The sequence below is a fragment of the Mesorhizobium sp. M1004 genome, from assembly GCF_040318795.1.
GTDB lineage: Bacteria > Pseudomonadota > Alphaproteobacteria > Rhizobiales > Rhizobiaceae > Mesorhizobium.
Genome location: NZ_JAMYNB010000005.1, coordinates 224,989 through 449,509 on the forward strand (window position 1 = coordinate 224,989; position 224,521 = coordinate 449,509).

A 224,521-nucleotide genomic window follows, 5' to 3' on the forward strand; every position below is an offset into this window, starting at 1 on the left:
TCTTGCCGGCACCCGCCGTCAGCGACACACCGCGCAGCGCCTGAGCAGCGCCGTAATGGAGCGTGGCGTTGGAAACTTCGAGCATGTCAGCGCCTTCTCCAGAAGCGGAGGAACGAAAAGTCGAAGCGATGGAATTGCACCCGCCAGACCATGCTCATCTCCCGAGATAAACTTCGACGACCCGCTCGTCGGCCGAGACGAAATCGAGCGAGCCTTCCGACAGCACCGAGCCCTCATGCAGGCAGGTGACCTTGACGCCGAGTTCGCGCACGAAATGCATGTCGTGCTCGACGACGATGACCGAATGCTCGCGCGCTATGTCCTTGAGCAGCCGCGCGGTTTCCTCGGTCTCGGCATCGGTCATCCCTGCGACCGGCTCGTCAACCAAAAGCAGCTTCGGGTCCTGCGCCAGCAGCATGCCGATCTCCAGCCACTGTTTCTGGCCATGGCTGAGATTGGCTGCCAGATCGTGGCGCTTGTCGCCCAGCCGGATGATGCCGAGGATGTCGTCGATCTGTCTGGCTTCGGCGGCCGAGCGGCGATGGAACAGCGCCGGAAAGATCGAGCGCGGGCCCTTCAGCGCCAGCATCAGATTGTCTTCGACGCTGTGGCTTTCGAAGACGGTCGGCTTCTGGAATTTGCGGCCGATGCCCATCATGGCGATCTCCGCCTCGTCGTGCCGGGTCAGATCGACCTGGCCGTCGAAGAACACTTCGCCCTCGTCGGGCCGGGTCTTGCCGGTGACGATGTCCATCATCGTCGTCTTGCCGGCGCCGTTGGGACCGATGATGGCGCGCATCTCGCCCTTGTCGAGCACCAGCGACAGATTGTTGATGGCGCGGAAACCGTCGAAGGAGACCGAGACGCCGTCGAGATAGAGGATGGTGTTGGACTTCGACATCGCTCTATTCCGCCGGCTGCGGTTCAGGCCCGGACGCGGACCAGGCACCGGGCGTTGTTGCTGCGCTGCGCACGATCTTCGATGGCGGCGGGGCATCAGGGTCTGTGCCCGCTTCCTCTGCAATCGCTGCAGCCCGCATCGCCCGAGCGTTACCGCGCCAGGAATCCCACATGCCGACGATGCCCTTGGGCAGGAACAGGGTTACGGCGACGAACAGGCCGCCGAGCGCAAACAGCCAGAACTCCGGCAGCAGGCCGGTGAACCAGGATTTGCCGGCGTTGACCAGCAGCGCGCCGACGATCGGGCCGACAATGGTGCCGCGCCCACCGACGGCTGCCCAGATCACGACTTCGATGGAATTGGACGGCTCGAATTCGCCGGGATTGATGATACCGACCTGCGGCACATAGAGCGCGCCGGCGATGCCGGCCATGACAGCCGAGACGGTGAAGGCAAACAGCTTCACGTTCTCCGCCCGCCAGCCGAGGAAGCGGGTGCGGCTCTCGGCGTCGCGCACCGCCATCAGCAGCTTGCCGTATTTGGAGCCGACGATCGCCCAGGTGATGAAGACGGCGAGCGCGAGTATGATGGCGCTGGCGGCAAACAGGGCCGAGCGGGTGGCGTCGGCCTGCACGTTGAAGCCCAGAATATCCTTGAAATCGGTCAAGCCGTTGTTGCCGCCGAAACCCATGTCATTGCGGAAGAAGGCGAGCAGCAGCGCGTAGGTCATCGCCTGGGTGATGATGGAGAGATAGACGCCGGTGACGCGGCTGCGGAAGGCGAACCAGCCGAAGACGAAGGCGAGCAGGCCGGGCACCGCCAGCACCATGATGGCGGCGAACCAGAAGTGGTCGAAACCGGTCCAGAACCAGGGCAATTCCTTGTAGTTCAGGAACACCATGAAATCGGGCAGGATCGGATTGCCGTAAACGCCGCGCGAGCCGATCTGGCGCATGAGGTACATGCCCATCGCATAGCCGCCGAGGGCGAAGAAGGCGCCATGGCCGAGCGAGAGGATGCCGCAATAGCCCCAGACGAGATCGAGCGCCAAGGCAAGCAATGCATAGCAGAGGTATTTGCCCGTCAACGCGACGATGTAGGACGGAATATAGAACGCGCTTTGCGGCGACACTGCGAGGTTGAGCAGCGGCACGATAATGGCGGCCGTCAGCAGGATGAAAATAGTGATGGCGATGCGACGGTCGGCACCCGCGGCGAAGAAGCGTCCCGTAATCATGTTTCCACCGCCCTGCCCTTGAGCGCGAACAGGCCGCGCGGGCGCTTCTGGATGAACAGGATGATCAGCAACAGCACGACGATCTTGCCGAGCACCGCGCCAGCATAGGGTTCGAGAACCTTGTTGACGATGCCGAGCGAGAAGGCGCCGACCAGCGTGCCCCAGAGATTGCCGACACCGCCGAAGACCACGACCATGAAGCTGTCGATGATGTAGCCGCGGCCGAGATTGGGCGAGACATTGTCGATCTGGCTGAGCGCGACGCCGGCAATGCCGGCAATGCCGGAGCCGAGCGCAAAGGTCAGCGCATCGACCCAAGGCGTCCTGATGCCCATCGAGGCGGCCATGCGGCGGTTGGCGGTGACGGCGCGCATCTGCAGGCCCCAGGGCGTGCGCTTCATAACAAAGAGCAGCACGCCGAAGACGGTGAGCGCGAAGACCAGGATCCAGAGGCGGTTCCAGGTGACGGCGAGTTGGCCGACATCGAACGATCCCGACATCCAGGAGGGGTTGCCGACCTCCTGGTTGGTCGGTCCGAAGATCGAGCGCACCGCCTGCTGCAGGACAAGCGAGACGCCCCAGGTTGCGAGCAGCGTTTCCAGCGGCCGGCCGTAGAGGAAACGGATGACCCCGCGCTCGATGATCAGGCCGACGGAAGCGGCAACCAGGAAGGCGAGCGGCAGCGCGATCACCAGCGACCAGTCGAACAGGCCGGGGAATGAGGTTCGGATCACCTGCTGGACGACGAAGGTGGTGTAGGCGCCGAGCATCACCATCTCGCCATGCGCCATGTTGATGACGCCCATGACGCCGAAGGTGATGGCGAGGCCGATGGCGGCCAGCAGCAGCACCGAGCCAAGCGAGATGCCGTACCATATGTTCTGGCCGGCATCCCACAGCGCCAGGCTCGAATTGATGCTGGCGATTGCCGCCGTCGCGGCATCCTTGACCGCGCCTTGCGCATTGGCCTCGACCGCGGTGAGCAGCGAGACCGCGTCGCGGTCGCCGCGCGCGCCGATCAGGGCAATGGCGGCAAGCTTGTCGGCCTCCGGCTTGTCGGAGACCAGCACCGATGCCGCGCGCGCCTGTTCGAACAATGCCTTGACCTTGGCGTCGGTCTCGGCGGCAATGGCTGCATCGAGCGGCTCGATATTGGCGGCATCGGGGGTCTTGAACATGGTGTCGGCGGCGGCGATGCGAACAGAAGGATCTTTCGCGCGCAACGTCAGCGTTCCCAGCGCATCGCGGATGACGCGGCGCAGCGTGTTGTTGACCTTGATCTTCGTGATGTCGGCCTTGGCGGCATCGCCGGCTTTCTCGCCGCTCAGCGGGTCGAGCAGGGTGACGCTGTCGCCGGCCTCAGCGCCGACGAAAACCATGGAATCGGCTTTGCGGATGTAGAGGTTGCCCTCGGCAAGCGCGGCAAGCGGTCGTTCGACCAGCGGATCGCCGGTGGCGGCAAGCTCGCGCACCACGGCCTCCGTGGCGGAAAAGCCGGTGCCGGTGGCGAATTTGGCGACGATGGCGCGCAGATCGGCTTCGGCTGCGTTCGACGGCAAAAGACTTGCCACCAGGAACACCAGCATGAGGCCGAGAGTGCGCGACAGGATCATCCGTTCAGATACTTTCCGAGAGGGTGGAATTTGGCGTCCGGGCGGGCTGAAGCGCCCGGACGCTTGGCGGTACCGATCGTGGACGCGTCCACGATCGGTCAGTCCCGGGAGGGATCAGTTCGTGCCCTTGCCGCCGCATTTGCCGGTGGCAACGTTGAAGTTGCCGCAGGACAGAGGCGCGCGCCAATCCGAAATCAGGTCCTTGGAATCGGGCAGATAGTCGGACCATTCGTCGCCCATCACGAGGCCGGGCGTCTGCGACACGGTCTCGAACTGGCCGTCGGCCTGGATCTCGCCGATCAGCACCGGCTTGGTGATGTGATGGTTCGGCATCATGGTCGAATAGCCGCCGGTGAGGTTCGGCACGGACACGCCGACCATGGCGTCGATGACCTTGTCGGGATCGGTGGTGCCGGCCTTTTCGACCGCCTTCACCCACATGTTGAAGCCGATATAGTGAGCTTCCATCGGGTCGTTGGTGGTGCGCTTGTCATTCTTGATGAACTTGTGCCAGTCGGCGATGAACTTCTTGTTTTCGGGTGTGTCGACGCTCTCGAAATAGTTCCAGGCAGCGAGATGGCCGACCAGCGGCGCGGTATCGAGACCGGCCAGTTCTTCTTCGCCGACCGAGAAGGCCATGACCGGGATGTCCTCGGCCTTGATGCCCTGGTTGCCGAGTTCCTTGTAGAACGGAACGTTGGCGTCGCCATTGACGGTCGAGACGACGGCGGTCTTCTTGCCGGCCGAGCCGAATTTCTTGATTGCGGAGACTTCGGTCTGCCAGTCGGAGAAGCCGAACGGCGTGTAGTTGACCATGATGTCTTCGGCGGCGACGCCCTTGGCCTTCAGATAGGCCTCGAGGATTTTGTTGGTGGTTCGGGGATAGACGTAGTCGGTGCCTTCCAGCACCCAGCGCTTCACCGAGCCACCGTCCTCGCTCATGAGATAATCGACGGCAGGAATCGCCTGCTGGTTCGGGGCGGCGCCGGTGTAGAACACGTTGCGCTCGCTTTCCTCGCCCTCATACTGGACGGGGTAGAACAGGATGTTGTCGAGTTCCGAGAACACCGGCAACACCGATTTGCGCGACACCGAGGTCCAGCAGCCGAACACGGCGGCGACCTTGTCCTTCGAGATCAGCTCGCGCGCCTTTTCGGCAAAGAGCGGCCAGTTGGAGGCCGGATCGACAACGACCGCCTCGAGCTTCTTGCCGAGCAGACCGCCCTTGGCATTCTGCTCTTCGATGAGCATCAGCATGGCGTCTTTCAGCGTCGTCTCCGAAATCGCCATGGTCCCCGACAGCGAATGCAGAATGCCGACCTTGATCGTGTCTTCGGCGGCCTGGGCCGGAGACGACATCGACAGGCCGGCGGCGACCACGCCGGCCGAAAACATTTTTGTTATTGTGGAGAAATTACCCCTCATACCGAAGACTCCCAAGCTGTTTGATTGCACCGCGATAATGCAATGCAACTGCCGTGCCAAACGCAAAGGCGCCGCTCACGAAGATGGAATAGCCGAGCGTTATCAGCCGGTTGGTATATTAGCCTCGAGAAAACAGTGGTAGCCGGCGAAAATTGATTGAGGCAAATTTGCGCAGCGCACATGGCTTTTGCCTAATTTTTGCCCAATTGAGACAAATGCCTAGTTTTTGATCTCCGGCCGTGTGTTCCGGGCTAACAATGTTGCGGTACCGCGCAAAAATAGGGCAAGCTCGCCCTTCAAAAGAGAGACGTCATGACATCTCGCATCTCACGCATTTCCTGCATCCTGCTGCTGATGGCAACGAGCGGCGCCGCGCGCGCCGATTTCAGCGAGGGCAAACTTCCTGACGGCACCTATCATTGCGAGGTCTATTTGCTCGGCGCCTTCCTCAACCTCGGCGACATCACTATCAAGGGCAATGTCTATACCGGCCCGGTGACGTTCGGCACCGCGACGCAAGGCTACAACTATCAGATGAATGCCAATGGCGAGATCACCTGGCTCGGGCCGCTGGGCGGCTATACCACCGGTGGCAACTCCGTCTCCATGACACAGGCAACACTGGACGGCGAGACCGCCCCGTCATTCGACATCATTCTGAAGCAGCCCGACGGCGCCTTCACCGCCTCGACCTGCACCAAGGGCTGAGCGATGCGTAGTGCCGCGCCCAGTTGCGGCAAAACCTTCCTCTTATGTCATGTGAATGTTGCCTAGGCAGACTAGGGCAACGGTGCGCCGTAACATCCACCCTGAGAGGCAGACACCATGGCCAATGCACCGTCTTCATCCTCCCCCGTCATCCGCGAAATCATTGCCGAGCGCGTCTCGCGCCGGTCTCTTTTGAAAGGCAGCCTCGCCTCCGGCGCGCTGATTGCCGGCGGCAGCTTTGTCGGCTCCTTGTTTGCCGGCGAAACGCATGCCGCCACAGCGCAGTCGACGCTCGGCTTTCCCGAGCTGAAACGGGTCTACGGCAAGACCCATGCCGCCGCCGAAGGCTATGAGACGACCATCGTCGCGCGCTGGGGCGACCCGCTTGCAGCCGGCCTCGCCGAATTCGACGGCAACAAGGTCGCGGCGGAGGAACAGGAAAAGCGCTTCGGCTACAATTGCGACTACATCGCCTTCATGCCGCTGCCCAAGGGCACGGTGAATTCCGATCATGGCCTGCTCTGCGTCAACAACGAATACATCTCGCCCAATGTGATGTTTCCGGGGATGACCGAGGGCGATGCCGGCAAGACGATGACCAGGGAACAGGTCGATCTCGGCATGGCCGCGATGGGCCATTCGATCGTCGAGGTGCAATTGAAGGACGGCAAGTGGGCAAGCGTGGCGGACAGCCCGCTCAACCGCCGCATCACCGCCAACACCGAAATGACCGTTTCCGGACCGGTTGCCGGCCATGCGCTGATGAAAACTTCGGCCGACCCGACTGGCACGAAAGTGCTCGGCACCAGCTATAATTGCAGCGGCGGTTTCACCCCCTGGGGTACGGTGCTGACCTGCGAGGAAGGCGTGTCCGACATTTTCGGCGGCGACCCGAAAAAGGCGCCGACTGCCGACCTGCTCGACCGTTACGGCTTCGACGGCTCCGACATCTATGGCCGCGGCCGCTTCCATGACCGCTTCAACCTCGACAAGGAACCGAACGAGGCCAACCGCTTCGACTGGGTGGTCGAGATCGACCCTTACGATCCTCAGTCCAGGCCGGTGAAGCGCACGGCACTTGGCCGCATGTCGCATGAGGCCTCGACCGTGGTCCTCAACAAGGACGGCCGCGTTGTCGTCTATATGGGTGACGACGACTATTTCGAATATATGTACCGCTTCGTCTCGGCCAAGGCCTATGACAAGGCCAATCCGGCCTCCGGCGCCGATCTGCTCGACGATGGCGTGCTGTCGGTCGCCCGCTTCGATGCCGATGGCTCGATGACGTGGCTGCCGTTGGTGCACGGCCAGGGCAAGCTTACCGTCGAGAACGGTTTTGCCGACCAGGCCGAGGTGCTGTTGAAGACGCGGTTTGCGGCAGATGCGCTCGGCGCCACGCCGATGGACCGGCCCGAGGACATCGAGACCAATCCGGTGACCGGCCGCGTCTATGCGGTGATGACCAAGAACAAGAAGCGCGACCAGTCAAAGGTCAATCCGGCCAACACGCGGCCGGAAAATCTCTGGGGCCATATTGTCGAACTGATCCCGCCCGGCCGCCGCGGCGCGGACGCCGACCACACGGCCGAAAACTATGCCTGGGACCTGTTCGTGCTCTGCGGCAATCCCAGGGATGCCAAGGTCGGCGCCACCTTCCATCCGGATACGTCGGACAATGGCTGGTTCGTCTGCCCCGACAACATCACCTTCGATCCGGCCGGGCGGCTGTGGGTGGCGACGGACGGCGCCAATGATTTCGACCTGCCGGACGGCGTCTATGGCGTCGACACCGAAGGTGCGGCGCGCGGCCTGCCGAAGCTGCTGTTCACCTGCCCGCACGGCGCCGAAGCGACCGGCCCGTGCTTCACGCCGGACGGCTCGACTTTGTTCCTGTCGGTGCAGCACCCTGCGGAAGATGCAGAGACGCTCGACAAGGCGCAGACGCTGTGGCCCGACTTCAGGGATGGCCAATTGCCGCGGCCGTCCGTCGTCGCCATCCGCCGCAAGGACGGACAGCCGGTCGGCGCATAGTGTCCTAGGGAAAAGGGCGGAACGCGCCATGCGCGTTCCGCGTAGCGATCCGGGAGGACGGCTCAGATCGTCTTGGCCGACATTTGCGAAGCGATGTATTCGGCCTGGCGGATAGCCAGCGACACGATCGTCAGCGTCGGATTTTCAGCCGCACCGGTGGTGAACTGGCTGCCGTCCGACACGAACAGGTTTTTGATGTCGTGCGCCTGGCCGTGCTTGTTGACGACGCCGTCTTCCGCCTTTTCACTCATCCGGTTGGTGCCGAGATTGTGGGTTGAGGGATAGGGCGGCGTCGGGAAGGAGCGCGTCGCGCCGACCGCATCATAAAGCGCTGTGGCCTGCTTGTAGGCATGGTTGCGCATCGCCGTGTCGTTGGGATGATCATCGAAATGCACGTCGGCGATCGGCATGCCGTGCGCGTCCTTCTCGTCCTTGTGCAGCGTGACGCGGTTTTCCGCGCGCGGCATGTCCTCGCCGACGATCCACAGGCCAGCCATGTGATCATAGTGGTCGAGCGCGGTGGTGAAGGAACGGCCCCAGCCGCCGGGATTGAGGAAGGCGGCCATGAAGGGCAAGCCGAGCGACAGCGTCTCGAATTCATAGCCGCCGACAAAGCCGCGTGAGGGATCGTGCCGCGCCTCGTCGCGGATAATGCCGGCCATGGTGGTGCCGCGATACATATGCACCGGTTGGTCGAAGATGGCGTAGACCGAACCGGTGGTGTGGCGCATGTAGTTCTTGCCGACCTGCCCCGACGAATTGGCAAGCCCTTGCGGAAACTTCGCTGACTCGGAGTTTAGCAGCAGGCGCGGGCTTTCGATCGAGTTGCCGGCGACGGCAACGATGCGGGCCTTCTGTTCCTGCAGCTTGCCGTCCTTGTCGGCATAGACGACGCCGGTCACCTTGCCTGAGGCGTCGTGGTTGATCTTGATCGCCATGGCATTCGGCCGGACTTCGAGATGGCCGGAGGCCTCGCCCTTGGGGATCTCGGTATAGAGCGTCGACCATTTGGCGCCCCATTTGCAGCCCTGGAAGCAGAAGCCGGTCTGTTGGCAGGAGTTCCGGTCATCACGCTCGACCGAATTGATTGCCATGTTGCCGGTATGACATTCCTTATAGCCGAGCTTGTCGGCGCCGGCCTTGAGCACCTTGAAATTGTTGTTGCCGGGCAGCCGCGGCCAGCCATTGGTGCCGGTGACGCCCATCTTGGCTTCCGCCTTGGCGTAGTACGGCTCCATCTCGGCCAATGTGACCGGCCAGTCCAGCAGGTTGGCGCCTTCCAGCTTGCCGTAGGTCGAGAGCGTCTTGAACTCATGCTCCTGGAAGCGCAGCGAGGCGCCGGCCCAGTGCGTGGTCGAGCCGCCGACCGATTTGACTATCCAGGCCGGCAAATTGGGGAAATCCTTCGACACCCGCCAGTCGCCGGACGTCGTGCGCTTGTCCGTCCAGGCGAGTTGGCTGAAGGAACCCCACTCATCATTGATGAAATCCTCGTATTCGTGGCGCGCGCCGGCCTCGAGGATGACGACATCGACGCCTTTCTGGGCGAGTTCGTTGCCGAGCGTGCCGCCGCCGGCGCCGGAGCCGATGATCACGACCACGCCATCGTTGTTGAGATCAAATGAAGCTGCCATGGTTTCCTCCCATGAATTCCTGTTTGCCGGGTTTCAGAACGACGGAAGGGCTCAGAGCCACTCTATGTCGTCGAAACCGCGCGCGATGTAGCCGCCCTTGGAGTAGGATTCGCCCTCGTAGCCGAAGATCGGCCACACCTCCTGCTGGTTGTAGAGGCTGACGACGAGGCCGCCGCGGATGGACTGGAAGAACGGCGTCGCCTCGATCTGCTGTAGCACGGCAACGCGCTGCTCCTCCCAGCCGAGGCCGCGATAGCCGCCCTCGCCCGACTTCTTGTCGAGGTCGGCGATGCCGTCTTCGATCATCGCCTTGTAGGCAGCGTCCTTGCCGGCCTGCTCGTCATGCCCTTTTACGGCGATGGCGTAGTATTTGTCGGGCACCTGATCGTGCGGATAGATGTCGCGCGCCATCTGGATCAGCGTCGCCATGGTTTCGGGCTTGAGCGCCGATGTCTCGAGCCCCCAGGCATTTTCAGGGCTGATGACGGCGCTGCCGGAAATGACGAGCAACGCGCCGATGCCGCCGCGTTTGAGAAGTTCACGACGTGAGAGCCTCGCGTCATAGATCGTGACCATTTGTTCCTCCCTGCTTGCTGTTTGCGCCCTTGAACAGCGCCGTTGCTGGCGCCGCGCGGCTGAATGCGGCTGATAATCCCCTACTGGAAGCGCCCTCCACGCTGCAGAACCTCGATCTTGTAGCCGTCGGGGTCCTCGATGAAGAAAAAGCGGGCGATCAGCGATCCGTCGCGGTTGAATTCGACGATCTTCTTGGGGTTGAGGCCGAGCGCGCCGATCCGGTCGTGTTCGCTGTCGAGATCGGACACCGAGACCGCCAGATGGCCGTAACCGTCGCCAAGCCCATAAGGCTCGGTGCGGCCCTTGTTCACGGTGAGTTCGAGCTCGAACCCCGTTTCGGCGTTGGCAAGGTAAATCAGCGTGAATGTCTCGAAATCCAGCCTGTCGGCGACGTCGAGCCCGAAAGCGTTTCTGTAGAAATCGACGGATCTGGCCTCTTGGAGAACCCGGATCATGGAATGGATTGCCTTCGCCAAATCAGTCTCCGCCGCTGCATGTTGGAGGCGATTATGGGCGGCACGCGCGAAAGGTGGTGGCAGCCGGTTACCACGGCTAAATTTGCAATCGCTGCTATGCCTGCGCCTAAAGACGAAAGTCCGATTGCCGATTCGGCCCACAAGGCCGAACATGCAGGGACAACCACAACTTGAAGGCGCGACACGCTGCGCCCAAAACCAACAATATCGGGAGGTAAGGATGTGCAGGGTTTTTGCCGGGCAGGATCCGGAAGGCTATCGACAGATCAACCGGTCGATCCGCATCGACGGTCACTCTACGAGTATCCAGCTTGAAGGAACGTTCTGGGCGCTGCTTGACGAAATTGCCGACAGCCAGGGCCTGACGACGCCGAAGTTCATCTCAAAACTCTATGACGAGGCGATCGAGATCAACGGCGCCATTCCCAACTTCGCGTCGATGCTGCGTACCACCTGCGCGCTCTATCTGCGCGGTCACCGGCCAGACATGGATGAGCTGACGCCGAAGCGCGAAGCGGCCTGAGGAAGCTAGCCTTCCGCCGCAACGTCGAGCCCGAGCCGCGCCATATCGGTGAACAGCGCCTGACGTTCGGAATAGGCAGTCTGTTCGCCGGTCACGATGTTGTCGACGACGGTCAGCAGCGACAGCGCGCGGGCGCCGAAATGCGCCGCGATTCGGTAGAGTGCGCTGGTTTCCATATCGACAGCGAGAGCGCCAAGCGCCTGCGCTTCGGCAAAGCGGTCGCGCCCTTCAGGGTGGTAGAAGACATCGCTGCAGATGGTCAGCCCGGCCTGGTGGTCGATGCCGAGCTGGGCGGCGCAGGCCAAAGCGTGGGCGAACAGGCCGGGATCGGGCCCGGCGGCAGCATCGTAGAGGCCGAAGACCTGGCCGCTTTGGTCGCTTTCGGCGCGCACCGACTGCGAGATCACCAAGGAGCGCAGCGGCACGCGGGGTGTCAGGCCGCCGCAGGTACCTGTGCGGATCAGCGTTTTGACGCCGTGAACATCCAGGAGTTCATGCACATAGACCAGGAAAGACGGGACACCGATGCCGGTGGCCTGGATGCTGATGGGACGGCCGCGATAGAGACCAGTGAAGCCGAGTGCGCCCCGGCGGCGGTTGACGCAGCGCGGTGCCTCAAGAAATGTCTTTGCCATCCACTCGGCGCGTTGCGGATCGCCCGGTAACAGCACCGTTGCGGCATAGTCGCCCCTGGCAGCCTCGTTGTGCGGCGTCACGACATGCTCCCCAATACCCGCCGCCCGTTTCGCCTGCAATCATGGCAGCGTCACGTCATTGCGCAAGCTTTGAATTAGGGCGCCCTAAGACTCCAACACATCCTTGACCACGGTGGCCAGCTGCTTGAGGGAGAACGGCTTCGGCAGGAAGCCGAATTGCGCGTCCGGCGGCAGGTTTCTGGCGAAAGCGTCTTCCGCATAGCCGGACACGAAGACGAACTTGATGTCGGGCTGGCGCTTGCGCAGTTCGCCGAGCAGCGTCGGTCCGTCCATTTCCGGCATCACCACGTCGGACACGACGATATCGACTTTGCCGCCGAGCGCCTCGAAGACTTCCAGCGCCTCGACGCCCGAGGAGGCCTCATGGACGGTATAGCCGCGCGAGGTCAGCGCCCGCGAGCCGCCCATGCGCACGGCGTCTTCGTCCTCGACGAGGAGCACAGTGGCCGAGCCCGACAGGTCCTTGGCGCTGTCGGCGGCTTTCACCGGCGCAGCCGGCGCCTCGCTGACGTCGCCGGGCTTCTTCGCCTCCACGATATGGCGCGGCAGGAAGATGCGGAAGGTCGAACCCTTGCCGACTTCGGAATCGCAGAAGATGAAACCGCCGGTCTGCTTGATGATGCCATAGACCATCGACAGGCCAAGGCCGGTGCCTTTGCCGACTTCCTTGGTGGTGAAGAACGGCTCAAAAATCTTCTTCAGCACGTCCGGCGCAATGCCCGAGCCGCTATCCTCGACCTCGACCACGACATAGTCGGCAGGCGTGAGCTCGCGGTAGGAGAAGCTCTTGCATTGTTCGGCGGTGACGTTGCGGGTGCGCACGGTGAGGTCGCCGCCGGCCGGCATGGCGTCGCGCGCGTTGACGGCCAGGTTGACCACCACCTGCTCGAACTGGCCGATATCGACCTTGACCGGCCACAAATCGCGGCCGTGGTCGACCTTCAGCTTGATCTCGTTGCCAACCAGGCGGGCAAGCAGCATCCGGAGATCGGCAAGCACGTCGGTCAGGTTCAGCACTTCCGGCCGCAATGTCTGCTTGCGCGAGAAGGCGAGCAACTGCCGCACCAGCGAGGCCGCCCGGTTGGCATTCTGCTTGATGTTCATGATGTCGGGGAAGGACGGGTCCGACGGCCGGTGATTGGTCAGCAAAAGATCCGACGCCATGATGATGGCGGTCAGCACATTGTTGAAGTCGTGGGCGATGCCGCCGGCGAGCTGTCCGACCGCCTGCATCTTCTGGCTCTGCGCCATCTGGCCCTCGAGCGCCTTCTGCTCGGTGGTCTCGACGGCATAGACGATGGCCGATTCCTCGGCGCCCTCGCCGGTGCCGTCGGCGACGGCGTTGACGTAGAAGCGGATGTGACGCTCCTCATTGCCTGGCAGCAGCGTGTCGATCGGCTCGATGTCGGCCTGCCTCAGCCGCGCCTTTTCGAACGCGGCGGCAAAGGCCGGCCGGTCGCGCTCATGGATCACGGTGTCCAGCCGCACGCGGCGGTCAACCGCGTCGCCGTCGACGACGGAGGAAAACAGCGACAGGAACGGCGCGTTGGTGCGCAGGATGCGGCCGCCATTGTCGACGGCAGCAATGGCCATCGGCGTCGAATTGAAGAAACGGGTGAAGCGCACTTCCGAAGCCCGAAGGTCGGCCGATGCGTCCTCGCCCTGGGTGCGGTTGAGCACAATGGTGCGGGTCGGACCGTTGGTCCCCTCGCGGCTGGCCGAGACCCGATGCATGAAGCGCACCGGCACCGCCTCGCCGGTTGTCGTCGTCAGATCGAGATCGATGACGGCGTTGCGGGTGGTGCCGGGATCGGCCTTGACCGAGCGCACCAGCGCCATGCCGTCGCCGGCGACGATTTCCGGGAGTGTCACGGCGCCAGGGGTGAAGCTCGCCAGATCGATGCCCAGCCATTCGGCGAGCGTGGCGTTGATGTAGGTGACACGGCCTTCCTGGTCGGCCGAGAAGAAACCGGCCGGCGCATGGTCGAGATGGTCGATAGCCTTTTGCAGGTCGAGGAAGAAACGCTCCTGCTCGGCCCGTTCCTGCGAGATGTCGGCGAGTTGCCAGGCAAGCATCGGCAGGCGCTGACCGGGAACGCTGAAGGTACGGGCTCGCGCCCGGTACCAGCGCGCGCCGGGTTCGGCGCCCGGCCGGATCGACTGTGCCAGCCGGAACTCACCGTCGCCGGCCTGGCCATCGCGCAAGCCCGAGGCCAGCCGGTATATGGTCACCGAAGCTTCGGGGACATCGGAAAGCAGGCCTTCGACCGTCTTCAGATCGGCGGCCGACGCAGCCCCGGTCATCTCGGCATAGGCCCGGTTGGCGTAGACCACGCGGCCCTTCGTGTCGGTGACGATCAGGCCCTGCGACATGGAATCGACGAAGGCCTTCGACAGTTCATCCCCGGTCGAACGCGGCGCGATCTGCACGAAGCCGATGGCCGTGGCGAACAGGAAGCCGACGCCGATCATGGCAAGCACGCCCAGCATGCCGAGCAGGAACGGATCGCCAAGACGCTCGCGGAAAATGCCGAAAACGATCGCGGCCCCGGTCAGGACGATGATGAACACGATGAGCCGGGTAACCGCGCCTGGCCGCGTGTTCTGATCGACGATCGGTACCGGATAGAAATCGCCGCGCGTTTCCCTGGCCATATGCCCCCTGCTCGTGAGTTGTCCGACACCGCCCCCGGCCGGTTGAATCACATTCTCCTAATCCGGAAAAGGCCCTGGCGGCAAATGTCGGATAAAAATGACGCGTCGGTGTTTTCAAGCTGTTCACGAAGCGTGAAGGCAACTTGCGGTGGCTGGCCGCAACGGTCTAGTGTCCCTCCACTTCAAAAGCCGATTGGGGGCACCGATGCAGTGGCTGGATAATGTGGCGGGTCCCGGATATGCCGCAGCGCTGCTGTGGACGTTTGCTGCCCTTGTCCTGCTGGTCATCGTGCTCATCATCATCAGGCTGGTCCGCAACCTGACCTTCGGCACCTTCGTTGCCGGCGGCAGGAACCGCAAGACACGGCTGGCGGTCATGGACGCGACGGCGGTCGACAGCCACCGCCGGCTGGTGCTCATCCGTCGCGACGACATCGAACACCTGCTTTTGATCGGCGGCCCGACCGACGTTGTCGTCGAGCGCGATATCAGACTTGCAGCGCCACGCCGTCCGGCATTGACCGGCGATGGCGGTGTTGGCCAGCAGCAACAGGCGCCGCGGCCGCGCGCAGCACAACCCGCTCCCACCGCGCCCGCAAGGCAGGCGCCACCGCCGCAACCGGTAAGGGCTGCTCCAGCCGCCGTTCCGCCGCGCCAGGCCGCACCGGCGCCGAAACCGGCTCAAATCTACCAGGCGAGCAATGTGACACCGCTGCCGGCCTATGGCTCCGCCGCCAATACTGCCCGGCAGGCCCCGCCACCGAAGCATGAGTCCATCGACGATACCCTGATGCGGGAGCTCGAGGTCTCGCTCGACGATTCGCACCCCAAACCGGCAAGCAAGCCGGCTGCGAAGGCACCGCAGTCTCTCGACGACGAGATGACCAAGCTGCTCGGCGAACTCGCCAGCCAGAAACGATAAAGCCCGGCGAACCGTCACATCTTGCCGATTCCCGATCGGAACGCCGCTTAAAGCGCGTCGCACAAATCCGTTCAGCGCGACGCGCTTTAACTTCGTGCGATTAAACCCTTCGCTAAAAACACAAATGGCCGGGAAACCCGGCCATTTCTGATGAAACAGTCCTGCCTGACGGCAGCGGCTCAATCGTCGCGATAGACCTTCTCGCGGCGTTCGTGGCGCTCCTGCGCTTCGATCGACAAGGTCGCGATCGGACGCGCGTCGAGACGCTTCAGCGCGATCGGCTCGCCGGTTTCCTCGCAATAGCCGTAAGTGCCTTCATCGATGCGCTGCAGCGCCGAATCGATCTTTGAAATGAGCTTGCGCTGGCGGTCGCGGGCCCGAAGCTCGATGGCGCGGTCGGTTTCCGAGGAAGCGCGATCGGCGAGATCGGGATGGTTGGCGTTTTCCTGCTGCAGGATTTCGAGGGTTTCGCGCGCTTCGCGCAGTATGTCGGTCTTCCAGGTGACGAGCTTCAGGCGAAAGTAGGATTTCTGCCGTTCGTTCATGAACGGCTCGTCTTCAGAGGGTACGTAATTGGCTGTAACGATATCGTTCATTCGACTCACCCAACAACCCCAAATTTGGCGCCTATATATTCGCGCAGAGAAGGCTGCACAAGCGTAATCCGCGCGCGTTTCACGCAATTGTTAATGCCGCGCGGGCGATCCTCAGCAAAGCCTTCCATAGCAAGGGCGCGGGCGAATTCGCACATGATTCGCTGCGCTTGGGCGTCGCCGCCCATTGTGCCTCAGGCCTTTCTCGTGGCTAATCCAGTTGTGTCATTGGTGGGCAGCACACCATTGGGGGTCCGGTGAGCAGACTGTATCTGTTGAGGCATGCGAAGGCTGGCTGGGCCCTTCCCGGCGTGCGCGACTTCGATCGCCCGCTCGACGCAACCGGCATTGCCGATGCCGAAATGATGGGGACTGCGATGCGTGCCCGCAACTACATCCCCGATATCACGCTCTGCTCCAACGCCAAGCGGGCGCGCCAGACGCTGGAAGGCATCGCCGGCCACACCGATACCGGCCGGGTGCTGTTCTTCGACACGCTCTACAGCGAGGATGCCGCCGGCTACCTCGCCATCATCCGCAGCAACGGCGGCCCCGGCTCGCTGCTGGTCATCGGCCACAATCCGATGACGGAAGACCTTGCCATGGCGGTCTCGGGCGACGGCGACGAGGCTGCTCGGGCCATCATGAACCATGGTTTCCCGACATCCGGCCTTGCGGTCGTGCGCTTCAGCGGCAACCTTGCGGAAGCCTCGCAAGGCGCCGGCTACCTCGAAGCCTTCCTGACGCCCGTCGATCTCTGAGCCGAGCCGGCCGAGGCCGGGCGCCATTTCAAACTTGAACCGCAAAGCCTATATCGGCGCAAGAGCACGCCTGAGAGAACAGATTTTGGCATCATCGCTGACCACTTTCACCGACGAAGCGAGAATTGCCCTGGATACGCTGTCGGGGCGTGCGAGCGGGCTTTTTTCGCCGTCGCTTCGGCTGGGCGTCACCGGCCTGTCCCGGGCCGGCAAGACGGTGTTCATCTCGGCTCTCGTCCACAATCTCATCCATGGCGGGCGCCTGCCGCTCTTCGAGGCGCAGAAGTCGGGCCGGATCGCGCGCGCCTTCCTCGAGGAACAGCCGGACGATGCCGTGCCGCGTTTTCAGTACGAGGACCATATCTCCGCCCTGGTCAACGACCGCACCTGGCCGGACTCGACGCGCGCCATTTCGGAACTCAGGCTCACCATCGAATATGAGTCTGCCTCCGGTTGGAACCGGATGTTTTCCAGCGGCCGATTGTCGGTCGACATCGTCGACTACCCCGGCGAATGGCTGCTCGACCTGCCGCTGCTCGGCAAATCCTTCGCCGATTTTTCGCGCGAGGCGTTCGAGATGGCGATGCTGCCGGTGCGGGCCGACGTGTCGCAGGACTGGCGGACGCTGTCGGCGACCATCGACCCCAATGCCGATGCCTACGAGATGACGGCGCGGCGCCTCGCCGAGAGTTTTGCCGCCTACCTCAAGGCCTGCAAGCTCGACGAGCGGGCGCTTTCGACCTTGCCGCCCGGCCGTTTCCTGATGCCTGGCGACCTCGAGGGATCGCCGGCGCTGACCTTCGCGCCCTTGCTGCTCAAGGGTGAGAAACGGCCGCGCTCCGGCTCGCTGCAAGCGATGATGGAGCGCCGCTACGAGGCCTACAAGACGCATGTGGTGAAACCGTTCTTCCGCGAACACATCACCCGCCTCGACCGCCAGATCGTGGTGATCGACGCCATGCAGGCGTTGAACGCCGGCCCCGGCGCGATGGCCGACCTGGAACGCGCGGTGACCGAAATCCTCTCCTGTTTCCGTCCTGGCCGAGGCAATTTCCTCACCAACCTGTTTTCACGCCGCATCGACCGCATCCTGGTTGCCGCGACCAAGGCCGACCATTTGCATCACGAAAGCCATGACCGGCTGCAGGCAATCGTGCGGCGGCTTGCCGACCGCGCCGTGGCGCGGGCAAATTTCACCGGCGCCGATGTCGACGTGGTCGCCATGGCGGCGGTGCGCGCGACGCGCGAAGGCACGGTCAAGCAAGGCCGCGACACCCTGCCGGTGATCATCGGCACGCCGCTGAAAGGCGAGAAGATCAACGACGAAACCTTCGATGGCAAAACCGAAACCGCGATATTTCCGGGGGACTTGCCGGAAAAAATTGATGCGGTTTTCGACGTTTCCGAATCTGACCATCGGCAGAGCAGCGACGATCCGGCGATCCGTTTCGTGCGCTTTCGCCCGCCAAAGCTCGAACGCACCGCCGAAGGCGTCACGCTGTCGCTGCCGCATATCAGGCTCGACCGCGCCTTGCAGTTCCTGATCGGAGACCATCTGGCATGACCGCGGCCCGCAGACCGGCAGCTTTCCGCATCGAGCCGGAGGCCGAACCGAAGCAGGAAACGCGCCGCCCCCATGCCGAGCCGCCGCGCAAGCCGCGCACCGTCGTCGTGCCGGCCGAGATCGATGTCTTCGACGAACCCGACATTGTCGCCGCCGAACCGCCGCCGGCGACCGCGCCGCGCAGGCGCTCGCTGTTTGCCAGCCTGTTTTTCGGCGCGGTCGGCGTGCTGGTTTCGCTCGCCGTCGGCCTGTGGACCGACCAACTCATCCGCGACCTGTTCGAGCGCGCAGAGTGGCTGGGGTGGCTGGCAGCGGGAATGGCCGCAATTGCCGTGTTGGCGCTCGCGGTCGTGCTGGTGCGGGAATTCCTGGCTATTGCCCGGCTGGCCGAGGTCGAAAAACTGCAAAAGCGGGCGCTCGATGCCGTGGCGCGCGACGATCCGAAGGCTGCAAGGGCCGTCGTCGAAGAGCTTTCGGCCTTTGTCGCTGCGAAACCCGAAACCGCGGCCGGCAGGCGCTCCCTGGCCGAATTGCGCGGCGAGATCATCGACGGCGGCAATCTGGTGCGACTGGCCGAGGCCGAGATTCTCGGGCCGCTCGATGCGAGAGCCAAGGTGATGATCCTCGAAACAGCCAAACGCGTGTCGCTGGTCACCGCCGTCAGCCCCCGCGCACTAGTAGACGTTGCCTATGTCGTGTTCGAGGCCGGGCGCCTGATCCGCCGCTTGTCCGAACTCTACGGCGGCAGGCCGGGCACGCTGGGCTTTTTCCGGCTGGCGCGCAGCGTTCTTGCCCATCTGGCGGTGACCGGCTCGATCGCCGTCGGCGACAGCTTCGTCCAGCAGATCGTCGGCCATGGCCTTGCCGCCCGGCTGTCGGCGAAACTCGGCGAAGGCGTGGTAAACGGCATGATGACGGCGCGTATCGGCATCGCTGCCATGGAGACGGCGCGGCCCCTGCCCTTCATTGCCGGCAGGCGGCCGGGTATGGGCGATTTCCTGTCGGCGCTGACCTCGTTTGCGGCCAAAAAAGAGAATGAAGCACCCGCCTCGAGCAAGTAAACGCCCGCTCGCGGTCACCAAGCATTAACCAATCTTGTTCATGGTCGTCCAACAACAGCCTCCTTGTTGCCGGGTGTCGTCTATGAAAAGCGTAATCTTGTCCTGCGTCCTGCCCCTGGTCGCGCTTGCAGCACCTCTGGGCCCGACCGGGAAAGCCTTTGCAGCGGAGCCCGACAAGCAGTTCTTCCGCACCGTTGAAGGCAAATGGGTCGGCCCGGGCGAAATCATCGCCGGCAAATACAAGGGCACGAAGTTCACCTGCAGCTTCGACGGCTCGACGCCGGACAACAAGACCGGCATGACGCTCGATGGCGACTGCCGCGTCGGTGTCTTCACCCAGAAAATGTCGGCGACCGTCGAGCGCAAGGGCCGCGACTACAAGGGCAATTTCATGGGCGGCGCCGCGGGGTCGGGCCTGGACATCATCGGCGGCAACGTGGTCGATGCCCGCAAAGTCGTCTTCACCATCAACCGCAACCAGCTGCGCGGCGTGATGCAGGCCCGCATTCCCGACGACAATTCGATGACGGTGACCATCGCCGTGCGCGTCGACCAGCAGCTGGTGCCGGTCATCGGTATGAGCCTCAAGCGCGTCGATGCCGTCGAAGTTGGCTCCATCGCCAAAAACTGACTCTCAAGCGGTTCCCCCAAAAAGCGCGGAACGGGGTTGCACTGCGCGATAGCTGAGCTGTTCCGCTCAGCTCGATGTCGGGAAATGACAGGCCACCTTGCGGCCGGGTCGGCGCTCCTCAAGCACGGGCCGCTCGGTGCGGCACCTTTCTGCCGCGATCGGACATGTGGCGCGCAACCGACGATGTCAGCGTCTCCGACGGCCCAAGCCACAGCAAGGCCAACGTGTCAGGGTCCTGTGCGTGCCGGCCGTCCTTCGTGTCAGCGCGATGCGCTCTAAGAACACCAGCAAAAAAGGCGGCGGCTACTCGAGCCACCGCCTTTCTCAATTTCCGAACGAAGAATCAGCCCTTGATGGCGGCCGTCAGCTCGTCATAGGCCTTGCAGGCGTCGGCCGGCGTGGTGGCGCCCTGATATTTGGTCGTCACAGCCTGCACCTTGGCGGTCAGGTCGGCGGCCTTGGACGGATCCTTGGTGATCGCCTCCTGCAGCGCGGCGGTCATCTCCTGCGCCTTCTTGGCCGCAATCTCCTGCGTGCATTCAGGCGCCTTCGAACAGGCCGATGCGGCAAGCATGGCGACACCCACGCCGACGAGCAAAAACTTCTTTATGTCAGTCATTCTCCTCACGAAGGCAGAACTTGATCGTCGCTGCCTTCCAACGGCCGAAGCCTGGCGTCCCATAGCCGCCGATTGCGGCAAAACGCAACGTGTGCGGCGCATAAACTTGTGCAGCGCTGCTGCAACGGCGCGGACGGCCTGATTGAGGCCGCCCGTGTCAGACGAAGCAAGGTTTCAGCCACGAGGCTGCAGCAGCGCCAGTGCGGCCGTCGCCGCGGCAAGGACGGCGGTTAGGGTCAAAGGCCCCGTAGCGCCATAGGTGTCCACGACATAACCGCCGACAACCGCACCGACGGTGATGGCAACCTGGAAGGAAGTGACCATCAGGCTGCCTGCTGCTTCCAGCGCATCAGGCGCCGCGCGGGACATATTGGTCGGCAGCACAACCGGCGCCATGCCGAAGGCGAAGCCCCACAGCGTAACAAAGCCGAAGGCAACGCCGGTTTGCGCGCCCCAAAGCACCAAAGCGAGTGCCGCAAACGCCATCAACGCGGCGGTAACTGCGAGGGCCATGTGGATGTTGGTGTCGGCCAGGCGGCCACCGGCAATATTGCCGATCACAGCGGCGATGCCGAACCCGAGCAACGCCAGGGCAATCGGCCCGGTTGTGAGGAGCGTCACCTGTTCGAGGAACGGGCGCACATAGACCGAGCCGGCAAAATGCCCGGTCATCAGCAGAACAATGGCAAGCATGCCGAGTTGGATGCCACGCCGCCGTGTCAGCCGAAAGACGTCTGCAAGGCTGTTGCTTGCCGCCGCAGGCAAGGTCGGCAGGCTGAGAAGCTGCAGCAGCATGGCAAGCGCGGCCAGCCCCGCCGTCATGGCCATCGCGCTGCGCCATCCCAGCCAGTCGCTGATCAACGCACCCATCGACGGCGCGGCAATGGTGGCGAGCGAGACGCCGAGGGTGACGATCGCCATGCCTCGACCTGTCGCATTGGCGCCGACCAGCCGCGCCACGACGGCAACGGAAAGTGCCCAGAAAGCGCTGAGAGCAATCCCCAGCCCGGCCCGGCCCAGCAACAACAGCCAGAAATTGGGCGCCAGCGCCGCAAGAATATTGGAACCGACCGCCAGGGCCATGAGGCCAACCAGCACCGCCTTGCGGTTCAATCGGCCGATGAGAACATTGCTCAACATGGCCGTCACGGCGCCAACGGAAGCGGTGGCGGTGACGACCTGTCCGGCAGTTCCCTCGCTGATGCCGAGATCGCGCGCCATCGGCGTCAACAGACCTGCCGGCAAGAACTCGGCTGACACCAGGGCAAAGCTGGTGGCCGCCAATGATAGGACCGCAAACCATGTGGCCGCGCTCCACGCGGCTGGTGCATCGGCATCAAGGCCGATGGCGGCGTCTTCAAGCTGTAATGTTGTGTCAGTCACGGAAAGATCTCCACAGTTGGAGATCTTAGATAGGCGAGTCCGTCCGGATGTTATGTACCTTAAAATCCGAAATTCATATCCATTCGTCCGGGAATTGTGCGGCGCACAACGCCTGGCGAGACATTGGTGATGCGCTTAAACGCGCGGGCGAAGGAAGCCTCGGAATCATAGCCCAAACGGGTAGCGACTTCGGCAACAGACAAGCCGTTTTGGCCCAGCAATTCGCGGGCAAGCTGCATGCGCAGGCGGGCGAGATAATGTGCGGCGCCCTCCCCCAATACCGCGCTGAAGCGCTCGGCGAAAATCGAACGCGATTGGCCTGCCACGCCGGCCAGGCTTCCCAGCGTCCAGCTGTGGCCGGGGTCGCGATGCATGGCCGCCAGAGCGCGCCCTATATGGGGGTCGCGGATGGCTGCAAGCCAACCGATGGTCGAGGCGCCGTTGCAATTGACCCAGCAGCGTATGAGCCTGGCTGTCAGCAAATCCGCCATACGCGACAGGATGGTGGCGCTGCCCATCTGCGGTTGCGCGGCCTCCACCGTCATGGCCGCCAGCAAAGGGCCGACCATCGGGTCATTGCCGGCCACGTCGCAACCCTTGATGAGAGGCGGCATCAACGTGATCAACGGATTGAGCGCATAGGAGCCGAGAGACATGGAGCCGCAGAAAAGGGTGCTTGTCGCGCCCGTTCCCTGCCGTATCACTTCGCAAACGTTGCCGCCCAACTTGATCACCTGGCAGCCCTCGAGCGAATCGCCCACCACGTCCGGCGCACTCGCCAGCCGATGGGCGATGCCTTGCGGCAGCAGCACCAGATCGCCATCGCGCAACTCCTGCCAGCCTTGCGCTTCGGTGTGAATCCAGCATGGACCCTGGCCGACAAAGTGAAAACGAAGCAGTTGTTGTTGCGGAAAGTCTATGCTCCATGGGTGCCGGAGTTCGCAGCGGCCATAGTTGACGCCACTCAAGCGAAAGTCTTGCAGAACTTCGCTGAGCGCATCCATCGGGATATGTGGCAGCGGCGACGGCCGGGACGAATAATCAGGCATTTGTCAGATATAGATACCGGCCGTCCGACAGGCAAGCGCAGACTGTTGTTCCACCGGGGAATCGCTGCCGCGGCACCCTACCCATCCTGGCAGGCTTCCCGCCCTTGCCTCCCGCTCCCGGTGCATGCAAGGAGTGCTGTCGGACACAGGGACAAGAGGCATGGCAGCGGAAGCATCGGGCAGCGATCTCATTCAGGTGGTGGCGCTGCTTGCCGCAGGCGTCGTCGCCGTTCCGATCTTCAAACGCATGGGGCTGGGCTCGATCCTCGGCTATCTCGCCGCGGGCGTGGTCATCGGCCCGTTCGGTATTGGCATTTTTTCCGAATCGGAAGCCATCCTGCATGTCGCCGAACTCGGCGTGGTCATGTTCCTGTTCATCATCGGGCTGGAGATGCAGCCGTCGCGGCTATGGGGCCTGCGCCGCGAGATTTTCGGCCTCGGTGCGCTGCAGGTCGGCGTCTGCGCCTTGCTGCTCACCGGTGTTGGTCTCGCCGGCGGCTTTCCGATCGCGCAATCCTTCGTTGCCGGCGCCGGTTTCGTCCTAACCTCGACGGCTATCGTCATGCAGCTTCTGGAAGAGCGCGGCGAGATGGCGAGCCCCAAGGGCCAGCGCATCGTTTCCATCCTGCTGCTCGAGGATCTGGCAATCGTGCCGCTTCTGGCGCTGGTCGCCTTCCTGGCGCCGGGCGGCGCCGAGATGACCCTGCAGCAGAGGCTGGCCGAGGTCGGCATCGGTCTTGGCGCCATCGTCGGGCTGGTGGTGGCCGGCCGCTATCTGCTCAATCCGTTCTTCCGCATCCTGGCCGACGCCAAGGCGCGCGAGGTGATGACGGCGGCAGCACTTCTGGTCGTGCTGGGGTCGGCGCTGGTCATGCAGCTTTCCGGCCTGTCGATGGCGATGGGCGCGTTCCTGGCCGGCGTGCTGTTGTCGGAATCGACTTTCCGCCACCAGCTGGAGGCCGACGTCGAGCCATTCCGCGGCATCCTGCTTGGCCTGTTCTTCCTCGCCGTCGGCATGTCGCTCGACCTGCATGTGGTGGCCGACAACTGGCGGCTGATCGCCGTCTATGTCGTCGCCTACATGGCGATGAATGCGCTCGGCATCTATCTCGTCGCCCGCATGCTGAAGAGCGGTCATCGTGAAGCGCTGGAACGCGCCGTGATCATGGCGCAAGGCGGCGAATTCGCCTTCGTCCTCTATTCGGCCGCGGCGGCGGTTGGCATCATCGACAGCCGGGCCAACGCAACGCTGACCGCTATCATCATCATCTCCATGGTGCTGACGCCGCTGGCCATCATTGCGCTCAAATATTTGACGCCGCGCGACGAGCAGTCGCTTGAAGGCGTCGACATCGCCGACGGCCTTACCGGCAGCGTGCTGGTCATCGGCTTCGGCCGTTTCGGCCAGATCGCGAGCCAGCCGCTTTTGTTGCGCGGCATCGATGTGTCGATCATCGACAATGATGTCGAAATGATACAGGCGGCCGCCGATTTCGGCTTCAAGGTCTACTATGGCGACGGCACGCGGCTCGACATTCTGCGCGCCGCAGGTGCAGGCCGCGCGCGCGCCGTGCTGATCTGCGTCGACAAGCCGGACGCCACGGTGCGCATGGCGGAACTGATCAAGGCGGAGTTCCCGTTGCTGACTGTCCTGGCGCGTGCCTTCGATCGCGGCACCGCCCTGTCGCTCATCCGCGCCGGGGTCGACTTCCAGCTGCGCGAGACCTTCGAATCGGCCCTCGTCTTCGGCGGTTCCGCGCTCGAGGTTTTGGGCGTCGAGCCGGAAGATGTCGCCGATGTCATCGAGGATGTGCGACGGCGCGACAATGCCCGACTGGAGACGCAGCTGGCCGAAGGCGTCCGCGCCGGGCAACGTTTCCTCAGGGGCAATACCGGCACGCCGATCCCGACGCCGCTGACGCAACCGCGCCGGCCCGGCCAGGCGCTGAACGAAGAGACGGCCGGCGTGCTGCACAAGCCCGAGCCCGCCGATCAGGGGGAAAGCTGATGACCGCATCGGATGAGCGCGCGCTCGCCGTCACCAAATTCTGGCGCGAGGCCGGCGAAGACGCGTGGTTCGAGAAGAACGACGTCTTCGACGCGGATTTCCGCAGCAGGTTTCTCGACCTGCACTTTGCCGCCGCGCGGCGCGAGTGCGACGCATGGTCGGAGCATGCCGAGGGTTCGCTGGCGCTGATGATCCTGCTCGACCAGTTTCCGCGCAACTGCTTTCGCGGCTCAGGCCATATGTACGCCACCGATCCGCTGGCACGGCACTTTGCCGCCAAGGCGATTGCGGCCGGCCATGACCTTTCGCTGGAAGAAAACCTGCGCGTCTTCCTGTACCTGCCCTACGAACATTCGGAACTGCCCGCCGACCAGGACAGATCGGTCGAGCTCACCACCGCCAGGGCGCCGGAGTATGTGAAATACGCCATCGAGCACCGCGACATCATCCAGCGCTTCGGCCGCTTTCCGCACAGGAACAAGATGCTTGGCCGCGAGACGACGGCGGACGAACAGGCATTTCTCGATGGCGGCGGCTTCTCCGGTTAACCCAGCCACCAATCGCGGCCGGAAGCCAGCCGCTCTATGCCTGACGTATCGACGGCGCTGAGCCGCTCGGTCACGCTCCTGCCGCCCACCGCCAGATCCGGCGCGATCTCTGCCAAGGGCGCCAGCACGAAGGCGCGCTCCACCATTCGGGGATGCGGCACCTCCAGCCCGGTTTCGTGGATTGTGCGGTCGCCGAACACCAATATGTCGATGTCGATCAGGCGCGGACCCCAGCGCTCCTCGCGCACCCGCTTCAGCTTGCGCTCGGCCTCGAGGCAGAGGTCGAGCAGCGCCCTTGGCGCCAGCGAGGTCGAGATTTCGGCAGCGGCGTTGAGGAAATCCGGCTGGTCGAGCTTGCCCCAGGGCGGCGTGCGGTAAAGTGAGGAGACGGCGACGACGCGCGTGCTCTCGTCGGCGTCGAGCAGGCGCAGCGCCGCCGCCATCGAGGCCGAGGGATCGCCGAGATTGCCGCCAAGGCTGAGATAGACCGTGTTATTGTTACTCTGGCCAGACAACGGTCACCTCGACATAATCGAGCACGCCGGGCACCGGTGCGTTGGGTTTGCGCACGGTGATCTCGGCCTTCCTGATCTGCGGGAACCGTGAAGTCAGCGCCTTCGCCACTTCGAGCGCCAGCGCCTCGATCAGGAAGCGGCGATGTCCAGTGACGATCTTTTCAATCACCGTGAAGGCGATGCCGTAATTGACGGTGTCCTCGATGGAATCATCCTCCAGCGGGCGGCTGGGCTCGACCGTCAACTCGGCATCGACATAAAAACGCTGGCCAAGCGCCTCTTCCTCATCCAGCACGCCGTGCCGGGCAAAGAAGGCGCAGTTCTTCATGCGGATGACGTACATTTCTTAGTGTCCTGGGCTCAGCGTCCTGGCTTTTCGCGCGCCAGCATAGCATCGCCGACCGCCAGTGCGTCCACGTTGATTGCGACATCGTGGACGCGAAACAGATCGGCGCCCTTCAGCCTCAGAATGACACTGGTGGCTGCCGTCCCGGCGGCGCGCGCGCCGGCTTCGCGGCCGGTGACGGTGCCGATGAAGCGTTTTCTGGAGGTGCCGGCCATCAAGGGAAAACCGAGCTCCTTAAGCTCGGAAAACCGCGCCATCAGGTCGAGGTTTTCCTCAGCCGTCTCCTTGGCGAAGCCGAAGCCGGCATCGAGTACGATATGATCGTCCGCAACGCCGCTGCGCCTGGCGACTTCCAGCGAAGCCTTGAGGAACAAAAACTGGTCGGCGATGACGTCGGGCAGTTTTTGCCGCCCGCGCCCGGTATGCATGATGACCAGTCCGGCGCCGGTCTCGGCGGCGACGCGGGCGATGCCGGGTTCACGCTGCAAGCCCCAGACATCGTTGACGATATGCGCGCCGGCGGCGACGGCGAGGCGCGCGGTTTCCTCGCGATAGGTGTCGACCGAAATCAGGGCTTCGCCTGAACTGGCGAGCGCGGCGATGACCGGCAGGATGCGGGCCCGCTCTTCTTCAGGCGTCACGGGCGAGGCGCCGGGGCGCGTCGATTCCCCGCCGATATCGACGACGGCGGCGCCTTCTTCCACCATGCGGTGCGCCTGCGCCACCGCCTGGTCAGGCGTGATGAACAGTCCGCCATCCGAAAAACTGTCGGGCGTGACGTTGAGAATGCCGACCACAATGGCTTTCTCGCCAAAGTCGAGATGGCACTTATGCGCCAGTTGCCATCGCCTTGTCGTCATTGTCCTTCAACCATGTGTCTCATTGGCATGTGGCTCATTGGCATGTGGCTCATCGAGCGCTTGCAATCCATCAACGATGCGTGATCGGTGGAAGATCAATTCCGTTGCGCCGGCAACGGCCGTAAAGCAAGGTGAGTGAAGAGGCAACATGATGAAACGACCCCTGCTCTGCGCCCTGATGCTGGCTTTGACCGTCCTGCCGGCGAATGCTGCCAATCTGGTGAAGACTTACAGCTATTTTGCCATCGGCGGCAGCACGCTCGATGACATCGAGACGCAATTGTCGAAGCATGGACCCGAGGTGAAAAGCACCGGGATGCGGCATCCAGGCGCCACCCAGATGGCGTTCACCACCCGCATCAGCTACGCGCAAACCGCAGACACCTGCCGCATCGCCAAGGCCGCCGTTACCGTCAAGGTCAAGGTCATCCTTCCGGAGTGGCGCAGGCCGCGCAAGGCCGATCCCGATGTCAGACTGTTCTGGGACACGCTGTCGGCCGACATCAAGCGCCATGAGGAGCGTCATGTCGAGATCGCCAAGAACCACGGCCGTCTGCTCGAAGACGCGCTGAACGCGAGCTTTGCGCAAAAGACCTGCGCCGGGGCAAAGGCGAAGGCGGCGCAGATCACCGCGGCCGAACTCGCCAGGCATGACCAGGACCAATTGCGCTTCGACCGCGTGGAAGGCGTGAATTTCGAAAGCCGCATCCTGCGGCTGCTGCGCTACCGCATGCAGCGCGTCGAGAAGGGCCAGCTTCCGCCCGGCTGAAACACGGACTGATACCAAGCCAATTCTGCCGAAACATGAGGCCAGCCCCAGAAAATTTTCGGGCATAGGTCGAAATCGGCCTAAACGGGACGACATATGTCAGGCTCGCAAGATATGTCAGGCTGGCAAGGCGCGAGCTTCGAAACACCAGATCAAGACCAATTGAGGCGGCGCGTAGCGGAGCGGCCATTTGGCGCCGCGCAATCGCTCTCAAACTTTATGGATGAAATGATATGGACCAAGCTGTCGACAAGCCGGCTAGGCTGCCTCCCGCCGCACCGCTGACGGAAAGCGAGAAGAACGTCATCATCGCCGGCATCCTTTTGTCGATGCTGTTGGCGGCGCTCGACCAAACAATCGTCGCGCCGGCCATGCCGACCATCGGGCGTTCGCTCGGCCATGCCGACTACCTGCCGTGGATCGTGACCGGCTATCTCCTGACGGCGACGGCCATGGCGCCGCTCTACGGCAAGATTTCCGACGTCTATGGCCGCCGGCCGACCGTCTATGCGGCGATCCTGATCTTCCTTCTGGGATCGCTGGTCAGCGCCATGGCCCCCAACATGTTCGTGTTGGTTGTCGGCCGGGCGATCCAGGGTGCGGGCGGCGGCGGCCTGTTCGCCCTGGCGCAGATCGTCATCGGCGACCTGGTGCCGCCGCGTGAACGCGCGCGTTATGCCGCCTGGATTTCGGGCACCTGGGCTGTCGCCAGCATCGCCGGGCCTTTGCTCGGCGGCGGATTTGCCGAACATCTGCATTGGTCGCTGATCTTCTGGATCAATATCCCGCTCGGCATCTTGGCCATGGCCATCATCAACAAGCCGCTGCGCAAACTGCCGGTCGCCGCAAAGCGGCATCGCATCGACGCGCTGGGCGCGCTGCTTCTGGTGGTGGCGACGGCATTGCTGCTTTTGGCCCTCAATTGGGGCGGCAGCGCCTATCCATGGGTCTCCCGCGAGATCGTCGGCCTGCTCGCCTGTTCGGCGGTCTTCTGGGGTGCGTTCGCGCTCAGGCTGATGCGTGCGGCCGAGCCGCTGATTTCGCTTGAAGTGCTGAGCAATCCGATCGTGCTTGCCGGCACGGCGTCGATGTTTCTGCTGCAGGCGGCCAATATCGGCCTGTCGGTGTACCTGCCGGTCTATCTGCAGTCGATCATCGGCCTGTCGGTCAGCCAGTCGGGCCTTGCCATGCTCGGCCTGCTGCTCGGAACGGTCGCCGGCGCGACGTTCAGCGGCCGCACGATACCGCGCTTCTTCCACTACAAGCGTATCGCCATGGTCGGCGTTCTCTTCGCCATTATCTGTCTTGGCGTGCTCAGCTTGGTCGCCGGCCGCGCCTCGCTGCTGGTGGTCGAGCTCTTGACCATCTGCATCGGCCTTGGAAGCGGCACCACCTTCCCGGTCGCCACCGTATCGGTGCAGAACGCCGTCGACCGCGCGCATCTCGGCGTTGCCACCGGCGCGCTGACCTTCCTGCGTTCGCTGGGCAGCGCGCTCGGTGTCGCCATGCTCGGCGCCGTCGCGCTCGGCTATGGCCTGCCGCTTGCCGGCGAAGGCGCGCCGGCTGCCGGACAGATCGTCTCGGCGACGCCCTTCATGATGATCTTCCTTGCCGCGGCCGTCACGCTCGTGCTGGCGCTGATCACGCTGGCGCTGATGCCGGAGAAGTCACTGCGCGGCCGCGACGACGCCGAGGCGCCGGTCGTTCTGGTGGAGTGATCCGGAAAGCCCTGTAGGACCTACTCCACGACGCCGAGCTTCTTCTGCAGGCTCGTCGACGACGTCGTGTACTGGAAGACGATGCGTTCGCCGGGGCTGATGATGCGCTTGGCGGCCTGCGCCATCAGCGCCACCTCGTGAAAACCCGACAGGATCAGCTTCAGCTTGCCTGGGTACCAGTTGATATCGCCGACGGCAAAGATGCCTGGCACGGAGGTCTGGAATTTCTCGGTATCGACCGGAATGAGGTTCTCATGAAGGTTGAGCCCCCATTCGGCGATCGGGCCCAGCTTCATGGTCAGGCCGAAGAACGGCAGCATACGCGTGCACGGCACCTCGATGTCGCCGTCGGGCCCGCCCTTGATGGTAGCAGAGGCCAGCTCGCCATCGGCGCCGGTCAGGCCGCTCACCTGGCCGACCCGGAACTCCAGCTGCTTCATCTCCTGCATGGCGTACATCTTGTTGACGCTGTCGGGCGCCGCCCTGAATTCCGGCCGGCGATGGACCAGTGTCACGCTTTTTGCCACCGGCTGCAGGTTCAGCGTCCAGTCGAGTGCGGAATCGCCGCCACCGACGATGACGAGGTCGTGGCCGCGGAATTCCTCCATACGGCGCACCGAATAGAAGACGCTCCTGCCCTCATAGGCCTCGATGCCGGGAATGGGCGGCCGTTTGGGCTGGAACGAGCCGCCACCGGCGGCGATCACCACCACCTTGGCTTCGAACACCTCGTTCTCGTCGGTGGTGACCCGAAATGAGCCGTCGTCCAGCTTTTCCAGGCTGGAGACCATGCGGTTGAAGGTAAAATCCGGCTTGAACGGGTGAATTTGCTCGAGCAGTTTGTCGACCAGCCCTTGCGCCGAGATCGAGGGCCAGCCTGGAATGTCGTAGATCGGCTTTTCCGGATAGAGTTCGGCGCATTGGCCGCCGGGCCGGTCGAGGATATCGATCAGATGGCACTTCATGTCAAAGAGGCCGAGTTCGAACACGGCGAACAGGCCGACCGGCCCCGCCCCGACAATGAGTGCGTCCGTCTTGATTATATCGGTCATGCCAGGCGAGCCTCATTGTCAAACTGGGGCGAAACTGGCGCGAGACTGCATGAGCATTGGCCCGCTGCCAAGCGGCGGCGGGAAAAATCAGATGGTACGGGAGATCAACCCTGGCGAGCCGGCACGCGCACGACGAGGCCGTCAAGCGCGTCGCGCACCTTGATCTGGCAGGACAGCCGCGAGTTCGGCTGGACGTCATAGGCGAAGTCCAGCATGTCCTCTTCCATCGCCTCCGGCTCGCCGACCTCGGCCGTCCAGGCTTCGTCGACATAGACATGGCAGGTCGCGCAGGCGCAGGCGCCGCCGCATTCTGCCTCGATGCCCGGCACCGCGCTACGGATCGCATTCTCCATGACGGTCGAGCCGTTTTCGGCCTCGACATCGAAAGGAGTGCCGTCATGGGCAATGAAGGTCAGCTTGGTCATTTGTCACCTGAAGGGAGTCCCAGCCGAGATAATCACTCCGCCGGACAAGTCAACTGCCGCGCGAAAGCGCCGCTTTGTGACGTTTTTTCGGAAAGCTGGCCAAAGCACGCCCTGGCCCCGTCGATTCATCCCGGTGGCCGCTGCCGAGCGGCAGCCATTACCGGCTGATGGCGGCGATGAAATCGCGCACTTCCTCGATCAGGGCGCCGAGGCGCTTGAGGATGCGCGCATCTTCCGGCTGCTGTTCGATCGAGGTGGCGCAGTCGGCGATGGCGAAGGCGCCGACCCCGCGCGCCGAACCTTTCAGCCCATGCGCCAGAAGCAGTCGCTCCCTGACGTCGGCATCGACTATTCTGTCCCGGACGGAAAGCGCCTGCTGTACGAACAGTGCCAATACCTCCTGTTCGAGGGCGCGATCGCCCATTGTCTGACGGGCCAGGTGGGCCAGATCCACTGGGCGCGAACGGGCCGGTCCCGACGCATCGCCGCCCGGCATTGAGAAGGCAATGCCGCTTTCACCGCGTACCAATTTGAAACTCCTTGTGCCGATCGCCGAAAAAACTAAGCGATTTCCGTCGCCAACGCGTTAATGAATGGGCTGGAAAATTGTTGCCGCTGAGGCGGTTAGATCACGTTGTCGTTAACCTTATATTTAAAGTTTTACGTATCTCGCGGAATGCATGTTTTCTTTACCCCTGTGTGTCATTACGATACGAAGGTCCATTTTCAGCCTCCTGCGTGGGATAAGACGAGCCAGAATCAGGCAAAAATAAGAAGTCCCTCGGCAGCTAGTACAGGGTAGCGAAGGCATGGCGAAGAAACCAACGACGACCAGAACTCTCGACAGCGACGTAGCCAGGGAACTCGAAAAGGCACTAGACCTCGATCTCAGCGGAGACGGCAGCGGCGATCTCGATATTGCGGCGTCGATGGAAGATCTGGAAGCGCAGATATCGCAGGCCGCGGACGAACTGGCGCGCGAAGGCCGCCCCCAGAAGCCCGCCCCCGCTCAAAACGCGCCCGTCCAACAAAACCAGAGTGCGAAGCCGGCAGCCAAGCCCGCCGAGCTGCGCCCGGTCGAATCGCGCAACAGCGCTCAGCCAGCCGGCTTCAAGCCGGCAAACGATGACCGCCAAAAAGATTACAAGACGCTGCTGCACAGCCTCAACCGGCGCGCGTCGAGCACGATCTATTGGGTCGTGGCGTTCGTGTCGCTGGCCTGGATCGCCGGCGCCGGCGGCCTCGCCAATCTGCTGTTTGGCCCCAGCATCTGGAAAATTCGTACGTTCGATCAAATCCTGGCCCGCCCTGAACTGATCGGCCTGGCGATCGCGGCAATCATACCGGTCGTCCTGTTTTGGGCCTTCGCGGCGATGATCCGCCGCGCGCAGGAAATGCGCATTGCCGCGCAGTCGATGACGGAGGTGGCTTTCCGCTTGGCGGAGCCGGAAAACCTCGCCCAAGACCGCGTGATGATGATCGGCCAGGCCGTTCGCCGTGAAGTGGCGGCGATGGGCGAAGGCATCGAGCGCACGCTGGCGCGCGCCGTCGAGCTCGAAACTCTGGTCCACAGCGAGGTCAACCAGATCGAACGCTCCTATTCGGAGAATGAATCGCGCATCCGGTCGCTGGTCGACGGGCTGGGCAGCGAGCGCGAAGCCGTCGTCACTCATGCCGAGCGCGTGCGCGCCTCGATCACCGGCGCGCATGAAACGCTGAAGGACGAGATCGGCGCCGCCTCCGACATTATTCGCGACTCTATCCTCAACGCGTCGACCAAGCTGTCGATGACGATCACCAATTCCGGCGACACGCTGATTGACCGCATCAATGAAAGCTCGATGTCGATCTTCGATTCGGTCGAAACCCGGCTGGATTCGATCACCGACAGGCTGTCGACATCGGGCGAAGCCTTTGCTTCGCTGCTCGACACCCGCATCGCCAAGCTGACGGACACCACAGACGGCCTAACCCGGTCGCTGACCGACCTGCTCGACGACCGCACCACCGGTATGGTGTCGCTGCTCGGCGGAGCCGCCCGCACCCTGAGCTCGGAATTCGAGTCCAGCCTGAACGGCATCGAGCGGACGCTGGCCGAGCGCGGCCAGGCGCTGATCAGCGAATTCCAGACCCGCGCCGAAGCACTCGATACCGGCACGCAGAAGCTCAACGCCGCGCTCGAGGCGCGCGCCCGCCAGATCAACGAAACGCTGGTCGAGCGCGCCCGCGAGATCGCCCACACCTTTGCCGAGAGCAAGGATCATTTGTCGGCCATGATCGATCAGGGCAAGACCCAGATCGGCGCCGACATGGCCGACATCGTCTCGTCGACCTCGTCGATGCTCGAAGCCCGCGCCAGCGATTTCGCTGGCCGGATGGAAGCCGCCCGCCATGTCGTGTCGCGCTCATTCGACACCGACATCCAGCGTCTTGCCGATGCCCGCGTCGGCATCGAGGACGCCGTCGAAAACCACAGCCGCAAGCTGTCCGAAAGCCGCGAACGCATGGCGGCTGCCATGCAGGCGGACTTGGCGAAGTTCGCCGAGGGCCGCGCCGGCATCGATGCGGCCGTAACCAACCAGGTGCAGAAGCTGGCCGAAGGCCGCAACCTGATCTCGCGCGCCCTGGAAGAGGATCTACGCAAGGTCAACGAGTCGCGCGCCGCCATCGACGCGTCGCTGGGAAGCCATCTCGAGCGGCTTGAAGAAGGCCGCAACCGGCTCAACCAGGCTTTGCATGAAGACTCCGGAAAACTGGTGCAAGCCCGTACGATGATTGACGAAATGGTCGCCGGACATGTCGGTAAACTGGCCGAAGGCCGCAACATTCTGTCGCGCGCCCTGGAAGCCGATCTCGGCAAGCTCGCCGACAGCCGCGCGTCGATTGACGGGCTGGTCGCCGGCCAGGTTGAAAAGATCGCCGAAGGCCGCGCCATCCTGACCAAGGCGCTCGAAAACGACATTATCGGCATCAAGGGCGTGATCGAGAACCACTCGGCGAAACTGGCCGAGGACCGCACCGAACTCAGCAAGGCGCTGGAGAACGACCTATCCGGCATCAGGGGCCTGCTCTCCGACCATTCGAGCCGGCTTGCCGACGATCGTGGCCTGTTGTCACAGACGCTCGAGGCCGACCTCGCCAAGCTCGCCGAGAGCCGGTCGAGCATCGACGGGCTGGTCGCCGGCCAGGTCGAGAAGCTGGCCGAGGGGCGCGATATCCTCAAGCGCGCGCTCGAAGCCGACCTCAACACCATCAAGGGTGCCATCGCGGGTCATTCCGACAAGGTGGCGGAAGAGCGCGGTCAGCTTTCCAGGGCACTGGAGGCCGATCTGCAGAATGTGAACAGCCTGATCGCCGACCACTCGAACCGGCTTGTTCAGGATCGTTCGACGCTATCCCAGGCGCTTAAGGATGACCTTCAGAATGTGAACAGCCTGATCACCGACCACTCGAGCCGGCTTGTCCAGGATCGTTCGACGCTATCCCAGGCGCTTCAGGACGATTTGCACAATGTCAGCGGCATCATGGCCGATCATCAAAACAGGCTCGTCCAGGACCGTTCGGCGCTCTCAAAGGCACTGGAAGACGACATCGCCAAGCTGGCGGAGAGCCGCTCCAACATCGATGGGCTGGTCGCCGGACAGGTCGAGAAGCTCGCCGAGGGCCGAGACATCCTCACACGGGCGCTCGAAGCCGATCTCAATGCGATCAGGAGCGCCATTGCCGACCAGTCGCAGAAGCTGAGCGAAAACCGTGGCGAGTTCGCACGGGTGTTGGAAGCGGATTTGGAAAATGTCAACAGCCTGATCGAGGGTCACAGCGACAAGCTCGTCCGGGATCGCGCGACGCTGTCGAAGGCTCTCGAGGACGACCTCGCCAAGCTGGCCGAGAGCCGGTCGAGCATCGACGGACTGGTCGCAGGCCAGGTCGAGAAGCTGGCCGAGGGCCGAGACATCCTGAAACGTGCGCTGGAAGCCGACCTGCAGAAGCTGTCGGCAAGCCGCGGTGAGGTTGACGACATCATCGCCGGCCATGTCGGCAAGCTGGCCGAAGGCCGCAACATGTTGACCCAGGCGCTGGAAGACGATCTGGCAAAGCTCGCCGACATACGCAAGGACGTCGACCGCTCTCTGTCGGGCCATATCGACCAGATTGCCGGCAGAAGCACCGATATCTCGGCGGCAATCGCTGCCGATGTCGAGAAAATCGAGCAGGCCTTCAGCAAGCAGACCGGCATCATCGAAGAGCGCGCCGGAACCATGGAGCGCGCGTTGTCGGTGGGTGTCGACAATGTCCGCAGCGTGCTTGAAAAGAGCGCCGTCTTCGTTGCCGGCGCGCTCCGTGAGAAGGTGATGGAAGTCACCAGCGCGCTGCACGAACAGGCCGGTGCTGCCTTCAGTGATGCCGACCGCAAGATCGCCGAGCGTGCCGAGCAGACCTCGGCCGCCCTTTTGGCCCGGGCCGAGGACATCGCCCGCACCTTCGAGGACGCGGATCGCCGTCTGCACGCACGTGCCGAGGACACATCGAGCGCCCTGCTTGCTCGCGCCGAGGATACGACGAATGCTTTGCTTGCTCGCGCCGAAGACACAACGAGCGTGCTGCTTGCCCGGCATGACGAGACGTCGAACTCGCTGCTCGCCCGCGCCGAAGAAACGGCTGGACGGCTGGCTGCCCGCGCCGGCGAGATCGCCGGCACGTTCGACGCCGCCGACCAGAAGCTGGTCGCCCGCGCGGTCGAGACGGCGCAGTCGCTGGCCGACCGCGCCGGCGACATCCTGCGTAACTTCGAGGGCGCCGACCAGCGGCTGAGCATGCGCATCGGCGAATCCGCCGAAGCGCTGGCCGCCCGCGCCTCCGACCTTGGCCGCATCTTCGACGCCGCCGACCAACAGCTGATCTCGCGCATCGCCGAGGGTTCGGACGCGCTGTCAGCCCGCGCCACCGAGATCAGCCGCATCTTCGACGAGGCCGATCACCGCCTGGTGTCGCGCATCGCCGACTCCACTTCGACGATCGGCGAGCATGCCGACAACATCGTTGGCGCCTTCGCCAGCACCGAGCAGCGTGTTGCCGAACGTGCACGCCAGACCGGCCAGGAACTTGCCGTCCACGCCCGCGAGATGGAGCAGGCTCTTGCCGGGGCCGACGAGCGGCTGGCCGCGAGCGTTGCGTCCGCAGCTTCGCGCGTCGAGGAACAGGTCGCCAGCGTCGAGAACCGCCTTCTTTATACGACGGAGACAATGGGCCAGAAGCTCAACGAGCAGGTTTCCAGCGCAGAAGCTCAACTGATCTCGCGCGCCAACACGATTGCGGAGACTTTTACCGCGGTCGGCCAGCACATCGGCCAGAGCACCAACGACGCTGCCAAGACCATCGGCACCAATACCCGCGAGCTCAATACGATGCTGGCGGCGCGTTCGGCCGAGATGGCGAAGATCCTGGACGAAACCGCGCGGCCGCTGGTGGAGCGCTTCGCCCAGGGCGGCTCGGAACTGCAAAAGAGCATGGAAGAGGTCACCGAACGCGCGACCGAGAAGCTGCGCAGCGAAAATGCCGCCCTCGTCAACGCGCTCGCCAGCCGCACCGCCGAAACGCTGTCGGCCGTCGAAGGCGCGCGCTCGTCGCTCGCCGATAGCGTCGCCGACCTCATCGGCCGCATGAGCGTCTCCAGCTCGCAGCTTGGTGAGCTGATCGAACAGGCGGCGATCAACCTCGGCCAGGTTGACGAACGTCTGAGCGGCAGCACGCAAAGCTTCGCGGCAACCACCGAAAAGGCGGCGCAGACCTTCGCCAGCTCGGCACGCCTGGTCGATTCGAACACGACGCGGCTTACCGAACTGTCGTCGTCGACCCTGCGCGAAGTGGCCTCGATCGCCACCAAGTTCGACGAGCACAGCCGCTTGCTGTCCTCGGCTTCGGATCTGTTGAGCTCGGCGCAGAGCAATCTGGAGCACACGCTTGAGCGGCAATCGTCGCTCGAAGATCTCGCCGTCGGCCTGGTCAAGAAGTCGGAAGACCTCGAGAAGGTGATGCGTTCGTTCGAAAACCTTGTCGGCCAGACGATGCAGAATGCCGAAGGTAAGACGCTGGAATCAGCCGACAAGATCCGCATCGCCATAACGGAAGTGGTCGATTCGGCAACCAGCCGGTTCGCCGATGCGACCGAGGAGATGCGGCGCACCGCAAGCTCGATCAAGAGCGAGCTCGACCTCACCCGCGCCGAGCTCAAGAAGGGCGTCATCGAAATGCCGGAAGAGGCCAAGGAATCGACCTCGGCGATCCGCCGTGCAGTTGCCGAGCAGATCAACGCGCTCAAGGAACTTTCGGATATCGTTGCGAAATCGGGACGTGGCGGCGACAATGCCGAACCGCGCGCCCTGCGCCCGGCGCCTCAGGCGCCAGTGCAGCGCCCGGCCGAGCCGGTACGCCGCCCGCCGCCGGCGCCACAGCCGGAACGCCCTGCTCCGCAGGCGCCGCTCGGCGGCCTGCGTGGCACGCTCGATATCGAACGCCCCGCCGAAGCACCGCGCCAGCGCGACGCCAACGCCCGCACGCCGCAAGGCGGCTGGGTGCGCGATCTCCTGACCGGAGCATCGCGCGAGGAGGAAGTCGCCACGCCGGCAGCGCCCGCGGAAGCACCGCGCGCGGCTCCCGCCCAGCGCTCGCCCCTGCATGTCATGGAGTCGCTCAACTCGCTCTCGGTCGATATCGCCCGGGCGATCGACCACGACGCCTCTATCGAGCTGTGGAACCGCTACCGGCGCGGCGAGCGTGACGTGTTCACGCGCCGCCTCTACACGCTCAAGGGCCAGCAGACCTTTGACGAAATCCGCCGCAAATATCAGGCCGAGGCGGAGTTCCGCGCCGCCGTCGACCGCTACTGCGACGATTTCGAGAAGCTGCTCAAGGACGTCTCGCGCAACGACCGCGACAACATCATGGCGCAGACCTACCTGACGTCGGACACCGGCAAGGTCTACACCATGCTGGCCCATGCGAGCGGCCGTTTGCACTGATTGAGGCGACACCACAGACACAGAAAAGGCGGGAAGTTCCCGCCTTTTCTTTGTGCAAAATCGTCGGTCTGCGCTGCCCCTCATCCGCCTGCCGGCACCTTCTCCCGTATAGCGACGGGGTGAAGGGAGATGGCATCAGCCTCGCCGCCATACTGCGACGGTGACAATTGGCGAAATCATTGGCGATGGCGTTCTTTCTCCCGTCACTATACGGGGAGAAATGCCCGGCAGCGCAATGAGGGTCAGCGCGGACCTGCGATGTTTGGTCGAGTGCTGGCTTAACGCGACGAACGATCGTTCGAAGCCTCGACCGGCTCAGATAACCGAATCCGTCCAGCCCACGATATCCTTCGCCGCCTCGCCGAAGGCGCTGTCGAGCGCGCTGACATAGGCCGGATTGCCGCCGCCCGAGACGGGAGCGGATGCGGTGAAGCTCTTCGAGGCGCGCACCTCGCCGTTGCGGTCGTTCAGGATGCGCACGAAGAGATTGACCTCGGCATGCTCGCCACCATTGACGCGGACTTCGAAGGAGCGGATCTCGACGATCACCTGGTAGTCGATCGCCAGCCCCTCGCCCGGCTTGCCGACGCCGGCAAAGCTTCCGGAGCGCTGGAAGGTTTCGGCGAGCCTCGCCTGCACGATCAGCGGCAGCCGGTCGGCCCATTGCGCGCCCTTGAGATACTGGATCGAGCGATCTGACGGCTTGATGACGATGTTCTGGCTGTCCAGCGCCTTGAGCGCGGATGGCTGGGCGATCAGGATCTGGCGGCGGCTGTGGCCATGGGCGTCGATCGACGGGGCGGACAGCTCGAACGTATCGAGCGGCGCCGGCTTGCCTCCCAATGCCGCGCAACCAGCCAGCGTCAGGCCAAGCAAAACGGCCGCCGATCTATACCCACCCAACCCGAACGTCACGCGTGATCCCCACTGTCCCCGGATCGTATGATGAATCCGCATCCGCGGTCCATGTAATTGCTGCGGGCGGGCACGGAAGTCAACGCCGTGCCCTGCCATCGAACTGCCGGACCTCGCCGTCGCCGCCCGACAGGATGCGCTGCGGGTTGCGGCTGAGATCGGTCACCGCCTCTTCGATGCGACTGATCGAACGCCGGCTGTCCTGGACCAGCGCCTCGACATTCGACAGGCCCTGGCCCGAGAAGCGCGCGATGTTGTCGGTGATCGTGCCAAGCCGGGCGTTCAGCGTGTCGGCGACCTGCTTGAACGACTTCAGCGTGTCCCTGGCATCGGCCATGACGCCGTCGGCCTGGCCCGAACCGAGCAGCGTATCGACCCTTTTCAGGATGCCGTCGACGCGCACCGAGGCATCGTTGAGGCGCGACGCAAGCTGTTTGGCGTCCTTGATCGTCTCGTCGATGTCGTCGGCCCGGTCGGCGAACTTGTCGGTCACCTTGGCGATGTCGGCGGCGGCCTTGTTGGCATTTTCGCTGGCCTTCTGAATGTTGGCGAGCGCCACGCGCACTTGTGCCGGATCGATGCCGTCGAGCACATTGTCGACCTTTGCCAGCGTGCCTTGCGTGCGCTTGGCGAAATCGTTGACCGAGCCGACCGCGGTATCGACGTTCTTGATCACGCCGTCGAGCTGTCCGCTGGTCTCCTTCAGATTGGCGGTGACGGCGTCCACATTGGCGACGATGCTCTTGATCTTGTCCTTGTCGACGGCATTGAGCAGGCCTTCGGCAGCCTTCAGTGTGCCGTCGAGCTTGCCGGAAACACCCTTCAACTCGTCCGACAGCGCGCTGACGGCGGTCAGGAACTTGTCGATGCCATCGGCATTCCTGGCCAGCGCATCGGAAAATGTCTGGGCGTTCTTGACGGTCTGGGTCAGCGGCCCGCGCACATCCCTGGTGAAACCTTCGAGTTCGGAAAGCACCTTGTCGGCACGGGTGAAGATATTCTGCGCCGTCTGCAGCAGGTTGGTGACCGCCGATGGATTGGCGACGATCTCGGCGGTCCTGCCTTCCTTTGCCGCCTCTTCCAGCAGATTTGGTTCCTTTGGATCGGCGCCCTTCAATTCGATGTTGACCTGGCCGGCAAGGCTGGCGATGCCGATATCGGCCTGCGTCGATTTGGTGAGCGGCGTTGTCTGGTCGATCTCGGTCGTAGCAATGGCGGCATTGGGGTCATTGCGGTCGAAATAGACGCGCTTGACCACCCCGACCTTGACGCCGTTGAACAGCACCAGACTGCCGGGGCCGAGGCCTGAGGCTGAACCCTGAATGCGCACGCGCAGCTCCGCCGTCTCGCCGCGATCACCGATCTGGGCGGTCCAATAGACGAACCCGAACGCCGCCAGGATTGCAGCCAGGGTGAAAATGCCGACAATGACGTAGTTGGCTCTGGTTTCCATTGCCCCACTTATGTCTATGCGCGCGCGGCAAGATCAAGTTGCCGAGCGCGTTTTCCGCGGAAATAGGATTTGACCCACGGTTCTTCGCTTTTCAGCATGTCGTCGATCGTGCCTTCGACCAGGATTTTCTTGTTGCCGAGCACCGCCACGCGGTCGCAAGCGGTAAACAGCGTGTCGAGATCGTGCGTCACCATATAGACCGTCAGATCCATCGTATCGCGCAACTTCACCACCAATTCGTCGAATTCGGACGCGCTGATCGGGTCGAGGCCGGACGTCGGCTCGTCGAGGAAGACGATGTCGGGGTCGAGCGCCAGCGCCCGCGCCAGGGCGGCGCGCTTGATCATGCCGCCCGAAAGCTCCGAGGGAAATTTTTGCGCGGCGTCCGGCGGCAGGCCGACCAGTTCGATCTTGAGCAAGGCCAGCTCGTCCATCAGCTTCTTCGGCAGATCGAGATATTCGCGCATCGGCACCTGCACGTTTTCCTGCACGGTCAACGCCGAAAACAGGGCGCCGTGCTGGAAAAGCACGCCAAGCCGCATATCGATGCGCAACCGTTCGATGTCGCTGGCCTTTTCGAGGTCGAGGCCAAACAGCTTGATCGTGCCGGACTGCTTGTGCAGCAGGCCGAGAATCGTGCGCAGCAGCACCGATTTGCCGGCGCCCGAGGCGCCGACGAAACCGAGGATTTCGCCGCGCTTGATGTCGAGCGCCAGTTTGTCGAGGATCAGCTTGTCGTCCAGGGCAACGGTGATGTCGCGCACCGACAGCACGATATCGCTTTCGCCCGTTCCCTGCATAGCCTTGGTCGCCTTTGAGTTTCTGCGCATCATGTCAGAACTCGATCGATGCGTAGAAGATGGCGAAAAGGCCATCGAGGATGATGACGACGAAGATCGACTTCACCACCGAGGCGGTGACGTGCAGACCCAGCGATTCGGCGCTGCCGCCGACCTTCATGCCTTCAACGGAAGCAATGGTGCCGATGATCATGGCCATGAACGGCGCCTTGATCAGCCCGGCGAAGATGGTGCTGATATCGATCGCGCCGCGCAGCCGGTCGATGAAGGCCGTCGGCGCAATACCGGAATAAAGCCAGGCGGCGAGGATGCCGCCGCCAAGAGCGGCAAAATTGGCGACGATGGTGAGACAGGGCAGCGCGATCACCAGCGCCACCAGGCGCGGAAACACCAGCACGCCGATCGGGTTGAGGCCGATGACCTTCAGCGCGTCGACCTCCTCGCGCATCTTCATCGAGCCGATCTCGGCGGTGATGGCGCTGCCGGAGCGGCCGGCGATCATGATGGCGGTCATCAGCACGCCGAGTTCGCGCAGGATCAGCACGCCGACCAGATCGACAACGAAAATGTTGGCGCCGAAATAATTGAGCTGGTAGGCGCCCTGCTGGGCGACGATGGCGCCGACGATCGCCGACATCAGCACCACCACGGGGATGGCGCCGACCCCCATGCGATCGATCTGGTTGAAGATCGCCGCCGGATTGATGGCATGGCCGCGCCCGAGCTTCATCTGGGCGCCGCCGATGGTGGCGCCGAGGATGTTCATCGAGGCGAGGAAATCGTCGCGCATCTCATAGATGCGGCGGCCGACCGCCTCCAGCCCGCGGAGGATGATGTTGGGGCGCCGGACGCCGCGCGATTCGGGCTCGCGCCGGACAGCTTCGCCAACGGCACCGAGCAGGATCGAGGCGACATCGCTTTGCCCCTGCATCTTGATCTCGACACCCTTCTTTTCGAAGACGCTGACCAGGCGATCGATCAGCCAGGCGCCGGCGGTGTCCATCTTCTCGATGTGGGAAAGATCCAAAGCGAGCGTCTGGAAGCCTTTGCGCTGCTCGATCTTGCGCATCTCGGCGTCGATCAGCGCCACTGTCGTCGTCGTCCAGATGCCGGAGAAAGCGCAGCCGAGGACGCCGCCCTCCTCGCCGACCGCAACGCGGGGCTGGTGGTCGGCCTCCTTGGCGGCGTTGCCGCTTGCGTCGCGTTTGCCGATGGTCAACATGGCGTCCTGTTTAGCCTGACGGGTCGTACCTGTCGATTTGCCGACGACGCGTTGTCGCATAGCCGGAGCAGAAAATTATGGCGCGTGTCATTTCGGTTGAGGCCGAGCGTTTTCCCATTGCGGGCACCTTCACCATCTCGCGCGGGTCGAAGACCGAAGCCGAAGTCATTACCTGCACGATCAGCGATGGGGACAATCGCGGATGGGGCGAATGCGTCCCCTACAAGCGCTATGGCGAGACCATGGAGGGGGTGCGCGACGCCATCGAGGCCATGCGCCGGCAGATAGAAGGCGGCATCAGCCACAAGGACCTGCTCGATGCGATGCCGGCGGGTGCTGCCCGCAACGCCATCGATTGCGCCTTGTGGGACCTGGAGGCGAAGATCAGCGGCGTTGCGGTCGCAGACGCCATCCACGCTGTGCCCTTGTCGGCGCTGGTGACGGCCTACACGCTGTCGCTGGGCGAGCCGGAGGCGATGGCGGCGCAAGCCCGCGCCAATGCCGGACGGCCGCTGCTCAAGGTCAAGATCGGCGGCGACAACGACTTGGCCCGCATCCGCGCCGTGACCGAAGCGGCGCCCGACAGCCGCATCATCCTCGACGCCAATGAAGGCTGGACCGATGCCAACATCATCGAGAATCTCGCTTTCGCCGCCGAACATGGGATAGCCCTGATCGAACAGCCGCTTCCCGCCGGCCATGATGCCATCCTGCGCCACATCGCGCATCCGGTGCCGATCTGCGCAGACGAAAGCGTCCACGAGGCGAAGGACCTCGAAGCGCTTGTCGGCCTCTATGACGCCGTCAACATCAAGCTCGACAAATCCGGCGGCCTAACCGCCGCCCTTACCCTTCGCGACCGCGCCTGGGAGCTGGGATTCGGCGTGATGGTCGGCTGCATGGTCGGCACGTCGCTGGCGATGGCGCCGGCAGTGCTTTTGGCGCAAGGCGCCGACTTCGTCGACCTCGACGGTCCGCTGCTGCTTGCCCGCGACCGCCAGCCCGGCCTCGTGTACCACGGGTCGCTGGTGTCACCGCCTGACAGGATGCTGTGGGGCTGAACGCGCAGCGAGCCCGATCAGCGCCAGGCCGACGATGGCGATCGGGATCATCGCCAGGAAGCCGTCGACGCCGTAGCGCTCATAAAGCGGGCCGGACGCCAGCGTCACCGCCGCCATGAAGAAGCCGTTGAAGAAATAGGCAATGCCTTGCGCCGCACCCGTGCGTTCTTCCGAAACCGTTTCGCCGATCATCTTCTGCAGGCCGATCAACACCATCGCCACCGACACCGAATGCAGGGTCTGGACGCCGAAGAAGCCGGCGACGCCAAGCCCGAGTGGCCAGATCAGCGGAAAGGCGATCCAGCGCACGATGGAGCCGACGCCGGCGATCAACATCACCCCGACGACCGAGACGGAGGCAAAAATACGGTCGAAAAACACGAACATGCAGACCTCGGCCACCACGCCCCAGGCCCACAGCAGGCCAACGACGGAATCGCTGATGCCGACCGATTTCCAGTAAATGGAGACAAAGCCGTAGAGGAAGGCATGGCTGGCGGTGATGATGCCGACGCCGAGGGTGAAATAGAGGAAATACGGATTGAGAAGGCTCGGCGCCTGATGCTGGATGTCGGCGGCAGATAGCGGCGAAGCGCGGCGCGGGCGGCCAAGCCGCGGCGCCAGCAATCCGGCGACGAGCGCGGCAGACAATGCCGCAAAGATGATTACCGGCACGGCCTGCGGGCTCGTCCAGGCCAGGATAAAGCCGCCTGCGACATTGGCGCAGAGATAGGATATCGAGCCCCATTTGCGCATCGCGGTGTAGTTCGAGCCGAAGCGGCGCACACCCGACAGCGCGAGCGAATCGGCGATGGGCGAATGCGGCGTCCACACCACCGTCAGCGCCAGCGATACGGCAAGCACCATGGCGTAGGTCGGGTTGAGGAAATAGCCGGCGGAAAGCACCATCGTCGCGGCCACCAGCGCGATATAGACATCGGCCCTGTCCTTCGCCCGGTCAGCCAGCGCGGTCAGCAGCGGCGTCGTCACCACGCGCAGGAACATCGGCGCCGCCAGGATGATGGCGATCTGCTCGGCGTGGAAACCCTGGGCATGCAGCCACAGCGGGAAATAAGGCACATGCGTTCCCAGCGACACGAATAATGTCGCGAAGATCAGACTCATGCGCAGTTCGAAATGGCGCGGCTTGACGAGTTGTTCGGGCGAGAGCGGCGGCAGCGACATGAATCGATCCAATTACGCTGCACAAAGGGCTGCAACGCAGATCGATCCCTTAACATGCGCGAAAGCGGTCCGAAACTGCCTGGACCAGTCGATTAACAGGAGGGTTATGCCGCTTCGACGACCCTGTCTTCGATCAGCAAGGGGATGAACGGCTCGTCCGGTACTTCGGGCAGCACCAGCGCCCAGTGGATGATCTCCATCTTGCCGTCGAAATGTTCGACCACCGCCGTGCAGCTCTCTACCCAGTCGCCGGTGTTGATGTACTGCACATCCTCATAAGTCTCGATGGCGGCGTGATGGATGTGGCCGCAGATGACGCCGTCGACATGCGAGCGGCGGGCCTCCTCGGTCAGCACCGTCTGGAACGAGCCGATGAAGTTGACCGCGTTCTTGACCTTGACCTTGGCCCAGGACGAGAACGACCAGTAGGGAAGCCCAAGCAGGTGGCGCAGCCTCGTCACCGCGCGGTTGACCAGCATCGCCGCGTCATAGGCGTAATCGCCGAGATAGGCAAGCCAGCGTGCATTGTGGACGACGGTGTCGAACTGGTCGCCATGGATGACCAGCAGGCGCCTGCCATCGGCGGTTTCGTGGATGGCGCGGTCGGCAACGACGATGCCGCCGAAATGCACGCCTTGGAACTGGCGCGCGAATTCGTCGTGATTGCCGGCGATATAGGTGATCGAGGTGCCCTTGCGCGCCTTGCGCAGCAGTTTCTGGACGACGTCATTGTGGCTCTGCGGCCAATGCCAGCTGCGCCGCAGACGCCAGCCGTCGACGATGTCTCCGACGAGATAGATGATATCGGCGTCGTGATACCGCAGGAAATCGATCAGGAACTCGGCCTTGGCCGCCTTCGATCCGAGATGCAGGTCGGATATGAACATGCTGCGGAAAGTGCGGGTTTCTGTACCGGACATCAGATCGTCACCGTTGCTTTCGCGCAGGCTATGCCCCGATTCATGCAACAACCGTATGACGGTTGCGATTGGGCCAGCCAAAGGGCTAGCGTGCCGCGCCATTCACAGGAGAAAATCGTCATGGATCTGGGCATCAAGGGCAAGAAGGCGATCGTCTGCGCATCGAGCAAAGGGCTGGGCCGCGGCTGCGCCTTGGCGCTGGCCGAGGCCGGCTGCGATCTCGTCGTCAACGGCCGCAATGCCGAGCTGCTGGCAAAAACCGCAGCCGAACTGCGCGAACGCTACGGCGTGAAGGTGACCGAGATCGTCGGCGACGTCTCGAAACCCGACGTGCAGAACGCGCTCCTTGCCGCCTACCCCGACCCGGATATCCTGGTCAACAACAATGGCGGCCCGCCCTTGCGCGATTTCCGCGAACTCGACCGCGCAAAGATCCTCGAAGGCGTGACGCAGAACATGGTGACGCCGATCGAACTGGTGCAGGCCGTGATCGACGGCATGGCCAAGCGCGGCTTCGGCCGCATCGTCAACATCACCTCGCTGTCGGTCTACGTCCCGATTCCCGGCCTCGATCTGTCGTCCGGCGCGCGAGCCGGGCTGACCTCGTTCCTGGCCGGCGTGGCGCGCACGGTGATCGACCGCAACGTCACCATCAACAGCCTGCTGCCGGGCAAGCTCGACACCGACCGGCTGCGCGGCCCGCATGAGGCCGGCACGATGGAAGACCCGGCAGCGGCCGCAGCGCGCAAGACCCGCATCAGCGCCGACGTTCCGGCCAAGCGGCTCGGCACGCCGGAAGAGTTCGGCCAGATCTGCGCCTTTCTGTGCTCGGTCCATGCCGGTTATCTCACCGGCCAGAACATCCCGGTCGATGGCGGCCTCTATGTCAGCGCGTTCTGAAGGGCTCAGTGCATCCTCAGCAGGATTTCCGCGCAACCGTTTGAAATAATTCGGTCTTTTCGGCCCCGGTTGTTTTAGCCGCCCTTGCGTTATTTGGCGTCGCGAAAAACCATTTTTGCGTGCTAAAAGGCTGCAAAGCAGGTTTGAGGGAGCGGCCGCATGGAAGGCGAGAACAAGAAAACGGCACGTTCGGACCTCGACGAAGCCGCCCTCTACTTCCACAAGCATCCAAGGCCGGGAAAGCTCGAGATTCAGGCAACCAAGCCGCTCGGCAACCAGCGCGATCTGGCGCTGGCCTATTCGCCTGGTGTTGCCGCCCCCTGCCTCGAAATCCGCGACAATCCGGCGACCGCCGCCGACTACACGGCGCGCGCCAATCTGGTCGGCGTCGTCTCCAACGGCTCGGCCGTTCTCGGCCTCGGCAATATCGGCCCGCTCGCCTCCAAGCCGGTGATGGAAGGCAAGGCGGTGCTGTTCAAGAAATTCGCCGGCATCGACGTCTTCGACATCGAGATCGATGCGCCGGGCATAGAGCGCATGGTCGAGACGATCTCGGCGCTGGAGCCAACTTTCGGCGGCATCAATCTCGAGGACATCAAGGCGCCCGAATGCTTCGAGGTCGAGGCGCAGTTGAAGGCCCGCATGGGCATTCCCGTCTTCCATGACGACCAGCATGGCACCGCCATCATCGTCGCCGCCGCCGTGCTCAACGGGCTGGAATTCGCCGGCAAGACCATTTCCGACATCAAGATCGTCACCTCAGGCGCCGGTGCGGCAGCGCTCGCCTGCCTCAACCTGTTGGTCTCGCTTGGCGCCAAGGTAGAGAATATCTGGGTCACCGACCGCTTCGGCGTCGCCTACAAGGGCCGCACCGACGAGATGGATCGCTGGAAAGACCCCTATGTGAAGGACACCGAGGCGCGCACGCTGGCCGATGTGATCCCTGGCGCCGACGTTTTTCTCGGCCTGTCGGCCGCCGGCGTGCTGAAGCCGGAACTGCTTGATCATATGGCGCCTAAGCCGTTGATCCTGGCGCTGGCCAACCCCAATCCCGAGATCATGCCGGAGGTCGCGCGCGCCGCTCGTCCCGACGCGATGATCTGCACCGGCCGTTCCGATTTCCCCAATCAGGTCAACAACGTGCTTTGTTTTCCTTACATCTTCCGCGGTGCGCTGGACTGCGGCGCCAGCGCCATCAACGAGGAGATGAAGATGGCCGCGGTCAGGGCAATTGCTGCCCTTGCCCGCGAGGAACCATCCGACGTCGCCGCCCGCGCCTATTCCGGCGAGACGCCGATCTTCGGACCCGACTTCCTTATCCCCTCGCCCTTCGATCCCCGCCTGATCCTGCGCATCGCGCCGGCGGTGGCCAAGGCTGCCTGCGACACCGGCGTCGCGACCCGGCCGATCACCGACTTCGCCGCCTATATCGACCAGCTCAACCGCTTCGTCTTCCGCTCCGGCCTGGTGATGAAGCCGGTGTTTTCGTCGGCCAAGGCGTCCACCGCCAAGCGCGTCATCTATGCCGACGGCGAGGACGAGCGCGTGCTGCGCGCAGCCCAGGTGGTGCTGGAGGAAGGCATTGCCGAGCCGATCCTGATCGGCCGCCCGCATGTCATCGAGGTCAGGCTGAAGCGCTACGGCCTGCGTATCAAGCCGGGCGTCGATTTCGGCCTGATCAACCCGGAAGACGATCCGCGCTACCGCCATTATGTCGACCTGTTGATCGAGCTTGCCGGCCGGCGCGGCGTGACGACGGAGGCCGCGCGCACCATGGTGCGCACCGACAATACGGTGATTGCCGCGCTGGCGCTGAAGCGCGGCGATGCCGACGCCATGATCTGCGGCCTCGAGGGCCGTTTCGAGCGGCATCTGCGCAATGTGACGCTGGTCATCGGACCACGCGCGGGCGTCAAGGACCGCGACCTGTCGACGCTGTCGATGCTGATCTCGCAACGCGGCATCATCTTCCTCACCGACACCCATGTCTCGGTCGACCCGACGGCCGAGGAGATCGCCGAAATGACCATTCTGGCGGCCGAGGAAATCCAGCGCTTCGGCATCGAGCCGAAGGCAGCGCTGCTGTCGCATTCGGATTTCGGCTCGCGCGATTCTCCCAGCGCGCTGAAGATGCGGCAGGCGGCGGCGATCCTGGCGCGCGTTGCGCCCGACCTGCAATGCGATGGCGAGATGCATGCCGATTCAGCCCTGTCGGAGCATCTGCGCCAGCGCGTCTATCCGCATTCGCGGCTGAAGGGCGAAGCCAATCTCCTGGTGTTCCCCAACCTCGACTCCGCCAACATCACGCTGACCGCGCTACGCACGATGATGGATGCGCTGCATGTGGGCCCGATCCTGCTTGGGACCGACAAGCCGGCGCATATCTTGACCCCGTCGGTGACCTCGCGCGGCGTCGTCAACATGACGGCGTTGGCGGTGGTCGAGGCGGCGCACAAGGCGCAGGCGGTGGTTGATTTCAGCTGACTCCGTCAGGCAGGCACGAAACGGTAATGCCCGGTCTGCTTGAAGGCAAACAGCGTGTCCTCCTCGCGGGCGCCCGACCCGATATTGTGGATGACCAGCGCTCGTTCCGGCACGTCCGCCGAGCGTTCGGATGAGACGATGACGATGTGCGGCAGGTTGCCGGGCAGCATCTGGGTGACAAGATCGCCCGGCTGAAAGTCGGCAGGATCCTCGCTTACGGCCAAGGAAACTCCCTTGCGCCCGAAAAAAGCGGCAAGATTGCCGACCCGTCGGTGGTCGATGTTGCGGTCGGTCGCTTTCAGGCCCCAGGTCTTGGGATAGGCGGCGAAATTGGCGGCCATATCCTCATGCACCAGTTTCTGCAGGTCGAGATGGAAGGCGCGGCGATAGGCGCGCACGATGACATCCGTGCACACGCCCCTATCCGGCGCGACGTCGCCGCCGGGATAGCCGAGGCGGACATAGGCCGGGTCGTAGAAGGTGGTGACGCCGATCTGCTCACGCGCGGCTTCGACCAATTTGCTGCGCCAGCCCGGAGCGGCTGGATTTTCCTGCGCCCGGGCGGCGGGCGCCGCCAGGCACAACAGACCGAACTGCAGCGCGGTTCGACGGGTAATCGCGATCATGCCAGCTCCCCGGGGCATTGCTGGATCGTGGGATAATTCCGGGGCGATTGCGCCTTTTTCATGCAGCGGTGAGATCGCACAGTTGCCGCTCTACCCAAACGCCTCCTGCAACGCGTCTATGGGCTAAGACCATCTTTGGTTGTAGATTGAGGGAACGGTTAACCGCGAATCCGGTAGACAGGCAGGCAAGCGGGGTTTCGGCCAATGACGGGCGGACGATGGAGGCTGAAGCATCTGGCTGCGCTGCTCGGCGCGCTTGTGCTTTCGGCCGTCGCCACCACTGAACCGCAGGCCGCCTCCCGCGTTTGCCGTCAACTGGAAGCCGAGCTTGCTTCTTCATCGAATGGCGGCGGCAATTCCAGCATGGTGCGGAAGTATGACAAGGCCATCTCCCGCCAGTTCGAACAGCTATCAAAGGTGCGCGGTCGTGCGAGCGATGCGAATTGCGGGTTTTCGCTGTTTTCGCGCAATGTCAGCCAATGTGCTGCGCTGAACAGCAGCATCGATCGCATGAACGCCAATCTCGATGCGTTGCAAGCCAAGCGCGCGCAGCTTGCCGGCGGCGGCTCGCGGCGCGACCGCGGCCGCATCCTGGCCGCGCTCGACGCCAATGGCTGCCGTGACGAGCCCGCGCCGCGCCGGGAGCCGCTGCAGGAAGCCAGCCGCGAACCCGACGACGGCGATCTGTTCGACCAGCTTTTCGGCGGCAACCGGCAGATCGACACGCTCGATCAGCCCGATGATCCCGGCGAGGAGCGCAATGTGCGCCGGGTGCTCAATCAGCCCGGCGTGCCGGATTTCCCGACGGTCGGCGGCGAGTTCCATACGAGCTGCGTGCGCACCTGCGACGGCTATTTCTTCCCGATGTCGAACTCGGCTTCGCTCGGCGATTTCGAGCGCGACCAGAAGAATTGCGAATCGAGCTGCCCCGGCACCGAAATGCAGGTGTTCTATTCGCGCGGCATGGAAGACGATTCGGCCAACATGACGTCGTCGGTGACCGGGAGGCCCTACAGCGAGTTGCCTACCGCTTATCTCTACAAACAACCCAACCAGTCGCGGCCGCAGGCATGTGGCTGCAACGCGCAGGCCGGAAATTTCGAGATCATCGGCGGTAACCCGCCACCGCCCGAGCAGTTTCAGCCCGATATTGAGACCACGCCGTTCATTCCGGTGCCGGCGGCCAAACCCGATCCGGGCGCGGATCCGGAGACGCTGGCGAACGTACAAGGCGGGCTCGACCGCGCCGCCATCAAGCGCCTTGCCGTCAAGCCGGTGGTGTCGCCGGTGTCGCTGATCCCGCCGGACCAGCGCAAGGTCAGGGTCGTCGGGCCAGCGTTCCTTCCCGACCCAGCAGCGGCAATAGATCTGCAAGCTCCGGCCCGGAAGCAAGTCCGGTAAGCGCCAGCCTGAGCGGCATGAACAGCGCCTTGCCCTTGCGGCCGCTGGCTTCCCTGATCCTGGCCGTCCAGTCTTTCCAGACCGTACCGGTCCACGGCTCTTCCGGCAACAGGTCGAAGGCCTGCTGCAGGAAGTCGCGATCCTCGTCGGAAAATTCCGGCGCGGGCTGCGGGCCGTCGGCAAGGATGCGCCACCAGCCGACCGCGTCGCTCAGCCGGTCGAGATTGCCGCGCACCCCCAGCCAGAACGGCTCGGCCTTGTCGCCGGAGATGCCGAGCACGATCAGCCGATCCCGCGCCTCGGAAAACGGCATGTGGTGCATGAGCGCACGATTGAGCACGAACAGCTCGTCCGGGTCGAATTTGGCCGCCGATTTCGACGTGGCGGCGGCATCGAAGCGCGCGGCCAGTGCCGGCATGTCATGCACCGCTGCGACATTTTCCGAGGTGCCGACAAGGACGGCCAGCGAAGCCACAGCCATCGGTTCGATGCCCTCCTCGCGCAGGCTTTCGATCGACAGCGCACCGCTGCGCTTCGACAGGCCCTCGCCCGAGGCCGTGGTCAAGAGATTGTGGTGGCCGAAGACAGGCGGCTCGGCGCCCAATGCCTTGAACAGCGCGATCTGCACGCCGGTGTTGGTGACGTGGTCGTCGCCGCGAATGACATGAGTGACCCCCATCTTGATGTCGTCGACGACCGAAGGCAGCGTGTAGAGATAAGTGCCGTCCTCGCGCCGCAGCACCGGATCGGACAGTGAGGCCAGATCGACGGTTTCCTCGCCGCGCACCAGATCGTTCCAGTGGATTTCGGTGCGTTCGGGCTGCAGCGGATCGCTGGTGAAATTCGGCAGCAGAAAGCGCCAGTGCGGCCGGCGGCCATCGGAGCGGTATTCGGCGATCTGCTGCTGCGAAAGCGCCAGCGCCTCGCGGCCATAGACCGGCGGCAGGCCGCGCGTGCGGCGCACCTTGCGGCGCAGGTCGAGTTCTTCGGGGGTCTCGTAGCAGGGATAGACAACGCCGGCCCTTTGCAGCCGCTCCACCGCCGCGTCGTAAGTTTCGAAGCGCCGCGACTGGTATTCGGTGGCATCGGGGAAAATCCCCAGCCAGTGCAGGTCGTAGAGGATGGCGTCGGAAAATTCCTGCCTCGAGCGGGCAATGTCTGTGTCGTCGAAGCGCTGGATGAAACGGCCCTTGTTGTTCATGGCAAACAGCCAGTTGAACAAGGCGGTGCGGGCATTGCCGATATGAATGCGGCCGGTTGGTGAGGGGGCAAAACGGACGGTAACTGTCATGGACGGGGCGTAACGGATGCTCTTGGAATTGACAAGACGCGCCCCCGCGCGACGCCAAAGACATAATGCACGCCAGCTAAAATGAAAAGGCTGTGAGCCAGAATCCGGCCGGGCCTGTCTCGGGTGAACCGCTCACCAGCGGTCCACGCCGGCAGAATCGGGCTTTCATCAGCCGCTTTTTGTCCCCGTTATCCACATATGTGACACACAAGATGTTGGGGTCACAAAAGCTACGCAAACGAATCCTTGACGACGCAAACCGAGTCGCCTTTTATGTGCCATGTGCTCTTGTTGAGGGCGCGACCGGAGAGTTTCGAGCCCGGTCATTTTTCCCGGATTTTGTGCGTTTTGGCCATGATTTCCGCCTGTTTACGAGGCTGGCGGAAGCGTTGGATCGTGGGGGCTTCGGGAGCGAAAAGGTAGATTTGTCGGACTGGAATAAATTGTCTGTTAACACTATATTTAGTGTTTGCAGGCAGGTTCGACGCTAGATAGTGTGAATTTCCCTCGGTCGAGGGAATCGAGGAAAAATTCAGTTTTGAGGGACCCGCAGGGTTCGGCGCAGAGTTGGAACAGCGGCTTCGCAAGAAGCTCGACCAGCAAGGCGACGAAGACTGCGACTAGGAGAGCCGGTGTTTTCGAACGCCGGCAGACGGCGGACATGCGCGTTTCGCATTGGGGGCAGAAATCCCTGGGGAAAAGCGCTATATATAGGCAAAAGGGACCGGACCAATGCGCATCGAGCGTCGTTTCACCAAGCCAGGCCAATCAGCTTACGCGGAGATCGAATTCCGCAAGGCGCTTTCGGAGATCAAGAATCCGGACGGCTCGGTGGTGTTCCGCTTGGACAATATCGATGTGCCGGCGCAGTTCTCGCAGGTTGCCGCCGACATCCTGGCGCAGAAGTATTTCCGCAAGGCCGGCGTGCCCGCGCGCCTGAAGAAGGTCGAGGAGAACGACGTCCCCTCCTTCCTGTGGCGCTCCGTCGCCGACGAGGCCGAGCTTGCCAAGCTGCCGGAAGCCGAGCGCTACGGTTCCGAAATCGACGCCCGCCAGGTCTTCGACCGGCTGGCCGGCACCTGGACCTATTGGGGCTACAAGGGCGGCTACTTCAAGTCGGAAGAAGACGCCAGCGCCTTCCGCGACGAACTCGCCTATATGCTCGCCACCCAGCGCGTTGCGCCGAACTCGCCGCAATGGTTCAATACCGGCCTGCACTGGGCCTACGGCATCGATGGTCCGAGCCAGGGCCACTATTATGTCGACCCGTTTACCGGCAAGCTGACCAAGTCGAAGTCCTCCTACGAGCATCCGCAGCCGCATGCCTGCTTCATCCAGGGCGTGCAGGACGATCTCGTCAACGAAGGCGGCATCATGGACCTGTGGGTGCGTGAAGCGCGTCTGTTCAAATATGGCTCGGGCACCGGCTCCAATTTCTCGATGCTGCGCGGCGAAGGCGAAAAGCTGTCGGGCGGCGGCCGTTCGTCCGGCCTGATGAGCTTCCTCAAGATCGGCGACCGCGCGGCGGGCGCCATCAAGTCGGGCGGCACCACGCGTCGTGCGGCCAAGATGGTCATTGTCGACGCCGACCATCCCGATATCGAGGAATTCATCGACTGGAAGGTCAATGAAGAGCAGAAGGTGGCGTCGCTGGTCACCGGCTCCAAGATCGTGAAAAAACATCTCGAAGCGATCATGAAGGCCTGCATCAATTGCGAAGGCCATGATGACGATTGCTTCGACCCGTCGATCAACACCGCGCTGAAGCGCGAGATCAAGGCGGCCAAGAAGTCGGCCGTGCCGGAGAACTACATCTACCGCGTCATCCAGTTCGCCAAGCAGGGCTACACCGCGATGTCGTTCAAGACCTACGACACCGACTGGGATTCCGACGCCTACCTCACCGTTTCCGGCCAGAACTCCAACAATTCGGTGTCGCTGAAGGACAACTTCCTGCGCGCCGTCGAGGACGACGCCGACTGGCATCTGACCGCCCGCAAGGACGGCAAGGTGCTGAAGACGCTGAAGGCACGCGACCTCTGGGAAAAGATCGGCTACGCCGCCTGGGCTTCGGCCGATCCGGGCCTGCATTTCAACACGACGATGAACGACTGGCACACCTGCGCTTCGGCCGGTGCGATCCGGGCCTCCAATCCGTGCTCGGAATACATGTTCCTCGACGACACGGCCTGCAACCTGGCCTCGATCAACCTGCTCCCCTACCGCAACGCCGACGGCACGATCGACATCGCCGCCTATGAGCACACGGTGCGGCTGTGGACCGTCGTCCTCGAAATCTCGGTGATGATGGCGCAGTTCCCGTCGAAGGAGATCGCCAAGCAGTCCTACGAATACCGCACGCTCGGCCTCGGCTATGCCAACATTGGCGGCCTGCTGATGACGTCCGGCATTCCCTACGATTCCGACGAGGGCCGCGCCATCTGCGCAGCACTCACCGCCATCATGACCGGCGTCGCCTATGCAACCTCGGCCGAGATGGCCGGCGAGCTCGGCGCCTTCGCCGACTACGACCGTAACGCGCAGAACATGCTGCGCGTCATGCGCAACCATCGCCGTGCCGCCTATGGCGAGAAACAGGGCTACGAGAAGCTCGCCGTTAATCCGGTGCCGCTGGTCGCGTCCGACCTGAAGCAGCAGGAATTGGCCACGCACGCCAAGGCTGCCTGGGACCGCGCCATCGAACTCGGCGAAGAGCATGGCTACCGCAATGCGCAGGCGACCGTGATTGCGCCGACCGGCACGATCGGCCTGGTCATGGATTGCGATACCACCGGCATCGAGCCCGACTTCGCGCTGGTGAAGTTCAAGAAGCTTGCCGGCGGCGGCTATTTCAAGATCATCAATCGCGCCGTGCCGGAAGCGCTGCGCACGCTGGGTTACTCAGAAAGCCAGATCGCCGAGATCGAGGCCTATGCGGTCGGTCACGGCAACATGAACCAGGCGCCGGCGGTCAACCCCGGCTCGCTCAAGGCGAAGGGCTTTACCGATGACAAGATCGCGGCGCTTAACGCAGCACTGAAGTCGGCCTTCGACATCAAGTTCGTCTTCAACCAGTGGACGCTGGGCGCCGACTGGGTGAAGGAGACATTCGGCTTCACCGATGAGCAGCTCAACGACTTCTCGTTCGAGATGCTGCCGGCGCTGGGCTTCTCCAGGAAGGACATCGAGGCCGCCAACATCCATGTCTGCGGTGCGATGACGCTGGAAGGCGCGCCCTTCCTCAAGGCCGAGCATCTGGCGGTGTTCGACTGCGCCAGCCCGTGCGGCAAGATCGGCAAGCGCTCGCTGTCCATCAACAGCCACATCCAGATGATGGCGGCGGCACAGCCCTTCATCTCCGGCGCCATCTCCAAGACCATCAACATGCCCAACGATGCGACGGTGGAAGACGCCAAGGGCGCCTACATGCTGTCGTGGAAGCTGGCGCTGAAGGCCAACGCGCTCTACCGCGACGGTTCGAAGCTGTCGCAGCCGCTGAATTCGTCGCTGCTCGCTGACAGCGAGGATGACGAGGACGATGCGGTCGAGCAGTTGATCGCGGCGCCCGCTTCACAGCGTGCCGTGCAGGTCACCGAGAAGATCGTCGAGCGCGTCATCGAACGCCTCTACCGCGACCGCGAAAAATTGCCGAACCGCCGCAAGGGCTACACCCAGAAGGCAGTCGTCGGCGGCCACAAGGTCTACCTGCGCACGGGCGAATTCGATGACGGCCGCATCGGCGAGATCTTCATCGACATGCATAAGGAAGGCGCCGCTTTCCGGGCGATGATGAACAACTTCGCCATCGCCATCTCGCTTGGCCTGCAATATGGCGTGCCGCTCGAGGAATTTGTCGAGGCCTTCACCTTCACCAAATTCGAGCCGGCCGGCATGGTGCAGGGCAATGACGCCATCAAGAATGCGACGTCGATCCTCGATTATGTGTTCCGCGAGCTCGCCGTGTCCTATCTCGGCCGCCACGACCTCGCCCATGTCGACCAGTCGGATTTCGACAAGACGGCGCTCGGACGCGGCATCAACGAAGGCAAGGCGACGCCGTTCTCGAAGGGCCTTACCCGCGGCGCCTCGCCGGTCAAGTTGGTGTCTGGCTTAGGTGGCGAACCCAAGGGTTTTGCCGGATCGCCTGCCGCGGCCCCTGCCCGGGTCACTCCAACTGCGTTCTCAGGCTCCAACGTGCTGGCGCTTAAACCAGCAAGCGACGAAGCCATCGCCTACAAGCGCGACTATGAGGAGCGAGCCAAGGAACTGGTCGAAGATATTGTTTCCGAGGAGGCAGCCGATCCCACCGGGTTGTTCACCGACGAAGCAGCGAAAGAAGCGGCCGAGGCAAAGGCGCTTGCCTCTACGCGGCGTCAGCAATCCTTGATGCAAGGCTACACCGGCAACGAATGCTCGGAATGCCACAACTTCACCATGGTGCGGAACGGCACCTGCGAGAAGTGCGATACTTGTGGTTCGACGAGCGGGTGCAGTTGACACGAACGAACCTCTCTGCCGCCAACGCGGCAGAGAGGTTTTTTGAGGGAGAGTTTCACCTACAGGTGAAAAAGATAGGGAAACATAAAGATGGTCGAAAAAACTCTGACGGCATTTGGGTCCGCATGCCGGGAAATCAGAATGGCACGAAGGTTGCGGATGATTGATCAAGCAAAGGAGTTCAAGTGTTCGCCGTCATTTATCTCCGCTGTCGAGACTGGGGGAAAACAAGTTCCAGAGGGGTACGTAGAAAACTTTGGAAACTGGTTGAAATTGGACATCGTTACGAGAAAGCACCTACAGGCCCTCGCAGATGCCCGCATTAACGTTATTCGCTTTACGCCAATAAACAAAGAACGCGCAGCTCTTGCTAGAAGGTTATTTAGGAAGATCAACAAGATGTCCCCAGACGAGATACGAAAACTGGACGCAGAACTCCCAGGAGATGACAGATGAGTCATGACTATTGCGTATCCGCCAAGAGTCGCGCTGAGATCGAGATATTAGCAGCGGCATGGCGCCAAGCACTTCGCATAGGCACTACTTGCCAAGCACCTGATATGGTTAGTGTCCTTGAAAATGAAATGCCCCGGCTTTTTGGCGATTTCGCACTAGTTGTCAAAGATGACCACCTGATGGACGGAGCGGAAGGGTATACCGAATTTGATCCGCCTTGCGTTGTCTTGTCAGGCACAACGTATCAATCCGCCGCGAACTTTGAAGGCCGCGGCAGGTGGACTGTGGCCCATGAGCTAGGGCATTTGGTTCTTCACAAATCGGCCGTTCCCCTTGATCGAGCCCCTAGGCGATATTCTCAGATGAAAGAGTTACCTGCGTACGCGAGCGCAGAATGGCAAGCTAACGCGTTTGCCGCCGGTTTTCTTATGCCGGAGACTCTAATTCGTGACTTCACCGACGTTTTGGAAATCATGCCGTTCTTTGCTGTGAGTAGGACAGCCGCCGAGAAACGCCTCCAAAATCTTGGCATCTCAGAGCCACATATAATTCCGCATCAGGTCAAGACGGCAATTACAGGAATGCAAAGCAAAGCCGCAGAAATACCAAAGCCGGCTCGTTAGAGCCGGCTTTGGATACCGCGAACAGGCCGGAGCCTACGCGGGGCGACGAGATCGAAATCCCATCTCCTCTAGCAAGGTTATCATATGGGGAGTCGGTTCTCGGAGTCGAGGTAGCTCTGGCAACACAGAGGAAAGATACCCAAATGGCCACCAATGAACGTAAGACTTTCGACATTGGACGAAGCTCAAAGAGCGGCCAATTCATTTCTGTGAAAGAAGCCGAGCGCCGCCCGAACACGACCACAGTCGAGCGTGTCCCCAAGCCCGGCTACGGGGACACCAAGAACGAACCGCCGCGCAAGAAGTAACATTGATAGGCGAAGTTTGCCGGGCGCGTCACCGCGGCCGGCAAGCCGTTTGAGGAAATTGCGCCAGGCGCCTCAAGCAGTCCGGTTTGAAGGAGTGACTATATGCGTTACGCGGTGGTGATTGAAAAAGCAGGCAACAATTTCTCTGCCTATGTGCCGGACCTACCCGGCTGCATCGCAACTGGTGCTACCGTGCCAGAAGTAGAAATCGAAATTCGCGACGCTATACGCTTTCACATCGAGGGCTTGCGTGCCGATGGGCTGGAGGTGCCCAAAGGAATCAGTCTCGCGGAATACGTAGAGGCATAAGCGGTAGCCTTCAGGACAACATCCTATCCCGGCACCCGCAGCGTCTGATCGTCGAACAGCGGCTCGTCCTGCCCCGCCCGAACGAACAGCACCCTCCGCCCCTCACCCGCCGGCGCCTCGAAATACTGAATACCATCCGGCATTTCGCCCCAGTCGCCGCAGGGCGGTTCGGGAACTTCGTCATTGGCTAGCGCCTTCAGCTCTTTCGCATAGGCAGCATCGGGGCTGAATGTGTAGCGTTTGACGCCCGCGGGCACGGTGCCCTCGGTGTAGGGCGTCAGCACGCAGCGGGCGCTGACTGATTTGTCGGTCTTTTCCAGCAACAGGCGCAACACCGCGGCCTCGGCGGTTTCGCCTGATTTGATGTCGAACACCTCGACCAGCGGATCGGGCGCGCCGCCATCGCTGTATTTGATGGCGAGCGCGTTGCCGACGAATTCGAAGTGGATCTGGCGAAAACCGAAATCGCAGCGCTGCACCCAGGCGGCCAGCCCAACCGTCTTGTCGGCCATTTTTTCCCAGACGCATTTGTCGATCGGCGGGCGCGATGGCGCCGGCTCGTCCGCCCGCGCTGCGGCTGATATCGTCGCCGAGGCAAACAGCGTGCAGATCCAGACAATCGGTCTCATGGCGCTATTCATCGCTGCATCCTGTCAATGTGAAGGCGTCCCACGCCGAGCCGTCCGGATTGGCATTGGCGAAATCGGCAAATTCGGTGAAGCCCGCGCCGAAATCGGGCAGCAACAGCCCTTTCGGCGCCGGTGTCGCTTCGCGCGAATTCAGCTGCTCGGCGCCGCCTCCGGTCAAGGCATAGACCTGGCCCATCCATATCCGGCAGAGACCGCTGCCATCCTCCAGCCCCGCTTCGCGGTCGTCGTCGGTGCAGGCGTGGCGGATGGTGCCGAGCGGAAACGAATTTTTGCCATTGGTCCAGGCGATGTCGGCCGGCAAGCGCGTGTCGGTGTTGGGCACGGTCACCGAAAACACTTCGGCCGTCAGTGCCGCCGGCTCATTGTCTAGCGGCCGGAATTGCAACACCGCGCCCGAACGCGGCTCGCGATAGGTGGCGTGGCTGAGCAGACATTCCTTTGCGCTCGCTGCCTGCACGGCGCCGAGCAGAGCCAGGCAAACGACGGCCAGCCTGCGAACGATCATTGGATGTCTCGTCATGAAAGTGGCGCCTCAGATAAAACCGACCAGCCAAGCCGCGCCGCCCAAAAACGCGGCCGAACAGACCCACAGCAGCCAAAGCCCGCGCACCCTGCATTCGAGCACTGCCGAGGCGGGGTTGGCTGGGTCGTAATGCACGTCGACCTTGCCGCCCTCGGCATAGCTGCGCGCCTGGCCGCTGACGAGGCCGGGCATTGAAGCGGTGACCGTGGCGCCGAAGGTGACGCGGTCTGAGGTGTAGTGCTGGCCTGCGACGCCGTAGCTGTACACGATGCGGGATTTGAAGACGGTGCTCCAGCGTCGATGGCTGCTGTAGTTTCGCAGCGTCTGCAGGCCCGAGGAGTCAATGCGGCCGGGGGCGACCGGCCATTTTGCCGCCTGCTCGGCAAGCGACTTCTGGACGAAGGCCATGCGCAGGATCATCAGGCCCATGAACAGCAGCAGCGCTCCGGCGCCGAGGTTCTGCGGCTTGGGCAGGTGCGGCCGGATCGCCTCCAGCACGCCACCGAGCGAAAACACCAGCACCACCGTGCCGATCACCAGCCCGGCCGAGAGCTTGACCATGAACTTGAAGGCGCCGTCCGGCAGGGTGCGTTCGATCACGGCCTTGCCCGGATCGGCCGGATTGTAGAAGACGGTCACTTCAGCGCCGGTGGGAAACTGCGCCAAGGTTTCGGTGACTTCGAAATTCCCCAGATTCTCCTTCACGCTGTAGCGCGAGCTTTGAAATTTCTTTTTACCGACCTTGTATTCGAAGGTGACCGCCGGAAAATTGCGCATCTCGGTGGTGTCGCTGCTGTCCGAGCCGACGCCCGACCTTCTGACTTCGCGCGCCTCGACGCGCGACGAGATGATCTTGCCCGGCGCCGGCAGCCAGTGGCTCATCGCCTGCACCTCGCGCCATTTGACGAAGGTGATGAACGACAGACCGCCCGCGATCGCGCAGGCAAATCCGACAATCAGAAATTTGAGCTCTACGTCCACCGCGTCCCCCAGGAGTGCCGGAAGCTACAAATAGATAGCACGGCGAAGGCAATGTCTTGATTATTCGCAAAGGACGAACCGCCCTTCCTCGGGTATCGAAGCCCCCTCAACTTTGTTAAGAGTCGCCCAAACTGTTAGGAGCCACGAGACCAGGATGACAGCACTGCGCGTTCTCTCGGATGCCTTCATTCCGGAACTCCCGAACCACTATAAAGGCAAGGTCCGCGAGAATTACGATCTGCCGGATGGCCGTCGCATCATCATCGCCACCGACCGGCTGAGCGCCTTCGATGTGATCCTGACCGCAATACCGCTCAAGGGAGAGCTGCTGACGCAGACGGCGCGCTACTGGTTCGAGGAAACGGCGGATATCTGCCAAAACCATGTGCTCGATTATCCCGACCCCAATGTCGTCGTCGGCACCAGGCTCGACATTCTGCCGGTGGAAATCGTCGTTCGCGACTATCTCGCCGGCACCACCAGCACTTCGGTGCTGACGAAATACAAGAACGGCGAACGCGATATGTACGGCATCCGCCTGCCGGACGGACTGCGCGACAATGAGAAGCTGCCGCAGGCCATCATCACGCCGACCAGCAAGGCGCTCGATGGCGGCCATGACGAGCCCTTGACGCGCGACGAGATTTTGACGCGCGGCCTGTTGTCGGAAGAGCAATGGGACACAGTCTCGCGCTATGCGCTGGCGCTGTTTGCGCGCGGCAAGGCGCTGGCCGCTAAGCGCGGCCTGATCCTGGTCGACACCAAATACGAGTTCGGCACGGACAAGGATGGCACCATCATCCTTGCCGATGAAATCCATACGCCCGATAGCAGCCGCTACTGGCTTGCGGCAAGCTATGAGGAGCGCTTCAAGGCAGGCGAGCGGCCGCAAAGTTTCGACAAGGACTTTATTCGCGCCTGGGTGACCGCGCGCTGCGATCCCTACAAGGATCGTATTCCGAAAATCCCCGCCGAACTCATCGAGCAGACGTCGCGTGTCTATACGCAGGCCTTTGAGACCATCACCGGCAAGACCTTCACCGCCGATATCTCGGGAAAGACGGTGCTGGACCGCATTCGCGAGAACCTGCGCCCTTATTTCTGACGGCGGCTGGCGGCCGCCGGTCAACTTGCCGAGGTCGCGGACGCGGACGGTTCTGGCGGATCGCGCCACGTGCCGAGATATGATCCGCACAGGATGAGCGCGAAGGCCGCGACAATGCCGATATCGAGCGGCTCCGAAAGGACGAGCACGCCGGCTGCCACGGAGACGGCGGGCGCCACATAGGTGATGACGACCGCCCGTTCGGGGCCGATCTCCCGCACCAGCAGGAAGTAGGTGGCGAAGGCAATCGCCGTGCAAAACACGCCAAGACCGAGGATTGCGCCAACCACCGTTGTCGACGGCATGGCCGCCGGCCAGGCCAACGCCGCCGGCACAGCGTAGATCAGCGCGGCCCCTGCCAGACAGACTGCCGTCAGCGAGGTTGCCGGCACATCGTTCAGCCAGCGCGACGCGATGATCGAACCCGAGGCATAGCAGGCCGCGGCCATGAGAATCTCGACGACCGCGAGAAATCCGCCACCCAAGGTCGGCAGCGCCAGCACGAAGACACCGGCAAAACCGAGGAAAAGGCCGGTCCAGCGGCGTATCCCCAGCCGCTCATCCGAGCCCATCAGCTTTGAGAGCGCGACGGTTACGGCCGGCGTCATGGCAATCAGCAGTCCGGCGGTGGAACTGTCGATGCTGACTTCGCCATGGGTGATCAGCCCCCATGGCAGGATCATCTCGACCAGACAGAATGCGGCGACCGCCCGCCAATGTGTCTTCAGCCATCCGAAACTGCGCTGGACAAGGACGAAGGGCAGCAGCGCCAGGGCGCCGACGGCTGTTCGGGCAAAGACCAGGAAGGGCACCGACACCTCGGCAACCGCCAGCTTGATCAACAAATAGGGAATGCCCCACAGGAGGCTGAGCAGCACGAACAAAAACAGTCCGCGGCGCGTCATGACGGCCTCAAAGCCAGAAAGGTGGTCCACTCTTCGCGATCGCGGCCGACGTTGAATTCGTCTCCGACAAGGACCAGCCCGGCGTTTTCGAGGCGGGCCGCGAAGTCGTCCCTGCGCCAGTAGACCGTATGATATTCGCCGCTCTTCTCGCCATCGCCAATGCGCATCGAGACGAGGAAGGCGCCGCCCGGCCGCAGCGACCCGGCAATCTTGGCAAGCACCTGGTCGGCCTGCTCGCGCGGCACGTGGATCAGGACGCACAATGCGAGCACCGCGTCGTAGGGGCCGCCGAGATCGTCGGTGACGAGATCGAGAAACTCACCCTGCTTGCCGCGTGCGGCCTGCAACTCGAGAAACCGCTTCGTTGCGTCTGTGCGCCGAACCTGGACACCGAGCCCTTCGACGAAGTCCGCATCGTATCCGGGTCCCGAACCGACTTCCAGAATCCGGCCACCTTTGCCGGCGATCTTCACCAGGCGCTTCAGCCATTTCTGTTCTCTTTGGTTCGGAACGTGCCGCACCAGAGCGTCGTAGCGTTCGGCATAGTCCTCATAGGCGTTGATCGTTTGTCGGCTCTTCGCCAGATCCTCGGATAACACAGTCATCTTTCCCTCCCCTGGTCAAAGAGCTTGCTTAGCCAATGGTGCCGGGAGGCACGCGTCCGTCAAGCATACCGATATCCCTGAGGAAATGATCCGACAGCGAGCGGCGGTCGAGCAGGCCGTGCTTGCGAGGCCTGAACGGCGCGGTGAAGAGGTCGAGCACCGGGCGGCGAAGCGTGTTGTAGAGAGCGATGGTGGTGGTCATTGCCGTATCCTCCAGGGTTTGATCCAATGAATGCAGCATGCCGTTTTCCGGGCTTGGTTTCCAATCGAACGTCGCGTAGTATGCATCAGCGGGATTGATGCGTCATGAGCTGGGAACTACCACCATTAGGAGCCATCAGGGTCTTTGAAGCCGCGGCCCGGCTGGGCAGTTTCACCAAGGCAGCCGAAGAACTCGGCATGACCCAATCAGCTGCCAGCTATCAGATAAAGGTGCTGGAAGAACGTGCCGGAACGCCGCTTTTTATAAGAAAAACAAGGCAGATCGCGCTGACCGAGGCCGGACAGCAGCTGGCGCCGCACGCAACAGGCGCGTTCTCGACCCTGGCCGACGCATGGGTCGCCACCAAGGGTGGAGCGACCGGCGTGCTGTCGGTGACGACCATGGAAACCTTCGCATCGAACTGGCTGGCCGTATGGCTTGGAACATTCCAGCTGATGCATCCCGATCTTGCCGTGAAGGTGAATACATCGCACGGGCTGGTCGATTTCACGCGCGGCGACATGGATGTCGGCATTCGCACCGGCAGTGGAAAATGGCCGGGCCTGACGGCTCACTATCTGTTCAAGGCGGACTATACGCCGATGCTCAGCCCGAGACTCGCCGAAAGCGTCGGCGGCATCCACCGCCCTGAGGATCTCTACCAACTGCCGCTATGCTGTGCCGACGATCCCTGGTGGGAAATCTGGTTCAAGGCTGCCGGCGTGCCGTTCGAGCCCGATCGCGTCATCGCTGGCCCGAAGCTGGGTACGCAGGCCTATGATGCGATGGCGGCGCTGACCGACAAGGGCGCCGCGATCCTCACCAGAAACCTTTACAGCGCCCTGTTGGAAAAGGGCCAGTTGATACAGCCATTCGACGTGCTTGGCTCGGACGGCGACGGCTATTGGCTGGTGCATCTGGAGAGCCGCCGCAACGCGCCCAAAATCAAGGTGTTTCGCGACTGGGTGCTGGCGCAAACGGCAGAGATACGCGAACGCGAAAAGCGCGACAGCCCTCTAGGCCCGCGATAAAACTCGCCCGCGCCTCAACCCTCAGTCCTTGAAGGTCAATCCGTACTTTGCAACCTGCTCCTTCGGCATATCCGCAAGCGCCTGGCGCGTGGTGTAGCCGCCGTAGATCACCTTCCCGTTCTTGATCATCCAGTCCTCGACGTCGGCCTCGGTTACCGTCATCCTGTCGCCCATCTTGTACTTGTTGCCATTGACCGGCACGTCAGCAAGCAGGCCGATATAGGAGCCTTCGCTGTAGCCCACCAGCTGCAGCCAGATATGCTCGGTGGCGCCGTTCTGGGTCAGCGGGAATTTTACCGTGTAGGTGCCCGGCGTGCCGGCGTCCATCAGTTCGTGGAAGCGCTTGAGGGTCGAGCGGCCGCTGTCCTTGGCGGCCTGCATCGCCTTGTCCTCGGTGGAATAGGACACGACGTTCTGCTTCGACTCCGCCAGCGAAGCGCCACTTCCGCCCGGCATGTGGCCGAGCGAACTGAAAAACCCGTAGCCGACGGCGGCGGCAAGTGCGACAGCCACAACTGGATTGCGCATGGATCCCTCCGAAACCCGATCACGGGCACGTTACCGGAAGGCTGTTGCGATACCGCTAAAGGACACAGTGAGCGGATCGTTAGCGAGACGCTGAAAATTCAACCCAAGGCGCAGCGGCAGGCAGCGCAGGCGCACCGGCACCTGCCTGACGTTCAGTCGGCGTCGGCGACGGTCGTCTGCCCGCCTGCCCATGCCCGCCAGGCGCGCTCGTCGCCATGGAAGACGTTGAGGTCGATGCGGCCGGTCACGCCGTGCGACAGGCCGGAGCCGGAGTACTGCCAGAACAGCCATTTGCGGCCGGGATAGACTTTTGAGGGATGCCGCGCCACGGCGCGCAGCCAGAACGGATAATCGAGAAACGCACCCTTGAGATTGTCGCGATAGAAATCCGGTGCGGTGTAGATGATGGGCCGCTGGCCGTAATGGCGCTCCAGCTTGTCCATGAACACCTTCATCTTTTCCAGCACGGTGGCCCGCGACGGCCGCCGCTTGCAGGAAGATTCGCCGTTCCACTCGACATCGACTACCGGTGGCAGCGCGCCTTCGACCCTCGGCACATTGCGGATGAACCAGTCGGCCTGCTCGCCCGCGGTGCGGCACCAGTAGAAGAAATGATACGCGCCGCGCTTCAGCCCGGCGGCGTCGGCATTGCGCCAGTTCTTCATGAACATCGGGTCGAGATGGTCGCCGCCATCGGTCGCCTTGATGTAGGCGAAGTTGGCGCCCTGGGCGCGCAGCTTGCCCCAGTTGACATTGCCCTGCCAGCGCGAGACGTCGACGCCGTGGACGGCAAGGTAGCGTGGCGAAGCCTTGCCGAAATTGATCGGCTTGGCGTCGCGGAAACCGTAGCGGGTGACCGGCGAGGCCAGCATGGCCGGCGCCGCGCGCGTCAACCGCTTCGGCGCAGACATCAGAGCGGCGGGCTCGAGCTGTGGTCTGGTGCTCCCCTGCGGCGTGCCCGCGACGATGGCCTCTTCTTCCTCGACCATGGAAAAGGGCGGCGCATTGTCGGCCACAGCGTTGTCGGCCACCATGTCGGACCGCATCGGCGCGAGGTCGGCGGTCTCCGCCGGAGCCGCTGCGACCGGCGCGCTCGGACGCACGACCGAACTGGTCGTCTCGTTCGACGGTTGCAAGCCATCGACGCCCGCTGTGGACGAACAGCCGGCAAGCCACAGCGATGCCAACATGAAACTGACGACGGCTGAAATCCGCATCTGGACCTGTACGCAAAACACAACAGACCGAAGGCAAACAGACGCCGCCGGACAAACCGGCCTCGATTACTAACGAGAAATTACCAACAAAGTTTGAATCAAGTTGTTAGGAATTGGCCCTCTTGTCTTCTCCCCCTGTGGGAGAAGGTGGATCGGCGCGTAGCGCCGAGACGGATGAGGGGTGTTCCAGCGGAGTGAGGCGTTGGCGTTCCCTGGAACACCCCTCATCCGACCGAGCTTCGCTCGGCCACCTTCTCCCACAAGGGGAGAAGGGGAAGCCCTTACCTTCCCAGCCATTGCTGCATGCAGCTTTTCGCCACCACATGCGCCGGTGGCACGGCGTCGGCCGCCGGGCGGCGGGCACGTTCGAGCAGCAGGCGAACCTGTTCGGGGCGCACGCGGTCACGCTCCATGACGAGGAGGACCATCGGATCGCTCAAAAGCTCGTCCAGGGTGCTGATTCTGTCGCTCATCGGTCGTCTCCTCGATACCGGCCCGCAGACGATAGATAGGCAGCCAATCATGGCCCGCCAATGACGCTTTGCCGGCTATGTCGTGGTTTCGGGATTAATTTCCGGTAAGGCCGGCGTCAGTTCGGAGGCGGCGCGCCTTCATGGTGCGGCAGGCCGTCATCGAGCTGCAGCCAGGGCTGCTTCGAGGCGGTCCACATATGCATCTCCGGCTTGAACAGCGAGGGATCGTCGAGCGAGCCGGTGGTGATGCCGACGATGCCGGCGGAGTCGCGTCGGGAAAACAGCGTGGTGCCGCAAGCGGCGCAAAAGCCGCGCTTGAGGTCCGGAGAGGTGTTGACCGTCGCCACCTCTCCCTCGACGGTGACATCGTCGATGCGAAACAAAAGGCGGGCGTTGAAGGCCGCGCCGATCACCTTCTGGCAGCGCCGGCAATGGCAGACGCGCTGATTGAGCGGCGCCGCCTCGGTGCCGTAGCGCACTGCCCCGCAATGGCATCCGCCCTGGTATTTCGTCATCATTCGAACCCATCACACTGAAGGTCTCTTGATGATATCGACAGGTACCTTTCGGTCAATTGAAAAGCCCTGATGGCGCCATCGATTGCGCCGATAGGACTAATGGCTGCGCCAGGGCTTCGTGGTTTCGCAGGCACAAAAAAGCCGGCCGCCTCTTCGAGACGGCCGGCATGTATCTCAGGCAAGCTATTTCGTTTCGCTGAGGACTTCGTCCCAGGTCTTCACCTTGGTTTCGCCATTGAGGAAGGGCAGTGCCGCGGCCGTCAGCTCCGGTGCGAAGAAGACGTCGTAGTGGGTGCGATTGGGAATGATGGCCAGCCGGTTCTGCGACAGGTTCTCACGCATCCAGCCGGCATCCTTCAGCCCGCCGCCGATCATCTGGTAGAACCTGATCTCGTGCTCGGGCTTGTACATGTCGCTGTCGCCATAGGCCAGCATAACTGGCATCTTCAGCTTCGCCACATCGGCGGAATAGTCGTAATCCTTGCGCATGAAATTGCCCAGCGCGTCGAGCAGTTTGGGGAAATCGTCGGGACGTGGGGCGACGGCGACGTAGGATTTGTACATCGGCGTGTCCTTCATGAAATCGGCGGCGGCCGCGCTCACCTGCGCCTGCTGGCCGCGCATCTCGTCATAGAAGCCATTGGCGGCGAAGCCGGTCGAGACCAGGACCAGACGTCTCACCGTCTCGGGATGCTGAACGGCCATACGGAAGGCGACGCCGCCGCCCAGCGAATAGCCAAGCACGTCGACCTTGTCATAGCCGAGCGCCTTGACGATACCAGCCATGTCGTCGCCCATCCCCCCAGGCTGAAGGGTCGCTCGCCGAGCGCGGTGCGGCCATGGCCCTGCAGGTCGACGGCAATGATGGTGCGGTTTTCCGCCAGCTTCGGCAGCAGCGGCGCGAACATGTCCGACGTGCCAAGGCCGCCATGCAGCAGAAGCAGCGGTTCTCCCTTGCCATAGACGGCATAGTAGTAATTCAGGCCGTCGATCGGCAGCAAGCCGGACTTTTCCGGCTTCGGCATGGCTGTTGCTTCGGTGGTCATGGCGGGCTTGGTCTCCTCTGCATTGGCTGGGCCGGGCGCTGCAAACAAGGCAGCGACCGAGGCAAGAATGGCGACATAGATTCGTCTGGACATGTCGGTCTCCTCAGGTTCCCCCCAAGGACGAGCGAGCACGCCGCGTGCCGACATGCCCTGCGAAAAAATCCGCGGAAGAATGATCGGTTTGGCTGTTGTCGATCGGTCGCGCGCCTCAGTGGCGCTTGGCTTGCACCAGATAGGCGTCGATCTCGGTCTCGCCGAGCCATTTGGCGGCTTCCAGCCGGTGCAGGCCCTCGACCAGGATGTGGCGCTTGCCGTCATGGCGAACCTGGATCGGCGTCTTCATGCCGTTTTCCAGTATGTCTTCGGCCAGATGCCGGACCGTTTCGGGATGCAGCGTCTTCTTGCGCGCCGTCGGCACGTAGATTTGGTCGACCTTGACCTTCTGCACTCTCAGCATACCGGCTCCCGAGGCGGAAAATGCCGCCTCGCCTGAGATAGTCGGTTTGCCGGGTGCGGCCAAGAGCGGCCAAGCAATTGTGTCGTATGCAATTGCTGGCCCGATCGTTTCCATTTGACGCTTGGCCGGCAGATGGCCGAAATGGCGGCCTGTCACTTTTCCGGTGTTCATGACCCAACTGCCGACCGAATTTCCCGATTTCGGACTGACGCCCGAGCAGCGCCGCGAGGCAGTGCGCGGCCATTACTATGAATGGCCGGGAATGGACGGCGAGCGCGGCGAGATCTGGTGTTATTCCAACCGCTTTTCCTACCGCGCCGGCGAGACCGTGACGCTGCATGTCAGTTCGAGAGTGCCGCGCTTCAGCATTGTCATTGTCCGCGACGGCGGCAGCGAGACAAAAGTCTTCGAGCAAACGGGGCTTTCGGCGCGCTGGCAGGATACGCCCGACCAGTGCTCGGTCGAAGGCTGCGGCTGGGAGGCGTCGTTTCAATTCAGCATCGGCAAGGATTGGCCGTCCGGCGCCTACCGGCTGACGCTGACGGCGGACGGCGGCGACGGCAAGCCGATCCACTGCCACCACCTCATCATCGTCGCGCCCCTGCCCGGCAAAAAGCCCGGTCGCGTGCTGCAGGTGGCGGCGACGGGCACCTGGCTGTCCTACAACACCTGGGGCGGCTCCAACGCCTATCAGGGCATCACCGGCCCGGGCCGCGACCAATATGCGCGCATGGTGTCGACGCAGCGGCCCTGGTGCCGCGGCTTCGTGGTGCTGCCCAAGGATGCGCCGCGCGTGCCGCTGGAGGTTGCGGTGCCGCCGAAAACAGTGCCGCGCTATCCGCACATGGAATGGGCGTACGCCACCGGACATTCGAAGAAATACACCTCCTCCGGCTGGGCGAGCTATGACAGCCACTTCTTCCGCTTTGCCGAGCGGGCCGGCTATGGCGTCGATCTCGCCAGCCAGCACGATTTGCACTTCTCGCCCGAGATTCTCGACGGCTACGACTGTGTGGTCTTCGTCGGCCATGACGAGTACTGGACCTGGGAAATGCGAGACGCCGTCGACAGCTACGTCGAGCGCGGCGGTCATGCGGCGCGCTTTGCCGGCAATTTCATGTGGCAGACCAGGCTCGAGGACGAAGGCCGGCGGCAGGTCTGCTACAAATACCGGGCGCGCGCCGAAGACCCGGCCTATGGCGGCGACGTCACCCGCGCCACCAACTCCTGGGAAGCGCCTGAGATCGGTCGTCCCGGCGCAATGACGTTCGGCCTCAACGCGACGCGCGGCGTCTATGCCGGCTGGGGCGGATGCGCACCGCGCGGCATGCGCGGCTTTCCGGTCTATCGGCCCGAGCACTGGGCCTTTGCCGGCACCGGAATCTATTATGGCGACCTGCTTGGCGCCGACAGTCATGTCTATGGCTATGAGGTCGACGGGCTCGATTTCGAGATCCGCGGCGGCCTGCCCTATCCGACACCGGACAGCGGTGCGCCTGACGGGCTGCAGGTGCTGGCCGTCGGCATAGCGAGCCAGGTCGAGGAAAGCGCCGATATCCCGATCGAGGACCAGTTTCTCGCCGACGAGGATGGCCGCTTTACGGCCGAAACGCTGTTTGGCGAGGCGACCGACGCCAATCTGGAAAAGGTCAAACGCGGCAACGGCATGATCGTCAATTTTCCGCGCGGCAAGGGCGAGGTTTTCCACGCCGGAAGCTGCGAATGGGTCGCCGGCCTGCTCAGGCAGGATCCCATGGTCGAGCGCGTGACCAGGAATGTAATCGATCGCTACCTCGGAAAGTCCTGACATGCAGAAGCCCTCATCAACTGGTTCAGAAACGCGCGCGCCCTCGCACCTGTTCTACCTCTCCAGCCTGCGCCGGCCGCTGATCGACCGCGCCGAAGGCATTTATATGTGGACGCAGGACGGCCGCCGCTTCATCGACGGATCGAGCGGACCGATGGTCGCCAATATCGGCCATTCCAACCGCAACGTGCTCGACGCCATGAAGCGGCAGATGGACCGCGCCACCTTCGCCTACCGGCTGCATTTCGAGAACGAGCAGGCGGAAGAACTGGCGCGGGAGCTCGCCGGCAAACTGCCGGAGGGCATGGACCGAATCTTCTTCGTCTCCGGCGGTTCGGAGGCGACGGAATCCTGCATCAAGCTGGCGCGGCAATGGGCGGTCGCGACCGGCCAGCCGAAGCGCTGGAAGGTTATCACGCGTTTTCCCTCCTATCATGGCGGCACGCTGGGTTCGCTTTCGATAACCGGCGACGATGCGCTGGCCGAAACGTTCACACCGATGATGCGGGTGATGCCGACCGTGCCGGCGCCGACGGCATGGCGCGACCGCGACAATCTTTCGATGGAGCAGCGCGGCGTCCGTTATGCCGACATGCTGGAGGAGAAGATCCAGGCCGAGGGCCCGGACAGCGTGCTCGCCTTCATCATGGAGCCGATCGGCGGTGCGGCGACTTCGGCCCTCGTCGCACCGGACAGCTATTATCCGCGTATACGCGAGATCTGCGACCGCTACGGCATCCTGCTCATCCATGATGAAGTGATGAGCGGCGCCGGCCGCACCGGAAAATTCCTTGGCGGCGACCATTGGAACTGCAAGCCCGACATCGTCGCGCTGTCGAAGGGGCTTGGCTCCGGCTATGCGCCGCTCGGCGCGCTGGCCGCCCCGATGCGGCTGGTCGAGCCGCTGCTGGCGTCGGGCGGCTTCCAGCATGGCCACACCTATGCTGGCAATCCGCTCGCCTGCGCGGCCGGGCTCGCCGTGCTCGGCGAGATGGACCGCCTCGACCTGATCGCCAATGCCGCCGCGATGGGCGACGTGCTGATGGACGGGCTGAAAGGGCTGGCGAAGCGTTTTCCGTTCATCGCCGATGTCCGAGGCAAAGGCCTGCTCACCGGCGCCGAGATGGTTGCCGATCCCGAAACTCTACGGCCGATCGAACAGGGCAAGAAAGCCACGCAGCGCCTGCTCGACCTCGCCTACGAGCGCGGGCTGATCATCTACGGCCGCAGGGTCAAGGGCGGTGTAGACGGCGACAATTTCATGGTGGCGCCGCCGATGATCGTCACGGCTGAAGAGGTCGGCGAGATCATTTCCATCATCGGCGATTCGCTGGAAGTTCTGGCCGCCGAACTCGACCTGCCGGTCGAAGGCTGAGGGCTAAAGAATGGCGCCGAGGAAAGTCATCATCACCTGCGCGGTCACTGGCTCGGTGCACACCCCGTCCATGTCGCCCTATCTGCCGGTGACGCCGGACCAGATCGCGACCGACGCCATCGCGGCGGCCGAGGCTGGCGCCTCAATCCTGCATCTCCACGCCCGCGATCCCAAAGACGGCCGGCCGACCGCCGATCCTGAGGTGTTCATGCAGTTCCTGCCGCGCATCAAGCAAGCGACCGACGCGGTGATCAACATCACCACCGGCGGTTCGTCGCTGATGACGCTTGACCAGCGGCTGGCGGCACCACTGCGGGCCGAGCCGGAAATGTGCTCGCTCAACATGGGCTCGATGAATTTCGCGCTGTTCCCGATGCTCGACAAGCCAAGGGAGTGGCAGCACGAGTGGGAACCAAAGCTGCTCGAAGCCACGCGCGACACCATCTTCAAGAACACCTTTGCCGATATGGAAGGCGTGCTCGAAAAGCTCGGCAAGGGCTGCGGCACGCGCTTTGAGTTCGAATGCTACGATGTCGGCCATCTCTATTCGCTGGCGCATTTTCGCGACCGCGGGCTGGTGTCGGGGCCGCTGTTCATCCAGTTCGTGCTCGGCATTCTCGGCGGCATCGGCGCCGATCCCGACAATCTCATCCATATGAAGCGCATCGCCGACAAGCTGTTCGGCGACAGCTACCAGTTCTCGGTGCTCGCCGCCGGCCGCCATCAGATGCCCCTGATCTCGATCGCGGCGGCGATGGGCGGCAATGTCCGCGTCGGGCTGGAGGACAGTCTCTACGATGGACGGCAATTGGCGAAATCCAATGCCGATCAGGTGCGCAGGATACGCGCCATTCTCGACGGGTTGTCGCTGGAAGTCGCAACGCCGACCGAGGCGCGCGAGATGCTGGCGCTGAAGGGTGGCGATAGGGTGGCGTTTTGAGATGATTGATCTGCGATGATGGCGTTCTGGCACACCCCCCTCTGGCCTGCCGGCCATCTCCCCCTCAAGGGGGGAGATCGGATGTCACTGCGGCCTTCGCCAATCTCAATCGTTGCAAAATGGATGGCAGCGCCAAAGCTGCCAATCTCCCCCCTTGAGGGGGAGATGTCCGGCAGGACAGGGGGGGGTGCCTGGGCGCCTTGCCTATCGTGAGTACAGTCACCCTCCGCCCCGGCACCATCGACGACGTCGACACCATCCATGCCGCGCTGCTCAAGCTCGGCACCCATATCGGCGCGCATCAGGAGATCACGTCCACTGCCGACGATCTCCGCCGCTACGGCTTTGGCGACAAACCCGCCTTCTCCACCCTGATCGCCGAGATCGGCGGCGATTTTGCGGGGCTCTGCCTGCATTTCCCGATCTTCTCGACATGGATGGGGCGGCCCGGCGTCTATATCCAGGACCTCTATGTCGAGGACCGGTTTCGCGGCCGCAAGATCGGCGAAAGACTGCTGCGCCGGGTCGCGCGCGACTGCCGCCGGGATGGCGGCGCCTATCTCAGGCTGTCCGTCGACACCGACAATGACGGCGCCAAGGCTTTTTATGAGAGACTGGGCATCGCCTGGTCGAGCTACGAGCAGACGCAGAAGATTGTTGGCGATGCCTTTTTCGCCTTTGCCGATGCAGCGCAGGATGGGGACGCGGAATGAAAGCCTTCTTTGCCGAGGAGCAGAAACGCCACGACCCGAAGGCCTTTCTGTCCAGCGGTGCGCCGCAGCCCAATCCCGAACAGCCGGAGCGGGTAGAGCGATTGTTAGCCGGCGCAAAATCCGCCGGATTGATGATCGAGCGGCCCAGGGAACATGGCCTAGGCCCGGTGGCGGCCGTGCATACGCCGGAGTATCTCGCCTTCCTCGAACACATTTTTGCGCGCTGGCAGCGCATCGAGGGCGCATCCGCGGAAGTCATCCCCAACATCCATCCACTGGCCCGCACAGGGTCCTATCCGGCCTCGGCGGTCGGCCAGGCCGGCTACCACATGGCCGACACCGCTTGCCCGATCTCGGCCGAAACCTGGCACAGCGCGCTGTGGAGCGCCTGGAGCGCGGTCGAGGCAGCCGAAGCGGTGATATCGGGCGCGACTGCCGCCTATGCGCTCTGCCGGCCGCCCGGCCACCATGCCTTTGCCGACGTCGCCGGCGGCTTCTGCTTCATCAACAATTCGGCGGTCGCAGCCCAGGTGTTGCGCAAGCAGGCAGCGCGGGTGGCGATCCTCGATGTCGACCTGCATCACGGCAACGGCACGCAAGGCATCTTTTATACGCGTTCCGACGTCCTGACGGTGTCGCTGCACGCCGATCCGGTGCGCTTCTATCCGTTCTTCTGGGGCCATGCCGATGAGCGCGGCGAAGGTCCGGGCCTCGGCTATAATTTCAACCTGCCATTGCCGCGCAAATCAGCGGACGCGGCGTTTCTGGAGGCCCTCGAAGTGGCGTTCCAGCGTATCCGCGCCTTTTCGCCGGACGCGCTGGTCGTGGCGCTCGGTCTCGATGCGTTCGAGGGCGATCCGTTCGGCGGGCTTTCGGTGACCACGCCCGGTTTCTCGCGGATCGGCGAGGCAATTGCCAAGCTTGGCCTGCCGACGATTATCGTCCAGGAAGGCGGATATCTCTGCGACGCGCTCGGCGACAATCTCACGGCGTTCCTCACCGGTTTCGGCGGCAAACAGCGATAGCTGACTAGCGCTGCTGCCTCAGCATGGCGATCACCCGGTGCACGCTTTCCAACGTCTCGTCGATCTCTGCCGCCGTGTTGTAGTGCGCAATACCGATGCGCACGACTCCCTGCTCGGCCGGAATGCCGAGATGGTGGACGATCTCCCAGGCGTAGTTGTGACCCGACCATAGAAAAATGTTCTCGGCATTCATCTGCCGCACGATCGTCTCTGGCACGATGCCGTCGACGGTGAAGGACACGGTCGGCACGCGCTCAATGACACGCTTCTGATCTGTGATGCCGCGGATGGTCAGGCCCTCAATGGCGGACAGCCCATCGATCAGCCTCAGCGCCAGCGGGTTTTCGTAGGCGATCGACACTTCGTATGCCTTTGCGATCTTTTGCCTTCGCGAACCGCCCTCGCCGGCCGCAGCACCGAGTTCGGCGAAGTAATCGACCGCTGCGGTAAGTCCGGCCATCAGTTCGATCTGCGGCGTACCGAGTTCGAAGCGCTCCGGCAGGCCATTGGACGAGCAACGGCATTTGTAGGGTTTCAGCGCATCGATGATGTCGCGGCGGCCCCAAAGAATGCCCATGTGCGGGCCGAAGAACTTGTAGGCAGAGCAAACCAGGAAGTCGCAGCCGAGGTCCTGCACGTCGACCAGCCCATGCGGCGCGAACTGCACGGCGTCGACATAGACCACCGCGCCGGCCTGTTTGGCGATGGCCGTCAGTGCTTTCACCCGATTGATCGAGCCGGTGAGGTTCGAGGCATAGTTCAGCGCAACGAGTTTTGTCCTGTCGGTAAGCAGAGCGCTGAGCGCCGCCTCCTCGACCTGCCAGCTGTTCTCGTCGAAAGGCAGGAAGCGCACCAAGAGGCCAAGATCTTCGGCCAGCTGCAGCCAGGGCGAGACATTGCCCTCATGATCCATGCGGGTGACGATGATCTCGTCGCCCGGCTTGAAGCCGCGGCCGAGCGTGCGCGACATGTGATAGGTCAGCGTCGTCATATTGGCGCCGATGATGATTTCCTCAGCGCTCGCTGCACCCAGGAAATCGGCCATCGCCGCATGGGCGCCGTCGACCACCTGTTGCGCGGCAAGCGTGGTTTCGAAATAACCGCCGAGATTGGCGTTGGTGGTCAGGAGGCAGCGCGCCACCGCGTCGGCAACCGCTTGCGGCACCTGGGTGCCGGCCGGATTGTCGAGATAGATGCGCCGGCGGCCCTTGTCGGTCAGGTCCAGCGCCGGAAATTTTCCCCTGACGGTCTCGATCGGAAAATCCATTGCTGTCCCCTTCCCCTTGTCTTTGCTCGGCAATTCCGGCCAAACGGTCTGCTTATGGGCACGGATTGCCGACGCGCTGGTGGATCGCATCCACCCCCTTCTGCATCTCGTCGGTCCAGGTCACGTCGGCTGAAGACAGCGCCATTTCAAGCTGGGCAATCGTCGTCGCGCCGATGATGCTGGAGGTAACAAAAGGCCGGCTCGCGACATAGGCGTTGGCAAACAGCGCCGGCTCGAGGCCGAAGGAGCGCGCCAGCTCATTGTATTCGAGCTGTGCCTCCGCCGCATTCGGCGTCTCGTAGCGCTGGCCGCGGTTGAAGAGCTGCGAGCGCGAACCCTGCGGCCGTGCGCCATGGTCGTATTTGCCGGTGAGATAGCCCTGCGCCAGCGGCGAATAGGCGAGAAAGCCGACATCCTCGCGTTCGCAGGCCTCGGCGAGGTTCACCTCGAACGTGCGGTTGACCAGATTGTAGGCGTTCTGCAGCGAAACGACGCGCGGGCCGACGCCCTTGTCGGCCTCGGCAATGAAGCGCATGACGCCCCAGGAGCTTTCGTTCGACAGGCCGAGATGGCGGATCTTTCCCGCCTTCACCAGTTCATCGAAGACAGCCAGCGTCTCGGCGATCGGCGTCTCGCCGGGCGGCGCGCCAACGGCATCGGCACGGCGCGGCACAGCACCCACGCGGGTCGGGTTGGCGCCCCAGGGGATGTCGCGCTCCGGCCAATGGATCTGATAGAGATCGAGATAGTCGGTGCCGAGCTTGGACAGCGATTTGTCGATGGCGTCAAAGATGTCGGCGCGCACCAATTTCGACGGACGGTCGCCACGAAACCAGCTGTTGGCGGTGCGGCCGACCACCTTCGAGGCCAGGATCACCTTGTCGCGGTTGCCCTTGGCCTTCATCCAGCTGCCGATGAACTTCTCCGTCCGCCCCTGCGTCTCGGCCTTGGGCGGGATCGGGTAGAGCTCGGCGGTGTCGATGAAATTCACGCCGCGTTCAAAAGCCAGATCCATCTGCGCATGGCCATCGGCCTCGGTGTTCTGCTCGCCCCAGGTCATCGACCCCAGGCAGATCTGGGTCACAAGAAGATCGGTCCGACCGAGACGGCGTTTATGCATCGAATTTTCTCCGGCGGGAATTGCGCGGCTACGCGGGAAGGAAGCCGCTTCTATAGGGAAAGCGGCGCCGCTCTCCAACCCTCAGCGAACCCGACTTTTGCGTGAAGGAGAAAAAAAGTCAGCGCCGGACGCCGGCCAGCGCGCGCCGCTTGGCCTCGTCGATCAGCATGTTGGCCACCTGCATGCGGATCATGGCGCGCTGGCGCAGATGCGGCGCGACGCGGTCGGGGTGGTTGGCGAAGGCGAAGCTGCGGCGCATGCGGCCGAGATCGGCGTTCTTGACGGGATGATCGAGGCCGAGTTCGACGGCGATTGCGTCGGGATCGATCGGCGGCAGTTTTTCCTCGGGCTTTGCCTCCTCGCCGGCCAGCGCCAGCTTGGCATGATCGAGAAGGGCTGCGAATTCGGCGGCGAGATCGGCTCCCGCCTCGCGGTATTCGGCTGCGAACGTTTCGCCCGAGACCTTGATGCGGCCGGAATGAAGCTCGTCGGCCACGGAGAGATAGTCGAACGGGATCGACGGCCGGGCGCTCGTCTCTTCCGCCGCCTCATCCTTGTCGGAGGCAACGAACAGATCGTCGAGCAAGGAAGCGAAATCCCGCTTGGCGCCGATGTCAGCCTCCCCCTCGTTTAAGCGTGCGAACAGAGCCGGTCGCAGCATAGAACCGGCTCGTTAAAAATGAATGCTGCTGATCTTAACCAGTTTAGGCGTTTGCGAGGCTTGCGCGGGCCGGTTGGCGATGCGCAAGACCCAACAAAAAGCCGGACTGCATTTGCATGCAGTCCGGAAATTCGCCAGGAGTGGCGAGGAAAAGCCGGCCATGTGCCAGCGTCTATGCATACGGTGGGGATGCGCCACAAGTTTCAGCGCACGCGGCAATTGTGCAAAAAAAATTCGCCTGGCATGGCTGCCATGCAAATGCTGCACTGCACAATCTTGTCGGTGATGTCCTGATAGTGCACGCCCTCGGCCTCGAAATTCGCCCTCAGCAAATCGAAGTTTCGCCGGTCTTTGGTTTCGATGCCAATAAGCACAGAGCCGAAATTGCGCGCCGATTTCTTCAGATATTCGAAGCGCGCGATGTCGTCGTCGGGACCGAGCAGTTCGAGGAAGTCGCGCAGCGCGCCCGGCCGCTGCGGAAAGCGGATGATAAAATTTCTTCAGCCCCTCGAAGCGCAGCGCCCGCTCCTTCACGTCGGGCAGCCGCTCGAAATCGAAATTGCCGCCCGACACCACCGCGACGATGGTCTTGCCGCGGATTTCCTTGCGCGAAAAATCCTTCAACGCGTCGATCGCCAAGGCACCGGCCGGCTCCAGCACCACACCTTCGATGTTGAGCATCTCGATCATGGTGGCGCAGAGCCGGTTCTCAGGGATCAGCCGCACCGCCTGAGCGGCGAACTCCTTGAGGTGGCGCAACGGCTCGCGGCCGATCTCGGCCACCGCCGCGCCGTCGACGAAATTGTCGACATTGGCGAGCCGGACGCGCTTGCCGCTGGCGAGGCTCTGATGCAGGCTCGGCGCACCGGCCGGTTCGCAAAAAACGTAGCGCGCGTCACGTTGCTGATCGGCGAAATAGTGCGTCACCCCCGCGGCCAGGCCACCGCCGCCGACCGGCAGCATGATGATGTCGGGCATGCGCGCGCCTGGCATCTGGTCGGCGATCTCATAGGCGACCGTCGCCTGCCCCTCGATAATGTCCTTGTGGTCGAAGGGCGGCACCATATGCGCGCCCGAACTTTCGGTGAATTCGAAGGCGGCGCGGTAGCAATCGTCGAAGAAATCGCCGACCAGCCTGATCTCGACGAAATCGCCGCCGAACAGCCGCGTCTTGTCGATCTTTTGCTGGGGCGTCGTCACCGGCATGAAGACCACGCCCTTCTTGCCGAAATGGCGGCACACGAAGGCAAAGCCCTGCGCATCGTTGCCGGCCGAAGCGCAGACAAACAGCTCGGCCTCGTTGCCGGCGGCAAGCGCCTTGCGGAAAAAGTTGAAGGCGCCGCGGATCTTGTAGGAGCGCACCGGCGAAAGGTCCTCGCGCGTCAAGAGCACCCGAGCCCCCGTCTTCTTCGACAGACAATCGTTTTCCTGCAGCGGCGTTTCGGGAAAGATTTCACGGATCGCGGCTGCGGCGGCGGCAACGCGTGAGGAAAAACTGTTCATGGCGCCGTCACCTCTGGATCGAATGTTCGAAGCCCAAGCCTATTGCACAATTCGCCGTTTGCGGCCACCGATGCCCTGCTGGCCGCCGCTTTGATGCGCCGGCATGTAATCCATTGGAGCCATCCTCATGCCTGTTTCGGCTGTCGCCCTGAAGACCGTAGACCTTCCCGAATTCGGCGAGCCAACAGTGATGCCGCTAGTTCAGCGCCGGACCTACGAAGCGCGCATCGAGGCTCTGCTGGCGCGCGGCGCCGAAGCCGGGCTCGACGGGTTTGCCGTCTATGGCGACCGCGAGCACGCGGCCAATGTCGCCTATCTCAGTGGTTACGATCCGCGTTTCGAGGAGACGCTGCTGGTCATCATTCCCGGCAGCCAGCCAAAACTTCTCGTCGGCAATGAGGGTTGGGGCTATGCCGAAATCTGCGACGGGCCTTACGAGCGCGTCCTTTACCAGACCTTCTCGCTGCCAGCGCAGCCACGCGACCGCTCCGCCTCACTTGCCGACACGCTTGCCGCCTGCGGCCTGAAAGCCGGCCAGAAGATCGGCGCCATCGGCTGGAAGCCGTTCGGGCCCGGCGATGGCGGCGTTGGCGAGACGACGCTCGACCTGCCGTCCTTCATCGCCGATACGCTGCGCACATTAGCCGGCGACAGGGGCGCCATGGTCAACGCCGCCAACCTGTTGATGAACCCATCCGACGGCCTACGCGCCATCAACGAGGCAGACCAATTGGCGTCCTTCGAATTCGCCGCGACCTTTTCCTCGCAGGGCCTGCGCAACGTGCTTGGGAATATTGAGCCCGGCATGAGCGAATTGCAGGCCGCGCGGCTGATGGGGATCAACGGCCTGCCCCTGTGCTGCCACCCGATGCTGTCCGCCGGCAGGCGTGCGCCCTACGGCTTGCCTAGCCCGCGCCTCGACATCATCAAGCGCGGCGATCCCGTCACCATGGCCTATGGCATCCAGGGCTCGCTCAACGCCCGCGCCGGCTTCCTGGTCGAGAGCGCCGCGGAACTGCCGCGCGAGATCGACGATTATGTCGACAAGCTGGTCGCGCCCTTTTTCGCCGCCGTCGTCGACTGGTACGAGACCATCGGCATCGGCGTTGCCGGCGGCGTGCTGTGGAAAGCCGTGCACGACCGCATAGGCGACCCGTTCTTCGGCGTCTCGCTCAACCCCGGCCATCTCGTTCACATCGACGAATGGATGCATTCGCCGGTGTTTTCGGGCTCGGACATCAAGCTGCAATCGGGCATGGCGCTGCAGGTCGACATCATTCCGGCGACCGGAACCAGCTATTTCACCACCAACATCGAAGACGGTATCGCGCTTGCCGATGAGGCGTTGCGCGAGGAGATCGCGGCCCGCTATCCCGAGGCATGGCGCCGCATCGAGGCGCGCCGCGCCTTCATGGGCGATGTGCTCGGCATCAGGCTCAAGCCCGAGTATTGCCCTTCTCCAACATCCCTGCGTTCCTGCCGCCATTCTGGCTTTCGCGCAACAGTGCGATGACCGTGGCTCGACGCTGACCACATTTCGGCTGGACACGACTTACTTCTGCCGCACTCTCACTGTCCGGGAGGTGCCGCGGGGGTATATGGGCCTTTTGGCCGGAGTGGAATTTTTGACGTGCGTTTGAAGACGATTTGCATTCTTGCACTTGCCCTGTTGATCGCCGGCTGCGGCGGCCGCAAAACCGAGGAACTGCTCGGCAGCGCCGTCATGTCCACGCCGGTGACCGAAATCTCGGGCAATCACTCGATCTTCATTGCCACCACACGCAAGAAATCCGACGATCCCAACAAAGTTTTCGACGGCGAACGCTCGGCGACGCTGAACTACGCCCGCGTCACCGTCACCGTTCCCGGCATCCACCAGACCGGCCAGATCGAGCGCCGCTCGCGCGGCAAGTCGAACGACCCGGCGAAATACTTCATGGCTTCCGAGGTCGTCGGCTACGATGCGCAGCCTCAATTCTCAAGCGCGCTCAATGCCGACATTGCCGCGCGCGGCGGCCGCGTCATGGTCTTCGTGCATGGCTACAACACCGGCTTCGACGACGCGGTCTACCGCCTGACCCAGATCGTCCACGATTCCGGCTATCCCGGCACGCCGGTGCTGTTTTCCTGGGCATCGGGCGCCAGAACCACCGACTATGTCTATGACAAGGAAAGCGCCAGCGCCGCCCGCGATCAGCTGGAGGTGACATTGCGCATGCTGCAGCAGTCCGGCGCTCGGCGCATCGACATCGTCGCCCACTCGCTCGGAACCTGGGTGACCATGGAAACGCTGCGCCAGATGGCCATCACCGGCGACCGCGATCTCGGCGGCAAGCTCGGCGATGTCGTGCTGGCTTCTCCCGACATCGACGTCGACGTCTTCAAGAGCCAGATGCGCCGCTACGGCAAGCCGGACAAGCCGTTCATCCTGCTGCTCTCCGACGACGACCGGGCGCTGCGACTCTCAGGCCTGATTGCCGGCTCGCGGCCACGCGTCGGCGACTACAAGGATGCCGCCGACCTCGCCGCTTATGGCGTCACCGTGGTCGACCTCTCCAAGGTCAAGGGAGGCGACCGCTTCAACCACACCAAGTTCGCCGATAATCCCGAACTGGTGAAGATGATCGGCCAGCGGCTGCGCGAGGATGACGGCTTTGCCAGCGACCAGACGGTGACCGACCGCATCAGCGCGCTCGGACAATAAGGCTGTTGCCTTGCGGCGACCGTCGCCGCGTGAGGTCGCGAATGCCGACCGGCCCGCTCACTTTCAACTGGACCGGACCGGTCTCTGCCTCTACGACATTGAAATCGGCGCCAATGCGCCAGCGGGAGCCCGCTTGAACGAGCGATGGAAGACTGTCCTGGTCCTTGCGTTCGCGCTAGCTGCCGCCGGCTGCGCCGGCCCCAACACCCATGACCTGTTGAACGAGACGACGGTTTCGGTGCCTGCCTCCGACATCGCGGCCACCCACGAAATCTTCGTCGCCACCACCCGCAAGCAGGCGACCAAGGCCCCACGCCAGGTGTTCGATGGCGATCGCTCGCTGACCACCAGCTACGCCCGCGTCGACGTCACCGTGCCGAAGGTCCACCAGGTCGGCGCCATCGAGCGCGCCAAGGGCTCGGCAAATTCGAACCCGGCCAAGCAATTCACCGCCACCGACGTCGTCCACTATGGCGACGCCTCGCAATTCGCCAAGGCCGTCGGTGCCAACATCACCATGAATGGCGACCGCGCGCTGGTCTTCGTCCACGGCTTCAACAACGGCTTCGACGATGGGGTCTACCGGCTGACACAGATCGCCCACGACACCGAATATCCGGGTACGCCGATCTTGTTTTCGTGGGCTTCGAGCGGCAAGACCACGGGCTATATCTACGACAAGGACAGCGCCAACGCCGCGCGCGACGACCTCGAGGCGACGCTCAGGATGCTCGCCAAGACAAAGGTCAAGAGCATCGACATCATCGCGCATTCGATGGGAACCTGGGTGACCATGGAAGCGCTGCGCCAGCTCGCCATCACCGGCGACCGCGATCTCGACGGCAAGCTCGGCCGTGTCGTCCTGGCTTCGCCCGATATCGATGTCGACGTCTTCAAGAAGCAGATGATCCGCTACGGCAAGCCCGACAGGCCGTTCGTCATCCTGCTTTCCGCCGACGACCGTGCTCTGAGACTGTCCAGCCTGCTATCCGGCGACAAGCCGCGCGTCGGCGACTACGGCAACGCCGCCGACATTGCCAGTTACGGCGTCGTTGTGGCCGACCTCAGCCAGATCAAGGGCGGCGACCGCCTGAACCACGCCAAATTCGCCGACAACCCGTTCCTGGTGCAATTGCTCGGCGACCGTCTGCGCGCTCCAGCCGGCCTGGCATCGGACGAACCCACGCAGGGCCAGATCGACAATCTCGGCCGAGGCCTCGGCAAGGCAGTCGGATCCGTCGCCGAGATCATCATCACCACGCCATTCAAGGTGCTGACCATCGCCACCGGCGGATGAGAGCCAAGCAGCGGGCTGATCTCAGATAAAAAGATCGACCTTCTGGAACGTCGTCACGTCGATCAGGCCGACATCGGAAATCCTGAGCTCCGGAATGACGACCAGCGCCAGCAGCGAGTGCTGCATGTAGGCGTTGTTGAGCGAGCAGCCCATCTTGCGCATTGCTTCGGTGAGTTTCTCGGCCTTGGCCGCCACGATTTCGGCGCGCTCGTCCGACATCAGCCCGGCGATCGGCATTTCGACAAGCGCCAGTTCCTTGCCCTTTGAAAACAGCACCACGCCGCCACCGACCTCGCCCAGGCGGTTGACGGCCAGCACCATGTCTTCCTTGTTGGTGCCGACGCAGATGATGTGGTGGGCATCATGTGCGACGCTCGACGCCATGGCGCAGTCGCCCATATAGCCGAAGCCTGAGACGAAGGCATTGGTGACGCCGCCGGTGCCGCGGTGGCGCTCGACCAGCGCGATCTGGCAGATGTCGTTGCGGCGGTCCATGGCGACCAGCCCGTCCTCGACCGGCAGGTCGGCCTCCAGCGCCCGCGTCGGCGCCTGGTTTTCGATCACGCCGATGACCCGCACCCGCACCTCGTTGGCGCCCTTGGGCGCCGCAATGTCGAAGTCGCCTGGCTTCAGCTTCTTGCCGAGCTTGACGGTGTTCTTCGCCGATTTGGGGTAATCATAGGCCGGAATGTCGATCTCGAGCTTGCCGCCCTTGGCCAGCCTGATACCGCGGCCATAGACCTCGTCGATGGTCATGGCGGCAAGATCGGAGACGATCAGCAGATCCGCCAGCCGTCCCGGCGCGATCGAGCCGATCTCGCGCTCCAGCTTGAAATGCTGGGCGGTATTCAGCGTCGCCATCTGGATCGCCGTCACCGGCTTCAATCCCTGTTGGATGGCGTGGCGGACCACCCGGTCCATATGGCCTTCATGCACCAGCGTGCCGGAATGGCTGTCGTCGGTGCACAGGATGAAGTTGCGCGGGTCGAGACCGCTCTCGGTCACCGCCTTGATCTGCGAGGCAACATCGTACCAGGCCGAGCCCAGCCGCAGCATTGCCTTCATGCCCTGGCGCACACGGGCGATTGCGTCCTCGGCGCGCGTGCCTTCATGGTCGTCCTCCGGCCCGCCGGCGACATAGCCATGGAACGGCAGGCCGAGATCGCGCGACGCGTAGTGGCCGCCGACCGTCTTGCCGGCCTTGATCGTTGCGGCGATCTCGCCCGACATCACCGGATCGTTGGCCACGACACCGGGAAAATTCATCACTTCGCCGAGCCCGATGATGTTTTCCCAGGTCATCGCCTCGGCGACATCGGCGACCGTCAGTTCGGCCCCGGCATGCTCCAGACCCGGCGCCGACGGCACGCATGACGGCATCTGGACGTGCACGTTGATCGGCATGGCGACGGCCTCGTCATGCATCAGCCGCACGCCGGGCAGACCCAGCACATTGGCGATCTCGTGCGGATCGATGAACATCGAGGTGGTGCCGTGCGGGATGACGGCGCGGCAGAACTCGGTGACGGTCACCATGCCGCTCTCGACATGCATGTGCGCGTCGCACAGGCCGGGCACGAGATAGCGGCCGCCGGCGTCGACCACCTTGGTGCCCTGGCCGATGGCATGACTGGCATTCGGCCCGCAATACGCGAAGCGGCCGCCGGCAACGGCGATGTCGGTGCCGGCTATGATTTCGCCGGAGTGCACGTTCACCCAGCGGCCGTTGCGAATGACGAGATCGGCAGGCTTGCGCCCCGTCGCGACGTCGACCAGATGCGTCGCCATCTCGGTCCAGGGCTTGGGTTTCGTCGCCGACGGCTGCTTGGCCATGAAAGACTCCTGTTTGCCCGACTGTGCCAAGCCGGCAACGTTTTGACCAGCGATTGCGGACGAAATCCGGTCGATGAGAACTCGCCCGGGCGGATGCGCTGCACCTGTTCACCCCGACGACAGCATCAACGGTGCAGTCATTCAGTTTGGCTTGTGCCGCCACTTATGCTACCATTCTGGCTATGGTGCTGATTTGCGCCGACGACCCGCCGCGAGGCGGGTTTTTGTTGTGATGAGCCCGAAACCTCCTGAGGTGAAGTCATGATCCGGTTCCTGAAAGCACTCGCCTTCGTCACCCTGTTCCTGATCTCGGCCGGCTTTGTATCCGCCGAGGAACGTTGGCAGACCTTGCCGGAGCCGGCGGCGATGTCCAAACCGGATCAGAGCGAGTATGCGCCGGTCAACGGCATCCAGATGTACTATGCCGTTTTCGGCGCCGGTGATCCGATTCTCCTGATCCATGGCGGCCTTGGCCATGGCGACATCTGGGCAAGCCAGGTGGCGACCATGTCCAAGACGCACAAGGTTATTATCGCCGACAGCCGCGGCCATGGCCGTTCTACCCGCACCGAGCAAGCTTACGGCTATGACCTCATGGCGTCGGACTATCTTGCGCTGCTCGACTATCTCAAGATCGACAAGACCGCTCTTGTCGGCTGGAGCGACGGCGGCATTATCGGCACGACATCGCGCTGCATCATCCGGAGCGGCTGACACGGCTCTTTGCGCAGGCCGCCAACGTCGCCACCGATGGCGTCGATCCGGATGTGCTGACCAACAAGACCTTTGCCGCCTATATCGACCGCTCGGGCCGCGACTACAAGAAACTGTCGAAGACTCCCGACCAGTACGATGCCTTCGTGGCGCAGATCAGCCACATGTGGGAGTCGGAGCCGGCCTGGACCAAGGAACAGCTCGGCAAGATAACCACGCCGACCGCGATCGTTGCCGGCGACCATGACGAGGCGATCAAGCGCGAACACACCGAATACATGGCCTCCGTCATTCCGGGCGCCAAGCTCATCATCCTGCCCAACGCCAGTCATTTCGCCATGCTGCAGGCGCCGGACGAATATAGTCAGGCGGCGCTGGACTTCATCGACGCCAAATAGCGCCCCCAAAATAGAGCACCCCAGCACAGCAACGGGTGCTTCCGATTGTTGAACAATGGGTTCCGTTTTGCGACGAATAGGATTACCTTCCGGCAAGGCGCCTTCTTAACCGCCTTTTCGGAGAACTCGATGCGCTGTCTGACCATTGCCAGTGCCGGATTTCTGATTGCTCTGGCCGCGCCGGCGTTCGCCGCCGACCCGATGGCGGTGCCGATGACCGAACCAGGCTTCGACTGGACCGGCTACTATGCCGGCCTGCAGGCCGGCTACGGCTGGGGCCAGTCCGACATATCAGTGACGGAAGGCGCGCCGTTTTCCATCTCGCCCGACATTGACGGCGGTTTCGTCGGCGGCCATGTCGCCGGCCTGTGGCAGTTCGATCAGGCGGTGCTCGGCGCCGAGGCGGAGCTCAATTATTCCGCCGTCGACGGTACGGCGGTATCAGGCCTTGGAAGCACATTCCGCACGGACATCAAGTGGTTCGGATCTGTAAACGCCAAAGCGGGCTTCGCCATGGACCGCGTGCTGGTCTACGGCGTCGGCGGCGTCGCCTTTGCCGGCATCGAAACTTCGCAAGTCGCGGGCGCGTCGTTCGCCGGCACACGCACGAATGTCGGCTGGACCTTGGGCGCCGGCGTTGACTATGCGCTGACCGACAAATTCATCGTCGGCGCGCAATATCGCTATTATGATTTCGGCTCCGAGCACTATGACGTGGCGGAACCCTTCAACGATCGCGATCAGGATGTGAAGCTGAACGCGGTTGGTATCAATCTCAGCTACAAATTCTGAGCGTTCTCGGCGACTGAGATTTTCGCGACAACCAAGCGTTTTGAAATCACGAACCACCTTTCATGAGTTCGACACTCGGCAAAAGATGGCTTGACGGGTTTTCGCTGGCGTCTGAAAAGGGCTGGCCTGCGGACGTGGCGGAATTGGTAGACGCAAGGGACTTAAAATCCCTCGATCTCTGATCGTACGGGTTCGATTCCCGTCGTCCGCACCAATTGAAATGCTTAGGATTCGTTCTGTAAGAACTCACTGGCTACCATAGAAAAGGCTGACGCGGGTAGCCGTAGAGCCGGGATACAAAGCCGGGAACTGCCATGCTGGAGTTTTGGTGTTCGGTATTGGCTGCCGTAAGAACAGTGACGGGGCTGACGGCGCAACTGCACTTGAGCCAAATCCCGAACCTGTAGCCCTTTCGGTCGTAAGCTCGGCAGTTGGGGATCTACTGCATCCGAAAAACGACGGTATCCGTGTCGCTGGATTTGCATCGAATGCCGACCAAAACGCCGAGTTCATAGTCATCGACGTGCCACGGTCGGAACGTCGACCACATCGCAGCGATCAAAAGCAATATTACAAGCGTGCTGGTAGCTCTTCATACCTATGGAGCATGTCGACATCGAGGATGCCTTCCGAAGTACCGGAACTTACAATGAAGGCCGACATGAGAAATACCCGTCGTCCGGCCTTGACGGTCATTATGAGATCAGGATGTGGCCGCAGAACGGGAGCCGGCTGGGGCCGCAGCGGCCTCAACCCGGTGGGCATGCCCCGTCGCGATTTTGAGAAGAGTTGCAGCCGTTTCCTGTGGCGTCCAACCTTGCGCTTCTGACGCAGTCACCAAGGCCGCAAACGCGGCTTCTAATGCGACTTCACAGTTCACCTCACGGTCTGGGCTATCCTCTGGCAATATCGGGGGTTCGACGGATTGGGACATCGTGACTTCTTTCAAAGGGGAAAAACCCGCCGCCCCAGCCTTTTGCCACTCAAACATTTCAGCAAAGGATCATTCCAGCTATCAGCAGCGTGATTAGAACTGACAACGGCACGGCCAGAAGACCGACCAACTCAACATTTCTTGTGTTTTGTCGCTTGTCCATCTTCGTCGCCCGCATGTCGTTGGCTTTGGCATCTTGCCGTCAACGTGCAGCTGTTGGAACCAACCACAAGTGCCGCTGATCGGAGATTCAGTCGGTGCTGCATATTAGCAACACATTGTGGAACGATCGGGCGGCATCAGCCAATTGCTTTTGAATGCCCTTGCACTTGCTTCGTACGATTCCGTACAGTTTCCCCCATTGGGGGAGCTGCCGATGGACCATGACGAGGAAGGCTACAGCATTGACGCCTTCGATTTCGATGTGGTGTGCGAGACCTTCAGGAGATCCGTTCGGGAGCTGAACCTGGCTGAAGAGCATTGGGTAGACCACGCGAAGGCGCTCCTACGGGAATTCACCGACAGCGCACCTGACGACGACATGATTAGCCGGATCGTCGGGCGCTAGTGGCCTATACAGCCCTAGTTGGTTAGAATCGTACCCCGGTCCTGCCACGGAAACCTTTTCCAAGGTTTGCCGCGTCATAGAGGCATCACAGAAGCTCTCGGAACAGATTGCCCAGCGCGGAGGCCTATTAACGAAAAAGCTCGCCACCTTGAGGCAACGGGCATCGCCAATGCCCTCAGAGAGCCCTGCCTGGACGTGTGGCGTCCTGTCCGGCCCTCGCCATTGATTTCGTCGGCAAGCTTGTCTTTGGCCTCGTGATAGGTCTTGAAGTTGGCATCGGGATCGCAATCGCCGGCTGCCAAGGATGCCGGGCCGCTGGCCGACCTATCAGTCAGGCGTCCGAAGCCAGAGCGTTATAAAGCAGCAAACACGCCAGGATAGAAACGGCGCTGCCTAGCAGCTGGTCTGCCGTCAGGCCGGAAAAATAGACAAGATGAAACGTCACCATCGCTCTACCAATCACGGTTCGGAACACTGCCGAATTAACCGTTAGCCGACGCTAATGTTCCGCTCTGGACTCACTACCGCTTTGGAAGAATCCTGCCGCAGCGATCAGCGCCCCGCCCGACCTTGATCTCAACGTCGGTGCCACAAGGCTTTCCTTCGTTCGCATGGTTCGCAGAGATTAGCACGATCGCATACTCTCATCTCATCCGGCGTCGTCTCCCTCACAAAGCAGCGCCGGTAAGGCTCGGCGACCTTCTTGTTTGTCCCGTGTGCCAAAGGAGGTCGCCGGGCCTGCCGTGCTCATCTTTGCTGGTGGTTGCTCCTGATGGCTGCGCTTGACGCCGTCGCCCTACTGCTACCTGCGGGGTAAGGCCGGCGAGCCCTCTTGTCAGGCAGTCCGGCATGTAGGATTATAGTCCTCGTTGCGGCGACCCCTCAATGGAGAGCGCCAATGGCCAGAACCAAACCTTCGGAACAACTTTCCCGGGCTGAAATCGAGCGCTTCCTGGCGGCAGCCGAAGCGCTGCACAAGAGCATCGTCGGGCCGCTCCTGGCGTACCACGGCGAGCACTACCAAGCTCTACGTAAGGTCCATGGACCCCTGTTGAAGTCGATCGAGACCATCACCGGCCAGAAGGCGAAGTTCATCCAGTGGAACGGGACAGGACCGGCACAGCCCCGGGACAAGCCTCCGGGCTAAGTCTCCTCCCGGAAATCCAGCAGCTTGGCATGGCGAAGCTTCTCCTCGCCCTTTAGGAACCGCACGCGGCCGACCAGGCCCGGCTTTAGCCATTCGGCCTTGTCACTCTTGAGCCCTTTCGGCGCCGGCCCGCCAATCTTGCCTTGCACGCGGTCCCATAGGCGCTGGCGCTTGTCCGCCTTGAAGGTGACGAAGGCGCCGCCGGCATAGTGGCCTTTGTCGGCCATCAGCACCATGGCAGGCTTGCCGGCCTCGCGCTGCACGCCGATGATGTCCATCTCCTTTTCGGCATAGCACTTGATCTTGCGCCAGTTCGTCGTCGGACCCGACCGATACTTGCTGCCCTTCCGCTTTGAAACGATACCTTCAAGCCCAGCCTGGTCGACCAGATGAAAGACGGCGTCGCCAGTGCCCGGCATCGCTTCGCTGAACTGGATTCGGCCGCCGTCCGGGATCAACGCCCGGAGGATCTCGCGACGGTCTTCCACCGGCGTGTTCCGCAAGTCATGCCCGTTCAGATGCAAGAGGTCGAATGCTAGCAGATACAGATCGCGCGACGGCTTGCGGCTGGTCGCGGCTGATTGATGCGCATGGAAGTCGGATAGGCCAGCCTCATTGATCGTAATGGTCTCGCCGTCGATGATGAAGTCTTTCGCCTCGATCGCTTCCGCCTCACCGGCAAGTTGGATGTAGCGGCCCGTCCAATCATAACCGTTCTTGGTGATCAGCCGAATCCCGTCATCATCCTTGATGACCTGGGTGCGGTAGCCATCGAATTTGATCTCATGAATCCAATCATCGCCCATCGGCGGCGTGTCGACCAGTTCGGGTTCCATAGGCTTGATGAATTTCAGACGCATGCACTGACTCGCAGAACCACGACTTCAATTAGCTATCGCTAAATTAGTTCCGGAACATTTTAGACGAATTGGATGTTTGAAGGGCTATGAAGATCGATGCCGACCAATGCCGGGCAGCGCTGACGCTCATCCGGCGCACAATGGAAGAGCACTGTCCTCCTGGCGTGCTGCCGAGCGAAGAGATGGTCAATGGGCTCTATGGTCCGGAACTGATCCATGAGGCGGAAGCCATTGCCGCCGGCATCGTCGCAACCATTGACCAGCTGCAATTGCCCGTGATGAAACCGCCGTCCCCTAGTATCAAATAGAGACCGACACAGGGAAGGTCGCTTGGCCGCGCGATCGTGGGCTCGCAACGACCGGCGAGGTGATGCCGGCCTCACCAAGGGTTACAGCCCCTCGACCAGCAGCGAAGGCGGCTCGCGGCAGTGCAACGCCCGAAGTGTTTCGAGACGACGATGTCCACCGAGCGTAGCCAGCGCGTCGTGCTGCACAAGGACCGAGGCAGCGGCACGGCCGCCCGGGTTACTCCAAAGGCGGCTCTTCGCTCTGTGGAGCCAAAACGGTGATATCCATCCTGGCGATTGTCGATGCGGCGCGCCCCTGGGCGCCAGAATCCGTGTCACCACTTTCTGCCGCCATTGCCTTGGCGCGATGTCCTACGCTGTCTGCGCTTTTGCCTGGCGCAAATCCTTCGCCCGGTTCTGTCTTTGCGGGTTTCGGTCGAGTTTCAGCTGCCTGCCGATGTTGGTTTCCAATCGCCGAGACCATTGATACCTCCCCTTGATGAGGCCGCGACTGTACCTGTCAAGGCTGTAGCGAGGCTGATCACTTAAGTGGTCGGGTTGCGCCCGCTCGTAGTGGCCCTCCGATCACTGGGCTCTCGATGCCTTGGCGCTCGCGGACGTCTGGTCGGGTCGGAAGTTCAAACTCAGCCGCCCTTTGCGGCACCGGCTTCGCCCGACAACTAGGAACGATTTCGGCCGCCATGTGTTACGCAATCATGAATCTCGCGGATCCCGGATCAACAATGGCAACCGATCTTTTCACGATGCAACTCGCTGATGCTCAGCAGCGCATCAAACAGACCGAGTTCGCGCTGGTACTCAGCGAGAAAATGGTGGCTGAGAACCTCGCTTTGTCCAGCAGGATACGATCGGCGAGGCGGCGTGTCCTGAAGGCCGGAAGGCCTCTGGCGACAGTCGACTCAACAAGCTGAAAGAGTTCTTCAAATGATCTCGACCCAGTCCGGAAGTGGGAGAGCTTGCCGGTAACCTTAGCGGTAATCGGCCGAGTCGCAGCAGGAAGCGCGCTGAAAACTTGCTCGATGAAGACTGCGGCGTCGCTATGAATCTCGCCTTGTGTTGCCGAATCCGATCTGCGCAAAGGCGCGTGGTCGAGACCAGGCAGCGGCTCACGAAGATTGATCCCAGCAGGGCAAATTGACCGCTACGGCTCAGTTGAGGCAGCACTTCGAAATCACGGCTATTGACCTGCTGAGCTATCAGTTTCCCTCGATCTCTAATCGTATGGGTTCTCCGCACCACCCTTCGCTCTTCGAGCTTCGGGTGGCACGCCACCCAAGGCAGCCATCTCAAACGTCGAGATAGCCGGCGGCGACGAGCATCGCCTTGTATCGTTGGGCAAATCGGCTGGGCAAACGACTGAGGTAACCTGACGCGCCAATATCCCAATGCGCGCCCAGTTCGCGGTCGAAGGCAGCCGGGTCGAATTGCAGCAAGCCGCTGCGTGGGTAGACCGTGAATTCTCCGAAGATCGGCTCCCCCTCCTCCTCGTAGAAATCGACACGCACCATGTCGAACTCGCTGCCGAGCGCCTCGGCTGCCTCGATCATCCGCGCCAGGCTCTTGGGAGGGGGAATTTCCAGGCTCGAGTCGATCGCGCCCTGGACGATGTTCAGCGGGCGCCAATCGCGATCCAGGTGGGCGGTATTCTTGACCGTGGAACGGAAGGCGACGACGACAATGTAGGCGACGTGGCCAGCCAGCACACAGAATTTGTAGTCGACCGGGTCATAATCCTGGTCCTTGCCGACAAGCGCTTCGACGAAAACCCGCCGCTCTATGTGCGCATAGCTGCGCTCCAGCTTGCGGGCGCCATAGGTTTGGCCAAGGTATTCCGTCATCTCGGCAATGATCGCCTCCCGGTCGGCGTTGGCCGGATCACGAACGATGACATTCATGGCGCAACCGTGGTTGCATTTGACGGCGTAGGGGATTTTCAGGTCATCGAAAGGGATCTGGCGCGGATCGTCGCCCTGCCACAGCACCTCCGGGATGGCGAGCCCGGGAAGCCGCTCCCTGACGATTTCCTTGGACTTGAGCTTGTCGAGAAGGCCGGTAAAGCGAGGATCGTCATCGAAAATCTTGCGCCAGTGGATCTTTTCCGTGAACGTCACCGGGGCTGCAAAATTCGGCAGATGCCGCATCCGCTCAAGGAAACGCTGGGTCAACCGGCGGTAGCGGACAAGCAGCGCGGCGTTCAGCAACAGGAGAGATGCCCGCGCGCTGTTTCGCTTCAGCCATTCCTTTGCGCCACGCGCCATTCCGGTGTCCTTGCAACCTGCGCAACTTCATCCGCGAAGTGGACGTGCCACCCTGCCCGCAGCAGTGAGGCACGTCGAGCTTCGCCGAGCTAGCCCTTCATCGGGTACAGTTTCAAATGCTGGATCAGGATGATCGTCTTGGCGTCGATGATGCGGCCGTCTGAAATGCCGGCCAGCGCTTCATCAAGAGGCATTTCCAGAACCTCGATGTCCTCGCCCTCGTCGGCCGCGCCGCCGCCGGCCGAGATGCGGTCGGCGGGTGAATAGCGCGCCACAAAGAACCACAGCCGTTCGGTGACGCTGCCTGGGCTCATATAGGGGGAAAACAGCCGCTCGATGTTCTGTAAGCGATAGCCGAGCTCTTCCTCGGCCTCCTTGAGGATGGCGGTTTCGGGATCGTTTTTGTCGAGCAGGCCGGCGCAGGCCTCGATCAGCGGTTCGCGGTGGCCGGTGACGTAGGCGGGGTAGCGGAACTGCCGCACCAGAAGCACCGTCTGACGCTCGGGATCGAAAGGCAGGATCACCGCGCCGTCGCCACGATCGTAGGTCTGGCGAATCTGCGTCTCCCACTGCCCGTCGCGCCGACGGTAATCGAGAACGGTCTTCTTCAGGACCGCCCAGTCGTCGGACAGGACTTCCTCCGAGCGGATGCGGATACGATCTTCCATGATGAGCTCCAAGCTGTCGGCGCCATGGCGTAACCGCGAACGGTTTTGCGCGCAACCGAAACGGCGAAGCTTTCACCGCCTCGTGTCTGGTGCCGGCAACTGCCATCGCCTAAATAGCTGCAGTCCCTCTCCGGAGTTTTTTTGATGACCGCAGCGCTTTTCCAGCCGATCGCCCTCGATGGCCTGACCTTTCCGAATCGTATCGCGGTGGCGCCGATGTGCCAGTATTCTGCCGAAGATGGCTCGGCCAGCGACTGGCATCTCTATCACTGGATGAACCTGGCGATGTCGGGCGCCGGCATGGTCACCGTCGAGATGACCGACGTCGAACGGCGCGGCCGCATCACCCATGGCTGCCTCGGCCTCTATTCCGACGACAACGAGGCGGCCGCCCGGCGCACGCTGGATGCGGCAAGGCGCGTCGCCGCGCCGGAAACGAAATTCGGCATTCAGCTTGCCCATGCCGGCCGCAAGGCCTCCAACCGAAAGCCCTGGGAAGGCGGCGGCCCATTGCAGCCGGGCGAGGATCCCTGGCAGACCGTCTCGGCCTCGGCCATCGCCTATGACACCGGCTGGAATGTGCCGCATGCGCTGGAGGAGGATGAAATCCTGCAGCTTATCGAGCGCTTCACTCAAGCCGCGAGGCGGGCCGAGCGCGCCGGCTTCGACTTCCTCGAGTTGCACGCCGCGCACGGCTATCTGATCTTTCAGTTCCTGTCGCCGCTTTCCAACCAGCGCACCGACCGCTGGGGCGGCTCGCTGGAAAACCGCATGCGTTTCCTCATCGAGATCGCCAAATCGGTGAGGAAGGCAGTTCCAAACCTGATGCTTGGCGCCCGCCTGTCGGTAAAGGACTGGGTCGATGGCGGCTTCGAGGTCGACGAGGCGATCGAGGTGGCCAAAGCCTTGAAGGCGCTTAATGTTGCCTATATCTGCTGTTCGAGCGGCGGCAATTCGCCGTTGCAGAAGCTGCCGACCGGCGCCGGCTATCAGGTGCATCTGGCCGAAGCGGTGCGCAAGGGCGCCGGCATCCCGACACGGGCTGTCGGCCTGATCGACGATCCCTCGCAGGCAGAGGCGATCGTCGCCGACGGCCGCGCCGACATGGTCGCGCTGGCCCGCGCCTTCCTCGCCGATCCGCGCTGGGGCTGGCGCGCCGCCGCCACCTTCAGCGAGAAAATCCATCCCGCGCCACAGCTCGCCCGCTCGGTGACGACGATGCAGCATTGGACGAAGGGCTGAACAGGCAGCGCCGACGGATGCGCCAAACGCATCTGCTGGACAGATTGCCGCAGCTTCGCTTTAATCCGCCCGCAATATTCCCTGGGGTAGGCCGCCTTGGCGGCCGGGTTGGGAGCAAAGTCCATGGCATCAAGGGCAATCTATCCGGCGGCAGCCGCTCTGGTGGTCGCACTGTCGTTCGCCGCGTCGTCTCCGGTCGGCGCGCAATATTGCGAAGGCACGGTGCACGGCCTGTCCAGGCACTACGATCTGGATACCGGCAGCGGGTTTCTCGCCGTGCGCGCACGGCCGAACTCGTCGTCGCGCATAATCGGGCAATTGTTCAACGGCGACCACACGGAGATTTTCGACCGCCGGGGCAACTGGTACCAGGTCGAAATCGGCGGACGGACCGGCTGGGCCAACGCCCACTGGCTGCGCAACGACTGCGGTTACTGAGACCAACGATTGCGGTTGGTGAGACGTTTGGGCGCAGGCTGACGGCCACTTTTGCAACCATATTGGCTGCTTTGCGTTGCGGCCATCATGGATAACAAACCTTTTGAAACCCCGGTCGTGGTCGAACTCGGCCATGTCGGCAAATATCGCCAGATCCGCAGCACCCAGGAAGCGGCGGAGTGTCTGATGACGGTGTGGCCGCTCAATCGCGGCCCGCGCCATCGTGATGCTCTCGACACTTGTCTCAAAGTGCTGGAAGGTTATCGTTCGACGGCCGATGCACGCAGGGCCTTGATCGAAGCGGCCAAGGAATCGGAAGTGCTGGTTCCCGAAGACCGGCTGCCAGACGCCAAGTTGCATTGAAGCCCAAATTGCAATGAAAAACGGGCCGCATTGAGCGGACGGACGAACCGGAGGATTTCATGGCGAAGCTGACTTACAAGATCGTCGAGCATGACGGGGGCTGGGCCTACAAGGTCGGTTCGACATTCTCGGAGACATTCCCGACCCACCAGGATGCGCTGCGCGCCGCCGAGATCGCCTCGGCCGAACAGCAGATCGCCGGCGCCACGGACGGCATCCAGTATGAGGATGCCGAAGGCAAGTGGCACGACGAACTGGCCGACGGCCGCGACCGGCCGCAGACCGAAGTTTCCGACTGATCCTTGCCCCTCAGCTTTCGCTGCCGGCCGTGGATGCTCACCTAAGCAATTCCCTTGGGAATTGCGTCAAAACAAACAGGCGGGACATCCTGCCGGTCAGTCGCCCGCGGCTTGATCACTTGCCGCAATATTGATCGTTCACGTTGGGCCTCACATTTCCATAGGGTCCTGACGGGTCGGAGGCGCACGGCCCCGTAGCGCCGCCATAGCCTTGGCTGCCGTCGGCATTGATGCTGCCGGTGGTGCTCTGGTCGACGGTCGATGACTGCTCGTTCCCGAACGGCCACCAGCTGTGATGGTTGGAATACGTGCCGTCCGATGACTGCGCCATCGCCGATGTGGCAAGACCGATCGTCAGCACGGATGCTGCAAAGACTTTCCTGTACATTGAATTACTCCGTATCCGCCGCCTTGGGTGCGACACGGGGTAAACCGGATATCAGCCGAATAGTTCAGTGAAATTGTTGTGAGGCTGTGGTGAGGTCTTGGCCAGCGAATGCCCGCTCGGCAATGCGCTTGATGAAGGCGATGACGCGGTCCGGCTCGACGAATTGCGGCATGTGGCCGAGGCCTTCGACCGTCTCGAAATCCAGCCCTTCGATCCTGTCCTTCATCGGCTCCCCATGTATGCGCATGGCGATGACGCGATCGGCTGTCCCGAAGAAAATGCCGGCCGGCATGGCGATCTCTCCATAGCGCTCTTCGATGCGGCCAAGATCCTGTTCGACCGCCACGAAATCGGTGGAGGTTGCATGGAAATGGCTTGGCCTCAGCCCGAGCCATCCGCCGCCATCGATCATGTAGTCGGCGGGAACGGCCTGCGGCGAGAAGATGAACTCCAGTGTCTGCCGCGCATATCTGAGGCTTGTCGGTATCGCGACGGTGTAGGCCATGATCCAGCGCCAAAGCCGCGAACGGATATAGAGCAGGCCCGCTTTCTCGCGGACGCCGGCTTCCAGATGCGTCAGCGGCGCCAGCAAAGCGATGCCGGAAATCGCGCCGGGATGTTCCACGGCCAGGGTCAGCGCGACGGCGCCGCCCAGGGAATGCCCGACCACAAGCGGCCTTTCCAGCGCGAGCGTTTCGATGAAGCGCCTTATGATCTCGGCCTGCTCAGGCAAGCGGCCGGTGGCTCCTTTGGCCCGCACCGAATAGCCCGATCCCGGCCGGTCGAGCGCGATCAGCCGGCAACCGGGGCCGAAGCGGTTGAACAGCGTGTGCCGGAACTGATGAAGCTGGGCGCCAAGTCCGTGCACGAACAGGATCGGCCGTCCCTCGCCCGTTTCGACATAATGGATGCGGCTGCCGTCGATCTCGACGAAGTTTCCGCTGGCCGGCACCAGCCTTTCGGCCTTGGCGGCAATCCAGAGCGTTGCCGCGACCAGGCAGGCCACGATGACGAGAGCCAGCACGGACAGGCCGGCAACAAGCCACAGCAGAATCGATACCAGCATGTTTCACCCGGGAGCGGACCGGCGCGCACCATCACCCACTGACGAACGCTCGGCAAGGCAGATGGCGGCTTGTGTCGGCATTGCCGCCAGTTCGATGTCGCGCTATCTCAGGCGACCTTCTTTCTGCCTCAGGCGACCTTGTCTGCCAACGGGCCTGTTTGCCGGAGCCTTCCATGCCTGAAATCGTCACTGCCGCCATGCTTGTCATCGGCGACGAGATTCTGTCCGGCCGCACCAAGGATAAAAATATCGGCCACCTCGCCGACATCATGACGGCCATCGGCATCGACCTGAAGGAAGTGCGGATCGTTCCCGACGAGGAGGACGAGATTGTCGCTGCGGTGAATGCCGTGCGCGCCCGCTACACCTATGTCTTCACCACCGGCGGCATCGGCCCAACGCATGACGACATCACCGCCGATTCGATTTCCAAGGCTTTTGGGGTGCCGTGCGAATACGACGCCAAGGCCTATGCCATGCTGGGCGAGAGCTATGCCGCGCGCGGCATCGAATATACCGAGGCCCGCAAGCGCATGTCGCGCATGCCGCGCGGCGCCGACCATATCGACAATCCGGTCTCCGTCGCGCCCGGCTTTCGCATCGGCAACGTCCATGTCATGGCCGGCGTGCCGGCGATTTTCCAGGCCATGCTCGACAATGTCGTGCCGACGCTGAAGGCCGGCACCAAGATGCTGTCGGCCACCGTCCATTGCCCGTTCGGCGAAGGCCTGATCGGCGGTCCCCTGGGCGACATCCAGAAGGCGCATCCCGACACCGTCATCGGCTCCTATCCGAAATATGGCGACGGCAAGTTCTGGACGGAGCTGGTGGTCCGCGCCCGCAGCCAGGAGGCGCTGGATTCGGCACGCAAGGACGTCGAGGCGATGGTGGCCGGCTTCACCGCCGCCAAGTGACCCTGGGTTCGCGGACCATCGCCGGGCCGGAACCAAGCACCGCACTCCCACGTTTTCCCTCGGGCGCAGCACGCGCCGGCAGATTTGAGGGATTTCGCATGCGCTTCAAGACCATCGTCGCCATATTGCAGAACGAACAGGACGCCGAACGCGTGCTCGACTGCGCCATCCCGCTTGCCGACCGGTTCGAGAGCCATCTCATCGGCATCCATGCCGAAGCGCTGCCCGTTCCCTACACCTCGGCAACCGGCTTCCCCGACACCGAGTTCCTGCAGGTCTCCGCCGACATGAACCGCGAGCGCGCCGAGAAATTGCAGGCGCTTTTCGTTCGGCAGATCGAGAATTCCGGCCTTTCCTTCGAATGGCGCAGCCTCGAGAGCTTTTCCGGCGACAGCGCGCTGACGGGTATTTCCAGCGTGCGCGCCGCCGATCTGATTATTGCCGCGCAGCGCGAGACCGGGGGCGACACGAGCGCCGATGTCGACACGCTGGTTTACGATGCCGGCCGGCCAGTGCTGGTGGTGCCGCATGAGGGGCCGTTGGTCACCACATTCAAACATGTGCTGCTGGCCTGGAACGGCAGCAAGGAGGCGGCGCGTGCCGCCTTCGACGCGCTGCCCTTCATCATCGAGGCCGAAAAGACCGACATTCTGGTCATCGATCCGCCGGATACGCTGGATGACAACCCGGAAGCCGCCGGCGCCGAGATCGCCGCGGCACTCTCCAGGCATGGCGCAACGGTCAGCGTGTCGGTGCAGAAATCGGGTAATGCTTCGGTCGATGACGTCATCCAGACCCGGATCGCCGAGACCGGAGCCGACCTTCTGGTGCTCGGCGCCTACAGCCATTCCTGGCTGCGTCAGCTTTTGTTCGGCGGCGTCACGCGCACCGTGTTGCGCAGCGTGCCGGTTGCGGCCTTTTTGTCGCGGTAACTCCACAGCTGGCCCCGCCCTTGCCAATGCCCTGACTTTCCAGTTAATTCCGCGCGCATTCCACAATGTTGCGCGCGGAGTGCAGAATGTCCCTTCCCGAAAAAGCCTTTCCGGTCTCCTGGGACCAGTTCCACCGCGATGCCCGGGCGCTCGCCTGGCGGCTTGCCGGCGCCAACAAGGGTCAGTGGAAGGCCATCGTCTGCATCACCCGTGGGGGCCTGGTTCCCGCTGCCATCATCTCACGCGAACTCGGCATACGCGTCATCGAGACGGTCTGCGTCGCCTCCTATCACGACTACACCAGCCAGGGGCAATTGCAGGTGCTGAAGGAGATCACGCCGGCGCTGCTCGCCGATGATGGCGCGGGCGTGTTGATCATCGACGACCTCACAGACACCGGCAAGACGGCAGGCATCGTGCGCGCCATGATGCCCAAGGCGCATTTCGCCACCGTCTACGCCAAGCCGAAAGGCCGGCCGCTGGTCGACACCTTCATCACCGAAGTCAGCCAGGACACCTGGATCTACTTTCCCTGGGACATGGGTTTCACCTACCAGAAGCCGATCGCCGACGATCACGCCGGCTGATTCGCGCCAGCCCCATTTCTGCCCAGACGGCCAAACCCGCCCCGTCTGCTATGAAAACAGACACTGGAAGGCACATTATTCTGTCGAATCGACGCCTGTTGGCGGATTGGACGGTTGGTGTGATGTTTTTTACTTTTAAGACTTACACTTGTCGGTAAGATTCATACGGCGGCTAACGATTCTGAGGGCTGGGGTAGCTTTCACTGATGCTGACGACACCGGCGACACACGACCATCTGGCTGAAAGGGTCCGCAAGCTCTTCGGCACTTCGCCTTGTCGCCTGCAGGTTGCCGCTTTGCCATGGCGCAATAACGAAGACGGCGTCGAGATCATGCTGATCACCAGCCGAGACACCGGGCGTTGGGTGCTGCCGAAGGGCTGGCCCGAGGCCAGGGAGCCGCTCTGCGAGGCAGCGGCGCGCGAGGCGGGCGAGGAAGCCGGATTGCGTGGCAAGATTTCGCTTTTCGAGGCCGGTCGTTACTTCTACGCCAAGGCCCTCGCGTCCGGCGAGGAAGTCCCTTGCGAAGTGCTGGTGTTTCCGCTGCAGGTCGAGCACGTTGCCGACCGCTGGAAGGAAAAGCGCGCGCGCACCCGCAAATGGGTCAATGGGGCCGAGGCCGTACGCATGGTCAACGAGCCGGACCTCTGCCAGATCATCGCCCATTTCTGCGCCGATCCCGACAAGTTCGTCGTTAGAGCCTAGCTCACAGCCACCGCTGCATAGTCCTGCGCGCCCGCACCGGTTCTTGCCCCGATTCCGGGCTCGGTGCTTCGCTCCGCGCGCCAGCAATCCGACACTATAAATCCCTCCCCTTCAGGCCAAGCTTAGCCACAGCTTGACATGCAGGCATTTACCTGCATATTGTGTCTTCAAGATGAGTGAGACCGATGGACGCCGACAAGGTTTTCAAAGCGCTGGGCGACCCGACCCGCAGAATGCTGCTCGATCTTCTGTGTGAGAAGAACGGCCAGACGCTCGGCGAGCTTTGCGAAAATCTCGACATGGCGAGGCAATCCGCCACGCAGCACATCGATCTGCTGGAAGCGGCCAATCTGATCAGCACGGTCAAGCGTGGCCGCGAGAAGCTGCATTTCATCAACCCCGTGCCGCTGCACGAAGTCTACGAGCGGTGGGTGCGAAAATTCGAACGGCAGCGGCTGAGCCTGCTGCACGACCTGAAACAAGAACTCGAAGGAGACGACCAATGACCCGGGAAACCACCAGTTTTGTCTACGTGACCTACATCAGATCGACGCCACAAAAGGTGTTCGAAGCCATCACCAGGCCCGATATCGCCAAGCGCTACTGGGGCCACGAAAACGTCTCCGACTGGAAGCCCGGCTCGAAATGGGAACACATCCGCGCCAATGACGAACGGACCGTCGAACTCGTTGGCAAGGTCGTCGAAATCTCGCCGCCAACCCGGCTGGTCATGAGCTGGGCCAACGCCTCGCAGGCCGACGATCCGACCAAGCACAGCCAGGTGACGTTCGCCATCGAGGAATACGACACCATGGTCAAGCTGACCGTCAGCCATGACGAGCTCGAAGCCGGCAGCGGCATGGCCAAGGGCATCAGCCAGGGTTGGCCGGCCGTGCTGTCCAGCATGAAATCCTTCCTCGAAACCGGCACGGGCATCGACCTGTTCGCCAAGCCGAAATCGGCCTGAAGCAACCGCGGAGAACGATGATGACCAAGCACTTTACCGGCGGCTGCGCCTGCGGCGCGATCCGCTATGAGGCCAGCGGCGAGCCGATCTTTCAGAACCACTGCCAATGCCTCGATTGCCAAAAGCGCAGCGGTACTGGCCATTGTTCCTATGTGACCTTCGGCCGGCGCGCTGACGTAAAGATCACCGGCGAGCCGAGCACGTGGCGGATGATCGCCGACAGCGGCAATGAAAAAGCCCAGGCCTTTTGCCCGACCTGCGGCACGCCGGTCTACGTAACGTTCGTCGCCATGCCGGAGGTGACGGCTATCCAGGCCACGAGCCTCGATGATCCCGGCCAGTTCGACCCGCAGGCGGTCACCTACACCGTGCGCGGCCACGCCTGGGACACGATCGACCCAGCGCTTCAGCCATTCGAGCGAATGCCTGGATGAACCAGGCAGAGCCCTATCCCTCGGATAGGGCTCTGCGTTCAGCTCAGATCACCAGGCCCTTGGTCAGTTCCAGCGCCTGCCGCTCGAACAGGCGGCGGTAGATGCCGCCCTTCAGCCGGATCAGCTCGTCATGCGAGCCTTCCTCGACGATCTTGCCACGGTCGAACACGAGCAGCCTGTCCAGCGCTCGCACCGTCGACAGACGGTGCGCGATGACCAGCGTCGTGCGGCCAACCATCAGCCGCTCCATCGCCTGCTGGATCAGTACTTCCGATTCCGAATCGAGGCTCGATGTCGCCTCGTCCAGGATCAGGATGCGCGCATCCGCCAGGAAGGCGCGTGCGATCGCCACCCGCTGGCGCTCGCCGCCCGACAGTTTCACGCCGCGTTCACCGACCAGCGTGCCGTAGCCCTTCGGCAGGCTGGTGATGAAGTCGTGCGCGCTGGCGAGCTTGGCGGCATGCTCGATCTCGGCCTGCGTGGCGTCCGGACGGGCATAGGCGATGTTTTCCGCCAGCGAGCGGTGGAACAGGATGGGCTCCTGCTGGACGATGGCAATCTGCGCGCGCAGCGACGCCTGTGCAACCTGGGAGATGTCTTGGCCATCGACCAGGATCCTGCCGCCGCTGACATTATAGAGACGCTGGATCAGCTTCACGAAGGTCGTCTTGCCCGAGCCGGAATGGCCGACCAGTCCGACCCGCTCGCCCGCCGCTATCTCCACCGAAAAATCGCGGTAGAGCGGCAGGCGATGGCTGCCATAGTGGAAGCCATAGTGGAAGGTGACGTTATCGAAGGCGATGTGGCCATGCGTGATCCGGATCGGCTTGGCGCCGGGCCGGTCCTCGATGCCGAGCGGTTGCGACTGGAAATCGACCAGTTCCTCCATGTCGTTGACCGAACGCTGCAAATTGCGGATATGCGTGCCGATGTCCCTGAGGTAGCCCTGCAGCACGAAGAACGAGGTCAGCACGAAGGCGACATCGCCCGCACTTGCCTGGCCCCAGGCCCACAGCATCAGCGACAGGCCGATTACTGCCGTCCGCAGCACCAGCAACATGGCGCCTTGCGTCGTGCCGTTGATGGTGCCGCGCACCCAGGTGCGGCTGGTCCGCGCGCGCCATTTGGCGACGACCTTGGCAAGACGCGTCTCCTCGCGCGTCTCGGCACCGAAACCCTTGACCACGGCATTGCAGCTCACCGCATCGGCAAGCGAGCCGCCAAGCCGCGTATCCCAGCTGTTGGCGAGCCGTGCCGCGGGCGCGACATAGCCGAGCGACAGCAGCGCCGTCACCGTGATGAACAGCAGCGAGCCGACTGCCACGACCAGCCCCATCAGTGGCCAGAACCAGCCGAGCAGCAACGTCGAGCCGACCAGCATGGCGACCGACGGCAACAACGCAATCAGGATGGTGTCATTGAGCAGGTCGAGAGCCCACATGCCGCGCGTGACCTTGCGCACCGTCGATCCGGCAAAGCTATTGGCGTGCCAGTCGGTTGAGAAGCGTTGCACGCGATGGAACGCGTCGGCGGCGATGTCGGCCATCATCTTCAGCGTCAGCTCGACAATGCCCATGAAAGCCAGGTTGCGCAGCACCACGCCGGTCATCGCCAAAGCGATGAGCGCGAAGAACGCCGCCATTGCCGCATTCCACGCGACATCGTCAGCCAACGCACTGCTGGCGACGGCGTCGACCAGCCGGCCGGAATAGAGCGGCGTCAACACGTCCGCTATGGTCGACAGCAGGAAGCTGCCCATGATCAGCGAAAGCCGCCACGGCTGGCGCCGCCAGTGGCTGAGCGTGAAGCCAAGAACGCTGCGAAAGGCGCTTGCACGCAGATCGATTCGAAAACGAGCCATGATGTCATCCGGGCGCAAATCTGCCCGGTCCCGGTAAGGTCTGAAAATTGAAAACCGCGCTGGGCAATTCGCCCGGGGCTGCGGAGGTTCGGCATGGGTGGCGGCGCGCCCCGGGTTGTCGGGTGGCGACCGGCATCGGCAGAAGCCTGTACTCGACCCGGCATCGGTGCGAAGGGCAAACCTTCGCCGGACGCCAGGTGAGACCTAGGCTTCGCGGCCTCGCATTACCATGTGAAATACTGCCATTCAGACCTCCCGCAAGACACTTGCGGAGCGGTCCTTATAGAGACGCCATGAAGGATCGCCAAGGCCGGGCACGTGGCAAAGCGTAACTGGTCCAACCAGTGAGGTTATTTTGCAACAACAGCGGGTCAACCCCTCGCTATGCCTCATTCCGGGTTGCGATCGAGGCGCATGTAGCGGCCGTCGGTCGATGCCTTGAAGCCCAGCTTCTCATAAAGGCCATGCGCGTCACTGGTCGACAGGCTCCAGTGCGAGACCGTGTTGAGTTCAGGGTGGTTGATGAGCGCCCGCACCAGTTGCGTGCCAATGCCTTGGCCGCGATGCTGCGGCCAGATGATGATGTCGGCGAGATAGGCAAACACCGTACGGTCGGTGATGGCCCGGCCAAAACCGACTTGGTTCCTATCGATATAGGCCGCGGTGCAGAACGAGTTGCCAAAGGCGCGGCGATGAAAGTCATCGCTGCGGCCGGCGCCCCAATAACTCGCCATCAACAGATCGGAGGTCGCCCGGAAATCGATCCGTGACATGTCGAAGCTGATTTCACAGTCGGGCATGGTGCCTCGCAAAGAATGGAGGGCGGCCGAATTCAGTCCGGCCGGTGATTTGGCTGCCCACGTGGCGCGCTTATGGCACCACGAGATAGGCCTTCTGGTCGGCGATCGCGATGGTCACGTGGGTGCCGGAATTGAACTCGACGAAATCGAGCTCCATCCCGTCGCTGAAGATGACGCCGCCCCTGCTCTGCCGCGAAGAAACCACCAGCGGCCGGTCGCGGGTGATGACGCCATGCACAAGCGACACGCCGGTCGTGTTGCTCGGAAACGGTTCGCGCACCGAAAAGAACAGCTGTTCGGCTTCGCGGTCATAGCCTTGCGGCGGCACGGTCGGCACGGAGTTGTCACCATAGGCCGCGGCCAGTCCCGCGGCGCCCGCCATCACCGAGCGCAGCCAGCCGGTAGAGCCGGCGCCCGTGGAGATGATAATGCCGCTCGACGACTGGCGCTCGGTCCTGCCGCCATAGGTCAATTCGTAGCGCGCCGAGACATGCGTCGAGGCGCCAACGAACAGATCGTTGAAGGCGATCAGCCGGCGTCCGTCATTGGAGCGCGCTTCGGCCATCACCACCGCCTGGCGCTTCGCCTTGCCGGCGATCGTCAGGCCGAGGACCTTTTCGGTATCGTCGGCATTCCACGGCAGCAACACGCCGTCGAAAAGCGCCGGGTCCGGGTTGATGCCGATCAGCGGCTGGTACGGGAGGTACTTCGCGGTGTTGGACACCAGCCCGTCCTGACCGAGCGCGATCACCGCGTCGGAGCCGAATTCGAACTGCGGTACCAGTTCGCGGTCGAGCCGCAACTGTTTGAGGCCTTGGGGAAGCGAACCCATCACCCGGTCGAGCGCCTGGTGATAGACGTCATGCGCCGCCTTGACCGGGTCGAAATCCATGCCGGCCTGCCGGAGATAAAAGCGCGCCTGTCCCTGCGTGTTGAAGCGCGTCGTCAGCTCCTCCAGCTCGGTCTTGCGGGTGACGACGATCACCCGGTCGATCGGCCTGCCGCTCTGGTCGCTTGCCACCCGTGCTTGCCTTTCAGGACCCGGCTTTCGGCGTGGAAAGCTGGCTGAGCGCGCTGGTGAGCATGTCAGGCGTGATCGACAGATTGCCGACCGAACCGCCCTTTTCCGCCCAGGCCTTGAAGGCCATCGCCGTCAGCACGTGGGCGGGCGCCGACGAATAGACGGTCAGTTCCAGCTGCTGCGCCTTGGCTTCCGCCTCGGCAAGCGTCAGCTTGTTGCGCGCTTCGGTGTCGACCAGCAGCTTGTTGCGTTCGGCAAGCTCGATTTCGGTCGCCAGTTCGCTCTGCTTGATCTCGCGCTCCTTCTCCACGCCCCAGGCACGGCGCCCATAGATCGCGGCATCGGCCTGGCGCTGCAGCGCCTCGCGATATTCGGTCTGGAGCGCCTTGCGGATCTCCGGCGTCGGCTGGACCGAGGTGATGTGGACCTCCTCGATCGACAGGCCGGCGGTTGCCGCAATCGGATCGTTGCGCAGGAGTTCGGCGAGATTGCCGCCGAGCTTGGTCACCTCGGCCAGCGCCTGCTCCAGCGTCATGCTCGAAACCACCGCGCGGGCGCGGCTCTGTATCGCCAGCACCAGGCGCTCGGCGATCTTCTCCCGGCCGTCGCCGACGACGTCGGCACGGCTGAGCTTGGCGCTGAAATCAAAACCTTCGGCTGCCTTGAGTGGATCGATGATGCGGTAGCTGACCGACCCCTGGATTGCCAGATCCTGGAAATTCGCCGTCGTCTCGGTGAAGATGAAGGGGTTATCGAGCGACGTCACCGGCACCATCGCTATCGTGGTGCCGAACGTGCCGTACCAGAAGGAGATGCCGCGCCCCTGCTCCCTGATCTTGCCGTTCTTGAAGCGCAGGATGTGATACTCAGGCGTTCCCTTGAAATAGCTGATAAACATGCGCCCCCCAAGGTTCATCAATTTAATCAGATGTTTAGCCGCGATCCCTGAAACGGTTGGTGATGGGATAGCGGCGGTCGCGTCCAAAATTCTTACGGGTGATCTTCACACCCGGCGCCGCTTGCCGGCGTTTGTACTCGGCAATGTAGAGCAAATGTTCGACGCGCGTCACCGTCGCCCGATCGTGGCCGCGCGCGACGATGTCGTCGACGCCCATTTCGTTCTCGACCAGGCATTCCAGAATGTCGTCCAGCACCGGATAGGGCGGCAGCGAATCCTGGTCGGTCTGGTTCTCGCGCAATTCCGCCGACGGCGCCTTGTCGATGATATTCCTGGGGATCACCTCGCCTGAGGGACCGAGCGCGCCCGGCGGCACATGGCTGTTGCGCCAGCGCGACAGCGCATAGACCTGCATCTTGTAGAGGTCTTTTATCGGGTTGAAGCCGCCATTCATGTCGCCATAAAGCGTGGCGTAGCCCACCGACATCTCGCTCTTGTTGCCCGTGGTGACGACCATCGAGCCGAACTTGTTGGAAATCGCCATCAGGATCGTGCCGCGCGCGCGGCTCTGCAAATTTTCCTCGGTAATGCCTTCCTTGGTGCCCTCGAAAAGCTGCGTCAGCGTATGCAGAAAACCCTCGACCGGTTCGAAGATCGGCACGATGTCATAGCGGCAGCCAAGCGCACGGGCGCAATCCTCGGCATCCTTCAGCGAATCCTCCGAGGTATAGCGGTAGGGCATCATCACCGCCCGCAGCCGCTCCTCGCCAAGTGCGTCGACGGCAAGGGCCGCGCAGATCGCCGAATCGATGCCGCCGGAGAGACCCAGCACCACGTTCTTGAAGCCGTTCTTGTTGACGTAGTCGCGCAGGCCGAGCATGCAGGCGCGGTAGTCCGCCTCTTCGCGCTCGGGGATTTTCGACATCGGCCCTTCCGAGCAGACCCAGCCGTCGAACTCTTCTGCGTTTTGCGCGCCTGCGGCGACGCGGTTGCGCTTCCAGGTGGTGACGTCGACAGTTTCCTCGAACTGGCTCATCTGGAAGGCAAGCGTCTTGTCGGCGCCTATGGCAAAAGAGGCGCCGTCGAAGATCAGCTCATCCTGGCCGCCGATCTGATTGGCATAGATCATCGGCAAACCGGTCTCGATGACCTGGCGGATAACGACCTGATGGCGCACGTCCATCTTGGCGCGGTAGTAGGGCGAGCCGTTCGGCACCAGCAGGATTTCCGCGCCGCTTTCGGCCAGGGTTTCACAGATGCCGACGTCGCCCCAGATGTCCTCGCAGATCGGAATTCCGATGCGCACACCGCGGAAATTGACGGGTCCCTGAGCCTCGGGGCCGGCCTGAAAGACGCGCTTCTCGTCGAACTCGCCATAGTTTGGCAAATCGAGCTTGTAGCGCTCGGCGAGGATCTTGCCGCCATCGGCGATGATGATCGAATTGTGGGTGCCGCTCTTGCGCTTCAGCGGCGTGCCGATGATGACGCCCGGCCCGCCATCGGCGGTATCTCCGGCGAAGTCTTGCGCGGCCTTCTCGCAAACCTTGAGGAAGGCCGGCTTCAGCACCAGGTCCTCCGGCGGGTAACCGGCAAGGAAAAGCTCGGTGTAGAGCACGATGTCGGCGCCCTGGCGGGCGGCATCGGCCCTCGCCTCGCGCGCCTTGGCAAGGTTGCCGGCGACATCGCCGACCGTCGGGTTGAGCTGGGCAACGGCGATGCGCAGAATATCGGGTGCGGTCTTCTGGGTCATGCCTGCGGTTTAGCGCGGCAAATTTGCCCGGGCAATGGCGTTCGTTTGGACCAATTCGGTGATCAGTCATCGCCCATATATTCCCGCAGCGATTGCGGCGAATGGTTCTCTCCGATCGACATCGCCAGAATGCGCGAGATGTGCCGGCGCGGCAGGCCGGTTTCCTGCGCCCATTTGTTGATCTGCGCCTGAATCCTGTCGAGATCCCTCTTCGACGTCGGACTTTCGGCGATGTCGAGGCCGGCGTCACGCAAAGCCGCGACCATATCGGCCGAGATGACGAAGGCGTCCCATTGCAGCCAACGCAGGAAATACTGGCCGGTGTTGCCGCCAAGCCGGCTGCCATGCTTGCCGAGATACGCCATCAGCCCGACCTGGTCGTCGTCAGGCCACTCCGCGAGGAATTTGCCGAAACCGCCATGTTCCTTCGACACACGCTCAACGAAGGCGGCGTTGTCGCGGACGGATTTGATCTTCTGCGGGTTGCGCACAATGCGTTGATCAGCCGTCAGGTCATGCCAGAAGTCATCAGGTTGAAACAACAGCCGTTTCGGCTCGAAATGGAGAAAGGCTTCCTCGAAGCCCGGCCATTTCTGTTCGATGACGCGCCAGACGAAGCCGGCGGCAAACACCCGCTCGGCCATCGTCGACAGGATGCGATCGTCCGTAATGTCGGCAACAGCAGCATTGTCAGGCGCCGGCCCGAGCAGCGAGGTCAGCACGGCGTCGCCGCCTTTGCGTTTTGCAGCACGGGCGCGAATCTTCGCGAAATCGGGCATCCTGCATCCTCGCGCCGCGCTTTTGACGAAACGCCATCTTCCTATATGCAAACGAGGCTGCCAAGCCGATGCTTTTCCTATGGAGACATCCATGCACAAGACCGTGCCAGAACTGGCCAACCGCTGGCTGAGGCGAACGCCGGAGGGCCTCAGCGAGCTCGAGCGGCGGGTGTTGCAGAGCACTGTCGACCGCAAGCCCATCTCGCAGGATATCAACGACAGCCTCACCGGCCTTCAGGGCGCCGGCGACCGGATCGCCGATGCCATTGCCCGCATCGGCGGCTCGTGGACGTTCATCCTGTCCTTCATTGCTTTCCTGGTGCTGTGGATCGGCGCCAATTGGTGGCTGCTCGGGCGAGACTCATTCGACCCCTACCCCTTCATCTTCCTCAATCTCGTGCTGTCGATGATCGCCGCCCTGCAGGCGCCGGTGATCATGATGTCGCAGAACCGCCAGGCCGCACGCGACCGCATCGACGCCGCGCATGACTATGAGGTCAACCTCAAGGCCGAGATCGAGATCATGGCTCTGCATGAAAAGCTGGACGAACTGCGCCACAGCCAGATCATCGGCGTGCGCGAGGACATCGCGCGCCTGGCCGAACAGGTGAACCGCATAGACGAAAAAGTGTCGGGCCGGCAAACCTCTCAATGACCGGGATCGTCCATCACCTCATCGAGCAATATGGGTTGATCGCGGTTTTCCTGGGCTGTGTCGCCGAAGGCGAAAGTGCGGCCATCCTCGGCGGCTTCTTCGCCCATCAGCATGTCTTCATCCTCTGGAAGGCTTTCCTCGCGGCCGCCATTGGCGCCTTCGTCGGCGACACGTTTTTCTTCATTCTCGGCCGCAGCTTTGCCGACCATCCCAGGGTGCTGAAACTGAAGGCGAGGCCCGGCTTCAACCACGCCTACCGTCTCGTCTCGTCCCATCCCAACATATTCGTCCTGTCCAACCGCTACATCTATGGCCTGCGCCTGGTCGGCGGCATCGCGGCCGGTTTCGCCAGCATTTCGGTAGCGCGCTTCGTTATCCTCAACGCGGTGTCGTCGCTGGTCTGGGCGGCTTTGTTCTGCGGCATCGGCTACGTCTTCGGCCTCGGCGCCGAGCAGATGATAGGCAAGGCACTGCTCCATCACGAACGGCTGCTGATCGCGCTTGCCATAGGTCTGGGTGTCGCCATCCTTGCCTGGCTCATCGCCCGCACCATCGCCGGTAAGGAGCGCGCCAAGGACGCCCGCGACAGCGAAACCACATCGTAAGGTTCAGTCGTCGTCCTCGACCAGAGCCCGGTCGCCGCGATCGAGGATCAGCGGGATGATGAGATCTTCCTCGTCGGCCAGATGCCGCTTCAGCATGGCGATCAGCCGGCTGTTCTCGTCCGCATAGGCGTCGGCGGCGAAGCGCTGCCTGTCCTCGCTCTCCTCGAGCGTGCGGATGAAGGCGTTCGCCGTCTCGGCGTTGCGCTCCAGCCCCTCATGAATGGTGTGATGGTCGGCATCGAGGATTTCGAAGCCGCGCTTCAGGCGCGGCTCCGCCTTGGCGAAAGCCGGGAAATATTGGTAGTCCTCGACATTGTGGTGGCCGTCGAGATTGCCGAGAAAGTGGTTCAGCCGCGGCGCGAACCAGCGCGCGAAATCCGGCGCCGTCAGCCTGCCTTCGCGATAGTCGCCAATGCCGTTGGTGAGCATGCCGCCCAGCTCTCGGAACATGTCGTGCCGCTGCAGCCACATGTTTGCCATGCCGTGGATGTTGGCGTGGCCCTGCCATGTCTCGCGCGGATATTTTTCCGCCAGCCAGCGCAGGTCTTCCGGCAGGCCGGCTCTTTCAAGCAGCAGAAAATTGGCTTCCACGACGTCAGTCTCCTTTGGTGACTAACATATGGGAGCGTTCAGATCAGATCGGTAGTCCCGTGATGCGCTCGATGAGGGCGATTCCCCAGACGCCGGCGACGATAACAACCGAAATCAGCACCGCCAGCGAGCCGCAGTCCTTGGCGAGCTGGATGTCGACGTTGAACTCGCGACTGAAGGCATCGCAGGCTGCCTCGATGCCGGTGTTCAGCACTTCGACCATGATGAGCAGCAGCACCGCGCCGATCAACAGCGCGTAGCCGCGCCACGAGACCGAGACGAACCAGCCGAGCGGCAGCGCCAGCACCAGCAGCATCAGTTCCTGCTGAAATGCCCTTTCGCTGGCGGCGAGCTTGCGAAAGGCTCGCACAGAATTGAAGTAAGCACCGATCAGCCGCTGCATGCCGCATCCCCTTCGAATCACCGGCAGGGGATATCGCAATGGCTGGATCAAGGGAATAAGGCAGCCGCCGCAAAATCACTCCTCCGCAACCTTGATCGTCGGCGTCGACTTCTCGAACTGCGGCAGTCCATCGTCGATCGTATAGTAATCGCCCTTGTCGCCGACAAAGATGTGGCATTGGCCTTCGAGCCCGGTCGGGTTGTCGAACGATCCGGCCAGAACTGAGACATAGGCATCCTGACCCGGCTTCCAGAACAGCACCGAGCCGCAGATCTTGCAAAAGCCGCGCTTGGCAAAGGAAGACGATTCGTACCAGCTGATGTTGTCGGCGCCGGTTATCGTGATGTCGCCGTCGGCGACGTTGGTCGCGGCGTAAAAATGCCCGCTCTGCTTGCGGCACTGCGAACAGTGGCAATAAATGACGCCGCGCAACGGCCCTCGCGTCTGGAAACGCACGGCTCCACACAGGCAAGATCCGCTGTGGTTGTTGCTCATCCCTACCTCCACCAGCCATCGTCCAGGGCTTCGCCGCTGGCCGAGAGGATTTCAGTTTTGCCGCAGCCGGGCACCGGCAAATGCGACATGGGGTGGCCGCGTTCGGACCTGACCTCAGGATCTTTGCAAACCATTTCTGCAGCCTGCGGTAGAACGGACGCGTTACCTGGCGGCACATTAAGGAAACTTTAGCGCCGGCGCATCTATGGTCGTTGCCAAGCGAATGTCGCGATTGGGGACGTGTCTTTCGCAGGATGATCCGAAATACGGCTGGCACTCTCCGGTCGGCGGCATCTCGCACGGTCTGCGATGGTTCCCAGAGGCAGAGTGAACAGAACATGCAGCCGGCAGCCGTCCAGACCGACCGAAACAGCGACATTGCAACAGCCGTTGTGGCGACCATGCGTCAGCTCGGCGTGCTTGGCCTGCCGCGCAATTACGAAATCTTCTACGAAGCACTGAAAGGCGCCAATCGCGAACTCGGCCTGGCCGTCGTCGCGCTCGGCAACCAGCCGACGCAGGACGATCTCGACCGCATCGGCCGCGCTTTCTTTGCACAGCATCACGGTCCCGGCATTGTCGAGCAGGCGCGCGACGTGCTGGCCAGGGAACTCGAGGACATCGCCTTGCTGCTGCGCAGCGAACGTAGCCATATCGAGAAATACGGCAAGATCCTCGATGAGACATCGAGTGGCCTCGCCAACCGCAGCCTGCTTTCGCAGGATCTGCTGCAGAAGGTCGCCAGCGCCATGGCGGCGGCCACCAACTCGACCCTCGACCACGGCAAGCAGGTTGCAACCACGCTGAGCGACAAGACGGCGGAACTGGAGAGCGTCAAGTCGAAGCTTGAGGAGTACAAGCGGCTCGCCGACACCGACCCCTTGACCCATATCTGGAACCGCCGCGCCTTCGACAAGCAAATCACGGCGATTTACACCTCCAACAAGGGGATCCTGTTCAACGCCCTGATCCTTGCCGACATCGACCATTTCAAGGGTGTCAACGATCGCTACGGCCACCCGGTCGGCGACAAGATCATCCAGATCGTCGCTGAAATCTTCCAGACCAGCATCCGTGAAGACATGTTCGTTGCCCGCACCGGCGGCGAGGAATTCGCGCTGATCGTCGAGGGCGCCAGCGAGGATACCACTTACGAGATCGCCGAACGCATCCGCGTGCTGATCGAACAGACGCCGTTCACCAGCAGCCAGACCGGCGCCAATTACGGCACGGTGACCGTTTCCATGGGCATCTGCATGGCTTCCGAAGCGGAAAGCCCGGAGGATCTTTACACCAAGGCGGACCGGGCGCTCTACCGCTCCAAGGTTGGCGGGCGCAACCGCGTCACCCGGCACTCGACAATGGCCGGCCGCACCGGCAAGAACTGGCTGCTATACAAGAAAGACTGACGCTTCGGCGTGCAGCCAATTCCCGGGCACAGGCAAATTTATCGGATCCCGCCTCTTTCCATATGAATTTCAGTGGACTATATTTTCCATGGAAAGAGAGAGGCCATGTCTGTTACACAACCCAATGCCGCCCCTGATCTCACCGCGACGGCGGCCGAAAACGCGGTTCTGACCAAGGCCACGCTGCGCGCCGCCGAACTCTTGGATATAACCGCCAGGGTGCTTGCGTCGATCATCGGCGTCTCGGAAGCCACGGTTTCACGCATGCGCAGGCAGGAATTCCTGCTGGAGCGCGGCACCAAGCCGTTCGAACTCGCGGTGCTGTTCGTGCGGCTGTTCCGTTCGCTCGATGCCATTGTCGGCGGTGACGAGACGATAGCCCGGGCATGGCTGAAGAACGCCAACACGGCTTTCGATGGCAGCCCGCTTGAAAAGATCCTCACCATTACCGGGCTTGTCGATGTCATTGCCTATCTGGACTCCCGACGCGCTCTCGTCTGAAGCCGTCCGGCTCGACGGCAAATACTGGCGCATGGTCGAGGCGCAGCACCGCGTCTCGACGCTGAAGATCGTCGACACGCTGGACGAACAGGCGCTGCTCGAGGATCTGATCGAGGAGACCAAGCCGCAAATCCCCATGGAATGCCGGCATCTCCACTATCTCCTGGCGACGCCCTTCCGCTACGGCTCGATCTATCCCTACGGCTCGCGCTTCCGCCGCGCCGGCCGCACTCTTGGCGTCTACTACGCGGCGGAGACGATCATGACGGCGGTCGCCGAAATGGCCTTCTACCGCTTGTTGTTCTTCGCCGATTCGCCCGAGACGCCATGGCCGCACGACGCCGCCGAATACACCGCCTTCGCCGCCGCGATCCGTACCGACAATGCCATCGACCTGACGCGGCCGCCGCTCGACCGCGACCGGGCCCATTGGACGCATCCGACCGACTATGCCGCCAGCCAGGCGATTGCCGATGTCGCGCGTGAGGCTGGGCTGGAGGCGATCCGTTACCGTTCGGCGCGCGACCCGAAGGGCGTCAATGTGGCGCTGCTGACATGCCGCGGCTTTACCAAGGCCAAGCCGCTGGAGCCGCATACCTGGCGCATCCGGCTGGGCTCCCTCGGCGTCCAGGCGATCTGCGAATTTCCGGAAAGGCGCATCGAGTTTTCCAGAACCGCCTTCGCCAATGATCCCCGGCTCAACGGATTGCGCTGGGAACGCGGGCGTTGATCTAAACGAAAAGCGCCGGATTTCTCCGGCGCTTTTCCACTTCAATCTGAAAACAGGTTCAGCCGTTAGCCACCTGCTTGTGCTGCACCGGATGGCTCTTCTTCAAGAGATCCGACACCAGGAACGCCAGCTCGATCGCCTGGTCGGCGTTGAGGCGCGGGTCGCAATGGGTGTGATAGCGGTCCTGCAGCTCCTCGGCGGTGATGGCGCGGGCGCCACCGGTGCATTCGGTGACGTTCTTGCCGGTCATCTCGACATGGATGCCGCCGGGATGCGTGCCTTCGGCGCGATGCACCTCGAAGAAGGTCTGCACTTCCTTGAGGATGCGGTCGAACGGGCGCGTCTTGTAGCCGGCAGCCTCGATCGTATTGCCGTGCATCGGGTCGGACGACCACACGACGCTGCGACCTTCCTTCTGCACCGCGCGCACCAGCTTCGGCAGATGGTCGGCGACCTTGTCGGAGCCGAAGCGGGCGATCAGCGTCAGCCGGCCCGGCTCGTTCTCCGGATTGAGCAGGTCGATGAGCTCCAGCAGGCCGTCAGTCGTCAGCGACGGGCCGCATTTGAGGCCGAGCGGGTTCTTGATGCCGCGGCAATATTCGACATGCGCATGGTCGGGCTGTCGGGTGCGGTCGCCGATCCAGATCATGTGGCCCGACGTTGCGTACCAGTCGCCGGAGGTCGAATCGACGCGGGTCAGCGCCTCTTCATAGCCGAGCAGAAGCGCCTCGTGACTGGTGTAAAAGTCGGTCTCACGCAGCGCGTAGTTGGTCTCCGAGGTGATGCCGACGGCCTTCATGAAGTCCATCGTCTCGGTGATGCGGTTGGCGAGCATGCCATACTTCTCGCCTTGCGGGCTGTCGGAGACGAAGCCCAGCATCCAGCGATGCACATTCTCCAGGCTGGCGTAGCCGCCTTGGGCGAAGGCACGCAGCAGGTTAAGCGTCGCCGCCGACTGGCGGTAGGCCATTTCCTGGCGGGCCGGGTCGGGAATACGCGACTTGGGGTCGAACTCGATGCCGTTGATGATGTCGCCACGGTAGCTTGGCAGCGTCACCCCGCCCTTGGTCTCATCGTCAGACGAGCGCGGCTTGGCGAACTGGCCGGCGACACGGCCGACCTTCACCACCGGCTGCGCGCCGGCAAAGGTCAGCACCACCGACATCTGCAGGAAGACGCGGAAGAAGTCGCGGATGTTGTCGGCGCCATGTTCGGCGAAACTCTCGGCGCAATCACCGCCCTGCAGAAGGAATGCGTCGCCGGCAGCGACAGCCGCAAGCTGCTTCTTCAGCTTGCGAGCCTCACCGGCAAAAACCAGCGGCGGAAAGGTGGCGAGCTGGGCTTCCGTGTTCTTCAGCGCGGCGAGGTCCGGATAGGCAGGAACCTGCTTGATCGGCTTTGCTCTCCAAGAATTCGGCGACCATTTCGTCATCGCTGCACCCAAACGCTCTTTCCAGCAGGCTTTTGCCCGCCATTCCCGCCCCATATGCGGATGGCGGCTCCATACACGAAGCCGATTTTCTATTCTAGACCGGAATTCAAGCGCTGGCGAATGATGGGGAGCGCCATGCCGCGACCCACTTTGGCTTCTTATCTTCGCGACGGCTGTGCAATATCGCTTGGTGCCAGAATCGATCCTCACCGATCTAGTCGCGCCGGTCATCGTCCGCCGCGCAACAATTCTCCATGGAGTCCCTATGTCCGTGTCCGCCTACTTTGACCGCGTGCGCCGCGAGCAAGGCCTGTTTACGATCGAAGAGGTGGTTGGCCTGTCCGAGCGCGGCAACGTGATCTACGACCCCTACTCCACGCTGATTTCCGCAGGCGCCGTCATCGGGCGAGGCAACGTCTTCTTCCCCGGCGTCTACCTGTTCTGCACCGACGGTGGCGCGCTGGAGATCGGCGACGCCAACATTTTCCACGCCAACACACTGTTCGAAGCAGCCACAGGCATCATCCGCGTCGGCTCACGCAACCAGTTCGGTGAAGGTGGTTTTACTGCAAAGGCCAACAGGCCGGGAGCCTCGATCGTGATCGGCGATCAAGGCCGCTATCTCAACGGCGCGGCGGTCTTCGGCGAAACGGTGCTGGGTTCAGGCAGCCAGCTTCTCGGTGCAATCACGGTCGACAGTTGCCGGCTGGAACCGGGCGGCAGTTTTCGTGAGCCCGACCCCGACCGACGGGCCGGATTGCTGAAAGGCGCCGGCGCCGCGCGCGGCTTCACCGTGCCTGCCGGGCACGTCATCGTCGGCGCCGGCACGTTCTCGGCATCCGACCTGCAGTTGCAGTCGAATTTCCATCCGAAAGTCTAGGTGGCCACCAGCCGCGCCAACTGCGTCATGACGACAGCCGAGCCCGCCAGACGCTTCTCGGCTGTCGGCCAGTCGCGGATGAAGACCACGCTGTGGTCGGCCCTGATCTTGGCCAGCGAGCCCTGTTCGCCGATGTACTTGACCAGCCCGACCGGGTTGGAAAACTCGCGCTTGCGGAAATGGATGACGACGCCCTTGGGGCCGGCATCGAGTTTTTCGACATTGGCCCTGCGGCAGAGTGCCTTGATGAAGACGATCTTGAGCAGATGCTTCACTTCCTCCGGCAGCGGGCCGAAGCGGTCGATCAGCTCGGCGCCGAAAGCATCGATCTCCTCGGTGTTTTCGAGATCGCCAAGGCGGCGGTAGAGCGCCAGCCTGAGCTGAAGGTCCGGCACGTAGCTTTCCGGGATCATGACAGCCGTGCCGACAGCGATCTGCGGCGACCAGCCGCCGTCCTGGACCTCGCCGGAGTCCTTCACCTCGGCCACCGCCTCTTCCAGCATCTGCTGGTAGAGCTCGAAGCCGACCTCCTTGATGTGTCCGGATTGTTCTTCGCCGAGTAGATTCCCGGCGCCCCTGATGTCGAGGTCGTGGCTGGCGAGCTGGAACCCGGCGCCAAGCGTGTCCAGCGACTGCAGCACCTTCAGCCGGCGCTCGGCCGTGTCGGTGAGCTTGCGGTTGGCCGGCAGCGTGAACAACGCATATGCCCGCACCTTGGAACGGCCGACGCGGCCGCGCAGCTGGTAGAGCTGCGACAGGCCGAACATATCGGCGCGATGGATGATCAGCGTGTTGGCGGTCGGAATGTCGAGCCCGGATTCGACGATGGTGGTCGACAACAGCACGTCGTACTGGCCGTCATAGAAGGCGTTCATGATGTCGTCGAGTTCGCCCGGCGGCATCTGGCCATGGGCCACCGCCACCTTCAGCTCGGGGACGGATTCGCGCAGGAAATCATGGATTTCGGCGAGATCGCTGATGCGCGGAACGACATAGAAGGAATGGCCGCCGCGATAGCGTTCGCGCAGCAGCGTCTCGCGGATGACCAGCGGGTCGAAAGGCGAGATGAAGGTGCGCACCGCCATGCGGTCGATCGGCGGCGTGGCGATCAGCGACAGTTCGCGCACGCCGGTCAAGGCAAGCTGCAGCGTGCGCGGGATCGGCGTCGCCGACAGCGTCAGCACGTGGACGTCGGTCTTGAGGTCCTTCAGCCGTTCCTTGTGCTTGACGCCAAAATGCTGCTCCTCGTCGATGATCAGCAGGCCGAGATTCTTGAACGAGATCGCCGACCCGAGCAGTGCATGGGTGCCGATGACGATGTCGACCTGCCCCTCGGCGATGCCTTTCTTGGTTTCCGCCAGTTCCTTGGCGCCGACCAGCCGCGAGGCCTGGCCGACGCGGATCGGCAGGCCGGAGAAGCGCTGCGAAAAGGTCTTGAAATGCTGGCGCGACAACAGCGTCGTCGGCACCACGACCGCGACCTGGAACCCTTCCATCGCCGCGATGAAGGCGGCGCGCAACGCCACTTCGGTCTTGCCGAAGCCGACATCGCCGCAGATCAGCCGGTCCATCGGCTTGCCGGCGCCGAGATCGTCCACGACGGCATCGATCGCGCCCTGCTGGTCGTCGGTCTCCTCATAGGGAAAGCGCGCCGAGAATTCGCCGTAAAGCCCTTCCGCCGGCACCATGGGCGGCGCGGTACGCATCTGGCGCTCGGCGGCAATGCGGATCAGCTGTCCGGCCATGTCGAGCAGGCGCTTCTTCAGCCGCGCCTTGCGCGACTGCCAGGCGCCGCCGCCGAGCTTGTCCAGCGTCGCCTCGGCTGTGTCAGAGCCGTAGCGCGACAGAAGCTCGATGTTTTCCACCGGCAGGAACAGCCGGTCGTCGCCGGCATAGTGGATTTCCAGGCAGTCATGCGGCGCGCCGACCGCCTCGATGGTGCGCAGGCCGATGAAGCGGCCAATGCCGTGATCGGCGTGGACGACGATGTCGCCGGCCGACAGCGACGAGGCCTCGGCGATGAAATCCGACGCGCGCTTCTTGCGCTTCGAGCGGCGGATCAGCCGGTCGCCCAGAATGTCCTGCTCGGCGACGACAACCAGCTGTTCGGTCTCGAAGCCGGATTCCAGCGGCAGCACGGCGAGTGCCGCCTGCCCCGGCTCGAGCTTTTCCGCCTCGGCCAGCGTCGCCACCGGCACGAGATTGCCGAGATGGTGCTCGGCCAGGATCTGGCCAAGCCGGTCGAGCGAGCCTTCGGTCCAGCCGGCGACGATGACCCGGCGGCGCGCCGCGCGCTCGTCAGCGATGTGTTTTACGACGACATCGAAGACGTTGATGTTTGGGTCAGCCCGTTCCTCGGCAAAGCTGCGGCCATGGCGCGAACCGCCATGGAAGACCTTCCTGGCCCCGACATCCGGCGCATCGAAAGCAGTGAAGTCGATGGCTTCGCGCGGTCCGAGCGACGCCACGAGGTTTTCCGGTGAGAGATAGAGCAGGTCCGGCGCCACCGGCTTGTAGGGCACGGCGTCCTTCAAGGCGGCGTCGGCCTGTTTGCGGCGCGCTTCGTAGTGGTCGAGGATCAGCGTGTGACGCTCAGCCAGCGCTTCGTGCGCCAGATGGTCGAAGATGACAGGCGCATCCGGCAGATAATCAAACACTGTCTCCAGCCGCTCGTAGAACAGCGGCAGCCAGTGCTCCATGCCGGCAAAGCGCCGCCCTTCGCTCACCGCCGCATAAAGGCCGTCGTCGCGCTGCGGCGCGCCAAAGGCTTCGATATAGGAGCGGCGGAAGCGGCTGATGGTTTCGGGGGTCAGCGCCACTTCACTCATCGCCTGCAGCGCCATCGACTTGCGCTGGCCGGTGGTGCGCTGCGTGGCGGCGTCGAAGACGCGGATCGATTCCAGCGTGTCGCCGAAGAAATCGAGCCGCAGTGCTTCCGTCCAGCCGGGTGCGTAGAGGTCGAGGATGCCGCCGCGCACGGCGAATTCGCCGATACCGCGCACCGTCGGCACCCGCTCGAAGCCGGAAATCTCCAGCCGGGACACCAGCGCGTTCATGTCGATCTGGTTGCCGGGCCTTGCGTGGAAAGTCTGCGCTTCGACCAGATCGGCCGGCGGAATGCGCTGCAGCAGCGCATTGGCAGTGGTCAGGATGACGGCGCGATGCGGCTTTTTCGCCAGCGCGATCATCGCCGTCAGCGCGTCGAGCCGCTTGGCGGCGGCATCGGAGCCGGGAGAAACGCGGTCATAGGGCAGGCAATCCCAGGCCGGCAACTCCAACACCGGCAGGCCGGGGGCGGCAAAGGTCAGCGCCTCGATGATCGACGGCAGGCGCTGGCCGTCGCGCGCCACGAACAGCACCGGTTTGTCAGGCGCAATCTCATGGATCGCCTGCACCAGCGCAAAGGCTTCGTAGCCATCGGCAACGCCGTCGACGATGAACTGGCCGGCACGGCCTTTCGGCAGACCGATTTTGGGAATGAGGCTCATGGTTGCACGTTTAAAATGTCATGGTCCGGCGCGATGCCAGGATCTTTTGCAGGACGGCACAGTCGATATTCCTGGGAACCGGGCGTTCGCCGGTGACCATGGGCAGGAATTCGGTGTCGGGGATGTCGAGGAGCCTTTCATATTGGTCGATTTCATCGCCGGTCAAGGCGCCGATCTCGTTGTCGGCAAACGTACCGAGGATAAGGTCCATCTCGCGCATCCCGCGATGCCAGGAGCGGAACAACAGCTTGCGGCGCCTGATATCCAGCCCCTCGCTTGATCGTTTCGTCCCGGTCATCGTGCCGCATCCTTGCTTGGTGCGGCGCATATAGCGTGGATAGAGGGCGGTGTCAGCCTTGCAACGCACGGGTGGGCGGCTAAACATCCCTGGTGTGAAGAACACTCCTGACAACGCTGGTGCCGGACACCGCCCGCACTTCACCCTCCCCCTTGTGGGGAGGGTCGGCGAGCACGCTTCGCAAAGCGAAGCGAGTGAGACGGGGTGGGGGTGCGGCGCTGACCTACCGACTTCCTCGAAAGTTAGCCGCGCACCTACCCCCATCCCGCTCCGCTTCGAGGATCGACCCTCCCCACAGGGGGGAGAGTGAAGCCATGCGCCCCTCCCTCCTCGACCCTCTCTTCGTCCCGATCACTTCGCTTGCCGGCGTCGGCCCCAAGGTTGGCGCTCTGATCGAGAAGGTGGTGGCGGCCGATCTCGGCGAACGGCCGGCGCGCGCCGGCGACCTGTTGTTCGTTCTGCCGCACACCGTCATAGACCGCCGCAATCGTCCCGGCATCGCGCTTGCGCCGGCCGGCGCCATCGTCACGCTCGACGTGCGCATCGACCGCCACCAGCCGCCGCCGCGCGGCAACCGGTCGGTGCCTTACCGCGTCTATGCCCATGACGACACCGGCGAGATCGGCCTGATCTTCTTCCACGCCCATGCCGCCTATCTCGAAAAGGCGATGCCGGTGGGCGAGCATGTCGTCGTCTCCGGCCGCATGGAGTGGTTCAACGGCCGCCCGACCATGGTCCATCCCGACCATATCGCCCTGGTGAGCGAGGCGGAAACACTGCCGCTGGTCGAACCGGTCTATCCGCTGACCGCCGGCCTGTCGGGCAAGGTGCTGCGCCGCGCCATCGGCCAGGCGCTCGGCCGGCTGCCGGAATTGTCGGAATGGCAGGACGGCGCCTTCATGCGCAAGCAGACTTTCCCCGCCTTCGCCGACGCGCTCGCCCGCATCCACTATCCCGCGGACCCGATCGATGTCGCCATCGAGGGGGTGGCATGGCGCCGCCTTGCCTATGACGAGCTTCTCGCCGGCCAGGTCTCGCTGGCATTGGTGCGGGCAAAAGTGCGCCGCCTGTCGGGCCGGCCGCTCATCGGCGACGGTCGCATCGTTGAGAAACTGCGCGCAGCCCTGCCCTATTCATTGACCGGCAGCCAGGAATTCGCGCTTGCCGAAATCAATGCCGATCTGGCCGACCCCGAGCGCATGCTGCGCCTGCTGCAAGGCGATGTCGGCTCCGGCAAGACGGTGGTGGCGCTGCTGGCCATGGGGCGCGCAGTCGAGGCCGGTGGCCAGGCGGCATTGATGGCGCCGACCGAGATCCTGGCGCGCCAGCATCTGGCGACGATCACGCCTTTGGCCGAACAGGCCGGCCTGCGCGTCGCTATCCTGACCGGCCGCGAAAAGGGCCGCGAACGCACTGAAACGCTATCAGGTCTCGCCAGCGGCGAGATCGACATCGTCGTCGGCACCCATGCGCTGTTCCAGGAAACGGTGACCTATCACGACCTCGTCTTTGCCGTGGTCGACGAGCAACACCGCTTCGGCGTCCACCAGCGGCTTGCCATCACCGCCAAGGGCGACGCCCCCGACATGCTGGTGATGACGGCGACGCCGATCCCGCGCACTCTGGTGCTGACCGCCTTCGGCGACATGGACGTCTCCAAGCTGACGGAAAAACCGATCGGCCGCCAGCCGATCCGCACCGTCACGCTGCCACTGGAACGGCTGGACGAGTTGGTCGGTCGCATGCTGGACGCGGTTGCCGACGGCCAGAAGATCTACTGGATCTGCCCGCTGGTCGAGGAATCCGAAGAGATCAAGCTGATGTCGGCCGAGGACCGTTTTGCCTCGCTGCAGCCCTTGTTCGGCGATCGCATCGGCCTCGTCCACGGCCGCATGAAGGGGGCTGAAAAAGACGAGGCGATGCGCGCCTTCAAGGCCGGCGAAACCCGCATCCTGATCGCCACCACCGTCATCGAGGTCGGCGTCGACGTGCCGGACGCTACGATCATGGTCATCGAGCATGCCGAACGTTTTGGTCTCGCGCAACTGCACCAGCTGCGCGGCCGCGTCGGGCGCGGCGACAAGCCTTCTTCCTGCGTGCTGCTCTACAAGGACCCGCTCGGCGAGACGGCAAAGCGCCGGCTGTCGGTGATGCGCGAGACCGAGGACGGTTTCCTGATCGCCGAAGAGGATCTGAAGCTGCGCGGCGAAGGCGAATTGCTCGGCACCCGCCAGTCCGGCACGCCGGGCTTCCAGGTGGCGCGCATCGAGGTGCACGCCGACTTGCTCGAAGCAGCCCGCGACGATGCAAGGCTGATCCTGTCGCGCGACCCGGAACTACAGTCTGAGCGCGGCGAGGCGCTGCGCCTGCTGCTCTATTTGTTCGGCCGCGACGAGGCCGTGCGGCTCTTGCGCGCCGGCTGAGCGCCCTCGGCGATCAGCCCGCCAAGCGGCGGGTTGGCGAGATCTCCGTCGATCGGCTGGCCGTTCATCCTCACCATTTTCGGCTTGACTTCGGGCGCCACCAGCCCGGCCGAAACGATCAGCCTGGCGCCGTCCTCAATCGTCATGTCGAGCAGCACGATGTCGGATTTCGGCACGTACATCAGGAAACCGGTGGTAGGGTTCGGCGTGCACGGCATGAACACGGCGATCATCGGGTCGCCTGCATGGTCGAGCTTCTGGTTGATCTCGGTTTCCTTCTCACTGGCGACGAAGACCAGCGACCAGACGCCTTTTCGCGGATATTCGACCAGCCCAACCTGGCGGAACATATCGCCCTTGTTCGACAGCACCGTCTGGAAAATCTGCTTCAGCGAACCGTAGATGCCGCGCACCAGCGGCATACGGCCAAGCAGCCGTTCGCCGAAATTGACGATGGCGCGACCGACGATGTTGGCGGTCATGAAGCCGATCAGCGTGATCAGCACGAGCGCCACGATCAGGCCGAAGCCGGGCACCGGAAACGGCAAATAGGTGTCGGGGCTGTAGCGCGCCGGAATGTACGGCTTCACCCAGGAATCGACCCAGCCGACGAACGACCAGGCGATATAGGCGGTGATCGCCAGCGGCGCGCAGACGATAAAGCCTGTGAGGAAATAGTTCCTCAGCCGGGTCATGCCGGAAGTTCTGGGAGCATCGGACATGGTTCACCGGGGATGCGGGTTGCAGCGCCACACTAGTGAAGCGGACGGCGCTTTGGAACTGCGAAGTTTTTTAGACCCCCGATGAGCGCCGACTACTCCACGGTCACCGATTTCGCCAGGTTGCGCGGCTGGTCGACGTCCGTCCCCATGAACACGGCGGCGTAGTAGGCCAGCATCTGGATCGGCAGCGCATAGATGATCGGCGAGATGATTTCCGGCACGTCAGGCAGGATGATCGTCTCCATCGTCTTCACGCTCACCTGAGCCGCGCCCTTGGCGTCGGTGATCAGGATGATCTTGCCGCCGCGCGCCGCCACCTCCTGCATGTTCGACACAGTCTTTTCGAAGATGCGGTCATGCGGCGCGATGACGATGACCGGCATGTTCTCGTCGATCAGCGCGATCGGCCCATGCTTCAGCTCGCCCGCGGCGTAGCCCTCGGCGTGGATGTAGGAGATTTCCTTGAGTTTCAGTGCGCCTTCCATGGCCAGCGGGAAATTGGTGTCGCGGCCGAGATAGAGCACGTCCTTGTAGCGCGAGATTTCGCGCGCGATGCGCTCGATCTGCTCCTCGAGCTTGAGCACCTGGTTGGCGTAGCGAGGCGCCTCCGAAAGAGCGCGTACCAGCGTCTTTTCCTCGTCCTTCGAGATCGTGCCGCGGGCCACGCCGGCGCGCACCGCCAGCGAGGCCAGCACCGAAAGCTGGCAGGTGAAAGCCTTGGTCGAGGCTACACCGATCTCCGGACCGGCCAAGGTCGGCAGCACGACATCGGATTCGCGCGCCATGGTCGATTCGCGCACATTGACGATGGCGCCGATCTTCATGCCCGCCTTGCGGCAATAGCGCAGCGAGGCCAGCGTGTCGGCGGTTTCGCCGGACTGCGAAATGAAGAAGGCCGCGTCATCAGCCGATAGCGGCATTTCGCGGTAGCGGAACTCCGAGGCGACATCGATGTCGACCGGCAGCCGCGCATAGCGCTCGAACCAGTATTTGCTGATCAACCCCGCGAGATAGGCGGTGCCGCAGGCCGAGATCGCCAGCCGGCCGATCTTGGCGAAGTCGAACGGCAGCTCCAGCGGCTTCGACACGCCGGAGACGAAATCGACATAATGCGCCAGCGTGTGCGAGATCACTTCCGGCTGTTCATGGATTTCCTTTTCCATGAAATGGCGGCGGTTGCCCTTGTCGACCATGAAGCTGGTCGACAGCGATTGCTGGCGCTTGCGGGCAACCTCTTTGCCGTCGATGTCGAAAATGGTGACGCCATCGCGGCGCACCACCGCCCAGTCGCCGTCTTCGAGATAGGTGATGGAATTGGTGAACGGGGCGAGCGCAATGGCGTCGGAGCCCAGAAACATCTCGCCATCGCCATGGCCGACGGCCAGAGGCGGACCATTGCGGGCGCCGACGATGAGGTCCTCGTCGCCGGTGAACATGATGGCCAGCGCAAAGGCGCCTTCCAGCCGCTTCAGCGCCTGATGCGCGGCCTCGATCGGCTTCAGCCCCTTGGCCAGTTCGCGCGCCACCAGATGCGCTACGACCTCGGTGTCGGTCTGCGACGAGAAGGAATAGCCGTCGCGGATCAGCTCATCGCGCAACTCGGCGAAATTCTCGATGATGCCGTTGTGAACGATGGCGACGCCGTTGGAAAAATGCGGATGGGCGTTGGTCTCGTTGGGCACGCCATGTGTGGCCCAGCGCGTGTGGCCGATGCCGATCGTGCCATCGAGCGGCTCGTCCTTCAGCCGGCGTTCGAGGTTGATCAGCTTGCCTTCGGCGCGGCGGCGGCCAAGCCGGCCATGCTCGATCGTGGCGACACCGGCCGAGTCATAGCCGCGATATTCCAGCCGCTTCAGCGCATCGACGATGAGCGGCGCGACCTGGCTCTGGCCGACAATTCCGACGATACCGCACATATGCCTGCCCCCAATTCCCGCTGGAAAACCAGTCCCGATGGAAAACCAGCGCTATCTAGGGATTGCCGGCCCGCCGAGAAAGTCACTTTGCGTTTCGTCTGCTGTAACGGAACGCTTCTCAACCCGATGCACTATGACACACCGCTCTTGCAATCCGGTTACCGCAATTCCTCGGTTGTTCAATTGCTTCGGCGGTTAATGGTCGGTGCCGGCCTTTTTCTTCGCCGCTGCGGCAGACGCGAAGCGCTCGCGCAATTCCTTGCCCTTGCCGGGAATGGTCTTCTGGCGGGCGCGGCCGAAGGCCAGCGCATCGTCCGGCACGCTTTCGGTTATGACGCTACCCGAGGCGATGTAGCCGCCCTTGCCGATCGTAACCGGCGCCACCAGCGACGAGTTCGAACCGATGAAGGCGCCCTCGCCGATGTCGATGAAAAACTTCGAGTAGCCGTCATAGTTGCAGGTAATGGTGCCGGCGCCGATATTGGCTCCCGCGCCCACACGGGCATCGCCGATATAAGTCAGATGATTGACCTTGGCGCCCTCCTCGATGACCGCCTGCTTGACCTCGCAGAAATTGCCGACCTTGGCCTTGTTGCGAAGATCGGCACCCGGCCGCAGCCGCGCGAACGGCCCGACAACGCAGTTGGAGGCAATGGTGGCGCCTTCGATGTGGCTGAAAGCGTGGATCTTGGCGCCGGTTGCAATTTTCACGCCCGGTCCGAACCAGACATTGGGCTCGACGATCGTATCGGCGCCGATTTCGGTGTCATGCGAGAAATACACGGTTTCCGGCGCGATCAGCGTTACGCCCGACAGCATGGCCTCGTAGCGCCGGCGCACCTGCCAGATACCTTCCGCCTGCGCCAGCTCGGCCCGGTTGTTGATGCCGAGCGCGCTCTCGAAGCTGGTTTCGGTGGCAACGACATCGAGCCCTTTCGCACTGGCGATCTCGACGATGTCGGTGAGATAGAACTCGCCCTTGGCGTTCTTGTTGCCAACCTGGTCGAGCAGGTCGAGAGCATGCTTGCCCGCCACCGCCATCATGCCGGCATTACAGAAGCCGATCTTCTTTTCCTCGGCGGAGCAGTCCTTCTCTTCGCGGATGGCGGTGAGCTTGCCGCCCTTTTCGATCAGCCGGCCATAGCCGGCCGGGCTGGGCGGACGGAAACCGATCACCACGACGGCCGCGCCATCGGCAAGCTTTTGCCGCGCGGTCACCAGGGCTTCAGCGTCGATCAGCGGCGTGTCGCCGAACATCACGAGAATATCGTCATAACCCTTTGATATCGCATCGCGCGCAGCCAGCACGGCATGCGCAGTGCCGAGCCGTTTCTCCTGCACGAAGGTCTCGGCCTTGGGCGCGAACTTCGCGGCCGCCTTGCGCATATCATCGGCGCCATGGCCGATCACCAGCGCCTGGCTGGCAGCACCGGCGGCCTCGGCCGCTTTCACCACATGGGCGACCATCGGCAGTCCGGCGATCTGGTGCAGCACCTTCGGCATCGCGCTCTTCATGCGCGTGCCTTCGCCGGCGGCGAGAATGACGGACAAGCAGGATCTCTGGCTCATGGAAGGACAACCGTATGAATGGGATCAGGAATCGCAGAGTGGTAGCATCTGGCGCCATGCTGCACCAATGGGGTTAAATTCCGGTGAGGTGATGAGGCAGTTCACTCTCGATCAGCGGATCGCTACCCCAGCCGGCCCAGCACCGGAAAATTCTCCAGCAGCCAGTAGGACACCGTCTGCACGCCGCCGGTGAGGAAGAACACGCCGGCGACGACCAGCAGCGCGCCGATCGCCTTTTCGACGCGGCCGAGATGGACGCGGAATTTGCCGAGGAAGCGCATGAAGGCGCCGGAGAACAGGGCAGCAATCAGGAACGGAATGCCGAGGCCAAGCGAATAGGCGGCAAGCAGAAGAGCGCCCTCGCCCACCGTCTCGCGGCCGCCGGCCAAGGTCAGGATCGGCCCCAGCACCGGGCCGATGCACGGCGTCCAGCCAAAGGCGAAGGCCAGCCCCATGACATAGGCGGCGACCATGCTGGCAGGCTTGCCCTGCGACTGAAAGCGCGCCTCGCGCGACAGAAGTGGTATGCGCAGGATGCCGAGGAAATTCAGCCCCATCAGGATGATCAGCACCCCGGCCGCCATCGCCAGCGGCTCCTGCCAGACGCGCAGCCAGTGGCCGATGGTCGAGGCGCCGGCGCCAAGCGCCACGAACACGGTGGAGAAACCGAGTACGAAGGCGAGCGAGGAATAGATGAGCGCGCCGCGGGCGCCGGCCTTGGCCGTGACGCTGGCATCGTCACCGCGAAAATCGTCGACCGACACGCCGGCCATGTAGCAGAGATAGGGAGGCACCAGCGGCAGCACGCAAGGCGACAGGAACGAGATCGCCCCCGCTCCGACCGCGCTGACATAGCCGATGTCCAATGGCATTCCAGAACTCCAGATTCCTTGGCGCCGATATAGCGACGCAAAATCGTGTTCGCCAATCACCATCGTGTGGAATTTGGCTACAGATACGATCCGGCCGGACGAATTGTTGTCGGCCAATCCCAAGTTGACCAAGCCGGGGAAGAAATATCCCTCGCCGAACGTTCACAGAGCGAAGCCGCGATTTCTGCGCACTTCGTCGGATCACCAGGGAGATTTCCATGAAAACGATCACCGTCGGCTTGGCCGCCCTTCTGCTCAGCACCGCCGCATCCTTCGCCGCCGAAGCGTGGAAGGAAGCCGAAGTCGGTGGCGCCAAGATCTACACCGATGCCAATGGCATGACGCTCTATACCTATGACAAGGACGAGAAGGGCAAGACCAACTGCTACGACAAATGCGCCACCAACTGGCCGCCGCTGAAGGCCGAGGATGGCGCCAAGGCGGACGACGAATGGACCATCGTCGAACGCACCGACGGCACCAAGATGTGGGCCTATGACGGCAAGCCGGTCTACACCTTCATCAAGGACAAGAAGGCCGGTGACATCACCGGCGACGGCGTCGGCGAAGTCTGGCACATCGTCAAGGCCGACTGATCGTCCGAACCTCTATCCCGCACCCCATCGGCGGGACTCGGCTGGCCGCCGGCTCCAAGCGACCCGGCGACCAGTTCGGCATTTACGGGCAGCACGAACTGGTCGCGGCGCCTTTCCCGGTGGCTCGAAACACGAACCCTCCCAGACAAAAATTTTGTGATCTTCTCCATACACTCTAAGAGTGTATTGCGGCACACGCCTCCGCATTTTGGCCGCTTGCCCTTGACCGATCGCAAAAGCGCGGCCATGTGAGCGACCAATTGAATGCGTCACGCAGCGGAATTCTTCTGCCGCCCCACAGCTGATATGAGACCTCATGGACGTCGTCGTCGTCGAATCGCCGGCCAAGGCAAAGACAATCAACAAGTATCTCGGCAAGAACTTCAAGGTTCTGGCCTCGTTCGGCCATGTCCGCGATCTGCCGGCCAAGGATGGTTCGGTGCGTCCCGACGAGGATTTCGCCATGTCCTGGGCGGTCGACACCGCGTCCGGAAAGCGTCTCACCGACATCGCCAACGCGGTCAAGGATGCCGATGGCCTGATCCTCGCCACGGATCCGGATCGCGAGGGCGAAGCCATTTCCTGGCACGTGCTGGAGGTGCTCAAGCAGAAGCGCGTGTTGAAGGACAAGCCGGTCAGCCGCGTCGTCTTCAATGCCATAACCAAGTCGTCGGTGCTGGAAGCGATGGCCAATCCGCGCCAGATCGATGCACCATTGGTCGATGCCTATCTGGCTCGCCGCGCACTCGATTATCTCGTCGGCTTCACGCTGTCGCCGGTGCTGTGGCGCAAATTGCCGGGCGCCCGTTCGGCCGGCCGCGTCCAGTCGGTGGCGCTGCGCCTGGTCTGCGACCGCGAATCCGAGATCGAGCGCTTCATCCGCGAGGAATACTGGCAGATCGCTGCCCTCCTCGGCACGCCACGTAACGACAGCTTCGAGGCGCGGCTGACCGCGTTCGAGCGCAAGAAGCTGCAGAAGCTCGACATCGCCAGCAAGGCGCAGGCCGACGATATCAAGGGCATGCTCGAAGGCGCGACCTTCAAGGCTCTGTCGGTGGAAGCCAAACCGACAAGGCGCAATCCTGGCCCGCCCTTCACCACTTCGACGCTGCAGCAGGCGGCATCGTCGGGCCTCGGCTTTTCGGCGACGCGCACCATGCAGGTGGCGCAGCGCCTCTATGAAGGCATGGAGATCGGCGGCGAGACCACCGGCCTGATCACCTATATGCGAACCGACGGCGTGCAGATGGCGCCGGAGGCGATCGACGCCGCACGCGACACCATCGCCAAGGAATTCGGCCCACGATACCTCCCGGAAAAGCCGCGCCAGTACACAGCCAAGGCTAAGAATGCCCAGGAAGCGCACGAGGCGGTCCGCCCGACCGATTTCATGCGCACGCCGGCTTCGGTCAGGCAGTATCTCGACTCCGACCAGCTGCGGCTTTACGAGCTGATCTGGAAGCGCGCCATCGCCAGCCAGATGCAGTCGGCCGAGATCGAGCGTACCACGGTCGAAATTGAGGCGGTCAATGGCGCTCGCACCGCGGAGCTTCGCGCCGTCGGTTCCGTCGTTCGCTTCGACGGCTTCATCGCCGCCTACACCGACCAGAAGGACGACGACGCCGAAGACGAGGAAAACCGTCGTCTGCCCGAGATCCGTGCCGGCGAGCAGCTGGCCCGTCAGGCGATCAATGCCACCCAGCACACCACCGAGCCGCCGCCGCGCTACTCCGAGGCGTCGCTGATCAAGAAGCTGGAAGAGCTCGGCATCGGCCGTCCGTCGACCTACACCGCGATCCTGAAGACGTTGGAAGACCGTGACTACGTCACCATCGACAAGCGCCGGCTGGTGCCGCAGGCCAAGGGCCGGCTGCTGTCGGCTTTCCTCGAAAGCTTCTTCGAGCGTTATGTCGAATATGACTTCACGGCCTCACTCGAGGAAAAGCTTGACGAGATTTCCGACGGCAAGCTCGCCTGGAAGGACGTGCTGCGCGACTTCTGGAAAGACTTTTCCGGCGCGGTCGCCGACATCAAGGAACTGCGCGTCACCGACGTGCTCGATGCGCTGAACGAGGAACTGGCGCCGCTGGTGTTCCCCGCGCGGGAGGATGGCTCGAATCCCCGCATCTGCCCGAAATGCGGCTCCGGCAATCTGTCGCTGAAACTCGGCAAGTTCGGCGCCTTCGTCGGCTGCTCCAACTATCCGGAATGTTCCTTTACCCGCCAGCTCGGCGACGCCGCCAACCCGAATGGCGAGAATGGCGGCGGCGAGGACGGCACCAAGGTCCTCGGCAACGATCCCTACACGGCAGAGGAAATCACGCTGCGCTCAGGCCGCTTCGGTCCTTATATCCAGCGCGGCGACGGCAAGGAAGCCAAGCGCTCCAGCCTGCCCAAGGGCTGGACGCCCGACTCGATCGACCATGAAAAGGCCTTGGCGCTGCTGTCGCTGCCGCGCGATATCGGCAAGCATCCTGAATCCGGCAAGATGATCTCCGCCGGGCTTGGCCGCTATGGTCCATTCGTTTTGCATGATGGCACCTATGCCAATGTCGACAGCATAGAGGATGTGTTCTCGATCGGCCTCAACCGCGCTGTCACCGTGATCGCCGAGAAGCAGCTGAAGGGCAAGGGCGGCCGCAATGGCGGCACTGCGGCGGCGCTGAAGGAACTCGGCGACCATCCCGATGGCGGCGGCAAGATCGTCGTGCGCGATGGCAAATACGGGCCCTATGTCAACTACGGCAAGGTCAACGCGACACTGCCCAAGGGCAAGGATCCGCAGTCGGTGACCGTCGAGGACGCGGTGGCGCTGATTGCCGAGAAGGAAGCCAAGGGCGGCGGCAAGAAGCCGTTCCGCAAGGCGGCAGCCGCCAAGGCCCCCACAGCCAAGAAAACCACTGCCAAAACAACCCCTGGCAAGAAAACCACAGCCAAGAAATCGGCGACCAAGAAGCCGGCGGCGAAGAAAAAGGGATAGCAGCGTGGCGCGCAGGATCACCGGTAGAAGCCACGGCGATCCGCGCACCGCCGACACGAGGGCCAAGGTCAAGGACGACTACAGGCCCTCGCGTGACGAAATCCTGCGCTACATCGCCGAGAACCCCGACCGCGCGGGAAAACGCGACATCGCCAAGGCGTTTGCCTTGCGCGGCGACGACCGCATCTGGCTGAAGGACATTCTGCGCGACCTGCAGGACGAAGGCATCCTGACCAAGGAGCGCAAACGGCTGGCCCGTGTCGGCGCCTTGTCGCATGTCGCCGTACTCGACATTTTTGGCCGCGATGGCGACGGCATCCTGCTGGCGCATCCTGCCGAGCCCGTAGGCACCGGCGAACCGCCCGTCGTCTCGATCCGCGTCTCGCGCGGCGGCAATGGCCCGCAGCCGGGCATCGGCGACCGTGTGCTGGCCAAGACCTTCCCGACCGACGATGCGACCGGGCCTGCCTATACCGGCCGCGTGATGAAGATTTTCGAGAAGCGCACCGATGCCGTGCTGGGCGTCTTCCGGATCCTGAGGGACGGCACCTTCCGCATCGAGCCGGTCGAACGTCGCCAGCCCGAACTGATCGTCGACAAGGAATTCCAGAACGGCGCCAGGAACGGCGACCTTGTCGAGGTCGAGCCCGCGCGGGCCTCCCGGTATGGTTTGCCGCGCGCAAAAGTGCTGGCGGTGCTGGGCTCGCTGACCAGCGAAAAGGCGGTCTCGATGATCGCCATCCACGCGCACGACATTCCGCATATCTTCCCGGCCGACGTCATCGCCGAATCCGAGGCGGTAAAACCGGCGACGCTTGCTCACCGCGAGGACTGGCGCGACCTGCCGCTGGTGACCATCGACCCGGCCGACGCCAAGGACCATGACGACGCCGTCTTCGCCACGCCCGACCTCGACGAGAAGAACCCCGGCGGCGTGATCGCCACGGTGGCGATCGCCGATGTTGCAGCCTATGTCCGCTATGGCACCGCACTCGATCGCGAGGCGCTGAAACGCGGCAATTCTGTCTATTTCCCCGACCGCGTCGTGCCGATGCTGCCAGAGCGCATCTCCAACGACCTGTGCTCGCTGCGCGAAGGCCAGGACCGTCCCGCGCTTGCCGTGCGCATGATTTTTGCCACCGATGGCCGCAAGCTGCGTCACACCTTCCACCGCGTCATGATGAAATCGGCGGCCAAGCTCGCCTATCCGCAGGCCCAGGCCGCGATAGACGGCCTTCCTGACGACAAGACCGGCCCGATCCTCGATACGGTGCTGAAGCCGCTGTGGGACGCCTACGCCATCCTGAAGCGCGGCCGCGATGGCCGCCAGCCGCTCGAGCTTGATCTGCCGGAGCGCAAGATCCTGCTCAAGCCGGACGGCACCGTCGACCGCGTCATCGTCCCGGAGCGGCTCGACGCCCACAAGCTGATCGAAGAATTCATGATCCAGGCCAATGTCGCCGCCGCCGAAACGCTGGAAGCGAAGAAGCAGGCGCTGGTCTACCGCGTCCACGATGCGCCGTCGCTGGCCAAGCAGGAATCGCTGCGCGAGTTCCTGCAGACGCTCGGCCTGTCGCTGGCGCGTGGCGCGCAGATGCGGCCCGCCCAGTTCAACGGCATTCTCGAGCGCGTGCGTGGCGCCGACAATGAGGGGCTGGTCAACGAAGTGGTGCTGCGCTCGCAGAGTCAGGCCGAATATTCGCCCAAGAACATCGGCCATTTCGGCCTCAACCTGAAGCGCTACGCGCATTTCACCTCGCCGATCCGCCGCTATGCCGATCTGATCGTGCATCGCGGGCTGATTGCCGCACTTGGGCTCGGCCCCGGCGGGCTGACGCAGGACGAAGAGACGCGGCTGGAAGACGTCGCGGTGCTGATCTCGGGCACCGAGCGCCGCGCCATGGCGGCCGAGCGCGACACCGTCGACCGGCTGATCGCTGCCTACCTCGCCGAGCGCATCGACGACCGCTTCGACGCCCGCATTTCGGGCGTCACCAAATCGGGACTATTTGTCCAATTGCCGCAGTTTGGCGCAGATGGCTTCATCCCGGTGTCAAGTCTGAATGGCGATTACTATATATATGACGAAACCGCGCGATCGCTGTTCGGAGAACGCACCGGCAAGGGCTATCAGCTTGCCGACCGCGTCGAGGTTCGCCTGATCGAGGTGGCGCCTATGGCCGGTGCGATGCGTTTCGAGATGCTGACCGACCCGAAGCCCCTGCCCGGCTCCAAACGGTCGTTTCACAAGGCAAAAGGCCGCGCCCGCGCGTCGCAATCGCGCCCGGGGTCGCGCGGCAGGAGACGATAATGGCAAGCGAAATGGGAATCCAGAAGCAGGTTTTCGGCGGCGAACATCATTCGGGCCGAGTCGCCCGCCCGCTGTGGACGGCGATGAAGCGCGGCGCCCTTGGCCGCTGCCCGCATTGCGGCGAAGGCAGGTTGTTCGCCGGCTTCACCAAGAGCGTCGACAAATGCGCCGTGTGCGGTGAGGAGTTCCACCACCACCGTGCCGACGACCTGCCCGCTTATCTCGTCATCGTCATTGTCGGCCACATCGTTCTCGGCGCCTTCATGGGCATCGAGGCGACCTCGACGCTCTCCATGTGGCAGCACATCGCCATTTGGGTGCCGTTGACCATCGTGCTGTCGGTCGCTCTGCTGCAACCGGTCAAGGGCGCCGTCATCGGACTGCAATGGGCGCTCTATATGCACGGCTTCGGCGGCGAAAAAGACGGCACCGAGCCGCATCCCGGAACCTAGTTTGCGTCAGGGCAATGTCGCCTGGCGCAACATGCCGACCGTGAAAGGCCACTTTCGTTTGCCAGAAGTTTCCGCTAGGTCCTGCGCATGGAAGGTATGACCAAGGCGGAAGTCAGCAGGATGGACCGTGGCGCAGCCGCCCACAGCGGCCTGCCCATACGCCCGCGCGATGCCGCCACCCTGATCCTGCTCGACCGCGAGGGCGACGAGATTCTGGTGCTGATGGGCCGGCGCCATGCAGGCCACGCCTTCATGCCCGGCAAGTTCGTCTTTCCCGGCGGCCGCACCGATTCGGCCGACAGCCGCATTGCCGCTGCCACCCCATTGCTCCCGGAGGAAGAAGCCAGGCTGACCGCCGGCGTCGGCCGCATCAGCCCGTCGCGGGCCCGTGCCATCGCGCTCTCGGCCATCCGCGAGACTTATGAGGAAGCCGGCCTGCTCATCGGCCGCAAAGGCTCGTTCGCAACCGACAAGCGCGACTGGCAGGGCTTTGTCGAGCACGGCGTCCAGCCTTCGCTGGCGCCGCTGCGCTTCATCGCCCGCGCCATCACCCCGCCCAATCGCGTGCGTCGTTTCGACACCCGCTTCTTCAGCGCCTGGCGCAGCGATGTCGCCGTGGAACTGCCGGGTGGCGGCCCGACCAATGAGCTGGAAGAACTAGTCTGGCTGCCGCTCGCCAAGGCCAGAGAGGCCGATATCCCCGACATCACCCGAACGATCTTGCAGGAGCTGGAGACGCGGCTTGCCGGCGATCCACGCCTGCGACCCGGTGGGTCCGTGCCGTTCTACCGGCTTATCCGCAACCGCTTCGTTCGCGAAATTCTTTAGAGCAATTCCAGGAAAAGTGTGACGCGGTTTTCCGTCCGGAATTACGCAATATCAAACAGACAGAGTATTCAGGCATCACATGACGGTCGATACCCAGCAAGAGGGCGACGAGCGCGTACATTGGCTACCGATGATCGCCGCGATCTCGTCGATCAGCGTCGTCGGCATCGCCATAGGCCTCGGCATGCCGCTGCTCAGCGTTATTCTCGAGAGCCGCGGCCACTCGGCATCGATGATCGGCCTCAACACCGCGGTCGCCGGCCTTGCCTCGATCGCCGGCGCCCCGCTGGCCACGCCGCTGGCGATGCGCTTCGGCGTCGCCTGGACGATGATCGCCATGATCGCCGCCGGCGCGCTCGCCTTTGTCGGCTTCCACTTCGCGCCGGACTTCTGGATGTGGTTCCCACTACGCGTCGTGCTGCACATCGCGCTGACGGTGCTGTTCATCCTGTCGGAATTCTGGATCAGCACCTCGGCGCCGCCGCGCCGGCGCGGCCTGGTGCTCGGCATCTACGCCACAGTGCTGTCGCTCGGCTTCGCCGCCGGGCCATGGATCTTCGCCCATATCGGCAGCACCGGCTTCTTGCCGTTTGGCGTCATCATCGTCCTGGTCGCGCTGGCCGCAATCCCGGTGCTGGCCGCACGGAATGAAAGTCCCACAATCGTGGTTGACGGCGAAACCAGCAACTTCCTGCGCTATATCTGGCTGGTGCCGACAGCGACCGCCGCCGTGCTGGTGTTCGGCGCCGTCGAGACCGGCGGCTTTGCGCTGTTCCCCGTCTATGGCAACCGCATCGGCTATTCCGAGGCGGATGCAGCCCTCCTGCTCACCATGATCGGCCTCGGCAACGTGCTGATGCAGATCCCTATCGGCATGATCAGCGACCGCGTCTCAGACCGCCGCTATCTGCTGTTGGCCTGTGCCACCGTCGGACTTGCCGGCACCATCTTCATGCCGTTCTTCGCCGGCAATTGGCACCTGATGGCGGCGCTTCTGTTCGTCTGGGGCGGCGTGGTGGCCGCCATGTACACGATCGGCCTTGCCCATCTGGGCTCGCAGCTCTCCGGCCATGAACTGGCCTCGGCCAACGCCGCCTTCGTACTCTGCTACGGCGTCGGCATGGTGCTTGGCCCGCAGGCGATCGGCATCGGCATGGATGCCTTCGGGCCCTCCGGCTTCGGCTGGTCGCTCGGCCTGTTCTTTGCCGCCTATATCGCCTTGGTCAGCGCCAGGCTGGTCCGCAAGATCTGGTAGCCTGTCCGTCGCCAGCCTGCGCAATCCTGACGGGATGTCGCCGCTGCTGACAGAACCGTGTCAGGAGACCTCAGCTAAAAGGGTGTCCCAAAAAACCCGAGTTTGAGGATACGGCGATGATCGACAGCGGCTTTGAAACCACATCTCTGCGCATGACGCTTCTGCTGCTTGTCAGCTTCCAGGCCCCGGCAGCCGATGTCGACCGCATCATGGACGCCGTGGTCGCGATCGCGCCGCTGGCAATGGGCAAATACGACCGCAACGCCTATCAAACGGCGCACGGCATCGAACGCTACCGACCGCTGGAAGGTGCAGCCGCCGGCGTCGAAACCGAACTGCGCCGCCGCCCCGGCACCGTCGAGGTCTCGTTCGAGTTGCCCGACGACCAGTCGCTCGCCGCCCGCGTCGTCGAGGCGATTTTCCAGGCGCATTCCTACCAGGAGCCGGTGATCCGCATCCAGCCGATCCTCGCCAGCCGCTCCAAGGGCCTGGACGACCGCGCCAATCCGAATCGCTGGTGGAACACCACTGGGGACTGGAAGAAAGCGCTTCCAGTTAAGGAAGAAGCCTAGAAATCCGGCCCCGCTGAGGGGAAGCAGCGGCTTTACCTTCTCCGTTGTGAGGTGAGAAGCGGTCCGAAGCGGACGAAAAGCCAATTGCTTGGTTGTCGAGATTCGAACGCCCTGAGCCTGCGAAGAGTTGGTCGGGGTGACCAATCCACCCTGCCGAACCCCGCCGCTTCGCAGCGTCCCGGCATTCGCCGGCCTATAGCCATGCTGTCCGTCTCATCCTCAGCCTCCATCGGGCCGATGATAAAACCGGACAACTCATGTGCTCCTAATCCGGACAACTCATGTGCTTACGACACAGGCAAGGCGTCGGGCTTGACTTTCCGGGCACGTTCTTTATGTGTCGCGCCAAGTTTCCCGCGTCCGGGTGTTTTCCCCCGCTCCAGCGGCCAAAACCCCACGAACATAACGGACTGATACAATGGCCAAAGCCGCAAACATCAAGATCAAGCTTCTGTCGACCGCCGACACCGGTTTCTTCTACGTGACCAGCAAGAACAGCCGTACCAAGACCGACAAGCTGTCGTTCCGCAAATACGACCCGGTCGCCAAGAAGCATGTCGAGTTCAAGGAAACCAAGATCAAGTAATCTGGTTTTCATACGCTCTGTCAAAAGCGCCGCCCCTTCGGGCGGCGTTTTTGATTCAAGGCCCCCAAAAGGCAGAACCCTCCGCTGTTTGGCGCGAAGTGCTCATCTCATTTTTTGGCAAAAAAGGGGGCCGGTCGGCGTATGGCAGCGGTACGAGGAGGCCACTATGTGCCAGCGCCGGCCGGCCGACCCCACGGACCCAGGAGATGCGGCGGACCTGAGCATCATGGGGTATTCGGCGAAGCGATGCGGCTGTCTACCCTCGTGCCCGCATCGCCCTTGTTCTTGCACCGCACATTTGCGCAACAATGTTTGAAAATCAATAGTTTCTTAACCAAGCCTGCCGAATCGCTTGGATTAAGGTAAATTCCTAACCCTGTCCGATTGACTGGATAATCGGTGGTCTAGCCTACGCTGCCTTGGCGACGACCCGGTTGCGGCCGCCACTTTTGGCTTCGTAGAGCGCCACGTCGGCACGTTTCATCAACGCCGCGACCGTGTCCGCGCCCTTCAGAACCGATGACACGCCGACGCTGACCGTGACTTCGATCGCCTTGCCTTCAGGGCCGATGGCAAAGGGCAGCTGGGCGATTTCGGCGCGAATGCGCTCGGCAACCTTCTCCGCCACCGCGCCGTCCGTGTCCGGCATCACAACGACGAATTCCTCGCCGCCGAAGCGGCAGGCAAGGTCGATGCCCCTGACGTTCTTGCGCAGCCGCCTTGCGAACTCGCGCAGCACATCGTCGCCGCCATCATGGCCATGCGAGTCATTGACGGTCTTGAAGCGGTCCAGATCGGTGATCATCACCGACAGAGGCCGCCGCCGCGCCACGGCGCGGTCGAACAGCGTCTGCAAATGGCTGTCGAGGTAGCGGCGGTTGTGCAGCCCGGTCAATGCGTCGGTCACCGCCATCTCTATGGTCTGGGTGACGCTGGCGCGCAGCTGGTCATTGTAGCGCTTGCGGCGCACCTGCGTGCGCAGCCGCGCCGTCAGCTCCTGCTGGTCGATCGGCCGCATCAGATAGTCGTTGATGCCGAGTTCGAGGCCTCTGATGATGCGGCCCTCCTCGCCTTCGTCGGCAATCAGGATGATCGGCAGGAAGCGGGTGCGGTCGAGCGAACGCAATTGCGAACACAACCGCAGCGGATCGAAATCGGTAAAACCGGTCGAGATCAGCACGCACTCATAGGGCGCCTCGGCGGCCTGGAAGAAGCCGGCATGCGGATCGGTGGCAATGTCGAGCTCGGCGCTGCCGCGCAGCATGTTCTGGATGCGCTCAACCGACGATTTGCGCTCGTCGATCAACAGCACCTTCGGCGTGGCGTCCTCCGACGCGAAGCTGCGGCTCAACAGCGCCTCGATGCCGATGTTGCGGGTGGTCGATGCGCGCAGCCGCAGCTCGTCGGTCAGCGACTTCAGCCTGACCAGGCTCTTCACCCGCGTCATCAGTTGCAGATCGTTGACCGGCTTGGTGAGAAAGTCGTCGGCGCCTGCCTCGAGGCCGCGCACCCGGTCGGCAACATGGCCCAGCGCGGTCACCATGACCACCGGTATATGCGCGGTCGCCGGATCGCTTTTCAGCCGCTTGCAGACCTCGAACCCGTCCATGCCGGGCATCATCACGTCGAGCAGCACGACATCGACCTTGCCGTTTTCGCAGGCCTCGATCGCGTCCGGCCCGTTGGAGGCCGTCAACACCTCGAAATATTCGGCCAGCAGCCGAACCTCGAGAAGTTTGACATTGGCAGGGATGTCGTCGACGACGAGGATCCGCGCGGTCATGTCACAAGGCTCCGGCTGAAGGCATCAGGCATCAGGCATCACCGAGATAGGATTTGATGGTCTCGATGAAACGCGGCACCGAGATCGGCTTGGAGATGTAGGCCTCGCAACCGCCCTGGCGAATGCGTTCCTCGTCGCCCTTCATGGCGAAGGCGGTGACGGCGATGACCGGAATGGAATGGAGGTCGTCGTCCTCCTTCAGCCATTTCGTCACTTCCAGCCCCGACACTTCGGGCAGCTGGATGTCCATCAGGATCAGGTCGGGCCTGTGCTGGCGCGCCAGATCGAGCGCCTCGAGCCCGTTGCGCGTGCGCACCGTTTCATAACCGCTGGCTTCGATGAGGTCGCGAAAGAGCTTCATATTGAGCTCGTTGTCCTCGACAATCATGACCTTCTTAGGCATCGATTTCCCGTCCCGGCCAGGCTTCTGCCCGAAGCCCTGCCGCTATGCGCCTTTGTCGAAGCACACCAAACCCTCGCTCACTCTTAAGGCAATATGATTGACGAAATGCAAACCCGAAGCGGCAAAAGCCATTCGGATTCCACCTCGAAAACCACATTGGATCGGGGCTGTGGCTTGCCGCAGGCGACGCTTGCGATTACTGCGGAAAAGAGACTCATTTCCGCAACGAGAAAGTAGTGATGGCAAACGCAGCGTCAATGCGCGAGGAAGCGGAAACCATTGCCGTGAAGGCACTGGGCTTCGTCGCCGCCGACCCCGAACTCCTGCCGCGCTTCCTGGCCATCACCGGCATCGAGGCGTCCGCCATCCGCCGCGCCGCGGCCGAACCGGGATTCCTTGCCGGCGTGCTGCAGTTCATCCTCGCCCACGAGCCGACCTTGCTGCGCTTTGCCGAGGAAACCGACACTCCGCCGGCCTCAGTCGGCAAGGCGTTGCGCGCGCTGCCTCTTGGCGGCGACGACCATGAGCATTCGATATGAGCGACGATCCCGAGACGGCACGCCAGATCGCCGAACTTGCAGCCGACGACCGGCCTCTGCTGATCCTCGATGTCGACGATGTCGTGCTCGAATTCATCCGGCCGTTTCCGCATTTCCTGAAATCGCGCGGCTTCGGCCTGACCCTGGCCTCCTTCCGTCTCACCGGCAACATTGCCGAAACGGCGAGCGGCCGGCTGATCGAACAGCCGGAGGTGACGGCACTTCTCGGAGATTTCTTCGATACGCAGGCCGACTGGCAGAGCGTCACCGATGGTGCCGAACAAGCGCTTGCCAGCCTTGGCGACCGCGCCGAGATCGTCCTTTTGACCGCCATGCCGCACCGGCATCGCGCCGCCCGCCGCGCCCATCTCGATGCGCTCGGTCTGCCCTATCCGCTGTTGACCACCGAAATGGCCAAGGGACCGGCGGTGGCGAAACTGCGCGGCAAGAACGGCCGGCCGGTAGCCTTTGTCGACGACCAGCCCGCCAACCTCATCTCGGCACGCAACTCGGTTGCCGACGCCCATCTCTTCCACCTGATGGCCGACAATTCGCTGCGCGCCTTCCTGCCGCCGGTGCCGGACGACATCATCTCCGTCGAGGACTGGCACGAGGCCGCGCCGAAGATCGCGAGCGCGCTCGGGCTTTAAGCCCAAGCGCCTCCAAGCTTGGCGATCAAGGCTGCAGCTTCGCCCCTGCTCCGCCATTGTTGCCCTCGCCAGGGATCGCATCCTGATCGGTGTTGTCTTCCACGACCGGATCCGGCCCCTTCAGCATGGCGCCGTTGACCGTCACCGACCCATCGTGCCTGGCGTTGATCACCCATTCGATACGACCATCCGGCAGCGTCTTGGCAAATCCCTTGATGGCCAAGGCGCCGGTAAAAGCCTGTGAGGCCTGCGGGTCGGTCTTCGCCGCCTCCTGCAGGCTTGCCACGATCTTGTCGTAGCCGGTCACGTCGATTGTCACGTTGGCATCGGGCTTCTCGCCATCGGGAAACGTCATATCGCCCTCCAGCCCGATTTCGGCACCGCCGCCCTTGACCGTGCTGTGGCCGATGAGGATCTTGGGGCCGTTCGCCAGAAAATCTTTCTTCAGGCCGTCGCCGAAATCCGCCGAAAGCGGCGGGTTGTTGTTGAGATCGAAGGCCTCGATAGCCTTCTTGGCCATTGTGTCGAGATCGATGTTGGCCCCACCGAAATTGAGGTCGATGTCGGTGGGCAACAGCGCGACGCTCCAGGCTGGAACAAGATTTTGCGGTATCGAGAGCCCAGACGCTTTGATCCCGTAGCTGATCGTCCCGTTGCGCGAGACACCGTCCATGCCGAAGGCGATGCCGAGTGTTGCTGCGCCGAAACTGCCGATCGGGCTGCCGACGCTGAAATCCTTGAGACTGTAAGCCCCATCAATCCGCTCCCATATCGGCAGCGCGGTCAGAAGATGCGACTTGAGCTCCGCCTGATTGGCTTTCAGTTTCGCCTCGTCCTCATTGGCCACGGCGAAAGCCAACAGGTCCAGAATAGGCTTCGTGCGCAGCCCCTTGCCTTTCGCGTCGACCGAAAATTCGGGCGACTTGACCGTCAGCGGGATTTTCTGCCCGCTGTTGGGGTTGTCGATCGTGATGACCTCTGCAAAATCGGCAATCGTCTGAACCATGCTAAAATCGACACCGCCATTTGCGCCCTCGGTAGCGCTCATTGTGGCGGTTCCAGCACCAGAACTCATCTCCGTGCGCTGCCTGGCGTCCTGCGACGTCATATTCATGCCTTCAAGTGACGACGTGGCGCTGCTGAAAGCCGCCAACTCGGGATCGTAGACACCAACGAACTTCCCGCCCTTGATAGACATCTTCATGCTTTGCGGCCCCTGAGGGCCGTTGAACTCCATCGACCCTTCCGGCGCCAGATTGCCTGAGACATCCCACGCGCCATCGCTGCGTGGTTTGGTCAACAGCGTATAAGGGGTGAGATCGAGCTTCAGGCCATCCTGTTTTGCCAAGAGTTCCACGACGGGCTTGAAATCGAATGCGAGCTTGTAGGCGTCGCCTTCGACCGAGACCTTCAGAAATCCGATCTCGAACGGCTTCTTGCTGAAATAGCGCGCCAGATTGTCGGTAAGCTGCTTGGCGCCCTCGCTGTCGACCGTCTGCCCAAGCGCCGGCGCACTGCAGGCTAGAAGCAAAGCGAATGGCAAAACGCGCTTCATATCGATCCTCCACTTTATTGCAGTCGTCAAAACCGCTTCTACCACTGGTAGGAAAATACCATCACAGCCGCAAGACAAGACCTATGGATTGCTGCCGCCTACAACACCAGCCGCATCAGCGGCCGTCCGGCCTTGCGTTCGACAAGCCGCTCGAAGCCGGCCTTTTCAAACACACGCGACGAGCCGACGAACAGCCCGATCGAACGCGAATCGCGCGACACGTCGATCGGACACGCCTCGACCAGCCGCGCCTTGTTCTGGCGGGCAAAAGCGATGCCGCCCTCGACCAGGCGGTGGCTGACGCCCCGGCCGCGCGCGCTGGCGCGGATGAAGAAGCAGGAGATGGCCCAGACGCCGGGATCTACGGCGTCGGTTGGATCGACCGGCGCCGAGCCCCGGCCCCGATTGTTCCATTCGGGCACGTCGGCGCGTGGACCGATCTGCATCCAGCCGACCGCCTGGCCGTCCTCGAAGGCCAAAAGCCCCGGCGGCGGCCCGGCCTCGATACGCGCCTTGATATGATCCTTGTTGCGCTGCTTGTCGCTGGCCCGTCGGACCGCCGGCGCCATCCGGAAATGCGTGCACCAGCAGCCGTAACAGGCGCCCTGCTTGCCGAAAAGATCCTCGAAAGCCGCCCACAGGCCAGACGCCAGCGGCGCTATGGTGGTGCTCATGAGTTCTCTCCCGGCTAACCGCTTGTGGCGGCTTCCGTCCTGACGTACCATTGCATCTGTTCTCTTTATGTTCGCAGCGATGGCGGCCCCTGTCAACAATCCCGAGCACGGTTTTTGCCGCGACTGCCTGACCTTTCAGCGCAGCGATACCAGGCGCTGTGAGCGTTGCGGCAGCCCTCGACTCACCCGCCATCCCGAGCTCTACCAGCTGCATCTGGCGCATATCGATTGCGACGCCTTCTATGCGGCGATCGAAAAGCGCGACAATCCGGCGCTGAAGGACAAGCCGCTGATCATCGGCGGCGGCAAGCGCGGTGTCGTCTCCACCGCCTGCTACATCGCCCGCATCAAGGGGGTGCGCTCGGCAATGCCGATGTTCAAGGCGCTCGAAGCCTGTCCGGAAGCGGTCGTCATCCCGCCCAATATGGAGAAATACGTCCGCGTCGGCCGCGATGTCCGCGCCTTGATGCAGGCGCTCACGCCGCTGGTCGAACCGCTCTCCATCGATGAGGCGTTTCTCGACCTTGCCGGCACCGAGCGCCTGCACGGCATGCCGCCGGCGGTGGTGCTGGCGCGCTTTGCGCAGACCGTCGAAAAGGAAATCGGCATCACCGTTTCGGCCGGCCTTTCCTACTGCAAGTTCCTGGCCAAGGTTGCCTCCGATTTCCGCAAGCCGCGCGGCTTTTCGGTGATCGGCGAAGCCGAGGCGCTGGGTTTCCTGGCCGAACAGCCGGTGACGCTGATCTGGGGCGTCGGCAAGGCTTTTGCCGCAACGCTCGAACGCGACGGCATCCGCAGCATCGCCCAGTTGCAGCGCATGGAGCGCGCCGATCTTATGCGCCGCTATGGCGTGATGGGCACGCGGCTCTACCATCTCTCGCGCGGCCAGGACGACCGCCGTGTCGATCCCGACCAGGATGCGAAAAGTGTGTCGGCCGAAACCACTTTCGACACCGACATAGCTGAAATGGGCGAACTGGTTCCAGTGCTGAGGGGATTGTCGGAAAAGGTCTCGGCGCGGCTGAAGAAGTCAGGCATTGCCGGGCGCACCGTGGTGCTGAAGCTGAAGACGCAGGATTTCAAGCTGCGTACCCGCAACCGCCAGCTCGGCGATCCGACCCGGCTGGCCGACCGCATTTTCCAGACCGGGCTCGAGCTGTTGCGCAAGGAGGCGGACGGGACAAAGTACCGGCTGCTTGGCATCGGTGTCAGCGATCTCTCGGATGACGAGAAGGCCGATCCGCCCGATCTCGTCGACGTCGGCTCGCGCAAGCGCGCCATGGCCGAAAGCGCCATCGATACGCTGCGCGACAAGTTCGGCAAGAAGGCGGTGGAAACCGGCTACACCTTCGGTAAAGGCCGCAACGCCAACCCGCCGGAGCCGATCGAGGAGTGAGACGGCTTAGATACGCTTGAGATCGATGCGGCTCGTCACCACGTTCTTGCCGGTTTTCGGATCGACGTCGGTAACGGTCAACCGCATTCCGTCGCCGCTGGTTTTCTCCACCGTCAACCGCGCCTTGCGATCGCCATTGACCTCCGCCGCCCAGCGAATGCCGCGACTGATCGCGTTCCCGGAACGGCTGCCGGCGAGCTGTGCCGGCCCGGTGCGCGACCCGACATAGACGCCAGTATACTTCGCCCCGCGGGCCTTCAGATTGGCGCTGATGGCGCGCGTCACCACGACAAGACCACGGCAATTGCCGTCAAGCGACAATGAACTCGAGGTCGCGTCGGAATTGAAGGTGCAGGACACATTCACCGTCGGTGCGTCGGTGGTGACCTTGACTGTCCCCTTGCCGGAGAAATTCCCTTGCAAGGAGCTGAGAAAATTCGCCTCGTCGGCATCGGCCGTGGCGCTTGCAGTTAGCAGGCAGCCGGCTAGCAGAAACCGCGCGAATGATTTCATCGGAATCTCTCCCCCGTTGATGATGAAGAAACGATGCGTCCAGCAATTGGCCAATACCGGGAACCAACGCCTGCCGTTGCGTCAGGTTCCACTTCCAGCATGGCTGTTTTGCAACGGGTCTGGCCCAGTCGAATGCGTCGCCTAACGGTTGCGATAGAAGTCCCGGCTTGCGACATAGCGCCTATGGCACCTTCCCCATCGATCCCCAAAGCCGCGTTCTGGATGGCGCTGTCGATCGCCTCGTTTCTGGCGATGTCAGTCGCCGGCCGCGCAACCACCGCCGAGCTCAACGTCTTCCAGGTGCTGGAACTGCGCTCGGTGATCGGCTTCTTCATCCTGTTGCCGCTGGTGATGATGAGCGGCGGATTCGCTGCAATGCGCACGCAGCGCCCGTTGGCCCATATCGCTCGCAATGTCATCCACTATACGGGCCAGGCCGCATGGCTCTATGCGCTGACGCTGATCCCGCTTGCGGTCCTCATATCGGTCGAATTCACCACGCCGATCTGGACCGCGATCCTGGCGGTGGCGTTTCTTGGCGAAAGGCTCTCCCGCCCGAAAATTGCGGCGGTCGTGCTTGGCCTGATCGGCGTGGTGGTCATCGTTCGCCCCGGCGTCGGCTCCATGGATCCGGGTCACCTCGTCGTTCTCGGCGCGGCCGTGTGCTTTGGCGTATCGGTGGTGTTGGTCAAGTCGCTGACCCGCACGGACAGCGTCGTGCGCATCATCTTCTGGATGCTGATCATCCAGTCAGTGGTCGGCCTGATCCCGGCGCTTTATGAATGGCGCAACCCACCGCTCGAACTCTGGCCATGGATCCTGCTGATTGCCTTCACCGGCATGTCGTCGCATTTCTGCATGGCGCGTGCCCTCACCTATGCCGACGCTACGGTGATTTCACCGATGGATTTCCTGCGCGTGCCACTGTCGGCGCTGATCGGCTGGCTGCTCTACAGCGAACAGATCGACATCTTTACAGCCGGCGGCGCCCTGCTGATCCTGATGGGCAACCTGCTCAACCTGCAGCGCAAGGCGCCAAAGCCGGCCGAGGTCGCGGCCTCGTAGCGGTCGGTCAATTCCCCTCATCCGGTATGTTGAGAAGATGCCCGCAGGCCTTGCAGTGCACGGCGTCCGGCTCATGCCGTTGCAGTCCGCACTGCGGACAGGGAAAGAACACCTTGGCGGGTCGGAAGATCGCTGTCGCCAGCCTGACGAACAGCGAGATGCCGATGATCATGGTGACGATTGCGGTCAGCTTGCCGGCAATTCCCGGCAGCACGATGTCGCCGAAACCGGTCGTCGTCACCGTGGCAACGGTGAAATAAAGCGCATCGACATAGTTTTCGAGGCCGGCGCCGGAGCGGAAGAAGAAGGTGTAGACGAAACCGGTGATGACGAAGAGAAACGTCAAAAGGTTGATGACCGCCTGGCTCGCCTCGCGCCATGGCCTTAGCCCGCGCATCTCGAAATGCCGCCACAGCGAGCCGCTGCGCGACAGCGACCACAGCCGCAGGATGCGCAGGAACGCCAGATTTGCCAGCGCCGTCGGCATCAGCAGCGTCAGAAGGATGAAGACATCGACCCAGGATGTCGGCTGTTTCATCAGCCGCAGCATGTCGTTGGAGGCTAACAGCCGGGCAATCAGGTCGGCGGCGACCAATGCGGCGACGGTATAGTCGAGCCACAGGAATGACGGCTTGTCCTGGAGCACCGGCGTGGCAACGAAGAAGGCGATGATGGCGAGGTCGATGATGACCGCCACCAGCTGAAACCGGAACGCCGCCGGCGTGCGTCCGTGATAGAGCTTGCGCAGCCGGTCACGCAGCCGCGCCATCGCTGAGCTTTGCTGCAATCCGTCCTTCTCGGCTGCTTTCATCACCAAGTGCGTAACTGTCCCAGCCGGGGCCGTCTAGAGCATGATCCCAAAAAGTGGGTGCCGGTTTTTGGAAAAGATCATGCTCCAACAAAGGGTTAGATCATGATGAGATTTCAACCAAATCTCATCATGATCTGACCCGGTGATCGTCACCCCTCCACCACCTTGCCGTCCGGCCCGACGAGGCGCCAGGCCGAGGCGGTGTCGTAGACGAACCGCTCCTCCGCAATCCGGTCACCACGCCAGCGCTGCAGGGCCACCTCTTCCAGCCGGCGCACGGTGCCGGCCTTGTCGACACGGTCGAAGGTCCAGCGGATGGCGACATTGTCGCCATCGACCAGGAATGTCTGGACAGGATGGGTGTGCATCTTCTCGATCCGATCGAGTGCTGCCTGCTCATGCGCCATCAGTGTTTCCTTGCCGCGCCGCGGGACGCCGAGATTTTCCTGCATGGTGGCATCGTCATGGTAGAAGTCGGCGATCGCTTTGACGTGGCTGCCTTCGACCACCTCCTTGAGGAAGGCTTCGACGCGTTCGCGGCTGGGCATGATTGTGCGTTCCTTTGAAGTTTCTGCTCAACGCATGTGGTTCAAAGGAAGGTCAGGTCAACCACGCCCCGCACGCTGGCCCTATCGGCTGCAATGTCAGGCCCAGAGCATCTTTATGCCGTCATGCACTGGCCGACGTCGATGCGATTGCCGTGTATATCAGCGCAGCCTAGACGAGCTCGACTTCGACCACACCCGGCACCGCGCGCATGGCCGACGCGATCTGCGGCGAGATGCGGTAGCGGTTGGGCAATTCGATCTCGATCTCGCCCTGCGCCTCTTCTTTGATGACGATAATGCTTACCTGACTTTCCCCACGCTGGGTAAGCTGCGATTGAATCGCCGACGCAGGCCCGTCATTTCGAACGAAGATGCGCAGCGCCTTCTGGATACGGCTGGCCTCATCCTCCAGCGACTGCACCGTCTGGATGCGCAGATTGACCCCTTCGGGCCTATCCTCAGCCGAAACGGTGATCACCACCGAACGTCCGGGCTCGAGCAGATCGCGATACTGCGCCAACCCTTCCGAAAACAGCACGGCTTCATATTGGCCAGATGTGTCGGAAAAGGCGATGACGCCCATCTTGTTGCCGGTTCGGGTCTTGCGCTCCTGCTTGGTGGTGACGGTGCCGGCGAGCCGGCCCGCGGCGGCACCGCGTTTGACCGCAGCCGAGAACTCGCCCCAGTTCTGCACGCGCATCTTCTGCAGGGCCGCCTTGTACTCGTCGAGCGGATGCGCCGAAAGATAGAAGCCGACGACCTGGAATTCACGGTGCAGCCGGTCGGCGGCAAGCCACGGATCGGTCTGCGGCAAATTGAGCGCCTGCTGCTGCGCGCCGAGCGACGCGCCGAAAATGTCGTGCTGGCCCGAAATGGCATTCTGCTGCGCCAGCGAAGCCAGCCCCATCATCCGTTCGACGCCGGCCATCATCTGGGCGCGGTCGTGGCCGAAGCAGTCGAGCGCGCCGGCCATGATCAGGCTTTCGAAGACGCGCTTGCCGACGATCTTGGGATCGACCCTTTCACAGAAATCGGCGAGATTCTTGAACGGCTTTTCGCCGCGCATGGCGACGATGTGCTCGACCGCAGCGTCGCCGACGCCCTTGAGGGCCGCCAGCGAATAGTAAATGCGGTTCTCGCCGACCTCGAAATTGCGGAAGCTGGTCATCACCGACGGCGCCACCACCTCGATGCCGAGACGCAGCGCATCCTGGCGGAAATCGGCGAGTTTGTCGGTATTGCCCATGTCGAGCGTCATCGACGCCGCCAGGAACTCGACGGGGTAATGCGCCTTGAGATAGGCGGTCTGGTAGGACACGACGGCGTAGGCGGCCGCGTGCGATTTGTTGAAGCCGTAGTCGGCGAACTTGGCCAGAAGGTCGAAGATGAAGTCGGCCTGCGGCTTGCCGACGCCGCGTTCGACCGCACCAGTGACGAAGCGCTCGCGCTGCTTGTCCATTTCGGCGCGGATCTTCTTGCCCATGGCGCGGCGCAGCAGGTCGGCTTCGCCGAGCGAATACCCCGACAGCTCCTGCGCGATCTGCATCACCTGTTCCTGGTAGACGATGACGCCTTGCGTCTCCTTCACCAGATGGTCGATTTTGGGATGGATCGAGGCCATCTCCTCTTCGCCATGCTTTCTGGCGTTGTAGGTCGGGATGTTCTCCATCGGGCCGGGGCGGTAGAGCGCCACCAGCGCGATGATGTCCTCGATACAGTCGGGCCGCATGCCGATCAGCGCCTTGCGCATACCGGCACTTTCCACCTGGAACACACCGACCACTTCGCCGCGCGACAGCATGGCGTAGGTTTCAGGGTCGTCGAGCGGGATCGTCGCCAGGTCGATCTCGATGCCGCGCCGGCGGATCAGCTTCACTGCCGTCTCCAGCACGGTCAGCGTCTTCAGGCCGAGGAAGTCGAACTTCACCAGCCCGGCCTGTTCGACATATTTCATGTTGAACTGGGTGACCGGCATGTCGGAGCGCGGATCGCGGTACATCGGCACCAGTTCCGACAAGGGCCGGTCGCCGATGACGATGCCAGCGGCGTGCGTCGAAGCGTGGCGGTAGAGCCCTTCCAGCTTTTGCGCCATATCGAGCAGCGTCTGCACGATTGGCTCCTTCTCGGCCTCCTCGGCAAAGCGCGGCTCGTTGGCGATGGCATCCGCCAGCTTGACCGGATTGGCGGGGTTCTGCGGCACCATTTTGGAGAGCTTGTCGACTTGGCCGTAAGGCATTTGCAGCACGCGGCCGACGTCGCGCAGCACCGCGCGCGCCTGCAGCGTACCGAAGGTGATGATCTGCCCAACCTGGTCGCGGCCATATTTCTGCTGGACGTAGCGGATGACCTCTTCGCGCCGGTCCTGGCAGAAGTCGATGTCGAAGTCGGGCATCGACACGCGGTCGGGGTTGAGGAAGCGCTCGAACAGCAGCGAGAAGCGCAGCGGATCGATGTCGGTGATGGTCGTGGAATAAGCGACCAGCGATCCGGCGCCCGAACCACGGCCCGGCCCGACCGGAATGCCTTGCGCCTTGGCCCATTTGATGAAGTCGGCGACGATCAGGAAATAGCCGGGAAACTTCATCTTCTCGATGATGGAGAGTTCGAAATCGAGCCGCTCGCGGTATTGTTCGACCGTGTAGCCGGAAGTGGGCCCATGCGCAGCCAGCCGCGCCTCGAGCCCCTCATGCGCCTGCCGGCGTAGCTCATCGGCCTCCGCTTTCAGCGCCACCTCATTGTCGGCGACATCGCCGCCGGTAAAGCGTGGCAGGATCGGATTGCGGGTCTTGGGATAATAGGAACAGCGCAGCGCGATCTCGACGGTGTTGTCGATCGCTTCCGGCAGGTCGGCGAACAGCCGCGCCATATCCGCCTGGCTGCGCAGGAAATTGTCCGAAGTCAGCCGGCGACGGTTGTCGGCGGCAACCACCGAACCCTCGGCAATGGCGATCAGAGCATCATGCGCGTCATAGTCGTCGCGGGCGGCGAAGAACGCCTCATTCGTGGCGACCAGCGGCAGATCATGGATATAGGCAAGGTCGACCGATGATTTCTCGATAGCGCGGTCATAACCGGAAACACGGTCCAGCTCGACATAGAGCCGGTCGCCGAACAGCGCCTTGAGTGCCAGAAGCCGCGTCTCGGCAAGATCTCGGCGATCCTCCTTCAGCGCCCGGCCGATCGGGCCGCGCGGCCCGCCGCTGAGGCAGATCAGGCCATCGCTATGGCCTTCCAGCATTGCTGACGTCAGATGCACGGGCTCGCCCGGCGGCGTCTCCAGATAGACCTGGCTGACCAGCCTGACGAGGTTGCTGTAGCCGGCCTCGGTGGCGGCGAGCAGCACCACGGCGTGCATCTCCGGACCATGGCGGCGGCGGTCGCGCTGCGCGTCGCTGGTCTCGCCGGAAAAGGCGAGATCGATCTGGCAACCGATAATCGGCTGGATGCCTTCCTTCACCGCCTTCTGGGCAAATTCCAGCGCGCCGAACAGATTGTTTGTGTCGGTGACTGCGATTGCCGGGCACTCGTCCTTGACTGCATGACCGACAACGGCGGCGACCTGCAAGGCGCCCTCGAGCAGCGAATACGCCGAATGCACGCGCAGATGGATGAACGGCCGCGCCGGCGCCTCCGGGCGCGCAGCAGCGAGCGCTGCTTCGCGCCTCAGGGGATCGCGTGGAAGTTTGTCATCCGCCATGATGTTTCAAATTGCTCGAAGGGCTTTGAGTCGATGGAGATGTATTGTCCCGGACCGGGCGATGCCAGTCCAGCACAAATGACCACCGACCACAGGCTTCCGTACCCAGCCGCACGGCTCAGAGATTGTTCGAAATTCGCACTGGCGAGTCATATGATGGTGGTTTCGAGAACCGGAGCGCAGCGGCCATTGGTCCGTGAGCACGGGAAGCGCAGAACCACCTTCAGATGGCCGCCGGAGTAGAATTTCCAAACAATCTCTAGGCGAACTCCATGATCACCGCATCGACAGCCAGGCTGTCACCCGGCTTGGCGTTGAGCTTCGACACGACAAGATCGCGGTCGGCGCGCAGCACGTTTTCCATCTTCATCGCCTCGACCACGGCCAGCGTCTCGCCGGCCTTGACCTCCTGCCCCTCGGCAACCGCGATCGACACGACCAGGCCCGGCATCGGGCAAAGCAGCATCTTGGACGTGTCCGGCGCCACCTTCTCCGGCATCAGCCTTTCCAGCTCCGCCGTGCGCGGCAGCATGGCGCGCGCCGTCACCGACATGCCTTTCCAGGCAATGCGCAGGCCGTTCGGCGCCGGCCTGATCTGCGCCGTGACCTTGCGGGCACCGACAGTGCCGCGCCAGATGAGGTCGCCCGGCCGCCAGTCGGACGCCACGGTCAGCGCTTTGCCGCCATCGACCGACAGATCGATTTCCATCGGAATGGAGATCATGCCCTCGATGATCGAAGCCTGGAGATAGTCGTCGCCGAGCTTCACCACCCAATCGCGCTTGAGTGCGCCCGAATGCGGCGCCAGCCGCCCGCCCAGCCGGTCGAGCCGGTCGCGGCGCAGAAGCTCGACCGCGGTGGCGATCGCCGCCAGCACTGCCTTTTCATCGCCATTGGGCACGATCGGCGCGAAGCCGTCAGGATATTCCTCGGCGATGAAGCCCGTCGATATCCGCCCCTCGCGCCAGCGCGGATGCTGCATCAGCGCCGCCAGGAATGGAATGTTGTGCTCGATGCCGTCGACGACGAAACTGTCCAGCGCTTCCGACATGGCGTCGATTGCCGCCAGCCGTGTCGGCGCCCATGTGCAGAGTTTTGCCACCATCGGGTCATAGAACATCGAAATCTCGGAACCTTCGGTGACGCCGGTGTCGTTCCGGATGACGATATCGCCGAACGTGCCCTCCTCCGGCGGCCGGTAGCGCGTCAAACGGCCGATCGAGGGCAGGAAATTGCGATAGGGATCCTCGGCATAGAGCCGGCTTTCCACCGCCCAGCCGTTCAGCTTGACGTCGCTCTGCTCGATCGCCAGCTTCTCGCCGGCGGCGACACGGATCATCTGCTCGACTAGGTCGATGCCGGTAACAAGCTCCGTCACCGGATGCTCGACCTGCAATCGTGTATTCATTTCAAGGAAATAGAAGTTCTTTTCAGCATCGACGATGAACTCGACGGTGCCGGCGCTCTGGTAGTCGACCGCCTTGGCCAGCGCCACGGCCTGCTCGCCCATGGCCTTGCGCGTCCTGGCATCGAGGAATGGCGACGGCGCCTCTTCCGCAACCTTCTGGTTCCGGCGCTGGATCGAGCATTCGCGCTCGCCGAGATAGAGGGCGGTGCCATGCGCGTCGGCCAGCACCTGGATTTCGATATGACGCGGATCGACGACGAACTTTTCGATGAAGACGCGGTCGTCGCCGAACGAGCTTTTCGCCTCCGAGCGCGCCCGGTCGAAGCCGTCGCGCACTTCCGACTGGCTCCAGGCAATGCGCATGCCTTTACCGCCGCCGCCGGCCGAGGCCTTGATCATCACGGGATAGCCGATCTCGCCGGCGATCTTTTCGGCATGGTCGGCATTTTCGATGACACCAAGCCAGCCCGGTACCGTCGACACTTCTGCGGCATTGGCGAACTTCTTCGATTCGATCTTGTCGCCCATCGCCTTGATCGCCTTGGCTTTTGGACCGATGAAGACCATGCCCTCAGCCTCAAGCGCTTCGCAGAAGGCGGCCCGCTCCGACAGAAAACCGTAGCCGGGATGCACGGCCTGCGCGCCCGTCTCCTTGCAGGCAGCGATGATCTTTTCAGGCAGAAGATAGCTTTGCGCGGCCGGCGATGGCCCGATATGCACGGCTTCGTCGGCCATTTCGACGTGCACGGCGTCGCGATCGGCGTCGGAATAGACCGCTACGGTGGCAATCCCCATCCTGCGCGCCGTCTTGATGACGCGGCAAGCAATCTCGCCGCGATTGGCGATCAGGATTTTCGTGAACATCGAAGGCGTTTCCTCGGTCTTTCGTCCTTCTTATGGGCTTCGGCAGCCGGGCTCAAGCACCGCCGGCAGCGCACCCATCAAGACACTCCCTGCCCGCCAGGCCCGTGCCGAGGGGCGAAGGTTGGGCTCGCCGACGACTGAGCCAAGATTTGCGCCATATTTGGTCGCCAAATCGGGTTGAAACAGTATAAAAACCCTGAAAGCCTGAAGACCAATCGCCTTGGGAGGAATTGCCTGATGAAAACCCGCGCCGCTGTCGCTGTCGCCGCCGGAAAGCCGCTGGAAATCATGGAGGTCGACCTCGACGGACCGCGCGAAGGCGAGGTGCTGGTCGAGATCAAGGCGACCGGCATCTGCCACACCGACGAGTTCACTTTGTCGGGCGCCGATCCCGAAGGTCTGTTTCCGGCAATCCTCGGCCATGAAGGCGCCGGAATCGTCGTCGATGTCGGCAAGGGCGTCACTAGCGTCAGGAAGGGCGACCACATCATCCCGCTCTACACGCCGGAATGCCGGCAGTGCCCGTCCTGCCTGTCGCGCAAGACCAATTTGTGCACCGCCATCCGCGCCACGCAGGGCCAGGGCCTGATGCCGGACGGCTCGTCGCGCTTCTCAATCGGCAAGGACAAGATTTTTCACTATATGGGCTGCTCGACCTTCTCCAACTTCACCGTGCTGCCCGAGATCGCGGTGGCCAAGGTCAACCCCGAGGCCCCCTTCGACAAGATCTGCTACATCGGCTGCGGCGTCACCACCGGCATTGGCGCTGTCATCAACACCGCCAAGGTCGAGCAAGGCGCGACCGCCGTGGTCTTCGGCCTAGGCGGCATCGGCTTGAATGTCATCCAGGGCCTGAAGCTGGCCGGCGCCGACATGATCATCGGCGTTGATCTCAACAACGACAAGAAGGCATGGGGCGAGAGGTTCGGCATGACGCATTTCGTCAATCCGAAGGAGATCGACGGCGACATCGTCCCCCACCTCGTCAACATGACCAAGCGCGGTGCCGACCAGATCGGCGGCGCCGACTACACGTTCGACTGCACCGGCAACACCAAGGTAATGCGCCAGGCGCTGGAAGCCTCGCATCGCGGCTGGGGCAAGTCGGTCGTCATCGGCGTTGCGGGCGCCGGCCAGGAGATTTCGACCAGGCCATTCCAGCTGGTCACCGGCCGCACCTGGATGGGCACCGCCTTTGGCGGCGCACGCGGCCGCACTGACGTGCCAAAAATCGTCGACTGGTACATGGACGGCAAGATCCAGATCGACCCGATGATCACCCATTTGCTGAAGCTGGAAGACATCAACAAGGGCTTCGACCTCATGCATGAGGGCAAGTCGATCAGGAGCGTCGTCGTTTATTGAGGAGAAGAAGCCGCCGACCGAAGGGCCAGCGACTGTAGTTGCATGGGTTCAACAAGGGAGGAAGATAATGCCTGAGAAACTGCATCCGAAAATCGACAATGGCCTGCCGAAGGAAAGCGCAAGCTTTGCCGGCGGCACGCTGGTCTGTGCCTGCACCAGCAAGCCGGTGAAGGTGACGGTCAAGGGCCAGATCGCCCACAACCATGCCTGCGGCTGCACCAAATGCTGGAAACCGGACGGCGCGGTGTTCTCGGTCGTGGCGGTCGCCGGCACTGGCGACGTCACCGTCACCGAGAATGGCGACAAGCTGAAGGTGGTCGATCCGGCAGCATTGATCCAGCGCCATGCCTGCACCGGTTGCGGCGTCCACATGCACGGCCCGGTCGAGCGCGATCATCCGTTCAAGGGTCTGTCCTTCATCCATCCCGAGCGCTTCGAGGAAGACGGCTGGTCACCGCCGGGCTTCACCGCTTTCGTCTCGTCGATCATCGAATCCGGTGTCGACCCCAAGCGCATGGACGGCATTCGCGGCCAGTTGAAATCGATCGGCCTCGAACCCTATGACTGTCTCAACCCCGGCCTGATGGATTACATAGCCACCTGGACGGCGAAGAAGTCGGGCGCGCTGCCGGCCTGACGGTACGAGATTTCTGGCATGGGGCCGGGTAACATGCCGGCCCCATGTCCGTTTTGGAGAGATAATGCCCGCACCCGCCATCTACGTCGACGCCGACGCCTGCCCGGTGAAAGCCGAGGTCGAGAAGGTCGCCGAGCGCCATGGCGTGGTCGTCACCTACGTCTCCAATGGCGGGCTGCGTCCGTCGCGCGATCCGATGATTCGCAACGTCGTCGTCTCTAAAAGCGCCGATGCCGCTGACGATTGGATCGTCGAGAACGCAAAACCCAACGACATCGTGATCACCGCCGACATCCCGCTTGCCGCTCGCACCGTGGGGCTCGGCGCGCATGTGCTTGGGCCAACCGGCCGGCCGTTCACGCCGGAGACCATCGGCATGGCGGTTGCAATGCGCGATTTGAAGCAGCATCTGCGCGAAACCGGCGAGAGCAAGGGCTACAATGCCAGCTTTGCGCCACAGGATCGCTCGCGTTTCCTGGGTGAGCTCGACCGTATCTTGCGGCGGGCTCTGAAATCCGTCACACCCGACCAGACGTGAAGCATCATCCGAGGTCGGGCTATGGCCGACACATCGCCGAATAACCCCTTGCAGCGGCACAAGCAGTTCTTTGTGTCGCTAGCCGTCGGTCTGGTCGTATTTGCCGCGGTATTGCCTTTGATTGGAGCGCTCCCCGTCTCCACGCGGCTTGCCTATTCGATCTCGATTGCCGCCGATTCCTTCTTCGTCGTCTTCATCGCGCTCGTCATCGCCAAGATGCCGCTGCTGTCCGGCCGCTATCTCAGCAAGAACGCGCGCGAACTGGACCTCCCAGTGCTGGGCATCTTTGCCATCACGCTCGGCATCGTCGCCATGGCCATTGTCCTGCTGTTCCTTTTGATCAATCACAAGGATCGCGACCCCATCGAACTCGGCTTCGCCATGCTGTCGATCCCGCTTGGCTGGTTCACCATCCATGCCATGGCCGCCCTCCACTATGCGCATGTCTACTGGATGGACGGCGACGCGATCGATGCCGAAACCAAGAAGAAGATACCGGTCGGCGGCCTCGATTTTCCCGGCAGCAAACGGCCGGACGGTTGGGACTTTCTCTATTTCGCGACGGTGATCGGCATGACCGCGCAGACCGCCGACACCGCGATCACGACCTCGCATATGCGCCGCGTGGTGCTTGTCCATTCGATCCTGTCGTTCTTCTTCAACGCCGTCATCGTCGCCGCCGTCGTCAATCTCGCGGTGAGCCTCGGCAATTGAGTATCCGTGCCCGCGATAAACCCGTGCCCGTAATAAAAACGTGACCGCATGAAACATCGCTTTCGATAGCGACGTATTGGGAGGACAAGGACGAGCGCGGCCATCCCAGGATCGCGCAGCCGGAGGCGAGGAAAAGATGGAAACCATTACCGTGAGTCAGCCCGGCGCAGGCGTCGATGCCGCCTCAACGAAGGATGCGACGCTGATCTACCGGCAATCGCGCTGGACCCGCCTGACGCACTGGCTGTGGGCGATCTCGCTGTTCTTCATGCTTTTGTCCGGCCTGCAGATCTTCAATGCCCGGCCGCAGCTCTACATCGGCAAGCAATCCGGCTTCGAGTACAACAACACCGTCTTTGCCATCGGCGCCGAAAACACCGCCACCGGCCCGCGCGGCTATACCGAAATCTTCGGCCATCGCTTCGACACCACCGGCGTGCTCGGCTGGTCGGGCCCGGCCGGTCAGCAAACCTCGCGCGCCTTCCCCTCCTGGGCGACGATCCCGTCCTATTACGATCTCGGCACCGCCCGCGTCGTGCATTTCTTCTTCGCCTGGATACTGACCACCACCCTGGTCGTCTGGCTGGTCGCCAGCCTGGTCAACGGCCATCTGCGCCGCGATCTGGCGCCGCGCCTTGACGATCTCAAGCGGCTGCCGCAGGACATCATCGAGCACGCCAAGCTCAGGTTCCACCACACACGCGAATACAACACGCTGCAGAAAATAGCCTATGGCGGCGTGCTGTTCGTGCTGTTGCCACTCATGATCATCACCGGCCTTGCCATGTCACCGAGCATGAACTCGGTGCTGCCCTGGTTAAACGAAGTGCTCGGCGGAAGGCAGACGGCGCGCACCATCCATTTCACGGTGATGGTGCTGCTGGTCGGCTTTTTCATCGTCCATATGATGATGATCCTCGCTGCCGGCCCGATCAACGAACTGCGCTCGATCATCACCGGCTGGTACCGCACGGATCCGCCAACGCATGGCGACACCGAGAGGAGTGCGTGAGATGGCCAAATTCCAGATCAGCCGCCGAAAGTTCCTGACGGGTGCCGGCCTCGGCGTTTCCGGCATCATGTTGTCGGGCTGCGATGCCTTCGACAGCCAGCTCGGCATGGGCGATGGCCTGCGCAGTTTCCTCGAAAACGCCAATGGCCTGACCTACCGCGCGCAACGCTGGCTTGCCGGCCGCGATGCTCTGGCGCCGGAATTCACCGAGGCCGACATCCGCCAGCCGCAGCGGCCGAACGGCGTCACCGCGCCCGACGATGACACCTACAAGGGCCTGCTCGCCAACAATTTCGCCGACTGGCGGCTGGAGGTAACGGGCCTGGTCGAAAAGCCGCTGTCGCTCAGCCGCGAGCAGTTGGAGAACATGCCGAGCCGCACGCAGATCACCCGCCACGACTGTGTCGAAGGCTGGAGCTGCATCGCCAAATGGACCGGCACCCCGCTGTCGCTGGTGCTCGACCAGGCTGTGGTCAAGCCGCAGGCCCGCTATGTCATGTTCCACTGCCTCGATACGATCGATCGCAGCCTCTCCGGGGAAATCAAATATTACGGCACCATCGACCTGATCGATGCCCGCCACCCGCAGACGATCCTGGCCTACGGCCTCAACGGCAAGCCGCTGCCGGTCGAAAACGGCGCGCCGCTGCGCGTGCGCGTCGAACGACAGCTCGGCTACAAGATGCCGAAGTATCTCTACAAGATCGAGCTCGTCGACAGTTTTGCCAATATTGGCGGCGGCCGCGGCGGCTATTGGGAAGACAATGGCTATGACTGGTATGGCGGGATTTGATGGCCTCGCATTCTGACCGAGCACGATCTGACTCCGACCGAACCGAGCTTGCCTGAGGAAGCCGGTTTCGAGCGCGTGGCCGAACTTGGCGATTGGCCTGAAGACACTCCAATATCGTCCTCTGCAAAACGGTCGCAGAAAACGGCGCGGCTTAAGCAACCTTGTCGAGCAGTGGCTTGAGCGCCGGATGTATCTCCGGCGAGGCGAGTTTGATCAGCGTCAGCAGCGCGCGTTCATTGTCACGCAGCGGGCGGTCGGTGCCGATGCGATCGGCCAGCCATTTCGCCTCGCTGGCGTCGATCGTCTCGGCGCGGCGCGCGAGTGCCTCGGCGGCACGGTTCTTCGACTCCCATTCGGCCTCGATATCGCCGGGCGAACGATAGGCTTCCATGATGCCGGCCAGTCCGCCCGACACCATGCGGCTGAAGAAGCCACCAATTTCGGGCTCGGCCTGGTCCAAGAAACTGTCACGACGCAGCGCCACATCGCGCGTCGGCGCTTCGTAGCCGGCCGAACACATGACGAAATTGGCGAGCGCCTTGACGAACAGGTCGTTCCAGGACGGGTCGTTGTGGGCCGCTGCGGTCTGCTCGTTGATCTGGAACAGCACCTCGGCCTCAACCCGTGTGATGGCAATGTTACCGTCGCCGCCATAGGCGTGGAGAATGCGGCGCAACAGATCGACCTCTGCCTTGGCGACCAGCCCGGGAACCAGCGCGCCGCCGAGCATCAGTGGTCCCTTGCCGTCGACCACCGCGTTGGCGACCTGCTCGAGCGCGTAGGCGGAGAGCCGGCCGGGCGATGATTTCGCCCTTTCCAGCACATGCACCAGGAGCTCCAGTTCGGTCACACTGTCGACCATTCCGTCGCGCGAGATGGTCTGGATCAGCCAACCGGCATTGTCTTCAGAGATATAGCCTGCCGGCTTTTCCTGGTGGACGATGTAGTCGGTAACGGCCTCGACGAAGAATTCAGGCCATTGCGGGCATTTGTCCGTCGCTGTCGCATCGAGCGCGAACAGTGCTTCAGCCTCGCCGCGCGTCACCACGCCGTCAGCGAACACTTCGCGACGCAGCATGACGACATCTTCCGCCGTGATGCGGTCCTTCGAGGCCAGCCCCGCCACCGGCGCGCTCCCGATCCGTTCGCCCATCTGTCAATCCCCATCCGCCGTGCCCAACGCAATTGCCGGCCAAACCGTCAGCCCAGAATATCGCCATTGTCTTGAAAAACCGGCAAACGGCGTGGTTAGCGAAGACTGTAAAGACGACGCGCTTTACGTGTCGCTGGCAGGTGACAAGGTGTCGCCGACAAGCTATGGATGGCGCGTCGAGGGCTTAAGTTTTGAGTCCTACCTGTTTGCGGGAGAGAGCAGCGCGAGCTGCCGCCGAAGGGGAAATCGCCCGAAATCTCTCAGGCAAAAGAACCGTAGACGGGAAAGACACTCTGGAAAGTCGGGGCTTGCCCCCGCGCCGAAGGTGTAAGCGTCGCCGACAGAGTTCCGGTTGCGCGAGTCTCTCAGGCTTCAGACAGAGGGGCACGGACTGGTCGCCAGCAGCGGCCGATTGCGTGCGACTCTGGAGATGACATGACGGGCGACGACACCAAACACCTTCCTCTCGAAGATCTGCACACCGCCGCCGGCGCACGCTTTGGCGCCTTTGCGGGCTGGTCGATGCCGCTGACCTATCCGGCCGGCGTGATGAAGGAGCACCTTCACACCCGCGAACATGCCGGCCTGTTCGACATTTCGCATATGAAGCTGTTCGAGATCAGCGGACGGGGCGCTGCGGCACTGCTCAACCGCGCCAGTCCGCTCGATGCCGGCGCGCTTGAGATTTCACAGTCCAAATATAGTTTCTTCCTCAACGAGGCCGCCGGGATCATCGACGATCTGATCGTCACCCGGCTCGGCGCCGAGCGCTTCATGGTGGTCGCCAACGCCGGGAATGCGGTCGAGGACGAGAAGCATTTGCGTGCGCTGGCCGCGGACTTCGACGTCAAAGTCGATGCGCTCGACCGCGTCTTCCTGGCGATCCAGGGGCCGGAAGCCTGGGCTGCCTTGTCCCGCGCCGGCATCGAGACCGGCTCGCTCTTGTTCATGCATGGCATCGAGCCGAAGCAAAACTGGTTCATGAGCCGCTCCGGCTACACCGGCGAGGACGGCTTCGAGATCGGCCTGCCGGAGGCGGATGCGCGCGCTCTGGCCGCGAAACTGCTCGAGGACGAGCGTGTGTTGTGGATCGGCCTTGCTGCCCGCGACTCGCTGCGGTTGGAGGCCGGCCTGTGCCTGCACGGCCAGGACATCACGCCGGAGATCGATCCGGCGAGTGCCGGCCTGATGTGGGCGATCCCCAAAGATCTCCGCGCCGGCGGGTCCTTCATCGGCGCCGATGCGCTGCGGTCCATCCTGGAGCGCGGGCCGTCGCAAAAGCGCGTCGGCCTGAAGCCGGACGGCCGCCAGCCGGTGCGCGCCGGCGCTGCTTTGTTCGATGCCGACGGCGATCCGGCCGGCTACGTGACATCAGGCGGCTTCGGCCCGTCGGCCGGCCATCCCGTCGCCATGGGCTATGTGTCAACGGCCTTGGCCAAGCCGGGCACGAAACTGTTCGCCGACGTTCGCGGGACGAAAATCCCGGTCGATATCAGTTCCTTGCCCTTCACTCCTCATCGCTACCGCAAAGGATAATTCCGATGGCAAAAACCTATTTCACACAAGATCACGAATGGCTGAGCGTCGAGGGAGGCATCGCCACCGTCGGGATAACCGACTATGCGCAGGAACAGCTTGGCGATCTCGTCTTCGTCGAACTGCCTCAAATCGGCACCAAACTCAGCAAGGGCGACACCGCCGTGGTCGTCGAATCCGTCAAGGCGGCATCCGATGTTTATGCGCCGGTTGATGGCGAGATCACCGACGCCAACGGCGCGCTGTCCTCGGACCCGTCGCTGGTCAACTCCGCTGCGACCGGCGACGGCTGGCTGTGGAAGATGAAGCTCGCCGACGAAGGCCAACTCGCAGGCCTCATGGATGAGGCCGCCTACAAAGCCCATATCGGTTGACATCAGGACCTATTGCCATGAGCGCAGCACTTACCCCCTTCTCGGCCCGCCACATCGGTCCTGATGTAAACGACGTCAGAGCCATGCTTGCCGTGATCGGCGTTCCCTCCGTCGAGACGCTGATCAGCCAGGCCGTGCCGCAGTCGATCCGCCTCGATCTGCCGCTAGCCCTTCCCGCGCCGGCGAGCGAAGCCGAAGCGCTGGCCGAATTGGCTGCGACCATGGCAAAAAACAGGGTGCTGAAGAGCTTCATCGGCGCCGGCTATCACGGCGTCCATGTGCCGCCGGTCATCCAGCGCAACCTGTTCGAGAACCCGGCCTGGTACACCGCCTATACGCCCTACCAGGCCGAGATCAGCCAGGGCCGCCTGGAAATGCTGTTCAACTTCCAGACCTTGGTCACCGAATTGACCGGCCTGCCGGTGGCTTCGGCCTCCCTGCTCGACGAAGCGACGGCGGTGGCCGAAGCGGTCGGCATCGCGCTGCGCCATCACCGCGACAAGCGCACCAAGGTGGCGCTGGCCGGCACGCCGCATCCGCAGACGCTGGACGTCGTGCGCACCCGCGCCGAGCCGCTCGGCATCGAGATCGATGGCGAGACCATCGACGACAACACCGCCGCCCTGCTGGTCTCCTGGCCGGACACGTTTGGCGTTTATGGCGACCACAAGGCGGCGATCGAGAAGGCTCGCGCCACCGGCGCCGTGGTCGTCTTCATCGCCGATCCGCTTGCGCTCACGCTGACCGAAGCGCCGGCCAGGCTTGGCGCCGACATCGCCGTCGGCCCGATGCAGCGCTTTGGCGTGCCGATGGGCTTTGGCGGCCCGCACGCCGCCTATTGCGCCGTCTCCGACAAGCTGACCCGGCTGATGCCCGGCCGCCTCGTCGGCCAGTCGATCGACAGCAAGGGCCGTCCCGGCTATCGCCTCGCCCTGCAGACGCGCGAACAGCATATCCGCCGCGACAAGGCGACCTCCAACATCTGCACCGCGCAGGCGCTGCTTGCCAACATGGCGACCGCATACGCGATCTGGCACGGGCCTACTGGTTTGCAGGCGATCGCAGCCCGAATTCATGAGCTCGCCAACGGCCTCGCAGCAGGCCTGAAAACCGCTGGTGTTTCCGTGCTCGGCTCAAGCCGTTTCGACACGGTGACGGCCGAAGTGAAGGGCAAGGCAGCTTCGATCGCCGCTGCCGCTGAAAAAGGTGGCCGGCTGCTGCGCGTCATCGATGCCGACCGCATCAGCATCGCCTTCGACGAAACCTCGACCGAGGCGGATCTCGAGGCTATCGCCGCCCTGTTCGGCGCCAAGTCCGGCGCTACTGAGGCCGGCGCGATGCCCGGCAAGCCGCGCGGCAAGGAGTTTCTGACCCAGCCGGTTTTCCGCGAAAACCACTCCGAGACCGACATGATGCGCCTGCTGCGCAGGCTAGCCGACAAGGATTTGGCGCTCGACCGCACCATGATCCCGTTGGGCTCCTGCACCATGAAGCTCAACGCGGCGGCCGAAATGATGCCGGTCAGCTGGCCTGTTGTCGCCAACCTCCATCCCTTCGCGCCGGCCAGCCATTCGGCCGGCTATCGCGCCATGGTCGGCGAGCTGGAAGGCTGGCTGGCGGAGATCACCGGCTTCGACGCCGTCAGCCTGCAGCCCAATGCCGGCAGCCAAGGCGAATATGCCGGCCTGCTCGCCATCCGCGCCTATCACCGTTCGCGTGGCGAAGGCCATCGCACCATCTGCCTGATCCCCCAGTCCGCGCATGGCACCAATCCGGCGAGTGCGGCGATGGCCGGCATGAGCGTCGTCGTCGTGCGTTGCCTGGAGGACGGCAATATCGACATGGACGATATGCGGGCCAAGGCCAACGAGCATTCGAAGAATCTCGCAGCCCTGATGTTCACCTATCCCTCGACGCACGGCGTCTACGAGGAAGGCGCGCGCCACCTGTGCGCTCTCATCCACGAACATGGCGGCCAGGTCTATTTCGACGGCGCCAACCTTAACGCGCTGGTCGCCCTGGCGCGGCCCGCCGATATCGGCGCCGATGTCTGCCACATGAACCTGCACAAGACCTTCTGCATCCCGCATGGCGGCGGCGGTCCGGGCGTCGGTCCGATCGGCGTCAGGGCGCATCTGAAACCCTATCTGCCGGGTCATGTCACCGAAGATTCGGCGCATGCCGTGTCCGCTGCCCCGTTCGGCAGCGCTTCCATCCTGCCGATCACCTGGATGTACATCCGCATGATGGGCGCCGCCGGCCTGAAGCAGGCGACGGAGACGGCGATCATCTCGGCCAATTATGTGGCGACGCGGCTCGCGCCGCACTTCCCGCTTCTCTACAAGGGCAGGCACGATCGCATCGCGCATGAATGCATCCTCGACACGCGCGTCCTCAAGGAGAGCGCCGGCATCAGCGTCGACGATATCGCCAAGCGGCTGATCGATTACGGTTTTCACGCGCCGACCATGTCGTTCCCTGTCGCCGGCACGCTGATGGTCGAGCCGACCGAATCCGAGCCCAAGCGCGAACTCGACCGGTTCTGCGAGGCGATGATTGCCATCGCCGGCGAGGCAGCGAAAGTGGCGAAGGGTGAATGGCCGCTCGAGGACAACCCGCTGGTCAATGCCCCGCACACGGCGGCCGAAACCCTTGCCGGCCAGTGGACCCACCCCTATTCGCGGCTGGAAGCGGCCTACCCCGCCGGCGATGTCGATACAGCGGCCAAATACTGGCCGCCGGTCTCGCGCATCGACAATGTCGCCGGCGACCGCAACCTCGTCTGCTCCTGCCCGCCGCTGTCGGAATATCTCGGCGCCGCCGAATAACACTCTGGCCTGTCAGGCTGAGCGCAGGGCCGGTCCGTCGGCTTTGCCGTTGAGGACAAGCACGCGATTTCGCCCGGCGTTCTTGGCCGCGTAGAGCGCCCGGTCGGCCTCGGCCAGCACTTCATCCAGGCTGCTGCCGTCTTCCTTGCCAAAGCCAATGCCGCCGCTGACGCTGCTGCGCAACGGCCCGCGCGGCGTCGGCACCACTTCCGTGCCGAAGGCGACGCCGATCCTGCTGGCGAAATCGTAGGCCTTGTCTTCGGTCATCCGAGACATGACCAACGCGAACTCCTCGCCGCCCAGCCGGAAGGCGTCGACGCCAACCCTGTCATACTTCTTGATGACTGCGGCGAAACGGCAGAGCACCCGATCGCCGACGGGATGGCCATAGACATCGTTGGTTCGCTTGAAGTGGTCGAGGTCGAACATGGCGACCGACATGAACGGGCCGAAGACGCGCTCGCGATAGAGCGAGTTCAAAGCCCGCCGGTTCATCAGACCGGTCAACGGGTCGGTCAGGGTCTCGGCCTTCAGTTCGATCTGTGCCTGCAGATGATGCAGCGACAGCGTCAGCGCGCCGAGAGCCGTCATGCAGGCGACCGCCACGACCGAATTCAACCGCTCGGCCCAATTGTCGGGTGCGACGCCGAGCACCCACTGGCCCTTGACCAGAAGCACGGCGCCGCAGAGCCCGAAGGATACGCCGCAGACGCCGCTTAGCGCCGAAACGACCAGCAGAATGCCGCGATCCTGACCGCCCTTGATCCAGAACATCACCCCGATCGAGGCGAGCAGCACTGTTACCGTCGTATAGGTGAGGATGAAGCCGACACCATCGAAACCGAGATAGGTCACGCCGGCGCAGACAGCGATCGCGAGCATGGCCGGCAGGACAGCGCGGCTGTAATTGCGCACACCAAGATATTGCATGGCCGAAAGTGAAAGCGCCAGGAAACCGAGGCTGAGCAGCGCCAACGCTGCCTGACAAAGCAACGGACTGGGCTCCCTCGTGTAGCGCCAGAAGACGATGACGTGGGCGACAAGGACGAGAATGCCGCACGCCACCGTCAGCACGAAGCGTGCACGCGGCGCCGTGAACCAGATCACAAACATGGTGACGCTCAGGCATGTGCCCGACAGCGCAGCCGCCAGCAATAGCGAACTGAAATCCAGCATGGATGAGCGGCAACCTTTGGGATCTTCGATTTGTGGCGCATCATAGGCATGCAACCGGCCGGAGATACCGTTTTCGGCCGGTTTTCAAAGCAACCTGCCGACAGGGTTTACAAAGCGTCGACTGCCGTCCCGCGAAGCTCGGCACGCGAGTGTCCCTAGTCTCAGCCCTTGTTGAGCAGCGCCAGATTGGCGTTGATCACGCTCGGGTCGGCCATGCCGGCCCTTGCTTCCATGAGCAGCGCTCTCGCCTTCTTCTTGTTGCCGCGCAGCAGCTGCGAATAGCCCATATTGTTGACAATCTGCGGCTTGCGCCCGGCAACCTTCAAAAGCTGGTCGTAGGCGCGGTCGGCGAAGTCGAAGCGGCCGAGTTCGTCATAGGAGGCGGCAAGCCCCATCCATCCCTCGGCACTGTCGGCCTTCAGTTCCACGGCCTTGCGGAAATGCTGTTCGGCAAGGCCGTAATTGGCCTCGCGGAACTGCGCCTTGCCTTGCGCAAGGTCGGAGGTGCTGACGTCTTTTGCCACCGGTTGGATCGATGTGGTCTTGGTTTTGTCGACGTTGTCGGTCGTGCAGCCGCCGACCATCAAGACCGCCGCTAGCGCGGCCATTGCCGTGAAACTTCTGTGACGCATGCCCCTGGCCCCAATCGCCCGATTTACCGGGTCGTTCTCTGAGGAAGCAGACTACAACAGGGCGATTAAACTTCAGTGCGGAAACGCGCCTAAAATTTGGTTTCGGGCACAGAAGCCATTAACCAACCGAAGCCTATTCCGGCTCCAGCGCCTTGAGCCCCGCCGGAAACTGATAGCGCCTGCCGTCGTAGCGGAGCCGATAGGTTCGTTTCATGGACCTGCCGGGATGGGACTGGCACTCGCCATTCTTGTCGACAGATGGATTGTCGGTGTCCAACCGCTCGAACACTGTGATGTCGTGATAGCCGTGATGTCTCGCCGGGCTCATCGCCAGGCTGACCCGGTTGGATTGAAAGGATCCTGCGCAATTGGTGTCGCCTTCGCCGCCAAAGCCGGCCACGATGATGCCGTCGAGCACCAGGCGCAGAGCACCGCCGTCAAGGGCATAGAGCCGCAGGTCGGTTTCACTGAAAGGATTCGGCTGCGAATGGTTTGCCATGTCGATGCGCAGGCCGAAGGCGCCGACATCGGGCGCCAATCTGTAGCGCCCGGTATCGAAGTCGATCTCGCGGATGCCGACGGCATCATCGGTCATCAGCCCGGGCTGGAGCAGGCGCTGGCGCACCTGCCGGGTCTTCCTGTCGACGACCAGAAGCTCGACATCGCCGAAATGCCCGTCGTCGCTGGATTGGGAGCTGTCGATCAGCGGCACGGCGACCAACAACAGGTCGGCATGGGCGGGCCAGATCTTGCAGACCACGCCGAATGGCGCATCGCCATCCCAAAGCGTCTGGGCGATGCTGGTATGAGGTTCGAGCGTGAAGGAGGCGCCATCGGCACTCTTTTGGGCCTTGGGATATGCCTGCTGCACCAGAGCGGCAGCGTCGCCGCAATCGTCGGCCGCGGCCGAGGCCGGCGACAGACTGGCCGCGGCGAGGCCGAGGAAGGCGGTGCACAAGACTATTCGCATGGACGGCTCACTCATTTTGCTTTTTGCGGATTTTGCCGAAGGAGAGCGGCCAAACCGGCCGGATATGACATCCAGGCGAAGCGTAGTTGAAGTGAGTAACCGCAGAAAGCCGCCGGGCGGCCACTTGGTATCTACTGCCTTGGTATATCTACTGAACCGCCGTCATTTTGACGATGATCGGGATGACGGCGATCATCAGCACCACCGGCAGGATGCACACCACCACCGGCACCGACATCTTGGCCGGCAAGGCATGTGCCTTCTCCTCGGCCAGCGACATGCGCTTGTGGCGCATTTCGTCGGAGAACACGCGCAGCGCCCCGGCGAGGCTGGTGCCGAGTTCCTTCGACTGCTGCAAGAGCGTGGCGAAGGAGCGCACCTCGTCCAGGCTGAGGCGGTCGGCGAGCGCCTTCAATGCATCGTCGAGGCTGCGGCCGGCCCTGAGTTCCAGCGACACCAGCTGCAGATTCTGGCTCAGCGACGGATAGGTCTTGGCCAGTTCCTTCGAGACCCGCTCGATGCCGGCCTCCATGCTCATGCCGGCATCGGAGCAGACGATCATCAAATCCATGAAGTCGGGAAAGCCGTTGCGGTATTCGCGCATCTTTTCCCGCACCTTCTGGCTGAGCACCAGGCCGGGCACGAAATAGCCGGCGGCTCCCGACAGGATGATGAAGGTCCAGCGGCTGGTCGCGGTGGAATCGGCGCTGCCCATCCAATGGTTGACCAGGAACGCGCCGATCGCTGCGCCCACCAGGCATGCGAAGCGGATCAGGAAGAATGTGCCGACCGCGCGCGGCTCCATATAGCCCGCCTGGATCAGCTTCATACGCAGCCGGGCGACATTTTCCGGATCGCTCTTGGCGTAGAATTCCTGCGCCCGCTTCACCGCCTTCTCGCGCACGACGCTCTGGTTCTTCTTCGGCACCGCCTCGGCCTGTTGGGGAGTCTTGCTGTCGTCGATCTTGAGCCGGCGCTTGAGATCGTTGCGGTCGCCTTTGGCCACCACCAGCGGCCATGCCACCGCGCTGCCGCCCAATGCCAGCAGCAGCGCGGCTACCGGCATCAGCGACGTCGGCGCCAACGAGGCAAGAAACTGGATCACCTGATCCATCTCAGAACCGGAAGTTCGACATCTTGAACATGATGATGTTGCCCAGCATCAGCCATGTCACCGAACCGCCCAGCAGATACCAGGTCTTCGGCACATCCCAGACGCTTTGATAGAATTGCGGCATCATCACCATGATGGCGGCGAACAGCAGCGCCGGCACCGCCGTCAGAATATAGGCCGACATACGGCCTTCGGTTGAAATGGCGCGCACCTTGCGGCGCAGCTTGCCGCGTTCGCGGATCGTCGTCGACAGCCCGTCGAGGATCTCGCGCAGATTGCCACCCGAGCTCGTCTGGATCGACACCGCGGTGACGAACAGCGGCAGATCCTCCTGGCCGACGCGGTCGAACAGTGAATTCAGCGCCGAAACCAGGTCGGAACCATAAGTCACCTCGTCGGAGATAACGCCGAATTCGGTGCCGATCGGATCGGGCATCTCGCGCGACACCATCGAGATCGCCACGGGAACCGGATGCCCGGCCTTCAAGCCGCGCGTGATCAATTCCAGCGCCTCCGGCAACTGCACGCCGAAACGCTTCACCCGCCGGGCACGCTTGGAACGCAGCACAATTACCGGCAGCAGCGCTGTCAGCACCACAAACAGCAAAATGGCGAGCAACAGCGGCAGGCCGTACCAGAGCGCGACGAGCATCATCGCCAGCGCCACGCCCGTCGTCATCGTCAGGAATTTCGGCAAGGGCATCACCATGCCAGACTGCGTGCGCAGCGCGCGAAAACGGTCGGGCGAGAAGAATGACGTGCCGGAATCGAGGCCGCGTTCCTTGCGCAGCTGGATCAGCACCTGTTCCTGGCTGATCTTGTTTTCCTGCAGCTTCATGCGCCGGTTGATAGCCAGGCGCTTGTCGCTGCGGCCGGCATAGAGCAGATAGCAGCCTTCGGCGATCATGATGCCGGTCAGCGCTGCCGCGGCATAGACGACATAGATCGGGCTGAAATTCTCGAACACCCGGCTACTCCTGCGGCCGGCCGGGTTCGAAATATTTGCCGGGGAATTCAATGCCCATATTGCGCAGGTCCTCGAGGAAACGCGGGCGAATGCCGGTCGCCTCGTAGTGACCGAGGATCTTGCCGTCGGCTTCCATGCCGGTGCGCACGAAGCGGAATATCTCCTGCATCTGGATGACGTCGCCTTCCATGCCGGTCACCTCGGCGACGCTGGTCACCTTGCGCTTGCCGTCCGACAGTCGCGTCAGCTGGACGATAAGGTCGAGCGCGCTGGCGATCTGGCTGCGGATCGACTGCACCGTCATCGGCATGCCGGTCATGCCCAGCATCTGCTCGAGGCGCGAAATGGCGTCGCGCGGCGTGTTGGCGTGGATGGTCGCCATCGAGCCTTCATGGCCGGTGTTCATCGCCTGCAGCATGTCGAAGGCCTCCTCGCCGCGGCACTCGCCGAGGATGACGCGGTCAGGGCGCATGCGCAGCGCGTTCTTGACCAGGTCGCGCTGCTTCAGCTCGCCATGACCTTCGATGTTGGCGGGGCGCGTTTCCATGCGCGCGACATGCGGCTGCTGCAGCTGCAGTTCGGCCGCGTCCTCGATGGTGATCAACCGTTCGTCTTCCGGAATAAAGGCTGACAATGCGTTGAGCATCGTCGTCTTGCCGGTGCCGGTACCGCCCGAGATGATGGTCGTTTTGCGGGCGTGGACTGCAGCCGCCAGCACCTCGGCCATGTTCTGGGTGATGGCGCCGAACTCGACCAGCTTGTGCAGGCCGAGCTTGTTCTTTGAAAACTTGCGGATCGACACCAGCGGCCCGTCGACGGCGACCGGGCGAATGGCGGCGTTGAAGCGCGAGCCGTCGAGCATGCGGGCATCGACCATCGGCTGCGATTCGTCGACCCGGCGGCCGACGGCGGCGACGATCTTGTTGACGATGCGCAACAGGTGCGCCTCGTCCTTGAACGGGATATGGACCTGCTGCAGCTTGCCCCGTTTTTCGACGAAGCAGTTCTGGTGGCCGTTGATCAGGATGTCGTTGATGTCGGGGTCCTTGAGCAGCGGTTCCAGCGGGCCGAGGCCGACCATCTCATCGACGATGTCATCGACCAGCGCTTCAAGTTCGACGGTGTTGATCGCCATACGCTCCTGGCGGGTCTTTTCCGACACGAACTCCTGCACCTGCCGGCGCATCTCATCCTTGGGCAGGCGCTCCAGCGCGACCAGGTTGATTTCCTCGAGCAGCAGCCGGTGGATGCGCACGCGGGCATCGAGCACCTTGTTGGCGCTTTTTCCCGGTGTTGTCTCCGGCTTCGGCGGCAAGGCCTTGCGGTTCGTCGGGATGACCACGGCGTGATGCGCGACCGGCGCCGCCTCGGCCGGCTTCAGCGCGCGGACGTCACGGTTCTGCAGGGTCGAGAAGCGGCTGGTCATCCGGCTTTCCTCTTCAGGAGGCCCCTGCCGATGCCGAACAGCGAGCGCGATTTCTCCGGCGTCACCACGGCTTCTTCCGGCAGGATGATCCTCTTCAGATCGTTGACGACATTGGCGTTCGGGTCGATCTCATGCAGCGGCACGCCGCGGTCGACCGCTTCACGCACAAGCCGGTAATTGTTGGAGATGCCGCCGACGAAATGCTCGCCGAGGATTTCCTGGACATCCGCCTGCTTTATGCCGTTGTCGAACATCTTCTGCTCGAAACGGTTGACGATCACGTTCGGCTTCACTTCCTTGCCTGCCGTCTCGTAGACCGCCTGGATCAGCCGCTGCGTATGGCGCAGGCACGGCACCGTCATTTCGGCGACGATGTAAAGCTTGTTGGAGCCGAGCAGCACCGTTTCCGTCCACGGAAACCAGGTGCGCGGCATGTCGATGACGACGTTGTCGAAATAGGCCGAAACGAGATCGAGCATGCGCACCACGACATCGGTCTTGAACGAGCGCATTTCCGACGGATGCGTTGGCGCCGCCAGCACGCAGAGCCCGCTCGCATGCTTGGACAGCATCACATCCAGCAGCTGACGGTCGAGGCGCTCGGGCTGGTTCTCGATTTCGGTGATGTCGAAGCGCGGCTCGAGGTCGAGATATTCGGCGCAGGCGCCTTGCTGGAAATTGAGGTCGACCACGCAGGTCGACGCGCCGCGCGTCACCGAATGATGCAGCTGGAAGGCTGTCTGCAGCGCCAGCGTCGTGGTGCCGACGCCGCCGGCGGCCGGCATGAAGGTATAGATCTGCGACTCGGTGTTTTCCTCGCGCCCCGGCCCTTGCAGCGCGCGCACGACCGACCGCACCAGATCGGCGGTGGTGATCGGCTTGACCAGGAAATCGGCGACCTGGAGCTGCACCAGGATACGCACTGCGGCTGCGTTGAATTCCTGGGTGACGACGACCACCGGAACGCGGCCTTCAAGCCGGCGCATGATGCGCTGCAGCGACTCGATCTCTTCCAGCTTTGCCGCATCCATGTCGACGATGAGCGCGCCGAAATCGGCTTCCTGGACCTCGCCGCGCAGTTCGGTAATGTTCTTCTCGACGGTCGAAAGCTGGATCACCTCCGAGGCCGCGAACGCGGTGCGCGTATCCTGCGCAAAGGTCCGGTCGCTGGACACCAGCAGGATCTTCTTGGTCTTGATGCCGCTTGCCATTTTGTCAGCCTGTCAGGTCATTCCCGGTCAAATCACCGGGCAAATCAATCGGTTGTCGCTGTCGGTTGCACGGCCTTGGCAGCAGCAGCCTGGTCGGCGGCGTTGACTGCCGCCTCACTGCGCTGCGCCGGCACCAGCAGCCTGGTGTTCTGGACGCCGTATTTCCAGGGATCGACCATCTGCATGGCCGTATTGGCGGCCTGTGCGTTGCCGGCGGCAATCGTCGGTCCCTCGGAGCGGACATAGTCGTCGCTGGTGCAGCCGCCGGCGAGGCCGGCGATCAGCAGGGCGATGCATGATTCCACGCGCATGGCTTCAATCCTTCGGCAGGTCGAGGAAATGCCCGACGGTGGTGACCGCGGCCGGCTGTGCCGTACTGCCGCTGGCCATTGCCACTGCACGATTGGCTTCGGACGATTTCACTTCCTCGGTGTTGTTGAGGAAATAGTCGACATTGCTGGCCGGCTGCGTGCCGTCGGTCGGCTCGAGCAGCTTCTTCGACGGATCGACCGGCTTGACCAGATAGGGGGTGACGATGATCACCAGATCGGTCTCGCGCCGCTGATAGGATTTGGAGGAGAACAGCGAGCCGAGCACCGGCAGCTTGCCGAGGCCGGGGAGACGCGACGTGGTGATGTCGTTCTGTGACTGCAGCAGGCCGGCGATCATGAAGCTCTGGCCGTTCTTCAGGTCGACCGATGTTTTGGCGCGGCGCACGATAAAGCCCGGCACCGAGATATTGCCGATATTATAGGAGGCCGAAGCATCGATCGAGGACACTTCCGGCGCTATGTCGAGGCTCACCAGCCCGTCCTTGAGAACCGTCGGCGTGAAGTCGAGGCTGACGCCGTATTTCTTGTAGCTGACGGAAATCTTGCCATTGTCCTCGGAGACCGGGATCGGGAACTCGCCGCCGGCGAGGAAGCTTGCCGTCTGGCCCGAGCGGGCGATCAGGTTCGGCTCGGCCAGCCGCCTGGCAAGACCACGTTCCTCCAGCGCCTTGATGGCGACGTCGATCGACAGGCCGTTGGACAGCAGCCGGCCGATGATCTCGCCATTGCCGGCTCCCGGCACCGAGCCCGGCTCGATGGTGACGTCGCGCCCGCCAATGCCGTAAGCAAAATTGGCGCTGTATTTGGCGCCGAGATCCTGTCCGGCCTGGCGATTGATCTCGACGAAGCGGACGTTGAGCTGAACCTGCTGCGAGGACGAGATGTTGACCGAATTGATCACTTCTTCATTGCCGGAGAAGCGGCTGGCGATCTTGCTTGCCTTCTCGGCGGCGACCGCGTCATCGGCCTCGCCCGACAGCACGACGCGGCCATTGGCCGAGCCGACCTTGATCTTGGCGTCCGGCACGCTGGCGCGAATGGTGCTGGCCAGCTGGTCGGTGTCCAGCGTCACCTCGATGTCGACGGTGCCGACCAACTGCTTGTTCTCGTCGAACAGCGCGATGCCGGTGGTGCCGAGATTGTTGCCCAGCACATAGAAGGATTTGTCGGTCAGCGGATTGACGTTGGCGATCTCCGGATCGCCGATGACGATCTGGTAGAAGGCGGCATTGGTCATGACCGTCTTCGGCTTGCCCTTGGCTACCTTGATCGACGCATTCGTTGTCGACGAGACATGGACGATATCGTTGTCGGCCTTGGCTGGCGCACTGAGGCCGAGCATTGCGGCCGCGGCCAGGCAAGCCCCCACCGCAAGCGCCCGCATTGGGCGCAGCCCTTTCGTAGTTCGAAATGCATGAAGTCCCGACATCTGTCCCGTCCCTCGCCCGGTCCCCACCGGCAGTTATTGCTGGTCCCGCGCAGGAACCTGGTATTCTTCGACCTGCGTGCCGCGCGTCACGATGATCGTCTTGAATTTCGGCTTCTCAGGCTCCTTGGTCGCGGCAGTGAACAGCGCGCCGGCAGCGGCCTGGACGCCGGAGGCGACCGATCCGCCGAAGGACGAGATGGTGGTGACGCCGTCCTTGGCGGCCCCTCCGTCTGCGGCCGAGCGGAGCGACAGCGACAAGGTGCCGACGGTGCGGGCAAGCGCCACTTTCTGCGCGCCTTCGGTCGTCACCTCGATGGTGACGGAATTGGCGATCTGCGGTGTGGTCTGGCGCTCGTCGGCGCCCTGCCCCACGGTCAGCACCTTGGCGTCGGAGACGACGATCTCGGAGGTAACGGTCGATCCGGCAGCGCCCTGCGCGTTCTTGGCCACTTCCTGGATTTCGCCCGCATCGCGTGTCAGCACCACGTCGACCCGGTCGCCCGGCATGACGAAGCCGCCGACACCGGCGATCTCGTCGGTGCGGATTGTCACCGCCCGCATGCCGGGCGTCATCATGTTGGATAGCGTCGCGCGGCCGTTCGGCCCCGACAATTTGCTGATCAGCACCGGCTCGTTGATCTCGATCGGCGACAATACCACGCGGCTGCCTTCGGCGAGCAATGCATTGACTGTGGTGAACGCGCCCTGCGGCACCGAATCCTCGGACCATGGGATTTCGCTGAGCTGCGCCCGGTCAAGCTCCATGCCGTAACGCAACGGCGCGTTGGCCACCACGATGGTCTTGAAGACGATCTTGGGGACGGCGGGCGCCGGGATCGACGCCGTTTTCTCTTCGGCATCGGCCTGGCTTTTCACCCAGAAATCCGCGGCAAAGATTGAAATCGCGCCGAAGACGGCAGCGATGCCAATCATCGTTATGGCCTTGCCCCTCACAACCAACCCCTGACATTCGTGGTCTTTTGTTTTGTTGAGGCGACGCTAGGCCGCTTTGTTAAAGATTCAGGAATCGCGCCCGCTCCGCAGGGACCTATTTCCGCCAGCTTGGTTATCGAAAGGTTTTAGGATAAGAAGGGTTTAATCCCCGAACGTAACAGGAACTTCCGTCGCTTGGCGCCGAAAAGCGTGGCAGTATCGACGGGTGATTCGCGGCACCGGATTCTATGGCAGGCATGGACGACAACAACGATCTTTTCGGCAATCTGGAAAAGCAGCCCCAACCGGCTCGGACACCGGAGCGCCCGGCCGACCCGCTGGTGCAGGCCACGAAGCGTCCTGCCGCGACCAAGGACGGCAGCGAGGGCTATAGCGCCGCCGACATCGAGGTGCTGGAGGGGCTGGAGCCGGTGCGGCGCCGTCCCGGCATGTATATTGGCGGCACCGACGACAAGGCGATGCACCATCTGTTTGCCGAGGTCATCGATAATTCGATGGACGAGGCGGTCGCCGGCCATGCCACCTTCATCGATGTCGAGCTGTCGGCCGACGGGTTTCTGACCGTTACCGACAATGGCCGCGGCATTCCGGTCGATCCGCATCCGAAATTCAAGAAGCCGGCGCTCGAAGTCATCATGACGACGCTGCATTCGGGCGGCAAGTTCGATAGCAAGGTCTATGAGACCTCCGGCGGTCTGCACGGTGTCGGCGTCTCGGTCGTAAATGCGCTGTCGGACCATCTCGAAGTCGAAGTCGCGCGCGGTCGCCAGCTTTACCGCCAAAGGTTCTCGCGCGGCGTTCCGGTGAGCGGGCTGGAGCAGCTCGGCGAAGTGCACAACCGGCGCGGCACCAAAATCCGCTTCCATCCCGACGAGCAGATTTTCGGCAAGGGCGCCGCCTTCGAGCCGGCGCGGCTCTATCGCATGACCCGCTCGAAAGCCTATCTGTTCGGCGGCGTCGAGATCCGCTGGAGCTGCGACCCATCGCTGATCAAGGAAAAGGACCAGACGCCCGCCAAGGCGGAGTTCCATTTCCCCGGCGGCTTGAAGGACTATCTCAAGGCATCGCTTGGCGACGACTTCCAGGTGACCCGCGAGATCTTCGCCGGCAAGAGCGAAAAACAGGGCGGCCACGGCTCGCTGGAATGGGCGGTGACCTGGTTCGGCGGTGACGGCTTCGTCAACTCCTACTGCAACACCATCCCGACCGGCGAAGGCGGCACGCATGAGGCCGGCTTTCGCAATGTGCTGACGCGCGGGCTTCGGGCCTATGCCGACTTGGTCGGCAACAAGCGCGCCTCGATCGTCACCTCCGAAGACGTTATGATCTCGGCGGCCGGCATGCTGTCGGTTTTCATCCGCGAGCCGGAATTCGTCGGCCAGACCAAGGACAGGCTGGCAACGATCGAAGCCATTCGCATTGTCGAGACCGCCATCCGCGATCCCTTCGACCACTGGCTGGCCGACAATCCGCAGGAAGCCTCCAAGCTGCTGGAATGGGTGATTGCGCGCGCCGACGAGCGGGTGCGCCGGCGCCAGGAAAAGGAAGTGTCGCGCAAGAGCGCGGTGCGCAAGCTGCGCCTTCCCGGCAAGCTCGCCGACTGCACGCAGAACGCCGCCGCGGGCGCCGAACTGTTCATCGTCGAAGGCGACTCGGCCGGCGGCTCGGCCAAGCAGGCGCGCGACCGTGCGAGCCAGGCGGTGCTGCCGCTGCGCGGAAAAATCCTCAACGTCGCCAGCGCCGGCAACGACAAGCTCGCCGCCAACCAGCAGATATCGGACCTGATTCAGGCGCTCGGTTGCGGCACGCGCTCGAAATACCGCGACGAGGATTTGCGCTACGACCGCGTGATCATCATGACCGACGCCGACGTCGACGGCGCTCACATAGCCTCGCTGCTGATCACCTTCTTCTACCAGGAAATGCCGAACCTGGTGAATGGCGGCCATCTCTATCTGGCGGTGCCGCCGCTCTATTCGATCCGGCAAGGCGGCAAGGTTGCCTATGCCAGGGACGATGCGCACAAGGACGAGCTGTTGCGCACCGAATTCACCGGCCGCGCCAAGGTCGAGATCGGCCGCTTCAAGGGCCTGGGCGAGATGATGGCCGCGCAGCTCAAGGAAACCACCATGGACCCGAGGAAGCGCACGCTGCTCAGGGTCGATGTTATCGACGCCGTGGCCGCGACCAAGGATGCTGTCGACGCGCTGATGGGCACCAAGCCGGAAGCCCGCTTCCGCTTCATCCAGGAACGCGCCGAATTCGCCGCGACGGAAGTGCTGGATATCTGAGCGCCGGCCAACTCTTCGTTTTGACGCAGCTCCGGGCGGAAAACCGTTTCACACTTTTCCTGGAACTGCTCTAGCCTGCGCTTCCGATACGGAGACCAGCTTGTGATCTGGGCGCGGCTGAAGAGCTACTTCGAAACTAGTTTGGCGGGCCTGACGCAGCCGACGCGCTCGGATTGGATTTTCGCCCTGCGCACGGTTTCGGCCGGTCTGATCGCGCTTCTCGCTGCTTACGCGCTAAAACTCGACCACCCGCAATGGGCGATGATGACGGTCTTCATCGTCGCCCAGCCGGTCGCCGGCATGGTGCTGGCGAAAGGTTTTTACCGGCTGCTCGGCACGCTGGCCGGTGGACTTGCGGCGATCGGCATCACCTCGGTTTTCGGCACCAATCCCTGGCTGCTGGTCACGGCGCTGTCCGTCTGGATTGGGCTGTGCACGCTGGTTTCGTCGCTGCTGCGCAATCCGGAAGCCTATGGCGCCGCACTTGCCGGCTATACCGCGATGATCATTGGGCTGCCGGCTTTCGGCCAGCCGCATGTGATCGTCGATCTCGCTGTCGCGCGCTGCGCCGAGATCGTGCTCGGCATCGTCTGCGCCGGCCTGACCAGCCGGCTGATCCTGCCCAAGCTGGCCGCTGACGCCATCATCTCCAGGCTGAAGCGCAGCATCCTCGACCTTGCAACCTATGCGGGCGGCGCTTTTTCCGGCGGCGACCCGGCGAGACTGGCCGGCCTGCACGGCAAGCTGATCACGGACGCCCAGATGCTGGCCGAGATGCGCACCTATGCCCGGCTCGAAGCCCCGAGCTTCGCCACCCGCGCCCATCCGGTCCGCCTCACCATCGGTCAGCTTCTGTCGGCGCTGTCGGCGGCACGCGCGCTGCATTCTCACGCCGCGCCGAAAAACGCAGCGCTCATTCCGGTGCGCTCGGAACTGCAGTCGCTGGTCAGCGAACTGGCAGCCACGCCCGAGGCGCTGGAGGACACGTCGCCCTGGGTGACGCGGCTCGACGCGATTGCCGGCAAGGCCCGGCAAATGCCCGACGCCTCGACCGATCAGGGCGACGACAGGGTCGGCACCATCACGCGCCTCACCATCGCCGCCGATTTCGCCGAAGCCTTCAAGCAGGTGCTGCGCGGCCTCGACGCCCTGCGCGCACCGGTGACGCGCCCGAGCCGGAGCAACATGCAGCTGCCTGCGCTGGTGGTGCATCGCGATTATCCCGGGGCTTCGCGCAATGCCATACGCGCCGCCCTTGCCACGCTGGCGGTCGCCGCCTTCTGGCTGACGACGAAATGGTCCGACGCGGCCGGCACCGTTATCCTCGTTGCGGTCGTCTCCAGTCTTTTCGCCGCGCGGCCTGACCCGGTGCGGGTGTCCTGGGGCTTCTTCAAGGGTACGCTGCTGGCTTTGCCCTTTGCCTTCCTTGTTGGCCAGGTCGCGCTGCCTGCTTTGCCCGGCTTCGGCTGGTTCACGCTGTTTGTCGTGCCGATCCTGGTACCGACGGCGCTGGGCATGGCCAATCCGCGCACCGTCGGCGTGGCGACGGCCTTTGCAATCAATTTCCTCGCCTTCCTCAGCCCGCATCAGGCGATGACCTATGCCCCAGGCCCGTTCTTCGCCGGCTCGGCGTCGGTGCTGGTCGGCATCCTGCTGGCTATCTGCGTCTTCATCGTGGTGCTGCCGGTGGATCCATGGCGCGCGGCCAACCGCATCGTGCGCGCCATGCGCGAGGATCTGGCGCGGCTGTGCCTGCATGAGCGGGTGCCGCGGCGTTCGGCCTTCGAGAGCCTGGCCTATGACCGCATCAACCAGCTGATGCCGCTCTTGCAAAATGCCGGCAGGAAAGGCGATGCGATTCTGGGCGGCGGGGTCGCCGCCGTTACCGTCGGCCTTGAAATCCTGCGTCTGCGCGCCGCGCAGCAGAGCCCGTCCACTCCTACCGACACCGCGCTCTCGATCGCCAATTTCCTGCGCGGCCTCGCGCGTGAACTGCTCTTTCGCGCAACCGGCGATCCACAGACAGCAACTGTCACTGTGGCCCGGCAATATGCAGCCAGCCTTTCAGAGCGCAGCGGCGGTGCGGATATGCTGCAGATCGCAGCCTCGCTGCGCATCATCGCCGCCGCGATCGAGGATTTCCCGGATTTCTTCACCAGGGGCCGTGGCTAGGGCGTCAGGCCGCGGCTATCGCCAGCGCATGCCCGCGCGCGTTTTCCCGCAGCGCGTCGAGATGGATCGACTTGACCAGGCCGGCGAGATCGCCCTCAGTGGATTGACCTCCGAGTTCCTTCAGCATCAGCCAGCTGACTTCCTGCACGCCGGCGAGGCGCTTGCCGTTGGCGACTTCGCGCCAGATCTTGAGCGCGCGCAGGATGATGCCATGGGTGGAAGCGGCAAGGCCGGCGCTGCGGAACAGCGCCTGCAACGCAACGTCCTGGCCGCCGGCGAGCAAGGCCCGCACCCGCTGCTCCGACTGCTGGCTGAGCGCGACCAGGGCCGAGCCGAAAAAGTCGACCTTGCCGTGGGCAATGGCACGGATGATGAAACTTGCGGTCAGGTCGCCGCGCAGGCGCAGATGTTCGATGAGTGCCGCATGTTCCTCCGCGCGCGTGCCTTCGACCAGCCGCACCGAAGCCTTGACGCAAGCATCGCGCGTGACGCGCTCGGCTCTGGCCGCCCCCATCAGCGCCATCACCAGCGGCGAAGCCTTCAGCGTTTCGCCGAGCTTGACCAGTAGCATGTGCCGGCAGTCGGCCGGCAGCCGCACATCCGTGACCATTGCCTCGCGCAAATGAGCGATATGGCCATGCCGCTCGGCCATGCGGCGGAAGCTGAGCGACGCGATATCGGCGCCGTCATTGGCGAGCAGCGCCGCACACGCTTCCGGTTCGCCGATCTCGGCGATTGCCGCGGCAACCGCCATCGAAACGACCGGCCGGTCGGCGATCAGTTTTTGCGTCGCCTTGTGACCGGCCGCGACGCGGTCGATCAGGTCGGCGTCCGTCAGCAGCGGGGAGCGCGCCAGCACCAGGGCTGCCACTTCCGGCTGATCGGAGGCAAGCGCGCTGATGATCTGCAGCGGCGCGTGATGGCTCATCGACAGCGCTTCGGCCATAGCCAGCCGCACCTTCGACGAGGCGTCGTCGAGCAGCAGCGTCAGCGCCGCTTCGGCCGCGCAACGGTCTTCGAAAGGCAGGTCGGAATTGACGTAGGCGCGGGCCAGCGCGCTCGCCGCCGCGGCGCGCTCCGAAACTCTCGCGGTGTAGATCCATTTGAGAAAATGCGAGACAACCATACTGCCTGCTACGCCCCTTGCCGGAAAGCTTCCGGCCCCAGGAATGACCCTAGGCAGAAATGGTTTACGAACGGTTCACCATGTTTATTAACTGGCTTGCGGGTGGCATGGGCAGCGCCTATCAACCGTCAGGCAGCGGAGGAGAAAAACGATGCCCGGGCTTTATCTCGAAGAGTTCGTCGTCGGACATGTCTTTCGGCACACGCTGCGCAAGACCGTCACCGAAAGCGATAACATGCTGTTCTCGGTGATGACGCTGAACCCGCAGCCGCTGCACATCGACTTCGACTTCGCCGCCAAGAGCGAATGGGGCAGACCGCTGGTCAATTCGCTGTTCACGCTCGGCCTGATGATCGGCATTTCCGTCAATGACATCACCGTCGGCACCACAATTGCCAATCTCGGCATGAGGGAGACGGTGTTTCCGCACCCGGTCTTCCATGGCGACACCATCCGTGTCGAAACGACTGTGATCTCGGTCAGGGAATCGAAATCCAAGCCGGACCGCGGCATCGTCGAGTTCGAGCATCGCGCCTACAATCAGAATGATGTGCTCGTCGCCAAATGCACGCGCCAGGCGATGATGATGAAAAAGGCGGCCTGATGCGCTCGCTGCTGTTTGTGCCCGGCGATTCCGAAAAGAAGCTGGACAAAGGCTTTGGCGCCGGCGCCGACGTGGTCATCGTCGATCTCGAGGATTCCGTGGCGCCACAAAACAAGGCGTCGGCACGCGACATCGCGGCACGCTTTATCGGCGGCAACCGGCAGCAGACAAGCTCCGCCATCTATATCAGAGTCAACGGCCTATCGACCGGGTTGACCGACGATGATCTGGCCGCCCTGGTTCCGGTCAAACCCGACGGCATCATGCTGCCGAAGTCGAACAGCGGCCAGGATGTCCAGCAGCTATCCGTAAAGCTCCGCGTACATGAGGCCGAAAACGGATTGCCGGATGGCGGCATAAAAATCCTGCCGATCATCACCGAGACCGCTGCCGGCGTGCTGGCGGCCGCGACCTACACCGGGGCAAGCGCCCGGCTTGCCGGCCTCACCTGGGGCGCTGAGGATCTGTCGGCGGCGATCGGCGCGCGCGCGTCGCGCGACGAGAACGGCCGCTACACCGATGTCTTCCGCTTCGCCCGCACGATGACCATCCTTGCCGCCGGCGCAGCCGAAGTCGCGGCGATCGACACAGTCTTCCCCGGCTTTCGCGACATGGCCACCTTCGAAGCCGAATGCACGGAGGCCGAGCGTGACGGCTTTGCCGGCAAGATGGCGATCCATCCGGCGCAAGTGCCGGTCATCAACGCCGCCTTCACGCCATCGGCGCAGGCAGTGCAACGCTCGCAGGCCATCGTCTCCGCCTTCGAGGCGGCCGGAAATCCCGGCGTGGTCGGCATTGACGGCAAGATGTATGACCGGCCGCATCTCAGGCTCGCCGAACGGCTTCTGGCTCGCGCCAAGGCAGTCGGGGTTTAGTCCCGCGCCAGCACGATGACCCGGTCCTCAGGCAGGTAGGCCAGCGCTTGCGACTTCAACGGGTTGACGGTGACGCCGCCCAGCGCCCGCTCATCACTCTGCGCGGCGCGAACGCGCCGGTGCCCGATGGCGATCTCTCCGCGCAACCGCGCCGATTCCGCGATCGTCCAGAACGTCACCGGCTGGTCGATGGCGACATAGTCGCCGACCGGACGCATGTAGATTTCGGAGCCCTCCTCGTCGAGCAGGTCATCGAAGATCGCGGCGAGATGCTGGTTCTCCGATGCCTGCGCCAGCATCAGGCTGACCAGCCGGTTGCTGACGACGAAGTCATCGGCCTTGGTCACCGCCGCCAACTCGCGGTTGCGCACGTCGATCATTTCGCTGACAATCGAGATATGCGTGCCGGCATCGTCTGCGATTTTGCGCAGATGCAACAGCGTCACCAGCGTGCGCGTATCGGCGGGCTGCGCTGCCATGGTCTCGCTGTAGCCGAGGACGAGCACGTGGTCGTAGGAAGGCACGTCCAGGCTTGCCAGTGCTGTGCTGCTCGACGTGTCGGTGATCCGGCAGGAAACCGACAGATTGTCGCCGACGACCGGCAGCCCGGCAACTTCCTGCTCGAGGCCTGGCGTATCGGCGGCGATGGTCAGGATCGAACCAGGCGCGACATAGCGCGACAGTTCATAGGTTATGATCGGACCGCGCCGGTTCCAGCCAAGGATCAGCGTGCGCTCCGGCTTCGCCTCGATGGGCTGATGGCGAAGAATCGCCGCGGCATCGATCTTGGCTCCGGCGCTTCCCAGCTTGATGGCGGCATCGTCCTCGGCAATGATGATGGCGCGCATGTCCTTGCCGATTACCAGCTCCGACGGCGGGTTGAGATTGACGCGCCCCTGCTGGTCGCAGAGCCCGATCAGCGTGCAATGCTCATACGCCATCACTGCCTCGCCGAAGGTCTTGCCGGTGAGATCAGGCTGCTCGGTCGTGTAGATTTCGCAGCCGTCGAAATCGAGCAGCTCCGAATAAACGCCGCTGAGACCCGACTGCCGGCTCGAATGCACGACGATGCGCGAGATCAGCTGGTCGGCCAGGACAAGCTGTACCTCGGCCCCGCCGACGACGCGGGCGACCTCGGCGTTCTTTCCGTCGCGGATCTCGGCGGCGATGTTATAGGGCGCGGTGCGCCGGTTCGGGTCGTTGGCCAGCGCCAGCACCGTCTTGATGACCTGCGAATCCGGATCGTCGCCGTCCGGCGACAGCACGATGATGGAGCGCGAGGTCTGCGGGTTGACGATGGCCAGATCGTAGAGGTCGGTCGGGTCGCCGCTGCGGCAGATGATGCGTGTGTTGCCCAACCTGCCGACCTTGGCGGCGATCTCGTCCTCCATCGTGACCTTGTCTATGTTGGCCATGACGACAATGCGCGGATGGCGACGGCTGGCATTGGCAATGACGAGTTCGGAGATGACGTCGAAGACCGACGGCGACCAGTTGAGGATGATGGTGTGGTCGCTCTCCAGCACCCGCGAACGACCCTTGCGCAATTCATCGAGCTTGCTGTCGACGCCGGCGCTGAGCACACCGATGAGGGCCGACACAACGAAGATGCCGGCAAGCGTGACAAACAGCATGACGAGACGAAAGGCCCAGCCGGTGTCGCCGCCCATCGTGCCGGAATCGAGCGTGCGCATCAGCGATTCCCAGAACGCTTCGAAGAAGTTCAGCGGTTCGCCGCCCTCCGGCGCGATGCGGGTCACCGCAAGGAAAGCCGCGGCGGCGATGATGATCAGCAGCGAAGCGAGGGCGAGCCAGCCGATCAGCGCGATCGGGCCGGCGGCCATGCTCTTGTCAAACCCGTAGCGCAGCCGGGTTCCCAGCGAGTCTCGTTTCTTCATGTCGCCGGCAACCCCCAATATTCCCCATGGTCGATGCGCCGACCCCAACGCATCGCCGAAGCCGCTGTCTTAGCCGGTGTTTAAATAAAGGGGAATCGCTTTCGGGTGTCAGTCGTTCCACGGCCCCGCATAATCGGCATAGAGCTTTGCCGGATCGGGCCGCGGCCGTTCCGGCGCCGGTCCCTGATAGGAGCCAATATGGATAAACCCGACAACACGTTCCTGTGGCGCCAGTCCCAGCAGCGCCCGGCCCTCCGCCACGTCGGAATACCAGTTGCTGATCATGTTGGTGCCGTAGCCCAGCGCATTGGCCGCGATCATCAGGTTCATCGCCGCCATGCCGCCGGACAGGAACATTTCCCATTGCGGGATTTTTGGATTGTCCTTCGGAACCGACACCACGCCGATCACCAGCGGCGCGCGGGAAAACCGCGCCAGCTCCTGGTTGCGGCGGTTTTCCGGCAGCGGCCCTTCGCGCTGTTCGGCGAGCGCCGCCAGCTTCCTGCCGATCTCGAATCGCGCCTCGCCGCGATAGAGGATGAAGCGCCACGGCTCCAGTCGGCCGTGATCGGGCACACGGCTTGCAGCCGCGATCATGGTCGCGATATCGCCATCGCTGGGCGCCGGTTCCTTCAATTCAGGAATCGGTGCGGAGTTTCGGGTCAGCAGGAAGTCGATGATCGGCGACGCCATGGGGCCAGGTCTCCTAAAGCACTCGATTTTGAGCTGAAGCGCGCCATTACGGGTGGGGCGGCTCGTGCATTGGCGCGGACGCGCCGGACGAAAGAGCCGTTGCCAAGGCGGATCGGACTCTTAAGCCTTGAAATTGCCACCGCCTTGGGCTTCAACGCAAGGCATGTTTGAGGGGACATCGCGCCTTTTCCTGATTTGGCTCGCCGTAGCGCTGTTTGCGCCGGCCTCGATGGCCATGGCGCAGAATGCCGACGGCATCGGCAATCTGAAACTCCCCGATATTTCGAGCTATGCACCGCCCAAGGGCGAGACGCCGCTGGCACTAGGTGGCGGCGGCGCCATAACGCTGTCGGCCCAGTTGACCGACAAGGGCGCCGACATCACGCGCGGCATCGTCTGGCGCGTCTTCAAGCCCGAGGCCGCCGGCGACGGCAAGCTGCCGATGGTGGCTTCCGCGCATGGCGGCAGCGCCGTGTTCCAGCTCGAACCCGGCAGCTATCTGGTCCACGCCTCATACGGACGCGCCGGCGCCACCAAGCGCATCACGGTCGGCAAGGACGCCAGGCGCGAAAGCCTGGTGCTCGATGCCGGCGGCCTCAAGCTCGACGCGGTGCTGTCGGGCGGCGTGCGTATTCCGCCGAAAAAACTGCGCTTCTCCATTTATGAGGGCACCGCCGAGGCCAATGGCGACCGCGCTTTGATCATTCCCGATGTCGAGCCGAACAGCGTCGTGCGGCTCAACGCCGGCGTTTATCATGTCGTCTCCACCTATGGCGCGGTCAATGCCGTCATTCGCTCCGACATCCGTGTCGAAGCCGGCAAGCTGACCGAAGCCACCGTCGAGCATCGCGCGGCGGAGGAGACCATGAAGCTGGTGCGCGAGACCGGCGGCGAGGCCATCGCCGATACATCCTGGTCGCTGCTCAACGAATCCGGCGATCCGATCAAGGAGGCCGTCGGCGCCTTCGCCTCGATGGTGCTGGCCGAAGGCCAATACACCATCATCGCCAAGAACCGCGACCGCATCTACCAGAAGGATTTCACCGTCGTTGCCGGACAGAACCAGGAGATCGAGGTCCTGGCCACCGAGGCGTCGGCCATCGATCCCGAGGAAGGCGCCGACTAGGTTGTGGACTCATAAGCCCGAAGCCACAGCCGGACGGATCGACCTTGCGATTCGTTTCTAGGCACCGGTTGGAGTGGCCACGATCCGGCATTCGTGGTATGTTTTTGCGGCCTTGAAAGCATGACCCGTACCGCAGTTTGCCTTGGGAGATGCCAAATGCGCATGTCCTTGCTTTTCATTCCACTACTGCTTGCACCGATTGTATCGCATGCCGCCGGCATTCACGACGCCGCCATGAAGGGCGATGTCGCGGCGATCACGGCAGCGCTCGACGCTGGTGCCGACGTCGATGAGAGCGACGGGCGCACGACACCACTCTATCTTGCGGTCAAAGGCGGTCATTTTGCAGCGGCAAAACTGCTCATTGAACGCGGTGCCGACGTCAACGCCGTCCCGGACCCGCGTTTGGGTCCTGCCCTTATTCGGGCTTTGGCAAAACGCAGGACCGATTTGATCAATCTGTTGCTGGACGGGGGCGCAAATCCAAATTCGAGGCGCAGCCGCGAAAACGCTATCCACATCGCGGTCAATCTCGGTTGCCTCGATTGCGTGAAAGCACTGGTTGAGGCCGGCGCGGACGTGAATGCGAAGACAAAGGACGGCAAGACACCGCTCCATCTGGCAAAATTCAAGGGGCAACGCGAAGTTGCTGACTATCTCATGTCGCACGGCGTCGTGTTGCCAACGCCAGCTCCGATCTCGATGAAGTTGGCTGCTGCCGATGTCGAGAAAGGCCGAACCTACTTCACACACGTGTGCCACGGTTGCCACAATGCCGAGCCACAGGGAGGGATCAAAACGGGACCGAACTTATGGGGCGTCGTCGGCCGCGACAAGGCATCCATGGCAAATATGCGTTACTCCGACACCTTGCTGGCCTTAGAGGGTGTATGGACGTACGAGGACCTGAACAAATATCTGCTTGAGCCCATGCTCACCACGCCGGGTGTTTACATGGAGGTGCCTGGCGTCCCGGACGAGACCGAACGGGTCAACCTGATCGCCTACTTGCGTACACTCAGCGACAAACCGCTCCCACTGCCCTAGGAGCTATTGAGCAAAAGGGCCGAGGTTGTCGAAAAGTTGACCGACTGAACGTCGTTTATGAGTACACGCCCTAGTTAGCGTCTCTCAGGCTGCCTTGCGCATAAGGCGCGGCAGGAAGTGGACGCGGCTGCGCGGTGCGTCGGGCGCCAGATCGAAGACGCCGCGATGAAGGCGATCAAGCAAGGTCTTGCGGTCGCGCAGCGGCTCCAGCTCATCCCAGCGCAGTACGTTGCCGACGCGAACGTCGATCGCTTTGCCGGACAGCCGCGCGAATTCGCGGATGAGCATTGAAAGGCGCAACGTCAGCGACGCCTTGCCGACGAATTTCGCCAGCCTTCCTTCGCGCTCCCCCATGTTCATCGGGCCGCTGACCAGATGGAACAGCCGGCCGTTCTGCCCGGAAAAATGCATCGGCACCACCGACGCCTTGGCGTCCTGCACGAGGCGCGCCGGAAACATCTTCCACGGCAGGTCGCGCGCCCGGCCAAAGCCTCTCGGCGCGGTGGCGACGCCGCCGGCCGGAAATACCACGATGGTGACGCCCTCTTTCAACAGCCGCACTGCCTCGTGGCGCACCGCCATGTTGTTCTTCACCGCGTCCTTGGTCTCGGAAAAGTCGATCGGCAGCGAGTACGGTTCCATTTCGCGGATCTTCAGCAGATCCTTGTGGATCATGACGCGGAAGGGACGCCCGAGCTGCTCGACCAGCGACAGCACGGCAATGCCGTCGCCAATGCCGAACGGGTGGTTGGCGACGATCACCAGCGGCGTGTCCGGCAGCCCCGCCGGCGGCCACCGATCGGTGCTGCGCACCTTGACGTCGATCAGCTCCAGCATGCGGCTGAACACCCGCTCGCCCGTCGGCGCCACCTGGCGGCGCCAGAAATCGTAGAGCGCGGCATACCGGTCGCGCCCCGACAGACCTTCAATGGAATGGATGAACCAGCGCGTCAGCGCCGGCTGGCTCGCATTGGCGTAGGAGAGTTCGGGAAACGGCCTTTCCCGTATCTTCAGCTTGAGCATGGGGGCTCGTTACAAGGTTGGCGTGACAGGCATGTGAAAATGGCGGTGGATCGCTCCACCGCCATTTCTCCGAAATATTGATTGCTCAGGCCGCGTTGCGCCTTCGGTCGGGCGAAACAGCCTCGTCGGAAAGCAGCTTCAGCGCGTCGGCCAGCTTGAGCGATTCCTGATCGCGCGAGCCAAGCCGGCGGATGTTGACCGTCTCCTCCTCCGCCTCGCGCTTGCCGCAGACGAGGATCACAGGAACCTTGGCCAGCGAATGCTCACGCACCTTGTAGTTGATCTTCTCGTTGCGCAGATCCGGTTCGGCCAAAAGTCCTGCCGCCTTCAACTGTGCGACAACCTTTCGCGCATAGTCGTCAGCATCCGAGGTGATCGTCGCCACAACCACCTGCAGCGGCGCGAACCACAGCGGGAAATGGCCGGAATAATGCTCGATCAGGATGCCGAGAAAGCGTTCCATCGAACCGCAGATGGCGCGATGCACCATCACCGGCTGCTTCTTTTCCGAATCCGAACCGATGTAGAAGGCGCCAAAGCGTTCCGGCAGATTGAAGTCGACCTGCGTGGTGCCGCACTGCCATTCGCGGCCGATGGCGTCCTTCAGCACATATTCGAATTTCGGCCCGTAGAAAGCGCCCTCGCCCGGATTGATCGAGGTCTTGATGCGGTTTCCCGAGCGCGTCCTGATTGTATCCAGCACGTTGCCCATGATCGCCTCGGCATGATCCCAGGCCTCGTCGGTGCCGACGCGCTTATCCGGCCGCGTCGACAGCTTCACGCTGACATCGTCGAAGCCGAAATCGGCGTAGGTCGACAGGATCAGATCGTTGATGCGCAGGCACTCCGCGGCCAGCTGCTCCTCGGTGCAGAAGATGTGCGCATCGTCCTGCGTGAAGCCGCGCACGCGCATCAGCCCGTGCAAGGCGCCGGACGGTTCGTAACGATGCACATTGCCGAATTCCGCAAGCTTTACGGGCAGATCGCGATAGGATTTCAACCCATGCTTGAATATCTGCACGTGGCCCGGACAATTCATCGGCTTTAGCGCGAACACGCGGTCGTCGTCGGTGTCGTCGCCGGCCACCGTCACCTTGAACATGGCATCGCGATACCAGCCCCAGTGGCCCGACGTCTCCCACAGGCTCTTGTCGAGAACCTGCGGTGCGTTGACCTCCTGGTAGCCCTGCTCGTCGAGGCGGCGGCGCATGTAGTTGACCAGATTCTGGAACATCTTCCAGCCCTTGGCGTGCCAGAAGACGACGCCCGGCCCCTCTTCCTGGAAATGGAACAGGTCCATCTCGCGGCCGAGTTTGCGGTGGTCGCGCTTCTCTGCCTCTTCCAGCATCGTCTGGTAGGCATCGAGTTCAGCTTGCTCGGCCCAGGCCGTGCCGTAGATGCGGGTCAGCATCGGGTTGTTCGAATCGCCACGCCAATAGGCGCCGGCCACCTTCATCAGCTTGAAGGCGTTGCCGATCTGCCCGGTGGAGGCCATGTGTGGGCCGCGGCAGAGGTCGAACCAGTCACCCTGGGAATAGATCTTGAGATCCTGGTCTTCGGGAATGGCGTCGATCAGCTCGAGCTTGTAGCGCTCGCCCTTCTCGGCAAAGACCTTTTTCGCCTTGTCGCGCGACCAGACTTCCTTGGTGAACGGCTTGTTGCGCGCAATGATCTCGCGCATCTTCTTTTCGATCACCGGGAAATCGTCAGGCGTGAACGGCTCGTTGCGGGCGAAGTCGTAATAGAATCCGTTCTCGATCACCGGCCCGATGGTCACTTGCGTTCCCGGCCACAGTTCCTGCACGGCCTCCGCCAGCACGTGTGCTGCATCGTGGCGGATCAACTCCAGCGCGCGCGGATCGGTGCGGGTGATGATCTCGATCTTGCCGGACTTGCCAAGTGGGTCGGAAAGATCGCGAACGGTGCCGTCGATCGCATAGGCGACGGCTTTCTTGGCCAGCGACCTCGAGATCGATTCGGCGAGGCCCGCACCGGTCATCGCCGCGTCACAGTCGCGGACGGAGCCATCGGGAAATGTCAGGGAAACGGAATTCAGCATTTGTATCTCCTATCCAGTCCCGCAAACGAGCGCGGGTGGTCGTGGTGTGAAGCCGGAGGCATCCGGCAGCGGGCGGGTTTTAGAGGCAGCACGGTGTGAGGTAAAGAGCGCTGGTAGTGTGTCAGTTTGAATTCCAGTTGGAACGTTGCCATTGGCCTCCCCGATCGGAACGACCAAGGACCGCCACTTTGCAGCCGTTCAAGGCTAGCGCGAGCTTTCACTCACTCGCGCAGGCCTGCCTTGCGCAAGTTCTCGCGAAGATGTTCCAAGTCACCTGAGTTCTTGTATGGCGCCATGTCCGAGGTCGTTCTCATCGTGATTGTGGCTCGCGGCTCCAGCTGCAAAATGTGCTCGATGACCTGCTGCGCTTCGTCTTCGCTCCCTAAAGCCGCGTAGCTCGCTGCCAGGTATAAGTGTTGGTATACGGTGTCGAGGGTTCGTAGACCTTCCAACGCCGCGATCGCTTCACGATATCTGCGAACGTCGTAGTAAATCTGGCCAATCTGTAGGATGTACCACTCGGGGTAGTGAGGGTTGAGACGCATGGCTTTTTGCGCCGTCTCAAGGCCTTCCTGTGCCCTCCCACAATAGCTTAGGCAGGAACCGTAATCCAACAGCACGTCGGCGTCATTTGGATTAAGCTCAAGGGCGCGTTGATACTCAACGATAGCGCGTTCGTATTGTCCGCAAAATAGGCAGTGCCCTGCGAGCGCATAGTGCCCCCATGCCTCGGCGTCGTCCCGTTCGATCGCCAAATTGGCGTATTTCAGGCCACATGCCAGTGAAGCCTCGGGATTCGCGCTCCAACCGTCGCTTGCGTCGATCATGTGCGTCCAAGCGAGCTTGGCAAACGCCTTTCCGAACTTCGGATCGAGTTCGCCTGCCTTCTCAAAGAGTTCCCGAGCACGCAAGTTGTCTTGTTTTGTGTAGCGGTTGAGAGACTCCATGCCCCGCACGAAATAGTCCAGCGCCTCAAAATTCCGCGTCCCCGCGACTTCCGGGCGCTCTTGCCACGCCTTTAACAGTCGGCCTCCGTACGCTGTGGCTAAACTGCCGATTATTCTTTCAGTGACATCGTCCTGCACGGCAAAGATGTCCTCGATGCCTCGGTCGTAGCGCTCTGCCCAAAGGTGCCGCCCAGTCTTGCCGTCAATGAGCTGGGCGGTAATCCGGACCCGGTCCTTTGACCTCTGTACACTGCCCTCCAAGATATAGCGGGCACCCAGCTCTCGGCTGGCATCCTGTATCTTCGTGGCTTTGCCCTTGTAAGCAAACGTCGAATTACTGGCTATGACGGAAAGATCGCGAAACCGAGACAATCCGGTGATGACGTTCTCTGTGATCCCATCCGCAAAGTAGTCCTGCTGACGGTCGTCGCTCATATTGACGAACGGCAGCAAAGCGATGGATGGCTTATCAGCAAGCGACGCCGGCGAAGTGGGGGCCGCTTCGGGACCGTCGAGGCGCACCGCATAAGCTCGCACGGGGCGTTCAATATTTTTAAGTATCTGCTCACCAATGTCGTCGAATTGAAGTTCAAGCCGGTTTCCGAGGTGATCTCGCACCGTGCCCGAAACCATAACACCTCCAACAGGAGCGATGCCTTCGAGCCTTGTCGCCACGTTCACGCCGTCACCCAACAGATCGTCATCCTCGACGATTACGTCACCGAGGTTGATCCCAACGCGGAATTGTATTCTTCGGTCCTCGGACAGTTTTGCGCTGCGACCCGACATGGCACGCTGCATAGCAACGGCACAAGCCACGGCGTTCACGACACTTGGAAACTCGGCGAGGATGCCGTCGCCAGTCGTTTTGAAGATGCGACCTTGGTGCTCGGCCATATTTGGGTCGATAAGGTGGGCCCGTATCTCCTTCAGATCGGCAAGTGTGCCGGCCTCGTCGCTGCCCATCAGGCGCGTATACCCCACCACGTCAGCGGCCAGAATTGCGGCAAGACGGCGTTGGACGCGTCCTTCGGTCATGTGGTGCATTGCTTTCAAGAGCAACAGGACCGGGATTGTAAGGGCGACGGCCGACAGAGTCCACGAGCCGGAACGTCGACTGATACATTTCCGCAGCGGTCATTGGCACAGCCGCCGGGATTTGTCGCGGCAACTCACTTCACCAGTTGCGGCAAATCCCTCAGGAACGCCCCGCGGGTCGCCGGGCCCTTCGGTGTGTCGATCGGTTTGGTATCGACGACCAGCCGGGCGAAGACGATCCGCCGGCCGCCCTTTTCGGCCCAGCCGACGAACCAGCCCAGCGCGCGCTTGTCCTTGCTGTTTCCCAGCCTGGTGCTGCCGGTCTTGCCCCGCACCGTCCAGCCGCCGGCCTGGAAAGTCGGCAGGATGGCTCGGGTCATCTCATGCGCCTTGGCAGAAACCGGCATCTTGCCGGCGAGCAGCTGGCGCAGGAAGGCTGTCTGTTCGACCGGCGATATCTCAAGCGAGGAATTTATCCAGGATTGCGTGAGCCCGTTGTCCTTGTCGGCATCGCCCGAGACATCCATGTTGCCGTAGCCGAATTTCGAGACGTAGCCGGCAAAGCTTTTTGCGCCGAGCCGGCGCACGATCTCGCGCGAATACCATACGATCGAGTCGCGCTCCCAGATCGTCGGGTCGACGGCTTTGTGGTCGCGGCTCACGGCCCTGAATTCAGGCTTGTAGTTCCAGGTCGGCGTATGCGCATCGCTCAGGATTCCGCTGTCGTAGCCGATCAGTGCCAGCGGCACCTTGAAGGTCGATGCCGGGCTGACGCGTTGGTCGCAGACGCCATTCTGGTAGAGCGTCTCGCCGCTCGCCGCGTCCTGGATAAGCGTACAGGCGACATCGCCAAGCGGCGCCGATTGCGCCCGCATCGGAAATCCCAGAAACCAGGCCAGCAGGAAGAGGACCGCGGCAATGATGAAGGGATGGGTTTCGATCCGACGCATGTGGGCTCTCCTGGGAATGAACAGGAGGCGCTTAGCGAAGTGTCTTGGCTCGATTTTGACTCAAATGCGCAGTCTTTGTGCAGGCCGTTGTTAACCCTACCGGATCGTAAAGAAATGCCGCCCTGGCGATCTGGATCAGGGACCCAGCGCGTCCGCCGTCAGGCCTCGCCGCGCTTCCTGCCGATCTGCCAATAACGCCATGGCGTGAACCAGACGTAGCGCGGAGCGAGCACCTCCGGCACGCGGTCGACGCCGTGCGTTCCGAACGGCCCGCAGCGCAGCACCCGGAACAGCCCCATGAAGCCACCGGCCCACAGGCCATGGCGGGCGATCGCCTCATGCGCGTATTCGGAACAGGTCGGCAGATGCCGGCAGGAATTGCCGACAAATCCGGACAGCGTCAGTTGATAGAGGCGCACCAGCGACGTGCCGAAAATGCGGCCGGGTGTTTTGCGCCAGGGACCGGGCCAGTTGCGGCCGCGCCGGGTCCGTCCGGCGGCATGCACATGCCGATGCTGGTCGCCCACTGCAGCCTCTTTCCGAACGCGACCCCGAAACCGGCTTCCGGGTCAGCTTGCGTTTCCAAACCGATAGATGTGAGCTTCGGCCGGCAAACGCAATCCTCTTCACTCGCCTCTTTGTCGGCTTCAGGGTCGCGAGCGGCGAAAGGGATGCCGCTCCGCTGGAGCCGCCCAGCGGGTGGCCGGCCTTTGCTCGGTGCGCTGCACATGATGCTGCCTGTCGCCATGCCACTGAAATGTCGCGATCCGCATCACATCGCAAAAGATTTCCAGTAACTGGATCATGGCCGCATCTCCTTTGAGACGGATTAGACGCCCGCTGGCCTTCGCCTTCAAACGAGTATAATTTCCGGTTCAGATAACTTCGGGTTATGCGAAATGAAGCGCGGACGGCTGCCCCTGACGGCATTGCGAAGTTTCGAGGCAGCCGGCCGGCAATTGAGCTTTAGCCGGGCCGCCGAGGAGCTGTTCGTCTCCCAGGCCGCCATCAGCCGGCAGATCCGCGAACTCGAGCAGTTCCTGCGCCAGCCCTTGTTCCACCGTCATCACCGTCGCGTCGAGCTGAGCGAAGCCGGCCAGCGCCTGCTCGATCAGTTGGTCAGGAGTTTCGACGACATCGACAGGCTGCTTTCGGACCTGGTGGCGGCCCCGGCGCAGTCGGTGGTTCGCGTCAGTGTCGAGCCGTCGCTGGCCTCGGTATGGCTGTTGCCGCGGCTCAACCGCTTCAGCCAGTTGCGGCCCGATATCGACGTTTCCCTCGAAGTTGACCCAAGGCCGATCGAGTTCCGCAGCGATCAGCCCGAACTCGCCTTGCGCTTCAGCGCGCGCGCCACCTCATGGCCGCGCAGCGAGGCCGAATGGCTAGCCTCGACCGTCGATTCACCGGTCCTGTCGCCGGCCTTGCTGGGATCGGGCCCTGCCCTCGAAAAGCCGCTCGACCTTGCCCGCTACACGCTGTTGCACGAGGAAAATCGTCAGGGCTGGGCGCGCTGGTTCGAAGCGGCTGGCGTCGCCGCCGACGCCATTCCGGCGCGCGGCCCTATGCTGGCGGATGTGTCGCTGTCGAAGCAGGCGGCCCTGCTCGGCCACGGCGTGGCGCTGGGCGACCTCTTGCAGATCGGCGAGGAGATTGCGTCCGGCGCGCTGATCAAGCCGTTCGACATCGACGTCGCATCCGGCGCCTACTGGCTGGTGGCCAGGAGTTTGAAGGATTTGCCCGAACCGGCCAAGGCATTTGCCGACTGGGTGAGAAGCGAATTTGCCGAAAGCAGACGGGCGCAGGAAGCGAAAGCCGGAGCCGCCGGCTAGTTTGGTTTCTTGCGGTATTTTTCGAGAAGTTGATCAAGCTCCTTCGCATCGATTCCGAGAGGTTTGTCCGACGTATCCTCTCCCGGGTTGAATGTGAGGACCACATCACGCCAAAGTTCGTAATGGGCCGCATAGGATGTCAGCCCGGGAAATGGTGCACAACGCGCGATGGCCTGGACAGCGGACTCGGCAAGCTTGTCCGGCAGCGGTGTCACGGGACCGACAATTTTTGGCGGACCGGAAAGCGACCCGTCCTTGTTCAGACTGATCTTAACGCGGGCGATGCCGCGGGTGTTCACGGGTATGTTCCAGCAGAGCTGAATTGCCTTCATGAGATAGTCGCCGATATCGCGCTGGACGACCACGTCCGCCCTACTCACGCCGCTGCCCAACGCAAGCGAAACGGCAAGGCTCGCGGCAATCACCAGGCTCTGGCGATCAGATAGCAGGGTCACGCCGCTTCTTCGGCGCGTTTCTTCTCGATCTGACCGATGGCATCGACGACCGCATCGAAGGTCAGCATGGTCGAGGTATGACGCGCCTTGTAGTCGCGCACCGGCTCCAGATATCTCAGATCGGCAAAGCGGCCTTGCGGCGGCGCGCCGTTTTCCTTGAGCATCTTCAGCATGGTGTCGCGCACCGCCCGCAATTCGTCGGCGCTGGCGCCGATGATATGTTGAGCCATGATCGAGGACGAGGCCTGGCCGAGGGCGCAGGCCTTCACGTCATGCGCGAAATCGGTGACGACGCCATTGTCCATCTTGAGGTCGATGGTCACCGTCGAGCCGCACAATTTGGAATGGGCCTTGGCCGTCGCATCCGGATGATCGAGCCGGCCGATGCGTGCGATGTTTCCGGCAAAACCCAGAATTTTCGCATTGTAGACGTCGTCAATCATATTTTTCCAATCCGTCGCCGCCAAGCGAACAGCGATTGCCGCTGTGGCGTCTTTCATTCGCTGCGTACGACCATATATAATGGTGGCAGTCGGGTATCGACAAGGCACTGCAAAGCCATGGTCCTTGCCCATTTCGTTCACGCCGCTTGCGGGCTGGAAACAGGGCGAGTTTTCAGCACCCGAAAGGTCGTGGTCCGTTCAACTCGTTCCTTCTGAGAGAGGAACTACGGGAGACGCCTTTATGGATGCCGTCATCAAGAAAATCATGGCCCCTTCCGACTATCTGGACAAGCCGGTCACCGACAGGCCGAGCGAAGCCGAGGTCGAGGCCGCCGTGCGCACGCTGTTGCGCTGGACCGGCGACAATCCGGACCGCGAGGGCCTGATCGACACGCCCAAGCGCGTCACCAAGGCCTTTCTCGAAATGTTCAACGGCTATGACATGTGCCCGGCCGAAGAGCTCGGCCGCACCTTCGAGGAAGTCGCCGGCTATGACGATCTCGTCATCGTCAGGGACATCCAGTTCCACTCGCATTGCGAGCACCACATGGTGCCGATCATCGGCAAGGCGCATGTCGGCTACCTCCCGGATGGCAAGGTCGTCGGCCTGTCCAAGATCGCGCGCGTCGTCGATATCTTCGCCCATCGCCTGCAGACTCAGGAGGCCATGACCGCACAGATCGCCGGCGTCATCCAGGACGTGCTCAATCCGCGCGGTGTCGCCGTCATGATCGAGGCCGAGCATATGTGCATGGCCATGCGCGGCATCCGCAAGCAGGGCTCCACCACGCTGACCTCGACCTTCACCGGCGTGTTCAAGGACACGCCCGAGGAACAGGTCCGTTTCGTCACCATGGTGCGCGGCCTCGGGGCGTAAGCCCCTCGCCGGCATCGCTAGATCAAGGACCGGCGATGTCGGCACTAACATTTCCCAAGGCTCCATCAGACAAGAAGGCTCTCGAAGAAGGCGCGGTGTTTTCCCCGCGCTTCGATGCTGCCGGGCTGGTCACCGTCGTCGTCACCGACGCCGCTGACGGTATGCTGCTGATGGTCGCGCATATGAATGCCGAGGCGCTGGCGCTGACGCTCGAAACCGGCATCGCGCACTACTGGTCGCGCTCGCGCAGCACGCTGTGGAAGAAGGGCGAAACATCAGGCAATTTTCAGACCGTCGTCGAGATGCTCACGGATTGTGACCAGGACGCCATATGGTTGCGCGTCAAAGTGTTGGGCCACGACGCAACTTGTCACACCGGCCGGCGTTCATGTTTTTATCGGACGGTGGGGCTAATCGGCGGCAAGGCAACGCTTGCCGGCGATGGCAGCACGCCGCTGTTCGATGCGGAAAAAACGTATCGGAAGCCCGCGTGAACCATTCAACAGTCGCAAACCACTCATATTCACTATTCTCAAACGTCCTTCCTGTAGAACGGACGCGGGATAAGGGAGATCATGATGCTCGAGTGGGCGTCATTGCGTAGCAGACCGGACGTGCGGGAAGCCAATGGCCCCTCATCGTCCGGCGGCGTGCCTGACCCGCAACCCGCGGGCAAGACAGGCATTTCGCTCGCGCTGGGCGGCGGCTGCGCACGCGGCTGGGCGCACATTGGCGTGCTGCGCGCGCTCGACGAAGCCGGCATCGAAGTCTCGATGATCGCCGGCACCTCGATCGGCGCGCTGGTTGGCGGCTGCTATCTCGCCGGCAAGCTGGACGAACTCGAGGAGTTCGCCCGCAGCCTGACCAAGCGGCGCATCTTCGGCCTGCTCGATCTCAATCTGCGCGGCAGCGGCCTGTTCGGCGGCATGAAACTGGACGTCAGGCTGCGCGAGCACATGGCAGGCATCCGCTTCGAGGATCTGACGAAACCCTTCGTCGCCGTTGGCGCCGAAATTCGCACCGGCCATGAGATCTGGCTGTCCAGCGGTTCCCTGATCACCGCGATGCGCGCTTCCTATGCGCTGCCCGGCGTGTTCGAACCGGTGAATTGCAACGGCCGCGTCCTGGTCGACGGCGCGCTGGTCAACCCCGTTCCGGTCTCGGTCTGCCGCGCCTACGAGCAGCCGCTGGTCGTCGCGGTCAACCTTCACTACGATCTGTTCGGCCGCGCCGCCGTCATCAAGCACAGCGCCGGCGAACTGCTCATCGAGAAGGACGCGCCCCGGCCAGGCCAGGCCAGCCCCGACCACCAGCCGCACCAGAGCCGTCTCGGCATCACCGGCGTCATGGTCGAAGCCTTCAACATCATCCAGGACCGGATTTCACGCGCAAGGCTGGCGGGCGATCCGCCCGACATGTCGCTGCAACCGAAACTCAGCCATATCGGCTTGACCGAATTCCACCGCGCGGATGAGGCGATCAGCGTCGGTTACCAGGCGACGATGGCGCAGATCAGCGAGTTGAAGCGGCTGCAGACGGTTCTCGCTTAAACCAATTCGGCAATGTCAGGCTTTGGCCGCATCGGTGATGCGGAACTGCACCGTGCGGTTGCCGTTCCAATAATTCCCCGACAGCGAGCCGGCTACATGGATCGTGTTGCCCCTGTTCTTGAACAGGAATTCGCCCAGCGCGGTATCGACGGATCGAAAGGCGATGCCCTGGATGCGGCCGCCGCTTTCCGACTGCAGATCAGCCCGGATGTGGTTGGTGCCGACGGCCCGCGCGTCGGCCAGCCGATGGCGCGGCAGCGCGAACACCGGCGCGACATGGCCGGCGCCGAAAGGCCCGGCCTTTTCCAGTGCATCGAGCAAAGCAATCGTCGCGCCCTCGGCGGCGAGCGCGCCGTCGACGGCCAGACTTTCTTCGTCCTGCAGCCGGAACACTTCGGCCGCCGCGCGCTCCTCAAAGAAAGCACGGAGTTCGCCGAGCTTGGCGCGTTCCACCGTGATGCCGGCGGCCATGCCGTGGCCGCCGCCCTTGACGATCAGCCCGGCATCGGCGGCTGCGCGCACCAGCCGTCCGAGATCGAAGCCCGACACCGAACGGCCGGAGCCGGTGCCGATGCCATTGGCGTTGAAGGCGATGGCGAAGGCCGGCCGCCGCGCATGGTCCTTCAGCCGCGAGGCGATCAAGCCGACAATGCCGGGATGCCAATTGGTGCTGGCGGTGACGATGATGGCCGGCCCGTTGCCGCCGGCAAGTTCGGCGTCAGCCTCCGCGCGCGCCGCTGCCAGCATCTCCAGCTCCATCTGCTGGCGTTCCTGGTTGAGCCGGTCGAGTGTCTCGGCAATGGTCCTGGCCTCAACCGGATCGTCGGTGGCGAGCAGCCGGCTGCCAAGTGCTGCATCGCCGATGCGGCCGCCGGCATTGATGCGCGGCCCAATCAGATAGGCGAGATGAAAGGTGCTTATCGGCTCACCGATGCGGGACACCCGCGCCAGTGCGGCGAGCCCCTCATTCTTCTGCTGCCGCGCCATCTGTAGTCCCTTGACGACGAAAGCGCGGTTCACGCCGATGAGCGGCACCACATCGCAAACCGTGGCCAGCGCCGCCAGGTCGAGCAACGACAACAGGTCCGGCTGCGCGGCATCGGGCAATCGGCTGCGCAGGACCCTCGCCGTCTGCACCAGAGTGAGGAAGACGACACCGGCGGCGCACAGATGGCCTTGCCCGGAAAGGTCGTCCTCGCGATTGGGATTGACGACCGCGGTCGCCTCCGGCAGCGGGCCGCCGACCTGATGGTGGTCGAGCACCACCACATCGGCGCCTGCGGCCTTGGCGGCATCGATAGAGACAGCGCTGTTGGTGCCGCAATCGACGGTGACGATCAGCGTCGCGCCGCGCGAGACCAGTTCGCGCATAGCCTCCGGATTGGGGCCGTAGCCCTCGAAGATGCGGTCGGGAATGTAGATCTCCGAAGGCACCGAGAAATGCGCCAGGAAGCGCTTGAGCAACGCCGAAGAGGCGGCGCCGTCGACATCGTAGTCGCCGAAGATTGCCACCTTCTCCTTGGCCATGACCGCTTCGGCGATGCGGGTCGCAGCCTTGCCCATGTCGGTCAGCGAAGCCGGATCCGGCAACAGATTGCGAATCGTCGGATCGAGGAAGCGCTCGGCCTGGTCGGCGGTGACGCCGCGCCCGGCGAGCACGCGAGCCACAATGTCGGGCACGCCGTGGCCCTGCGCTATGGCGAGCGCAGTCATGTCCTGCCGCTCGCTCAACCGGTGTTCCCAGGAAACACCGGTCGCCGACTGCCTGACATCGAGGAAGAGGCGTTTGTCGCCCGTCATAGGAGGCGTAGTCTACAGATTGTCATTTCCGGCAATATGCGACGGCTAAACAGGAAAGTCTCAACTTTTCCACCTCCTGGTGACGCGCGTTGATCTCGCGGCTCACGCCTCCGCCAGAGCCCGATCATGACTGGTGGGTTCGACCTGAAATCTCAATCCGGCTCCGAATCAAAGAGATAGAGCATTATGGCGTCCGAACCACCTTTCAGCAGGAATATCAATCGGTTAAGGAGAAAAATGACTTGGCCTAACCAGCGCGCTCAATGCGGATAACCTGCGGCTTGTCTGTGAGGTGGCCGTCCTTGGTGATGCCGTCGACAGCCTTGCGCACCGCTGCTTCCGTCGTCTCGTGGGTGACCAGGATCACCGTCTTTTGCGCGTCGGTCTCACCGCTGACGGCATGCTGGACGATCGATTCCAGCGAAATGTCGTTGTCGGCCATGCGCTTGGCGATCGCGGCGAAGACGCCGATGCGGTCGTGCACGGTCAGCCGGATGAAATAGCCGCCGGCATGGCTGCGCATCTGCGCCTTCTTGTAGGGGCGCAGTTCCTTGGCCGGCAGGCCGAACACCGGACCGTGCTGGAAGCCCGGCCGGCTCTTTGCGATGTCGGCGATATCGCCGACCACGGCGGACGCGGTGGCGTTGCCGCCGGCGCCCGGGCCGGAGAGCAGCAGTTCGCCCAAAATGTCGGTTTCGATGGCCACCGCATTGGTAACGCCATGCACCTGTGCGATCACCGACGCGGTCGGCACCATGGTCGGGTGCACGCGCTGCTCGATGCCGCTGTCGGTGCGCTGCGCGACACCGAGCAATTTTATCCGGTAGCCAAGGTCGCCCGCAGCGCGGATGTCGGCCTGGCTGATGTTGGAAATGCCTTCCATGTAGATGTCATTGGCCGCGATCCTGGTGCCGAAGGCCAGGCTGGTCAGGATCGACAACTTGTGCGCCGTATCATGGCCCTCGATATCGAAGGTCGGGTCGGCCTCTGCATAACCCAGCCGTTGCGCGTCCTTCAGGCACTCGTCGAAGGAGATGCCCTCGGCCTCCATGCGGGTCAGGATGTAGTTGCAGGTGCCGTTGAGGATGCCGAAGACGCGGGTGACCGAATTGCCGGCCATCGCCTCGCGCATCGTCTTGATGACCGGGATGCCGCCGGCAACTGCCGCCTCGTAGTTGAGCAGCACGCCCTTCTTCTCGGCGATTTCGGCAAGCGCCACGCCGTGCTTGGCCAACAGCGCCTTGTTGGCGGTGACGACATGACGTCCGGCTTCTAGTGCTGCCTTGACCGACGCGCGCGCTGCCCCTTCGTCGCCGCCGATCAGTTCGACGAAGACGTCGATATCGGCGGCCTGCGCCATCTTGATCGGATCGTCGAACCATTTGGCGGCGCTGAGGTCGACGCCACGGTCGCGCTTGGGATCGCGCGCGGAAACGGTCGTGACGATGACATCGCGTCCGCACTGGCGCGTCAGCTCCGCTGCCTTGTCGCGCAGCACGCGCGCCACCGAGGCGCCAACCGTACCCAGACCCGCAATTCCAACGCGCAACGCTTCAGCCATGCCCGGCGACGCCCCTCAAAAAATCTACTCGAATAAGATGTGCGGCGACTTTAGCGATGCGCGGCGAGCGGCACCACATTGTTCGGCTGCTTGGCGCTGGACGCCAGGAAGCGCTTGATGTTGCGCGCCGCCTGCCGGATCCGGTGCTCGTTCTCGACCAGCGCGATGCGGACATGATCGTCGCCATGCTCGCCAAAGCCGATGCCCGGCGCCACCGCCACGTCGGCGTGCTCGATCAGGAGCTTGGAAAACTCAAGCGAGCCGAGATGCTTGAACGGCTCCGGGATCGGCGCCCAGGCGAACATCGAGGCAGCCGGTGCCGGAATGGTCCAGCCGGCGCGGCTGAAGGCATCTACCATGACGTCGCGGCGCTTCAAATAGACCTCGCGAACTTCGGCGATGTCAGCGCCGTCGCCATTCAGCGCATGCGCCGCCGCCACCTGGATCGGCGTGAAGGCGCCGTAATCGAGATAGGACTTCACCCGCGTCAACGCCGAGATCAGCCGCTCATTGCCGACGGCGAAGCCCATGCGCCAGCCAGGCATGGAGAAGGTCTTCGACATCGAGGTGAACTCGACGCAGACATCGATGGCGCCCGGCACCTGCAGCACCGAAGGCGGCGGATTGCCGTCGAAATAGATCTCCGAATAGGCAAGGTCCGACAGGATGATGATGTCGTTCTTCTTGGCGAAGGCGACCACGTCCTTGTAGAAATCGAGCGAGGCGACCAGCGCCGTCGGGTTCGACGGATAGTTGAGGATCAATGCCAGCGGCTTCGGGATCGAATGACGGACACCGCGCTCGAGCGCCGGGATGAAGCCGTCATCCGGCTCGACCTGCAGCGAACGGATGACGCCGCCCGACATGATGAAGCCGAAAGCATGGATCGGATAGGTCGGGTTGGGGCACAGGATCACGTCGCCCGGCGCGGTGATCGCCTGCGCCATATTGGCGAAGCCTTCCTTCGAACCGAGCGTCGCCACCACCTGCGTGTCGGGATTGAGCTTCACGCCGAAGCGGCGCTGATAATAGGCGGCCTGGGCGCGGCGCAGACCTGGGATGCCGCGGGAGGAGGAATAGCGATGCGTGCGCGGATCGCGCACCACTTCGCACAATTTGTCGACGATCGCCTTCGGCGTCGGCAGGTCCGGATTGCCCATGCCAAGGTCGATAATGTCGGCGCCGCGCGAACGGGCGCTGGCCTTCAGCCGGTTGACCTGCTCGAACACGTAGGGCGGAAGCCGGCGGACCTTGTGAAATTCTTCCATGTCAGTTCCAGACGATTTAAGATTGGCTTTAGCACAGTTGGCTTGGCTAGGCGCCTTTGGCAAAGACCGCTTTCGGCGCGCGATATAGCCTTATTTGCAGGTAGGGTCGAGGGCGGGATCGCATTTGGCTTCGATCTGCTTCAGCGTGTCCTTGCCATGGTTCTTCGCCAGCGAGTTCAGCGCCGCCGGGCTGGTGGACGGGGCACCGCCGCCGCCCTTGGCCACTTGCCCCTGCTGTTCGCCCTTCAACTGGGCAAGCTTGGCCTGCGTCTCCTCAGGGGTGAGTTGCCTTGCCGCCACCTGCGGCGGGATGTTGAGATTGGGATAAGAGCCGGTGTCCTGCGCGCCCTGCGTCAGGCCGACATTCATCCCGTTGCCGGTATTGGCGCTCGTGCAGCCACTTGCCGCCAGCAGCCCTGGCGCCAGACAGGCGATTGCAACCGCGACGCGGCAAAAGCGGCCTGCCCCCGAAAAAATGGTCTTGCCGGTGTTAATCGTCATATTGTTTTCCTGGCAGCCGGGGTACAGCGCATTGGACCCGGTCAGATGTCCCATGATAATATGTCAAGAAAACGCCTCGGGAGGAACCCCGCGAGCCATGTCCAAAACACCTGATTCGAGCAAAGCGGAAGATGATCAATCTTCGACCGTCGAGCAATATCTGGTGAAAGACCCGGAACGCTTCGCGTTGAACATGGCGCGCATGGTCGAGCAGGCCGGCAAAGCCGCCTCCGCCTGGGCCGAGCCGCGCGAAAAGGGCGAGGTGCGCGATCATGTCGCCGAACCCGTGGTCGACATGGTAAAAACCTTTTCCAAGCTCAGCGAATATTGGCTGGCCGACCCGCAACGCGCGCTGGAAGCGCAGACGCGACTGTTCGCCGGCTACATGACGGTCTGGGGCAACGCCATCCAGAAGGTTAGCCCGAATGCCGAGGCGCCCGAAGATGCGGTCAAGCCCGAGCGCGGCGACAAGCGTTTTCAAGACCCCGAATGGGGTCGCAACGCTTTCTTCGATTTCCTCAAACAGGCCTATCTCGTCACCTCGCGCTGGGCGGCCGACCTGGTCGAGCACGCCGAAGGCCTCGACGATCACACCCGCCATAAGGCCAGCTTCTACGTCAAGCAGGTGTCCAATGCCATCTCGCCGTCGAACTTCATCCTGACCAATCCGGAGCTGTTTCGAGAAACCGTTGCCTCGAATGGCGAAAACCTGGTGCGCGGCATGAAGATGCTGGCCGAAGACATCGCCGCCGGCAAGGGCGACCTGAAGCTGAGACAAGCTGACTATTCGCCCTTCGAGATCGGCAAGAACGTCGCGACATCTCCCGGCAAGGTGGTCGGGCGCAGCGATGTCGCCGAAATCATCCAGTACGATCCGACGACGGAGACGGTGCTCAAGCGCCCGCTGCTGATCTGCCCGCCCTGGATCAACAAGTTCTACATCCTCGATCTCAACCCGCAAAAGTCCTTCATCCGCTGGGCGATCGAGCAAGGCCATACCGTGTTCGTCATCTCCTGGATCAATCCCGACGAGCGGCACGGCGCCAAGGGCTGGGAAGCTTACATACGGGAAGGCCTGCAATACGGCCTCGACACGATCGAGAAGGCGACCGGCGAGAAAGAGGTCAACGCCATCGGCTATTGCGTCGGCGGCACGCTGCTGGCGGCCGCACTCGCACTGCTGGCACAGGAAGGCGACAACCGCATCAAATCGGCGACCTTCTTCACCACGCAGGTCGACTTCACCCATGCCGGCGACCTGAAAGTCTTCGTCGACGAGGACCAGGTGGCAGCGGTCGAGAAATCGATGAACGAAAAGGGCTACCTCGACGGCACCAAGATGGCGACCGCTTTCAACATGCTGCGCTCGGGCGACCTGATCTGGCCTTATGTCATCAACAATTACATGCGCGGCAAGGATCCCCTTCCCTTCGACCTGCTCTACTGGAACGCCGATTCCACCCGCATGGCGGCCGCCAACCACTCCTTCTACCTGCGCAACTGTTATCTCGAGAACAATCTGACGCGTGGCGTGATGGAACTCGCCGGCCGCACTTTGTCGCTGGCCGACGTCACCATCCCGGTTTACAACCTGGCGTCGAAGGAAGATCACATCGCGCCGGCCCTTTCCGTGTTTCTCGGCTCGCAATATTTCGGCGGTGAGGTCGAGTTTGTGATGGCTGGTTCCGGCCACATTGCCGGTGTCGTCAACCCGCCGGCAGCCAAGAAATACCAGTACTGGACCGGCGGCAAACCGACAGGCGATTTTGACCAGTGGCTCGCCTGCGCGGTGGAGCATCCCGGCTCCTGGTGGACGCATTGGCAGCACTGGATCGAGACCCAGGACGACACCCTCGTTCCGGCCCGCAAACCGGGCAAGCACATGAAAACCCTGGGTGATGCCCCCGGCACCTATGTGAAGGTGCGTGTGTAACGGCCGGCACCTTTTGCAGGTGCCTGTGTGTAACGGAATGTAATGTCTGGTGAGTTGACGAGCCGGCAAAACGGGGCGAAATGGTGTCGTCAACCTTCAAGAAGCCTCAATTGGCCTCCAACGAGCAAATAATTCAGAGGCTTGCAGAATTGACACAAGTCTCGTTTCCGGTTTGGGAACACAAGGCATTGGATGTGAACGTTTCGACGCCGCACCAATAGCAGGCCGACCGGACACCGAGGGGGAATTTAGTTTTGAAATCAGTAGGATCGCGTCTCGCGGGGAGAGAAGGTCGCACTATAGCGGCAGCGCTTTTCTCCGTGCTTCTGGCGTCCTGCACCTCCGCCAGCGACCCCACAATGTCCGTCGGCATGCCTGGCTACAACGCGACCGCTTCTGACATCGCCGCGGCTTCCGGCGCCAGCCCTGCGGCGCCGGGCGATTCGACCGTGCAGGTCACATCCACCGGGCCGCAGATGATGATGACGGCAGCGGGCGATGCGACACTGCCCGAGCAGGTCGCCTATGTGCCGGTGGCCAAGCCCGGCACCGGCTTCCCGGTCAATGTTCCCGCCGGCTCCGAAACCATTGTCGGCCAGACGCCGCAGTCGCTGCAGCAGTCAGCACAGACCGCGGCCGCAACGGACGCCGTGGCGCAGAAGATCGCCGCCGCCGATGCCGGCGTGACCGCGCCGAAACCGACTGCCGCGGCACCCGCGCCCGGCGAGGTCTACGTGACCGCCGCGCCCCTGCAGATCGACACGCCGAAGAAGGGCTTCCTGGCCTCACTGTTCAGCACCACGCCAACCTCGGCGGCACCTGCTCCGCTGGTCAACTCGCGCTCGGGCGAACAGCCTGCGGTTGCTGCCCAGAAGGCCGCCCCGGCAAAGCCGATCATCACGTTGGCCTCAGCCAGTTCGGCCGACAAGCCCTTGCAGCTTGCCTCGCTTGGCAACGAGAGCAACCACATCACCGGCAGCGATGCCTTGCCCGGCGTGCGCCAGACGGCGCTGTTCGAGATCAAGCGCAAATCCGGCCTCGACGACGAAAGCGACGTCGACCTGAACGAGGACGAGGGTTCGGGCGGCGCCTATCAGGTGGCTTCCGCCGCCGGCCTCGCCCGGCTGGCGCCCAACGGCCTGTTGAAGCAAAACGAGAGCGTCGACGTCGCCTGCCTGAAGCCGTCGCTGGTGCGTGTGCTGAAGACCATCGAAGGCCATTACGGCCGCAAGATGATGGTCACATCAGGCTACCGCGACCCGGCCCGCAACCGGCGCGCCAACGGCGCCAAGAATTCGCTGCACATGTATTGCGCCGCCGCCGACATCCAGGTTCCCGGCGTCTCCAAATGGGAACTGGCGAGCTACATCCGAACCATGCCCGGCCGCGGTGGCGTCGGCACCTACTGCCATACCGAATCCGTTCACGTCGACGTCGGCCCCGAGCGCGACTGGAATTGGCGCTGCCGCCGGCGGGGGTAGCATCCCCATTCGGCAAACGGGCCGAGGGGCTGTTAGCAGCCCGCCGTTTTTTCCGATTACCTATCAGCGACGTTCGAGATTAGCCGAGGCACCCGCGACTTCGTCATCCTATGGCGAAGCAAGGAGCGCAGCGACGCAGCGCAGACGCGAGGATGACGACTGCGCGGCGCATTCGTCCAAAGATGTGCAACGACGCGAGGCCAGAAAACCTGCGCTTGCTCACCAAACTGGCCGTTTTCGCCCCTCTTGAAAAAAGTTTCTGCATCTGGCGGCTGATGGGTTGCCGGTTGGCAACAACGCAATTATAAGCCGCTTCGTCTGAGCGCGCCCATCGTCTAGCGGTTAGGACACCGCCCTTTCACGGCGGTAACAGGGGTTCGATTCCCCTTGGGCGTACCAGATCTTTCAGGAAAACAGGAAGCCTCGCGGCAGCCGCCGAACTAGCAGCGGCTGGAAGGGTGGCGCGGCGCATCGGTTGAAACGGCGAACAGCGGCTGCCGTGCCGAGGTTTCCCTCGGCGCCTGCTCGCGGCAATCTCCGGCCACTCACCCTTGGTCGTGCGCTACCTGCGGCCAGCGCTGTAACGCCGCGTGGCCACCCTCGGTCAGCGCGTAGACGCCGCGCTCGGCCCTGGCGAACCAGCCATAGACATTGTCCAATAGGATGCTGGCCGCGCGCGGCGAAATCGCTTTCAGATCGCGCGGGCGTTTCGGCCCGTCGGTCATGGCTGCGGCGCAGGCCAGCGCATCCTGCCGGTAGGCAGTCATGATCGGGGCTCGCGAGCCACCGCCGACCACCGGATCGCCGCGCCGGCGCCGGTGTTCCTCCATCAGCCGCGAGCGCCGCTTTGGATCGCGACGCGGCGGCAGAGCGGCCGGGCTGAGCAGCAATTCGACCTCCCCCTTGCCGCTGACAGCCAGAAGCCCGAAGCCGAGCCGCCGGCACAGCGCGCGAAAACGGCGGTCGTGCTCGCGGCCTTTGCCACGCGCCGACATGCGCGCGGCCAGCCACACTTCGTCGCATGCCGCCGCGCGATCGACACCTTGCAGCACCAGTTCGAGGTTGAACTGCAATTTCAGTTCGCAGATGACCAGCACAGGCGGCTCGCCGTCGCGCACCGCCACGATATCGCAGTGGCCGACTTCGCCCTTCACCGTGAATTCCAGGCTCTCGAGAAACCGCTTCACCGGGATGTAGAGAGACGTTTCCTGCATCGCGCAGGCATAGCCGATTCGGATCGGGTCGGCACAGGGATCGCCGAGAGGCCGACGCCTTGCGCTAAACCGCGTCGATCCCACCATCTGCAAAAGCCATCCGTAAGGCAGGTTCTCCGGCGTGATGGTCCCGCCATAGCGCTCGACGATTTCCTTGGCGATGACCGACGTCACCAGGGCCGAGCGCGACCAGTATTTCATCGCCTGTCTCGCGTTCAACAAGGCGCTCGCCGTGGCTGGGACGGCACGATCGACAGCGCAAGGCCCGAGATCGTCGACGCCAAGACCGGTCCACGGTTAGCCACAGTGAGCGCGTGTCGGTCCTCTGTTCGAAGCTAGAGGCGGGTGCGCGTCCGGCGCTGCCCTGGTGCGGCATCGTCCGCCTTGAAATGCATCTCGTCCTGGACCGCGGCAAAAAACCGGCGGACATCGTTGGCCGCCGAAGCCGCATCGCAGCCGGCCGCGACCGCCTTGTCGAGGAGTTCGCGCGCCGTGGCCTTCCAGAACGACGTGGCCGTGTCGCCGTGCAGTCTGCCCAGCCTTGCGGCGACCTCGCGCACCAGCACGGTCTGCCGGTCTAGCGGGAAGGTACGCACATTGGCTGAAGACATGTTCTGCACCATGAAACCGACGCAACGAATCAGACGCTGCTCTATGGCTCATGCCTAGCTGTGAAGTCGGAAACGGAACCTTAACGCCGCGGAGTCCGCGCCGATTGGAACGAGTCGGTTGGCCGGCCTCCAGGCCAAGCAGAACTCTAGACCCTCAGGCCCCTCGCCTCGCCGGCGCGCTTGGCCGTAACCATCATGTCCCTGGCCAGCAGGCCACTGACCCGGCAAAACGCCATGAAGGCGCGCCATGCGTCCTCAGTCCTGACCACATCCACCGTGGCCCCGAAACAGGCATTGAACGCCGCTTCATAGACCTTGCCCTGTCGCTTCTTTGGCCAGTCATGCAGGATATCCAGCGCCTGTTCGACGCTGTATATTTCCTCTACCGGCAGCCCGGGCGCGGGCGCGATGCGCACCGGCACCTCGAATTGCAATCTGTCCATTCTATATCTCCCGAACTGGCGTCGACCACAGCAACGCCGTTCGTCGTCAAAAGTTGCTTTGGCTGCTTTTGCGCGAAAATGTGTCGTCAGTGCGATCTCGGCATTCGGAGGAGATCGCGCACCTGGATGTCATCTGAGCGGCCGCGCAAGCCAGGAATATCGCCAGTATCAGTCCATTGCCGGCAGTTCTTCCTTGAACCTTGCGGCTTGCAGTGCCAAATCTGAGGAAATTTTCTAACGGGCTGATATGCGCCGCCCGCTTACAGGCAAACGGACACTATGGTCACCTATCTCGACGCCGCCACGGCACCCCTCAGGAATACCGGCCAGATCCGCCTCTATGGCGAAGAAGGATTTGCCGGCATGCGCAGGGCCTGCGATCTCACCGCGCGCTGCCTCGATGAACTGGTGCCGATGGTCCAGCCGGGTGTCACCACCGAGACCATCGACCGTTTCGTCTTCGAATTCGGCATGGACCAAGGCGCGCTACCGGCGACGCTCAACTACCGCGGCTACACCAAATCGTCCTGCACCTCGATCAACCACGTCGTTTGCCACGGCATTCCAGACAACAAGCCGTTGAAGGATGGCGACATCGTCAACATCGATGTCACCTACATCCTCGACGGCTGGCACGGCGATTCCTCGCGCATGTATCCCGTCGGCACCATCAAGCGCGCCGCCGAACGCCTGCTTGAAGTCACTCATGAGTGCCTGATGCGCGGCATCGCGGCGGTCCGGCCCGGCGCTCGCACCGGCGCCATCGGCGCCGCCATCCAGACCTATGCCGAGGCAGAGCGCTGCTCGGTGGTGCGCGATTTCTGCGGCCACGGCGTTGGCCAGCTGTTCCACGACGCACCAAACATCCTGCACTATGGCACCGGCTCGGAAGGCGTCGAGATGCGGCCGGGCATGATCTTCACCATCGAGCCCATGATCAATCTTGGCCGGCCGCATGTGAAAGTGCTGTCGGACGGCTGGACGGCGGTGACGCGCGACCGCTCGCTGTCGGCGCAGTACGAACACACGATCGGCGTCACCGAAACTGGCTGCGAGATTTTCACCCTGTCGCCAAACAAGCTCGACCGCCCCGGCCTGCCGGCGGTCAGCTGAAAACAAGATCGCCTCAAGCCGCGGCTTTGAGGCGCCGTCGCCGAAAAAACTCGACCGCGCGCTGCTTACCGCTCTAATCTGCCGTCGAAGCCTTCGGGGAGTGTGGGGGGTCGATGGGGAAGAGCGGTGACGACGAACGGGGGTTCTTCTCCGAGCGGTGGCTTGAACCGCCGGCGAAGGACAAGACGCCCAAGGACAAACTGACCGAGACGCCACACTATCACGGCCATCGCGACCGTTTGCGCGAGCGCTTCGTTGCCGGCGGCGCGGACGCCCTGCCCGACTACGAACTTCTCGAACTGCTGCTGTTTCGCCTGATCCCGCGCGTCGACACCAAGCCGATCGCCAAGGCGCTCTTGGCGCGCTTCGGCACTTTTGGCGAAGTGCTTGGCGCACCGGTGGCGCTGCTGCAGGAGGTGAAGGGCATCGGCCCCGCCGTGGCGGTCGACCTGAAGGTGATTGCCGCTGCCGCGCAGCGCATGGCGCGGACCGAGGTTCGCGACCGCGAGGTGCTGTCCAACTGGACGCAGCTTCTTGCGTACTGCCGCTCGGCGATGGCGTTCGAGAACCGCGAACAGTTCCGCATCTTGTTTCTCGACAAGAAGAACGTGCTGATCGCCGACGAGGTACAGCAGGTCGGCACCGTGGACCACACGCCGGTCTATCCGCGCGAAGTGATCAAGCGCGCGCTGGAACTATCGGCCAGCGCCGTCATCCTGGTGCATAACCACCCTTCCGGCGATCCGACACCATCGCATGCGGACATCGAAATGACCAAGCAGATCATCGACAGCGCCAAGCCGCTCGGCATCGCCGTCCACGACCACATCATCATCGGCAAGAAAGGCAACGCCTCGATGAAGGGCCTGCTGCTGATCTGAGCCCGACGCTCGCGGGCGCCGTCAACCCCAAACGCCACCGCTCGCGAGCCAATCAGCAACATTCCGCTTTGGCTCAAACGCCCACGCTTGCGGTGTAGAAGTGATATTGCGACGGAAGCGCCGCTTCGGCGACAATGTGGTAGACGCAAATACGAAGCATCAGTTCCCGTCAGCCATTGCAGGAGGTCTATTCAATGACGCTCGAATGCATAAATCCAAATGATCTGCCGATTCCGGAAATGTACTCCCAGGTCGTCGTCGCGACAGGAAGCAAGCTGGTGTTCGTCTCGGGCCAGCAGCCAGAAGACATACACGGCAAGCTCGTTGGCCATGGTGATTTCGCAGTCCAGGCGCGCCTGGCGTTCGGGAATCTCGGCCGAGCGCTTGCTGCCGCCGGCGCTCGGCCTGAGCAAGTCTGCAAGATGACGATCTACATCGTCGATTACAAACGCGACGAACACGTGCCGATCATCGAAGCGGCCCAGATCGAGCTGTTCGGCGATCACAAGCCAGCAAACGTGGTGGTCGGGATAGCTGTAATGTCTCCCGGCTACCTAATAGAGATCGATGCGATCGCGGTCATCGACCCGTAGGCCAAGCGAGGACGCGTCAAGTCGCCCAAACAAATCCCGGAACTCGCTGCGAGATTGCCACGACCTTGATCTCTCCATCCATCCACGATCACATCGTCATCGGCAGGAATTGCGATGTCTCGATGAAGAGCCTGCTGCTCACCTGATCAACGTCGGAAACAGGAAACACGCAATGCCCCAGCCCGGCGACGAACCATGGCCGTTCGACAAGCAACGCGCAGCCCTCCTGGTCATCGACATGCAAAGCGACTTCGTCGATGAGGGCGCCGTCATGGAAGTGGCCATGGCCCGCCATCGCATTCCGGCGATGCGGCAGGTGGTCGAGCTTTGCCGCGCGCAAGGCGTCCCGGTGATCTACACCCAGCATGTGCTCAGCGACCATTTCGATATCTCGCCGCTGGAAACCAGCTATCAGCCGAAGCTGAAAACCAAAGGCATGCGGGAAGGCAGCGCCGGCGCCGAAATCGTCGCCGCGCTTGCGCCCTTGCCTGGGGATGTCGTCATCAAGAAGCACCGCTACGATGCCTTCCACAACACGCAGCTCGAGACCGTGTTGCGCAACATCCGTGGCGCAGGCCGGGTCGACACGGTGATCATCATCGGCACCGTGACCAGCATCTGCTGCGAATCCACCGCGCGGAGCGCCTTCATGCGCGACTACAAGGTGGCTTTCATCAGCGACGCCAATGGCGGACTGGACGAGGCATCGCACAATGCAACCCTCGACATCATAGGCAAGGTGTTCGGGCGCGTGATGACGGTTGCCGAGCTTGGGAACCTGTTGCGGAGTTGAACCCCAGCGTCAGCTGGCGTGCGTCTCAAGCTCCGGCGCCGAGCCTGCCCTCAAGAAGGTCGCGCCGCTGCTGCAATTCGCCGGAGACGAATTTGGTGAAGGCGTGGACGCGCGCCGTGCGGCGCAAATCGTCGTGCACCAGCACCCACAGCGCCGAGCCGATCTCCTCGATCAGCCCTCCGACCCTTACAAGCCCGGGCAGGCTGTCGCCGAGATAACAGGGCAGCGCCGCAACCCCGATTCCGGCGCCCGCCGCATGCGACATCGTCACCAGGGAATCGGCGCGTATGGCGATCTCGACATCGGGCAGCGACGACCGCATCCAGCGGGCGACGCCGGTGTTGGCCAGGCTGTCGTCGGGCGCGATCCAGCGCAGCGCACCCAGTCTCGGCTCCGGGGGTAGCGTTTCGGCATAGGAACGTGTCGCGTAGGCGGCGAAGGCGACGCCCGAAATGCGCCGGCCGACCAGGATTTCCTGCGGTTGCGACACCGGCCTGATCGCCACGTCTGCATCCCTTTGCGTCAGGTTGGCGATGGAATTCTGCGTCATCGCCTCGACCCGTATGCCGGGATGGAGCTTATGAAACGCCGCCAGGATCGGCGGCAGCACCGATGCCATCAGCGTATCGGTGGTGGTGACCCGCAACCTGCCTTCGAACCTGAGATCCTGCCCCGACAGTTTGCGCGCCAGTTCATTGACCGTCTCGGCCATTGTGCGTGCCGCGCCCAGCAGTTCCTCGCCGCCCGCGGTGAGGGCATAGCCAGTCGGCAGCCGATCGAAAAGGCGGATACCCAGCCGCGCCTCGAAGGCGTTGACGCGCCGCAGCACAGTCGTGTGGTTCACGCCTAGGATCCGAGCCGCCGCCGCCAGCGAAGCGCCATCGGCGACGGCCAGCACCATGCGCAGATCTTCCCAGTCGATATCGCGTGAGCTGTGCATTCTTGCAGAAAGATAAAAGAAAGCGCTGCGCTCTGCGAGTCAAAATGACGCTTCGCTGTGCAAAAACGCAGAGCAAGCGGGCGAATCGGCATGTCGATCTGCGCATGCACGCACGCCATATGGAGTCCGACGACAAAAGAAACAGTCGCGGAGAAGAGCCATGACGCCGATAGAACTCTACACCTGCCAGACACCCAACGGGCACAAGGCCTCGATCATGCTGGAAGAGGTCGGCCTGCCCTACTCGGTCCGCTTGGTCGACATCGAAAGGGGCGACCAGACCAAGCCTGATTTCCTGGCGCTCAATCCCAACAACAAGATCCCGGTGATCGTCGACCGGGACGCCGGCCGAACGGTCTTCGAATCCGGCGCCATCCTACACTACCTGGCGCGACGGTCGGGCAAGCTTCAGCCGGTGGGCGCGCAGGAGGCGGACGATACGCTGACCTGGACCTTGTTCCAGGCGGCCCATGTCGGCCCGACGCTTGGCCAATTGTGGAATTACAAAATCTTCGCGCCGGAAAAAATCCCTTATGTGATCGAGCGTTTTGAGCGCGAAACCGGACGCGTCTTCCGAGTGCTCAATAGCCGGCTCAAGAACTATGAGCACATCGTCGGCAAAAGCTACGGCATCGCCGATGTGATGACATGGCCATGGATCAACGCGGCCGTCACCAGGCTCGGCCTCAGCCTCGATGACGCGCCAGACCTGGCGCGTTGGTATGCCGCCATAGGCCGACGCTCCGCAGTTGTCAGAGGCATTGCCGTTCCCGCCCTGCCCGAAGCATCGGCTGCCGCTTAGATCATGATGAGATTTGGTTGAAATCTCATCATGACCTAACCCTTTGTTGGAGCATGATCTTTTCCAAAAACCGGCACCCACTTTTTGGGATCATGCCCTAGCCGCCGCACCCCGCATTCAAGGAATACGATCGTGGAAATCCTCTTCGTCCCTCTGGCGCTTGTCGCCGGTGGCCTGCTTGCGGTGCAAGCCGGCGCCAATGCCCAACTTTCAAAGGCGGTCGGCTCACCCTTTGCCGCGACCACGCTTCAGCTCGCGGTCGGCGCCATCGTGCTGTTGTCGATCACGGCCCTCACCGGAACGACACCGGCTCTGCTTGCCGTTCGGCAAGCCGAATGGTGGCATGCGATCGGCGGCATGGCTTCGGCCTTCTACGTTGTTTCGACCATTCTTCTGTTCCCTCGCCTTGGCGCCGTCGTGTCCGTCGGGCTCTTCATCGCTGGGCAGATGCTTGCATCCTTCGCCCTCGACACGTTCGGCTGGCTCGGGATCCCCGAAGCCGGACTGCGAGCCGGGCCTGCCTTCGGCATGCTCGTCTTGCTTGCCGGGGCTGCCCTCATCGTTCTGGGACAGAAGGGCGCGGCCGACAATACCGCATCCTCAAGACCAGGGTGGATCGGACTGGCGCTGCTGGCAGGCGCCGTGCTTCCGGTGCAAGGCGCTGTAAACGCCTTGCTTCGGCACGACCTTGGCGGCGCGCCGTTTGCGGTCGGCACCATCTCGTTCCTGGTGGCGATGCTGGCCATGGCCGCGGTGCTTCTGATCGCGCTTGCCCTGACGAAGACGCCCCGCCCTCGCCTCGCCGGCCTGTCGTCGATGCCCTGGTGGGGCTGGCTCGGAGGTTTTGCCGGCGCCACCTATGTCACGACCGTGTTCACCGCCATCCCCGTCATCGGAGCGGCAGCTGCCGTCAGCCTGACGGTGGCCGGCCAGCAGGTCGCCGGCATCTTCGTCGACACCTTCGGCTGGTTCCGCCTGCCGCAGCGGCTTGTCTCCGGCATGCGGCTCGCCGGCGTCGTGCTGCTTTTGGCCGGCTGCATCATCATCAAGGCGCTTTGATCCCGCTGGAACAAGGCAAGCCGAATCAAACCAGCCCCTGCCCTCCCTGATTTGGGGGGTCAGGTGTCGCCCCGGCGTCACCAACGAAGCAAGGTCCGGGCGCCGCAGAAGCAATTTTTCGCTCCTTCCACAACCGGCTCTAGAATTTCGATCGCAAATCACGCATGATGCACTTGGTATTTTCCCGGGACGGCTTCGCGCCCCCTGAAATACCGGGAGGAACGGGACATGCCCATAGTGGTTGTACTCGTTTTGATCGTCGTGGGCTCGGTGTTGTTCCACTTCCTGAGCCCATGGTGGTGGACTCCGATTGCCTCGAATTGGGACTATATCGACAACACCATCATCATCACCTTTTGGATTACCGGCGTCGTCTTCGCCGCAGTCGTCCTATTCATGGCCTATTGCGTTTTCCGCTTCCGTCACCGCGAAGGCAACCAGGCGGCCTACGAACCGGAGAACAAGCGGCTCGAATGGTGGCTGACGATCGTCACCGGAGTGGGTGTTACCGCCATGCTGGTTCCCGGCCTGTTTGTCTGGAGCCGGTTCGTCAACGTTCCAAGCGACGCAACCGTGGTCGAAGTCGTCGGCCAGCAATGGCAGTGGAGCTTCCGCTTGCCCGGCAAGGACGGCAAACTCGGCACATCCGACACCCGCGACGTCACCGCTGAAAATCCGCTGGGCGTGATCGCCAAGGATCCCAGCGGCCAGGACGACGTCGTGGTCGAAGCGGCCGACCTGCATCTGCCGGTCGGCAAGCCGGTCAAGATGCTGCTGCGCTCGATCGATGTGTTGCACGATTTCTACGTTCCGGAATTCCGCGCCAAGATGGACATGATACCGGGCTCGGTCACCTATTTCTGGTTCACCCCCACCAAGACCGGGACCTTCCAGGTTCTGTGCGCCGAACTGTGCGGCCAGGGGCACCCGATGATGCATGGCATCGTCATGGTCGATACCGAGCAGGACTATGTGGCCTGGCTCGACCAGCAGCAGACGTTCGCGCAATTGTCGGCGCCGCAGCAGACGGGCTCGGTGGAACAGGCGCCGGGCAACGCGACGGCGTCAGCTCTAGAAGTTGCGGCAAAACTCGAAACTGTCGGGTCCCGCTGAAGGGCACGGAGGTGCTCCGCCTATGGTCGATATCACACCTGCAGATGCCGTCCCGCCCGCCGAAGTCGCGGAAATGGAGCTTTACCATCCGCACAGCTGGTGGACGAAGTATGTCTTCTCGCAGGACGCCAAGGTCATCGCCATCCAGTATTCGGCGACCGCAACGGCCATCGGCCTGGTCGCGCTGGTGCTGTCCTGGCTGATGCGGCTGCAGCTCGGCTTCCCCGGCACGTTCGATTTCATCACCCCCGAGGCCTACTACCAGTTCATCACCATGCACGGCATGATCATGGTGATCTACCTGCTCACGGCACTCTTCCTCGGCGGCTTCGGCAACTACCTGATCCCGCTGATGGTCGGCGCCCGCGACATGGTCTTTCCCTATGTCAACATGCTGAGCTACTGGATCTACCTCCTTGCCGTGCTGGTGCTGGTGTCGAGCTTCTTTGCGCCCGGCGGACCGACCGGCGCCGGCTGGACGCTCTATCCGCCGCAAGCCATCATGACCGGCACACCTGGCGGCCAGGAATGGGGCATCATCCTGATGCTCGTCTCGCTGATCCTGTTCATCATCGGCTTCACCATGGGCGGTCTGAACTATGTCGTGACGGTGCTGCAGGCCCGCACGCGCGGCATGACGATGATGCGCCTGCCGCTGACCGTCTGGGGCATCTTCACCGCCACCGTCATGGCGCTGCTCGCCTTTCCGGCGCTGTTCGTCGCCTGCGTGATGATGCTGCTTGACCGCGCGCTTGGAACCTCCTTTTTCATGCCCGCGGTCGTCGAGATGGGGGAACAGCTACAGCACAATGGCGGCAGCCCGATCCTGTTCCAGCATCTGTTCTGGTTCTTCGGCCACCCGGAAGTCTACATCGTGGCGCTGCCGGCCTTCGGCATCGTCTCCGATCTGATCAGCACGCATGCGCGCAAGAACATTTTTGGCTACCGAATGATGGTCTGGGCCATCGTTGGCATCGGCGCGCTGAGCTTCGTGGTCTGGGCGCACCACATGTATGTCAGCGGCATGCACCCCTATTTCGGCTTCTTCTTCGCCACCACGACACTGATCATCGCCATCCCGACGGCGATCAAGGTCTACAATTGGGTGCTGACGCTGTGGCGGGGCGACATCCATCTCACCATACCGATGCTGTTTGCCATGGCTTTCATCGTCACCTTCGTCAATGGCGGGTTGACCGGGCTGTTTCTCGGCAACGTCGTCGTCGACGTCCCGCTGTCGGACACGATGTTCGTCGTCGCTCACTTCCATATGGTCATGGGTGTTGCTCCGATCGTCGTCATCTTCGGCGCGATCTACCACTGGTACCCGAAGGTCACCGGCCGGATGCTGAACGAGACGCTCGGCCGGTTCCATTTCTGGGTCACATTTCTCGGCGCCTACCTGATCTTCTTTCCCATGCATTACATCGGCCTGATGGGCGTGCCGCGGCGCTATGCCGAACTGACCGACGTGACGGTCATGACGGAGTCGGCGCATCACCTGAACTCGTTCATCAGCATCATGGCGTTTATCGTCGGCTTCGCCCAGATCGTTTTCCTGTTCAATCTTATCTGGAGCATCCGCCATGGGCGCGAGGCCGGTGGCAATCCATGGCGAGCCACGACACTCGAATGGCAAACGCCGCAGACGCCACCGGCGCATGGCAATTTCGGCAAGGATCTGCCGATCGTCTATCGCTGGGCCTATGACTACAGCGTGCCGGGCGCCAAGGAGGACTTCATTCCGCAAAACATGCCGGGCACGTTCGGCCCCTCCAGGGAGCCGGCATGAGCGTCATCCTGGTCTTCCTTCTCGTGATCGCCGGCTTTGCCGGCTGGTGGCTCTCGCATCAGCGGCTGATGGCGAAACCATGGCTCGAGCAAGGTGTGGCAGGAGATTTTGTCGCCTTCGACCGATCGAGCCTGCCGACCGCCAAGATTGGCCTCGGTGTCTTCCTCGCCGTGGTCGGCTGCCTGTTTGCGCTGTTCACCAGCGCCTACTTCATGCGTATGGCGCTGTCGGACTGGCAGCCGCTGCCCATCCCACGCCTGCTCTGGCTCAACACCGGCATGCTGGTGCTGAGCAGCATCGCGCTGCAATGCGCCTCGATCGCGGCGCGCAAGCGCCAGATGGACACGGTCAGGCTCGGCCTTGCCGCGGCTGGGCTCACCGCGATCGCCTTCCTCATCGGGCAACTCATGGCATGGCGGGACCTGACCGCCGATGGTTATTTTCTGGCCTCCAATCCGGCCAACAGTTTTTTCTACCTGATAACCGGGATGCACGGCCTGCATATCGTGGGAGGGCTGGTGGGCCTGAGCAGGACAACCGCCGGCGCCTGGAACGGTGCACGCCCGGAACGGCTTCGCCTCAGCGTCGAATTATGCGCCATGTACTGGCATTTCCTGCTTTTCGTCTGGCTCGCCATCTTCGCTCTTTTGGCCGGCTGGGCCGTGACGTTCATCGATATTTGCCGGCAGTTGCTGACCTAGGAGGTCGAGGAGCATGGCAGAAACCACACTGACGCATACCGGCCAAACGGAGACGCGGCCCGCAGGCTGGCAAGGCATCGCCGCCGACTGGTCCTCGGATCAGCGCGCGTTCAAGAACGTGTCCTGGGGCAAGGCCATGATGTGGATCTTCCTGCTCAGCGACACCTTCATCTTCGGCTGCTTCCTGCTCTCCTACATGACCGCGCGCGTCTCCACACGTGTGCCGTGGCCCAATCCGAGCGAGGTCTTTGCGCTTCGCATCGGCGGTTCGGACATTCCACTGATCCTGATTGCCATCATGACCTTCGTGCTGATATCGAGCAGCGGAACGATGGCCATGGCGGTCAATTTTGGCTATCGCCGCGACCGCCGCAAAACCGCAATCCTCATGCTTCTGACGGCAGCGCTAGGAGCCACCTTCGTCGGCATGCAAGCCTTCGAATGGACCAAGCTGATTACCGAAGGCGTACGGCCGTGGGGCAATCCCTGGGGCGCGGCACAATTCGGTTCGACTTTCTTCATGATCACCGGCTTCCACGGCACGCATGTGACGATCGGCGTGATCTTCCTCATCATCGTGGCGCGAAAGGTCTGGCGTGGAGACTATGACGTCGGACGTCCCGGCTTCTTCACCAGCCGCAGGGGTCGCTACGAGAACGTCGAAATCATGGGGCTCTACTGGCATTTCGTCGACCTGGTCTGGGTGTTCATTTTCGCATTCTTCTATCTTTGGTGAGAGGCTGACATGGCTGAAGCAACCGCAAACGGCCTCGGGCAACACGCGCTGCACTCTGATCATGCGCATGAAGGGCCATCGACCGGCGTCGCGGAGGTTCATCAGGAACATCCGATCAAGCTCTATCTGGTGGTCTGGGCATGGCTGTTCATCCTCAGCGCCTGCTCCTACATGGTCGATTATCTCGGCATCCACGGCTATCTCAGATGGTCTCTGATCCTGATCTTCATGATCCTCAAGGCCGGGCTGATCGTCGCCGTGTTCATGCACATGGCCTGGGAGCGGCTGGCCCTGACCTATGCGATCATCCTGCCGCCGCTTCTGATATTGGTGTTCGTGGCGATGATGCTCTTCGAAGCGGACTACACGCTTCTCACCCGGTTGTCCTTCTTCGGACCGGGGCCCTGACGCACAGCTTCATCTCCGGTCAAAGACCGGAGATGAAGCTTCCCATCAGCTGATCTGCAGGGTCAGAGGCCGACCCGCGTCGGGGACGATGGCGGCTCCACAACCTTGCGGTAGACATGCCAGGTGGCGTGACCCAGGATCGGCAGCACGACCGCCAGCCCGGCAAACACCGGCAGCGAGCCTATGATCAGGGCGACGGCGACAATCAGTCCCCAGACAGCCATGGGGATCGGGTTCGCCAGCACCGCTCGCACCGACGTGTGGATGGCTTCGTAGGCGCCGACATCGCGGTCGAGCAGCAATGGGAAGGCGACAACCGTCGTGCACAACACCACCGCGGCGAAGACGAAGCCGATGGCGTGCCCCAGGACAATCAGAGACCAGCCGCGTCCGGTGGCAAATATTTCATTGATGAAGCCCGAAATCGATGCAGGCGGAGCCGGGCCGAAGAGATATTCGTAGAACACCTGCGCCGCCAAAAGCCAGGCGATGAAGATTGCAACCAGCATGATCCCGACTGCGGCGATGGCTGGCAGGGCCGGAGAATTCCTGACCTCGAACGCGTGCGTCCAGGAGGTGTCGAGCCCGGCTTCTCGTCTGCGGCTGATCTCGTAAAGGCCGATCGCCGCGAATGGACCGATAAGCGCAAAGCCGGACACCAGCGGAAACAACATCGGCAACGCATTGGCACCCGAAGTCCAGGCAGCGAGCACCACGCCGACAAGCGGATAGATCAGGCAGAGAAAGACGATGTGCGACGGTTTGACCATAAAATCGTCAACACCGCGCTTGAGCGCATCGAAAAGATCGGAAACACTGATTTTTCGGATTTTGGTGTGTTCCAGCGTTTCGCTGGCGCCTGCAATCACGTGAAAACTTGTCATGCCCGTTCCTCCAGACCAGGTCCGGCAAGGTCGCGGTATCACGGTGCTGCCGTTCTGCATGACTGGCCACGCGAACCGCGACCTGCACCGCAATCAATATACTCCATTGACTGGAGCTTGTCGCCCGTTCTTACAAAAGGCTCCCGGAAGGCGAAGTTTCCGAACACAGCGTCATGCCGTCACCCTCCGGCTGACATGAACGCACGCATCGCGATGGTATCGGCAAGCAGCACGGCAAAGATCGCGAAAAGATAGAAGATCGAATAGGCAAACAGCGCCTTGGCCGGCTTCATCTCCTTGTCGAGGATGACCAGGGCGTTCCAGGCATGCCAGATGAAACCCGCGCCCAACGCAGCCGAAACAATCCCATAGACCCCGCTCGTAAATTCGAACGCCCAGGGCAGCACTCCGATCGGTGCCAGAAGCAGTGAATAGGCGAAGATCTGCCTTCTGGTCGAGGCCTGGCCGGCCACGTTCGGCATCATCGGGATGCCGGCAGCGGCATAGTCGCCGGCCTTGAACAGTGCGAGCGCCCAGAAATGCGGCGGCGTCCACAGGAAAATGATCAGGAACAGGATCAGGCTTTCAATGCCGATGGCGCCGGTGGCCGCCGCCCAGCCGATCATCGGAGGAAGGGCACCCGCTGCGCCGCCGATGACGATGTTCTGCGGCGTCGAGCGCTTCAGCCACATCGTATAGATGACGACGTAGAAAAAGATTGTGAAGGCCAGCAGTGACGCGGCAAGCCAGCCCACCAGCACGCCGAGCGTCATGACCGAAAGTGCGGAAAGCACCAGGCCGAAGCCGAGCGCTTCGCCGGCCGTGACGCGGCCCGACGGAACCGGCCGCTTTGACGTGCGCGACATCAGCGCGTCGATGTCGGCGTCGTACCACATGTTGAGCGCGCCGGCCGCTCCCGCTCCAACCGCAATCGCACCTATGGCGATCACGGCGATGACCGGGTTCATCGCGCCGGGCGCCACCATCAGACCGACGAAGGCGGTAAAGACGGCAAGGGCCATGACCCGAGGCTTCAAGAGCGCAAAGAAATCACTGGCCGTCGCTTCCGAGAGGCGGACGCCGGTATCCTTGAGGCTTTCCTTGACCGACATTTGAGACGACCATCGATGGAAACCGGGCAGCCTAGAGCAATTCCAGGAAAAGTGTATGCGGTTTTCCGTCCGGAATTGCGTAAGAACAAGAGATCGAGCGGATCGCCGTTTCCGTGAAACGGTGAAACGCTCTGGCCGGCCGAAGAGCCAGGTTACGGGGAAAATTGCTTCAGATAGGCGATGACGTTGGCGACGTCCTCGTCCTTCTTGAGGCCGGGAAACGCCATCTTCGTCCCTTTGACCATTGCCTTGGGGTCGTGAAGATACGTCGTCAGTGTCGGCTCATCCCATTTGACGCCGGATGTGCCGGCCGCGATCATGGCTTCGGAATATTTAAAATCCGGATGCGTGCCGGCCGTCCGGCCGATAACGCCATGCAACGAAGGGCCTATCTTGTTGGTGTCTTGGTCTGCGACGTGGCAGACCTTGCATTTGGTGAAGACCTTCTCGCCCGCCGCGGCGTCCTGTGCCCGCGATGGATTGGCGATGAAAGTTGCAACGGAAACGACGGCGAAAAACGCAACCAAGCGCATGGCATTCCTCCCTGATCGTCAAATTTGCCTGAGACGGTCTGCACATGCCGGTAGCACCAGCATGCGCCCTGCACGGCAGAATAGATTCTCCGCTCCTCCCCAGATGGAATTGCGGCACTTGTGTACCACAGAATCTGGCCGGTAGGTAGAACAGGTCGACCGTACAAAGGTTCAGGTGGGCTGCGGTGGCTCAAGGCACATCCGCCACAACGAAAAAGGCCGCCTCGAGGGCGGCCTTTTCTGATCTTGTCGTCAGGCGCTTATTCGGCGTCCTTGGCGGCCTTCTTCTTCGGGGCTGCCTTCTTCTTCGGCTCTTCCGCGTCGTCGGCCTTTTCAGCCTTGTCAACCTTTTTGGCAGCGGCCTTCTTCGCCGGCTTGGCCTTGGCGGTATCGCCCTCTTCGTCGTCAGCCATCAGCTCTTCCTTGCTGACCTTGACGTCGGTGACCGAGATCTGGCTGAGCAGATGGTCGACGACCTTCTCCTCGAACATCGGCGCGCGCAGCGTGTTCAGGGCTTCCGGATTGCTGCGATAGAACTCGAAGGCTTCCTGCTGCTGGTTGGCCGGGTAGCGGCGCACCTGCTCGAACAGGCCGCGCTGCAGTTCCTCGTCGGAAACGGTGACGCCGGCCTTCTCGCCGATCTCGGCCAAAACCAGGCCGAGACGCACGCGGCGCTCGGCAAGCCGCAGATATTCGGCGCGTGCCTCTTCTTCCGTCGTCTCCTCGTCGGCGAAGGTACGGCCGGCGGCTTCGAGATCGCGGTTGACCTGGGTCCAGATGTTGTTGAACTCGGCATCGACGAGCTTCGACGGCGCCTCGAACGAATAGGCCGCGTCAAGCTGGTCGAGCAGCTGGCGCTTGACCTTCTGGCGGGTCATCGAACCGAACTGGTTCTCGATCTGGCCGCGCACCACGTCGCGCAGGCGCTCCAGCGATTCCAGGCCGAGGTTCTTGGCCATCTCGTCGTTGATTTCCAGCGCGCCGGGCTTGGACACTTCCTTGACGGTGACGTCGAAGGTGGCTTCCTTGCCGGCCAGATGCGCGGCCTGGTAGTTTTCCGGGAAAGTGACCGTGACCTGCTTCTCGTCGCCGGCCTTGGCGCCGATCAGTTGGTCCTCGAAGCCCGGAATGAATTCCTTGGACCCCAGAACCAGCGGCTGGTCGGTGCCGGCGCCGCCGGAAAAGGCCTCGCCGTCGATCTTGCCGACATAGTCGATCGAAACGCGATCGCCTTCGGCGGCCTTGCCGGTCTTCGGCTCGAAGCTTCGCGCCGATTCGGCAACGCGCTGGACCTGCTCGTCGATCTCGCTGTCCGGCACTTCGAATACCTGGCGCGTCACCTTGATGTCGGAGAAATCCTTGATCTCGATCGCCGGGATGACCTCGTAGTTGAGGCGGAATTCGAAGTCGGCGCCGCCGGCCAGGATCTTCTCGGCCTCTTTCTCGTCTTCCGTCATGATCACTTCAGGCTGCATGGCGGCCTTTTCGCCGCGCCCCGTGATGATCGAACGGGTCGAATCGTTGAGGATTTCGTTGACCACTTCGGCCATGAACGACTTGCCGTAGACCTTGCGCAAATGCTGCACAGGCACCTTGCCGGGACGGAAGCCGTTGATGCGGACCTTGTTCCTGGCGTCGGACAGCCGCGCCATCAGCTTGGCTTCCATATCACCGGCCGGCACGGTGATCTTGATCTCGCGCTTGAGACCGGAGTTGAGCGTTTCGGTGACCTGCATCGTAAAACCTTTATCTTCACCAAAGAGGCTGCCACGGCGTCTTGCCGTTCACAGCCTGCCGGTACAATCTTGCCGGGAATGGCTTTTGGTACGGAACCTGGCGATTTGACCGAAATTACGGCTCAAATTGTTCCAAACTGCGTTCCAAGATGTGAATAAGTTCTTGTTTTTCCTACTTCTTATCACATTCTGCAGAAGCGGATCGGCGCGTCCCGTCACATTTGACACGCCTTTTGTCACAGGCGAGGCCAATTTTCAACCATCTTCGCGTTGCAGCGAATGACCGCCCCAACGGCAGACATTTTCGCCCCGACATTGACAGAATGATGGCTACATGGGATTGCCGACAAATGCGGATGTGGCGGAACTGGTAGACGCCCTGGATTTAGGTTCCAGTGCCGAAAGGCGTGGGGGTTCGAGTCCCTTCATCCGCACCACCCTTCGCTCTATCGAGCTTCGGGTGGCAGGCCACCCAGGAGCTTGATAAAGCGAAGGGTGTCCTCCGAAGC

General features: G+C 62.8%; 207 protein-coding genes, 3 tRNA genes, 3 pseudogenes and 1 riboswitch (1 of these 214 cut by a window edge). Of the genes and pseudogenes, 104 read left to right on the forward strand and 109 right to left on the reverse strand.

The window, feature by feature from the left end:
- From urtE to urtA, 5 genes are all read right to left on the reverse strand, one after another.
- Positions 1-85: the 5' end (the start) of an urea ABC transporter ATP-binding subunit UrtE gene (urtE, locus tag NKH54_RS12685; protein ID WP_023706182.1), read on the reverse strand. 611 nt of this gene lie to the left of the window's left edge; the window shows 85 of its 696 coding nt (coding positions 1-85); it begins with the start codon at positions 83-85; its stop codon lies off the left edge, out of view.
- 69 nt (positions 86-154) lie between these two features.
- Positions 155-901, reverse strand: coding sequence for an urea ABC transporter ATP-binding protein UrtD (gene urtD / locus NKH54_RS12690; RefSeq protein WP_023670934.1), 747 nt, complete (start codon positions 899-901; stop codon positions 155-157).
- Between the two features lie 4 nt (positions 902-905).
- On the reverse strand, positions 906-2,138 hold the full coding sequence (gene urtC, locus NKH54_RS12695; RefSeq protein ID WP_023670933.1) for an urea ABC transporter permease subunit UrtC: 1,233 nt from the start codon (positions 2,136-2,138) through the stop codon (positions 906-908).
- Positions 2,135-3,751: an urea ABC transporter permease subunit UrtB gene (gene urtB, locus NKH54_RS12700; RefSeq protein WP_353028324.1), complete on the reverse strand. Its 1,617-nt coding sequence runs from the start codon at positions 3,749-3,751 to the stop codon at positions 2,135-2,137. The genes urtC and urtB overlap by 4 nt, the downstream gene beginning before the upstream one ends.
- Positions 3,752-3,865: 114 nt before the next feature.
- Positions 3,866-5,176, reverse strand: coding sequence for an urea ABC transporter substrate-binding protein (gene urtA, locus NKH54_RS12705; RefSeq protein WP_023688643.1), 1,311 nt, complete (start codon positions 5,174-5,176; stop codon positions 3,866-3,868).
- A gap of 312 nt (positions 5,177-5,488) precedes the next feature.
- On the opposite strand from urtA, the gene NKH54_RS12710 reads away from it, so the two are divergent.
- Together NKH54_RS12710 and NKH54_RS12715 are read left to right on the forward strand one after the other, a co-directional pair.
- Complete coding sequence (locus NKH54_RS12710) at positions 5,489-5,884, forward strand: hypothetical protein (protein ID WP_353028325.1); 396 nt, start codon at positions 5,489-5,491, stop codon at positions 5,882-5,884.
- A 117-nt stretch (positions 5,885-6,001) separates the two neighbouring features.
- Positions 6,002-7,915 (forward strand): PhoX family protein, encoded by a 1,914-nt coding sequence (locus NKH54_RS12715; RefSeq protein ID WP_023688645.1) that lies wholly within the window; start codon positions 6,002-6,004, stop codon positions 7,913-7,915.
- 62 nt (positions 7,916-7,977) lie between these two features.
- Here NKH54_RS12715 and NKH54_RS12720 read toward each other — a convergent pair whose 3' ends face one another.
- The 3 genes from NKH54_RS12720 to NKH54_RS12730 form a co-directional block, all read right to left on the reverse strand.
- On the reverse strand, positions 7,978-9,549 hold the full coding sequence (locus NKH54_RS12720; RefSeq protein ID WP_023688646.1) for a GMC family oxidoreductase: 1,572 nt from the start codon (positions 9,547-9,549) through the stop codon (positions 7,978-7,980).
- A gap of 51 nt (positions 9,550-9,600) precedes the next feature.
- Positions 9,601-10,125 (reverse strand): twin-arginine translocation pathway signal, encoded by a 525-nt coding sequence (locus tag NKH54_RS12725; RefSeq protein WP_023712396.1) that lies wholly within the window; start codon positions 10,123-10,125, stop codon positions 9,601-9,603.
- An 80-nt stretch (positions 10,126-10,205) separates the two neighbouring features.
- Positions 10,206-10,601, reverse strand: a complete 396-nt coding sequence (locus NKH54_RS12730; RefSeq protein WP_023684616.1) for a VOC family protein — start codon at positions 10,599-10,601, stop codon at positions 10,206-10,208.
- 220 nt (positions 10,602-10,821) lie between these two features.
- On the opposite strand from NKH54_RS12730, the gene NKH54_RS12735 reads away from it, so the two are divergent.
- Positions 10,822-11,124, forward strand: a complete 303-nt coding sequence (locus tag NKH54_RS12735) for a ribbon-helix-helix domain-containing protein (protein ID WP_023670924.1) — start codon at positions 10,822-10,824, stop codon at positions 11,122-11,124.
- Positions 11,125-11,129: 5 nt separating this feature from the next.
- On the opposite strand, the gene NKH54_RS12740 is transcribed toward NKH54_RS12735, so the two are convergent.
- Entirely contained in the window at positions 11,130-11,840 is a 711-nt protein-coding gene (locus NKH54_RS12740) for a purine-nucleoside phosphorylase (RefSeq protein WP_023736554.1), read from the reverse strand.
- An 84-nt stretch (positions 11,841-11,924) separates the two neighbouring features.
- On the reverse strand, positions 11,925-14,495 hold the full coding sequence (cckA, locus tag NKH54_RS12745) for a cell cycle histidine kinase CckA (RefSeq protein ID WP_023688649.1): 2,571 nt from the start codon (positions 14,493-14,495) through the stop codon (positions 11,925-11,927).
- Between the two features lie 205 nt (positions 14,496-14,700).
- Here cckA and NKH54_RS12750 point away from each other — a divergent pair, with 205 nt between their 5' ends.
- Positions 14,701-15,417: a flagellar biosynthetic protein FliO gene (locus NKH54_RS12750; RefSeq protein ID WP_023693371.1), complete on the forward strand. Its 717-nt coding sequence runs from the start codon at positions 14,701-14,703 to the stop codon at positions 15,415-15,417.
- A gap of 179 nt (positions 15,418-15,596) precedes the next feature.
- Here the strand turns inward: NKH54_RS12750 and dksA are convergent, their stop codons facing one another.
- Together dksA and NKH54_RS12760 are read right to left on the reverse strand one after the other, a co-directional pair.
- A complete protein-coding gene (gene dksA, locus NKH54_RS12755; protein ID WP_023673491.1) occupies positions 15,597-16,013 on the reverse strand; it encodes an RNA polymerase-binding protein DksA in 417 nt (138 codons plus the stop codon).
- Positions 16,014-16,018: 5 nt separating this feature from the next.
- Entirely contained in the window at positions 16,019-16,198 is a 180-nt protein-coding gene (locus NKH54_RS12760) for a hypothetical protein (protein ID WP_023696495.1), read from the reverse strand.
- Positions 16,199-16,267: 69 nt separating this feature from the next.
- Between NKH54_RS12760 and NKH54_RS12765 the strand changes: the two genes are divergently transcribed.
- The 4 genes from NKH54_RS12765 (at position 16,268) to NKH54_RS12780 (ending at position 20,027) form a co-directional block, all read left to right on the forward strand.
- On the forward strand, positions 16,268-16,771 hold the full coding sequence (locus NKH54_RS12765) for a SixA phosphatase family protein (RefSeq protein ID WP_353028326.1): 504 nt from the start codon (positions 16,268-16,270) through the stop codon (positions 16,769-16,771).
- An 85-nt stretch (positions 16,772-16,856) separates the two neighbouring features.
- The gene (locus NKH54_RS12770; protein ID WP_353028327.1) at positions 16,857-18,335 is read left to right on the forward strand and encodes a YcjX family GTP-binding protein; all 1,479 of its coding nucleotides are present in this window, start codon (positions 16,857-16,859) and stop codon (positions 18,333-18,335) included.
- Positions 18,332-19,396: a YcjF family protein gene (locus tag NKH54_RS12775; protein WP_353028328.1), complete on the forward strand. Its 1,065-nt coding sequence runs from the start codon at positions 18,332-18,334 to the stop codon at positions 19,394-19,396. Before NKH54_RS12770 ends, NKH54_RS12775 begins: the two co-directional genes overlap by 4 nt.
- A gap of 82 nt (positions 19,397-19,478) precedes the next feature.
- Positions 19,479-20,027, forward strand: coding sequence for a hypothetical protein (locus NKH54_RS12780; RefSeq protein WP_023673495.1), 549 nt, complete (start codon positions 19,479-19,481; stop codon positions 20,025-20,027).
- A gap of 343 nt (positions 20,028-20,370) precedes the next feature.
- Here the strand turns inward: NKH54_RS12780 and NKH54_RS12785 are convergent, their stop codons facing one another.
- The 3 genes from NKH54_RS12785 to NKH54_RS12795 form a co-directional block, all read right to left on the reverse strand.
- On the reverse strand, positions 20,371-20,646 hold the full coding sequence (locus NKH54_RS12785; protein WP_353028330.1) for a hypothetical protein: 276 nt from the start codon (positions 20,644-20,646) through the stop codon (positions 20,371-20,373).
- A 174-nt stretch (positions 20,647-20,820) separates the two neighbouring features.
- Positions 20,821-22,029, reverse strand: coding sequence for an MFS transporter (locus tag NKH54_RS12790; protein ID WP_023688655.1), 1,209 nt, complete (start codon positions 22,027-22,029; stop codon positions 20,821-20,823).
- Between the two features lie 59 nt (positions 22,030-22,088).
- A complete protein-coding gene (locus NKH54_RS12795) occupies positions 22,089-23,078 on the reverse strand; it encodes an AraC family transcriptional regulator (RefSeq protein ID WP_023688656.1) in 990 nt (329 codons plus the stop codon).
- Positions 23,079-23,238: 160 nt separating this feature from the next.
- Here NKH54_RS12795 and NKH54_RS12800 point away from each other — a divergent pair, with 160 nt between their 5' ends.
- Both NKH54_RS12800 and NKH54_RS12805 read left to right on the forward strand, forming a co-directional pair.
- Positions 23,239-25,086: a monovalent cation:proton antiporter-2 (CPA2) family protein gene (locus NKH54_RS12800; protein ID WP_353028332.1), complete on the forward strand. Its 1,848-nt coding sequence runs from the start codon at positions 23,239-23,241 to the stop codon at positions 25,084-25,086.
- Positions 25,086-25,634: a DUF924 family protein gene (locus tag NKH54_RS12805; protein ID WP_023673500.1), complete on the forward strand. Its 549-nt coding sequence runs from the start codon at positions 25,086-25,088 to the stop codon at positions 25,632-25,634. Before NKH54_RS12800 ends, NKH54_RS12805 begins: the two co-directional genes overlap by 1 nt.
- Here the strand turns inward: NKH54_RS12805 and folK are convergent.
- From folK to folP, 3 genes are read right to left on the reverse strand one after another with little or no spacing between them, the layout of a single operon-like run.
- A complete protein-coding gene (gene folK, locus NKH54_RS12810) occupies positions 25,631-26,149 on the reverse strand; it encodes a 2-amino-4-hydroxy-6-hydroxymethyldihydropteridine diphosphokinase (RefSeq protein ID WP_023685987.1) in 519 nt (172 codons plus the stop codon). The two genes, NKH54_RS12805 and folK, sit on opposite strands and share 4 nt — an antisense overlap.
- The gene (gene folB, locus NKH54_RS12815) at positions 26,133-26,492 is read right to left on the reverse strand and encodes a dihydroneopterin aldolase (RefSeq protein ID WP_023673502.1); all 360 of its coding nucleotides are present in this window, start codon (positions 26,490-26,492) and stop codon (positions 26,133-26,135) included. The genes folK and folB overlap by 17 nt, the downstream gene beginning before the upstream one ends.
- Positions 26,493-26,509: 17 nt before the next feature.
- Positions 26,510-27,355, reverse strand: coding sequence for a dihydropteroate synthase (folP, locus tag NKH54_RS12820; RefSeq protein ID WP_353028334.1), 846 nt, complete (start codon positions 27,353-27,355; stop codon positions 26,510-26,512).
- Between the two features lie 148 nt (positions 27,356-27,503).
- Between folP and NKH54_RS12825 the strand changes: the two genes are divergently transcribed.
- Positions 27,504-28,124 (forward strand): DUF922 domain-containing Zn-dependent protease, encoded by a 621-nt coding sequence (locus tag NKH54_RS12825; protein WP_031208961.1) that lies wholly within the window; start codon positions 27,504-27,506, stop codon positions 28,122-28,124.
- A 233-nt stretch (positions 28,125-28,357) separates the two neighbouring features.
- Positions 28,358-29,842 (forward strand): MDR family MFS transporter, encoded by a 1,485-nt coding sequence (locus tag NKH54_RS12830; RefSeq protein ID WP_023754921.1) that lies wholly within the window; start codon positions 28,358-28,360, stop codon positions 29,840-29,842.
- Positions 29,843-29,862: 20 nt separating this feature from the next.
- On the opposite strand, the gene NKH54_RS12835 is transcribed toward NKH54_RS12830, so the two are convergent.
- From NKH54_RS12835 to NKH54_RS12845, 3 genes are all read right to left on the reverse strand, one after another.
- Entirely contained in the window at positions 29,863-30,894 is a 1,032-nt protein-coding gene (locus tag NKH54_RS12835) for an NAD(P)/FAD-dependent oxidoreductase (protein WP_023715858.1), read from the reverse strand.
- A gap of 104 nt (positions 30,895-30,998) precedes the next feature.
- Positions 30,999-31,319 carry a 2Fe-2S iron-sulfur cluster-binding protein gene (locus NKH54_RS12840; protein ID WP_023673507.1) on the reverse strand — a complete coding sequence of 107 codons (321 nt, stop codon included), beginning with the start codon at positions 31,317-31,319 and terminating at the stop codon, positions 30,999-31,001.
- A gap of 157 nt (positions 31,320-31,476) precedes the next feature.
- A complete protein-coding gene (locus NKH54_RS12845) occupies positions 31,477-31,815 on the reverse strand; it encodes an Hpt domain-containing protein (RefSeq protein WP_023706163.1) in 339 nt (112 codons plus the stop codon).
- A 313-nt stretch (positions 31,816-32,128) separates the two neighbouring features.
- On the opposite strand from NKH54_RS12845, the gene NKH54_RS12850 reads away from it, so the two are divergent.
- The gene (locus tag NKH54_RS12850) at positions 32,129-38,338 is read left to right on the forward strand and encodes a kinesin (protein ID WP_353028336.1); all 6,210 of its coding nucleotides are present in this window, start codon (positions 32,129-32,131) and stop codon (positions 38,336-38,338) included.
- Between the two features lie 315 nt (positions 38,339-38,653).
- Here NKH54_RS12850 and NKH54_RS12855 read toward each other — a convergent pair whose 3' ends face one another.
- From NKH54_RS12855 to NKH54_RS12870, 4 genes are read right to left on the reverse strand one after another with little or no spacing between them, the layout of a single operon-like run.
- Complete coding sequence (locus NKH54_RS12855) at positions 38,654-39,295, reverse strand: ABC-type transport auxiliary lipoprotein family protein (RefSeq protein ID WP_502907511.1); 642 nt, start codon at positions 39,293-39,295, stop codon at positions 38,654-38,656.
- 37 nt (positions 39,296-39,332) lie between these two features.
- The gene (locus NKH54_RS12860) at positions 39,333-40,706 is read right to left on the reverse strand and encodes an MlaD family protein (RefSeq protein WP_023669035.1); all 1,374 of its coding nucleotides are present in this window, start codon (positions 40,704-40,706) and stop codon (positions 39,333-39,335) included.
- Positions 40,707-40,720: 14 nt separating this feature from the next.
- A complete protein-coding gene (locus tag NKH54_RS12865; RefSeq protein WP_023694175.1) occupies positions 40,721-41,539 on the reverse strand; it encodes an ABC transporter ATP-binding protein in 819 nt (272 codons plus the stop codon).
- 1 nt (position 41,540) lies between these two features.
- Positions 41,541-42,728 carry an MlaE family ABC transporter permease gene (locus tag NKH54_RS12870; protein ID WP_023708615.1) on the reverse strand — a complete coding sequence of 396 codons (1,188 nt, stop codon included), beginning with the start codon at positions 42,726-42,728 and terminating at the stop codon, positions 41,541-41,543.
- Positions 42,729-42,805: 77 nt separating this feature from the next.
- On the opposite strand from NKH54_RS12870, the gene dgcA reads away from it, so the two are divergent.
- Positions 42,806-43,789 carry an N-acetyl-D-Glu racemase DgcA gene (gene dgcA, locus NKH54_RS12875; protein ID WP_353028340.1) on the forward strand — a complete coding sequence of 328 codons (984 nt, stop codon included), beginning with the start codon at positions 42,806-42,808 and terminating at the stop codon, positions 43,787-43,789.
- Here the strand turns inward: dgcA and NKH54_RS12880 are convergent.
- Both NKH54_RS12880 and NKH54_RS12885 read right to left on the reverse strand, forming a co-directional pair.
- On the reverse strand, positions 43,760-44,974 hold the full coding sequence (locus tag NKH54_RS12880; protein ID WP_353028341.1) for an MFS transporter: 1,215 nt from the start codon (positions 44,972-44,974) through the stop codon (positions 43,760-43,762). The two genes, dgcA and NKH54_RS12880, sit on opposite strands and share 30 nt — an antisense overlap.
- Positions 44,975-45,078: 104 nt before the next feature.
- Positions 45,079-45,894: a UDP-2,3-diacylglucosamine diphosphatase gene (locus NKH54_RS12885; RefSeq protein WP_353028342.1), complete on the reverse strand. Its 816-nt coding sequence runs from the start codon at positions 45,892-45,894 to the stop codon at positions 45,079-45,081.
- 120 nt (positions 45,895-46,014) lie between these two features.
- Between NKH54_RS12885 and NKH54_RS12890 the strand changes: the two genes are divergently transcribed.
- Together NKH54_RS12890 and NKH54_RS12895 are read left to right on the forward strand one after the other, a co-directional pair.
- A complete protein-coding gene (locus NKH54_RS12890; protein ID WP_353028343.1) occupies positions 46,015-46,794 on the forward strand; it encodes an SDR family oxidoreductase in 780 nt (259 codons plus the stop codon).
- Between the two features lie 159 nt (positions 46,795-46,953).
- Complete coding sequence (locus NKH54_RS12895) at positions 46,954-49,278, forward strand: NADP-dependent malic enzyme (RefSeq protein ID WP_023699357.1); 2,325 nt, start codon at positions 46,954-46,956, stop codon at positions 49,276-49,278.
- A 5-nt stretch (positions 49,279-49,283) separates the two neighbouring features.
- On the opposite strand, the gene NKH54_RS12900 is transcribed toward NKH54_RS12895, so the two are convergent.
- A complete protein-coding gene (locus NKH54_RS12900; RefSeq protein WP_353028344.1) occupies positions 49,284-49,904 on the reverse strand; it encodes a DUF1287 domain-containing protein in 621 nt (206 codons plus the stop codon).
- Positions 49,905-50,108: 204 nt separating this feature from the next.
- On the opposite strand from NKH54_RS12900, the gene NKH54_RS12905 reads away from it, so the two are divergent.
- Positions 50,109-51,305 carry a DUF2865 domain-containing protein gene (locus tag NKH54_RS12905; protein ID WP_353028345.1) on the forward strand — a complete coding sequence of 399 codons (1,197 nt, stop codon included), beginning with the start codon at positions 50,109-50,111 and terminating at the stop codon, positions 51,303-51,305.
- On the opposite strand, the gene gltX is transcribed toward NKH54_RS12905, so the two are convergent.
- Positions 51,223-52,596, reverse strand: a complete 1,374-nt coding sequence (gene gltX, locus NKH54_RS12910) for a glutamate--tRNA ligase (protein ID WP_353028346.1) — start codon at positions 52,594-52,596, stop codon at positions 51,223-51,225. The genes NKH54_RS12905 and gltX overlap by 83 nt on opposite strands.
- 732 nt (positions 52,597-53,328) lie before the next feature.
- On the opposite strand from gltX, the gene NKH54_RS12915 reads away from it, so the two are divergent.
- From NKH54_RS12915 to NKH54_RS12935, 5 genes are all read left to right on the forward strand, one after another.
- Positions 53,329-57,093 carry a vitamin B12-dependent ribonucleotide reductase gene (locus tag NKH54_RS12915; protein ID WP_353028347.1) on the forward strand — a complete coding sequence of 1,255 codons (3,765 nt, stop codon included), beginning with the start codon at positions 53,329-53,331 and terminating at the stop codon, positions 57,091-57,093.
- A 90-nt stretch (positions 57,094-57,183) separates the two neighbouring features.
- Positions 57,184-57,549 (forward strand): hypothetical protein, encoded by a 366-nt coding sequence (locus NKH54_RS12920; protein WP_156951450.1) that lies wholly within the window; start codon positions 57,184-57,186, stop codon positions 57,547-57,549.
- Complete coding sequence (locus NKH54_RS12925) at positions 57,546-58,172, forward strand: ImmA/IrrE family metallo-endopeptidase (RefSeq protein ID WP_352459409.1); 627 nt, start codon at positions 57,546-57,548, stop codon at positions 58,170-58,172. Before NKH54_RS12920 ends, NKH54_RS12925 begins: the two co-directional genes overlap by 4 nt.
- 143 nt (positions 58,173-58,315) lie before the next feature.
- A complete protein-coding gene (locus tag NKH54_RS12930; RefSeq protein WP_023700822.1) occupies positions 58,316-58,480 on the forward strand; it encodes a hypothetical protein in 165 nt (54 codons plus the stop codon).
- A 102-nt stretch (positions 58,481-58,582) separates the two neighbouring features.
- Positions 58,583-58,789, forward strand: coding sequence for a type II toxin-antitoxin system HicB family antitoxin (locus NKH54_RS12935; RefSeq protein WP_023669048.1), 207 nt, complete (start codon positions 58,583-58,585; stop codon positions 58,787-58,789).
- Between the two features lie 23 nt (positions 58,790-58,812).
- Here NKH54_RS12935 and NKH54_RS12940 read toward each other — a convergent pair whose 3' ends face one another.
- The 3 genes from NKH54_RS12940 to NKH54_RS12950 are packed head-to-tail and all read right to left on the reverse strand — an operon-like array spanning position 58,813 to position 60,943.
- Entirely contained in the window at positions 58,813-59,418 is a 606-nt protein-coding gene (locus tag NKH54_RS12940) for a hypothetical protein (RefSeq protein ID WP_245259856.1), read from the reverse strand.
- 4 nt (positions 59,419-59,422) lie between these two features.
- Positions 59,423-59,944, reverse strand: coding sequence for a hypothetical protein (locus NKH54_RS12945; RefSeq protein WP_023700824.1), 522 nt, complete (start codon positions 59,942-59,944; stop codon positions 59,423-59,425).
- Positions 59,945-59,971: 27 nt separating this feature from the next.
- On the reverse strand, positions 59,972-60,943 hold the full coding sequence (locus tag NKH54_RS12950; RefSeq protein ID WP_023700825.1) for a DUF3592 domain-containing protein: 972 nt from the start codon (positions 60,941-60,943) through the stop codon (positions 59,972-59,974).
- Positions 60,944-61,106: 163 nt separating this feature from the next.
- On the opposite strand from NKH54_RS12950, the gene NKH54_RS12955 reads away from it, so the two are divergent.
- On the forward strand, positions 61,107-62,048 hold the full coding sequence (locus NKH54_RS12955; protein ID WP_023700826.1) for a phosphoribosylaminoimidazolesuccinocarboxamide synthase: 942 nt from the start codon (positions 61,107-61,109) through the stop codon (positions 62,046-62,048).
- Positions 62,049-62,068: 20 nt separating this feature from the next.
- On the opposite strand, the gene NKH54_RS12960 is transcribed toward NKH54_RS12955, so the two are convergent.
- Genes NKH54_RS12960 through NKH54_RS12970 form a run of 3 tightly spaced genes read right to left on the reverse strand, consistent with a single transcriptional unit; the run spans position 62,069 to position 63,799 of the window.
- On the reverse strand, positions 62,069-62,953 hold the full coding sequence (locus tag NKH54_RS12960) for a DMT family transporter (RefSeq protein ID WP_353028348.1): 885 nt from the start codon (positions 62,951-62,953) through the stop codon (positions 62,069-62,071).
- Complete coding sequence (locus NKH54_RS12965) at positions 62,950-63,558, reverse strand: class I SAM-dependent DNA methyltransferase (protein ID WP_023684924.1); 609 nt, start codon at positions 63,556-63,558, stop codon at positions 62,950-62,952. Before NKH54_RS12965 ends, NKH54_RS12960 begins: the two co-directional genes overlap by 4 nt.
- Positions 63,559-63,586: 28 nt before the next feature.
- Positions 63,587-63,799, reverse strand: a complete 213-nt coding sequence (locus NKH54_RS12970) for a hypothetical protein (protein WP_023684923.1) — start codon at positions 63,797-63,799, stop codon at positions 63,587-63,589.
- Positions 63,800-63,864: 65 nt separating this feature from the next.
- Here NKH54_RS12970 and NKH54_RS12975 point away from each other — a divergent pair, with 65 nt between their 5' ends.
- Positions 63,865-64,791, forward strand: coding sequence for a LysR substrate-binding domain-containing protein (locus NKH54_RS12975; RefSeq protein ID WP_353028349.1), 927 nt, complete (start codon positions 63,865-63,867; stop codon positions 64,789-64,791).
- 21 nt (positions 64,792-64,812) lie between these two features.
- Here NKH54_RS12975 and NKH54_RS12980 read toward each other — a convergent pair whose 3' ends face one another.
- The 6 genes and pseudogenes from NKH54_RS12980 to NKH54_RS13005 form a co-directional block, all read right to left on the reverse strand.
- A complete protein-coding gene (locus tag NKH54_RS12980) occupies positions 64,813-65,319 on the reverse strand; it encodes a DUF2314 domain-containing protein (RefSeq protein WP_023700830.1) in 507 nt (168 codons plus the stop codon).
- A gap of 152 nt (positions 65,320-65,471) precedes the next feature.
- Positions 65,472-66,536 carry a glycoside hydrolase family 25 protein gene (locus tag NKH54_RS12985; protein WP_353028350.1) on the reverse strand — a complete coding sequence of 355 codons (1,065 nt, stop codon included), beginning with the start codon at positions 66,534-66,536 and terminating at the stop codon, positions 65,472-65,474.
- Positions 66,537-66,817: 281 nt separating this feature from the next.
- Positions 66,818-67,009, reverse strand: coding sequence for a hypothetical protein (locus tag NKH54_RS12990; RefSeq protein WP_023669058.1), 192 nt, complete (start codon positions 67,007-67,009; stop codon positions 66,818-66,820).
- Positions 67,010-67,125: 116 nt separating this feature from the next.
- Positions 67,126-67,524 (reverse strand): GFA family protein, encoded by a 399-nt coding sequence (locus tag NKH54_RS12995; protein ID WP_023684918.1) that lies wholly within the window; start codon positions 67,522-67,524, stop codon positions 67,126-67,128.
- A 186-nt stretch (positions 67,525-67,710) separates the two neighbouring features.
- Positions 67,711-68,666: pseudogene (locus NKH54_RS13000) on the reverse strand (alpha/beta fold hydrolase).
- Between the two features lie 115 nt (positions 68,667-68,781).
- Complete coding sequence (locus NKH54_RS13005; RefSeq protein WP_352459461.1) at positions 68,782-69,030, reverse strand: ParB N-terminal domain-containing protein; 249 nt, start codon at positions 69,028-69,030, stop codon at positions 68,782-68,784.
- Between the two features lie 169 nt (positions 69,031-69,199).
- On the opposite strand from NKH54_RS13005, the gene NKH54_RS13010 reads away from it, so the two are divergent.
- The 5 genes from NKH54_RS13010 to NKH54_RS13030 all read left to right on the forward strand — a co-directional run bounded on the left by NKH54_RS13010 (position 69,200) and on the right by NKH54_RS13030 (position 74,890).
- Positions 69,200-70,837, forward strand: a complete 1,638-nt coding sequence (locus tag NKH54_RS13010; protein ID WP_353028351.1) for a N,N-dimethylformamidase beta subunit family domain-containing protein — start codon at positions 69,200-69,202, stop codon at positions 70,835-70,837.
- Position 70,838: 1 nt separating this feature from the next.
- Positions 70,839-72,212 (forward strand): aminotransferase family protein, encoded by a 1,374-nt coding sequence (locus NKH54_RS13015; RefSeq protein WP_023669063.1) that lies wholly within the window; start codon positions 70,839-70,841, stop codon positions 72,210-72,212.
- Positions 72,213-72,222: 10 nt separating this feature from the next.
- Positions 72,223-73,152, forward strand: coding sequence for a 3,5-dioxohexanoate:acetyl-CoA acetone transferase (gene kce / locus NKH54_RS13020; RefSeq protein ID WP_023711469.1), 930 nt, complete (start codon positions 72,223-72,225; stop codon positions 73,150-73,152).
- Positions 73,153-73,361: 209 nt separating this feature from the next.
- Positions 73,362-73,865, forward strand: a complete 504-nt coding sequence (locus tag NKH54_RS13025) for a GNAT family N-acetyltransferase (RefSeq protein WP_031196820.1) — start codon at positions 73,362-73,364, stop codon at positions 73,863-73,865.
- The gene (locus NKH54_RS13030; protein WP_353028352.1) at positions 73,862-74,890 is read left to right on the forward strand and encodes a histone deacetylase family protein; all 1,029 of its coding nucleotides are present in this window, start codon (positions 73,862-73,864) and stop codon (positions 74,888-74,890) included. The genes NKH54_RS13025 and NKH54_RS13030 overlap by 4 nt, the downstream gene beginning before the upstream one ends.
- A 4-nt stretch (positions 74,891-74,894) precedes the next feature.
- Here NKH54_RS13030 and NKH54_RS13035 read toward each other — a convergent pair whose 3' ends face one another.
- The 4 genes and pseudogenes from NKH54_RS13035 to ilvA all read right to left on the reverse strand — a co-directional run bounded on the left by NKH54_RS13035 (position 74,895) and on the right by ilvA (position 79,441).
- Complete coding sequence (locus tag NKH54_RS13035) at positions 74,895-76,157, reverse strand: cysteine desulfurase-like protein (protein WP_023825100.1); 1,263 nt, start codon at positions 76,155-76,157, stop codon at positions 74,895-74,897.
- Between the two features lie 52 nt (positions 76,158-76,209).
- Positions 76,210-77,277 (reverse strand): aldo/keto reductase, encoded by a 1,068-nt coding sequence (locus NKH54_RS13040; protein WP_353028353.1) that lies wholly within the window; start codon positions 77,275-77,277, stop codon positions 76,210-76,212.
- Between the two features lie 118 nt (positions 77,278-77,395).
- The gene (locus tag NKH54_RS13045) at positions 77,396-77,938 is read right to left on the reverse strand and encodes a hypothetical protein (protein WP_023706484.1); all 543 of its coding nucleotides are present in this window, start codon (positions 77,936-77,938) and stop codon (positions 77,396-77,398) included.
- A gap of 203 nt (positions 77,939-78,141) precedes the next feature.
- Positions 78,142-79,441: pseudogene (gene ilvA / locus NKH54_RS13050) on the reverse strand (threonine ammonia-lyase IlvA).
- 127 nt (positions 79,442-79,568) lie between these two features.
- Here ilvA and NKH54_RS13055 point away from each other — a divergent pair.
- From NKH54_RS13055 to NKH54_RS13065, 3 genes are all read left to right on the forward strand, one after another.
- Complete coding sequence (locus NKH54_RS13055) at positions 79,569-80,954, forward strand: aminopeptidase P family N-terminal domain-containing protein (RefSeq protein ID WP_353028354.1); 1,386 nt, start codon at positions 79,569-79,571, stop codon at positions 80,952-80,954.
- A 117-nt stretch (positions 80,955-81,071) separates the two neighbouring features.
- Positions 81,072-82,145: an alpha/beta hydrolase gene (locus NKH54_RS13060; RefSeq protein WP_353028355.1), complete on the forward strand. Its 1,074-nt coding sequence runs from the start codon at positions 81,072-81,074 to the stop codon at positions 82,143-82,145.
- Positions 82,146-82,278: 133 nt separating this feature from the next.
- Positions 82,279-83,442 carry an alpha/beta hydrolase gene (locus tag NKH54_RS13065; protein WP_353028356.1) on the forward strand — a complete coding sequence of 388 codons (1,164 nt, stop codon included), beginning with the start codon at positions 82,279-82,281 and terminating at the stop codon, positions 83,440-83,442.
- Positions 83,443-83,463: 21 nt separating this feature from the next.
- Here the strand turns inward: NKH54_RS13065 and ade are convergent, their stop codons facing one another.
- The gene (gene ade / locus NKH54_RS13070) at positions 83,464-85,275 is read right to left on the reverse strand and encodes an adenine deaminase (RefSeq protein ID WP_353028357.1); all 1,812 of its coding nucleotides are present in this window, start codon (positions 85,273-85,275) and stop codon (positions 83,464-83,466) included.
- Between the two features lie 261 nt (positions 85,276-85,536).
- On the opposite strand from ade, the pseudogene NKH54_RS13075 reads away from it, so the two are divergent.
- The 6 genes and pseudogenes from NKH54_RS13075 to NKH54_RS13100 all read left to right on the forward strand — a co-directional run bounded on the left by NKH54_RS13075 (position 85,537) and on the right by NKH54_RS13100 (position 89,828).
- Positions 85,537-86,387: pseudogene (locus tag NKH54_RS13075) on the forward strand (alpha/beta fold hydrolase).
- A gap of 129 nt (positions 86,388-86,516) precedes the next feature.
- A complete protein-coding gene (locus NKH54_RS13080; protein ID WP_023691195.1) occupies positions 86,517-87,179 on the forward strand; it encodes an outer membrane protein in 663 nt (220 codons plus the stop codon).
- Between the two features lie 128 nt (positions 87,180-87,307).
- Positions 87,308-87,393, forward strand: a tRNA-Leu gene (locus NKH54_RS13085).
- Between the two features lie 114 nt (positions 87,394-87,507).
- The gene (locus tag NKH54_RS13090; RefSeq protein WP_353028358.1) at positions 87,508-88,008 is read left to right on the forward strand and encodes a hypothetical protein; all 501 of its coding nucleotides are present in this window, start codon (positions 87,508-87,510) and stop codon (positions 88,006-88,008) included.
- Positions 88,009-88,489: 481 nt separating this feature from the next.
- The gene (locus tag NKH54_RS13095) at positions 88,490-88,681 is read left to right on the forward strand and encodes a hypothetical protein (protein WP_023667524.1); all 192 of its coding nucleotides are present in this window, start codon (positions 88,490-88,492) and stop codon (positions 88,679-88,681) included.
- A gap of 898 nt (positions 88,682-89,579) precedes the next feature.
- Positions 89,580-89,828 (forward strand): hypothetical protein, encoded by a 249-nt coding sequence (locus tag NKH54_RS13100; RefSeq protein ID WP_023691191.1) that lies wholly within the window; start codon positions 89,580-89,582, stop codon positions 89,826-89,828.
- Here NKH54_RS13100 and NKH54_RS13105 read toward each other — a convergent pair.
- A complete protein-coding gene (locus tag NKH54_RS13105) occupies positions 89,825-90,688 on the reverse strand; it encodes an ATP-dependent DNA ligase (RefSeq protein ID WP_023667527.1) in 864 nt (287 codons plus the stop codon). The two genes, NKH54_RS13100 and NKH54_RS13105, sit on opposite strands and share 4 nt — an antisense overlap.
- 86 nt (positions 90,689-90,774) lie before the next feature.
- Between NKH54_RS13105 and NKH54_RS13110 the strand changes: the two genes are divergently transcribed.
- Both NKH54_RS13110 and NKH54_RS13115 read left to right on the forward strand, forming a co-directional pair.
- Positions 90,775-90,996 carry a hypothetical protein gene (locus NKH54_RS13110; RefSeq protein ID WP_353028359.1) on the forward strand — a complete coding sequence of 74 codons (222 nt, stop codon included), beginning with the start codon at positions 90,775-90,777 and terminating at the stop codon, positions 90,994-90,996.
- A 722-nt stretch (positions 90,997-91,718) separates the two neighbouring features.
- Positions 91,719-91,907, forward strand: coding sequence for a hypothetical protein (locus NKH54_RS13115; protein ID WP_023688348.1), 189 nt, complete (start codon positions 91,719-91,721; stop codon positions 91,905-91,907).
- Between the two features lie 375 nt (positions 91,908-92,282).
- On the opposite strand, the gene NKH54_RS13120 is transcribed toward NKH54_RS13115, so the two are convergent.
- Together NKH54_RS13120 and NKH54_RS13125 are read right to left on the reverse strand one after the other, a co-directional pair.
- Positions 92,283-93,254: an ATP-grasp fold amidoligase family protein gene (locus NKH54_RS13120; protein WP_353028360.1), complete on the reverse strand. Its 972-nt coding sequence runs from the start codon at positions 93,252-93,254 to the stop codon at positions 92,283-92,285.
- An 89-nt stretch (positions 93,255-93,343) separates the two neighbouring features.
- Positions 93,344-93,922 (reverse strand): NUDIX domain-containing protein, encoded by a 579-nt coding sequence (locus tag NKH54_RS13125; protein WP_023667531.1) that lies wholly within the window; start codon positions 93,920-93,922, stop codon positions 93,344-93,346.
- A 144-nt stretch (positions 93,923-94,066) separates the two neighbouring features.
- Here NKH54_RS13125 and NKH54_RS13130 point away from each other — a divergent pair, with 144 nt between their 5' ends.
- The 4 genes from NKH54_RS13130 (at position 94,067) to NKH54_RS13145 (ending at position 96,264) form a co-directional block, all read left to right on the forward strand.
- Positions 94,067-95,164, forward strand: coding sequence for an NADH:flavin oxidoreductase/NADH oxidase (locus NKH54_RS13130; protein ID WP_352653769.1), 1,098 nt, complete (start codon positions 94,067-94,069; stop codon positions 95,162-95,164).
- Positions 95,165-95,287: 123 nt separating this feature from the next.
- Positions 95,288-95,602, forward strand: coding sequence for an SH3 domain-containing protein (locus NKH54_RS13135; RefSeq protein WP_353028361.1), 315 nt, complete (start codon positions 95,288-95,290; stop codon positions 95,600-95,602).
- A gap of 84 nt (positions 95,603-95,686) precedes the next feature.
- Entirely contained in the window at positions 95,687-95,965 is a 279-nt protein-coding gene (locus NKH54_RS13140) for a DUF982 domain-containing protein (protein ID WP_032891817.1), read from the forward strand.
- A 59-nt stretch (positions 95,966-96,024) separates the two neighbouring features.
- Positions 96,025-96,264 (forward strand): DUF2188 domain-containing protein, encoded by a 240-nt coding sequence (locus NKH54_RS13145; protein ID WP_023667535.1) that lies wholly within the window; start codon positions 96,025-96,027, stop codon positions 96,262-96,264.
- Between the two features lie 115 nt (positions 96,265-96,379).
- Here the strand turns inward: NKH54_RS13145 and NKH54_RS13150 are convergent, their stop codons facing one another.
- A complete protein-coding gene (locus NKH54_RS13150) occupies positions 96,380-96,652 on the reverse strand; it encodes a hypothetical protein (RefSeq protein ID WP_023667536.1) in 273 nt (90 codons plus the stop codon).
- A 64-nt stretch (positions 96,653-96,716) separates the two neighbouring features.
- Positions 96,717-97,718 carry an alpha/beta fold hydrolase gene (locus NKH54_RS13155; RefSeq protein ID WP_353028362.1) on the reverse strand — a complete coding sequence of 334 codons (1,002 nt, stop codon included), beginning with the start codon at positions 97,716-97,718 and terminating at the stop codon, positions 96,717-96,719.
- Between the two features lie 173 nt (positions 97,719-97,891).
- Here NKH54_RS13155 and NKH54_RS13160 point away from each other — a divergent pair, with 173 nt between their 5' ends.
- The 7 genes from NKH54_RS13160 to NKH54_RS13190 all read left to right on the forward strand — a co-directional run bounded on the left by NKH54_RS13160 (position 97,892) and on the right by NKH54_RS13190 (position 102,256).
- On the forward strand, positions 97,892-98,632 hold the full coding sequence (locus NKH54_RS13160; protein ID WP_023738953.1) for a competence/damage-inducible protein A: 741 nt from the start codon (positions 97,892-97,894) through the stop codon (positions 98,630-98,632).
- 98 nt (positions 98,633-98,730) lie between these two features.
- Positions 98,731-99,564, forward strand: a complete 834-nt coding sequence (locus tag NKH54_RS13165; RefSeq protein WP_023729831.1) for a universal stress protein — start codon at positions 98,731-98,733, stop codon at positions 99,562-99,564.
- An 86-nt stretch (positions 99,565-99,650) separates the two neighbouring features.
- Complete coding sequence (gene gpt / locus NKH54_RS13170) at positions 99,651-100,151, forward strand: xanthine phosphoribosyltransferase (RefSeq protein WP_023667540.1); 501 nt, start codon at positions 99,651-99,653, stop codon at positions 100,149-100,151.
- A 206-nt stretch (positions 100,152-100,357) separates the two neighbouring features.
- On the forward strand, positions 100,358-100,855 hold the full coding sequence (locus NKH54_RS13175) for an NUDIX hydrolase (protein ID WP_023667541.1): 498 nt from the start codon (positions 100,358-100,360) through the stop codon (positions 100,853-100,855).
- A 185-nt stretch (positions 100,856-101,040) separates the two neighbouring features.
- Positions 101,041-101,361 carry an ArsR/SmtB family transcription factor gene (locus tag NKH54_RS13180; protein WP_023681541.1) on the forward strand — a complete coding sequence of 107 codons (321 nt, stop codon included), beginning with the start codon at positions 101,041-101,043 and terminating at the stop codon, positions 101,359-101,361.
- Positions 101,358-101,822 (forward strand): SRPBCC family protein, encoded by a 465-nt coding sequence (locus tag NKH54_RS13185; protein WP_023688339.1) that lies wholly within the window; start codon positions 101,358-101,360, stop codon positions 101,820-101,822. The genes NKH54_RS13180 and NKH54_RS13185 overlap by 4 nt, the downstream gene beginning before the upstream one ends.
- 20 nt (positions 101,823-101,842) lie before the next feature.
- A complete protein-coding gene (locus tag NKH54_RS13190) occupies positions 101,843-102,256 on the forward strand; it encodes a GFA family protein (protein WP_023725741.1) in 414 nt (137 codons plus the stop codon).
- Between the two features lie 43 nt (positions 102,257-102,299).
- Here the strand turns inward: NKH54_RS13190 and NKH54_RS13195 are convergent, their stop codons facing one another.
- The 6 genes from NKH54_RS13195 to NKH54_RS13220 form a co-directional block, all read right to left on the reverse strand.
- Complete coding sequence (locus tag NKH54_RS13195; protein WP_023725740.1) at positions 102,300-104,117, reverse strand: ABC transporter ATP-binding protein; 1,818 nt, start codon at positions 104,115-104,117, stop codon at positions 102,300-102,302.
- Positions 104,118-104,506: 389 nt separating this feature from the next.
- Entirely contained in the window at positions 104,507-104,917 is a 411-nt protein-coding gene (locus NKH54_RS13200) for a GNAT family N-acetyltransferase (protein WP_023681545.1), read from the reverse strand.
- A gap of 70 nt (positions 104,918-104,987) precedes the next feature.
- On the reverse strand, positions 104,988-105,938 hold the full coding sequence (locus NKH54_RS13205; protein ID WP_081731269.1) for a diacylglycerol kinase catalytic domain-containing protein: 951 nt from the start codon (positions 105,936-105,938) through the stop codon (positions 104,988-104,990).
- A gap of 13 nt (positions 105,939-105,951) precedes the next feature.
- Positions 105,952-106,836 carry an SPFH domain-containing protein gene (locus NKH54_RS13210; protein ID WP_023695413.1) on the reverse strand — a complete coding sequence of 295 codons (885 nt, stop codon included), beginning with the start codon at positions 106,834-106,836 and terminating at the stop codon, positions 105,952-105,954.
- Positions 106,837-106,870: 34 nt separating this feature from the next.
- Positions 106,871-108,586: an NAD+ synthase gene (locus NKH54_RS13215; RefSeq protein WP_023725738.1), complete on the reverse strand. Its 1,716-nt coding sequence runs from the start codon at positions 108,584-108,586 to the stop codon at positions 106,871-106,873.
- Positions 108,587-108,648: 62 nt separating this feature from the next.
- Positions 108,649-109,365 (reverse strand): DNA-3-methyladenine glycosylase I, encoded by a 717-nt coding sequence (locus NKH54_RS13220; protein ID WP_023695415.1) that lies wholly within the window; start codon positions 109,363-109,365, stop codon positions 108,649-108,651.
- Between the two features lie 91 nt (positions 109,366-109,456).
- Here NKH54_RS13220 and NKH54_RS13225 point away from each other — a divergent pair, with 91 nt between their 5' ends.
- The gene (locus NKH54_RS13225) at positions 109,457-110,020 is read left to right on the forward strand and encodes a DUF1003 domain-containing protein (RefSeq protein WP_023688332.1); all 564 of its coding nucleotides are present in this window, start codon (positions 109,457-109,459) and stop codon (positions 110,018-110,020) included.
- Positions 110,017-110,625, forward strand: a complete 609-nt coding sequence (locus tag NKH54_RS13230) for a DedA family protein (RefSeq protein ID WP_023753306.1) — start codon at positions 110,017-110,019, stop codon at positions 110,623-110,625. Before NKH54_RS13225 ends, NKH54_RS13230 begins: the two co-directional genes overlap by 4 nt.
- 3 nt (positions 110,626-110,628) lie before the next feature.
- On the opposite strand, the gene NKH54_RS13235 is transcribed toward NKH54_RS13230, so the two are convergent.
- The 3 genes from NKH54_RS13235 to NKH54_RS13245 all read right to left on the reverse strand — a co-directional run bounded on the left by NKH54_RS13235 (position 110,629) and on the right by NKH54_RS13245 (position 112,114).
- Positions 110,629-111,216 (reverse strand): hemerythrin domain-containing protein, encoded by a 588-nt coding sequence (locus NKH54_RS13235; RefSeq protein ID WP_023667553.1) that lies wholly within the window; start codon positions 111,214-111,216, stop codon positions 110,629-110,631.
- A gap of 43 nt (positions 111,217-111,259) precedes the next feature.
- Positions 111,260-111,619 (reverse strand): diacylglycerol kinase, encoded by a 360-nt coding sequence (locus NKH54_RS13240; protein WP_023667554.1) that lies wholly within the window; start codon positions 111,617-111,619, stop codon positions 111,260-111,262.
- Positions 111,620-111,694: 75 nt separating this feature from the next.
- Positions 111,695-112,114, reverse strand: coding sequence for a GFA family protein (locus NKH54_RS13245; protein ID WP_023667555.1), 420 nt, complete (start codon positions 112,112-112,114; stop codon positions 111,695-111,697).
- Between the two features lie 338 nt (positions 112,115-112,452).
- On the opposite strand from NKH54_RS13245, the gene NKH54_RS13250 reads away from it, so the two are divergent.
- From NKH54_RS13250 to NKH54_RS13260, 3 genes are all read left to right on the forward strand, one after another.
- On the forward strand, positions 112,453-113,523 hold the full coding sequence (locus tag NKH54_RS13250) for a GGDEF domain-containing protein (protein ID WP_023821397.1): 1,071 nt from the start codon (positions 112,453-112,455) through the stop codon (positions 113,521-113,523).
- 105 nt (positions 113,524-113,628) lie between these two features.
- Entirely contained in the window at positions 113,629-114,024 is a 396-nt protein-coding gene (locus NKH54_RS13255) for an MbcA/ParS/Xre antitoxin family protein (protein WP_023667557.1), read from the forward strand.
- Positions 113,984-114,754, forward strand: a complete 771-nt coding sequence (locus NKH54_RS13260) for an RES family NAD+ phosphorylase (RefSeq protein WP_352625743.1) — start codon at positions 113,984-113,986, stop codon at positions 114,752-114,754. The genes NKH54_RS13255 and NKH54_RS13260 overlap by 41 nt, the downstream gene beginning before the upstream one ends.
- Positions 114,755-114,812: 58 nt before the next feature.
- Here NKH54_RS13260 and NKH54_RS13265 read toward each other — a convergent pair whose 3' ends face one another.
- Positions 114,813-116,186, reverse strand: coding sequence for a class II 3-deoxy-7-phosphoheptulonate synthase (locus NKH54_RS13265; RefSeq protein ID WP_352625741.1), 1,374 nt, complete (start codon positions 116,184-116,186; stop codon positions 114,813-114,815).
- 271 nt (positions 116,187-116,457) lie between these two features.
- On the opposite strand from NKH54_RS13265, the gene NKH54_RS13270 reads away from it, so the two are divergent.
- Positions 116,458-117,066: a hypothetical protein gene (locus NKH54_RS13270; RefSeq protein ID WP_196814900.1), complete on the forward strand. Its 609-nt coding sequence runs from the start codon at positions 116,458-116,460 to the stop codon at positions 117,064-117,066.
- Here the strand turns inward: NKH54_RS13270 and mfd are convergent.
- Both mfd and NKH54_RS13280 read right to left on the reverse strand, forming a co-directional pair.
- Entirely contained in the window at positions 117,063-120,554 is a 3,492-nt protein-coding gene (gene mfd, locus NKH54_RS13275; protein WP_353028363.1) for a transcription-repair coupling factor, read from the reverse strand. The genes NKH54_RS13270 and mfd overlap by 4 nt on opposite strands.
- A gap of 10 nt (positions 120,555-120,564) precedes the next feature.
- Complete coding sequence (locus tag NKH54_RS13280; protein ID WP_023681561.1) at positions 120,565-120,852, reverse strand: FAD assembly factor SdhE; 288 nt, start codon at positions 120,850-120,852, stop codon at positions 120,565-120,567.
- A gap of 314 nt (positions 120,853-121,166) precedes the next feature.
- Between NKH54_RS13280 and recG the strand changes: the two genes are divergently transcribed.
- Entirely contained in the window at positions 121,167-123,275 is a 2,109-nt protein-coding gene (gene recG / locus NKH54_RS13285) for an ATP-dependent DNA helicase RecG (RefSeq protein ID WP_027050382.1), read from the forward strand.
- On the opposite strand, the gene NKH54_RS13290 is transcribed toward recG, so the two are convergent.
- From NKH54_RS13290 to NKH54_RS13305, 4 genes are all read right to left on the reverse strand, one after another.
- On the reverse strand, positions 123,227-123,997 hold the full coding sequence (locus NKH54_RS13290; protein ID WP_353028364.1) for a DUF502 domain-containing protein: 771 nt from the start codon (positions 123,995-123,997) through the stop codon (positions 123,227-123,229). The genes recG and NKH54_RS13290 overlap by 49 nt on opposite strands.
- 92 nt (positions 123,998-124,089) lie before the next feature.
- Positions 124,090-125,913: a glutamine--fructose-6-phosphate transaminase (isomerizing) gene (gene glmS, locus NKH54_RS13295; protein WP_023681564.1), complete on the reverse strand. Its 1,824-nt coding sequence runs from the start codon at positions 125,911-125,913 to the stop codon at positions 124,090-124,092.
- A gap of 195 nt (positions 125,914-126,108) precedes the next feature.
- A complete protein-coding gene (glmU, locus tag NKH54_RS13300; protein ID WP_353028365.1) occupies positions 126,109-127,482 on the reverse strand; it encodes a bifunctional UDP-N-acetylglucosamine diphosphorylase/glucosamine-1-phosphate N-acetyltransferase GlmU in 1,374 nt (457 codons plus the stop codon).
- Between the two features lie 122 nt (positions 127,483-127,604).
- Positions 127,605-128,354, reverse strand: coding sequence for a cytochrome c biogenesis CcdA family protein (locus tag NKH54_RS13305; RefSeq protein ID WP_353028366.1), 750 nt, complete (start codon positions 128,352-128,354; stop codon positions 127,605-127,607).
- A 218-nt stretch (positions 128,355-128,572) separates the two neighbouring features.
- Between NKH54_RS13305 and NKH54_RS13310 the strand changes: the two genes are divergently transcribed.
- The 8 genes from NKH54_RS13310 to rpmG all read left to right on the forward strand — a co-directional run bounded on the left by NKH54_RS13310 (position 128,573) and on the right by rpmG (position 137,934).
- Positions 128,573-128,950: a COG4315 family predicted lipoprotein gene (locus NKH54_RS13310; protein WP_353028367.1), complete on the forward strand. Its 378-nt coding sequence runs from the start codon at positions 128,573-128,575 to the stop codon at positions 128,948-128,950.
- Positions 128,951-129,266: 316 nt separating this feature from the next.
- Entirely contained in the window at positions 129,267-131,930 is a 2,664-nt protein-coding gene (gene topA / locus NKH54_RS13315) for a type I DNA topoisomerase (protein ID WP_353028368.1), read from the forward strand.
- 4 nt (positions 131,931-131,934) lie between these two features.
- A complete protein-coding gene (gene rnr, locus NKH54_RS13320; protein ID WP_353028369.1) occupies positions 131,935-134,241 on the forward strand; it encodes a ribonuclease R in 2,307 nt (768 codons plus the stop codon).
- On the forward strand, positions 134,241-134,693 hold the full coding sequence (locus tag NKH54_RS13325; RefSeq protein ID WP_352650272.1) for a DUF983 domain-containing protein: 453 nt from the start codon (positions 134,241-134,243) through the stop codon (positions 134,691-134,693). The genes rnr and NKH54_RS13325 overlap by 1 nt, the downstream gene beginning before the upstream one ends.
- Before the next feature lie 87 nt (positions 134,694-134,780).
- The gene (locus NKH54_RS13330) at positions 134,781-135,521 is read left to right on the forward strand and encodes an NUDIX hydrolase (protein WP_023681569.1); all 741 of its coding nucleotides are present in this window, start codon (positions 134,781-134,783) and stop codon (positions 135,519-135,521) included.
- A gap of 79 nt (positions 135,522-135,600) precedes the next feature.
- The gene (locus NKH54_RS13335; protein ID WP_352670420.1) at positions 135,601-136,776 is read left to right on the forward strand and encodes an MFS transporter; all 1,176 of its coding nucleotides are present in this window, start codon (positions 135,601-135,603) and stop codon (positions 136,774-136,776) included.
- Between the two features lie 116 nt (positions 136,777-136,892).
- A complete protein-coding gene (locus NKH54_RS13340) occupies positions 136,893-137,348 on the forward strand; it encodes a YqfO family protein (protein ID WP_023695428.1) in 456 nt (151 codons plus the stop codon).
- A gap of 418 nt (positions 137,349-137,766) precedes the next feature.
- The gene (gene rpmG / locus NKH54_RS13345) at positions 137,767-137,934 is read left to right on the forward strand and encodes a 50S ribosomal protein L33 (RefSeq protein ID WP_006201775.1); all 168 of its coding nucleotides are present in this window, start codon (positions 137,767-137,769) and stop codon (positions 137,932-137,934) included.
- A gap of 409 nt (positions 137,935-138,343) precedes the next feature.
- Here the strand turns inward: rpmG and NKH54_RS13350 are convergent, their stop codons facing one another.
- Positions 138,344-139,717 (reverse strand): PleD family two-component system response regulator, encoded by a 1,374-nt coding sequence (locus tag NKH54_RS13350; protein ID WP_023688311.1) that lies wholly within the window; start codon positions 139,715-139,717, stop codon positions 138,344-138,346.
- A 31-nt stretch (positions 139,718-139,748) separates the two neighbouring features.
- The gene (locus NKH54_RS13355) at positions 139,749-140,120 is read right to left on the reverse strand and encodes a response regulator (RefSeq protein ID WP_023667574.1); all 372 of its coding nucleotides are present in this window, start codon (positions 140,118-140,120) and stop codon (positions 139,749-139,751) included.
- Between the two features lie 239 nt (positions 140,121-140,359).
- Between NKH54_RS13355 and NKH54_RS13360 the strand changes: the two genes are divergently transcribed.
- Both NKH54_RS13360 and NKH54_RS13365 read left to right on the forward strand, forming a co-directional pair.
- On the forward strand, positions 140,360-140,659 hold the full coding sequence (locus NKH54_RS13360; RefSeq protein ID WP_023688310.1) for a DUF3572 domain-containing protein: 300 nt from the start codon (positions 140,360-140,362) through the stop codon (positions 140,657-140,659).
- Entirely contained in the window at positions 140,656-141,309 is a 654-nt protein-coding gene (locus NKH54_RS13365) for a hypothetical protein (protein ID WP_023701190.1), read from the forward strand. Before NKH54_RS13360 ends, NKH54_RS13365 begins: the two co-directional genes overlap by 4 nt.
- 25 nt (positions 141,310-141,334) lie before the next feature.
- On the opposite strand, the gene NKH54_RS13370 is transcribed toward NKH54_RS13365, so the two are convergent.
- Both NKH54_RS13370 and NKH54_RS13375 read right to left on the reverse strand, forming a co-directional pair.
- Positions 141,335-142,864: a hypothetical protein gene (locus tag NKH54_RS13370; protein WP_352913587.1), complete on the reverse strand. Its 1,530-nt coding sequence runs from the start codon at positions 142,862-142,864 to the stop codon at positions 141,335-141,337.
- 98 nt (positions 142,865-142,962) lie between these two features.
- A complete protein-coding gene (locus NKH54_RS13375; RefSeq protein WP_353028370.1) occupies positions 142,963-143,538 on the reverse strand; it encodes a GNAT family N-acetyltransferase in 576 nt (191 codons plus the stop codon).
- Between the two features lie 67 nt (positions 143,539-143,605).
- Here NKH54_RS13375 and NKH54_RS13380 point away from each other — a divergent pair, with 67 nt between their 5' ends.
- A complete protein-coding gene (locus NKH54_RS13380; RefSeq protein WP_023734461.1) occupies positions 143,606-144,934 on the forward strand; it encodes a DNA polymerase IV in 1,329 nt (442 codons plus the stop codon).
- 6 nt (positions 144,935-144,940) lie between these two features.
- Here NKH54_RS13380 and NKH54_RS13385 read toward each other — a convergent pair whose 3' ends face one another.
- Positions 144,941-145,447 carry a hypothetical protein gene (locus NKH54_RS13385; protein WP_353028371.1) on the reverse strand — a complete coding sequence of 169 codons (507 nt, stop codon included), beginning with the start codon at positions 145,445-145,447 and terminating at the stop codon, positions 144,941-144,943.
- 183 nt (positions 145,448-145,630) lie between these two features.
- Between NKH54_RS13385 and NKH54_RS13390 the strand changes: the two genes are divergently transcribed.
- On the forward strand, positions 145,631-146,512 hold the full coding sequence (locus NKH54_RS13390; RefSeq protein ID WP_023681579.1) for a DMT family transporter: 882 nt from the start codon (positions 145,631-145,633) through the stop codon (positions 146,510-146,512).
- Between the two features lie 7 nt (positions 146,513-146,519).
- On the opposite strand, the gene NKH54_RS13395 is transcribed toward NKH54_RS13390, so the two are convergent.
- The 4 genes from NKH54_RS13395 to NKH54_RS13410 form a co-directional block, all read right to left on the reverse strand.
- Positions 146,520-147,323 carry a potassium channel family protein gene (locus tag NKH54_RS13395; RefSeq protein WP_023667582.1) on the reverse strand — a complete coding sequence of 268 codons (804 nt, stop codon included), beginning with the start codon at positions 147,321-147,323 and terminating at the stop codon, positions 146,520-146,522.
- A 149-nt stretch (positions 147,324-147,472) separates the two neighbouring features.
- Entirely contained in the window at positions 147,473-147,871 is a 399-nt protein-coding gene (locus NKH54_RS13400) for a nuclear transport factor 2 family protein (RefSeq protein ID WP_023667583.1), read from the reverse strand.
- Between the two features lie 169 nt (positions 147,872-148,040).
- Positions 148,041-151,568, reverse strand: a complete 3,528-nt coding sequence (gene dnaE / locus NKH54_RS13405) for a DNA polymerase III subunit alpha (protein ID WP_023729858.1) — start codon at positions 151,566-151,568, stop codon at positions 148,041-148,043.
- 259 nt (positions 151,569-151,827) lie between these two features.
- Positions 151,828-153,840 (reverse strand): acetyl-CoA carboxylase biotin carboxylase subunit, encoded by a 2,013-nt coding sequence (locus NKH54_RS13410; RefSeq protein ID WP_023691152.1) that lies wholly within the window; start codon positions 153,838-153,840, stop codon positions 151,828-151,830.
- Positions 153,841-154,077: 237 nt separating this feature from the next.
- Between NKH54_RS13410 and NKH54_RS13415 the strand changes: the two genes are divergently transcribed.
- From NKH54_RS13415 to NKH54_RS13440, 6 genes are all read left to right on the forward strand, one after another.
- A complete protein-coding gene (locus NKH54_RS13415) occupies positions 154,078-155,205 on the forward strand; it encodes an S-(hydroxymethyl)glutathione dehydrogenase/class III alcohol dehydrogenase (RefSeq protein ID WP_023691151.1) in 1,128 nt (375 codons plus the stop codon).
- Positions 155,206-155,272: 67 nt separating this feature from the next.
- Positions 155,273-155,842, forward strand: coding sequence for an S-(hydroxymethyl)glutathione synthase (gene gfa, locus NKH54_RS13420; RefSeq protein WP_023691150.1), 570 nt, complete (start codon positions 155,273-155,275; stop codon positions 155,840-155,842).
- Between the two features lie 64 nt (positions 155,843-155,906).
- Positions 155,907-156,380, forward strand: a complete 474-nt coding sequence (locus NKH54_RS13425; RefSeq protein ID WP_023691149.1) for a YaiI/YqxD family protein — start codon at positions 155,907-155,909, stop codon at positions 156,378-156,380.
- Positions 156,381-156,401: 21 nt separating this feature from the next.
- Entirely contained in the window at positions 156,402-157,094 is a 693-nt protein-coding gene (locus NKH54_RS13430) for a DUF1345 domain-containing protein (RefSeq protein WP_352670399.1), read from the forward strand.
- A gap of 136 nt (positions 157,095-157,230) precedes the next feature.
- Positions 157,231-158,106, forward strand: a complete 876-nt coding sequence (locus tag NKH54_RS13435; protein ID WP_023825655.1) for a cytochrome b/b6 domain-containing protein — start codon at positions 157,231-157,233, stop codon at positions 158,104-158,106.
- A gap of 1 nt (position 158,107) precedes the next feature.
- Entirely contained in the window at positions 158,108-158,899 is a 792-nt protein-coding gene (locus NKH54_RS13440; RefSeq protein WP_023681588.1) for a molybdopterin-binding protein, read from the forward strand.
- 151 nt (positions 158,900-159,050) lie between these two features.
- On the opposite strand, the gene NKH54_RS13445 is transcribed toward NKH54_RS13440, so the two are convergent.
- A complete protein-coding gene (locus NKH54_RS13445) occupies positions 159,051-160,052 on the reverse strand; it encodes a hypothetical protein (RefSeq protein WP_023735311.1) in 1,002 nt (333 codons plus the stop codon).
- 199 nt (positions 160,053-160,251) lie between these two features.
- Positions 160,252-160,338: riboswitch (glycine riboswitch) on the forward strand.
- Positions 160,339-160,487: 149 nt separating this feature from the next.
- Here NKH54_RS13445 and gcvT point away from each other — a divergent pair.
- From gcvT to gcvP, 3 genes are read left to right on the forward strand one after another with little or no spacing between them, the layout of a single operon-like run.
- Positions 160,488-161,588, forward strand: coding sequence for a glycine cleavage system aminomethyltransferase GcvT (gcvT, locus tag NKH54_RS13450; RefSeq protein WP_023695441.1), 1,101 nt, complete (start codon positions 160,488-160,490; stop codon positions 161,586-161,588).
- A 5-nt stretch (positions 161,589-161,593) separates the two neighbouring features.
- Positions 161,594-161,962, forward strand: coding sequence for a glycine cleavage system protein GcvH (gene gcvH, locus NKH54_RS13455; RefSeq protein ID WP_023688297.1), 369 nt, complete (start codon positions 161,594-161,596; stop codon positions 161,960-161,962).
- Positions 161,963-161,979: 17 nt separating this feature from the next.
- Positions 161,980-164,790 (forward strand): aminomethyl-transferring glycine dehydrogenase, encoded by a 2,811-nt coding sequence (gcvP, locus tag NKH54_RS13460; protein WP_027050367.1) that lies wholly within the window; start codon positions 161,980-161,982, stop codon positions 164,788-164,790.
- Between the two features lie 12 nt (positions 164,791-164,802).
- On the opposite strand, the gene NKH54_RS13465 is transcribed toward gcvP, so the two are convergent.
- From NKH54_RS13465 to cpaB, 10 genes are all read right to left on the reverse strand, one after another.
- Entirely contained in the window at positions 164,803-165,966 is a 1,164-nt protein-coding gene (locus NKH54_RS13465; protein ID WP_352462575.1) for a GGDEF domain-containing protein, read from the reverse strand.
- A gap of 161 nt (positions 165,967-166,127) precedes the next feature.
- On the reverse strand, positions 166,128-166,598 hold the full coding sequence (locus tag NKH54_RS13470; protein ID WP_023667596.1) for a hypothetical protein: 471 nt from the start codon (positions 166,596-166,598) through the stop codon (positions 166,128-166,130).
- A gap of 133 nt (positions 166,599-166,731) precedes the next feature.
- Positions 166,732-167,568: a PA3715 family protein gene (locus NKH54_RS13475; RefSeq protein WP_023753326.1), complete on the reverse strand. Its 837-nt coding sequence runs from the start codon at positions 167,566-167,568 to the stop codon at positions 166,732-166,734.
- Between the two features lie 148 nt (positions 167,569-167,716).
- The gene (locus NKH54_RS13480) at positions 167,717-168,682 is read right to left on the reverse strand and encodes a type II secretion system F family protein (protein WP_023695444.1); all 966 of its coding nucleotides are present in this window, start codon (positions 168,680-168,682) and stop codon (positions 167,717-167,719) included.
- A gap of 1 nt (position 168,683) precedes the next feature.
- Positions 168,684-169,649: a type II secretion system F family protein gene (locus tag NKH54_RS13485; protein WP_023688292.1), complete on the reverse strand. Its 966-nt coding sequence runs from the start codon at positions 169,647-169,649 to the stop codon at positions 168,684-168,686.
- Positions 169,650-169,653: 4 nt separating this feature from the next.
- Complete coding sequence (locus NKH54_RS13490; protein ID WP_023667600.1) at positions 169,654-171,075, reverse strand: TadA family conjugal transfer-associated ATPase; 1,422 nt, start codon at positions 171,073-171,075, stop codon at positions 169,654-169,656.
- A complete protein-coding gene (locus NKH54_RS13495) occupies positions 171,072-172,286 on the reverse strand; it encodes a CpaE/TadZ family protein (RefSeq protein ID WP_023667601.1) in 1,215 nt (404 codons plus the stop codon). The genes NKH54_RS13490 and NKH54_RS13495 overlap by 4 nt, the downstream gene beginning before the upstream one ends.
- 44 nt (positions 172,287-172,330) lie before the next feature.
- Entirely contained in the window at positions 172,331-172,597 is a 267-nt protein-coding gene (locus NKH54_RS13500) for a hypothetical protein (protein ID WP_023667602.1), read from the reverse strand.
- A 4-nt stretch (positions 172,598-172,601) separates the two neighbouring features.
- Positions 172,602-174,002, reverse strand: a complete 1,401-nt coding sequence (locus NKH54_RS13505; protein ID WP_031244501.1) for a type II and III secretion system protein family protein — start codon at positions 174,000-174,002, stop codon at positions 172,602-172,604.
- Positions 174,003-174,080: 78 nt separating this feature from the next.
- Positions 174,081-174,980 carry a Flp pilus assembly protein CpaB gene (gene cpaB, locus NKH54_RS13510; protein WP_353028372.1) on the reverse strand — a complete coding sequence of 300 codons (900 nt, stop codon included), beginning with the start codon at positions 174,978-174,980 and terminating at the stop codon, positions 174,081-174,083.
- Positions 174,981-175,237: 257 nt separating this feature from the next.
- Between cpaB and parE the strand changes: the two genes are divergently transcribed.
- Together parE and NKH54_RS13520 are read left to right on the forward strand one after the other, a co-directional pair.
- Complete coding sequence (gene parE / locus NKH54_RS13515; protein WP_023744803.1) at positions 175,238-177,292, forward strand: DNA topoisomerase IV subunit B; 2,055 nt, start codon at positions 175,238-175,240, stop codon at positions 177,290-177,292.
- A 102-nt stretch (positions 177,293-177,394) separates the two neighbouring features.
- On the forward strand, positions 177,395-179,464 hold the full coding sequence (locus tag NKH54_RS13520; RefSeq protein ID WP_353028373.1) for an FUSC family protein: 2,070 nt from the start codon (positions 177,395-177,397) through the stop codon (positions 179,462-179,464).
- Between the two features lie 4 nt (positions 179,465-179,468).
- Here NKH54_RS13520 and NKH54_RS13525 read toward each other — a convergent pair whose 3' ends face one another.
- Positions 179,469-180,590: a DUF2336 domain-containing protein gene (locus NKH54_RS13525; RefSeq protein WP_023681604.1), complete on the reverse strand. Its 1,122-nt coding sequence runs from the start codon at positions 180,588-180,590 to the stop codon at positions 179,469-179,471.
- Between the two features lie 91 nt (positions 180,591-180,681).
- Here NKH54_RS13525 and NKH54_RS13530 point away from each other — a divergent pair, with 91 nt between their 5' ends.
- Together NKH54_RS13530 and NKH54_RS13535 are read left to right on the forward strand one after the other, a co-directional pair.
- On the forward strand, positions 180,682-181,194 hold the full coding sequence (locus NKH54_RS13530) for a MaoC family dehydratase (RefSeq protein WP_460221791.1): 513 nt from the start codon (positions 180,682-180,684) through the stop codon (positions 181,192-181,194).
- Positions 181,194-182,069, forward strand: coding sequence for an HpcH/HpaI aldolase/citrate lyase family protein (locus NKH54_RS13535; protein ID WP_023805319.1), 876 nt, complete (start codon positions 181,194-181,196; stop codon positions 182,067-182,069). Before NKH54_RS13530 ends, NKH54_RS13535 begins: the two co-directional genes overlap by 1 nt.
- Here the strand turns inward: NKH54_RS13535 and NKH54_RS13540 are convergent.
- Complete coding sequence (locus NKH54_RS13540; protein WP_353028374.1) at positions 182,066-183,967, reverse strand: CASTOR/POLLUX-related putative ion channel; 1,902 nt, start codon at positions 183,965-183,967, stop codon at positions 182,066-182,068. The two genes, NKH54_RS13535 and NKH54_RS13540, sit on opposite strands and share 4 nt — an antisense overlap.
- A gap of 108 nt (positions 183,968-184,075) precedes the next feature.
- Entirely contained in the window at positions 184,076-184,660 is a 585-nt protein-coding gene (locus NKH54_RS13545) for a nitroreductase family protein (protein ID WP_352514096.1), read from the reverse strand.
- A gap of 163 nt (positions 184,661-184,823) precedes the next feature.
- On the opposite strand from NKH54_RS13545, the gene NKH54_RS13550 reads away from it, so the two are divergent.
- Both NKH54_RS13550 and NKH54_RS13555 read left to right on the forward strand, forming a co-directional pair.
- Complete coding sequence (locus tag NKH54_RS13550) at positions 184,824-185,786, forward strand: RgsD C-terminal domain-containing protein (RefSeq protein ID WP_023695450.1); 963 nt, start codon at positions 184,824-184,826, stop codon at positions 185,784-185,786.
- A 156-nt stretch (positions 185,787-185,942) separates the two neighbouring features.
- The gene (locus tag NKH54_RS13555; protein ID WP_353028375.1) at positions 185,943-186,833 is read left to right on the forward strand and encodes an ankyrin repeat domain-containing protein; all 891 of its coding nucleotides are present in this window, start codon (positions 185,943-185,945) and stop codon (positions 186,831-186,833) included.
- An 84-nt stretch (positions 186,834-186,917) separates the two neighbouring features.
- On the opposite strand, the gene NKH54_RS13560 is transcribed toward NKH54_RS13555, so the two are convergent.
- The 5 genes from NKH54_RS13560 to yidD form a co-directional block, all read right to left on the reverse strand.
- A complete protein-coding gene (locus NKH54_RS13560; protein WP_353028376.1) occupies positions 186,918-187,856 on the reverse strand; it encodes a lysophospholipid acyltransferase family protein in 939 nt (312 codons plus the stop codon).
- An 85-nt stretch (positions 187,857-187,941) separates the two neighbouring features.
- On the reverse strand, positions 187,942-189,915 hold the full coding sequence (gene thrS, locus NKH54_RS13565; RefSeq protein ID WP_353028377.1) for a threonine--tRNA ligase: 1,974 nt from the start codon (positions 189,913-189,915) through the stop codon (positions 187,942-187,944).
- Between the two features lie 221 nt (positions 189,916-190,136).
- A complete protein-coding gene (locus NKH54_RS13570) occupies positions 190,137-191,900 on the reverse strand; it encodes an adenylate/guanylate cyclase domain-containing protein (RefSeq protein WP_023825667.1) in 1,764 nt (587 codons plus the stop codon).
- A 134-nt stretch (positions 191,901-192,034) separates the two neighbouring features.
- Complete coding sequence (gene blaOXA / locus NKH54_RS13575; protein WP_352787227.1) at positions 192,035-192,850, reverse strand: class D beta-lactamase; 816 nt, start codon at positions 192,848-192,850, stop codon at positions 192,035-192,037.
- A gap of 158 nt (positions 192,851-193,008) precedes the next feature.
- Positions 193,009-193,377 carry a membrane protein insertion efficiency factor YidD gene (gene yidD, locus NKH54_RS13580; protein ID WP_023830632.1) on the reverse strand — a complete coding sequence of 123 codons (369 nt, stop codon included), beginning with the start codon at positions 193,375-193,377 and terminating at the stop codon, positions 193,009-193,011.
- Between the two features lie 372 nt (positions 193,378-193,749).
- Between yidD and NKH54_RS13585 the strand changes: the two genes are divergently transcribed.
- Positions 193,750-194,679: a LysR substrate-binding domain-containing protein gene (locus NKH54_RS13585; RefSeq protein WP_353028378.1), complete on the forward strand. Its 930-nt coding sequence runs from the start codon at positions 193,750-193,752 to the stop codon at positions 194,677-194,679.
- Here NKH54_RS13585 and tolA read toward each other — a convergent pair.
- Both tolA and NKH54_RS13595 read right to left on the reverse strand, forming a co-directional pair.
- Positions 194,676-195,134 (reverse strand): cell envelope integrity protein TolA, encoded by a 459-nt coding sequence (tolA, locus tag NKH54_RS13590; protein ID WP_353028379.1) that lies wholly within the window; start codon positions 195,132-195,134, stop codon positions 194,676-194,678. The genes NKH54_RS13585 and tolA overlap by 4 nt on opposite strands.
- Positions 195,131-195,577: an iron-sulfur cluster assembly scaffold protein gene (locus tag NKH54_RS13595; RefSeq protein ID WP_353028380.1), complete on the reverse strand. Its 447-nt coding sequence runs from the start codon at positions 195,575-195,577 to the stop codon at positions 195,131-195,133. Before NKH54_RS13595 ends, tolA begins: the two co-directional genes overlap by 4 nt.
- Positions 195,578-195,818: 241 nt before the next feature.
- Between NKH54_RS13595 and folE the strand changes: the two genes are divergently transcribed.
- The 3 genes from folE to NKH54_RS13610 all read left to right on the forward strand — a co-directional run bounded on the left by folE (position 195,819) and on the right by NKH54_RS13610 (position 198,004).
- A complete protein-coding gene (folE, locus tag NKH54_RS13600) occupies positions 195,819-196,454 on the forward strand; it encodes a GTP cyclohydrolase I FolE (RefSeq protein ID WP_023725696.1) in 636 nt (211 codons plus the stop codon).
- Between the two features lie 35 nt (positions 196,455-196,489).
- Positions 196,490-196,948, forward strand: a complete 459-nt coding sequence (gene hisI, locus NKH54_RS13605) for a phosphoribosyl-AMP cyclohydrolase (RefSeq protein WP_023688273.1) — start codon at positions 196,490-196,492, stop codon at positions 196,946-196,948.
- An 84-nt stretch (positions 196,949-197,032) separates the two neighbouring features.
- Positions 197,033-198,004, forward strand: coding sequence for a patatin family protein (locus NKH54_RS13610; RefSeq protein WP_353028381.1), 972 nt, complete (start codon positions 197,033-197,035; stop codon positions 198,002-198,004).
- Between the two features lie 15 nt (positions 198,005-198,019).
- Here NKH54_RS13610 and recJ read toward each other — a convergent pair whose 3' ends face one another.
- From recJ to NKH54_RS13630, 4 genes are all read right to left on the reverse strand, one after another.
- Positions 198,020-199,804, reverse strand: a complete 1,785-nt coding sequence (recJ, locus tag NKH54_RS13615; protein ID WP_353028382.1) for a single-stranded-DNA-specific exonuclease RecJ — start codon at positions 199,802-199,804, stop codon at positions 198,020-198,022.
- Positions 199,805-200,051: 247 nt separating this feature from the next.
- Positions 200,052-201,365, reverse strand: a complete 1,314-nt coding sequence (locus tag NKH54_RS13620; protein WP_023753343.1) for a homoserine dehydrogenase — start codon at positions 201,363-201,365, stop codon at positions 200,052-200,054.
- Positions 201,366-201,415: 50 nt separating this feature from the next.
- Complete coding sequence (locus NKH54_RS13625) at positions 201,416-202,633, reverse strand: LL-diaminopimelate aminotransferase (protein ID WP_023681615.1); 1,218 nt, start codon at positions 202,631-202,633, stop codon at positions 201,416-201,418.
- Positions 202,634-202,723: 90 nt separating this feature from the next.
- Positions 202,724-203,134, reverse strand: a complete 411-nt coding sequence (locus tag NKH54_RS13630) for a hypothetical protein (protein ID WP_023691128.1) — start codon at positions 203,132-203,134, stop codon at positions 202,724-202,726.
- A 97-nt stretch (positions 203,135-203,231) separates the two neighbouring features.
- Here NKH54_RS13630 and phaC point away from each other — a divergent pair, with 97 nt between their 5' ends.
- The 3 genes from phaC to NKH54_RS13645 all read left to right on the forward strand — a co-directional run bounded on the left by phaC (position 203,232) and on the right by NKH54_RS13645 (position 206,947).
- Entirely contained in the window at positions 203,232-205,067 is a 1,836-nt protein-coding gene (gene phaC / locus NKH54_RS13635; protein WP_352497768.1) for a class I poly(R)-hydroxyalkanoic acid synthase, read from the forward strand.
- 359 nt (positions 205,068-205,426) lie between these two features.
- Positions 205,427-206,548, forward strand: a complete 1,122-nt coding sequence (locus NKH54_RS13640) for a YcbK family protein (protein WP_023805330.1) — start codon at positions 205,427-205,429, stop codon at positions 206,546-206,548.
- A gap of 324 nt (positions 206,549-206,872) precedes the next feature.
- Positions 206,873-206,947 (forward strand) — tRNA-Glu (locus NKH54_RS13645).
- Positions 206,948-207,093: 146 nt separating this feature from the next.
- On the opposite strand, the gene NKH54_RS13650 is transcribed toward NKH54_RS13645, so the two are convergent.
- The 3 genes from NKH54_RS13650 to NKH54_RS13660 all read right to left on the reverse strand — a co-directional run bounded on the left by NKH54_RS13650 (position 207,094) and on the right by NKH54_RS13660 (position 208,816).
- Entirely contained in the window at positions 207,094-207,762 is a 669-nt protein-coding gene (locus NKH54_RS13650; RefSeq protein ID WP_023688243.1) for a DUF2161 domain-containing phosphodiesterase, read from the reverse strand.
- Between the two features lie 335 nt (positions 207,763-208,097).
- On the reverse strand, positions 208,098-208,373 hold the full coding sequence (locus tag NKH54_RS13655; protein ID WP_023691124.1) for a DUF6074 family protein: 276 nt from the start codon (positions 208,371-208,373) through the stop codon (positions 208,098-208,100).
- A gap of 146 nt (positions 208,374-208,519) precedes the next feature.
- Complete coding sequence (locus tag NKH54_RS13660; protein ID WP_023688240.1) at positions 208,520-208,816, reverse strand: DUF982 domain-containing protein; 297 nt, start codon at positions 208,814-208,816, stop codon at positions 208,520-208,522.
- Between the two features lie 279 nt (positions 208,817-209,095).
- Between NKH54_RS13660 and map the strand changes: the two genes are divergently transcribed.
- From map to NKH54_RS13680, 4 genes are all read left to right on the forward strand, one after another.
- Complete coding sequence (gene map / locus NKH54_RS13665) at positions 209,096-209,929, forward strand: type I methionyl aminopeptidase (protein WP_353028383.1); 834 nt, start codon at positions 209,096-209,098, stop codon at positions 209,927-209,929.
- A gap of 113 nt (positions 209,930-210,042) precedes the next feature.
- Positions 210,043-210,810, forward strand: coding sequence for a RadC family protein (gene radC, locus NKH54_RS13670; protein ID WP_352841979.1), 768 nt, complete (start codon positions 210,043-210,045; stop codon positions 210,808-210,810).
- Positions 210,811-211,004: 194 nt separating this feature from the next.
- Positions 211,005-211,403, forward strand: a complete 399-nt coding sequence (locus NKH54_RS13675; RefSeq protein ID WP_023701658.1) for a RidA family protein — start codon at positions 211,005-211,007, stop codon at positions 211,401-211,403.
- A 172-nt stretch (positions 211,404-211,575) separates the two neighbouring features.
- Positions 211,576-212,196 carry an isochorismatase family protein gene (locus NKH54_RS13680; protein WP_023751542.1) on the forward strand — a complete coding sequence of 207 codons (621 nt, stop codon included), beginning with the start codon at positions 211,576-211,578 and terminating at the stop codon, positions 212,194-212,196.
- Between the two features lie 25 nt (positions 212,197-212,221).
- On the opposite strand, the gene NKH54_RS13685 is transcribed toward NKH54_RS13680, so the two are convergent.
- Positions 212,222-213,136, reverse strand: coding sequence for a LysR family transcriptional regulator (locus NKH54_RS13685; protein WP_023701662.1), 915 nt, complete (start codon positions 213,134-213,136; stop codon positions 212,222-212,224).
- Positions 213,137-213,296: 160 nt separating this feature from the next.
- On the opposite strand from NKH54_RS13685, the gene NKH54_RS13690 reads away from it, so the two are divergent.
- The 7 genes from NKH54_RS13690 to NKH54_RS13720 all read left to right on the forward strand — a co-directional run bounded on the left by NKH54_RS13690 (position 213,297) and on the right by NKH54_RS13720 (position 219,747).
- Positions 213,297-213,938 (forward strand): glutathione S-transferase family protein, encoded by a 642-nt coding sequence (locus NKH54_RS13690; protein ID WP_027050354.1) that lies wholly within the window; start codon positions 213,297-213,299, stop codon positions 213,936-213,938.
- A 132-nt stretch (positions 213,939-214,070) separates the two neighbouring features.
- On the forward strand, positions 214,071-214,997 hold the full coding sequence (locus NKH54_RS13695; protein WP_023667660.1) for a DMT family transporter: 927 nt from the start codon (positions 214,071-214,073) through the stop codon (positions 214,995-214,997).
- Positions 214,998-215,225: 228 nt separating this feature from the next.
- Complete coding sequence (locus NKH54_RS13700) at positions 215,226-216,110, forward strand: cytochrome c oxidase subunit II (RefSeq protein ID WP_023667661.1); 885 nt, start codon at positions 215,226-215,228, stop codon at positions 216,108-216,110.
- 22 nt (positions 216,111-216,132) lie between these two features.
- Positions 216,133-217,902: a cytochrome c oxidase subunit I gene (gene ctaD / locus NKH54_RS13705; RefSeq protein WP_023681631.1), complete on the forward strand. Its 1,770-nt coding sequence runs from the start codon at positions 216,133-216,135 to the stop codon at positions 217,900-217,902.
- Positions 217,899-218,603, forward strand: coding sequence for a cytochrome c oxidase subunit 3 (locus tag NKH54_RS13710; RefSeq protein WP_023753355.1), 705 nt, complete (start codon positions 217,899-217,901; stop codon positions 218,601-218,603). The genes ctaD and NKH54_RS13710 overlap by 4 nt, the downstream gene beginning before the upstream one ends.
- A gap of 13 nt (positions 218,604-218,616) precedes the next feature.
- Positions 218,617-219,339, forward strand: a complete 723-nt coding sequence (locus NKH54_RS13715) for a heme-copper oxidase subunit III family protein (protein WP_023667664.1) — start codon at positions 218,617-218,619, stop codon at positions 219,337-219,339.
- A 9-nt stretch (positions 219,340-219,348) separates the two neighbouring features.
- Positions 219,349-219,747 (forward strand): cytochrome C oxidase subunit IV family protein, encoded by a 399-nt coding sequence (locus NKH54_RS13720; RefSeq protein WP_023667665.1) that lies wholly within the window; start codon positions 219,349-219,351, stop codon positions 219,745-219,747.
- Between the two features lie 62 nt (positions 219,748-219,809).
- On the opposite strand, the gene NKH54_RS13725 is transcribed toward NKH54_RS13720, so the two are convergent.
- The 4 genes from NKH54_RS13725 to tig form a co-directional block, all read right to left on the reverse strand.
- Positions 219,810-220,631 carry a DUF2189 domain-containing protein gene (locus tag NKH54_RS13725; protein WP_023691119.1) on the reverse strand — a complete coding sequence of 274 codons (822 nt, stop codon included), beginning with the start codon at positions 220,629-220,631 and terminating at the stop codon, positions 219,810-219,812.
- Between the two features lie 179 nt (positions 220,632-220,810).
- Positions 220,811-221,743 (reverse strand): heme o synthase, encoded by a 933-nt coding sequence (locus NKH54_RS13730; protein WP_352653702.1) that lies wholly within the window; start codon positions 221,741-221,743, stop codon positions 220,811-220,813.
- A gap of 152 nt (positions 221,744-221,895) precedes the next feature.
- Entirely contained in the window at positions 221,896-222,276 is a 381-nt protein-coding gene (locus NKH54_RS13735) for a c-type cytochrome (RefSeq protein WP_023667668.1), read from the reverse strand.
- A 260-nt stretch (positions 222,277-222,536) separates the two neighbouring features.
- Positions 222,537-224,012, reverse strand: coding sequence for a trigger factor (gene tig / locus NKH54_RS13740; RefSeq protein WP_353028384.1), 1,476 nt, complete (start codon positions 224,010-224,012; stop codon positions 222,537-222,539).
- Between the two features lie 352 nt (positions 224,013-224,364).
- Here tig and NKH54_RS13745 point away from each other — a divergent pair.
- A tRNA-Leu gene (locus NKH54_RS13745) sits at positions 224,365-224,449 on the forward strand.
- Positions 224,450-224,521: the final 72 nt, after the last annotated feature.

What these genes read in the sequence shown, in the direction of transcription:
- urtD (WP_023670934.1), bottom strand. Translation starts at nt 901, where the DNA reads ATGTCGAAGTCCAACACCATCCTCTATCTCGACGGCGTCTCGGTCTCC.
- urtC (WP_023670933.1), bottom strand. Translation starts at nt 2,138, where the DNA reads ATGATTACGGGACGCTTCTTCGCCGCGGGTGCCGACCGTCGCATCGCC.
- urtB (WP_353028324.1), bottom strand. Translation starts at nt 3,751, where the DNA reads ATGATCCTGTCGCGCACTCTCGGCCTCATGCTGGTGTTCCTGGTGGCA.
- urtA (WP_023688643.1), bottom strand. Translation starts at nt 5,176, where the DNA reads ATGAGGGGTAATTTCTCCACAATAACAAAAATGTTTTCGGCCGGCGTG.
- NKH54_RS12710 (WP_353028325.1), top strand. Translation starts at nt 5,489, where the DNA reads ATGACATCTCGCATCTCACGCATTTCCTGCATCCTGCTGCTGATGGCA.
- NKH54_RS12715 (WP_023688645.1), top strand. Translation starts at nt 6,002, where the DNA reads ATGGCCAATGCACCGTCTTCATCCTCCCCCGTCATCCGCGAAATCATT.
- NKH54_RS12720 (WP_023688646.1), bottom strand. Translation starts at nt 9,549, where the DNA reads ATGGCAGCTTCATTTGATCTCAACAACGATGGCGTGGTCGTGATCATC.
- NKH54_RS12725 (WP_023712396.1), bottom strand. Translation starts at nt 10,125, where the DNA reads ATGGTCACGATCTATGACGCGAGGCTCTCACGTCGTGAACTTCTCAAA.
- NKH54_RS12735 (WP_023670924.1), top strand. Translation starts at nt 10,822, where the DNA reads ATGTGCAGGGTTTTTGCCGGGCAGGATCCGGAAGGCTATCGACAGATC.
- cckA (WP_023688649.1), bottom strand. Translation starts at nt 14,495, where the DNA reads ATGGCCAGGGAAACGCGCGGCGATTTCTATCCGGTACCGATCGTCGAT.
- NKH54_RS12750 (WP_023693371.1), top strand. Translation starts at nt 14,701, where the DNA reads ATGCAGTGGCTGGATAATGTGGCGGGTCCCGGATATGCCGCAGCGCTG.
- dksA (WP_023673491.1), bottom strand. Translation starts at nt 16,013, where the DNA reads ATGAACGATATCGTTACAGCCAATTACGTACCCTCTGAAGACGAGCCG.
- NKH54_RS12760 (WP_023696495.1), bottom strand. Translation starts at nt 16,198, where the DNA reads ATGGGCGGCGACGCCCAAGCGCAGCGAATCATGTGCGAATTCGCCCGC.
- NKH54_RS12775 (WP_353028328.1), top strand. Translation starts at nt 18,332, where the DNA reads ATGACCGCGGCCCGCAGACCGGCAGCTTTCCGCATCGAGCCGGAGGCC.
- NKH54_RS12780 (WP_023673495.1), top strand. Translation starts at nt 19,479, where the DNA reads ATGAAAAGCGTAATCTTGTCCTGCGTCCTGCCCCTGGTCGCGCTTGCA.
- NKH54_RS12785 (WP_353028330.1), bottom strand. Translation starts at nt 20,646, where the DNA reads ATGACTGACATAAAGAAGTTTTTGCTCGTCGGCGTGGGTGTCGCCATG.
- NKH54_RS12795 (WP_023688656.1), bottom strand. Translation starts at nt 23,078, where the DNA reads ATGCCTGATTATTCGTCCCGGCCGTCGCCGCTGCCACATATCCCGATG.
- NKH54_RS12800 (WP_353028332.1), top strand. Translation starts at nt 23,239, where the DNA reads ATGGCAGCGGAAGCATCGGGCAGCGATCTCATTCAGGTGGTGGCGCTG.
- NKH54_RS12805 (WP_023673500.1), top strand. Translation starts at nt 25,086, where the DNA reads ATGACCGCATCGGATGAGCGCGCGCTCGCCGTCACCAAATTCTGGCGC.
- folB (WP_023673502.1), bottom strand. Translation starts at nt 26,492, where the DNA reads ATGTACGTCATCCGCATGAAGAACTGCGCCTTCTTTGCCCGGCACGGC.
- folP (WP_353028334.1), bottom strand. Translation starts at nt 27,355, where the DNA reads ATGACGACAAGGCGATGGCAACTGGCGCATAAGTGCCATCTCGACTTT.
- NKH54_RS12825 (WP_031208961.1), top strand. Translation starts at nt 27,504, where the DNA reads ATGATGAAACGACCCCTGCTCTGCGCCCTGATGCTGGCTTTGACCGTC.
- NKH54_RS12830 (WP_023754921.1), top strand. Translation starts at nt 28,358, where the DNA reads ATGGACCAAGCTGTCGACAAGCCGGCTAGGCTGCCTCCCGCCGCACCG.
- NKH54_RS12835 (WP_023715858.1), bottom strand. Translation starts at nt 30,894, where the DNA reads ATGACCGATATAATCAAGACGGACGCACTCATTGTCGGGGCGGGGCCG.
- NKH54_RS12840 (WP_023673507.1), bottom strand. Translation starts at nt 31,319, where the DNA reads ATGACCAAGCTGACCTTCATTGCCCATGACGGCACTCCTTTCGATGTC.
- NKH54_RS12845 (WP_023706163.1), bottom strand. Translation starts at nt 31,815, where the DNA reads ATGCCGGGCGGCGATGCGTCGGGACCGGCCCGTTCGCGCCCAGTGGAT.
- NKH54_RS12850 (WP_353028336.1), top strand. Translation starts at nt 32,129, where the DNA reads ATGGCGAAGAAACCAACGACGACCAGAACTCTCGACAGCGACGTAGCC.
- NKH54_RS12855 (WP_502907511.1), bottom strand. Translation starts at nt 39,295, where the DNA reads ATGCGGATTCATCATACGATCCGGGGACAGTGGGGATCACGCGTGACG.
- NKH54_RS12860 (WP_023669035.1), bottom strand. Translation starts at nt 40,706, where the DNA reads ATGGAAACCAGAGCCAACTACGTCATTGTCGGCATTTTCACCCTGGCT.
- NKH54_RS12865 (WP_023694175.1), bottom strand. Translation starts at nt 41,539, where the DNA reads ATGATGCGCAGAAACTCAAAGGCGACCAAGGCTATGCAGGGAACGGGC.
- NKH54_RS12870 (WP_023708615.1), bottom strand. Translation starts at nt 42,728, where the DNA reads ATGTTGACCATCGGCAAACGCGACGCAAGCGGCAACGCCGCCAAGGAG.
- dgcA (WP_353028340.1), top strand. Translation starts at nt 42,806, where the DNA reads ATGGCGCGTGTCATTTCGGTTGAGGCCGAGCGTTTTCCCATTGCGGGC.
- NKH54_RS12880 (WP_353028341.1), bottom strand. Translation starts at nt 44,974, where the DNA reads ATGTCGCTGCCGCCGCTCTCGCCCGAACAACTCGTCAAGCCGCGCCAT.
- NKH54_RS12885 (WP_353028342.1), bottom strand. Translation starts at nt 45,894, where the DNA reads ATGTCCGGTACAGAAACCCGCACTTTCCGCAGCATGTTCATATCCGAC.
- NKH54_RS12890 (WP_353028343.1), top strand. Translation starts at nt 46,015, where the DNA reads ATGGATCTGGGCATCAAGGGCAAGAAGGCGATCGTCTGCGCATCGAGC.
- NKH54_RS12895 (WP_023699357.1), top strand. Translation starts at nt 46,954, where the DNA reads ATGGAAGGCGAGAACAAGAAAACGGCACGTTCGGACCTCGACGAAGCC.
- NKH54_RS12900 (WP_353028344.1), bottom strand. Translation starts at nt 49,904, where the DNA reads ATGATCGCGATTACCCGTCGAACCGCGCTGCAGTTCGGTCTGTTGTGC.
- NKH54_RS12905 (WP_353028345.1), top strand. Translation starts at nt 50,109, where the DNA reads ATGACGGGCGGACGATGGAGGCTGAAGCATCTGGCTGCGCTGCTCGGC.
- gltX (WP_353028346.1), bottom strand. Translation starts at nt 52,596, where the DNA reads ATGACAGTTACCGTCCGTTTTGCCCCCTCACCAACCGGCCGCATTCAT.
- NKH54_RS12915 (WP_353028347.1), top strand. Translation starts at nt 53,329, where the DNA reads ATGCGCATCGAGCGTCGTTTCACCAAGCCAGGCCAATCAGCTTACGCG.
- NKH54_RS12920 (WP_156951450.1), top strand. Translation starts at nt 57,184, where the DNA reads ATGGTCGAAAAAACTCTGACGGCATTTGGGTCCGCATGCCGGGAAATC.
- NKH54_RS12925 (WP_352459409.1), top strand. Translation starts at nt 57,546, where the DNA reads ATGAGTCATGACTATTGCGTATCCGCCAAGAGTCGCGCTGAGATCGAG.
- NKH54_RS12930 (WP_023700822.1), top strand. Translation starts at nt 58,316, where the DNA reads ATGGCCACCAATGAACGTAAGACTTTCGACATTGGACGAAGCTCAAAG.
- NKH54_RS12935 (WP_023669048.1), top strand. Translation starts at nt 58,583, where the DNA reads ATGCGTTACGCGGTGGTGATTGAAAAAGCAGGCAACAATTTCTCTGCC.
- NKH54_RS12940 (WP_245259856.1), bottom strand. Translation starts at nt 59,418, where the DNA reads ATGAGACCGATTGTCTGGATCTGCACGCTGTTTGCCTCGGCGACGATA.
- NKH54_RS12945 (WP_023700824.1), bottom strand. Translation starts at nt 59,944, where the DNA reads ATGATCGTTCGCAGGCTGGCCGTCGTTTGCCTGGCTCTGCTCGGCGCC.
- NKH54_RS12960 (WP_353028348.1), bottom strand. Translation starts at nt 62,953, where the DNA reads ATGACGCGCCGCGGACTGTTTTTGTTCGTGCTGCTCAGCCTCCTGTGG.
- NKH54_RS12965 (WP_023684924.1), bottom strand. Translation starts at nt 63,558, where the DNA reads ATGACTGTGTTATCCGAGGATCTGGCGAAGAGCCGACAAACGATCAAC.
- NKH54_RS12970 (WP_023684923.1), bottom strand. Translation starts at nt 63,799, where the DNA reads ATGCTGCATTCATTGGATCAAACCCTGGAGGATACGGCAATGACCACC.
- NKH54_RS12975 (WP_353028349.1), top strand. Translation starts at nt 63,865, where the DNA reads ATGAGCTGGGAACTACCACCATTAGGAGCCATCAGGGTCTTTGAAGCC.
- NKH54_RS12980 (WP_023700830.1), bottom strand. Translation starts at nt 65,319, where the DNA reads ATGCGCAATCCAGTTGTGGCTGTCGCACTTGCCGCCGCCGTCGGCTAC.
- NKH54_RS12985 (WP_353028350.1), bottom strand. Translation starts at nt 66,536, where the DNA reads ATGCGGATTTCAGCCGTCGTCAGTTTCATGTTGGCATCGCTGTGGCTT.
- NKH54_RS12990 (WP_023669058.1), bottom strand. Translation starts at nt 67,009, where the DNA reads ATGAGCGACAGAATCAGCACCCTGGACGAGCTTTTGAGCGATCCGATG.
- NKH54_RS12995 (WP_023684918.1), bottom strand. Translation starts at nt 67,524, where the DNA reads ATGACGAAATACCAGGGCGGATGCCATTGCGGGGCAGTGCGCTACGGC.
- NKH54_RS13005 (WP_352459461.1), bottom strand. Translation starts at nt 69,030, where the DNA reads ATGCTGAGAGTGCAGAAGGTCAAGGTCGACCAAATCTACGTGCCGACG.
- NKH54_RS13010 (WP_353028351.1), top strand. Translation starts at nt 69,200, where the DNA reads ATGACCCAACTGCCGACCGAATTTCCCGATTTCGGACTGACGCCCGAG.
- NKH54_RS13015 (WP_023669063.1), top strand. Translation starts at nt 70,839, where the DNA reads ATGCAGAAGCCCTCATCAACTGGTTCAGAAACGCGCGCGCCCTCGCAC.
- kce (WP_023711469.1), top strand. Translation starts at nt 72,223, where the DNA reads ATGGCGCCGAGGAAAGTCATCATCACCTGCGCGGTCACTGGCTCGGTG.
- NKH54_RS13030 (WP_353028352.1), top strand. Translation starts at nt 73,862, where the DNA reads ATGAAAGCCTTCTTTGCCGAGGAGCAGAAACGCCACGACCCGAAGGCC.
- NKH54_RS13035 (WP_023825100.1), bottom strand. Translation starts at nt 76,157, where the DNA reads ATGGATTTTCCGATCGAGACCGTCAGGGGAAAATTTCCGGCGCTGGAC.
- NKH54_RS13040 (WP_353028353.1), bottom strand. Translation starts at nt 77,277, where the DNA reads ATGCATAAACGCCGTCTCGGTCGGACCGATCTTCTTGTGACCCAGATC.
- NKH54_RS13045 (WP_023706484.1), bottom strand. Translation starts at nt 77,938, where the DNA reads ATGCTGCGACCGGCTCTGTTCGCACGCTTAAACGAGGGGGAGGCTGAC.
- NKH54_RS13055 (WP_353028354.1), top strand. Translation starts at nt 79,569, where the DNA reads ATGCCTGTTTCGGCTGTCGCCCTGAAGACCGTAGACCTTCCCGAATTC.
- ade (WP_353028357.1), bottom strand. Translation starts at nt 85,275, where the DNA reads ATGGCCAAGCAGCCGTCGGCGACGAAACCCAAGCCCTGGACCGAGATG.
- NKH54_RS13080 (WP_023691195.1), top strand. Translation starts at nt 86,517, where the DNA reads ATGCGCTGTCTGACCATTGCCAGTGCCGGATTTCTGATTGCTCTGGCC.
- NKH54_RS13095 (WP_023667524.1), top strand. Translation starts at nt 88,490, where the DNA reads ATGGACCATGACGAGGAAGGCTACAGCATTGACGCCTTCGATTTCGAT.
- NKH54_RS13100 (WP_023691191.1), top strand. Translation starts at nt 89,580, where the DNA reads ATGGCCAGAACCAAACCTTCGGAACAACTTTCCCGGGCTGAAATCGAG.
- NKH54_RS13105 (WP_023667527.1), bottom strand. Translation starts at nt 90,688, where the DNA reads ATGCGTCTGAAATTCATCAAGCCTATGGAACCCGAACTGGTCGACACG.
- NKH54_RS13110 (WP_353028359.1), top strand. Translation starts at nt 90,775, where the DNA reads ATGAAGATCGATGCCGACCAATGCCGGGCAGCGCTGACGCTCATCCGG.
- NKH54_RS13115 (WP_023688348.1), top strand. Translation starts at nt 91,719, where the DNA reads ATGGCAACCGATCTTTTCACGATGCAACTCGCTGATGCTCAGCAGCGC.
- NKH54_RS13120 (WP_353028360.1), bottom strand. Translation starts at nt 93,254, where the DNA reads ATGGCGCGTGGCGCAAAGGAATGGCTGAAGCGAAACAGCGCGCGGGCA.
- NKH54_RS13125 (WP_023667531.1), bottom strand. Translation starts at nt 93,922, where the DNA reads ATGGAAGATCGTATCCGCATCCGCTCGGAGGAAGTCCTGTCCGACGAC.
- NKH54_RS13130 (WP_352653769.1), top strand. Translation starts at nt 94,067, where the DNA reads ATGACCGCAGCGCTTTTCCAGCCGATCGCCCTCGATGGCCTGACCTTT.
- NKH54_RS13135 (WP_353028361.1), top strand. Translation starts at nt 95,288, where the DNA reads ATGGCATCAAGGGCAATCTATCCGGCGGCAGCCGCTCTGGTGGTCGCA.
- NKH54_RS13145 (WP_023667535.1), top strand. Translation starts at nt 96,025, where the DNA reads ATGGCGAAGCTGACTTACAAGATCGTCGAGCATGACGGGGGCTGGGCC.
- NKH54_RS13150 (WP_023667536.1), bottom strand. Translation starts at nt 96,652, where the DNA reads ATGTACAGGAAAGTCTTTGCAGCATCCGTGCTGACGATCGGTCTTGCC.
- NKH54_RS13155 (WP_353028362.1), bottom strand. Translation starts at nt 97,718, where the DNA reads ATGCTGGTATCGATTCTGCTGTGGCTTGTTGCCGGCCTGTCCGTGCTG.
- NKH54_RS13160 (WP_023738953.1), top strand. Translation starts at nt 97,892, where the DNA reads ATGCCTGAAATCGTCACTGCCGCCATGCTTGTCATCGGCGACGAGATT.
- NKH54_RS13165 (WP_023729831.1), top strand. Translation starts at nt 98,731, where the DNA reads ATGCGCTTCAAGACCATCGTCGCCATATTGCAGAACGAACAGGACGCC.
- gpt (WP_023667540.1), top strand. Translation starts at nt 99,651, where the DNA reads ATGTCCCTTCCCGAAAAAGCCTTTCCGGTCTCCTGGGACCAGTTCCAC.
- NKH54_RS13175 (WP_023667541.1), top strand. Translation starts at nt 100,358, where the DNA reads ATGCTGACGACACCGGCGACACACGACCATCTGGCTGAAAGGGTCCGC.
- NKH54_RS13180 (WP_023681541.1), top strand. Translation starts at nt 101,041, where the DNA reads ATGGACGCCGACAAGGTTTTCAAAGCGCTGGGCGACCCGACCCGCAGA.
- NKH54_RS13185 (WP_023688339.1), top strand. Translation starts at nt 101,358, where the DNA reads ATGACCCGGGAAACCACCAGTTTTGTCTACGTGACCTACATCAGATCG.
- NKH54_RS13190 (WP_023725741.1), top strand. Translation starts at nt 101,843, where the DNA reads ATGACCAAGCACTTTACCGGCGGCTGCGCCTGCGGCGCGATCCGCTAT.
- NKH54_RS13195 (WP_023725740.1), bottom strand. Translation starts at nt 104,117, where the DNA reads ATGGCTCGTTTTCGAATCGATCTGCGTGCAAGCGCCTTTCGCAGCGTT.
- NKH54_RS13200 (WP_023681545.1), bottom strand. Translation starts at nt 104,917, where the DNA reads ATGCCCGACTGTGAAATCAGCTTCGACATGTCACGGATCGATTTCCGG.
- NKH54_RS13210 (WP_023695413.1), bottom strand. Translation starts at nt 106,836, where the DNA reads ATGTTTATCAGCTATTTCAAGGGAACGCCTGAGTATCACATCCTGCGC.
- NKH54_RS13215 (WP_023725738.1), bottom strand. Translation starts at nt 108,586, where the DNA reads ATGACCCAGAAGACCGCACCCGATATTCTGCGCATCGCCGTTGCCCAG.
- NKH54_RS13220 (WP_023695415.1), bottom strand. Translation starts at nt 109,365, where the DNA reads ATGCCCGATTTCGCGAAGATTCGCGCCCGTGCTGCAAAACGCAAAGGC.
- NKH54_RS13225 (WP_023688332.1), top strand. Translation starts at nt 109,457, where the DNA reads ATGCACAAGACCGTGCCAGAACTGGCCAACCGCTGGCTGAGGCGAACG.
- NKH54_RS13230 (WP_023753306.1), top strand. Translation starts at nt 110,017, where the DNA reads ATGACCGGGATCGTCCATCACCTCATCGAGCAATATGGGTTGATCGCG.
- NKH54_RS13240 (WP_023667554.1), bottom strand. Translation starts at nt 111,619, where the DNA reads ATGCAGCGGCTGATCGGTGCTTACTTCAATTCTGTGCGAGCCTTTCGC.
- NKH54_RS13245 (WP_023667555.1), bottom strand. Translation starts at nt 112,114, where the DNA reads ATGAGCAACAACCACAGCGGATCTTGCCTGTGTGGAGCCGTGCGTTTC.
- NKH54_RS13250 (WP_023821397.1), top strand. Translation starts at nt 112,453, where the DNA reads ATGCAGCCGGCAGCCGTCCAGACCGACCGAAACAGCGACATTGCAACA.
- NKH54_RS13255 (WP_023667557.1), top strand. Translation starts at nt 113,629, where the DNA reads ATGTCTGTTACACAACCCAATGCCGCCCCTGATCTCACCGCGACGGCG.
- NKH54_RS13260 (WP_352625743.1), top strand. Translation starts at nt 113,984, where the DNA reads ATGTCATTGCCTATCTGGACTCCCGACGCGCTCTCGTCTGAAGCCGTC.
- NKH54_RS13265 (WP_352625741.1), bottom strand. Translation starts at nt 116,186, where the DNA reads ATGACGAAATGGTCGCCGAATTCTTGGAGAGCAAAGCCGATCAAGCAG.
- mfd (WP_353028363.1), bottom strand. Translation starts at nt 120,554, where the DNA reads ATGAGCCTCATTCCCAAAATCGGTCTGCCGAAAGGCCGTGCCGGCCAG.
- NKH54_RS13280 (WP_023681561.1), bottom strand. Translation starts at nt 120,852, where the DNA reads ATGACCGGGACGAAACGATCAAGCGAGGGGCTGGATATCAGGCGCCGC.
- recG (WP_027050382.1), top strand. Translation starts at nt 121,167, where the DNA reads ATGCGCCCCTCCCTCCTCGACCCTCTCTTCGTCCCGATCACTTCGCTT.
- NKH54_RS13290 (WP_353028364.1), bottom strand. Translation starts at nt 123,997, where the DNA reads ATGTCCGATGCTCCCAGAACTTCCGGCATGACCCGGCTGAGGAACTAT.
- glmS (WP_023681564.1), bottom strand. Translation starts at nt 125,913, where the DNA reads ATGTGCGGTATCGTCGGAATTGTCGGCCAGAGCCAGGTCGCGCCGCTC.
- glmU (WP_353028365.1), bottom strand. Translation starts at nt 127,482, where the DNA reads ATGAGCCAGAGATCCTGCTTGTCCGTCATTCTCGCCGCCGGCGAAGGC.
- NKH54_RS13305 (WP_353028366.1), bottom strand. Translation starts at nt 128,354, where the DNA reads ATGCCATTGGACATCGGCTATGTCAGCGCGGTCGGAGCGGGGGCGATC.
- NKH54_RS13310 (WP_353028367.1), top strand. Translation starts at nt 128,573, where the DNA reads ATGAAAACGATCACCGTCGGCTTGGCCGCCCTTCTGCTCAGCACCGCC.
- topA (WP_353028368.1), top strand. Translation starts at nt 129,267, where the DNA reads ATGGACGTCGTCGTCGTCGAATCGCCGGCCAAGGCAAAGACAATCAAC.
- NKH54_RS13325 (WP_352650272.1), top strand. Translation starts at nt 134,241, where the DNA reads ATGGCAAGCGAAATGGGAATCCAGAAGCAGGTTTTCGGCGGCGAACAT.
- NKH54_RS13330 (WP_023681569.1), top strand. Translation starts at nt 134,781, where the DNA reads ATGGAAGGTATGACCAAGGCGGAAGTCAGCAGGATGGACCGTGGCGCA.
- NKH54_RS13335 (WP_352670420.1), top strand. Translation starts at nt 135,601, where the DNA reads ATGACGGTCGATACCCAGCAAGAGGGCGACGAGCGCGTACATTGGCTA.
- NKH54_RS13340 (WP_023695428.1), top strand. Translation starts at nt 136,893, where the DNA reads ATGATCGACAGCGGCTTTGAAACCACATCTCTGCGCATGACGCTTCTG.
- rpmG (WP_006201775.1), top strand. Translation starts at nt 137,767, where the DNA reads ATGGCCAAAGCCGCAAACATCAAGATCAAGCTTCTGTCGACCGCCGAC.
- NKH54_RS13350 (WP_023688311.1), bottom strand. Translation starts at nt 139,717, where the DNA reads ATGACCGCGCGGATCCTCGTCGTCGACGACATCCCTGCCAATGTCAAA.
- NKH54_RS13355 (WP_023667574.1), bottom strand. Translation starts at nt 140,120, where the DNA reads ATGCCTAAGAAGGTCATGATTGTCGAGGACAACGAGCTCAATATGAAG.
- NKH54_RS13360 (WP_023688310.1), top strand. Translation starts at nt 140,360, where the DNA reads ATGGCAAACGCAGCGTCAATGCGCGAGGAAGCGGAAACCATTGCCGTG.
- NKH54_RS13365 (WP_023701190.1), top strand. Translation starts at nt 140,656, where the DNA reads ATGAGCGACGATCCCGAGACGGCACGCCAGATCGCCGAACTTGCAGCC.
- NKH54_RS13370 (WP_352913587.1), bottom strand. Translation starts at nt 142,864, where the DNA reads ATGAAGCGCGTTTTGCCATTCGCTTTGCTTCTAGCCTGCAGTGCGCCG.
- NKH54_RS13375 (WP_353028370.1), bottom strand. Translation starts at nt 143,538, where the DNA reads ATGAGCACCACCATAGCGCCGCTGGCGTCTGGCCTGTGGGCGGCTTTC.
- NKH54_RS13380 (WP_023734461.1), top strand. Translation starts at nt 143,606, where the DNA reads ATGTTCGCAGCGATGGCGGCCCCTGTCAACAATCCCGAGCACGGTTTT.
- NKH54_RS13385 (WP_353028371.1), bottom strand. Translation starts at nt 145,447, where the DNA reads ATGAAATCATTCGCGCGGTTTCTGCTAGCCGGCTGCCTGCTAACTGCA.
- NKH54_RS13390 (WP_023681579.1), top strand. Translation starts at nt 145,631, where the DNA reads ATGGCACCTTCCCCATCGATCCCCAAAGCCGCGTTCTGGATGGCGCTG.
- NKH54_RS13395 (WP_023667582.1), bottom strand. Translation starts at nt 147,323, where the DNA reads ATGAAAGCAGCCGAGAAGGACGGATTGCAGCAAAGCTCAGCGATGGCG.
- NKH54_RS13400 (WP_023667583.1), bottom strand. Translation starts at nt 147,871, where the DNA reads ATGCCCAGCCGCGAACGCGTCGAAGCCTTCCTCAAGGAGGTGGTCGAA.
- dnaE (WP_023729858.1), bottom strand. Translation starts at nt 151,568, where the DNA reads ATGGCGGATGACAAACTTCCACGCGATCCCCTGAGGCGCGAAGCAGCG.
- NKH54_RS13410 (WP_023691152.1), bottom strand. Translation starts at nt 153,840, where the DNA reads ATGTTCACGAAAATCCTGATCGCCAATCGCGGCGAGATTGCTTGCCGC.
- NKH54_RS13415 (WP_023691151.1), top strand. Translation starts at nt 154,078, where the DNA reads ATGAAAACCCGCGCCGCTGTCGCTGTCGCCGCCGGAAAGCCGCTGGAA.
- gfa (WP_023691150.1), top strand. Translation starts at nt 155,273, where the DNA reads ATGCCTGAGAAACTGCATCCGAAAATCGACAATGGCCTGCCGAAGGAA.
- NKH54_RS13425 (WP_023691149.1), top strand. Translation starts at nt 155,907, where the DNA reads ATGCCCGCACCCGCCATCTACGTCGACGCCGACGCCTGCCCGGTGAAA.
- NKH54_RS13430 (WP_352670399.1), top strand. Translation starts at nt 156,402, where the DNA reads ATGGCCGACACATCGCCGAATAACCCCTTGCAGCGGCACAAGCAGTTC.
- NKH54_RS13435 (WP_023825655.1), top strand. Translation starts at nt 157,231, where the DNA reads ATGGAAACCATTACCGTGAGTCAGCCCGGCGCAGGCGTCGATGCCGCC.
- NKH54_RS13440 (WP_023681588.1), top strand. Translation starts at nt 158,108, where the DNA reads ATGGCCAAATTCCAGATCAGCCGCCGAAAGTTCCTGACGGGTGCCGGC.
- NKH54_RS13445 (WP_023735311.1), bottom strand. Translation starts at nt 160,052, where the DNA reads ATGGGCGAACGGATCGGGAGCGCGCCGGTGGCGGGGCTGGCCTCGAAG.
- gcvT (WP_023695441.1), top strand. Translation starts at nt 160,488, where the DNA reads ATGACGGGCGACGACACCAAACACCTTCCTCTCGAAGATCTGCACACC.
- gcvH (WP_023688297.1), top strand. Translation starts at nt 161,594, where the DNA reads ATGGCAAAAACCTATTTCACACAAGATCACGAATGGCTGAGCGTCGAG.
- gcvP (WP_027050367.1), top strand. Translation starts at nt 161,980, where the DNA reads ATGAGCGCAGCACTTACCCCCTTCTCGGCCCGCCACATCGGTCCTGAT.
- NKH54_RS13465 (WP_352462575.1), bottom strand. Translation starts at nt 165,966, where the DNA reads ATGCTGGATTTCAGTTCGCTATTGCTGGCGGCTGCGCTGTCGGGCACA.
- NKH54_RS13470 (WP_023667596.1), bottom strand. Translation starts at nt 166,598, where the DNA reads ATGCGTCACAGAAGTTTCACGGCAATGGCCGCGCTAGCGGCGGTCTTG.
- NKH54_RS13475 (WP_023753326.1), bottom strand. Translation starts at nt 167,568, where the DNA reads ATGCGAATAGTCTTGTGCACCGCCTTCCTCGGCCTCGCCGCGGCCAGT.
- NKH54_RS13480 (WP_023695444.1), bottom strand. Translation starts at nt 168,682, where the DNA reads ATGGATCAGGTGATCCAGTTTCTTGCCTCGTTGGCGCCGACGTCGCTG.
- NKH54_RS13490 (WP_023667600.1), bottom strand. Translation starts at nt 171,075, where the DNA reads ATGACCAGCCGCTTCTCGACCCTGCAGAACCGTGACGTCCGCGCGCTG.
- NKH54_RS13495 (WP_023667601.1), bottom strand. Translation starts at nt 172,286, where the DNA reads ATGGCAAGCGGCATCAAGACCAAGAAGATCCTGCTGGTGTCCAGCGAC.
- NKH54_RS13500 (WP_023667602.1), bottom strand. Translation starts at nt 172,597, where the DNA reads ATGCGCGTGGAATCATGCATCGCCCTGCTGATCGCCGGCCTCGCCGGC.
- NKH54_RS13505 (WP_031244501.1), bottom strand. Translation starts at nt 174,002, where the DNA reads ATGCGGGCGCTTGCGGTGGGGGCTTGCCTGGCCGCGGCCGCAATGCTC.
- cpaB (WP_353028372.1), bottom strand. Translation starts at nt 174,980, where the DNA reads ATGATTGGCATCGCTGCCGTCTTCGGCGCGATTTCAATCTTTGCCGCG.
- parE (WP_023744803.1), top strand. Translation starts at nt 175,238, where the DNA reads ATGGACGACAACAACGATCTTTTCGGCAATCTGGAAAAGCAGCCCCAA.
- NKH54_RS13525 (WP_023681604.1), bottom strand. Translation starts at nt 180,590, where the DNA reads ATGGTTGTCTCGCATTTTCTCAAATGGATCTACACCGCGAGAGTTTCG.
- NKH54_RS13535 (WP_023805319.1), top strand. Translation starts at nt 181,194, where the DNA reads ATGCGCTCGCTGCTGTTTGTGCCCGGCGATTCCGAAAAGAAGCTGGAC.
- NKH54_RS13540 (WP_353028374.1), bottom strand. Translation starts at nt 183,967, where the DNA reads ATGAAGAAACGAGACTCGCTGGGAACCCGGCTGCGCTACGGGTTTGAC.
- NKH54_RS13545 (WP_352514096.1), bottom strand. Translation starts at nt 184,660, where the DNA reads ATGGCGTCGCCGATCATCGACTTCCTGCTGACCCGAAACTCCGCACCG.
- NKH54_RS13550 (WP_023695450.1), top strand. Translation starts at nt 184,824, where the DNA reads ATGTTTGAGGGGACATCGCGCCTTTTCCTGATTTGGCTCGCCGTAGCG.
- NKH54_RS13555 (WP_353028375.1), top strand. Translation starts at nt 185,943, where the DNA reads ATGCGCATGTCCTTGCTTTTCATTCCACTACTGCTTGCACCGATTGTA.
- NKH54_RS13560 (WP_353028376.1), bottom strand. Translation starts at nt 187,856, where the DNA reads ATGCTCAAGCTGAAGATACGGGAAAGGCCGTTTCCCGAACTCTCCTAC.
- thrS (WP_353028377.1), bottom strand. Translation starts at nt 189,915, where the DNA reads ATGCTGAATTCCGTTTCCCTGACATTTCCCGATGGCTCCGTCCGCGAC.
- NKH54_RS13570 (WP_023825667.1), bottom strand. Translation starts at nt 191,900, where the DNA reads ATGACCGAAGGACGCGTCCAACGCCGTCTTGCCGCAATTCTGGCCGCT.
- blaOXA (WP_352787227.1), bottom strand. Translation starts at nt 192,850, where the DNA reads ATGCGTCGGATCGAAACCCATCCCTTCATCATTGCCGCGGTCCTCTTC.
- NKH54_RS13585 (WP_353028378.1), top strand. Translation starts at nt 193,750, where the DNA reads ATGAAGCGCGGACGGCTGCCCCTGACGGCATTGCGAAGTTTCGAGGCA.
- NKH54_RS13595 (WP_353028380.1), bottom strand. Translation starts at nt 195,577, where the DNA reads ATGATTGACGACGTCTACAATGCGAAAATTCTGGGTTTTGCCGGAAAC.
- folE (WP_023725696.1), top strand. Translation starts at nt 195,819, where the DNA reads ATGGATGCCGTCATCAAGAAAATCATGGCCCCTTCCGACTATCTGGAC.
- hisI (WP_023688273.1), top strand. Translation starts at nt 196,490, where the DNA reads ATGTCGGCACTAACATTTCCCAAGGCTCCATCAGACAAGAAGGCTCTC.
- NKH54_RS13610 (WP_353028381.1), top strand. Translation starts at nt 197,033, where the DNA reads ATGCTCGAGTGGGCGTCATTGCGTAGCAGACCGGACGTGCGGGAAGCC.
- recJ (WP_353028382.1), bottom strand. Translation starts at nt 199,804, where the DNA reads ATGACGGGCGACAAACGCCTCTTCCTCGATGTCAGGCAGTCGGCGACC.
- NKH54_RS13620 (WP_023753343.1), bottom strand. Translation starts at nt 201,365, where the DNA reads ATGGCTGAAGCGTTGCGCGTTGGAATTGCGGGTCTGGGTACGGTTGGC.
- NKH54_RS13625 (WP_023681615.1), bottom strand. Translation starts at nt 202,633, where the DNA reads ATGGAAGAATTTCACAAGGTCCGCCGGCTTCCGCCCTACGTGTTCGAG.
- NKH54_RS13630 (WP_023691128.1), bottom strand. Translation starts at nt 203,134, where the DNA reads ATGACGATTAACACCGGCAAGACCATTTTTTCGGGGGCAGGCCGCTTT.
- phaC (WP_352497768.1), top strand. Translation starts at nt 203,232, where the DNA reads ATGTCCAAAACACCTGATTCGAGCAAAGCGGAAGATGATCAATCTTCG.
- NKH54_RS13640 (WP_023805330.1), top strand. Translation starts at nt 205,427, where the DNA reads ATGTCCGTCGGCATGCCTGGCTACAACGCGACCGCTTCTGACATCGCC.
- NKH54_RS13650 (WP_023688243.1), bottom strand. Translation starts at nt 207,762, where the DNA reads ATGCAGGAAACGTCTCTCTACATCCCGGTGAAGCGGTTTCTCGAGAGC.
- NKH54_RS13655 (WP_023691124.1), bottom strand. Translation starts at nt 208,373, where the DNA reads ATGTCTTCAGCCAATGTGCGTACCTTCCCGCTAGACCGGCAGACCGTG.
- NKH54_RS13660 (WP_023688240.1), bottom strand. Translation starts at nt 208,816, where the DNA reads ATGGACAGATTGCAATTCGAGGTGCCGGTGCGCATCGCGCCCGCGCCC.
- map (WP_353028383.1), top strand. Translation starts at nt 209,096, where the DNA reads ATGGTCACCTATCTCGACGCCGCCACGGCACCCCTCAGGAATACCGGC.
- radC (WP_352841979.1), top strand. Translation starts at nt 210,043, where the DNA reads ATGGGGAAGAGCGGTGACGACGAACGGGGGTTCTTCTCCGAGCGGTGG.
- NKH54_RS13675 (WP_023701658.1), top strand. Translation starts at nt 211,005, where the DNA reads ATGACGCTCGAATGCATAAATCCAAATGATCTGCCGATTCCGGAAATG.
- NKH54_RS13680 (WP_023751542.1), top strand. Translation starts at nt 211,576, where the DNA reads ATGCCCCAGCCCGGCGACGAACCATGGCCGTTCGACAAGCAACGCGCA.
- NKH54_RS13685 (WP_023701662.1), bottom strand. Translation starts at nt 213,136, where the DNA reads ATGCACAGCTCACGCGATATCGACTGGGAAGATCTGCGCATGGTGCTG.
- NKH54_RS13690 (WP_027050354.1), top strand. Translation starts at nt 213,297, where the DNA reads ATGACGCCGATAGAACTCTACACCTGCCAGACACCCAACGGGCACAAG.
- NKH54_RS13700 (WP_023667661.1), top strand. Translation starts at nt 215,226, where the DNA reads ATGCCCATAGTGGTTGTACTCGTTTTGATCGTCGTGGGCTCGGTGTTG.
- ctaD (WP_023681631.1), top strand. Translation starts at nt 216,133, where the DNA reads ATGGTCGATATCACACCTGCAGATGCCGTCCCGCCCGCCGAAGTCGCG.
- NKH54_RS13710 (WP_023753355.1), top strand. Translation starts at nt 217,899, where the DNA reads ATGAGCGTCATCCTGGTCTTCCTTCTCGTGATCGCCGGCTTTGCCGGC.
- NKH54_RS13715 (WP_023667664.1), top strand. Translation starts at nt 218,617, where the DNA reads ATGGCAGAAACCACACTGACGCATACCGGCCAAACGGAGACGCGGCCC.
- NKH54_RS13720 (WP_023667665.1), top strand. Translation starts at nt 219,349, where the DNA reads ATGGCTGAAGCAACCGCAAACGGCCTCGGGCAACACGCGCTGCACTCT.
- NKH54_RS13725 (WP_023691119.1), bottom strand. Translation starts at nt 220,631, where the DNA reads ATGACAAGTTTTCACGTGATTGCAGGCGCCAGCGAAACGCTGGAACAC.
- NKH54_RS13730 (WP_352653702.1), bottom strand. Translation starts at nt 221,743, where the DNA reads ATGTCGGTCAAGGAAAGCCTCAAGGATACCGGCGTCCGCCTCTCGGAA.
- NKH54_RS13735 (WP_023667668.1), bottom strand. Translation starts at nt 222,276, where the DNA reads ATGCGCTTGGTTGCGTTTTTCGCCGTCGTTTCCGTTGCAACTTTCATC.
- tig (WP_353028384.1), bottom strand. Translation starts at nt 224,012, where the DNA reads ATGCAGGTCACCGAAACGCTCAACTCCGGTCTCAAGCGCGAGATCAAG.